The sequence below is a fragment of the Alcaligenes sp. PF14 genome, assembly GCF_037150615.1.
Classification (GTDB): Bacteria; Pseudomonadota; Gammaproteobacteria; order Burkholderiales; family Burkholderiaceae_B; genus Alcaligenes; species Alcaligenes phenolicus.
The window spans coordinates 172,634-403,319 of the sequence record NZ_JBAGRS010000003.1 but is presented as its reverse complement, the minus strand read 5'-3'; the positions used below and the strand labels follow the sequence as shown (position 1 = coordinate 403,319).

Below are 230,686 nucleotides of genomic sequence, written 5' to 3'. Positions count from 1 at the left end.
GACGTCGGCCACCGCTAGGCAAGCCTACATCCTGAGGCAAAAGGCGTTCACGACAGGTGCGCAAAAAAGCGGACAAATCGGGCCGCGTTCGTTCCAGCGTTCTCACTAATCAAACCCCCATTACTTTCAGTAATAGCATAAACAGTTAAATTGTAATCGCTTAAAAAGAATTCAAGAATACAGATGTTTTCACCTCAGACAAGCATCATGAACTCGAATTCCTTCTGCTCTACCCCTTGCTCACACGCAGCAAACAACCCGCCCTGGCTCGGCCTTGCCGTCCTGCTTCTGGCCGGATTCGTCACAATTTTTGATTTATTCGTCGTCAATATCGCCATCCCCAGTATTCAAGACCAGCTGGGGGCCAGCTTTACCGAGATTGGCTTCATTGTGGCGGCTTATGAACTAGCCTTTGGCGTACTGCTGATTACAGGCGGCCGCTTGGGCGATCTATTCGGCAGGCGCCGACTTTTCATTATCGGCATGACCAGCTTCACCGTAGCCTCGGCTCTGTGTGGTGTTGCCCCCAATGCTCCACTGCTTATTGTGGCCCGAGTAGCACAAGGACTGGCAGCAGCCCTGCTCTTTCCCCAAGTTTATGCCTCCATCCGAGTCAATTTTGACGGAGACAACAGCCGCCGAGCGTTTGGGCTTTTAGGTATGACGCTGGGGCTGGCCGCCATCGCTGGGCAAATACTGGGGGGCTGGATGGTTCACGCCGATTTATTCCAGTTGGGCTGGCGCAGCATCTTTTTAATCAATATTCCAATCGGATTGCTGGCAGTTGCCGCCGCCCGCTACATCCCTGAAACCCGTGCTGACCAAAGCAGCAGCCTGGATGGTGCTGGCGTCATGTTGATCAGCCTGGCACTGAGCCTTTTGCTCATCCCTCTCATCCAAAGCGCCGAGCATGGGTGGCCCCCATCCAGCCTGGCCAGCCTTGCCGCCGCTGCTGCCTTCCTAGGGGTCTTCTATCTGCACCAAGAAAAACGGCGCTGCACAGGTCACGCTCCTTTAGTGGACATGCAGCTTCTAACCCAGCCGCGCTTTGCTTTAGGGACTCTATTGGTGTTGTTGGTGTACTCCACCGCCAGCTCTTTCTTTCTCTGCTTTGCCCTGTTGCTGCAAAGTGGCTTGGGCTTAAGCCCTCTGTATGCGGGCAGCATCTTTGCCCCTGCTAGTGTGGGTTTTGTGGCCGCATCCCTGGGTGCTCCCCGCCTCGTCGCCCGCTACGGCACCCGAGCCATTACCGTTGGTTCTTTCCTCTACGCCCTCTCTTTTGCCTGGCTGATTGCTCAAATTGCGTCAAGCGGTACAGAGTTGACTCCCACATACCTGATTCCCGCCCTGACTCTTCTGGGAGCCAGCCAAGGTCTAATCATGACGCCCTTGCTGAATCTGGTTCTAGGCTTCGTCGATGAAACGCAAGCAGGCATGGCCTCAGGTGTAATCTCCAGCACCCAACAAGTCGGCGCAGCCCTGGGGATTGCCGTGGTCGGCCTGCTCTTTAATAACGGGCGCACTTCAGACAGCGCCACCTCAACCATTGCAGAACAATATATCTCTGCCTTTGCAATGGGCATGCTCTATAACATGGCTGCTGCTCTGCTGATCAGTTTGCTATTACTGGCGTTAAGCAGAACCAGCCAACACTAGAAATAAGCCTTAACTGGTGGAAGTCTGCTCATTGGCTTCATTTAAGCGAGCTGAATACAGCCAAATACCATCAGCCTTTACGCAACTTCCGCCACAAGGTACTACGACTAATTCCCAACTGCTGTGCCGCCAAGGCGCGGTTGCCACCACACTCTTCCAGTACTTTGGCCAGATGCTCTTGTTCACTGCGCTCCTGCTGATCACGCAAGGCTGGCAAGGCGGGCTCGCTCACCACGGCCCGCAACTCAGGCGCAATATCTTCCAGCACCACAGCCTGATCCCCTTGCACTGTGCCTAACACCATCAAACGTTCAATCAAGTTTTCCAGTTCGCGAATATTGCCCGGCCATGTGTAGTGGCGGCCTAGTTCAAGCAACTCCGCCATCCACTGCGGGTTGAGCATGCTTGCACCACCCAGACGTTGGGCAACCTTGGCCAGTAAATGCTCCACCAACTCCGGCAAGTCCTGTGTGCGCAGACGCAAAGGCGGCAAACGCAGCACCAGAATGTTCAGTCGATAAAACAGATCCTGGCGGAACACGCCTTCTTTAACCTGCGCGGCCAGATCGCGGTGAGTAGCCGCAATCACGCGCACATCCACCGGCGTTGGCTCAATAGCCCCGATACGCAGCACTTCTTTTTCTTGCAGCACACGCAGCAAACGGGTTTGTAGCGGCAAGGGCATTTCGCCGATCTCGTCCAGAAACAGGGTGCCGGTGTGGGCCGCTTCCACCAGCCCCACCTTGCCACCTCGACTGGAGCCGGTAAATGCCCCCTCCACATACCCGAACAGCTCGCTTTCCAACAGGCTGTCCGGGAAAGCCGCGCAGTTCACGGCCACAAAGGGTTGCGCGCGTCTGGCGCTGGCGCTGTGAATGCCTTGAGCCAGCAATTCCTTGCCTGTGCCGCTTTCACCAATAATCAAGGTTGTGGCTGTACTTTGAGCGCAAGCCTGGGCTTGAGCACGCAGCTTGCGCATGGGCGAGCTTTGCCCCACCAGATCAGATAGCTCGTAACGGGCATGACGCGATGCGGCTTGCTGACTGCGGGATCGCAAACTACGGTCCAGTCGTTGAATCGCTGCCGGGTCCTGGCAAAGCAGCACTGCCCCGCTCAAGCGCCCCTGCTCCAGAATCGGCATGCGGGTCACGATCGCGGTACGGCCACCTACTTGCTGCACCGTATCCAACTGCACTTCCAGACTGCGCAGCGTGCCAGCCAGATCCAGCTCGGGATACAAGGAACCCAAACGACGGCCAATCATGGCTTGAGCCGGTTGGCCCAACCAGGCTTCCATCGCCGGGTTGACGGTTTCAATCCGCTCGTCCCTGTCCACTGACACCACGCCGTCACGCAACTGCGCCAGAATCGTATTCAAGCGATCCCGGCGAGCAGCCTCAGCGCGAGCCACACGAGCCAGTTCGATAGCGGATTCCAGGGCCTGTCGCACCGCTCCTTGTGAATACAGCAGCACGCCTTCCATCTGATTCTCGCGCGCCAGATCCACCACAAGACCGGGTGCCAGCACCCACTCCACGCCCAGCTCTTTCAAATCCTGGACACAGCTACGTGCATCAGCCTCGCTGCGATAGCTGCGTAACTCCACAGGTAGATCAAAACGCTGCACGAACTCCATCAGCTCCAGCGGCATTTCGCCATAGGTCACCACCGCTTTGCGCTCTGCCTGTGCCGAGGCCAGACTGCCCATAATGTCGAAGCCACCGGGATGGACCAACACCACTGGCAAGTCCAAGTGTTCGCGCAAATAACTGCCGTTGGAACCGGCAGACACCAGCACGTCAATTTCGCCTGTTTGTCGCAAAACCTGCACGGCCTCCACGGCCTCTCCATAGGCCTTGTCCACAATCAGTATTTCGGCCTGAGCGCGAAACTGCGGCACCAGCTCTTCCAATAGAGAACGCAGTCCATGCAGGCCAAAAGCTACCAGACGCAGACGCGCAGGCGGGGAGGAAGGATAAGGCATATGGTTTCACCCGGGCTTCAATAATGCGACACTGTTTCAAATTACGTTTCAATATTGAAACAAAAAACAGAAAAAGACAATATTCCTGGAAGGGAGCGACGACATCGCTCCACGCGAGAAATCCCCGCCCCCTCTGAGTTCAGGCTTTTCATCGCCCCCATATATGAACTTGGCACAGCATTTGCTTTAGTAGAAGCAACCCATCGCAGCACTACGCTGACGACATTTTTATATCTTGTGATCTGGAGCCCCAAATGAGCCAAAACCAACTGACATCGGCAGGCGCCCGTTTCCGCCAGGCCCTGCGTGAAGAACAGCCTTTGCAAATCATCGGCGCCATCAACGCCAACCACGCTTTGCTGGCCCAACGCGCCGGCTACCGCGCCATCTACTTGTCGGGTGGCGGTGTCGCGGCTAGCTCTTTGGGCTTGCCTGATCTGGGCATCAACACGCTGGACGACGTGCTGACCGACATTCGTCGCATTACCGATGTGTGCGATCTGCCTTTGATGGTGGACATTGATACCGGCTTTGGGGCTTCGGCCTTCAACATTGCTCGCACTATCAAAAGCCTGATCAAGTTCGGCGCTGCCGCTTGCCACATTGAAGACCAGGTTGGCGCCAAGCGTTGCGGTCACCGCCCCGGCAAAGAAATCGTCAGCACCGGTGAGATGGCCGACCGCGTGAAAGCCGCTGTTGACGCACGTACCGATCCAGAATTCTTCATCATGGCTCGTACAGACGCGATTGCCGTCGAAGGCGTGGACGCCGCTCTGGAACGTGCTCAGGCTTGCGTGGAAGCAGGTGCAGACGGCATTTTTGCTGAAGCCTGCTACGACCTGGACACCTACCGCCGCTTTACCGAAACGCTGGATGTGCCCGTGCTGGCCAACATTACCGAATTCGGTCAAACCCCATTGTTCACAGTGGAAGAACTGGCTTCGGCCAATGTCGCCATGGTGCTCTACCCCCTGTCCGCCTTCCGCGCCATGAACAAGGCCGCCGAAACTGTCTACCAGGCGATCCGTCGTGACGGACATCAAAAAAATGTCATCGATTTGATGCAGACTCGTGAAGAACTGTACGATCGTATCGGCTACCATGCTTACGAGCAAAGCCTCGACAAGCTGTTCCAGAAAAACAAGAAGTCCTGAGCCACCACAGGCTCCCGCCCGGCCCCTTGACTGGGCCGTCGCGCGGGTAAAACCCCATTCAGCAGCCAGCCTCGTGCTGGCTGCCCAGCAACCAGGAGACCTTTATGAGCAGTACTGAGAACACCCCTAGCACTGGCTTCAAGCCCAAGAAATCTGTTGCCCTGTCTGGCGTTGTTGCAGGCAATACCGCCTTGTGCACGGTCGGTCGCAGTGGCAATGATCTGCACTACCGCGGCTACGATATCTTGGACCTGGCCCAGGCTTGCGAATTTGAAGAAGTGGCTCATTTGCTGATCCACGGCAAACTGCCCAACCGCGACGAGCTGCGCGCGTACAAGCAAAAGCTCAAGCGTCTGCGTGGCCTGCCTCTAGCCCTGCAAACCGCTCTGGAAACCCTGCCTGCCCACAGCCACCCCATGGACGTGATGCGTACTGCCGTGTCGGTTCTGGGCTGCGTGCTGCCTGAAAAAGACGACCACAACCTGCCCGACGCACGCGACATCGCCGACCGTCTGATAGCTTGCCTGGGTTCGGCTCTGCTGTACTGGTACCACTACAGCCACAACGGCGAAATGATTGATGTGCAGACCGACGACGACAGCATCGGCGCGCACTTCCTGCACCTGCTCCACGGCGAGAAGCCATCGGCCGAGTGGGAAAAAGCCATGCATGTCTCGCTGAACCTGTACGCCGAGCACGAGTTCAACGCCTCCACCTTTACCAGCCGCGTTATCGCCGGTACAGGTTCGGATTTCTACTCCGCGATTGCCGGTGCGATCGGTGCCCTGCGCGGTCCCAAGCACGGTGGCGCAAACGAAGTGGCTTTTGAAATCCAGAAGCGCTACGAGAACCCCGATCAGGCTGAAGAAGACATCCGCAAGCGCGTGGAGAACAAGGAAGTCATTATTGGCTTCGGTCACCCCGTCTACACCATCTCCGACCCACGCAACGAAGTGATCAAATCGGTGGCCAAAGAGCTGGCCGTGGCCGATGGCAACACTCGCATGTTCGACATTGCCGAGCGTCTGGAAAGCGTGATGTGGGAAGTGAAGAAAATGTTCCCCAATCTGGACTGGTTCTCGGCCGTGTCCTATCACACCATGGGTGTGCCTACTGCCATGTTCACGCCTTTGTTCGTGATCGCGCGTACGGCTGGCTGGGCGGCTCACATCATTGAGCAGCGCGTGGACAACAAGATTATTCGTCCTACCGCCAACTACATTGGCCCTGAAAACCAGAGCTTTGTGCCTCTGGACCAGCGCCCATAAGTCACAGATCCTGGGCTATTATTTGCCTGTGATCTAACCCACGGCCCCGCTGCATTGCGCACGCGGGGCCGTCTTGCTGGTGACTTCCATGCTCTCTGAATTTGTACGCTACGCCCTGCCGCTGGCCGGCACCTTGATGATTGCCTGTGCCTTGACCAGTCTGGTCTCCGGTGCGTATTTACTGCTTTTCAATTTGCGCCGCAGCAACCAGGTGTTGCGTCATCCCTATCTGGATCAGTACCCCTGGGAAAAACTCAGTTTTTCGCTGAAGGCAGGCGTACTGCTGGATTATTTTTTACGTCTGAATTTCCCCAAACGCCAAAGCTCGCTGTTTGGCAATGCCAATCGTCTGCTCAAGCACGTACAGCCCGACGACGTTCCCATGGGCGTCAAATGGCCCCTGATGGGACTGTGGGGCGGCTGCTTTCTGGGCATGATCGCCATGCTGGCTGTTTGGATTCTGATCGCCCTGCACTCCAACCCCACTTGAAGGAGCCTGCCATGACTACCGAGATCCACCACGACCCGCAAGCGCGTCTGTTTTACTGCGACATTGAAAACCGCCGCAGCGTGATCGAATACGAACTGGACGATGCTGTCATGAGCATCACCCACACCCGTGTGCCGCCCGAGCTGGAAGGCCGCGGCATTGCGGGGCAACTGACCCGCTTCGCATTGGAAACAGCAAAAAACCAACAGTGGAAAGTACGCCCTGTTTGCAGCTATGCCGTGGTCTATTTCCGCCGTCACCCTGAATACGCCGACTTGCTGGCCTGAGCCCGATAACAGTCAGCTTCTCGTAAGTCTTATATAAGATATAAGACCATTGCTTCGCTGCGCGCTTCAAATTACAATTGGGGCAACACGCGATTTATTGCATTTTCATATCAACCATTTACCGATAGGCACCCGCACTATGCTGGACTCTTACCGCGAACATGTTGCCGAGCGCGCTGCTCTGGGCATTCCCCCGCTGCCTTTGTCGGCTCAGCAGACCGCCGAGCTGATCGAGCTCATCAAGAACCCACCTGCCGGTGAGGAAGCATTTCTGGTCGACCTGCTGACGCACCGCGTCCCCGCCGGTGTGGACGATGCTGCCAAAGTGAAAGCCTCCTACCTGGCCGCCATCGCGCTGGGCACAGAAACCTGTGCTTTGATCAGCCGCGAGCGTGCCACTGAGCTGCTGGGAACCATGCTGGGTGGCTACAACATCAGCCCGCTGATCGATCTGCTGGATTCGCCTGAACTGGGTCAGATCGCCGCCAACGGCCTGAAAAACACCCTGTTGATGTTTGACTCTTTCCACGACGTTCAGGAAAAAGCCGAAAAAGGCAATGCCTTTGCAAAAGAAGTGCTGCAAAGCTGGGCCGACGGCGAGTGGTTCACCAGCCGTCCTGAAGTTCCAGAAAGCCTGACCGTGACCGTTTTCAAAGTCACCGGCGAGACCAACACGGACGATCTGTCCCCCGCCCCTGACGCCTGGAGCCGCCCGGACATTCCGCTGCACGCTCTGGCCATGCTGAAGAACCCGCGCCCAGGTATCGAACCTGAAGAGCCCGGCAAGAAAGGTCCTGTCAGCTTTATCGAATCCCTGAAAGAAAAGGGCCACCTGGTTGCCTACGTGGGCGACGTGGTCGGTACCGGTTCTTCGCGTAAATCGGCCACCAACTCCGTGTTGTGGTTCACCGGCGAAGACATTCCTTTCGTTCCCAACAAGCGCTTTGGTGGCGTGTGTCTGGGCAGCAAGATTGCTCCTATCTTCTACAACACCATGGAAGATGCCGGCGCTTTGCCTATCGAACTGGACGTTTCCAAAATGGAAATGGGCGACGTGGTGGAACTGCGTCCCTACGAAGGCAAGGCCTTCAAGAATGGCGAACTGATCTCCGAATTCCAGGTCAAGTCCGACGTCCTGTTTGACGAAGTGCGCGCCGGTGGCCGTATTCCCCTGATCATTGGCCGTGGCCTGACCACCCGTGCTCGCGAAGCACTGGGTCTGCCCCCAACCACCCTGTTCCGCCTGCCACAAAGCCCTGCCGACTCCGGTAAAGGCTTCTCCCTGGCCCAGAAGATGGTTGGCCGTGCTTGCGGTCTGCCTGAAGGCCAGGGCGTGCGTCCCGGTACCTACTGCGAACCACGCATGACCACCGTTGGCAGCCAGGACACGACTGGCCCAATGACTCGCGACGAACTGAAAGACCTGGCTTGCCTGGGTTTCTCGTCCGATCTGGTAATGCAGTCCTTCTGCCACACCGCTGCTTACCCCAAACCTGTTGACGTTAAGACTCACCACGAACTGCCTGCTTTCATCAGCACACGCGGTGGTGTTTCCCTGCGTCCAGGCGACGGTATCATCCACTCCTGGCTGAACCGCATGTTGTTGCCCGATACCGTGGGCACTGGCGGCGACTCGCACACCCGTTTCCCTATCGGCATCAGCTTCCCCGCTGGTTCCGGTCTGGTGGCCTTTGCCGCTGCTACCGGCGTGATGCCTCTGGACATGCCAGAATCCGTGCTGGTGCGCTTCAAGGGCGAAATGCAGCCCGGCGTCACCCTGCGTGACCTGGTTAACGCCATTCCTCTGTACGCCATCAAGCAAGGCTTGCTGACCGTGGAAAAAGCCGGCAAGAAGAACATCTTCTCCGGTCGCATTCTGGAAATCGAAGGTCTGCCCAACCTGAAGATCGAACAGGCTTTCGAGCTGTCCGACGCTTCGGCCGAGCGCTCCGCTGCTGCATGTACCGTGCGCCTGAGCAAAGAGCCCATCATCGAATACCTGAACAGCAACATCACGCTGCTCAAGTGGATGATTGCCAATGGCTACGAAGACGAGCGCACTATCTCCCGTCGTATCAAGGGCATGGAAGCCTGGCTGGCCAACCCGGAACTGCTGGAGCCCGATGCAGACGCTGAATACGCCGCTGTGATCGACATCGATCTGGCTGAAATCCACGAACCTATCGTGGCTTGCCCGAACGACCCAGACGACGTGAAGACGCTGTCCGACGTGTCCGGCACCGTGATCGACGAAGTGTTTATCGGTAGCTGCATGACCAACATCGGTCACTTCCGTGCCGCTTCAAAGCTGCTGGAAGGCAAGCGCGACATTCCAACCCGTCTGTGGGTCGCTCCTCCGACCAAGATGGACCAGCAACAGCTGAGCGAAGAAGGCCACTACGGCGTTCTGGGCGTAGCTGGTGCTCGTATGGAAATGCCCGGTTGCTCGCTGTGCATGGGTAACCAGGCACAGGTTCGCGAAGGCGCCACCGTCATGTCCACCAGCACCCGTAACTTCCCCAACCGTCTGGGCAAGAACACCAACGTGTTCCTGGGTTCGGCTGAACTGGCTGCCATCTGCTCGCGTCTGGGCCGCATCCCGACCCGCGAAGAGTACCTGGCCGACATGGGCGTTCTGCAAGCCAATAGCGAAGACATCTATCGCTACATGAACTTCGACCAGATCGAAGAGTTCAAGGAAATTGCTGACTCCGTAGGTCTGTAAGCCCTAGCGCTTGCAAAAAACGCCTTCGCCGCTTCATGCGGCGAAGGCGTTTTTCTTTGCCTGTTTGAAATGACTTCCCTCTCAAGAGGCCTGTAAAAAGCCTGTTCAGCACAGCCCACCCGTCGCTAAAGGTGCACTCACTCACGCTTATCTGCCCACGGGTATACCCCTATCATCATTGTGGTTACTCCTTATGTACGGCCAGTGTTCGAATCGCATATAAAGCTGAAAGCAAACTGAAAGAAAACTGAAATAACGCTGAAAAATCAGATTGCTGCAGTTTGCTCTCGAACGCTCACAGCCACTTCGGAGACACACCCCATGAGAAACAGGATCAAAAAAAGCACCGCGCCTCAAGCACAAACTGGCGCATCCCGGCGCAAGTTCCTGAGCGGTGCTGCAGCCGGCACCGCGGCTGCAGCAACGATGGGCTTTCCTGCCATCGCTCGCGCGCAGGGTCCCATCAACTTCCGCTTCCAAAGCACTTGGCCCACCGTCGACATCTTCCACGAATTCGCTCTTGATTTCGCCAAGAAGATCAACGACATGACCGGTGGAGATCTGAAAATCGAAGTTTTGCCCGCAGGGGCTGTTGTACCGGCCTTTGGCCTGCTGGATGCCGTCTCCAAGGGAACGCTGGACGGGGGCCACGGCGTGCTGGGTTACAACTACGGCAAGCAGAACGCCCTGGCCTTGTTTTCGTCAGGACCGGCCTTCGGCATGGACGCCAATATGGTCCTGGCATGGCACAAGTATGGCGGTGGCAAGGAGCTACTGGCCAAGCTGTACGATGCCATCGGTGGCAATGTCGTCTCCTTCCTGACCGGCCCGATGCCCACGCAACCGTTCGGCTGGTTCAAAAAGCCCATCACCAAGACAGAAGACCTCAAGGGTCTGAAGTTCCGCACCAATGGCCTGGCTATCGACCTGTTCACTGAAATGGGCGCGGCCGTCAATGCTTTGCCGGGCGGTGAAATTGTTCCGGCACTGGACCGCGGCCTGCTCGATGGTGCGGAGTTCAACAACGCCGCCTCGGACCGCGCTCTGGGCTTTCCGGACGTGTCCAAGGTCTGCATGTTGCAAAGCTTTCACCAGGCTTCAGAAACCTTCGAGATCATGTTCAACAAGGACAAGTACAACGCCTTGCCGACACAGCTGAAGGCCATCGTCGACAACGCCGTGGAGGCCGCATCGGCCGACATGTCCTGGAAAGCAGTTGACCGTTACTCGCAGGACTACCAACGCCTGCAAAAGGAAGACGGCGTCAAATTCTACAAAACGCCCGACACCATTCTGCAGCAACAACTGGTCGTCTGGGACCAGATCGTCGCCAAGAAGGCCGAGACCAACCCCCTTTTCAAGGAAATCGACGCATCGCAACGAGCGTTCGCGGCACGCGCCATGGCGTGGGACATGGACACCAACAATAACCGCCGTATGGCCTACAACCACTACTTCGGTCGCAAGGCTCCCCAAGCCAAGAGCTGACCCCTAACGGCAATTGCACTGCGTCATCCCGTCCAGCCGGATGTGGATGACGTCTCCTTCCCCACTCCAGGCCGGCCGCGCCCCAAGCCGCAGCCGACACGCATCAGACCCTTTCCGCGCTAGCAAGGTGAACCTACCATGCAGAAAATTCTGGTCTTTATCGACCGGTTCAATACGTGGATAGGCCAGTTGTTCGGCTGGCTAGTCCTGGCATTGACCCTGTTCGTTTCCTTCGAGGTCTTCTCTCGATACGTACTCTCCAACCCACACGCCTGGGCCTTTGACATGATGAACATGCTGTACGGTGGCCTGTTCATGATGGCCGGTGCCTACACGCTCTCCAAGAACGGCCATGTGCGCGGGGATGTGCTGTACGGCTTTTTTCCACCCCGCCTGCAGGCAGCCCTGGATCTGATCCTGTACATCCTGTTCTTCATCCCTGGTGTGGTCGCCATGTTCTGGGCCGGTTACTACTTCGCAGCCGAGTCCTGGGCCATCACGGAGCACTCCAATATCACGGCAAACGGACCGCCCATCTACCCGTTCAAGGCCATCATCCCGCTGGCCGGTTTCTGCCTTCTGCTGCAAAGCTTCGTGGAAATGGTGTACTGCGTACGCTGCCTGCGAGACGGAAAATGGCCTTCGCGCGACAAGGACGTTGAGGAAGTCGATGTCGACAAGCTCATGGATATGGTGGACGTCAAAAGCGATGACATTGAGAAACTGGATGCCTTTGTCACAGGCGACGGCAAGAAAGGGAGTCCAACATGAGAAAAGAAATCTGGTTCGGGCTCACCATATTGATCGGGATTGTCCTGAGCATTGCCATCTTCATGCCAGCGCCAGCAGACATGAGCAACGGCCATTTGGGCTTGCTCATGCTGGCGCTGATTGTCGTCACTATCATGCTGGGCTTTCCCACTGCCTTCACCCTGATGGGGATGGGGGTGATCTTTACCTGGCTGGCCTATCGCGACATGGGCACGCAGCAAGCAATCCAGCAGACCCTGGACCTGATGGTTCTGCGCACCTACGCCGTCATGACCAACGACGTACTAATTGCGGTGCCTCTGTTCATCTTCATGGGTTACCTGGTTGAACGCGCCAACCTGATCCAGAGCCTGTTCCAGGGCATGCACCTGGCCATGGCACGAATTCCAGGTTCGCTGGCAGTAGCCACCATTGCCACCTGCGCCATCTTTGCCACGGCCACGGGCATTGTGGGGGCAGTGGTGACTCTGATGGGGCTACTGGCCATGCCCGCCATGCTGCGAGCGGGCTACAGCGTACAGCTAACGGCTGGCTCCATTACCGCTGGGGGCTGCCTGGGCATTTTGCTGCCCCCCTCCGTACTCCTGATCCTGTACGGCGCCGTCGCGGGTGTCTCGGTCGTGAAACTGTATGCCGGGGCCTTTTTCCCCGGCCTGATGCTGGCTGTCCTGTACGTGGTGTACGTCATCATTCTGGCCAGGCTCAAGCCCAGTGTCGCGCCTCCGCTTTCCGCGGAAGACCGGATCGTGCCTCTGCCAGCCTTCGCACAAACCATCAAGGAGACCATTACAGACCGTGCTGTACCCGGCCTGATCAACGCCATGAAGGGGCCTCGCAACGTCGACGTGCCCATGAAGCTGCTGGTCAAGAATCTGGCCGTGGCCTTGCTGCCCGCTGTGATCTTCATCGCTGTCATGGGCTTTAGCTATCAGTCGGTCACTGCACCTAAAGTAGCCGAGCACTACGAGCTGCAGGAAATGGGCGGCGGTTTCAATAACTTCGACAGTGACTACAGTGGCGGTGGGCTGGCAGAACCTCCGGGTGCTGGCGGTTTATCCGAACCTGACGGCAGCGAGCCACTCGTGGCGCTGGGTGCCAGCGAACCGGGCGCAGAAGCTCCCGCAGCTGCAGCAGAGGCAGCCGAAGAAACAACTACGACAGAGCGCCAAGCCGCGCCAATGACATTCTGGATCTTTCTGATCGTGGGCAGTCTGGCCTTGTTGTGCTACTACGCCATGCTGAACTTCGCACGGCTGGAAATCTTCAAGATGCTGCTCAGCTCCTTCTTTCCGCTGACCATGCTGATCCTTGCCGTGCTGGGCAGTATTATCGCTGGCCTGTGCACTCCCACCGAGGCGGCGGCCTTGGGTGCCTTGGGCGGCATCCTGCTGGCCTTCGCCTATCGCCGCTTGAATTTCTCCATGGTGCGCGAATCGGTGTACCTCAGCGCCAAGACCAGTGCCATGGTCTGCTGGCTGTTCGTCGGTTCCAGTATTTTCTCGGCCGCCTTCGCCCTGCTGGGTGGTCAGGAACTGATCAATGGCTGGGTGCTGTCCATGGATCTGACACCCATCCAGTTCATGATCCTGGCGCAGATTGTTATTTTCCTGCTGGGTTGGCCGCTGGAATGGACAGAGATCATCATCATCTTCATGCCCATCTTCCTGCCACTGCTGGCGCACTATCAGATCGACCCCCTGTTCTTCGGCCTGCTCGTCGCCCTGAACCTGCAAACCGCATTCCTGTCACCACCGGTTGCCATGTCGGCTTTCTACCTGAAGGGCGTCTCGCCACCCCATGTCACCCTGAACCAGATTTTCCTGGGCATGATGCCCTTCATGGGTATCCAGATCCTGGCGATCATCATCCTGTATCTGTTCCCCGGCATCGGCCTGTGGCTACCTAGCGTGTTGTACTGATCGCAACCTGCCAACATCGGACCGGGCCCGACACCTCCCCCGCTATCACAGGGGAGGCGCCGGGTGCATGGAGGCGGCCCCTCGCGTACATGCCTGATAAGTCACAAATTATCGCCAGCCTCTATTTTGCAAGCACCAGAACTCTACCAGCCATCCCCTAGGGGCTACCCTCATTCACACACCCCGGTCGTGGCAAAGGGTAAACTAGCTTGTCCCTCTCTCGGTTTTGTATGTCCATGTCGCAACTCAATTCCAAACTGCTCGCCCAACAACCCAAAGAAATCCAGCGTCTGATCAATTACACCGACGCACTGGTACGTTCCGGCTCGCAGATCGAAGATCGCTATTGGCAAGGGCTGACCGCTCAATTGCTGGACAAGCTCTATAGCGGGCGCCGCAATACAGCGGTTGAACAGACACTGGAACTGCTGGGCAGCCAGCAACAAAACCAGCATTACGAAATCCTGATGGAACTGGCCGAGTCCCACGCCGAATGCCAGCAAATCGAGCATGACGGCGTGCTGTACGACGCCCTGCTGTTTTCAGCCCCGCTGACCGCCTGGACACGCTATCAACTTCCTCAGGGAATCCTGAAACCCCAGCAACACAAGGAACTGGAAGAGGCCTTGCGCGCCACAGTTCTGGCCGAAGGCACGATGTGCGCTCTGCTGCCCAATCTGGTCAATTACGACGAGATGCCGCAGACCTACCAGCAGGCTTACGCCTGGACGCGCAGCCTGACCGCGCAAGCCCTGGGCCGCAGCCAGGAGCCTGCTCCACTGAACAAACCCGAAGAAGCCAGCAGCCTGTTGGCCGACGCCCGCTTTCTGGTTGGTGTGGTTATGGCTCCGGTCGGTCAGCCCCTGTTTCGCTGGCAGCAATCCAGCGACAATCTGCAAGCCGACCATCTGCGCTGGGTAGAGCAATGGGTGGAGCGTTACTCCGCCATCGTCACACCGTTATTTACCGGCTGCCAGCTGCAGTTCCTGGCTCCCAACGCTTATTACGTCAATAACCGCGAGTCGGACCGCGAGATTCGCCCACTGGCCCTGAAGGCCGGTATCACCTGGCTGCAAACAGCCGTGAAGCTCTCGCCCGACCATTTGCGTGCGGTCATCGTTGCTTGCGGTGAAGAACAAGTGGAAGAATATCGCGTGGGCTTTAGCACCATTTCCTCGCCCACCGTGATTTATGGCTGTATCTGGCCTGTATTGAGCCAGGAAGAGGCCGAGTCCTCTTTCCACAGCGACGACCATATCGACATTCCGGACGTGATTGCCGCCCTGCTCAGCACCCTGGGTCTGGTCCAGATTCAGCGCCTGCCCGGCCTGCACTCCACCGAGACCTGCGACGATTGCAACGCGCCCTTCTTCCCGGACATCAACGGCGAGATGCAGCACCCGGAACTGCCGGACGAAATCGATCTGGACCCCGTACAGCTGCACTAAATTGAACACCGCTACTGCTGCCCAACCTGTATCCATAGACCTGTTTTGCCGTGTTATCGACAATCTGGGGGATATAGGCGTGTGCTGGCGGCTGGCCCGTCAGTTAGCTGCCAAACCCGAGGTCGCCCAGCTACGCCTGTGGGTAGATGATCTGCACAGCTTCAGCCGTATCCAGTCCGAAATTCAAAGCGAACGGCAAAGCCAGCAACTGCAGGGCGTAGATATTGAGCATTGGCACGACGCGCGCCAAGAATACCCCGCAGCACATCCCTTCGTGATCGAGGCCTTTGCCTGCGAACCGCCCGAAGCCATGACACGGCAACTGACGGCAGATAGCCATGTGTGGATCAATCTGGATTACCTGAGCGCCGAACCCTGGGTACAGGGCTGCCACGGCCTGCCCTCCCCACAAGCCGGTGGTGCGAACAAATATTTTTTCTTTCCCGGCTTTGTCCCGCAAACAGGGGGGCTGCTGCGTGAAAGCGATCTGCTGGCCCGTCGCGATGCCTTTCAACAGGACGATGTCGCCTACCAGGCCATGCTGAGTCGTCTGGGCGTGGCGCAGGAGCACATTCAAGCCCTGCTCCAGGGCGAGATGCAGCAAATGTTCCTGTTCTGCTATCCCGATGCGCCCGTCCTGGCTCTGCCCGAAGTGCTATCCACGCTAAAGCAGAAAACCCTGCTGCTGGTGCCCGAGTCTGTTGCCCAAGGTATCCCGGATCTGGAGCAAGGCCACTTGCAAGTTCAGCGCATCCCCGCCGTGAATCAGGCCGATTTTGATGCCCTGCTCTGGCGTAGCGCACTGAATATTGTACGTGGCGAGGACTCCCTGGTACGCGCCATCTGGGCCGCTCAGCCCATGCTGTGGCAGCCTTACGTACAGGAAGAACAGGCCCATCTGGACAAGCTGCAAGCCTGGCTGGATACCGGCAATTTGCCCGAGCCAGTTCAAGCCCTGCATCTGGCCTGGAGCAGTGCCGATCAGGCCGGTGCCGCCACTGCCTTGAGCCGCTGCCTGGAACCCCAGGTGTTGCGTCTATGGCAACAAGAAGCCCGTGCTTATAGTGAAAAACTGGCTGAACAAGCCGATTTGGCCAGCAGTTTGCTGAGTTTTTACACCCAAGTCGCCCGAAAACGCTAAAATAACGGATTACCTCTTAAAAGCTCCCTGACACTGCGTTTGGCGGAGCCTGTCCCATTCGGAGTTTTTTTAATGAAAACCGCACAAGAACTGCGCGTTGGTAACGTCGCTATGGTTAATGGCGACCCTCTGGTCGTTCAGAAAACGGAATACAACAAATCCGGTCGCAACTCCGCCGTTGTCAAATTGAAGTTCAAGAACCTGCTGACCGGCTCGAACAGCGAAGCCGTGCACAAAGCTGACGAAAAATTTGAAGTGGTTCAGCTGGAAAAGCGCGAATGCACTTACTCCTACTTTGCTGACCCCATGTACGTCTTCATGGACGAAGAGTACAACCAGTACGAAATCGAAGCTGAAAGCATGGGCGACGCCCTGAACTACCTGGAAGAAAACATGTCCGTTGAGGCCGTTTTCTACGAAGGCCGTGCTATTTCGGTTGAACTGCCCACCATCATCGTGCGCGAAATCACCTACACCGAACCTGCCGTGAAAGGCGATACCTCCGGTAAAGTGCTGAAGCCTGCCAAGATCAACACGGGCACCGAAATCAGCGTGCCTTTGTTCTGCAATATCGGTGACAAGATCGAAATCGACACCCGCACTGGCGAATACCGCAGCCGCGTGATGTAAGAAAGACGTCGTGCCGCCCAGTGCGGTACGCGCAAAAAAGGGGCTGTTTTTACAGCCCCTTTTTCCTGCCTGCCATTTTACTAAAAATACTGTGCAACCGAGAAAGAGGCAGTATTAACTTAACACCAAAATACATATCTGCCCCTTGCTCTTAGCACAGCATTACCTCACCCCAAACGCCTCCTCAAAAATCCCCATAATCGTCTTCTTGTCCGTCTGAATCGGATTAGTCGCACCGCACACATCCTTAAGCGCGTTATCTGCCAGCACCGAAAAATCCTCCCGCTTCACACCCAGCTCTTCCAGCGACTTCGGAATCCCCACAATATCCGCCAGCTTTTTAATCGCTGCGATAACATCCAGGCCTTTCAGATCTGGATTGTTATCTGATAGCAGCTTGCCGATTTCATTCAGGCGTTCCCCCGCCACCTGCATATTGAAAGCCTGCACATGCGGCAGCAGCAGGGCATTGCAGACACCGTGGGGCAGATCGTAGAAACCGCCTAGCTGGTGCGCCATGGCGTGAACATAGCCCAGCGACGCGTTATTGAATGCCATCCCTGCCAGGAACTGCGCATAGGCCATTTGTTCACGGGCTTTCTTGTTATGCGGCTCACGCACAGCAACGGGCAGGTATTTAGCGATCAGCTCGACCACTTTCACCGCACAGGCGTCGGTGATGGGGGTGGCGATTGTGGAAACGTAGGCTTCAACTGCGTGGGTCAGTGCATCCATGCCAGTAGCAGCAGTTAGCGATGCGGGCATGCCTTCCATCAGGTCGGAGTCGTTCACTGACAGGAACGGGGTGATGTGGCGGTCGATGATTGCCATTTTTACGTGGCGGGTTTCATCAGTAATGATGGTGAAGCGCGTCATTTCCGACGCGGTGCCTGCTGTGGTGTTGATAGCCAGCAGTGGCAGTTGCGGTTTGGCGGATTTATCTACGCCTTCATAGTCTGCAATCTTGCCGCCGTTACTGGCGACCAGCGCAACGCCTTTGGCACAGTCATGCGACGAACCACCACCAAGGGACACGATCAGGTCTGCGCCGTGCGCTTTCAAGGCATCCAGGCCAGCATTCACATTACCAACGGTAGGATTAGGCTGCACCTGATCAAAAATCGCGGTATTGATGCCTTGTGCAATCAGCTTGTCAGCCACCAGTTTCGCCATACCCAGCTTGGCCAAATCGGCATCAGTAATGATCAGAGCTTTTTTGAAGCCCATTTTCCCGACAATGGGCATGGCCTGATCCAGTGCGCCGGGGCCAAGAATATTGTGCGAGGGGATAAAGAATTCCGAGACTGTCATGGTGCGTATTCCTTATTAATGATCGAAGAAATTCCTTGCGGCCCTGTGGGATAAACACATAGCAAGCGCGCAAGGAGGGCATCCCCCCATATTGCATGGGGGGAGGTCTGACAACACTACGAATAGATCAAAGGATCAGAAGAAGCCCAGGGCGTTCGGGCTGTAGCTGACCAGCAAGCACTTGGTTTGCTGGTAGTTATTGAGGGCCATCTTATGGGTTTCGCGGCCGATACCGGATTGCTTGTAGCCACCGAAAGCGGCGTGAGCAGGATACAGGTGATAGCAGTTGGTCCAAACTCGGCCAGCTTCAACGCCACGGCCTACGCGGTAGGCACGCGAGCCGTCGCGGCTCCAGACTCCAGCACCCAGGCCAAACTCGGTGTCGTTGGCGATGGCAATGGCTTCTTCTTCGTCCTTGAAGGTGGTCACAGCGGCCACCGGTCCGAAGATTTCTTCCTGGAAGGTACGCATGCTGTTTTTACCCAGCAGCATGGTTGGGCTGATGTAGTAGCCATTATCCAGGCCTTCACCCAGACGATTGCGTTCGCCGCCAGTCAAGGCTTGTGCGCCCTCTTCCCGACCGATATTGATGTAGCCCAGGATGCGCTCCATCTGTTTCTCGGACACCTGCGCGCCCACCATTGTCCCGGCATTGAGCGGGTTGCCGGTCTGAATACGTTTGACTCGCTCCACGGCACGCTCGATAAAGCGCTCGTAGATGGATTCCTGAATCAGGATACGCGATGGGCATGTGCAAATCTCGCCCTGGTTCAGGGCAAACATGCTCAAACCTTCCAGGGCTTTGTCCAGGAAGGCATCATCAGCCTGCATCACGTCTTCAAAGAAGATGTTGGGGCTCTTGCCGCCCAGCTCTACCGTAGCGGGGATCAGGCGGTCAGCTGCGGCGTGCAGGATTTCTCGGCCGACGGGGGTGGAGCCAGTGAAGGCGATTTTGGCGATGCGCTTGGAGTTGGCCAAGGCATGGCCTGCTTCTTTACCGTAGCCAGTGACGACGTTCAGTACGCCAGCGGGCAGCAGATCGCCGATGATTTCCATCAGCAGCAAAATGGAAGCGGGGGTTTGCTCGGCGGGTTTCAGGACGATAGGGCAACCGGCGGCCAGGGCAGGAGCCAGTTTCCAGGCGGCCATCAGTAGCGGGAAGTTCCAGGGGATGATCTGGCCGACCACGCCGATAGGCTCGTGGAAGTGGTAGGCAACCGTGGTGCTGTCCACATCCGAAATACTGCCTTCTTGTGCGCGCAGGCAACCGGCAAAGTAGCGGAAATGGTCGACGGCCAAAGGCAAGTCAGCCGCGCGGGTTTCACGGATGGGTTTGCCATTGTCGATCGTTTCGGCAACCGCCAGACGTTCCAGGTTTTGTTCGATACGGTCAGCAATGCGCAACAGCACAGCGGAGCGCTCGGCAGGCGGGGTATTGGCCCACTGGTGGCGCACCTTGTGCGCGGCGTCCAGAGCCAGGTCAATGTCCGCTGCACCCGAGCGGGCTACCTGGCAAAACACCTGCCCGGTGACGGGCGAGACGTTATCAAAGTATTCGCCTTCGACCGGCGGCACCCAACGTCCACCAATGTAGTTGTCGTAACGGGATTTGAACGGGAATTCCAGATCCAGGCCCATGGATTTGAGATCGGACAGATTCATGATGTCTCCTTATTGATTTAGTTCGGTGCCACAAGACGTGCACCGCAGGGAAAGGTTAGGGGTGCCTTTGTCCTGTTTTAACTAAAGCAAATAACGTGCCAAACTACCTAGCGATTGTCCCGACTCGATCCTGAGCTCGCCCGCCTCCATAATGGAACGACCTCCAGTCGCAGGCTGCGACAGCTACTGTCGCAAAACGCGAGCACTGTCGCAGAATGCGACACCCCTCCCGGAGCACACTCATGACTTCTCTACACTCGTTTTGCCCGCAGACCAACGAAACCATGTGGCGTCAGTCCTGGGAACGCTGTCAGACGATGGAGTCGGAGTTAAGCGCGGAACCCAGAGACATGAGCCAAGGTGCGCTGCGACAGTTGCTGGAACAACAGCATCACCTGTTGCATCACTCCTCGGCGGCGGTACAGGATCTGGCGGCGCTGGTGCACCCGCATCGCAGTCTGGTTTTATTGTGCGACGCACAAGGCACGGTGTTGCAACAGGCGGGGGACCCGCACTTTCTGCAGCGGGCCGAACAGGTTGCCTTGCGTGCGGGTGTGAGTTGGGCGGAGAACCATCGCGGCACCAATGCTATTGGCACAGCTCTGGTCTGCGCACAGCCCATCAAGATTCACGGCAGCCAGCACTATTTGCCTGACAACCGGATTCTTAGCTGCCACGCCGCCCCCATTTACGACCCTTACGGCCAGATTATTGGAGTGCTGGATATCTCCGGGCCTTCAGAACTGGAACATCACTACGCGCTGGATTTGGCACAGCTGTACGCCCGCCAGATCAGCCGCCAGATGCTGGAGTCACTGTGCACGCCATCGCGCCGTCTGCTGCATCTGCATACAGACCCCAGCCTGCTCAATAGTGCTTTTAGTGGTCGACTGGTTCTGGAGGACGACACCATTGTGGCTGCCGATGAGTTGGCCGCCCGCATGTTGCGCCAGGACTGGCAGGAGCTACCCGGCCAGGACTTAAGTTCAGTACTGGAACAGGCAAAAAGCACGAGTCGACCCGTAACGCTGCACCTGAGCACGGCCGCTAAAACCCCGGCTCCGGCCCGCGCGGTACAGGCTCGGACCGAGACAGCAGAAGCAACACAACTACTGTCCCCTCAACAGGAAAAGGCGCTGGAACCGGCGTTGCGAGCCATGCAAATGGGCCTGTCCATCTTGCTCAGCGGCCCCAGCGGCTCGGGCAAAGAGCGTATGGCGCGTGAGCTGCATCGCCGTCACAAGTCGCAGTCCGGTCCTTTTGTGGCGATTAACTGCGCCGCCCTGCCCGAAACCCTGATCGAAGCCGAGTTGTTCGGGTATGAGGCCGGTGCGTTTACGGGTGCGCGCCGTCAGGGCTATGCAGGCAAATTGCGTCAGGCCCATGGCGGAGTGCTGTTTCTGGATGAAATTGGCGATATGCCAGTGGGTTTGCAAAGCCGTCTGCTACGGGTTCTGCAAGAGCGCGAGGTGCAGGCACTAGGTTCGGAACGCACACACAGGCTGGACTTCCAGCTGATCAGCGCCAGCCATCAACCGCTGGAAAAGCTGGTGCGTGATGGCCGCTTCCGTGCCGACCTGTACTTCCGGCTGCAAGACTATATCTGCACAGTCCCCAGCCTTAGAGAGCGCAACGATCTGGGCGACTATATTTCCAAAGAACTGGCTATTCTGGCACAAGGCCAGGCTGCTCCACAGCTACATCCCGAAGCACTGCAAATACTGCAAGACTACGACTGGCCGGGCAATTACCGCCAGTTGCGATCAGTGCTGCTGCAAATCATTGTGCAAGATTCTCCGGGACGGCTCTGGTTGGCCCAGGACCTGCCTGCCTTGCCGTGCTTGAATGCAGAACACCCGGTGCTGGTCCAAGAGCCTGCCATCCCGGAGGTCCGGAGCATGACGGAAACCAGCTCCCTTGACTCCCCCAAGCCACAAACCCTGAAGGAACAGGAATACGCTGCCGTGCAGCAGGCTTTGAAACAGCATCAGGGAAATATTTCACAAGCGGCGCGCGCCTTGGGACTGCATCGCAGTACCTTGCACCGCAGGCTGAAAGAGATGTCCCAGTTATTTACTGCAGGCGGTCATCATCCAGAAAGTCCGGAATCGGCATGGCAATAATGCCGTCGTCGGCCAGTTCCTGATACTCCTGCACCGTGGCCTGACCACGGATTGCGCGCGGCTCAATGTCGCCCTCGTGCATGCGCCGTGCTTCCTGGGCAAACTGGGTGCCCACATCGTCTGACTTGCGTATCACCGAACGCAGCTCTTGTAAAAGCTGACCTTGAATCGCCCGCATTTGCGCTTCGGTAGGCATGGTTGAAGGCAAGGGAGGCGGAACTGGAGCACTGGCAGGGGCGCCAAGGCTTTCCTGCGCACCTACATTGATACGTGGAGCCGAAAGTTTGCGTTTGACCTCGTGGCTGTCGCAGACGGGGCAACACAAAAGCCCGCGACTGATCTGCTCATCGTAACTTTCGCGTGAGCTAAACCAACCCTCGAACACATGGCCGTGTTCGCATTCAAGATCAAAAACCTTCAGACTCATAATGTGTTTATCAATGGGCGGACAGACCGCCGTATTGTGACATAGAAGTGCCGGACTAAATATGGCAAGTCCGGCATGTGGCGCGGCTTAACGGGGAACAGCGGCCAGCAGACGCTGCGTCAAATTTTCCTGCGGATGGAACAGAACGTGCTGTGCGCTGCCCTGCTCCACGATGCGTCCCTTGGCCATGATAGCAATTCGATCGGCCAGGTACTCCACAACCCCGAAATTATGGGTAATGAACAAATAAGCCAGCCCCAGTTCCATTTGTAACTCACGCATCAAGTCCAGAATCTGCGCTTGTACGGACACGTCCAAGGCCGAGGTGGGTTCATCGCAAATCAGAACGGCGGGCTCTACCGCCAAGGCACGGGCAATAGCGATGCGCTGACGTTGCCCGCCGGAAAACTCATGTGCGTAACGATCCAGGGCATTCTTGGGTAGACCGACTTGGTCCACTAAAGTTTCAATTCGTTTACGACGCGCCTTGGTGTCCAGCTCGGGACGCAGCGCGGTCAGGCCTTCCAGGAGAATATCCCCCACCATCATGCGCGGATCCAGCGACCCATAGGGATCCTGAAAAATGATCTGCAAACGTGAGCGCAGTTGCCGCAAGGCCTTGCCTTTCACTTGCAAGACGTTCTGCCCCTGCATCTGCACCTGCCCGCTGATCTGAGCCTGATGATCCAGCAAGCGCATCAAAGTACGTGCGACCGTGCTTTTACCGCAGCCCGACTCGCCGACCAAAGCCAGGGTTTCGCCCTTGTACAGTTGCAGGCTCAAGTCTTTGACCACGGGAATGACAGGCAGGCGTCGCCACCAGGAGCCAGCCTGCTTATAGGAAACAGACAAGCCCTGAATATCCAGCACCAGCTCTTTGCCGCTATTGCGCGGGGGGACTGCTTCAATAGGCGCAGGGGCACGGGACAAGGGACGCCCACGTTTCTCAAAAGTGGGAATGGCATTGAGCAATTCACGAGCATAAGGATGGCTAGGGCGTAAAAAGAACTGGCTTGCCAGCCCGGCTTCCACTATTTGTCCGTGCCGCATCAAGGCCACATAATCGGCATACTGTTTGACCAGCAGCAAATCGTGCGTAATCAGCAAGATAGCCAGGCCCATCTCTTTCTGTATATCGGCCAACAACTGCAGAATCTGCGCCTGAACCGTTACATCCAGCGCGGTGGTTGGCTCGTCAGCCACCAGCAAATCAGGTTCCGCCGCCAAGGCAATGGCAATCATGATGCGTTGCTTCTGGCCGCCGGAGAACTGGAATGGAAAGTCATCGTAACGCTGTGCGGCACCGGGGATGCCGACTCGCTCCAGCCATTTGATGGCCCTTGCCCTTTCCTGCCCCGCAGGAGCCACACCATGACGACGAATCACCTCGCTGATCTGCCGGCCAATGGACATGACCGGATTCAGACTGGTAGACGGCTCCTGAAAAATCACGCTGATGCGTTTACCGCGCACATCCTGCATTTGCTGTTCAGGCAGAGGCGGCAGTTCCAACCCGTCCAAGGCAATTTGACCGGACTGCATCCAGGCGGCTTCGGGCAAGAGGCGCAGGATCGCCATGGCCGTCATGCTTTTGCCGCAGCCGGACTCCCCCACCAAGGCAAAGGTTTCACCGCGCTGCACGGCCAAAGACAGATTACGCACCACACTTTGCACACCGGCATCGGACTGCACACGCAGTTCCAGACCCTCGATACTCAGCACGGCAGGCGTTGCAGCGGGCTTCACGGCGGAGACATTTTCAAGCTCGCTCATACCTTGGCTCCTCCTGGACGACGTACTCGCAAAGCCTTGAAGCGACGAGTACGAGGGTCAAACGCCGTTTGCACCGCATCGGCAAAAATGTTCGCAGACAGAACCAAACCCAGCATCATCACAAAAGCCCCGGCCAGGCCCCACCAGATGATCGGGTCGCGGGACAGCTCGCTACGGGCGGCGTCAATCATGCGCCCAAAGGATGGCATGCTCGGGTCCACACCAATACCCAGATAAGACAGCACAGCTTCGTACAGCACCAGGCCGGAGAACTCCAGAATCAGGGTGATCAGCACAATGTGCATGACGTTAGGCAGCAGGTGACGGAACATGATGCGCAGATGACCGACACCAAAGGCTTGGGCTGCCTGAACGTAGTCCAGCTCGCGCAGCTTCAACACCTCGGCCCGCAGCAGGCGACACAGGCCCGCCCAGCCCGTTAAACCCAGAATCAGGCACAGCATGAACAAACGCAGGTCTGCGCGAGCGGCCACGGTGTCGAAGCTGTCGGGATGGGTATCGATATAGACCTGCATCATCAACACGCAAGCGGCGATCAGCAGCACGCCAGGGATGGAAGTCAGCGTGGTGTAAATGTATTGAATGACATCATCCACCCAGCCCCGGAAGTATCCAGCGGCCAAGCCCAGAATGATGGCAGGTGGCAGCATGGCGAAGGTGGTCAAGGTGCCAATCACCAAAGCCGTGCGCACGCTTTTCAAGGCTTGCCAGATGATGTCGTTACCCGTGCGATCCGTGCCCAGCACGTAGTAATTCGCGCTCAGGCTCAGCACCAGGCATAGCAGTATCACCAGCACACAGGCGCTGAACCAGACCAGTCGCCAATTCACCAAGCCCTGCCCTTGCCACCAATAACGCCAAGCCGCGCCCCAACCCGGCTCCATGGATTGCTTGCGCCCCCAAAGCGTCAGCAGAACAGCCAGTAGCACACTGCCCAGCACCCCCCAGGCCAAACCTTTGGCGCCTAGCTGCAAAATATCGTATCTATGCGCGGCAGGCGTATCCATACCCACCCCGGCATTGACCAGACGCGGAAAGTCCCGCACGGGCTTGCCATCTATCAGCATGCTTTCTTTGGTCAGTTGAAAGCGGGCCAAGGGAGCAGAATAGGTTTTTTCCACCTCGGCCAGCCCGGCTTTCTTCAGAATATCGTCCAGCGCAGAGCGGGCGACGGGGGCATAGCTGGCTGTGCTGGCTTCCTGCCCAGGGGCAGCCGGCAATAAAGGCCGGTAGTGAATGGAGTCCAGTAAACCGATCAGCAGGAAAAAGACCAGAAAAACAGCAGCGCACATGGCCGAGGGCGTACGTGCCACACTGGCCCAGGCCGAGCGCAAGGCAGGCCGCTTGACGACGCGCCAGGTGTAGAGCGCCATGGCCAGAAACAGTGCCAGCACAAAGGTATCGGTCCAGAGAAAGACGAACTGTGGCATGGCGGGCTCAACTAAAACGAATGCGGGGGTCAACCAGGGTGTAGGAGATATCGGCCAGAATCAAACCAGCGATATAAAGCATTGATCCTAAAAACACCATGGCACGCACAATGGAGAAGTCCTGGGCATTGATGGCATCAATGGTGAAGCTGCCCAGACCCGGAATACCAAAAAAAGACTCGGAAATCAGGCTGCCCATGAACAGCAAGGGCAAGGCAGAGACGGTGCCCGTCAGAATGGGCAAGAGCGCATTGGGCAAAACGTGGCGGAACAGGACGGTGGATTCCGCCAGCCCCTTGGAGCGCGCCGTACGCACATAATCACGGCTGGCCTCTTCCAGGAACAGGCTGCGGTAAAAGCGGGATTCTGCGCCGATGCGCGACAAAATCCCCACCAGCACCGGCAAGACCAGAAAGCGCCAGTTATCCATCCCTTCCACCCAGCCCGAAAACGGCACCCAGCGCAGCACCCGTGCAAACAGCCATTGCCCGGCAATGATGTAGAACAGGCCCGAAATGGACATCAACACGACGCACAGCACAACGGCTGAAAAATCCAGTCGGGTTCCCCGAAAGAACACCATCAGCAAGGCAAAACTGATGCACACCCATAAGCCCAAAAAGAAGGTCGGCAAGGCCAGCGCCAAACTGGGCCCCATACGTTGCTTGATCTGATAGGCAATATCCTGCCCCTGGTCGGACAAGCCAAAATCCAGGCGCAACAAAGGAACCGAGCGCTCGTAGAAAATCGTGTCGGTAAAGGTTTTGGAGCCTTCCGCTTGCGCGTTATAAAACAACGGCTTGTTATAACCGCGCTCTGCCTTCCAGTTTTCAATGGCCGTCTGGCTGACGCGCTGCCCACCAATGGACAAACGGGCCATATCGTCAGGCGTGTTCACGGCAAAGAACAGCACAAAGGTCAGCAGATTGACCCCTATCAGAATCAGCACGCCATACAGAATGCGCCGCAGCATATAGGAAAACATCAGTCTTTCTCCTTGCGCAGAGCCACATGGCGACGACGCGCCTGAGCCTGCGAGCGCACCACCCACACCAGAATCAAGGCCAGCAAGCCCAGCGGAATGGCGGGCCACCAGACGGGGCGGTTCCAGCGATCAATGCGCTCCACACGCTGTTCGGGGTCGATACGGTAATACTGGATGCTGTCGCGCACCATCATGGACGGCTTGGCATTGCGCACCCAGCTTTGGTAGGCTCCACCCGCATTGGGCACATAGCCAAACATCCAGGGGGCATCATGCTGGACCAGATGGATCATCTGCTGCACCACCGCCTGCTTGTCCGGGCCGTCGTTCAGAAAGCGCATTTGCTCATACAGGCGATCAAACTCCGCGCTTTGGTAATTGGCGGCGTTTTCACCACCAAAATCCTTCTTGGCCTGGGGGCCATACAGCAAGGTGAAGAAGTTTTCGGCATCCGGGTAGTCGGCTACCCAGCCCCACAGAAATAGCTGTGCCGCGCCCCGCTTCATCTTGTCCTGAAAGCGGTTGTAATCGGTAGCGCGCACCTCCAGCTGCAAGCCTACCTGGGCCAGCTGACGGCGCATCCAGTCCACCGTGGCATCCGAGCCCATACCCATCATGGAGTCGTAATACAGAATCAGGGGCTTGCCGGTACGGCTGTCCCGTCCATCGGGATAGCCCGCCTGTCGCAGCAAATCACGCGCTTCGTCCAGACTGCGGCGTTTCACCACGCCATTGTCCTTGGTGTAGACATAAGGGTTGGCACCCTGGGGCAGCGGCTGATAGCCCGGCACGCCAGGCGGCAAAGGACTATGCGCGGCTTCCCCTTGGTCATTCATGAAAATGGAAACGTACTGCTCCCAGTCGAACACAATGCTGATGGCCAGGCGCAGCTTGCGGTTTTTCTCGAACTGCTCGGGCGTATCGCCCTGACCGACCACCGGATCGTGCCAGTTAAAGCCCATATAAAACAATTGCGCTTCAGGTGCCGTGCGCAATTGCAGGCCGCGCTCCTGATACAGATTGGCTTTGTCGACCGAGTCCTGCGCGGCCACTGTCATGGCGACACCGTACTCGCCCCGCTCCACCTGCGGAATGTCGTAATAGCCCTGCAGGAACTTGCCCATCAAGGGGACGCCCTCTTTTTCCAGAGAGAACACCACTTTGTCCAGAAAAGGCATGGGTTTGCCGCAATCTTCCAGTAAACCAGCAGCCTGGTCGCCGGGCTCGCCCACACAAGGGTATGGCTCCCCCCGGTAATTGGGGTTACGGCTCAGAACGTGACGGCGATTGGTCAGGGATTCCGTCAGCATGAATGGGCCTGTGCCCACGGGCCAGCTATCCAGTGTCAGATTGTGCTGCGCCATGCGCGGCTGGCTATAAAAGCGCTCGGCCTCCCAGGCCATGGGCGCGGTAAAGGTCATGGCCAGCCAGTACTTGAACTGTGGGTACTTGCCATTCACCTCGATGCGCAAGGTGTGTTTATCCAGCGCTCGCACACCCGGCAAGGTGTAGGGCCGCAAATCCAGCCACTGTGGGCGCGGCTCCTGCTTGTCGATACGGGCCAGCTCTTCACTGAACTCCTTGAAGCCCCGGATGTGCTCGGCCATCACACCCAGCACAGGAGAGGCCAAGCGCGGGCTGGCCAAACGCTTGAAGGCGTAAACGTAATCGTGAGCCGTCAGCTCGCGCGAGCCGGTATGGGCGAAGTCGGCAATGCTGAAAGCATCGTTCAGGTCCGGCGCCCGCATGGGGTAATAGCGGTACTCGCCCTGTTCATCCAAGGCAAAGGCCGGATGCGGCTGAAAGCGAATGCCTTGCTTGATGGGAATATCGTAACGGCTGACTGCCACCTGCTCGCCCGGCACATCAGCAGGCAAACGATTACCCTGCTCATCAAGGTATACAGGCTCTACCAGCTCGGCCGCCGCCTTGGGAATCAGGCGGTAGGGACGGTCCAGATAGTGATAGCCGTACAGCGGCTCATAAATCGAATACGTAAACGGTGTCTCGTCACCGGAGTAGGACAAAGCCGGGTCCAGGTGATTGGGGGAGCGGGTCGTGAACGCGCTGTAGAGCGTGTTTTCTGCTGCGCTGCCTTCCTGATAAGGGCTGTTAACGGGTTTGGAGCAAGCTGCCAATCCGACGCACAACAGGGCCAGCCCCATCCGCCGCAAAGGGCTTAGCATTGCCCTTGCTGCCAGCAGTCATAACGCCATTTCCATGGCGGGACAGGACTGGGCTCTGACCAGATGCCTACACCGGCTTCCTTGGCTTCGCGCTCCAGCTGATCAATACGAGGGTCGCGCAGGAAGCGGCCGCGTTTTTCACGATTGGCCATGGCCATTCCAGCCCGTACCAGTTTCTGGTTGGCGGTTTCGCCATCGGCCAAAGGCACATCGCATACAGCGCGACCGTGGCGGTCGCGCTCATAGCAAGACAGGGTCAAATGTTTACCGGAAACCAAATCCGACAGGAAGCGCCGCGAGGCCACCGCAAAGGGCTGGCCGGGCCGACGGCTGTCTTTGGTGGTTTCGGGAGCATCGATACTGGCCAGACGCACGCGCACCTGCCTGTTATTGCTGGGCAAAATCGTCAGCGTATCGCCGTCGGCCACCCGCACCACGCGCCCTGTCAGCTCGAAGTCTTGAGCCTGAACAGGCAAGGCCCAGACAGCCATCACAGCCGTCAAGCCAGCACAAACGGCTGTGCGCCGCGTCAAAGAAGAAAAGCTGGACAGGGAAAACACAGTCATGATGCGGACAACACTCCAGGCGGGTAGCAGAAACTAGGCTAACAAATTATAGATACTGCGCACCGCCTGTCCAGAGCAATGTCCCTAGTAGGCAGGCCTGCGTCAAGACGCCTGCAGGCGGGGCCAGATGCGATGCAAATACCAGGAAGCCTGCTCCACACCTTCCAGCCCGAATACGGTAGCCGGACCTTGTTGCAGACGATGGGTCGCGAACAGATCCGCGACGGCATCGGGAGCCACCTGGCGCATCAGGCAGGCTTGGTACAGCAGGGCCAGTTTCTGCGTCCAGACACGGCCTCCCGCCTGGGAAACCGTGCTCAACAAATCCTGTGCAACCTGGCCCAGTTCCGCATCATCTCCCGTACGGGCACGCAAGTCTGCCTGCAAGGCCTCCAGGACACCTTCCTGACTCAAGGCGCGCTGCACATCCAGGCACATCACATTGCCTGAACCTTCCCAAATAGAATTGACAGGAGCTTCGCGCAGCAAGCGTGGCATGGGGCCATCTTCGATATAACCGTTGCCGCCCCAGGTTTCCATGGCTTCGGCACACAGGGCGATGGCCCGACGACATACCCAGAACTTGGCAGCCGGGGCCAGCACGCGTAGCACCGCCTGCGCCACAGGATCATCAGCCCGTTCCTGCAAGTCCACCAGGAACAGGGCCAGATGGGTGGCCGCTTCGCTTTCCAGGCTCATATCCAGCAATACCGCCTGCATCAAGGGCTGATCGATCAACTGTTTGCCAAAGCAGCGTCGATGCTGACAGTAATGCAGGGACTGCACCAAAGCCTGCCGCATCAGGGCGGCACTGCCCAGCACGCAATCAATACGGGTACGGGCCGCCATTCCGGCCAGCAGAGCAATACCGCGACCGGCTTGGCCCACGCGCCAGGCCAGCGCACCATCAAAATCAATTTCGGCACTGGCGTTAGAGCGGTTGCCCAATTTGTCTTTCAGCCTGCGTATATACCGGCGATTCAAGCCATATTCGGTATAGCGCGGCATCAGGAAACAAGAAAACTGCTCGTGCTCACGCGCCAGTACCAGATGCCCGTCCGCCTGCGGCACGGAGAAAAACCATTTGTGCCCGTAAAGACGGAACGCCTGAGCCTGGGGATGCGCTTCAGTGGCGCAGCCGCGCAGATCAGAGCCGCCCTGCATTTCCGTCATGCCCATGCCCAGCAGCACGCTGCTTTTTTCTGTCATCAACTGATCAGAAGAGTCGTACTGATTGATGTCCAGCTTGGCCGCCCATTCCTGAAACGGATCAGCCTGCAATAAGGGCGCAGCGGCGCGCGTCATGGTCAAGGGACACAAGGTGCCCGCCTCAATCTGACCATGCATGTAAAAGCCCATGGCTCGTTGCAGGTGCTGGCCAGGTTCGGACTGATGGGGCCAGATATGCAGGCCCTGCTCCATGCCCAGGCTCATCAATTGATGCCAGGCGGGATGAAAATCCACCTGATCAACTCGTTGCCCTTGGGCAGACCAGCCTCGCCATTGCGGCGGCTGGCGATTAGCCAAGGCACCTTGCTCGCGCCAATGGGCAGAGCCCAGTTTCTGGCCGTAGTCCGCCAGCGCTTGCCGAGCCTCCTGGGAGGCCAGCTTGCTTTGCCAATGTTGTAAAGCCGGATCTTCGCCAAACAGATCGTCATTCATCAAATCCGGCACCTGATTCTGTAACTGCTGTTCCAGACCCATCTCGCCTCCTTGATTCCGGCCGTCTTGCCCCGTCTCTTAATCTAGAGCCATTTGGCCTTTTTGAATTTCCAGTACAAAAATCCGCACACGCTGCCCATCAGGCCCAAGGCCAGGGGGTAGCCCAGCGTCCATTCCAGCTCGGGCATGAATTTGAAGTTCATGCCGTAAATCCCCGCCACCGCGGTCGGCACGGCCAAAATGGCCGCCCAGGCCGCCAGCTTGCGGGTAGTGTCAGTCTGCTGCATCTGCCCTATCATCAAGCCACCTTCAAAGGCGAAGGCCAGGGCTTGCCGCAGGCTGTTAATAAATTCGGAAGTGCGGGCAATGCGGTCTGCCACTTCACCGAAATATGCCCGACTTTCCGCATCCACATACGCCAGCTCGATGCGCGACAAACGACGGCTTAGCTCCGCCAATGGCGTTACCGCGTTATACACGCGCAGCAAATCGCGCCGTAAACGATAAATACGCCGTACATCGTTTTCCTTGAAGCCCCGAATCAGAAATTGCTGTTCAATGGCCTCTACCGCCTTTTCGGTTTGTTCCAGGCAAGTCTGATACTGGTCCACAATCAGATCCAGCAACTCCGAGGCGACAAAATCACTGCCCCGCTCCAGCAAGGCCGGTGTGCTTTCCAGACGGGCACGCAGCTCTAAATAGCTGCTGTTGGAACCACGCCGCACCGTCAGCAACAAGCCGTGGGCAATCAGAATCTGCGTAGTACCAAAAAGTGGGCGCAGATCTTTCAGGCCCAAGGTTACCGCCACCACAATCAGGCAATTGCTGAACTCCAGCAATTTGGGACGGCGATGAGGGGCTATCAATTCTTCAACGGCATTGTCTGGCAGACCCAGTTGCCCCCCTACTTCGCGCAAGATCGCCTCGCTGGGGTCTTTCAAACCAATCCAGATAAAGCCGTCCTTCAAGGGATCGTGTACAGGCAGGTGATGAATATCCAAAGCCTGTGCTGGCTGGCCAGACTGATAGCGATACGCGGCCACCACAACGTCTTGTGCATCAGGGGCGACCGGAGCTATTTCTTGCATGCTGTCTCCTTGCAGACAAAGCCAATTTTTTTGTTCGATAATAGCACTGGCCTCCCTCCGCGCTGCGACCGCAGCGACTTGCAAGGAACGACATGAAATCACGATCCATTCTGTGCCTGGGCACACTGATTATGGCCTTGGGCGTAGGCCTGGGCGCGTTTGGTGCCCACGCCCTGCGCGCCATGGTTGACGCTTCGGCATTGGCAACCTGGCACACGGCCGTGCTGTATCAATTGCTGCATGGTCTGGGCTTGCTGCTGATTGCCGCGTTGGGCTCGCAATTGAATGCGACCTGGCAGTCGCGCAGCGCAATTCTGATGCTGGCTGGCGTACTGATTTTCAGCGGCAGCCTGTACATTCTGGTGCTTAGCGGCGTGAAATGGCTGGGCGCGATTACCCCTATTGGCGGAGTAGCCATGATTCTGGCCTGGCTCTTTCTGGCCATTGCCGCCCTGCGTGGCAAGGACGCCTGACCCCAGGCCTTTGCCTTCGTATAATGGGGCGCATATTCTGCCTACCAGGAGCGCCCCGTGTCTGATTCCGCCTTTTCCCTACGCGAATTTACCCGCCAACTGCCCAAGGCTGAACTGCACCTTCATATCGAAGGCACGCTGGAACCGGACTTGATCTTCAAGCTGGCCCAGCGCAATCACATTACGCTGCCCTATCCCGATCAGGCCAGCCTGCACGCCGCCTATCAGTTCACCGACTTGCAGTCCTTTCTGGACCTGTACTACGCCGGGGCGGGGGTTCTGATCACCGAGCAGGATTTCTTTGACATGACCTGGGCCTACTTTCTGCGCGCCCAGGCCGATGGCATTGTCCACACGGAAATCATGTTTGACCCGCAGACGCACACGGCACGCGGGATCGCCATGGAAACCGTGTTTGCCGGGATTGCCCGCGCCGCCCGCCAGGCTAGATCCGAGTTGGGGATCAGCAGCTATCTGATCTTGAGCTTCCTGCGCCACCTGAGCGAAGCCGAGGCGTTTGACACCCTGGAAGCCGCCTTGCCCTTGCGCAATCAGTATTCCGACCTGTGGATTGCCATTGGCCTGGACTCCTCGGAAAAGGGCAACCCGCCCGCCAAATTCGAGAAGGTTTATGCCCGTTGCCGAGAGCTGGGTTTCCGACTGGTCGCCCACGCGGGTGAGGAAGGCCCGGCCAGCTATGTACGCGATGCCCTTCAGCTTCTGAAAGTAGAACGCATCGACCATGGCGTGCGCAGCCAGGACGACCCGGCCCTGATGCAGTATTTGGCCGACCACGCCATTTCCTTGACGGTCTGTCCTCTGTCCAACATCAAGCTCAAGGTTTTTGATAGCCTGCACCAGCACAATCTGAAGCATTTGCTGGATCGCGGCCTGAATGTCTGCGTGAACTCGGACGACCCAGCCTATTTTGGCGGCTATCTGCTGGACAACTACCTGCAAACCGCCCAGGCCCTGAATCTGCGGGAGGCCGATTTACGCACTCTGGCAGCCAATAGCTTGCGCTCCTCCTTTTTACCCAAGGAGCAAAAGCAGGCCTGGTTGAACAAGCTGGAGCAGATTCCCGGAAATGACTGAATCCGCGCTGTACCTTCCACGTGCGTTCTTTGCCCGTGATCCGCGTTACGTTGCCCTGGAATTGCTGGGCAAAACCCTGGTTTTGAATGACGAGCGCGGGCAGCGCTGCGCCACCATTGTAGAAACCGAAGCCTATCTGGGTCCCCAGGATCAGGCCGCCCACAGCCGACGCGGTATCACCGAGCGCACGCGACTGATGTTCGGCCCGGCAGGCTACGCCTATGTGTATTTGATCTACGGCCTGCACCACTGCATGAATATCGTCAGCGGTGTTGAAGGCGATGGTACGGCGGTCTTGCTGCGGGCGGCGCAATGGACGCCGCCTGAGGATGGCCCGTCCCTGTCAGGCCCCGGACGATTGTGCAAAGGGCTGGGTATAGACAAAGCTTATAACGGTGCAGATGCCTGCACCCCTGCCATGCATTGGCTGGACGCCCCCGCCCTGCCGCCGGAGCAAATTCTGATCAGCCCACGCATCGGCGTAGAGTACGCGGGCGCCTGGGCCAAGGCCCCCTTGCGCTACTCGATTGCCCAGCATCCCGAGGTGTCCGTCAAGCCGGGCAAAACCACCACAAAACGCAGTGTCAAAGGCCTTAAACGCCCCGCCTAGAACAGGTATTATTAATCCTTCAAGCTGAATGCTTCCCAGCTGCTTTTAAGGATTTCCCATGCGACTCTCCGTACTACTTAGCGTCCTTCCCGCCGTTTTGCTGGCTGCTTGCACGGCCACGGGCAATAGCGCGCAAACAAGCTCGACTTCTTCGTTCAGCGACTCTTCTGGTGGTCTGTGCAATGCGGACGCCTTGAATCCAGCCGGTCAAACCGCCAGCCAAAGCCAAGTTGAACGTCTGGTCAAACAGGCCGGTGCGGCAAAAGCCCGCGTCCTGGCTCCGGACCGCATGTACACCACGGACTACGATCCCACCCGTTTGAACATCCGCGTGGACGAACAAAACAAAATTACCTCTGTTTACTGCGGCTGATCCCTGATGACTCTTGAGCAAAGCCAACACTTGCTGGACACGCTATTTGCCCCTTGGGTGCAAGCCCTGAAATTGCGTGTAGAAAACATGAATGAAGACGGCGTGGTTCTACGCCTGCCTTTTTCAGATCAATTGACGCACGTGGCCGGTGTGGTCTGCGGTCAGGTGTATATGGCGGCAGCCGATACCGCCATGGTGCTGGCTGTCAGTCAAAGCCTGGGGGAGTTTCACCCCATGACTACAGTTTCACTGAACACCAGCTTTGTACGCCCGGTTAGCCAGGGGGATGTGCTGGTACACGCCCAAGTGCTGAAACGTGGCAAAAGCATGGTCTTTGGCGACATCAAGCTGCTGGACGAGCAAGGTCGACTGGCCGCCCACGCCACCACCACCTACGCCCTGCTGCCAGGCTGATGCTCCCCGGGACGGCCACCCGCTTTGCAAGACAGACTCTGACACAAAACAATCCGTCCAGAGGTTTGGCAGAGCGGGCGTGGCACGACTATTATCGTTATAGCAGCTACGCCCCGGCTTAGCCCTGTGGCCGCTGCCCCGTCCGATTCCTTGTTGATCGCTTTTCTGGAGAAGTTCAAATGGCAAAAGTCCTGGTTCTCTATTACTCCGCCTATGGCCACGTAGAAAAAATGGCCCAAGCGGTTGCCGAAGGTGCACAAAGCGCTGGCGCAACGGTGGACATCAAGCGTGTCCCCGAACTGGTCCCGGAAGCGGTGGCCCAGAAAGCGAATTTCAAGCTGGATCAAGCCGCCCCGGTAGCCACTATTGGCGACCTGGAAAACTACGACGCCATCATTGTCGGCACCGGCACCCGTTTCGGGCGCATCAGCTCGCAAATGGCCAGTTTTCTGGATCAGGCCGGTGGCCTGTGGGCGCGCGGCGCACTCAATGGCAAGGTAGGCGGCGCCTTTACCTCTACCGCCACCCAACACGGCGGACAGGAGCTGACGCTACTGTCCATTATTCATAACCTGATGCACTTTGGCATGATTGTGGTGGGCCTGCCTTACAGCTTTGCAGGCCAGACACTGCTGAACGAAGTCACTGGCGGCAGCCCCTACGGCGCATCCACCATTGCCGGTGGCGACGGTTCACGTCAGCCCAGCCAGAACGAGCTGGACGGCGCCCGCTACCAGGGCCGTCATATCGCTGAAATTGCAATCAAGCTGAAAGGCTAAAACGGAGTACACAGATGGGCATGATGATAGATGGACAATGGCATAGCAAAGAGCCTGTCAGCAGCACCCAGTCCCATACATTTCAACGTGCCCAGTCTGCCTTCCGGGACTGGATTACCGCCGACGGCGGCCCCGGCCCGGACGGCCAGGCAGCGCAGCCTGCCCAGGCCAATCGCTATCATCTGTATGTCTCGCTGGCCTGCCCCTGGGCGCATCGCACCTTGATCATGCGCGAATTAAAGGGGCTGCAAAAGCTGATTTCAGTGTCGGTGGTGAACCCCATCATGGGCGATCAGGGCTGGACCTTTGAACCGGCGGAGGGCGTGGTGCCGGACCCGGTCATGGATGCGCAGTTCCTGCATCAGCTCTATGCCAAGGCGGACCCGCAATTTACGGGGCGCATTACCGTGCCCGTACTGTGGGACAAACAGCGCGGCACAATCATCAATAACGAGTCGGCCGAGATCATGCGTATTTTCAATAGCGCCTTTGATACTTTGGGCGCGCGCAGCCTGGATATGGCACCTGCCGAGCTGCTGGGCGAAATCGACCAGATCAATGCCCATGTGTATGACACCGTCAATAACGGGGTCTACAAAGCAGGTTTTGCCCGCTCACAAGCCGCCTACGACACAGCAGTTCATGCCCTGTTTGACAGCCTGGACGGGCTGGAGGCTCGCCTGAGCCAGCAGCGCTACCTGACTGGCACGCAACTGACCGAGGCCGACTGGCGCTTGTTCACTACCCTGATTCGCTTTGATCCGGTCTATGTTGGCCATTTCAAATGCAATCTGCGCCGTCTGATTGATTATCCGAATCTGTGGAACTACATGCTGGAGCTGTACCAAATGCCTGGCGTGGCCAGCACGGTCAGCCTGGATCACATCAAGACCCATTACTACAGCAGTCACCGCCATCTGAACCCGACGGGCATTGTGCCGGCTGGCCCTGTACTGGATCTGAACGGGCCCCACGGACGAGGTCATTTACCCGTCCAGCCAGGGCCCTTGCATATCGGGCTTCAATAACCGGGGCGATCAAAAATATCGGGATTGAGCAAGATGGAGCGGTCTACCTGATTGATATCGGTACGACCGCAAAACGCCATGGACACGTCCAGCTCATTCGCCATCAATTTCAGCAAACGGGTCACACCGGCCTGCCCCGCCGCACCCAAGGCATACAGGAAAGCACGGCCAATCATGGCACCTTGAGCGCCCAAGGCGCGGGCACGCAACACATCCTGACCGCTGCGAATACCACCATCGACCAGCACTTCGATCTTGTCACCTACCGCCTTGCTGATCGCAGGCAGGCAGGAAATTGAGGATGGCGCGCCATCCAGCTGACGGCCACCGTGATTGGACACGATCAAGGCATCAGCCCCGCTATCCACGGCATAACGTGCATCGTCCGCATCCATAATGCCTTTAACAATCAGCTTGCCGCCCCAGGCATTCTTGATCCACTCGATATCTTTCCAGTTCAGGCTCGGGTCGAACTGCTCGGCCGTCCAGGTAGACAAGGAGCGCAGATCCGATACCCCCTTGGCGTGGCCGACGATGTTGCCAAAGCTGCGACGATGCGTGCGCAGCATATTGCGGCACCAGTACGGCTTGGTCGCCAGATTCAGCAAATTAGGAATAGTCAGGCGTGGAGGCGTGGTCAAGCCATTCTTGATGTCCTTGTGACGCTGGCCCAAGACCTGCAAGTCAAGAGTCAACACCAGGGCCGAGCAGTTGGCCGCTTTGGCACGCGCAATCAGGTTTTCAATAAAGCTGCGATCACGCATCACATAAAGCTGAAACCAGAACGGGGCACGGGTAGCCTGGGCCACGTCCTCCAGCGAGCACACACTCATGGTGGACAGGGTGAAAGGAATACCAAAATCCCGTGCGGCCAAAGCCGCCAGCATTTCACCATCGGCGTGCTGCATGCCGGTCAGGCCGGTAGGGGCAATAGCCACGGGCATGGCAACATCCTGGCCCAGAAGCTTGGTCTTCAGACTGCGATGGTCAATGTCCACGGCCACACGCTGTTTGAATTTCAGTTTGTGAAAATCCTGCTCGTTCGCATGATACGTGCCCTGCGTCCAGGAGCCGGAGTCGGCGTAGTCATAAAACATCTTGGGCACGCGGCGTTTGGCCGCCAGGCGGAAATCTTCAGTGCAGGTAATTTTCGACAGATCCATTACAGTGGGCTCCAAAACAATGGCGTAATAATGCGACTTTGTGCCCTGCGGGGCAAGTCATCCGGGGCAGACTGTTCGAAGTTTCTGTCTGGCGCGCCTAAAGGACCACCAAGACGAGCCCCCAAGACCAAAAATAAAGAGATTCACTGTTGTCCCACTGCACGCCTTGCCATCTCTGGCTTTACAGCCTGCCAGCCGACCCCGAAAAACATAAAAAAAGACGATTTCAGTAAAATTTGTTGATATTTTGGTGACAAGTAAAAATAGCCGTGCTATATTTCTACTTCTTTAGCGGCTGTAGCTCAGTTGGATAGAGTACTTGGCTACGAACCAAGGGGTCGTGGGTTCGAATCCTGCCAGCCGCGCCATATTCAGTAAAAAAGCCATTTCTTCGGAAATGGCTTTTTTGCTTTCTACTCGGATATCAGACGGCACCACTACACTGCCGAGCGTCGCTCAAACCTGCACCCACAATAGCAATAAGCAATACGAGCAGGCTTGAACGAAGAAATAGAACGAGCAATAGCGGTTATGGCTTTATATAGTTAGGAACTCTATTGCTACGAGGCCTTATCGCCTTTCAGACAACTCAATACCCGCACCGTCACCAAAGCCATCGTGCACCCATGCTGTCACGGGGACGGCATAGCTCCACCCACCCGCTTTCCACCAGCACTCTGCAAACCACGCTTGGATAGTATTGGCGGCAATACTCAAGCCATCAAACTCGTCATCCAGGAAATAGTCTTCGTGGAAGGCGTCCATCTTGCCCAAACCCAGAGAAAGCTCCATGGCCCTACCGGGGAAAATGGAAGGGTCGTTGCTGTCTACTTTATTATTGTCACCACGGTAGTAAATCCATGCCGACGGAGTTTCCAGGCCGTCTTCACCAAAGAAGATTTGCACCTCGGCATCCGCGACACTATCTGGCACAGGCAAGGCAAACAAGGTACGCAGTTCGGCAATAAAATGCTTTGAGGCGCGCTCCAAACACCGTTTATAACGCTGCTGAAACTGTGCCGGACTCAAGCCGAATGGAACCATGCCTGTAACTCCTGATGCAGCTAAACTGCTGCTAATTAACTGGTGACAGCCGCATCATCACGTTCGATTCTGACGCAACCGCACAAAGAGTAATGGCTCCACTCCCCAAGCAGCAAGTCACTCTTGCATCGGCAAGGTCATCCATACCCTGGCTTAAAAACACTACAAAGTGCCGGGTTAAATCCGCAGCCCCCTGCCCCGCACACCCCTCCAAATCCTTATTTTCCCGTGTTTTCAGAAAAATTTCGCACTTATTTCAAGAAAAATGCTTTTTAGGCTTGTCATGCTGATAAATAGTCTGCTATAGTTTCACTTCTTTAGCGGCTGTAGCTCAGTTGGATAGAGTACTTGGCTACGAACCAAGGGGTCGTGAGTTCGAATCTTGCCAGCCGCGCCATATTCAAGTTGGTTTCTTCACGGAAATCAGCGACCAGAGTTAGAACTCGTGGGGTCAAACCCAATGGATGAGACTCTGAAAAGATCAGCCCTGATGACATCGTCATCAGGGCTTTTTCTTTGCCTGCTGCTTTTACCCTGCATACCGCCGCTTACCTGCAAACAGATCAAAACTCCACGACTGCAGACCGGGCACAATGTCTGTTGCACTTTCCCGCCCCTACGGCCTCAACCGTAAAGGGACAAGCGGTGTAAAGTAGCGACTTCCGCCCAGACAGAGCCTGCCTGCTCTTGTTAGACCACAGTGTCTGCGCGGACCTCCTCTTAATCGACAGGATTGACCATGTTTGAGCGCACAAAACTTCTTTTGCCTTTAGCGGCCCTCCTTCTGGCCAGCGCCAATAGCTACGCCCAGGATAGCGGCCCTGCCATTCAGCTGGCGCAAATGGGCGGAGCCATGCACGCTGCCGCCGAAGTTTGCGGTGACTACAGCCAGACCCAGCTTGATGAGATGAAAAAACAGCAGAAGTCTTCCATTCAAAGCATGGGCCTGAACGACGAGGACTTTGATAAAGCCTTTGAGCAAGGCCTGGACCGTGGCCGTCAGGATCTGCAAAAAGCCACTGCCGAGCAGCGCAAGCAGATATGCGAGCAATTGCGCTCCGGCCCCAAGTTCTAAATTCGCTCTACTCAACAAGAAAGCGCTCTGGCCCGCAAGGAACCAGAGCGCTTTTTACTGCCAGCGCGAAGACGGACTCGTCTTACAGCGCTTTGACCATATCTTCGATGGTCTTTTTGGCATCGCCAAACACCATCATGGTCTTGTCCATATAGAACAGCTCGTTATCCAGACCAGCATAACCAGCAGCCATGGAGCGCTTGTTCACGATCACGGTGCGAGCTTTGTAGGCTTCCAGAATCGGCATGCCCGCAATCGGCGAAGCCGGATCGTTCTTGGCGGCCGGGTTGACCACGTCGTTGGCACCCAGTACCAGCACCACGTCCGTTTGAGCAAACTCGCTATTGATGTCGTCCATTTCAAAGACCTGCTCGTAAGGCATTTCGGCCTCGGCCAGCAAGACGTTCATATGGCCAGGCATACGACCGGCGACCGGGTGGATGGCGTAGCGCACATTCACACCCTGGCTGGTCAGCTTGTCCGACAGCTCTTTCAAGGCGTGTTGAGCACGGGCCACGGCCAAACCATAACCAGGCACAATCACCACGGACTCGGCATTGCTCATCATGAACGCGGCATCTTCAGCACTGCCGGATTTCACCGAACGATTACCCTGATCTGCACCACCCGCAGCCGCTTCCGGATTGGCACCAAAACCGCCCAGAATCACGTTGAAGAAGGCGCGGTTCATGGCCTTGCACATGATGTAAGACAGAATCGCACCGGAGGAACCCACCAGCGAACCGGCAATGATCAGCATGGAGTTGTTCAGGGAAAAACCAATCCCTGCTGCTGCCCAGCCCGAATAGCTGTTCAGCATGGACACCACCACGGGCATGTCTGCGCCGCCAATCGGGATGATCAGCATCACGCCCAGCAGGAAGGACAAGGCCAGCAGCACACCAAAGGCCCACCATGCCTGGGTCATCACAAAGATCACGCCGCAAGCCAGGGCCAGCAGACCCAGCAGCAGGTTCAGCATGTGCTGACCTTTGAAGGTAACGGGTGCGCCCTGGAACAGTCGGAACTTGTACTTGCCCGACAGCTTGCCAAACGCGATCACCGAACCGGAGAAGGTAATGGCACCGACCAGCGCGCCCAAAGCCAGCTCCACACGGTTACCCATGGGCAGAGCCACCTCGGCCGAGCCAATGCCGAAGGCCACCGGCTCCAGCACCACGGCAATCGCAATGGCTACCGCCGCCAGACCAATCATGCTGTGCATGAAGGCCACCAGTTCCGGCATCTTGGTCATCTCGACACGGCGTGCCATGACGGTACCCAGCACGCCACCAATCACCAGACCAATCAGAACCCGCAGCAGACCAGAGAGCTCTTTGCCTTCAGGGGCCAGGCTATAAATCAGCACGGCTGTGGTCGCAATGGCCAAGGCCATCCCCACCATGCCAAACAAGTTGCCACGACGCGAACTGGCTGGATGCGACAAGCCTTTCAGGGCCTGAATGAAACACACCGAGGCCAACAAATAGCACAAGGTAACGGTATTCATGGAAATCATGACTGCCCTTCCTTGGGCGTATTTTTAGCGCCCTTCTTTTTGAACATTTCCAACATGCGGCGGGTTACCAGGAAACCACCAAACACGTTTACCGAGGCCAGCGCGGTGGCAATAATGCCCATCGCCTGCGCCCAAGGGCTTTCGGTCAGGGCCGCTGCCAGCATCCCGCCCACAATAATGATGGCCGAAATCGCGTTGGTCACCGCCATCAAGGGCGTGTGCAAAGCGGGCGTCACTGTCCAGACCACGTGGTAACCCACGTAAATGGCCAGCACAAAGATGATCAGGTTAATGACCAGGGGAGAAATAATATCCATGGCGTCAGGCTCCCTGCTGTGGAAAGAGTCGTTTGCCACCCTGTACAACACGGCTGGCATTCACAATGTCGTCGTCCGCAGGGATATGCAGCTCGTCAGACTGATCCTTGAGCATCAAGCCCAGGAACTGTTGAATATTGCGTGCATACAAGGCAGACGCATCCGCAGCCACACGGGCCGGGAAGTTGGTCTCGCCCACCAGGGTCACGCCATATTTCTCCACAATCTGGTCGGCTTCGGTCAAGGCGCAGTTGCCGCCACGGGCCGCAGCCAGGTCAACAATGACCGAACCTGCCCGCATGGACTGCACCACTTCCTCGGCAATCAGACGCGGGGCGGGCCGCCCCGGAATCAAGGCCGTAGTAATGATGACGTCGGCCTGGGCACAACGTGCCGCCACCACCGCCGCCTGCCGTTGCAACCAGGAGGCAGGCATGGGACGGGCATAACCGCCTACCCCTTGTGCCGCTTCGCGCTCTTCATCGGTCTCGTAGGGCACATCAATAAACTTGCCGCCCAGGGACTCGATCTGCTCACGAGCGGCAGGACGCACATCAGAGGCTTCTACCACCGCCCCCAGACGACGTGCCGTGGCAATCGCCTGCAAACCGGCCACACCCGCGCCCAGCACCACGACACGGGCCGCTTTGACGGTACCCGCCGCGGTCATCATCATGGGAAAGAACCGGGGATATAAGGTGGCCGCTTTCAGCACAGCGGCATAACCCGCGATATTGGCCTGCGAGGACAGAACGTCCATGCTTTGCGCCCGCGTGGTACGCGGGATCAGCTCCAGGGCGAACGCCTGGCAGCCCGAAGAAGCCAGCCTGTCCAGACCCTGACTTTCGTAAGGGTCCAGCATACCGACGACCACATGCTCGGCACGCAAACGCGCCGAATCAACATCAGCCGGGCCCACTACCAGCAGCACGGTGGCTTGATAGGGATCTCCTATCGTTGCCCCTGCTGCCTCGTAATCGGCATCCGAGCTGGCAATCCCCTGTCCGGCACCCGCCTCGATAATCACATCATGGCCCGCCTTGCGGTAAGCCTTGATGGTATCGGGCGTGGCCGCTACCCTCTTTTCCCCGGTCCCCCGGGGGCTTAGTACACCCAGTCGCATCTTCAATCTCCAGTTAATTAACTAACTTCTACGATCTCTGACGACGTGCAGTACCCGGATGGGTGAGTCTGTCACCACGTGGACACGACCCAACAACCTCTCCGGCCCGGTGTGTGTTTGCCCTCAACACCGGAACACCATCTATAAATTCGGATGTGCAAAAAACAGGCCTGGTGAAGACCGGCCTGAACAGGATAGAAACCTACCCTTTAGTGTCCCTCTCCCACTCCTGCCCCTTGCAGGAAACTGTCATTCTTTTTGAACTCACTATAAGGGCCTTTATTTGACACAAGAAACCCCGACCCGCACTAGACCGCTTTAGACGAAAAAGCAAGACACATTACTACCACCTGATTATCGCAATATGATGCCTGTTCGACGGAATTTTTTTTTCTTGCCCACTGGGTAACACTGAGTAGATCAGCCTTTGCTACGGACTTAGACGCCTGATAATTAAAACTACAAGCATTGGCCTGCTGCTAAGATAGCAACTTCCTATAAAACTTGTCACTAACTTGTAATTAATGTTCGTGTTCACGCCCCGGTGATGTTTGCGTCGCTACTGGCCGCTGAACCACTTCTTTTCAAAGCCTAGGCAACCGCCCCCTTGATGCGCGGTTTACCTGCATTACTCAGTCCCAGGCTGATCTATCCCCATGGCAGACATCCACATCGATCACGTAGTGAAACGCTACGGCAGCAATACCATCATCAATGAACTGAGCCTGCAAATCCGGCATGGCGAGTTCTTCACTTTATTAGGGCCCAGCGGCTGCGGCAAAACAACCTTGCTGCGCATGATTGCCGGTTTCATCATTCCTGATGAAGGCCGCCTGTTTCTGGACAAGGAAGACATTACCTACCTGCCCGCGCACAAGCGTGAGACCGGCATGGTGTTCCAGGACTACGCGCTGTTCCCCGATAAAACCGTGTTTGACAATGTGGCTTACGGCTTGCGGGTACGCAAAGTCAGCAGCAGCGAGATCAAGAAAAAAGTCGCCTACATTCTGGAGCGTGTGGAACTGGGTGGCATGGGCGAGCGTTACCCAGCTGAGCTGTCCGGAGGCCAACGCCAGCGTGTAGCCCTGGCCCGCGCCCTGGTGATTGAACCCCGTGTTCTGCTGATGGACGAGCCTTTGTCCAACCTGGATGCCAAGCTGCGTATTCAAATGCGCCAGGTCATCCGCGAATTGCAGCAGGAATCCAATATCACCGCTATTTTCGTGACGCATGATCAGGAAGAAGCCCTGTCCATGTCGGACCGTATTGCCTTGCTGCGCCAGGGCCGTATCGACCAGCTCGATACCCCCGAAGCCATGTACTCCACACCACGCACTGCCTATGCCGCCGACTTTATTGGCGCAGCCAATCTGATCGACACCCTGGGCGTGCATGTGGAGGACGGTCACACCACCGTCAGCATTGCGGGTGGGCACATTCTGGTGAACAACCCGCCCCCTGTCGGCCAAGTGCTGCTGGCAGTGCGCCCCGAAAACATCACCCTGCATACCGAGGCTCAGGCCAGCAGCATTCCGGCTCAAGTCGTGGCTCGCCAGTATCTGGGAACCAAAACGGCCTACAGCCTGAAGCTGAACGACGGCAAGCAAATTATTGCCGACGTTGCCGCTGCCCAGGACCCGCATCTGTCTGCAGGTGCTTCGGTGAACCTGAGCTTTAGCCCTGAATGTCGTCTGGTCGAGGCGTAAGACCCATGGCTATTGCTGCAAGACCCCTGGCCCTTCGTTCTCCCTGGTTCCTGCCCGCCCTGGTCTGTCTGGTGGTGCTGGTGTTCTGGGTTGTCTGGCCACTCGCCTCCCTGTTCTATCAAAGCGTGATCGACCCGGCAACAGGCCTGCCCAGCCTGCACGGCTTTGAAACCTTCTTTAGCGACCCTCGCTATGTTGAGGCCTTCTTCAACACCATCAAGCTGGGGCTGATCTCCACGATAGGAACGCTGCTGCTGGGTGCGCCGCTGGCCTATGTAGTGGCCCGCTACGACTTCCCCGGCAAGGCCATCGTGGCGATTTTGCCTTTGACCACCATTGTGCTGCCGGACATCATCGTCTCGCAGGCCTGGCTGATGCTGCTGGGCAATAACGGTGTGGTGCGTCTGGCCCTGGAAAGCATTGGTATTGACCTGCCCAGTTTCTACGGCTGGTTTGGCATGTCCTATGTGCTGATCCTGAACGATTACACCTATGTGTATATCGGCATGCTGGCTGCGCTCAAGGCCATTGACGGCACGCTGGAAGAAGCCGCCGTGAACCTGGGCGCCAGCAATTTCAAGCGCGCGCTCAGCGTCACCTTCCCGGTGCTGATGCCTGCCCTGCTGGTCAATGCCATGATTGTGTTCACGCTGGCCGTGGACAACTTCTCCATCCCCATGATTCTGGGTGGTCAGGTCGATGTGCTGTCCTCGCTGACCTACACCACCTTTCTGTCCGAGATGAGCGGTAACCCCACCATGCAAGGTGTGCTGGCCGTGGTGTCCGTGATTCTGGTCGGTGCGGTATTGTTCATCCAGAAGCGGGTCCTGGAGCGCAAGACCTTCCAGATGCAGCAAGGCCGCGCCCCGCGCCCGGTTCGCGCTCAAGGCCTGGCCGGTATCCTGCTGACCGTGGGTGCGGTGCTGTTTGTGACCTTCTCGCTGATTCCGGCCTTTATCGTGCTGATTGGTGCCTTCACCAAAGCCAGCGGCCCGGTCATGCAATACGGAACCTTCACGCTGGACAATATGGAGCGTGCCCTGCGCTACGCTCCCGAGCCCATTTTGAACTCGCTGATGCTGGCCAGTGTCGCCACTCTTGCAGGCACCTGCTTTGCCACGATCTGCAGTTACCTGATCGTGAAAAAGCGCCTGTTCGTGGTAACCGCGCTGGACTATATGGTGATGCTGCCTTTGGCCATTTCCGGCACCGTGCTGGGTATTGCCCTGATCCAGACCTACAACAGCGGCATGCTGGTACTGACCGGCACCTGGGTGATCATGGCCGGCGCATACTTTGTGCGTAAAGTACCCTTCTCCATTCGCTCGGCCTCGGCCTCGCTCTACAACATTCCCGACTCTATCGAGGAGGCCTCCATCAATCTGGGTGTCAGCCCCTTCCAGAGTTTCTTCAAAGTGGTTCTGCCCTTGATGAAGCCCGCCATTCTGGGCGCAGCCATCCTGATGTGGGTCACTTCGCTGGCTGAAATTTCCGCCACTATCGTGCTGTATTACGGTGGCATGGAGACCATGCCCATCCAGATGTTCCGTCAGATCGACGCTGGCTTCCTGGCCCGCGCTTCGGCCTATGGGGTGATCTTGATGGTCGTGATTCTGGTGCCGATTTATCTGGCTATCCGTTTTCTCAAGCTGGATCTGTTTTCCAGCCGCTAATCTAAAAAGGCTCACTATGCTGACTACACGTTTTCTGAAAACTGGTCTGGCACTCTCCCTCAGTGTCGGCGCCCTGTCCCTGTCCGGTGCCGCCCTGGCCGCCAATGCCGTGATGTACACGCCCAATAATGTGCAAACCATTGATACGGCGCTGGAAATTGCTCGCAAGACCGCGTCTGACCTGTCCATTCAACAAGTGACCTCGGGCGCTGGTGCCTTGATGAAGCGTATCGAAGCCGAAGCACAGAACCCGCTGGGTGACGTGGTATGGGGCACTGGCTACGGCACCATGGCGGCTTTCCAGCAGAACTTTGAAGCCTACGAATCGCCCGAGAACAAGGCCATTCCTGAAGCCTTCCACGGCAAGGACAGCCTGTGGACCAGCTCCAACGCCCACGTCATGGTCATCATGGCCAACGAGCGCCAACTGAAAGGCCAGGCCGCTCCAAAAACCTGGTCCGATCTGTTCGATCCTCAGTGGAAAGGCAAGGTCATTATTGGTGACCCCGCATCATCGGGCAGTGCCTACGACCAGGTTTATGGCATCTACCAACTGTACGGTGCAGAAGGCCTGCAAAAGCTGGCAGCCAACGTGATCGTGTCCAAGAGCTCGGGCCAGGTCTACAAAAGCGTGGCTAACGGCGAGTACCCCTTGGGCGTGACCATGGAATACGCGGCCTACGCCTACGTGGCCGGTGGTCAGAAAGGCATTGAGCTGATCTACCCTGAAGACGGTACCTTCATCGCTCCTGAAGGCGTAGCCGTAATCAAGAACCCCAAGAACGGCCAGGAAGCGGCTCGCAAACTGGTCGACGTTCTGCTCTCCAAAGAAGTACAGGAAGCCGAGCTGGTGGAGAACTTCCGCCGTCCTACTCGCAGCGACATCAATGTGGCCGAGCTGACCAAGTTGCCTAACCTGGATCAGATCAAAGTGGCCAACATCGATCCTTTGAAGGCTGCTGCTGAGTACGAAACAGTCATCGAAGCCTGGAAACAGGCTTTGGCTGCAGCTGGCAAATAAGCCGGAGAAATTCAGAGCGCAATAGCAATGCGTGGTGGGCCTGCCCCACCCGCCTGCTGGTTCGCACTGAATGGACAAACCCCTTGATGCTGGATTCTCCTCCGGCCCTAAAGGGGTTTTTTATTGCCTGAAATACGTGAGTAAAAACGGCTGCTGGGTGGCATATTGCAAGCACTTTCAGACCGGCTCCGAAACTGCGTTGCGCTTGGCAAGCAACAAGCCTGTAGAAAGACGGAGCTGCCTTATTTATCCACTGGATAAATCTGATCTTCACGCAGGCGTGGGCGATCGGCTTCCACTTCGGTCAAAGGCTCCACACGCTGCATGGTTGCCAGTGAACGCTGGGCCAGACGCTGATACATGCGTGTGCCGAAAAACTTGCCATCAATGGCTTTCTGATCCAGTTCCTTGACCACCGTGGCCGGAGACCCAGCCACCAGACTGCGTGGTGGCACTTGCATACCTTTCTTCACAAAGGCCATGGCGCCGATAATGCTGTCTGCACCGATGTCGGCAGCATCCATCACCACGGCATTCATGCCCACCAGCACGTTACGACCGATCACGCAGCCGTGCAGCACTGCTCCATGTCCGACATGACCGTCCTCATGCACCACTGTGTCTTGGTAAGGCGTGCCGTGAATCACACAGGTATCCTGAATATTGGAACCGGCCTTCATGATGATGCGCCCGAAGTCCCCGCGCAAACTGGCCAAAGGACCGATATACACGCCCTCGCCAATAATGACGTCACCAATCAGTACAGCGGTAGGATGAACATAGGCCGTGGGGTGAACCACTGGCACCAGCCCATCAATAGAATAAATATTTTGCATACCTGCCTCGTACAAAAAGCCTGCACCCACAGCCGGCACAAGGTCCGGCCAAAAATACGATCATAGCTGCTGCAGACCGATATAATGCGCCGTACTCTTTCTTTTTGCATCCTATGAGCATGTTGTATTACTGGCTGGCCTTTTCCCTGGGCATGGTGTTTTACGCCGCCTACTTGTCGCAGTCCTTTTTGCTGTCGCAAGGCATCATCTATATGAAGGAAAAAGATCAATCGCCGCCCCTGCTCTGGTTGTTCACCCGCCTGATCGGCTTTATCCTGCGTGCCATTCCCGGCCTGCTGATGCGCCCTATCCCCCTGATTTTGTGGGTCGTGGGCCTGGGGCTGACAGTGCAATACAGTTTCGCACTTTAAACCAGACGGGCCGCACTTTTCTCGTTCACTGCACGGACATCCGGGTCAGGATTGGGGGCTTCCTGCCCGCACGTCTGCGACTCCCAGTCAAGCCTTCTGCGCCTGTCAGTCAATTCAGCACTGTTCTCCCCTCCTAAACTGACACAAAACAGGATGGCCGGGCTCTGTAAGCAGCACGGCCTGGCGATCAAGATCGCGGATACCGCGACAAGGAGGATGTATGCAGACAAGGAAAATCGTCCGGGCAGCCGCCGTACAGGCCGCCTCTCCCAACTACGACCTGGCAGCAGGTGTTGATAAAACCATTGAACTGGCTCGACAAGCGCGTGATGAAGGCTGCGACCTGATCGTATTTGGTGAAACCTGGTTGCCAGGCTATCCCTTCCACGTCTGGCTAGGTGCACCGGCCTGGTCACTGAAATACAGCGCTCGTTACTATGCCAATTCGCTCTCGCTGGACAGCGCAGAGTTTCAGCGCATTGCCCAGGCTGCGCGAACCTTGGGCATTTTCATCGCATTGGGCTATAGCGAACGCAGCGGTGGCAGCCTGTATCTGGGCCAATGCCTGATCGATGACAAAGGCGAGATGCTATGGTCACGCCGCAAACTCAAACCCACGCATGTAGAGCGCACCGTATTTGGTGAAGGTTATGCCCGTGATCTGATTGTGTCCGACACAGAACTGGGACGCGTCGGCGCTTTATGCTGCTGGGAGCATTTGTCGCCCTTGAGCAAGTACGCGCTGTACTCCCAGCATGAAGCCATTCACATTGCTGCCTGGCCGTCGTTTTCGCTATACAGCGAACAGGCCCACGCCCTCAGTGCCAAGGTGAACATGGCCGCCTCGCAAATCTATTCGGTGGAAGGCCAGTGCTTTACCATCGCCGCCAGCAGTGTGGTTACTCAAGAGACGCTGGACATGCTGGAAGTGGGTGAGCACAACGCCTCCTTGCTGAAAGTGGGCGGTGGCAGCTCCATGATTTTTGCACCGGACGGGCGTACTCTGGCTCCCTACCTGCCTCATGATGCCGAAGGCTTGATCATTGCCGATCTGAATATGGAGGAGATTGCCTTCGCCAAGGCGATCAATGACCCCGTGGGCCACTATTCCAAACCTGAAGCCACCCGTCTGGTACTGGACTTGGGGCACCGCGACCCTATGACTCGAGTGCACTCCAAAAGCGTGACCAAGGCGGAGGCTCCCGAGCCAGGTGTGCAAAGTACGATTACCTCATTCGCTATCAGCCATCCCCAGGACTCGGACGCACTGCTAGTGCAAGAGCCGTCCTGATCCCAAGAGATGACACGGCCCGGACAGCTTGCCCGGGCCGTGACTCCTTCTGCTCCCCAGTCCTGCATCCGCGTCGTCCTGGTCTGAAATTATCGACCCCTGCCACTCTTTCTGGTCTGGCTCAAACCAGAGATCTTGCCTGATACTTAGTCAGTCCAGTTGACCGCGGTCCCTGCTGTCAGCCTTCGGACCCAAGACGGAGAGATCATCAATGGAGCAATGGTCCACCACGGCAGTTCCCGCTACCCGGCGCGCCCCCTATTGGATGGAGGCCGTCAACAAAGCTTATGTGCAGCTGGAGTGCGCCGTCCCCTCCCGTTCCGCTACCCCTTTCTTCGGGGCCATTACGCGACGGGAACTGGCAGAGGTCAGCCTATCTCGCATCTCCTCGACCACCCAGACCGTGCTGCGCACGCCGCTGCAAATTTCCAGAGCGTCCGAGGATATTTTTCTGCTCAGTATTCAAGTGGCAGGAGCGGGACAACTAATTCAGGATGAAAAGACCGCTACACTGAAACCCGGCGATCTGGCCCTGTACGACTCCACACGCCCCTATCAACTCCTGTTTGACCAGGACTTTGAGCAGTATGTCCTGTCTATGCCCGGCTCCATCCTGCGCAAGCGTTTGCGCAATGCCGAAGATATGACAGCCTGCAAAATAACCAGCGCCCAATCCGGCACGGCACGACTGCTCTCCTATATGGTGAGCGAGCTGATGGCCTGCCCGCCAACCGGCGGGCCTATTGTGGATCTATCACTTGCCGACAGCCTGGTCGGTATTCTGGTGGCAGCGCTGGCCGAGAATCTGGGCAGCCCGTCCTTAAAGGACGATACGGGATCCGTGCGGCGCGACCGGATCAAAGCCTATGTATTGGAGAATCTGCGCGACCCCGAGCTGAATATCGGCAAGATTGCCAAACGCCTGGGCCTGACAGCCAGCACTGTGCATCGCGCCTGGGAAGGCGAGACCGATTCACTGACAAACTGGATTTGGTCCATGCGCCTGCAAGGCGCTGAACAGGATTTGCGCCGTCTAGCCCATCACCACAAGACCATCACTGAAATTGCGTATCACTGGGGCTTCAACAGCTCTGCCCATTTCAGCCGGGCATTTCGGCAGCGCTTTGGTGTGCCGCCTAAAGAGGCCCGCGAAAGTATGCGGGCCCAGGTCCAAACACACACGATGCCTATCTGATCCGGCGGTCCGGCGAGCCGGCGATCAGGCAATCGCCTTGCCGTCATTCAGAGCCAGCAGGCCCTTGATCAGACGGTACAGAATCCACACGCTGACAATCACGATGGTCACGAAACCGACCAGAATCGCCATCAACAAGAAAGACAGCGCCACACCAAGCAATCCCCACCAGAACGTACGGATTTGCCAATCAAAGTGCGACTCCAGATAGGTGCCGCGCACTTCATCGCGCTTGATGTAGTTGATGATGATGGCGACCAGGGCGGTGATGCCGCCAAACATGGACAAGATGTACAGCGCGTAATTGATCAGGGTCAGATTACGCAGACTGACCAACTGGTTTGTACCGTCGCCTTGTGGGACCGGGTTTCTTTCCTCATTCATCCGTAACTCCTTGGAAAAATAAACGGTAGCGTTACCTATCCCGTAACGCTACCGAAGAAAACCTGTTCAGGTCAGTGACTGCCTGGAGATTAACGCAGTCCAATAAATGGCATGGCGGAACCGGGAACCAGACTTTCTGGCAACTTACCGTCCCATTTTTCCACAGCATTCAAATTGACCAGATTGGTATTCTGGGCCAATGCCTGGGCCCTGGCAGAAATGGCCTTGGCTTCGGCGTCACCACGCAGGCGAATACCGTCAGCTTCGGCCATGTAGCGTTCGCGCTGAGCGCGGGCTTCTGCTTCAGCCTGAACCACTTTGATTTCAGCCTGAATGGAAGCAGTTTCTTTTTGCTGGCGGGTGGTTTCAATTTGAACCTGGGCCAACATGCGGTTTTCAATCGATTGCTCATAGGCTTTGGAGAACGACACTTCCTCAACCTGCACGCCCATCATTTGCAAAGGAGCGGACTCCAGGGTCACGCGCATGGCTTCGTTGATGTCAGCACCCAGCTTCTCGCGATTCTGAATCGACTGAGCAGCAGTGTACTTACCAAACACGTTCTTGATCACATCCAGAGCCTTACGTTCCAGCAAGCGAGCTTCCAGGGCATCGAGTGAACCGTACTCGGAATACAGCTGAGCCACATCAGTTTCAGGAACGCGGTATGTTACCGAAGCCACCATGGAAGCGGACTGCTGGTCAAAACTGTACGCCTCAAGCTGCATGCGAACCGTGTGATCACGTACCGAAATGGTACGTACCGTGTCAAAGAACGGAACCTTGAAGTCCAGACCAGGTTCGGCCACGCGAACCAGCTTACCGTTACGCAGCACCACGCCACGTTCACCCTGGTCCACCTGCAAGAACGAGCCCATGGAGGCCACGATCAGGATCAGGAAAATAACAACCGCCGCCCCCAGGAAACTCAGTCCCTTGGAGTAATTGGCAGGGCCACCTTCTGGCTTTGTTTTAGCGGCCAGTTTAGTAAATGGATTTTTATCAGTGCTCATCACGGCTTCCTTTATGTGGCTGACGCGTCTGGTCTTTTAATTGACGACGTTCCACCATCAGTTGCCGTATGCCTTTGGCAATCAGGTAGGCCAGCACAGCGGCCCCCAACAAAATCAAGATGATACGCATGACGCTTCAGTCTTCCCACTAGATTTCAATCAGAGCGCAATTATCCCCGATTCCCTCTGTCACGCTCAGAAAAGAAGCGTCAAAATATGACAAATGGACAGTATTGCTGGTAACAAATCTTGAACAGACGCCATTGCGACGCCCGAGAAAATGGAAAAAGCGGATTAGTTGCTTATTCTAGGGAAGCTAGGGCAGCGTCCAGTTCAGCCAGATGAGCCTGTACCGGCGGCACATCGCTACGGGTTGCAACCAGACGCAGGATATGGTTTTTACTGATCTGGAAGGTGCGCATCAACTGCTCCAGTTCAGCCGTAGAGTATTGGCGTGCGTTATCGCGCAAGGCCGCTTCCAGCGCATCCAGCTGCTCGTAAACCGAGTCCAGATCTTCGCGCTCCTGGATATAGAGACGAGTCAGCCAGATATGGCGTCCCACGCTATCCCATTGCTCCAGTCCGGCAAAGCCATACTTTTGCGTCAGGCTGTTCAATTGACGGTAAATGTCCGAACCGCGCTCGACCTGATCCACCTCCAGCATGGGTGGGAAACCGTCTGGCAGCCCGCCATCCCAAACCGGTTCGCTACGCTCTACGGTTTGCAGCACCGGCAAGATCTCACCCAGGCTTTGCACATAACGAGTCACAACCTGGTCATCCAATGCCAGCTCAGTTGACGACGCCAAAAAAGGCAGGCCCATCAAGGCCATGCTACAGATACAGAGGACTCGTTTAATCATCGCTCGCCCTAAAAAACAAGACCACCCGTCTTGAACGACGTAAAACACATTCGTCGATTGTAAGCACGGGAATGACTGCTTTTCTTTGTCTGTGCCAAAAACGACACAGCCTTTTCAATCCTCTACCGCCTTGGGTTGAAAAGTCTTGCACTTTAAAAATTCATGCTGTTTGAAACGCTGCCGCCAAGGACTCTCTACGATTTCACTTTGCCTGAATTGGCAAAAATAAAAAAGTAACAATTATTTTTTTTCTTGTGTTTGGAAAGGCGTGATGCCGTCTTGTTGTCGCTCTTGCTGCCTGAACCAGAGCCAGGTTTGCACAAAGCCAAACTTGAGCGCGGGTCCGAACACGGGCGGCGCTATGCGACAGACAATAAAAAAAGCCCTTGAAAACAAGGGCTTGATTTAATTCCAGCTGGCGGAGACGGAGGGATTCGAACCCTCGATACGGGTATAAGCCGTATGCTCCCTTAGCAGGGGAGTACCTTCAACCTCTCGGCCACGTCTCCAGCTCTAGGAAAGAAGTAACTATAGCATTTTTAAAAAACCAATGCAAATAGCTAAGGGGATTATTTTTCCTGATCCAGCTCGAACGTCTTGTGCAGAGCACGCACCGCCAATTCCATGTACTTGTCGGCAATAATCACCGAGGTCTTGATCTCGCTGGTGCTGATCATCTGGATGTTGATGCCCTCTTCGGACAAGGCGCGGAACATGGAGCTGGCAATACCAGCGTGGTTACGCATGCCAATACCGACGATGGACACTTTGCACACGGCTTCGTCAAATACGATTTCACCAGCACCCACAGCCGGGCCGACCTGGTTCATCAGCAGTTCCTTGGTACGCAGCGCGTCGTTGCGGCTGACGGTAAAGGAAAAGTCTGTGGTGCCCTGAACCGACAGGTTCTGCAAAATCATGTCGACTTCGATGTTAGCCGCTGCGATGGGGCCCAGAATGGAATAGGCCACGCCGGGGGTGTCGGGAACGGCACGCAGGGTGAACTTGGCTTCATCACGGCTGAAGGCGATGCCAGAGACAACGGCAGCTTCCATTTTTTGGTCTTCCTCGAAAGTAATCAGCGTACCCGAAGACATTTCTTCTTCGAGCGAAATCATGGGGTCGGTCATGGAGGACAAGACGCGCACAGGCACCTTGTACTTGCCAGCAAATTCCACAGACCGGATTTGAAGAACTTTGGAGCCCAAAGAGGCCATTTCCAGCATTTCTTCAAAGGACAGCACTTTCATGCGACGTGCTTCGGGCACGACGCGTGGGTCGGTGGTGTAGACACCATCCACATCGGTAAAGATCAGGCATTCGCTGGCCTTCATGGCAGCGGCAACAGCCACCGCGGAAGTATCCGAGCCACCACGACCCAGGGTCGTGATATTGCCTTCATCATCCACACCCTGGAAGCCGGTCACAACGACCACACGGCCTGCGTCCAGATCCTGGCGAATGCGGGTGTCATCAATAGAACTAATGCGGGCACGGGTGTAGGCATTGTCGGTCTTGACGGGAACTTGCCAACCGGCATAGCTGCGGGCGGGAACGCCCTGGGCAGCCAAGGCCATGGCCAACAAAGCGCTACTGGCTTGTTCGCCCGTAGCGGCCAGCATATCCAGCTCGCGCGGATCAGGCTGAATGCTCAGTTCTTTGGCCAGGCCTAGCAAACGGTTGGTTTCACCGGACATGGCCGAAGGAACCACCACAACTTGGTGCCCGGCGGCATGCCATTTGGCAACCCGACGCGCCACATTCTGGATGCGCTCGATCGAGCCCATCGACGTGCCGCCATATTTATGTACGATCAGGGACATCTTTTACTCTGCATCAAAGGGCTAAGGTCTGGGATAGACACAAAACCCAACTATTCTAACGACTTTCTGTGCCCCAAGCGCAGGCTCTACCACATACACACGCAAAAAAACACATACTTTGTCGACTCAACACCATAGCCCACGCTCCTGCCACAGGCCACCCCAAACTACTTACTTGCTTGATCGGCCACCAGGCCTGCTTGCTGGTCGCCTGGACCGGCAGATTCGATCTGCACCCGGCCTCGCACACAGCGCACCAGGTTCTGTCCATGCTTCCACATCAAATTTCTGTCGTGCCCCCGGGCATGCAGCCCGCGCAGTTGCTTGAGCAGTTCTGCCAGACGCGCTTGCGTAGGCAAGCCAGCTCCCTGCTCCTGCAACCAATAACGGAGCACCAGGCTTTGCCGCGCTGGCTCCAGGCTACGCCACGCCACCAAACTGAAACTGCGTCCTGTTTCATCAGGTTCCAGTGTCTGCCAGTCCTGGCTGGCCACACTATCCAATACTTCCTGCGTTTCGCGGCTTAGCTGGGCTTGACGCTGCAAACGGCTTTGCCAGCCCGGCCAGCGCGCGTCGAGTACAGGCGTGAGCAAATCGCGCACTGCGCCACGGGTGTAATCAGGATTGATATTGGTGGGATCTTGTACCGCATGCCAGCCCGTGGCTGCGGCAAACGCATCACTGGCTTGAAGAATAAGTGCCCTGGGCTGCTCCAGCCAGGGTCGCCAGTACTGCAATTGATCGCGCTGCATACGGGGTGCCATCGCCCCCAGACCGGTTGTACCCGTGCCTCGCAGCAAACGCATCAGAACCGTTTCGGCCTGATCATCTTGATGATGAGCCAGCAGCACATGCTGCAAGCCAACAAAGTGCGCCAGTTCAGCCAGGCCTTGATAGCGGGCATCTCGCGCGGCGGATTCCATGCCATCTGCGCTTAGACGGCGGGACTGTACCTGGACCCGCAAGCTGTGACAGGGTCGCTGCAAACGCGCAGCCAAGTCATGCACATGCGCTTGCCACTGATCGGCAATGGCTTGCAGGCCGTGATGAATATGGAAAAAATGAAGTGTGACTTTGCGGCGGCTGGCCCAAAGATGGGTATGTACCGCCAGCATTGCCGAGTCCGCACCACCACTTAAGGCGACAGCGACGCTATCGCCGCTTTTAAAACTTAGGTGATGGTTAAGCGCCTCCAGCAGCGGGGGTGAGGGGCTAAAGCCCCCCAGCTGACTGGAAGGCAATGGATCAGGCACGAACTTCCTGATAACGGCCGTAGGCCAGGAGACGTTCCATACGCTGCGCCAGCAGTTGTTCGGTGCTCAGGCCCGAGACCTGACGCAAGGCATCAGCCAGGGCACGGCCCAATTGGCGCGCCATCATGGTGGGATCGCGATGTGCGCCACCAATGGGCTCGTTGATCACGCGATCGACCAGGCCCAGTTCTTTCAGACGGGGAGCGGTAATGGCCAGGGCCTCAGCCGCCACGGGCGCCTTGTCCGCACTACGCCACAGAATCGAGGCACAACCTTCGGGCGAGATCACGGCGTAGGTGGAATATTGCAGCATGGAGACCACGTCACCCACGGCAATCGCCAACGCACCACCCGAACCGCCTTCACCAATAATGGTGGAGATGATAGGTACACGCAGTTTGGCCATGGCAAACAGGTTGTGACCGATTGCCTCGGACTGGCCACGCTCTTCAGCGCCAATACCAGGGTAGGCGCCGGGAGTATCAATGAAGGTAAAGACAGGGATACCAAATTTTTCCGCCAACCTCATCAAGCGCAGGGCTTTACGGTAGCCTTCGGGGCGCGGCATGCCAAAGTTGCGACGGGCGCGCTCTTTGGTATCACGACCTTTCTGGTGACCAATCACCATGCAAGGCGTACCGTTGAAACGGGCCAGACCACCCACAATGGCCAGGTCGTCCGCATACATGCGATCGCCATGCAGCTCGTGGAAGTCCGAGAAGATCTGGTTTACATAGTCCAGGGTGTATGGACGTTGTGGATGGCGAGCAACCAGGGCCGTTTGCCAAGGCGTGAGCTTGGCGTAAATGTTCTTGGCCAGCGTCTGGCTTTTTTGCTGCAGACGGCTGAGTTCCTCTGAAATATCCACAGCGGAATCAGATTGCACATAGCGGAGCTCTTCGATTTTGCCTTCGAGCTCGGCCAAAGGCTGCTCAAATTCCAGGAATGTATTTCGCATGTCGGTTCTTAAGGTTTAGGCCTAATTTAATATCGTACCGCAACTGTGTTCAGACTGCGCCACAGATGCCAGGTAGCCACCGTGCACCACGGTGCCCACGCTTGAGCAACTTCACGCGCCTCGAACCGGGAGACCGGCTCGCCGCTGAAATAGTGCAGAGAGATTGCCTTGAGCAGGCCCGCATCATCCAAGGGGAGAACATCGGGTCTGTGCAAGTTGAAAATCAGAAACATATCAGCCGTCCAGCGACCTACACCACGAATGGCGCACAGGTCCGCAATAACGGCTTCATCAGACAGGGACTGCCATGCCTGGGGGTCGATTTTACGAGCATCAAAGTGAGTCGCCAAATCAACAATATATTCGGCCTTGCGTTTGGGCAAGCCCAAACCATGCAGGGCCTCGTAACCCAGTTCCAAAATAAGTTCAGGCGAGAGTGGCTGGCCGCAACCGTCCAGCAGCTTGCGCCACAGCTGGTCCGCCGTACGCGAGGCCAGTTGCTGGCCCACAATGGAACGCACCAAAGTGGTGAAAGCCGGAGCCTGATGTTGTAGCCAGTAGTCGCCATGCTGGGGGATGAGCTTGCGCAAGATACGATCGCGCTTCATCAGCTGGGCGCAGGCGTCGTCCCAGTAATCAGGTTTGCCCACCAAACGAACTTGAGGGCCGGATTGAACGCCGCTTAGGCCCTGCGCCATTGTGTTGCTCCACCTGGCCGATCTTCCAGCTCTACGCCCTGCTCTTTAAGCTGCTCACGGATGGCGTCGGCGCGCGCAAAGTCGCGATTCTGTTTAGCCTGGCCGCGTTCCGCCAGAAGCTCGTCAATCTGGGCGTCGCTCAAGGAGTCGGCACCGGCCACGCTGGCTGCCTGACCAAAGCGTGTGCTGGCACGCCAGTAGACGGCCGGGTCCACTTGCAACAGACCAATCACGCCACCCAGAGCGCGCATCAAACCGGCGGCCTGCGCATCCTTGTCGCGGTTGGCCTGGCCAGCCAGTTCAAACAGAACGGCAACAGCGCCAGCCGTATTGAAATCGTCGTTCATGGCTTCGGCAAACGCCAGAGCGGGGCCTTGAGTCCAGTCAATCTGGACATCGGCGGCAGGAACGTGTTGAAGGGTCTGGTACAGACGGTCCAAAGCCTGCTGAGCATCGCGCAGATTATCTGGCGCGTAGTTTTGCAAGCTGCGGTAATGATTGCGCACAATAAAGAAGCGCAGCATTTCAGCTTCACGCGGATTGGCGATGTAGCTGCTTTCTTCGTCGGCTAGACCTTCGGGGGCCACGGTATCGCGAATGCGACGGAAGTTGCCCAGGGACTTGGACATTTTCTCCGAGTCCACCATCAGGGGACCGCAGTGCATCCAGACATTGGCCAACTGGCCGCCAAAGGCGCCTTCCGTTTGGGCAATTTCGTTTTCGTGGTGAGGGAACTTCAAGTCTGGGCCACCGCCGTGAATATCCAGGGGCAGGCCCAGCAGCGCCTTGCTCATGGCCGAACATTCGATGTGCCAGCCCGGACGGCCCAGGCCGTACGAGGATTCCCATTTGGATTCGGCGGGTTCGTCTTCTTTAGCCGACTTCCACAGCACAAAATCCAGAGGGTCACGCTTGGCCGAGTTCAGGGCAACACGCTCACCGGCACGCAGATCATCCAAAGAGCGACCCGACAATTTGCCGTAGCCGGGGAACTGACGCACGGCGTAGTTCACATCACCGTCTTCGGACTGATAGGCCAGGCCGTTTTCTTCCAGCTTGGCAATAATGCCCAGCATATCGGGCACGTGCTGCGTGGCGCGTGGTTCCGAGTCAGGGCTTTGCACACCCAGGGCCTTTTCGTCGGCATGCATGGCGGCAATATAGAAGTCCGTTACCTGAGACATCAGTTGCTTGCGCTCGACGGCACGGCGGATGATCTTGTCATCAATATCGGTAATATTGCGCACATAGGAGACGCGATAGCCGCTTGCTCGCAACCAGCGCTGCACGATGTCAAAGCTGACCAGCATACGAGCGTGCCCCAGGTGACAGAAGTCGTACACCGTCATGCCACAGACGTACATACGCACGTGGCCCGGTTCAACCGGAGAAAACACCTCTTTAGAGCGTGACAACGAGTTATAAATGCGCAACATGGCCTGTAATCGTCATAAAATCGGAACCTTGTGCCAGAACAATTGCCCTTGGATCAGGTTCCGTATTTCCCGCCCGGCAAGAGGCAAGGTTAGAATGATGGTCAATAAGTATAGCAAGCAGACCTCGTTAAAGGCAGCAATCTACCAACCTTCCTGGTCTTCAAGCCAGATTTTATAGGCGCCCCCTCTGTGTTCAGTACACCTAGACGGACTCGGTTTCTCGCTCCTTGCACCTTGGCCCTTTTTCTGGCCCTGGGTCAAAACGTGAGCGCCCAATCCCTGCCCGATTTGCCCCCGCCCAGTGCGCGGGTGAACGATCCCTTGCTGGATATCGCTCCCGAACCTGAACGTGGCTGGAAGGGTCTGGCCCGTGCTCTGGACGTGCTGGCCCCCAGCGTCGATACCTCTTTGCCGCTTAGCGCCGCTGAAGTCAGCCAGCGCATCAGCACCTTGATTGCCCAGGGCCGTCATGCCGACGCCTTGCAGGCGATCGAAAAACAGCTGGAGCAACGCAAGGACCGGGGCGAGCCCGGTGCCAATGTGCAGTTGCTGTTTTTGAAGGCACGCGCCCTGTCGGCCAGTGGTGACCACAATGGCGCCATCAGCCTTTACCAGAACATGACCACCTATTACCCGGAGTTGCCCGAGCCCTGGAATAATCTGGCGGCCGAGTACATCGCGCAGGACAAGCTGGACCTGGCCCTGGAAGCCCTGAAAATGGCTTTGACCGCCGATCCGTCCTACGCACTGGCCCGCGCCAATATGGGTGAAGTCCAACTGATGCTGGCCAATGACACCTACCGTCAGGCCGCCGCCAGTGGTGTGCCCAAAGCAGCCCAGCGTGCGCAACAAACTGGCCAAATTCTGCAACAATAAGATTTTTCCTTGACTGGGTTGTCCCTATCTTATGTTTGCAAGCACATTTCAATGGTGTGATCAGGCTCGCAGCTTGCGCACCCTGCTTATTGCTGCCTGTATGGCTATGCCTATGATGAGCAGTCCGGCTATGGCAGCAGATTCTTCCACTTCTTCTGAAGGCACTTCTATGAGCACCTCTCCACGCGTCCAACTGCAGACGAACCAGGGCACCATCCTGATCGAACTGAACGCAGAAAAAGCCCCCAACACCGTAGCCAACTTTGTGGACTACGTGTCCAGCGGTTTTTACGACGGCACCGTGTTTCACCGTGTGATCAACAACTTCATGATCCAGGGCGGCGGCTTTGAGGCCGACATGAAGCAAAAAGCCACCAACGCTCCTGTCAAGAACGAAGCCGACAACGGTTTGAAGAACGACAAGTACACCCTGGCCATGGCTCGCACCTCCGACCCACACTCGGCTACGGCTCAGTTCTTCATCAACGTGGCTGACAACGACTTCCTGAACTTCACCGCTCCTACCGCCAATGGCTGGGGCTACGCCGTATTTGGCCGCGTGATCGAAGGCATGGACGTGGTCGACAAGATCAAGACCGTGCGCACCGGCAACAAGGGCTTCCACCAAGACGTGCCCGTTGAGGACGTCGTTCTGGAAAAAGCCACGCTTGTCGAATAAGCTCACGCTTGCGGGCAACATCTGGATTGCTGCGGACCTGCATCTGGGTCCGGACAATCCAGACACCGTTCAGGATTTCCTGCAGTTTCTGCACTCCGCCCAGCATCAAGCTCATGCCTTGATCCTGGGCGGTGATATTTTCAATGCCTGGATTGGTGACGATCAAATCGCCCACCCTGCTCCCTGGCTTGCTCAAGTCAGTGAGGCGCTGCGCACATTCGCGCAGCAGCATCCGCTGTATCTGATGCGCGGCAATCGCGATTTCCTGCTGGGCCAAACCTACGCCCGCCATGTTCACGCCACGCTATTGCCCGATCAAGTCGTTCTGGACACTTCTGCCGGCCTGATTCTGATGTCGCACGGCGACGAGTACTGCCTGGACGATCTGGCCTATCAACGCTTTCGCCATTGGGTACGCAAACCCTGGCTCCAGAAACTCTATCTGGCCTGCCCTTTAAGCTTGCGTCAGCGTATTGCCGATTCAGCCCGCGCCGGTAGCCAGCGCGGCAAGCAATACAAGTCCAAAGACATCATGGATGTGCAGCCTGCAGCTATTGTGGCAGCCTGCGAGGCGCATCCTGTGCAGGCCATGGTTCATGGCCATACACATCGCCCTGCAGTACATGACATTCCCGGCTTTGAGCCGGTACGCCGCTGGGTACTCCCGGATTGGGAATCTGACTCCTCGGAAGGAGGACGACGGGGCGGCTATATCAGCATTGAAGGTGTACAGCTCTGTCTGCATCAGTGGGGGCAAGAGGATCAGTGTCAGACACTGGGACCTCAGTAAGAGTGACTTCACCTACAGCCAGCTAGGTTTAAGCTCCACGCCTTTTTATTCCTTCTTGCGATAAAACCTGTTTTTCTTCACACGGTGCTGGTGGCACGAATCAAGGTGGCTGCATAAGCATTTTTGAGGGGGCAATTGGGCTCGACTTGGCGGGTCTCCGGCCCGTGCTGCGCACGGGTTCCCTGGTCTCTTGCAGTATCCAGGCGCCCTGTGAACTCGCGGGGTGGCTCGTCCCCCGGACGAACCACAAGCGTCCCGCTCAAACAGCACAGGGCTTGCATCCTGGATACTGCAAGAGCCTGCGGCCAGAGCCCTGACTCGCCCGTCGAGCCCAACTGCCCCCTCAAAAACGCAAAAAAGACCGTGATTTTTGCCAACAAGATACTTTCGCTCGCGGCAACCAAAGCGGACCACCGAAGGCTGGTCTCGTGCCCGACCACCGACTCTTGGCGCCATGAGCAGCAAGGCTGCTTGTCCCTTCCTCACTGTGAGCCTCTCGGTTCGTCTGCCCCGGTATCCGGGCTGACTACTTGCCGGTGCTGCGCACCGGTACCCTGGTCGGTGTTCGGATACGGGCGCGCCCTTAACTCGCGGGGTGTCTTGTCCACCGGACAAGACACAAGCGCCCCGCTCAAACAGAAGGGCGCTTGCACCCCGTATCCGAACACCGCCTGCGGCAAGCAGTCTGAACCGCCCGGATACCGGGGCAGACGAACCGAGAGGCGTCTTGCTGAGACCAAGCTCCCTTCAATAAGCAGCAGCGTATCGAAGCCAAGCCAGACCAAATGACGGGCGACAAACCTGCTATTTGCCAACAAACCCTTGCACACAATAATCACCAAAAAAGTGCCTATCAAATTGGTACATCGCTAGATACGCGGACAGACAGACGGATAGACAGCTAGACAGCTAGACAGATAAATAGATAGATAGATAGATAGGTAGGTAGGTAGGTAGGTAGGTAGGTAGGTAGAGTATGTGCGTGAAAAGACGACATTTACCGAGCCTCCCTGAAAAGAAAAATCCCCGCTGGCAGATCAAGCAAGCGGGGATTTCAAAACATCTTAGGCGGCAAAGATCTAAGTCATCAGCCACACAAACAATACTCCGCCCAACGCAATCCGATACCAGGCAAAAGGACGATAGGTGCGACTGGACACAAAGCGCAGCACGGCCTTCACCAGGAACAAGGCGCTAAAGAAGGCAGCAACAAAGCCCACAATAATCGCGGTGCTTTGATCTGCACTCAAGGACGCACCGTTGCGATACAGGTCATAAACCGTAGCAGCCAGCATGGTTGGCATGGCCAGGAAGAAAGAAAACTCCGTGGCGGTCTTGCGCTGAATACCAGCCAACATGCCACCGATAATGGTGGCACCCGAACGTGAAGTACCTGGCACCATGGCAATGCACTGGGCAAAACCAACCACCAAAGCCTGCTTCCAGGTGATCTCTTCCAAGGCAAAGGCGGTGGCCTTTTGCGAGGTGGCGGTTTCACCCTGATCCAGCTCCGACGTGTTCTTCGCGTACTGCGGTTTGCGCTCGACCCACAGCATCAACAAACCACCCAATACCAGCGTGAACACAAACACAATCTGGTGATGGAACAGCGCTTTAACGTACTGAATCGTCAAGGCACCAATAACGGCAGCGGGCAAAAAGGCAATCAGCAGATTGCGAGTGAACATCAGCTCGGTGCGATCTCCGCGCAAGACCCCGGTGATCAGCTGAATCAAACGGGCGCGAAAAATCCAGATCACGGCCAGAATCGAACCAAACTGAATGACAACCTCGAAGACCTTGGCATCGCCCGAGGAAAAATCAATCCAGGAGCCCAGGATCAGCAAGTGCGCCGTACTGGAAACCGGAATGAATTCCGTGATGCCCTCAACAATCCCCAGAAACAGGGCTTTAAACAAATAGAGAGTTTGCTCAGTCATGTTGTCCGAATCAAAGCCAATAAAAATTAAGACGCCAGAAATGGATCGATTTGTTCATCATCGTATGGCACACGTTCCAGGCTGACCTGTGAAATGCGACGCCCTTCCAGCTCTTCCACCTTGAAGCGATACACCGCATCGCTTTGCTCAAGCACACACATATCGCCCACCTTGGGCAATTGTCCGAAACGCGTCAGCAGATAACCGGCCAGGGTGGCATATTCTTCCTCTTCATCCACCAGACCATCCACACCCAGCATCTGTTCCAGATGATGCAAGTCGGTGGAGCCGTCCAGGAGCCAGTGGTCCTGGGACTCCTGGACAATATCGGGGGTTTCGTCCTCGCTGGGGAAGTCGCCTGCAATCGCCTCGAAAATATCCAAAGGCGTCACCAAACCTTCAATAGTGCCGAACTCGTCCGTCACCATGACCAACTGTCCGCGGCTTTGCTTGATGGTTTCCATCAGGTCCAAAATCCCGATGGACTCATACACAAAAACCGGCTGACGCAATTGGTCCAGACGGATATGACCATGAATCAGCAGGTCTGCCAGTAACTCTTTGCTTCGACCAATGCCAATAACCTCATCGAGCGAACCGCGACACACTGGCACCATGCTATGGGGTTCATGTGTCATCTTTTCGCGCAGGACCTCAGGATCGTCCTGCACATTCACCCAGGTAATCGCATTGCGCGGCGTCATCACCGAATGCACGGTACGCTCGGACAAAGTCAGCACACCACTGACCATATTGCGTTCTTCCTGACCGAACACCATTTGCGCCGCTGCACCGGGCAGATCCGGCCCGATGACCGTTTCACCGGAAGCGGGACGCTTGCCCAACATGCGCAGCACAGCCTCGGCCGTACGCTCACGCATGGGACGACCTGCCTGCAGCATACGCAACTTGCGACGCGCCAGCTGATTGAACATTTCGATCAGGATGGAGAAGGAAATGGCCGCATACAGGTAACCCTTGGGTACATGTACGCCAAAGCCTTCCACCAGCAAGGAGAAGCCGATCATCAACAAAAAGCCCAGGCACAGGATCACCACCGTGGGGCGACTATTGATATAAGCCGTCAAGGGTTTGGAAGCAACCAGCATGATGCCAATGGCAATGACCACCGCCGCCATCATGATGGGCAGGTGCTCGACCATACCCACCGCAGTAATGACCGCGTCGATGGAGAACACGGCATCCAGCACCACGATCTGCGCCACGATGACCCAGAAGCTGGCATACATGCGCGAGCCGGAAGCATGAGCGCTGCGGTTCTCAATACGTTCGTGCAGCTCCAGTGTGCCCTTGAACAGCAGGAAAAAACCACCCACGATCATGATCAGATCACGGCCAGAAAAATCCAGACTGAATATGGAGATCAAGGGGTCGGTCAGCTGCACCAGATGGGACATGACCGTGAGCAAGCCAAGGCGCATCAGCAAGGCCAGTGACAGGCCCAGCACACGAGCCCGGTCGCGCTGCGCCGGAGGCAGCTTGTCGACCAAAATTGCAATGAACACCAGGTTATCGATGCCCAGCACAATTTCCAGAACTACCAGTGTGAGTAACCCAACCCAGGCGGTCGGGTCCATCAACCACTCCATCTCAGCTCCTTGGCGCTGTGATTAAAAGAACACCCCGGCAATGCCGGGGTCTAGGTTCTTAATCTTGCAGGTGCGACAGCATCTGAATAAAGATCTTCGGACTGGCGGCAATCACATTGCCAGTCTCTTTCCAGGTTTGTTCGCCTTCAAAGTCGCCCACCAGACCGCCGGCTTCGGTCACCAGCAAAGTGCCGGCAGCCAGATCCCAAGGTTGCAGGTTGACGGCGCAGAAGCCATCCAGACGACCTGCAGCCACATAAGCCAGATCCAAAACCGTTGCACCCACGCGACGCACGGCAGCACATTCGGCCAGCATATCGGCAAATGGGGAGGTGGGTTTCACGCCTGCACCCGAATCCGGCACGTGTGCACCGATCAAGGCATCGTGGTAACGAGTCTGGCCCGACACACGAATACGACGGTCGTTCAGGAAGGCACCACCGCCACGGCTGGCCGTGAACATTTCATTGCGGTTGGTGTCGTAAATGACGGCATGGGCAGCCTGGCCACGGTGCATCAAGGCAATCGAAATTGCGTAGCACGGAAAGCCGTGGATAAAGTTGGTGGTGCCATCCAGAGGATCAATGACCCACTGGTATTCGGGAGTACCTTCGCCTGCGGGTTCCAGCGGTGGGCGCTCGCCCGTTTCCTCGCCGATAAAACCGTGGTCGGGGTAAGCTTCGCTCAATACTTCAATGATGGCTTCCTCTGCTGCGCGATCCACTTCCGTGACATAATCTTTAGGGCCTTTACGCGCAACCGACAGGTGCTGGAGGTCCAGACTGGCGCGAGAGATAATGGTGCCGGCACGGCGAGCCGCCTTGATGGCGGTATTGAGCATCGGGTGCATGGAAATTCCGTTTTTTTAACAATAATTGAGCCTGCCTGGCGTGCCCTGTTGCAGGGCAAAATCGCGTGAGCAGACACAGGAAGCGTAGCTTCAAAGTAGCTATTTTAAATGACTCAGACGCAAGCATCGGCATTTGATGATAATTTTCACCGGGTTCGCTTCATTATGGTGCAACCCAGCCACCCTGGAAACGTCGGCGCAGCAGCGCGAGCGATCAAAACCATGGGCTTTGGCGACTTATGCCTGGTCGACCCGCTAGACCCGGACGTTGCACAAAACCCTCAGGCAATCTCGCTGGCCAGCGGTGCCGTAGACGTTTTGGAGCAAGCAACTATTGTTCCCACTCTGGCGCATGCACTGGAACCGGTCACTCTGGCTTTTGCCCTGACGGCCCGCCCCCGCTATTTAGGACCGCCAGCCGCCGATATACGTCAGACTGCCGAACTGAGCCGTGAGCATCTGCGCCAGCACGCCGGAACCGTCGCCATTGTGCTGGGGACCGAACGCGTGGGCCTGACCAACGATCACATCAGCCAGTGCCAATACGTCTGCCATATTCCGGCCAATCCTGAATACAGTTCCCTGAATGTCGCCCAGGCTTTGCAACTGGCTGCCTGGGAATTGCGCTACGCGCTGCTGGCTGAAAGCGGTGCCAGCCTGCTGCCCCATACGGATGGCAAGGCAGACCCTGGCAAGGAGCTGGCTCCCCAAGCCAAAGTGCAAGCCTTGCTACAGCACTGGGAACAGGCCATTGAAAGCGTCAAGTTCCTGGACCCCAAACACCCCAAGAAGCTGGTGCCCCGCATGCAGCACCTGTTCGGGCGCGCCCAGCTTAGTTTGGACGAAGTGGATATGTTGCGCGGCCTGTGTACCGCCATGATCAAGACCGCCAAAACAGCGGGCCACCCCATCCCCGAACAACGTAAAGACGATTCGGCAGGCCCGGAACATCGCTAAAACCTGCGTTCAAACGCGCAACCCCTCTTGCCCGCTGCACCCAGCGGGCATTGTCTTTTATGAGCGATCACACAGTGGACACTTTCTTGGCTGGCGTATATTCTTACTGAGTTACTTTTTCGGTAAGCAATAGCTGTTTTCAAGCATGAACACTCCCGAGACCGTAGAACCGCAGGATCAGGCCGGGCCGCGCACCTTGCAACGCGGCCTGCTGGTGCTCAAGACTTTGCAGAATCATCAAGGCAAAGGGCTGAGCGTCACCGACCTGTCGCGCGCCACGCAATTACAGCGCCCCACCATCTACCGGCTGCTGGCCGCCCTGATCGATCACGGTCTGGTCCAGAACAGCAGCCATAGCCGTCGCTACAGCGCCACGCGCCAGGATCAGGGCCTGTTTGGACTGGACCCGCGTGTCACCATCATGCAGCCCATCATGCAAGAGCTGGCTCAACAGACTGGCGACGCGGTCTTTCTGGTGGGCCGCGATGGCGACGACTCTGTTAGCCTGTGGCGCGAAATTGGCCCCTACCCGGTACAGATTCTGGCCACTTATGTAGGCAAGCGTCAGCCTTTGGGCGTGGGTTCGGGTGGCATGGCCTATCTGGCCACACTTGGGGACGAAGCGATCGAGCAGATTATCGAACGCAATGCCAATCAGCTGGATCAGTACGGTGGCATGACTCAGCGCGAGATGCGCCAGTTGGTCACCAACACCCGTATCCGGGGCTACTCGGTTGTAGGCAACTACGCCGTACGCGGTGCTTTGGGTGTGGGCTGCGCGCTATGCGACCATAAAGGCCGCCCCATTCTGGCCATGAGTGTCACGGCCATTACCGAGCGCATGCCTGCGCCACGGCAAAAAGAAATTGCCGGTTTGCTGCGCGACGCGCTGGATTCGGTCGCCGACAAGTTTTAAATCTGGGCGGATTTCTCCCCCTGAATGGTGTCGGATCGTTAACACCCTCATCCGCACACAGCCTGCCCTGTGTGCTTTTTTACGTCTCGAAGTTCATTCCCTCTGTCTGCTTTTCCAATCAACGCAGATGGCTCCTCCAGGCTCAGCCTGTCAAAAAAAAGAGAAACTACGCTGGCTATAAGCCCAGTCCCTTCCCACGCCGCACTCCCCCAGGTTGGCGTATGAAAAAAAAGCAGTTCCGTTTCAAACAGCGCCCTATCCGCAACTCAAACTGATCCTCTAATCAGTTCGTTTTAGCTAAATATCCCCATCTCCCGTAAAACAAGCGGCTTTATACCCAAAGCCGCGTGTCGCAGCATTCGCACGCCCTTTTCCCCTAGGGTTAACGCGCCATCGTTTCGCCGCGCGTAAATAAAACAACATTTGCTTTATTGATCCACGCACTAGCCTGTCGCTATCTTGTGGGCACAACGATAAGCCCCCTAAGGGGCACACCATAAAAAAGGAAGGCGAGATACAGGCAACAGTCATTACCGAGGAGTACGCGCTAGCGGGACTGTGTATCCAGCATCCACATCCATCAGCCGACCCACTAGCCAGGTCGGGGAGACAAAAACAAGGATAAGTTCATCATGAACACCACTGCTACCCTCTCGGCCAAACCCAGGCCAAACTTGCTGACCCGCTTTACCAATATCTGCGTGCGTTACGTAGAAAAGTGGATGCCGGACCCGTATCTGTTCGCCGTCATCCTGAGCTTGCTGGTTGTAGGACTGATTGCCCTGTTTGTCGATGGCGCCACCCCCGGAGGAATGGTGGATGCCTGGTATCGCGGGGTATGGGGCCCCAAAAGTATTTTCACCTTTGCCCTGCAAATGGTGCTGATTCTGGTGACGGGCTACACCCTGGCTGAAGCACCGCCCTTGAAACGCGCCATCATCTGGTTGGCCTCCCGTGCCCGCACACAAGTTGAAGGCGCCCTGTTGTGCTTTGCCGTGGGCGCGATCTTCTGCCTGCTGAACTGGGGCCTGGGTCTGGTGGCCGGTGCCCTGGTTGCACGCCAGGTTGCCCGCCGTCTGCCCAATGTGCACTTTGGTTATCTGATTGCCTCGGGCTATATGGGTTACCTGCTCTGGACTCAAGGTCTGTCCAGCTCGATTGCCCTGGCCAATACTGATCCCAACAGCCCCATCAACGTCATCCATCAACTGACCAGCATGACGGTGCCGTTCAGCCTGACCATTTTCCAGCCCTATAGCTGGATTCCAGTTGTGGCCCTGATCATCCTGCTGTTTCTGACGATCTGGCGCATGGAGCCTGACTACGCCTTGCCGCCTGACCCCGCCGTCTTTGCTGACATTGAAAAAGACCTGCCCAAAACCAAGCCCAGCACCCCGGCTGAAAAGCTGGAAAACCTGTGGATTCTGAATGTGCTGTTCTTTGCCGCGGGTATGTACTACTTCGTGCGCAGCGGTTTTGCGCTGAACATCTCATCCATGATCATGCTGTTTACCGTCACCGGTGCCCTGCTGCACTGGACGCCTATCCGCTTTATCAAATCCTTTGTCGAGTCCGCCAAAACGGCAGGCCCGCTGATTCTGCAGTACCCGCTGTATGGCGGCATCATGGGCCTACTTGCCTATATCCCCATGGAGGGCGGTCGCGCCCTGGAAGAAATCCTGTCCTCCGCGCTGGTGACCGGGGCCAATGAATACACCCTGCCCTTCCTGACCTTTATCGCCTCCATCATCATCTCGCTGTTTGTTCCTTCCGGTGGCGGACACTGGGGTGTGCAAGGCCCCATCGCTGTGCAATCGGCCCTGGCCATTGGTCAGGACGGCCCTGCCTACCTGGGCCTGATGTCCATGGCCGTGGCCTTTGGCGAGGCGGTGGCCAATATGATCCAGCCCTTCTGGCTTTTGCCTGTGCTGGCCATTGCGCGCCTGAATGTACGACAAGTGATGGGCTTTACCGTGGTGGCCTTTCTGATTGGCACCGTCATTTTGACGATTGCTATTCTTATCGCACCTTTCACGATCTAAGGACGCGCCATGTCTGTGAATGATTTCGCTACCCGAAACAGGACATCCAGCCAGGAGGCAGCAGAGGCAGCAATTGCCCGCTACGAGCAAACCGAGGATCTGATTCAGGCCTTTGCCCATCTGGACAAGGAGCAGGTACGGCATGTCGCCCAAGAGCAGGAGAACAACACCGGCCCCTTGAAGGGGCTGGTCATCGGCATCAAGGATTTGATCAATACGGCGGACGCTCCAGCCACCTATGGTTCGCCCATTTATCGCGACAACCGCCCCACCCAGGACTCTGCCATTGTGCAGGCCCTGCGTGCGGCCGGTGCCGTGCCTTTTGGCAAAACCGTCACCACAGAATTTGCGCTGTTTAGTCCACCCAAGACACGCAACCCCTGGAATCTGGAGCACACGCCGGGCGGTTCGTCGTCCGGCTCGGCCGCTGCCGTGGCTGCCAATGTGGTGCCGGTAGCTTTGGGCACCCAGACAGCGGGGTCCGTGGTGCGCCCCGCCACGTTCTGCGGAATTTATGGCTTCAAACCCAGCTTCGGCGCCTTGCCCAGCAGCGGCCTGAAAACCATCAGCCCGTCTCTGGACACCTTGGGAATTTTGGGCCAGCGTCTGGAGGATGTTCGCCTTGTGTTCAACGCACTACGCAGCACGCCGGAAGTATCGCAAGTCCTGCAGCAAGCCCCTTTGCGCCTGAGCTTTTTGCACACACCCTGGTGGGAGGACAATGCCGAGGATTTGCGTGATCGGCTGGAAGCGACCGTGACTCACCTGAAAATGGATGACGGCCAGTTCGAAGTTCAGCTTAGCGACAGGGACAGTCTGTTTGGTGAACTGACCCATGCGCAGCAAGCCGTCATGGGGGCTGAAGTGCTGATCCATTTAAGCCATGAACGCCAGCAACATCTGGAACTGCTCTCGCCTGCTTTGCAGACTTATCTGGATAAATGCGCACAGACTCAACCTGCCGAACTGATTCAGGCTCAAGGCCTGATCAATCAGGTCAAGCGCCAACCCGAGCTGATCTTCGGCGACGCAGACCTGATCCTGAGCGCAGCCGCCTTGGGCGAGGCTCCCACACGCGACACGACGGGCGATCCCGTGCTGTGCCGCGCCTGGACGGCACTGGGCATTCCATGCATCAACTTGCCCATCGGCTTTGGTAGCCACGGGCTTCCTTTAGGACTGCAAGTGGCTGCCCGCCCTGGGCAAGATGACCTGCTACTGGAAGCGGCCACCCGCATTGCCCATCGCCTGGGCACATTAACTATCGCGCTGCCTGAACTCCGAACCTGAAGGGTCGGGCAGCTTACTCAACGGATCACATCGACAGAGGTAGGACAGGGAAACCCAATGACGGACAGCAACTGGAATCTTAAGAATCAAGCCCGCCAGCAAAGACTGCAACGTGCCAGCCGTGCACTGGGAGACTCTTTGCAAGGCAAGATATGCAGCACGGATAAAGCCAGCAGCTTGCTGGAAGCCGTATTACAAGTAGGAGATCGAGTATGTCTGGAAGGCAATAACCAGAAGCAGGCCGACTTTCTGGCCGACGCACTGGTGGGCGTCGACCCAGCGCAGATTCATGACCTGCACATGGTGCAATCCGTGCTGGCCTTGCCCCAGCATCTGGATGTGTTTGAAAAAGGCATTGCGAACCGCCTGGACTTCAGCTTTTCCGGCCCGCAAGGTGCGCGCCTGGCCAGGCTGGCCTCGGCAGGACGACTGAACATCGGTGCCATTCATACCTATCTGGAGTTGTTTGCCCGTTACTTTGTAGATTTGACCCCGAATGTCGCGCTCATCGCGGCCCAGGCCGCCGATGAGCACGGCAATCTGTACACCGGCCCCAATACCGAAGATACCCCGGCTATTGTGGAAGCCACTGCCTTTTCCGGCGGCATTGTCATCGCCCAGGTCAACGAGCTGGTCGACAGCAAGACCACCCGCCTGCCGCGTGTGGACATTCCCGCCGACTGGGTGAACTTTGTCGTGCCCGCTCCCCGCCCGCACTTTATCGAACCGCTGTTTACCCGCGACCCAGCCCAGATCAGCGAAATCCAGGTCTTGATGGCCATGATGGCGATCAAGGGCATCTACGCGGAATACGGTGTGCAACGCCTGAACCACGGCATCGGTTTTGATACCGCCGCCATTGAATTGTTGCTGCCCACTTACGGCGAATCACTGGGCCTGAAAGGCAAGATTTGCCAGCACTGGGCCTTGAATCCGCATCCTGCCCTGATCCCGGCCATCGAAGCCGGTTGGGTGCAATCGGTGCACTCCTTCGGCTCCGAGCTGGGCATGGAAAACTATCTGCGCGCCCGCTCCGATGTGTTCTTCACCGGCCCGGATGGCAGCATGCGCAGCAACCGCGCGTTCTGTCAGGCGGCTGGCCACTACGCCTGTGACCTGTTCATCGGCTCCACCTTGCAGATCGACCTGCATGGCAATAGCTCCACCGCCACGCTGGGCCGTATTGCCGGTTTTGGTGGCGCACCCAATATGGGCGCGGATGCACGTGGTCGTCGCCACGCCAGCCCCGCCTGGTTGAAAGCCGGGCAAGAGGCACGCCAAGGACGCCAAGGTGCAGCCGGTACGCCACGTGGTCAGAAGCTGGTGGTGCAGATTGTGGAAACCTTCCGCGAACACATGACGCCCGCCTTTGTGGACACCCTGGATGCCTGGACCCTGCAGGAGCAGACCGGCATGGATCTGCCGCCCATCATGGTGTACGGCGACGATGTCACTCACATCCTGACAGAAGAAGGCATCGCCAATCTCTTGCTGTGCCGTACCGACGAAGAGCGCGAACAAGCCATACGGGGCGTTGCCGGCTACACGCAAGTGGGCCTGGGCCGAGATGCCCGCATGGTGGAGAACCTGCGTGATCGCGGCATCATCCGTCGCCCTCAGGATCTGGGCATAGACCCACGCCAGGCCACCCGCAATTTATTGGCCGCACGCAGCATGCGGGATCTGGTTCAAGCCTCCGGCGGGCTGTATCAACCTCCGGCACGCTTCCGTAACTGGTAATGGCCCGCCACGCTATTTGCATTAGGAGATCACGATGACAAACATTCCTCACGGCCTGGAAACTCTGGCCTATAGCTTCAAAGGACAAGAGCCTATTGGCACCTTCCAGCCTGTGCTGGTGGGCGTGGTAGGTTCGGGCAATCTGGAAGTGCTGGCCGAGCCCAAGGAGAGCGCCGAATGCACCATCCATATTCATACCTCGGCACGTGGTTTCTCCACGATCTGGGATGCGGTGGTGCGGGACTTTCACCAGCGCCATCCGCTGGCCGGTATTCACTTTGACATTAACGATATGGGGGCCACCCCTGCCGTGGTCAGTCTGCGTCTGGACCAGGCCGCCAGCGAAGCCCTGGCACGCAGCCAAGCACAAGGAACACAGTCATGAGCAGTTATCTGGAGTGTTCTGCCCGCCAGCGCGTCCAGGCTCTGTTTGACGCCAACAGCTTTCACGAATGGCTGCCCCCTGCACAACGCTTGAGCAGCCCCCATCTGGCCCAGTTGGGAGTGCCTTCTTCCTTTGATGATGGCGTGGCTATCGGCCGTGCCTTGCTGGAGGGGCAGACCGTGTATGTGGCGGCGCAGGAAGGCGAATTCATGGGCGGTGGCGTGGGCGAAGTCCACGGCGCCAAGCTGGTGGGCCTGCTGCGTCGAGCCATGACTGACCGTCCTGCAGGCGTAGTCCTGCTGCTGGAGTCCGGGGGTGTGCGTCTGCACGAAGCTAACGCCGGTTTGATAGCCGTCTCGGAAGTGATGCGCGCCCTGCTGGACACGCGTAATGCCGGAGTGCCTGTGATTGCTTTGGTAGGCGGGCAAAACGGTTGCTTTGGGGGTATGGGCATTGTGGCCCGCTGCACCAACCACCTGATCATGAGCGACGTCGGCCGTCTGGCCATGTCCGGCCCGGAAGTGATTGAAGCCTCCCACGGAGTCGAAGAATACGACTCCAAGGACCGCGCTTTGGTCTGGCAAACCAGTGGCGGAAAACACCGCTGGCTGACCGCCGATTGCGACGACCTTGTACCGGACACCGTGGCCGCTTTCCGCGCCGCTGCCGTACAAGGCTTGAAGAATCCAGCCCGTGGCCCCGTCACCCTGGAAGAGCTGGAACAGGAACATCAGCTGCTGGCACACCGCGCAGCCCTGCTGCCTGTGGAGCAATGGGACCAAACTGAAAATCAGGCCCAAGCCTTGTGGCAAGCACTGGGGCTGGAACAAAGTGATCAAGTCGGGCAGATGGATGCTGCAGCCGTCAAAGCATTACGCAGCCAGGAGGCGCTGTCATGAAATGGGAAACACTGGTGCAATCGCTGTTCGATACGCAGCACAGCATTAGCGAACAGGATTTGTTCTTGCAAGGCAATGCCGAGTTTGATGGTGAAACCTTGGCCGTGATCGGCACGACGGAACACGCCCCCATCGGCGTGTCCCTGGCCTTGACCCAGGCACAGGCCGTGCTGGACACCATCAAGAACCATCCTGGCCGTAGCCTGCTGCTTTTGGTCGACACCCAAGGCCAGCAACTGCGCCGCCGCGATGAGCTGCTGGGCATCAACCGCGCCATGGCTCACTTGGGCATGTGCCTGGATCTGGCCCGACGCAAAGGCCACAAGGTCATTGGGCTGGTGTACGACCAGGCCCTGTCCGGTGGTTTCATCACCTCCGGCCTGATTGCCAATGCCTGCTATGCCGTGCCCGAAGCCGAAATTCGCGTCATGCGCATTCCTGCCATGGCCCGCGTGACCAAGCTGCCCGAAGCCATGCTGGAAGAGCTGGCGCAGTCCAATCCGGTCTTTGCGCCCGGCGTAGGCAACTACGTGGCCATGGGAGGCATTCAGTCTGTCTGGGACAGCAGCTCGCCAGAGCAACTGCGTGCTTCCTTGCGGGCAGCACTGGCTCAATCCAATGATCAGGATCGCCGCGCCAGCGATGGTGCCGAACGTGGTGGCCGCCGCCTGGCTGCCCAGATCATTGAACAGGTCTTGCAGGCATCCTGATGAACGCCCAGCTGCCCGCTCGCCGTCACCACCTGATCACGCTGGACAACACAGCCTGGGATCAGGTGCTGACTGATCTGGAGCTGACCAGCCACGTCTGCCAGAGCCTGCATCAATGGCAGGCTCGAGGCTGGCCGCTGGTCGTCAGCCGTCAGCCAGGCGAACTGCATAGCGGACAGTTGCAAGTGGGCATTCCTTTACCGACCGATTGGGGGCGGCAACGTCTGTCCCTGATCGTTTCCCAAAACCAGAGCCTGTCTTGGGGCAGTTTTCCCCCCGCCCATGAAGCCCAAACCTTATTGCCAGCCTCCTTGGCGCAAGACTGGCTGAGCTTATGTCAGCGTATGCAAGCACATGGCTGCACGGCTCAGGTCTATGGCAGTTATGGCTGGGAGCTGATCACAGGACAGGGCTATGTGCGTGAAGGTTCAGACCTGGATTTGCTGCTACCCGTGCAGAGCGCCACGCAAGCAGATCGTCTGGTGGAGCTATTAAGTGCAATCAGCGAATTGTCCGGTTTGCCCCGCCTGGATGGCGAGCTGCTGTTCCCCGATGACGCCGCCATTGCCTGGCGTGAATGGCAGCAATGGCGCAGCGGTGCCAACAGCAAAGTGATGATCAAACGCACTCATGGTGTACGTATTCAGGCGCACTCGGACTGGCCCGAGCACGCTCCTGCTCCGGAGTCCTCTCATGCTGCTTGATGCCATTGAAACCAGAACATTGGCGCCTCGCCCCACTGCCCCCGACTTCATGGATCCATCCCGTTCCTGGAGTTGTGCGGCCATAGGCCGTGCGGCGGTTCTGGCGCTGTATGACGAGCTGATTCTGGCTCCCAAACCGGGGCTGGTATCCTTGCTCGACAGCGGCAGCCATGACGATATGGATGCCAGCACTTTTTATCGCAGTCTGTTTGCCCTGCGCCATTATTTTTCTGACATGGCGGCTCTGGGCCAACAGCGTGTTCCATTCAGCCAGCTGCAAACTCGCGGGATTGCAGCGGAGGCTCGCATGCAGGCGGCAACCGGGGGCATCAATACCCACCGTGGCGCCATCTTCATGCTGGGCCTGCTGTGCGCAGCCGCAGGCGCTTGCCTACCTTTTCGCACCCTGACTCCCGCCACGATTCGGGACCAACTTCAAACATTATGGGGGGCGGCTTTACAGGCCCGCAGCCTGCAAGCTTCGTCCGCACTGCCGGGCGGACGGGCGGTACGCCGCTATGGCTTGCAAGGCGCGAACCAGGAAGCAGCCCAGGGCTTTCCCACCTTGTTTGAAACGGCCTGGCCCGCCTGGCAAGTCGCTGTCAAAACTTTGTCTCCGCACAGCACACCAGTGGCAGAACAGCAGTTGCAAACCGTGGGTCTGCATACCTTCTTTTCTGTTATGGCGGTCCTTGACGATAGTAATCTGGCCCATCGTGGCGGACTGGAGGGGCTACACTACGCGCGCCGCTGCGCCATGCACTACCTGCAAGCAGGCAGTGCATTCAGCCCCGATGCGGTGCAACGCGCGCAAGCCTTGCATCAAGCCTTCATGAAACGTCGCCTGTCCCCCGGCGGCGCAGCCGACACCTTGTCGGCCTGCTGCTGGCTGGATCGCTTGCAAGCCTATGCACCCGGCAGTGCCAGCCAGCGTCGCCCTACTGGAGCCTGACTATGAAAATCGCCCTGCTGTTTTCCGGGCAAGGCATGCAATACGCAGACATGCTGCCCTGGATGAACCCGGCAAACCCCTCGCTGCTGCAAATGCAGGAACAGTTGCACGTTCCCGATTGGCGCGCTGCCATGCGCGATACCCGTTGGGCCAGCACCAATGCCCATGCCCAAGTTCTGCTGACAGCTTGCGCCTTGGCCGCTTGGCAGGAATTGCAGGAGCACGTCCCTGCTCTGCAAACCTCCAGGCGATCTTTGGTGGCCGTGGCGGGCTACAGCATTGGTGAACTGGCAGCCGCTTGTGTAGCGGGTGTGTTATATGCCAGCAATACCATCCAGCTCGCCGGACTAAGAGCCGCCTTGATGGATAAAGCCGGGGCCGGACAGGACAGCAGCATGCTGGCGATAAGTGGGGTTTCAATCCGGACGATTGAGCAATGGTGCCAAGCGCACGGCGCTGCCCTGGCGATACGCAATGGTCCTGATAGTGCTGTCTGTGCGGGACCACGTGACAAGCTTGCTGCCCTGGAAAAATTCGCTCAAGAACAAGGGGCACGTTGCACACCCCTGGCCGTGAATATTGCCTCCCATACCCATTGGATGAGCAGCGCGGCCCAGGCCTTTCAAGAGCAACTGAATCAAAGCGAACTGACTGCCCCAACCTTGCCTTGGCCCACCAATGCCGGTCTATGGGTGCATAACGCCACTACCGCTGCCCAGGCCTTATCAGCGCAGTTGATGCAAACCGTGCAATGGGATTCGTGCATGGAGCAGATTGAAGAGCGACAGCCCAATGTGGTGCTGGAGATTGGTCCGGGCCGCAGTCTGGCGACCATGTGGAATCAACGCTATCCGGAGATTCCTGCGCGCGGTGTGGATGAGTTCCAAACCCTGGATGGCTTGCAACGCTGGCTGTCTCGCTGGGCTGGATAAACGCAAGACAGCGGCTTGCACAGACCCGCATCAGCCCGACGTCGGCCCTTCTTTTTCCAACTGAGTACGCACGATCCGGCAGGCCCGTAACAAGCTCAACACATTCGGGCTGCGCTCGCGCGACTTCATGCACACCAGGCCGATACGCTGTGAATGTCGATACTTCGGCTCCAGGCTCAGCCACTGAATCTTGTCAGAAAAAACCGCTTTGGCTCGCGCAGGTAAAAGGGAGCATCCCACACCACCACTGACCAGGCTCATCAAGGAAAAGATGTCTCCGGTGCGCATCACAATATCGGCATCAAACCCGGCTTTGGCCAACATGCGCTGCATGTCCCGCCCCGTTGCAAAATCATCGGTCAGCGACACAAAACGTTCCTTGGAACAACGCTCCAGATCCACCACGGACGAGTCCGATCCTTGCCAATCCATGGGAGCAGCAAACATCAGTTCATCATCAAAAATGGGCAGCACTTCCAGATCATCCGGTTGCTCCTGTGGCAACTCGATCAGGGCTGCGTCAATATGACCACCCCGCAACTTTTGCAGCAGCTTCTCGTTGGAGTCCAGCACCAGATCAATCTGCAATAAAGGCTTGTGAACCTTCAGCTCTACCAAAAGGCGCGGCACCAAACGTATCGTCAGCGAATACATGGAGCCTATGCGCAACTGATCCGACGAATACCCCCCGGCTTCGCGGGCAGCATCAATGCCATGCTGCAAGGTACGTATGGTTTCCTTGGCCGCTTCGGCCAGCTCGCGCGCCGACTCCTGTGGCACCAGATTGCGGCCTTCCTGCAAGAACAGCGGGCAGCGCAACCCTTCCTCCAGGCTTTTCAAGGCCCGATGCACGCTCACCGCACTGGTGCCCAATTGTTCAGCGGCACGGGCAATCGTGCCAGCTTCCAGAAAAGCCAGCAGAACTTCCAAGCGTCGTACCGTGATTTTTTCGTCGATCAGAAACATCGTGAGGGCAGGTGGAAAAACAGCGCCAGAGCAAAGAGTACAGTATGGGAGAAGCCCGCAGTAAGACCAATGCAGGCTAACCCGAAAAAAATGCCCCAAGCCGCTAAAAGCAAGGCTTGGGGCATTCCCATGTCAGGTCAGAACAGCACGGGCTTGAACCCGGCAAAATCGTATTCAGGATCTGGAAATCAGGCCCTGAACCCAAGGCTTAAGCAGCCTTTTTCTCGCCACCCGTTTGCACGATTTCACGTACTGGAACGGGCGTCTGCAAACCAGCCTGATTCAGCACTTGGACCGCACGGCGGAACAGATCAAAACGGGCATCCCAGAAGTCAGCAGCATTGATCCACGCACGCAGATTGACGGTGATTACGCTGTCCTTGTACTCCATGACCATGACCAAAGGAGCCGGGTCTTTCAGCACCTGAGGATGTTCATTGAGCAGGTCTTGCAGCAGCTTGATGGCCAGGTCCAGATCATCGCCATAACGTACGCCCACCCCGAAGTCCAAACGACGAGTGGTGTTACGGCTGTAGTTGATGATAGGGTTGCCCCAGATCAGGCTGTTGGGCAGCGTGAATTGAATGCCATCCACTTGCTCAAAGCGGGTCAGGAACAAACCCACTTCCTGCACAGTGCCGTCACCTTTACCAACAACCGACACAAACTCGCCCGCACGCAAGGGACGCAGCATCAGCAACATGATGCCGGCGGCGATATTTTGCAGTGTGTTCTGCAAGGCCAAGCCCACCGCCAAACCGGCGGCACCCAGTACCGCGATAATGCTGGCGGTCTGCACACCAAAACGGGCCAACACGGCAATCAGCACAAAGATGCGGATTGTCCAGACCGTTACGGACTGGGCCATAGGCACAATCGTCGGATCCACTCGCGGCGAGCGGGCTGCCATGCGCTTGATGGCACGACCGGCGGCGGCAGACAGCCACCAGCCAATAATCAGAATCAACAAAGCAATCACGACGTTGAGCGCAATCGCGACAACGGCTGGAAACTCTGTCATCCAGGCTTGCAATTTTTCCACGTTTCAATCTCCTCAATTAAAAGGCAAAGCACCGAAGGGACTGGCCGCCAAGGGTAAACATTGCTAGTGCGCATCATAGCCTTGGGACGGGTCTGAACCCAAGTTGAGCAAGCCCACCATCTTATCCCCGAAAACTGTGGATAGCTCATAGGAAAAACTGGGCAAATCAGAAAAACCTTCCGTAGTATCAGCCACTTGAAAACCACGAACAGAAAACATCCAAATCCGGAAACAGACGCCAGCTTATCCCCATAAAATGTGGACAAGTCACAGGATAAACCGTGAATCACTGCACTTATCCCCGTGCAATCAAGCACTTAGAAATGGCGAGCAGAGAATCGACAATTCTTTACCATTTTTTTCCTCGGGCAAGCCTTTGCTTGTTGAAAACCGGCTTATCCACAAAAGATGTGCATAAAAATAGGGAAAACCCCTGTATTAGCAAAAAATAGGCTTATAAAACAATCACCTAAGTAGCCAGGTCAGGGATTCACCATTTTGCACCTGTTCAAGCCGGTACGCGCCACAGGGAAGCCAGCCAATGCTGCTCCTGCGGCGGCCTGTCTGTGGGGCGATAAAAGTGATCGATATACTCAAAGCCCGCTTGCTCCAGACGCTCTGACCACTGCTCCCAACTGTAGTAGCAACCATAGCGCTGACCATTCCAGCCTTCTTGCCCCTGACCACGCGGATTGGAGGAGAACAGCACGCCGCCCGGTCGCAGACTGTGTCGCAAAGCAGTCAAAACCGCAGGCAGCTCCGCGCTGGGTATATGGAATAGAACCGCATTGGCAAACACGCCATCAAAAGCCGCAGCGGGCAAACTCAAATCCAGAAAGTCCTGATGCAGCACCGGCAAGCCAGTTTGCTGACGAGCCATCTCCACGAAAGCCGCACAGCCATCCAGGCCCACCGGGCGGTGACCCATGGCCTGAAACGCGACCAGATCCCGCCCCGGTCCACAGCCCAGATCCAGAATATCCACAGGCCCCGGCAAGCCGATGGCTGCCAACAAAGCATCGCGATTCTGGCTGACATCATGGTCCCACGTGCCGTCCCGATAAGCCTGCGCATGGTCCTGGTAATGATTGACGGTGCGACGACTGGTTTCTTTCATCTGAACATCCTTGCCTATGCTATGGGTTTACTTGACGCTGCCTAACGATGGATCGACTATATCCTGAGTCCAATTTGAATCTGATGCCATGAAGCCAAGCTATCCGCTCTCTGTCCTAGACCTGTCCCCTATTGTTCAGGGTTCTACCCCGGCCCAGTCCTTTCGCTGTTCGGCGGACATTGCCCGTCATGCCGAGCAGTGGGGCTATCACCGTTACTGGCTGGCCGAACACCACGGCATGCCCGGTATTGCCAGTGCTGCCACTTCAGTTCTGATCGGGCACATTGCCGGTCAAACCAGCCGCATTCGTGTGGGCGCGGGCGGCATCATGTTGCCCAACCATTCCCCTTTGGTGATTGCTGAGCAGTTTGGAACGCTGGCCTCCCTGTACCCCGGCCGTATTGACTTGGGCCTGGGTCGTGCCCCTGGCTCCGACCCCGAAACCGCCCGCGCCTTGCGCCGCAATCTGAACAGCGACCCCGACCAGTTTCCGCGCGACGTGCTGGAGCTGATGGACTATATGTCCGACGAGCCGCGCAACCGCATCATGGCCGTGCCCGGTCGCGGACTGAATGTGCCGGTCTGGATTCTGGGCTCCAGCCTGTTTGGTGCTCAACTGGCCGCCGCCTTGGGCTTGCCCTACGCCTTTGCTTCGCATTTTGCACCTGCTCAATTGATGGATGCTATTGAGGTTTACCGCCGTCAGTTCCAGCCTTCCGTGCATCTGGAAAAACCTTACGTCATGCTGGGCTACAACGTCTTTGCCGCCGACACGGAAGACGAAGCCAAACTACTGGCCTCCTCCTGGCAACAGTCTTTTGTGAACCTGCGCAGTGGTCGTCCCGGCCAGTTGCCACCGCCCGTACGCGACTACTACGAGCAATGCAGCCCACCCGCCCAGCATCTGCTGGACTCCCTGCTCAGCTGTACGGCCATTGGCAATCCGGAACAAGTGCTTGAGCAGATGAAAGGCTTCATTCAACTGACCGGCGCCAACGAACTGATGCTGAACGCCAATATCTTTGACCACAACAAGCGCTTGCGCTCCTACGAGATTGCCGCCGAGCTGCGCGGCAGTCTGGTATGAACCCACGCCACCTTCAAGAGACTGCACTGCGCTACTTCCAGGAAGTAGCGCGTTGTGGCTCTATCTCGCAAGCGGCCAGCAATCTGCATGTGGCCACATCAGCCATCAGCCGCCAGATCAGCGGACTGGAAGAGAACCTGGGCATGGCCTTGTTCGAGCGCCATGCCCGTGGCATGAATCTGACCGCTGCGGGAGAGCTGCTGCTGGCCCATGCTCGTCGCAGCGCCATGGATGCCGAGCGCACCTTGCACGATATTGCCGCCTTGCAAGGGCTACAAACCGGCCTGATACGCATCGCCTCCTCTGAGGGTTTGGCCGCCCAGCTACTGCCGCAGTGCATCGCACAATTTCGTGAAAAGCATCAGGGCATACGCTTTCAGCTGGACGTACTGCCACCACACCGTATCACCATGCTGCTGCTAAGCGGCCAGATTGATATAGGCATCAAATTCACCCAGACGGCTGAAAAAGACATCAAGACCTTGTTCCGCCGCGATGCGCCTGTCATGGCTCTGGCGGTTCCCGGCCACCCGGTCACCCGTACCGAACGCATCAGCCTGAAAAGCCTTCTGGCACACCCTTTGGCCTTGCCCGGACCCGACACCACGGTGCGGCAAATGATGGATGTGGCCTGCAGCGCACAGAACCTGAGTCTGGACCCGGTATTCAGCAGCAATCACATGCAGTCTCTGCATCAATTTGCCTTGTCCGGCGCAGGCGTGACGGTGTCGGCCTTGCTCTCGGCTCGTCACCTGATTGAGCAAGGTTTGCTGCAAGCCAGTTTCATCCATGAACGCGGCTTGCTGAATCGTCAAATTGAAGTGCAGGCCCTGGCTGGCCGCCGCTTGCCCTCTATTGTTCGCCGCTTTCTGGACGAGTTGCTGCCGCAGCTTGAAGTCGACCCGCAAGCCTTGCCAAAATAGCAACGCTGTCCTGCTTATTTGTTGCTGGTTCGGCATCATCGCCTTTCCTATCATCTCTTGATTGAGGAGATAGCCATGACAAGACCCAGCAACGCCGCAAGCAACGCGCAGCCCCCATCGACCCGTCGCCCCTGGCGGCGTCTTGCCCAAACCTTATTAGGTGCTGTTCTGGCCGTCAGCAGCGTGGCGGCCCATGCCAGCGATTGGCCTGATCGTCCCATTCGCCTGATCGTACCCTTCCCCACTGGCGGTGCCACCGACGTCATCAGCCGCCTGATTGCCGAAAGCGCGGCCAAAGCGATGAACGCCAACATCATTGTGGACAACCGCACGGGCGCGGGCGGCACGATTGGTTCAGGCGAAGTCGCTCGCAGCAAGCCCGATGGCTACACCCTCCTGTTCACCACCAGCAGCACCCACGCGATTGCTCCGCACCTGTACAAGTCCCTGCCCTACGATGCAGAAAAAGACTTCACCCCTATCGCCCATTTGGGCGATGCCGCCAGCGTCCTGCTGGTGAACCCGTCCGTACCCGCACAAACGCTGCCAGAGCTGATTGACTACGCTCGCGCCCATCCTGATGAGTTGAACTACGCCAGCAGTGGCAATGGCACCATCGTGCACCTGGGCACCGAAGCCTTTTTGAATCAGGCCAATATCGTCATGTCCCACGTTCCATACCGAGGAACTGGTCAGGCCATTAACGATATGCTGGGCGGCTCCATTCATGTTTTACTGGACGCCATCCCCACCGGGATGCCCTATGTGAACAGCGGCCAGTTGCGCGCCCTGGCAGTAACCGGCCAGCAGCGCTCGCCGCTGGCACCCGATTTGCCCACCTTTCAGGAGTCCGGCCTGCCGGGCTATGAGTCGGTGACCTGGTTTGGCCTGTACGCCCCTGCAGGCTTGCCCGACGAAATTCGTGACAAGGCTTATGAGGCTTTTTCACATGCCGTTCAGGACCCCAAAGTACGCTCGCGCCTGCAAACATTGGGCGTGGACCAACCCCGCAGCACCAGCCGAGAAGAATTTATCTCTCTGGTCCGCAAGGACAGCGCACGCTGGCAAGGCCTGATCCAACTGACTGGAATACAGATTCAATGAACAAGACTGACACCTGTATGGACTGGAACAACCCCTACCCGTCCGCCCGCTCTGCGGTACTTGGCCAGAACATGGTCAGCACCTCCCACCCCTTGGCCGCGCAAGCGGGCCTGCGCATGTTGCAGGCCGGTGGCAATGCCGTCGATGCCGCCCTGGCGGCCGCCATCACACTGACTGTGGTCGAACCCACGGGTTGCGGGATAGGCAGTGATGCCTTTGCCATCGTCTGGGACGGCAAAGAGCTGCATGGCTTGAACGCCTCCGGGCGCTCGCCCCGTGGCTGGTCGCCGGATCGTTTCAAAGGTCACGATGCCATCCCCGACAAGGGTTGGGAAAGTGTCTCCGTTCCCGGTGCGGTCTCTGCCTGGGCCGAGCTATCCAGCAAGCTGGGCCGTCTGAGTCTGGAGCAAGTAGCCGCCCCCGCGATTCATTACGCCCGAGAAGGCTTCCCGGTCTCGCCCGTAATCGCGCGCTTGTGGGAGCTAGGCCGTCAGCGTCTGGGCGATCAACCCGGTTTTGCCGAAGCCTTTTTACGTGATGGCAAAGCCCCTGTCGCTGGCCAGTGGTATCAGAACCAGGACCAGGCCAATACGCTGGAACGCATTGCGGCCACCCAGGGTCAGGACTTTTATACCGGCGAGCTGGCCAAACGCATTGCCGACTTCTCCCGCCAGCATGGCGGCGCCATGGACGAGCAGGATCTGGCCGAGCACCGCGCGAACTGGTGCGGCACCATCAGCCATCCTTTTGCCCAGTCCGTGATTCACGAAATCCCGCCCAATGGACAAGGTCTGGCGGCCTTGATGGCCTTGGGCATCATGGAACAAGCTGGTGTGGGCCAACAGCCGCTGGACCATATCGACACGGTGCATTTGAGCATTGAAGCCATGAAGCTGGCTTTTGCCGATCTGTACGAGCACCACGCAGATCTGGAGCACATGATTCATCATCCCGAGCATTTGCTGGACCCGGCCTATCTGCGCGAGCGCGCCGCCCTGATTCAGATGGACAAGGCAGGCGACCCCAAGCACGGCCTGCCTGGCCCCTCCGGCACGGTCTATGTCACCGCCGCCGACTCCAGCGGCATGATGGTGTCCCTGATCCAGTCCAACTACATGGGTTTTGGTTCCGGCGTGGTCGTTCCCGGCACCGGCATCAGCATGCAGAATCGTGGTCATGGCTTTACCCTGCGCCCCGGCCATGTGAATGAAGTGGCCGGTGGCAAGCGCCCCTCGCACACCATTATTCCGGCCTTTGCCATGAATGCCGATGGCACCCCTCAAATGTCTTTTGGTGTGATGGGTGGGCCATTCCAGTCGCAAGGCCATATGCAAATGGCGCTGCGTGTTCTGCTGTACGGTCAGAACCCGCAGGCCGCTGCCGATGCCCCACGCTGGCGCGTGACGGGTGGCCGTGGGGTGGCAGTAGAACCCACTTTCGATCCGGCGCTGGTTCAGGCCTTGCGCGAGCGCGGTCATGAAGTCGTCGTTGAACCCGGCAGCGGTGTGTTCGCCTTTGGCGGTGCACAACTGATTCTGCGTCAGGGCAATCATTACGTGGGCGGCTCCGACCCGCGTAAAGATGGACAGGTGGTGGCTTACTAGTTAGTAACACCCTCCACCCCCTAGGGCTGACTATACGTCAGCCCTATCTAATTAAAGGTTATCAAGTGAACAGATAACAGCTAAAAATCTAATATTTCCCACGCCTTCTCGAATGCAAAAAAAATAATTTTAATTACAATAAGAATTAAAAACCAGTTCCTGAAATCAAATAGGAGGCAATCCATGTCAGCAAAAGAAGATTTACTTAAATCTCTCTCCGATAATGATAAATCTGGTGGTGTCGATAAAATTCATAAAGCTCTAGTCGACTCAGGGCTAAAATTTAAAGGCCCTAGAAACAGCAATACATTGCTCTACTACTATCGCCATGGGAATAGTGAAATTGGTGTTGCAGCAATGCGAGATTCTCCAACAACACTTTTATCACTCCCTAAAAATTTCTGGGAAAATAACAAAAAATTAGAAGTTGCAATTAAAAAAGCCCATACTTTCCATATAAGCCCAACTGGCCCTATATCCTCGAGCCAATACTCAAGCGCACAATTTCAAATAACAGCTACTAGCATCAACACGCTAATCTCGATTATCAATGAGATAATCATCCCTGAAGCTCTTGCTGCAGGAGCAAAACTTCAGAATACAGCGGCTAGTCTCATCCGAGGCTCGACACTCTCAAACAACCTTCGTCCGAAGTAAAAAACCTATTTATCAGTCTATTTGACGCTCCTACAACACAAAGACTGTGTTTTTATCAGGTTTTCTTCAGCCAGACAGAATGACTGCTGTACCATCAAAAATTGCCGCTTCATACCCCGGAAGCGGTTTTCTATTTGTCTAAACGGCCCTGTCATCCAGAGGGCCGTACGCTGGAGCCCATTCGGTGCTGTCATTCTTTGAACGTCGATTAGATCCCTATCCCGAACAACACGTCGCCCCTCCTCCCAAAGGATTTTTCCCCTTCATCTGGGCCTGTACGAAAAATTCACGTGGCTGGATTGGCCTGATGACCGTAACCTCGATTGGCCTGTCGGCCTACGAGGCCATGCTGTTTGCCCTGCTCAGCTATATCGTGGACTGGCTGCCCTCGATTGAACCTGCCCAGTTCTGGAGCCAGCAGGGTGGCACGCTGTTGACCATTGCCGCTGTTCTGCTGGGCAGCGTCGTGCTGATCAGCCTGCATACGCTGGTCATGCACCAGGTGCTGGCCATCAACTTCCCCATGCGCCTGCGTTGGCTGTTTCACAAGCTGATGCTGAATCAGAGCATGTCCTTTTACGCGGACGAGTTTGCCGGTCGCATCACCACCAAGATCATGCAAACCGCTCTGGCGGTGCGTGAAACTCTGTTCATGGCCGTGGAAGTGGTCGTGGGCATGAGCGCCTACCTGATCGGTATTCTGATTCTGGCAGGCAGCTTTGACCGCCTGCTGATCCTGCCCTTCCTGCTCTGGCTGGTGGGCTACGCTTTGGCCTGCGTATACTTTGTGCCCCGTCTGGGCAAAGTCGGGGCTGAACAGGCTGACGCCCGTGCGCTGATGACGGGCCGTATTACCGACGCCTACACCAATATCAACACGGTCAAGCTGTTTGCCCACACACGCCGTGAAGCAGACCATGCCAAGAACGCGATGCGCCGCTTCCAGGAAACTGGCCATGCCCAGATGCGTCTGATCAGCATGTTTGAAGTGACCAACCATGTGCTGGCTACTGTCTTGCTGATCAGTTCGGCAGGCCTGGCCTTGTACTTGTGGTCGATTGATCAATCCACAGCCGGTGTAGTGGCGGCCGTCATTGCCATGGCACTGCGCCTGTCCGGCCATTCCCATTGGCTGATGTGGGAGCTGACCAATCTATTCGAGAACGTAGGCACGATTCAGGACGGCATCAATACCTTGACGCAAAAACCCACGGTGGTAGATGCTCCCGATGCCAAGCCCCTGCAAATCGAGCAAGGTCGCATCGAATTCCAGGACGTGAGCTTTGCCTACCGCGATAAAAGCCGTCAGGTGATCGACAAGCTCAATCTGGTGATCAAACCGGGCGAGCGCGTTGGTCTGATTGGCCGTTCTGGCGCGGGCAAATCCACGCTGGTCAACTTGCTGCTGCGTTTCCATGATGTGGATAGCGGCACCATTCGCATTGATGGCCAGGACATTGCCCACGTCACGCAAGACAGTTTGCGTGCCGCCATTGGCATGGTGACGCAGGATACCTCCTTGCTGCACCGTTCCATGCGCGACAACATTCTGTATGGCCGCCCGGATGCCAACGACGAGCTGCTGCATATGGCGGTAGAGCGTGCCGCTGCTGCCGACTTCATCCCGCAACTGCATGACCGCCAGGGCCGTGAGGGCCTGGAGGCGCATGTGGGCGAGCGCGGTGTGAAACTATCTGGCGGCCAGCGTCAGCGTGTGGCAATTGCCCGCGTCATGCTGAAAGACGCCCCCATCCTGTTACTGGATGAAGCCACCAGCGCGCTGGACTCCGAAGTGGAAGCCGCCATCCAGGAAAGCCTCAACACCCTGATGCACGGCAAGACGGTAATAGCCATTGCCCACCGCCTGTCCACCATTGCGGCACTGGACCGCTTGATTGTGCTGGATCAGGGCCGCATCATCGAGCAAGGCAGCCACCAGGAATTGCTGGAAAAAGGTGGTTTGTATGCTCGTTTGTGGGCACGTCAAAGTGGTGGCTTCCTGGGAGAGACTGGCAAACAAGATAGTTAAAACGTGTCACTTGCTTGCAAAAAAAAACTGACGTTACATCTTTGTCCCATTAGAATTTCGAAAGATCAAACTTCGCCGTGCTTGCGGCGAAGTTTTTTTTCAACTTATTCAGCCCATACATAGAACAAGATTATGTTTTTAGTCTTCCCCGATTCCGCCGCCATTGCGGCACACCTGAGCGCCCGTCTTCAGGAAATTATTCGTCAGGATCCACAAGCGACTCTGGGTCTGGCAACCGGGGGGACCATGGAACCCGTCTACGCCCGTTTCGTACAGGACGTACGTGCCAATGGGCTGGATGTCTCCAAGATCAACAGCTTCAATCTGGATGAGTATGTGGGTCTGGCGGCAGAGCACGAGCAAAGTTACGCCTACTACATGCGCCAGCACCTGTTCGGCCAACTGCCTTTTGAGGCTGCCCGTTTGCATCTGCCCAATGGCCTGACCAAAGAGCTGGAGCAGCACTGCCAGGACTACTCCGCCGCGATTGCGGCCAGTGGGGGTGTCGCCTTGCAATTGCTGGGCGTAGGCACCAACGGCCACATCGGCTTTAACGAACCGGGCACCCCTTTTGACAGCCGCACCCATGTGGTGGCCCTGTCCGAGCGCACCCGTATCGACAACAGCCGCTTTTTTGATTCCATGGACGAAGTGCCTGCATCGGCCATCACCATGGGGATTGCCGATATTCTGAGCGCCCGTGAAATTGCCCTGGTGGTCACCGGCGAGCACAAGGCTCGCACCATGCTCAATTACCAGGAAGGCGGTGTCACGCCCGAGCTGCCTTTCACAGCCTTGAAGCAACACGCCAACACCCACATCCTGCTGGATGAGGCGGCTGCCAGCCTGCTAGACCCCAGCCTCTGCCACCGTCCCCTGATCAGCCAGGCTGCCTGAGCCAGCTTGCCAGCCCCCGCCCAGTGCTCGAAAGAGCGCCGCGCGGGATTGCAGACGTGCCTGCATCAAACTGACGCGCACATCCTGAGCGGCGTACAAGGTACGCTGCGCATCCAGTAAAGACAGCAAGGTTTCCGAGCCAGAGCGATAACGTGCTTCGGCCAGTTGAAACGCCAGCCTGGCTTGCTCCCACTCCAGCTCCATAGTCTGCGCCTGGGCATCAAGGCTATGCAGTTGTGCCAGCACGCCTTCCACATCCATATAAGCTTGCACAATGGTCTGCCGATACTGCGCCAGCCATTCCTGCAAACGGGCGTCGCTCAAATCCTTGCCCGCCTCCAGACGACCGGCATTGAAGATAGGCGCCACCAGCCCGCTGATCAGGCTGTAGACCGGATGGCGCAAGCTTTCTTCCCAATGATTGCCCGATGCCCCTGCCCGCGCCCCCAAGGTCAGGCTGGGATACAGGGCAGCGCGCGCCACATGCACATCGGCATGAGCCGCTGACAACTGGGCCTCGATGCGCGCAATATCAGGGCGCTGCGACAAGATCTGTGAAGGCAGACCTGCTTCCAGCTCCGGCACCTGCAAGCTGGCAATATCCTCCTGGGGCTCGGGCATGATTTCAGTACGGCCCAACAAGGTCGCCAGCTCCACCCGCGTGCGAATGGCCTGTTCTTCAATCACAAACAATTTGCGCTGTTGCGAAGCCAGCAATTGGCGTTGCTGTGCCAGCTCCAAAGGCGAAGCTGCCCCCGCCTGCAAGCGTGCTTCCAGCAGGCTCAACAAGCGTTGCGCAACGGCCAGGTTTTGACGGGCAATGGCCACGCGCTGTTTGTCGCCCAAGGCTTGCAGGCTTAAATGCACCACCTGCGCCTGCACGCTGACACGCAGCACATCCAGCTCGTAATTTGCCGCCTGGGCCAGGAACACGGCACTGTTGGCCTGGGCACGATTGCGTCCCCACACATCCAGCTCGTAGCTCATGAACACACCGGCCACATATTGCGAGCGAGTGTCTCCATGCGAGGAAGAAAACGGCGCATCTCTTTGCGCAGACAGATTGCCCTGCAATTCCGGCAGCAAACTGGCTCCGGCCATGCGTGCCTGAGCCTGCGCCTGCAAGATCCGGGCCTGTGCCTGACGCAGCACCGCCACGTCCTTCAAGGCTTCCTGTATCAGGCTGTTCAAGGCGGGGCTGTTATAAGCACGCCACCACTCCGGCTCTACCTGGGCCAGTACAGGACTGGGTGTCGCCTTGGCTTGCTGTTGATACGCCTGGGGCAGCGTCGGCGGGGTCTTGTCCAGATCAGAGGACAAGGAGCCGCACGCTTGCAGCACAAGCGTGCTCATGGCCCCTGCTATCCATCGGTAATGAGCCATGCTTACTCCCCTGCCAAAGCCTGAACGGGGTCCAGCGCGGCCGCCGTTCGTGCTGGCATATAGCCAAAAACCATGCCCGTCACCACGGCGCAGCCAAAGGCGCCCAAGGCCGCCCGCAAGGAAAACACCACATCCACCCCACCAAAAATCAGGCCGATACCCACCACAGCACCAGCCAGCACGCCCAGGCAACCGCCTGTAATCGTCAACAAAACCGCCTCAGTCAGAAACTGGCGCATGATGTCACTTTGCCGTGCACCGGTTGCCATGCGTATGCCAATTTCCCGCGTGCGTTCACGCACCGTCATCAACATTACGTTCATGACCCCGATGCCGCCTACCACCAAAGACACGGCGGCAATCAGGCCTAGCATCATGCTCATGGCCTGACGCGTGGAAGCCTCTGCCTGCAAGCGAGCCGCCGCATTCCCGATTGAAAAGTCTTCTCGCCCGCCATGACGCTGTGTCAGCAACTGACGCATGTCTTGTTCCGCTTCCAGAACGGTGGAACTGTCCTGCGCATCAATCACCACATAGTCGGGCTGCGTCTGGGCCTGATACACACGGGCACGCGCCGCGTGATAAGGCACAAACACCATATCGTCGTAAGCCTGCGCGCCCGAATCGGCACCGCGCTCCTGCATCACCCCGACCACCTCAAAAGGTGAATTGCCGATCAGGAGCTGCTGCCCCAACGGCACGTCCATATCGGGGAAGAATTGCTTGGCGGCACGATGTCCCAGCACAACCAGGGGAGCCAGATCCCGGTCCTCGGCATCGGTGTAGTAGCGACCTTGTGCCAACTGCCAGCGATGAATATCCGGCATGGTTTCATTGGCGGCAAACACATACACCTGGCGGTCCACGCTGCCACGCCGCACGGTAATCGGATCTCCAATCACCGGCATGACACGCCGTATCAATGGCAGCTCGCCAATCGCCTCCAGATCCTCTTCTGTCAGTTGTCCTTTGGCGACCCCATTGGGCGGTGATGAACTGCTCAAGTAAATGATCGTGGTCCCCATCGTGCCCATCTGATCCATGACACGTTGGCGGGCACCTTCACCCACCGCCAGCATCACGATGACCGAGGCCACCCCGATAATCACGCCTAACAAGGTCAAGGCCGTGCGATGACGGTTAATGAACATGCTGCGCAAGGCGCTGCGGGTAGCATCCTTGATCTCCGAAACCCAGGGCGAGCGGCGGTGCTCGGGCGGTGGTAAAGACTGCTCAAGCTTGGGCTCGGTGGCCGTTTCTGGGCGGCTATCCGAGAGGATGCAGCCGTCACGAATTTCAATAATCCGGTCTGCCATCGCCGCGACCTCATGATCGTGCGTAATCAGGATAATGGTGTGACCAGAGTTCGAGAGCTTGCGCAGCAAGGCCATCACTTCTGCACCACTACGCGAGTCCAGCGCACCCGTGGGTTCGTCGGCCAGAATGACACGGCCACCGTTCATCAAGGCACGAGCAATAGACACCCGCTGCTGCTGGCCGCCGGACAACTGATTGGGCCGGTTATCCAGCTTGTCCGCCAGACCTAGGCTACTGAGTAATTCTGCGGCACGTGCCGCACGCGCGCCCTCATCCATTCCCGCGTAAATGGCAGGCATCTGGACATTTTCACTGGCGCTTTCAGTCGGAATCAGGTGATAGCCCTGAAAGACAAAACCAAAGGTCTCACGGCGCAACTGGGCCAGCTCATCAGGACTGAGCTGTGCGACATCCCGACCTTGAAAAAGATAGGTGCCGCTGCTGGGTTTATCCAGACAACCCAGCAGATTCATCAGTGTCGATTTACCGGACCCCGAGGCCCCCACAATCGCCACAAACTCGCCCGGCTCAATACTCAAGCTGACATCGAACAGAACCTGCACAGGAGGCTTAGTGCTGGGCGGGCCGCCATAGATACGGTTAATGTCCCGCAGCTCAATCAAAGGAGGTGCAGCCCCTACCATTGCAGCCACCGCCAGCCACGCTCAGGAGTGAGCACCGCCAGAACAACGTGCTCTCCTTTAACCAGCCCTTTCACGACTTGCACCTGGTGACGATTGCGCACTCCCAGGTCGACCGGCTTTTCCTGCACCTTGCCCCGCTCCAGCACCGGCACCGTAAAAGCATCAGGACCACTATCGGGGTCTGGGCGTAAAGCCACCAGGGGTATCAGTAAGGCCTGGTCGGCACGATCAATCTCAAACAGCACCTGCGCCGTCATCTGCGGCATCAATTCGCCGTCTTCATTGGCCACATCAAACAGCACCGTATACATGATGGCCTGTGTGGCAGTCGGTGCCGCCGCCGTGCTTTCATCCTGAGTGCTGCCCTCTGGCGCAGGCATGATTTGGCGAACCTTGGCCTGCCATTGACGCGCCCGCGTTTCGCCCTGCTCTCCCAGAGTCGTGAAGGTGACGGTCATACCGGGCTTGATACGACGAATATCGGCCTCGGACACGCTGGTCCACACCGTCATGGTGCTCAGGTCTGCAATGCGCAGAATATTGGGAGTTTGATACGTGGCATTCAGCGTCTGACCTTCACGCGCCTGCACGCCAATGACCGTGCCACTCATGGGCGCGTAAATGCGCGTATAGCCCAAGCGTGCCTCATCGGCTTTCAGCGTGGCCTGAGTCTGCTCCATCTGCGCTTGTACATGCGCTACCCGAGCCTGCGCAGTCGCCAGATTGGCTTGGGCAATCTGAATATCTTCCTGACGGCTGGCCTGCTGGCGCTCCAGTTGACGCTGGCGAGCCAATTGCTGACGCGCCAATAAAAGCTGAGCCTGCTGCTCGGCCAACTGGGCCCGGAACGCGGCCAAGGAAGCGCGGCCTGCATCGACGGTGGCTTGCTGCACACTGGGATCGATTTCCACCAGCAACTGGCCCTGCTCAAGCTGATCGCCCGGCGCAACCGGCAAAGCCGTAATCTGCCCGGACACCTGCGCACCCACGTCCACATAGCGACTGGGCTTCAAAGTTCCCACCGCAGCAACGGTAGCGCGTATATCACTTTGCTCCACGGCCACCGTTTCAAACTGCTCTGAAGAACGCCCGGCCTGTGCGGCAAGCGCCCCCAGCACCAGCACCGCCACCAGGGCCAACGCCCAGCGGCGCTTTACTGCTTTGGACTTCATAACTAATCCCAAAAAACCGTAGATCTGCACCCGCCGTATCATGCGCGGCAGGTGATCAAAAAAACAAAAGTGGTCAAGAAGGCAGGTACTTGCTTAGACCAAAACCGGCTCCACGCTACTTAGCAGACAAGGAGGTTCCCACCTAAACGGTGCAGTCAAGCGGACAGGGCAAGAGGTCCTTTTTCAGGCCTTCCTTATAAAGACGTTTGAGAGCCCACTTTCCGGACATTTATTTTGTAAAAGTTATAGCGATGGGCTTGAGATAAGGGCGTCAAACATTTGCTGGACGCCCTATGTGGTGGAGAACAGGCAGGACTGTGCCCCCTGCCCGGTCCTTTCCTTAAAACTCCGCCGAGACACTCAGCATGAACGTGCGTGGCTGCGACAAGACCAGATAGCCATTATTGGGATAGCCACCGACCGAAGCCCAATACGCCGTATCGGCCACATTCTCGACACTGGCCCTGAACGTCATGGGCACACCGGAAATCTTGCGCTGATAGCTAGCCCCAAGATCCCAACGCACCCAACCTGGCACACGGATCGCATTGGCCGAATCCGCGTAACGGGCACCGGTTGCCAGCAACTGCGTATCCAGCGACAAGCCTGTCACCTGCGGCACATCCCAGGTTAGGCCCAGACTGCCTTGCCAACGCGGCACGCCAATCACGCGCTGACCTTCGCTCAGCGGGTCACCCGTGTTTTTCTGCTTGGTGTCCAAGGCGGTCACCCCACCCAGAATGCGCAGGGAGTCCGTCAACTGGCCGTAGAAGCTCAGCTCCAACCCGTTATGGCGATCCTTGCCCGCTTCCACAAAACGCAGATCGTCGTTCACCACACCACGCGGTTTGGTCGTGGTGAAGAAGGTCAGCCCACCGCCCATGGAACCGTTGTCGTACTTGATCCCCAGCTCTTTTTGCTTGGCCACAAAAGCCGACAAGCGCTGCCCGGCGTTTTGAACCGGCTGATTGTTAAAGCGAGTCGGTGCCAGATCGCCTTGCGCCAGGCTTTCCGTGTAGTTGCCGTACAAAGCCCATTCATCAGTCAGCTTGAACACCACACCCGCAGCAGGGCTGGTGTGCTGCTGACGATCTTTACGCTGCAAGGCCTGGGTGCCATAGTCATAGCTGCGCGTTTCCATGATTTGATGGCGCAGCCCCAACATGACTTCCAGCCTGTCGTCCCAGAGATACATCAGATCGCCCAGGGTATAACTGGTCAGTTTGGTGCGTCCCACCAAAGCGGGTGAACCCAAATCTCCCCCGGTATAAGCGAAGGGTGACAAGGCGTGATTCACAGGATCATAAAGATTACTTTCCTGCACGTTACCCATAGCCCAGGCATTTTTCTCTTTGTGGTCATACAAAGAAGCAGCAGCGACCAGCTCATGCAACACAGGCCCGGTCTCAAAACTGGCTCGCAAACCCAACTCGCCTGTTTTCACGTCATCACGTCGGGAATTGTTGAAACGCGAGAAGGTGGTTTTTCCAGAAACGGCATCCGTTACCGTCTGAGTCGCAAGCTGATTTTTTTCCTTGCCATCTTTCATACCGAAAGCAGCCCACAGGGTCATGGAATCATTCAGATCATATTCCCCGCGTACCGTCCCAAAAATGGTTTTCTCATTAGAGTAGGTCCAGGGCTGGGCGAAATTGCGCGTGTGCGAAGGCAAGCCCGGCAAAGCGGACAAGCCCGCCTTTAAAGCCACATTAGGCCGGACTTCACGCAGCTTATGTTCTTGATAGCCCAAGTCCGCCGACAAACGTACACGCTCACCACGCCAATCCACCCCTACTGTGTACAGGTCCAGACTGGTGTGCTCATTGTCGACCGCCGTATCACCACTGCGTTTGATGGCATTGATGCGAATGCCTGCCGCATCATCGGCAAAACGACGCGCAATATCCGCCTTGATCTGGCTTTGCCCGCCACTACCATAACCTGCACCGACCTTGGTCAGCGGGCTCTCGCCAGCCCGTTTGGGCAGCACATTGATCGTGCCCCCAATACCACCGCCGGAAGGCGCGGCACCGTACAGAAAGCCACCTGCGCCATGCAGCACTTCAATACGCTCGGCCAGTTCGGCAGCCGTCGCTTGCCGGGGCAGCAAACCAAACAAACCGTTGTAGGCAATATCATCGGACGCCGTCAAAAAGCCCCGAATGAAAAAACTTTCCTGAAAATTGCCAAAACCACGGGCCACGCGCACGGAAGGATCATGGCGCACCACATCGGCTACGGTCGACGCCTGCAATTGCTCGATATAGCGGCTGGTGTAGCTATTGACGCTGAAAGGCGAGTCCATGTTTTCAAGAGAACCCAATATCCCCACTCGCCCGCCGCTGGCGACCTGACCGCCCGCATACTCCGGCAACAAGCCCTGACGCGACGCATCCGCACTGGCATTAACGGTAATGGTGGACAACTCCTGCGGCTGGGCAACATCCCTCTGGTCTTGCGCCTGAGCCTGACAATGAAGAGCAAACAGAGACAGGGCAAGAGAGCGTCCCAGGCAAGGCTTGAATAAGCTGGTCATCACGATTACCTATCAAGCCTTGATGTTCTTCAGGTCAATACGCACCACACTTTCGCGCTTGCTGGCTTTGTACTGCGGAGTGGAAGGAGCTTTAACGGTGACGTACAACTGGCTGTCCGGGCCCAGCTCCAGGCTGTTGGGGTTATCAGGCAAGTTGTATTGCGCCTTGATCGCATAGCTGCCGCCATCCAGCACAGACACTTTGCCTTGCTCGCGGTGAGTCAAATACAGCTCGTCGCGATCAGCGTTATACAAGACATCCATGGCATCCCCCACCGGCAGTTCCTGCAGCAATTTGCCGTTGCGGGCATCCAGCACATACACGGTTTTCTGGTCTTTGGTCTCGGTCACGTACAGACGATTGCGCCTGGAATCCAGCGCAAAATTCAAGAGCAAGGCGGGTTTGGCGCCAGCCGGTTTCCAGCGCTGTTCGATCTTGTTGGTTTGGGTATTGATCACCATCACTTCGCCGTCGCCATTGGCGGCATACAGACGATGCGATCCCGAATCTATCAGCAGACCGGTCACCCATTTTCCTGCGTTTTCAATGGTGTCGATCAGTTCCAGATTACGATCATCCAGCACCCAGATCACGGCCGGCGCACCTACGGCCCCCACATACACACGGCCTTGCTGGGAGTCGTGACGAATCGTGCGCGGCCCCATTTTGGTGTCATCAAAACTGGTATTGCTAAAGCGGACTCGCTCCAGGCTCCCGTCCTCTTTCAGCTCAACTTTGGAGACGGCAGCAGCCAGACTATTGGTGACGTACAGGGTGTCGCCCGACGCGTTCGTCGCCAGGCCGAAGTTACTTTCATCGGTATAAATCGTCCCCTTTACATCCAGGGTGATGGGGTCCAGTTTATAGATCACACCACCCCGAACCGAAGGCGCACGCTCTGCCGAGGCCACATACAAGGACTTATCAAACGGGCTGTAAACCGTTTGATAAACCCCGTAAGCCAGATCCTTGCGTAAAGCCCCTTCTGCCGTAATTGACGTCTTTTGCGCCAGCTCCGGCGTCAAGGGCAACGAGACCGACTCGGACGGCTGGGCATGGGCAAAAGATCCGGCACTTAGCAAAGCGGCAGACAAGACAGACAAAGCAAGGCGACGTGTGAACATTTCAATATCCCGTGTTAGAAATAGAAGTGATTATCATTTGTATTATTGCATTAAGCACTTCCATGCTCAAAATCGGGATATCCCTGCACCTTAAGGAGAAACACGCGGGACTAAATCAGCCGCTTCCCTATCCCCCACTTGACTGCCCTCGCTACAATATCGACTCAGCCGCCTTCTGGGCGGCCTTGTTGTTGAATTCCCTGACCTGTACTGCGCTATGACTTCTGCTGCCGATCTGTCCGCCCACACGCCCATGATGCGTCAATACCTTCAGCTCAAAGCGGAGGCTGGCTCGCATCTGCTGTTCTATCGGATGGGGGACTTCTATGAGATGTTCTACGCCGATGCCGAACGCGGCGCACGCCTGTTGAACCTGACGCTGACCAAGCGCGGTTCCTCCAACGGCGAGCCTATCCCCATGGCTGGTGTGCCTTTTCACGCCATGGAAGGTTATCTGGCGCGTTTGGTGGCCTTGGGCGAATCCGTCGCCATCTGTGAGCAGGTCGGTGACCCGGCTGCCAGCAAAGGTCCGGTCGAGCGCAAGATCATGCGTGTAGTTACTCCCGGTACGCTAACTGATGACGCCTTGCTGCCTCCCAAGGCAGACCGCCTGATCGCCGCCTGCACACTGATCAAGGTGCAACGTCAGGAAATGGTGGGGCTGGCCTGGATGAACCTGGCCAGTGGCGAGTTTCTGGTCAGCCAGTGCGAACCGGACATGCTGGATACGGAACTGAATCGTATCGGCCCTGTAGAACTGGTCTATCCCGAATCGCTGCGCCCTGCCCCGGAACTGCCGCAAGCCAGTTGCCACACCCTGCCGGATTGGCACTTTGCACAGGACGGTTCACGCGAAACCTTGCTGGACCATTTTGACCTGGATTCCTTGGCCAGCTTTGGTCTGGACGATCTGCCTGCGGCGACGGCGGCAGCCGGAGCCTTGCTGCGTTATGTCGGCAGCACACAATCTCAGTCCCTGGTCCACATCACCGCTATCCGCGTTCAACACAGCTCGGACTTTCTGGTGCTGGATGCCGTCACGCGCAAGAATCTGGAAATTACCGAAACCATTAGCGGTGAAACCAGCCCAACCCTGTTCTCCACGCTGGATCATTGCCAGACCCCCATGGGCAGCCGTTTGCTGCGCCGCTGGCTGCATCACCCCTTGCGCTTGAACCACGCCGTTCAGCAGCGTCAGGATGTGGTGTCCCTGTTCTTCCAAACCCAGCAAAGCGCCAGCTTGAATGCAGGCGATCCTTTGGGTGTGCTGCGCCATGCCCTGCGCCGCTTCCCGGACCTGGAGCGTATTGCCACTCGTATCTCGCTACGCAGCGTGCGTCCTCGGGAGCTGGCCAGCTTGCGCGATGCGCTGGTAACACTGCCTGAACTACGTCGAGAGCTGGAACAGAACTTTGCTCAGTCTGAACACTTGCATGGGCATTTGTTAAGTCTGGCTCTGGACCCGGAGCTGGCTTCCTTGCTGCAGTCTGCCATCGCCTCCGAGCCCGCCTTGCTGATACGCGATGGTGGTGTCATTGCCGATGGCTACGATGCGGATCTGGACGAGCTACGCAGCCTGGCCAGCGATAGCGGCGATGTGCTGGTGAAGATCGAAGCCCGCGAACGCGAGCGCACCGGCATTGCTACCTTGCGCGTTGAATACAACCGTGTGCATGGTTTCTTTATTGAAGTCAGTCGCGGTCAGGCCGACAAGGTCCCCGACGACTACCGCCGCCGCCAGACACTGAAAAATGCCGAGCGCTTCATCACGCCTGAATTGAAAGAGTGGGAGGACAAGGTCCTGTCCGCCAAGGACCGCAGTCTGAGCCGCGAGAAATTCCTGTTCGATGAATTGCTGGACAAGCTGCAAAGCTATGCAGGCCCCTTGGCCTTGTGCTCCAGCGCCCTGGCCGAACTGGATACCCTGTCCTCCCTGGCCTTGCACGCACTGGACAATAATTGGGTCGCCCCCGAGCTGACCGAGCAGGCTGGCATCTGGATTGAAGCAGGCCGTCACCCTGTGGTGGAGCACAGCATCGAGCGCTTCACGCCCAACCATTGTGAAATGCACGCGCAACGTCGCATGTTGCTGATTACCGGCCCGAATATGGGCGGTAAATCCACCTATATGCGTCAGGTTGCCCTGATTGCCTTGCTGGCCCGCATCGGTAGCTTTGTACCGGCAAGCACAGCCCGTATTGGACAGATCGACCGCATCTTTACCCGTATCGGTGCGGCGGATGATCTGGCTGGTGGCCGCTCTACCTTCATGATGGAAATGACCGAAGCAGCAGCCATTCTGGCCGGTGCCACCCCCTACAGTCTGGTGCTGATGGATGAAATTGGTCGCGGCACCTCCACCTATGATGGTCTGGCCCTGGCCTGGTCCATCGCGCATCGCTTGCTCAGCCACAATCAGGCACTGACCCTGTTTGCCACGCACTATTTCGAGATCACGCGCCTGCCCAACGAGCTACCTGCCGCTGCCAATGTGCACTTGGCCGCCGCAGAATCGGCCTCCGGCATTGTGTTCCTGCACGAAGTTCAGGAAGGCCCCGCCAGCCGCAGCTACGGGATTCAAGTTGCACAACGTGCCGGCATTCCCCCTGCGGTCATCCGCCAGGCCAGTCGCGAGCTAAGCCGTCTGGAAGCACAAAACGATCCAAGCGCACAACTGGACTTGTTCAATGCAGGCAGCGCTCCGGAAGCCACGGTCGCCGAGCCTGATCCGACTACAGAAAAAGCACTGGACCTGCTGGATCAGTTCAAGCAACTGGATGTGGATGACCTGAGCGCACGCGACGCCCTGGATTTGCTGTACCGCTGGAAAAAAGAGATGAAGGCGGCGGGTTAAACAGTCCAGAAGGGAGCCCAAGAGGCTCCTTTTTTTATGTGGTTTTCCGAGGACCGTTGGCGAGCAGATCGACAATCAATCATTCTTAGACTCCTACCGTGAGTCAATCACTCTATATCGCAAGTATTTCTCTGGATTCTTTGCACTGGATACGCCTGATACGCAGGCTAGCCATACACCGGGACAGGCCGGATCAGTTAAGCTACGGGCTAATTTAATTCTTGTTCGGGCAGTCCATGACTATCGACCAGCCATTGACCCTTTTGGGCGGCATCAGCGCGCATGAGTTCATGCAAACCTACTGGCAACGCAAACCTTTATTGATACGCGGCGCCATCCCTAATTTCAAGCACTCGCTGAGCATAGACAATATCCGCGAGCTGGTAACGCGTGAAGAAGTAGAGTCGCGCCTGATCATCCATGATGGCGAAGACTGGGAAATGGAAACCGGGCCTTTTGAAGAGCTGCCGCCCGCCTCGCAGCCCAACTGGACCGCCCTGGCACAAAGCGTGGATCTGCACGACGACAACACCGCCGCCCTGATGCGTCAGTTCCGCTTCATTGGCGATGCCCGTCTGGACGACGCCATGATCAGCATTGCTTCTGACGGCGGTGGCGTAGGCCCACACTTCGACAGCTACGATGTGTTCCTGCTGCAAGCCCACGGCAAGCGTCACTGGCGTATCAGCCAGCAAAAAGACCTGAGCCTGGTGCCCGACCTGCCCTTGAAGATTCTGCGCAATTTCCAGGTAGAAGAAGGGTTCACGCTGGAACCCGGCGACATGCTGTATCTGCCCCCGCACGTGGCACATGACGGGATTGCAATTGGCGACTGCATGACGATTTCCATCGGCTTTCGCTCGCCTACCCAGGCAACGCTGGCCCGTGGTTTGATGGATGCCGCCTCGGATCAGTTGGCCGCCGCCAGTGGCGAAGGCTTTGGCTTGTATGCCGACCCACCGATGCCCATGCCCGAGAGCCTGCAGCAGCGCTACACCGACCCGGATGCCCAGGCCAGCACCACACCTGCCGCCTTGCCGGAGAAGCTTGTTCAGAAGTCGCTGGATGCCTTGAACGCCATTCGTTTTGACGAAGCATTGGCCTCACGGTTCCTGGGCGTCTGGCTGACCGAATTGCCCAGTAATAGCTGGTTCGACATTGCCGAAGACCCGGTTGATCTGCATGACCCCGAGCTGCCTGCAGGCCGCTTGGCTTTAGATCGCTGCTCGCGCATGATGTATCGCGGCGATGAGCTGTATATCAACGGTGAGGTCGCCCCCTGCCCCGCCAGCCCGGCCCTGAAACAATTGGCTGACCAACGTGAACTCTTGATCCCCAGCGACAGTTTCGAAGCCCTGGATGAAGATGAACGCGAAATGCTGAATGCCTGGCTGGATGACGGCTGGCTGCAGTTCAAGGAAAACTGAGCACTGAGCCACTAACTCTGGCGAGTTCAGAAAAAAAGCGGGGCAGCTTGCAGGCTGCTTCGCTTTTTTATTGCTAACACCTCAGGAATCGAAAAACCGATACATTTGCTGGTTGCAGTTGCGATTGCAGTTGCAGTTGCAGTTGCAGTTGCAGTTGCCACAGTATTTTATTCACGCCATCCAGCAAGAAAAAGCACTATCATGAACAACGCGATTCACAAGACGAGCAATTCGTCATAAAGCCACCATTAGTGGCTTTGCAGCCGAGCTTCAATCCTGCTCGGGCCACATTCAAAATCACGTAGCCACCCCGCTCAATCTAGTCAGGCACCTACCCAACTCAAAAGTGGTCTGCCCTACACCCAGAAAGCGTCCTATCTGGCCAGTCCATTTAATCGCTATAAATAGTGCTCGTTTGTCATCTCTCCTTTTGGAAAGCGCAGAGCACTATGTCTACCTCCCGATCGACCTCATCCTCTCTAGTCAGCGACCTGATCCCGCCTATCGTGGCCGGTCTGATCTCGGTCATCGTCAACTACGGCGGCACCTTTATTCTGGTTTTCCAGGCCGCCAAAGTAGCCGGCCTCAGCCCTGAGCTGACCGCCTCCTGGGTCTGGTCAATTTCCATTGGTGTGGGTGTTACCGGTTTGCTCTTGAGCTGGGTTTCGCGCGAGCCCATCATCACCGCCTGGTCCACGCCCGCCGCTGCATTTCTGGTTACGGCTCTGGCCACCACGCCATATGAAGAAGCCGTCGGCGCCTACCTGATCTCGGCCGCGGCCTTTGTGGTCCTGGGCCTGTCCTCCTACTTCGAGCGCCTGATCCGTCTGATCCCCAACGGCATCGCTGCCGGTCTGCTGGCTGGCATTCTGCTGCAATTTGGCATTGGCGCATTTGGCAGCATGACACTGGACCCGAAACTGGCAGGTCTGCTGATTCTGGCCTACCTGATCATCAAACGCTTTTCCGCACGCTACGCGGTGGTCGGCATTCTGATCCTGGGCCTGAGCTTCCTGCTGCTGGAGCATCGCGTAGACCTGAGTGGCCTGAAACTGGAACTGGCCGCGCCGGTATTCACCATGCCAGTATTCACCCTGAATGCCTTGCTAAGCGTCGCCCTGCCCTTATTCCTGATCACGCTGACCGGCCAATACATGCCCGGCATGCTGGTCCTGCGTAACGACGGTTTTCGTACCAGTGCCAACCCGATAGTGTGGGTGACAGGGCTGGGTTCGCTGATCATGGCTCCTTTTGGCTCCCATGCCATGAACGTAGCCGCCATTACCGCCGCTATCTGCACCGGGCCAGAGGCGCACCAGGATCCTTCCAAACGCTGGGTTGCCGGGATTGCCGCCGGTGTGTTCTACATTCTGGTTGGCGTTTTTGGAGTAACCCTGGCCGCTGTATTCATGGCCTTCCCTGCAAGCTTTATTACCACGCTGGCGGGCTTGGCTTTGCTGGGCACCATCGGCGGCAGCCTGGCGGGAGCCATGGCAGACGTCAAATCACGTGAAGCAGCCTTGATTACCTTTTTGGCATCAGCCGCCAATATCACCCTGTTCGGGATTGGCGGGGCTTTCTGGGGCCTTGTGATCGGTCTGCTGGCGTACTTTATTTTGAATGGGAAGTTGCCGCAGCGGCAGAAAAAGGATGTGCCAACAGAAGGTTTACCTATTGGCACCAATGCTCGTTAAGTCTAGAAATCTAAAAAAAGCTGTGCGGTCTTACACAGCTTTTTTCTTACCAAGAAAAACAAAAAGCTGCTATTCGGCAGTGATCAAGCTGTCTTCCTTATCAACACGAAAAACGTAATCACTGCTTATTCAACTCAATCTAACCCAGGGCCAAAGTGCGCTTTTCTATGACAGTTCGGGCATAGAGCGATCGCGTTCTCAACGGTATCATCCCCTCCATGCGCCAACTGAATCCTATGATGCACCTCTAAGTAAGGCGTGCCGTCTGATTTTCGCTTGAATGGGGCTGGCTCTTTACACCCCTCACAGGTCCCCGATGCTCGCTCTAAAACCTCTGCTACCACATCAGGATTACGCCTGAACTCTGCAGATAAGACCCATATTCTCGAAGGTTTTTTACTTGCACTTCTGAGTCGTGCTTTGCGTTGCTCAGGTGTGGAGCGACGCGCAACCTCCACCTGCTTAGCTAACTCCTGTTTTGCATACGTGGAGTCTTCTACGACCTCTACCCTCTCGTCGTCTTTAGCCAGATCAAACCACTTAGACCCATCAGCTTCTCCAACCAAACCCACGTATTTAAAAACACCTTGATAACTGAATAAATCTTTTTCCCCACGCCTTACAAAGGTAAGAATCGGGATATTGGGATTACTAATGATCGATGCATTAGCTTTGAACTTCTCACTAAATTTTCCGCTAATACTTTTTAAATAGTATTTAAGTCTCGAAGGCTCCTGTATCCATTGATTGGCGTATTGCCCTCCAGATAAGGTCGCTTTGATGACCACTGCAGACGGCACTCCATCCGAGGTCAAAACGAACATCCCTCCAGCACGCGTATCGTAGTTACGCGCAAAAATCAGTATCTGATGAGAGCTATATTGCGTGCCAACAATAAAATCCGAAGGCCGCACTCGATCGTGAGCCCAAAACGAAAAACGTTTTTCAAACTCAGGAACAATATCCTCAAAAGTCTTTAGGCCTTGTCCATGCAAGGCTTGATAGACGGGATCATTAGAGCCAATTCGAAACCGATTTAAATAGCTCAGCAGGTCTCCGACTCTCTCAAATCGCTCCACCCAGATATCTACGCTACGCACTTTATTCTTTATTTTTTCATCCAGTAAGGGATGCTCTCGTGCGGGAATAAGAACATTATTTCGAATATAAAGGCGAGCTTCCTCAATAGGCGTCATTACATCTCCGTGCTGACAGCAAAAAACCATATTTTTATTAGGGATTACAACATTAGAGCATCTAGCACCTCACATCCTCTTCTCCCATTTTCAGACTGCGAACGCATCCGGTACTAAACACTCCCAAAAAATTCCAGGTACATAGCTTTAATCTCAGCCCACACTTTATTGTAAAAAATAGACACAATCCATAATTCAACACACCCCTTCTTATCCCATCCTCCCTCTACCTCCTGCAAAAAACCCTGTAAGAATTAATAGACACAATCTATTGACTGCCTTTTCCACGCTCAAGTGCTAGCCTGCGCTGGCTTTGATCTTCAGGAAACGGTGTCATGTTTGGCGATTTTGATCTTGCGTCACCCTATGCAGCTTATGCCCGTCTTCGTCAGGGGCCGCCTTTGGTTTGGGATGCGGATTTCTGCGGTGGGGCGTGGTTAGTTCATAGGCACAGCGATGTACAAGCCGCCCTGCGCAATCCCGATTTAAGTGTGCGGCGTGTTGGCGGGTGGGTGGCCCAGGCTGGCGCTGACCCCTCCCCTCGTCTGCAAGCCTTCAAGGGCTTGATGGCCAGGACGCTGGTCTTTCTGGACCGCCCCCGTCACACACGCGTCAGACGAGTAGTGAACGCGGCTTTTAGTGCGAAGGCTTTGGAAACCCTGCACAGCACGATTGAAAAGCGCGTTACGCATATCCACCTGGAGTTAAAAGACAAGCTGCGACACGGTTCAGTGGATCTGGTTGATGAGGTCTGTCGCCCGCTCCCCGCCTTGGTCATGATGGACGTGCTCGGCTTGGAGCAACTGCCTTTGTCTGTTTTTCAGGCCTGGTCAGAGCAACTGGCAGGTTTTATCGGACAAGCCACGCCGGATCTGCCTTTGCTGAGAAGCACCCAGGACGCCTTGCTGGATATGGCTGACTTTCTAGGCAACAGTGCCAATCTGCAAGAAGGCGGGTTGGCCTGGCGGCTTTTGCATGATGAGCAGCTTTCCCTTCAAGGCAGGCGCGAGCGCTTGGCACAGTCCTGTATGTTGCTCTTTGCAGGCTATGAAACCTCCCGGCATCTGCTTAGCTCCCTGTTTCAAACACTGCTGGCCGACTCCACAACGCTGCAGGACTTGCTATCGAATCCGCAGAAAATTCCTGCCGCGATCAAAGAGGTGCTGCGTCACGACAGCCCGATTCAGTACACAGCCAGACGTTTGATGCGCGACCAGCACTGGCATGGTCAGCATTTGCGCAAGGGGCAGTTGCTGCTTTTGCTCTTGGGCGCTGCCAACCGCGATCCGGCGGTGTTTGCCAATCCCGACGATCTGGACTTCAGCCGCAACAATCAGGCCGAGCTATCCATGGGACACGGAATTCATCATTGCCTGGGAGCCGGTTTGGTGCAGCTGGAAGCCAAGCTCGTACTTGAGCAATTCCTGCCTTTGCTCCCTCGCCTGCAAGGGACGCAAGGTGAGCGTATTCGACTCCCCGCCTATCGGGGCTGGAACCGCTTGCCGGTTCAATACCGGGCGGCACAGTCATGAGTGCCTTTCTCGCTCATCTGGATCAACAACTGGAGACTTTGAAGACCAGGAAACTGTGGCGCCAAAGAGCAATCAGCCGCCCCTTGCCAAACGCCCATATCGAACGCAATGGCCAGGTCTTGCTGAATTTCGCCGGCAATGACTATCTGGGCCTTAGTCAGCATCCACAACTCAAACGGCTAGAAGCACAAGACGTCGCCGGAGCGACGGCATCCCCGCTGATTTGTGGGCATCATGCGCTAGCTGAAGCACTGGAGCAGGAGCTGGCAGAATGGAGTGGCTTCGAGGCCAGCCGTCTTTTTGTCAGCGGTTATCAAGCCAGCCTGGGCGTGATTCCCGCGCTGATCGGAACGGGCGACACGATCTTTTGTGACAGGCTGAACCACGCCAGCCTGATTGATGCCAGCCGCCTATCCGGCGCTCGTTTACGTGTCTATCCCCATAGGGATATGGCACGGCTGGATGATTTGCTCGGCAGGCCAACACCAGGCTTCAAACTGGTGATCTCGGACAGCCTGTTCAGCATGGACGGGACAATAGCCCCGGTCGATGAGCTGATCGCCTTATGCGAACGCCACGATGCCTTGCTGTATCTGGACGATGCACATGGTCTGGGAATTTTGGGTGAGAACGGACGCGGAGCGCCTGAGCATTTCCAGCTCACGACCACGCAGCGGCGGCGTCTGATTTACCTGGGAACGTTTGGCAAGGCGGCCGGTCAGGGTGGTGCATTTATTGCCTGCTCCCACAAGCTGGCCGACTGGTTCACGCAATCCGCCCGCAGCTATGTGTACAGCACCGGCTTGGCCCCGGCGCATTGTGCGTCCTTGCTGGCCTGTCTGCAGCTGATCAAACAAGCCCAGCCCCAGCGGACCCTGTTGAAAGAGCATATCCAGACGCTGCAAACCTTGAGCCAGTATCTGCCCTGGCGTCTAGCTCCCTCCGATACGCCCGTGCAAAGCCTGTTGATTGGCGAGGTAGAACCTGCTTTGCAACTGGCCGAAACCCTCCTGCAAAAAGGTATTTGGGCACCGGCCATACGCCCACCTACCGTTCCTCGCCATCAAGCCCGATTACGCATATCCCTGTCTGCCGCCCACCGGCAACAGGACATTGAAAAACTGGTCCAGGCACTACATGAAGCCGCCCACTCTTTACGGTGATTTGCCATGAACTCAAACTCCTTTCCCCCTTTGGCCCAACGCAGCCTGCAAGCGGTCTGGCACCCTTGCACTCAAATGCAGCATCACGATCAAGGCGTGCCGCTACTGGCAATCAAACGCGCCCAAGGCGCCTGGCTTCATGATGCCGACGGCAACGCCTATCTGGACGCCATCAGTTCCTGGTGGGTGAATCTGTTTGGCCATAGCCACCCGCATCTGGTGCAAGCCATTAGCGATCAGGTTCAGCAACTGGATCACATCATGCTCTGCGGCCTGACCCATGAGCCGGTTGTGCAGCTTTCCGAACGATTGGCCGCCTTGAGCAGCCATCGTTTAGGCCATGCTTTTTATGCCAGCGACGGTGCTTCCGCGGTAGAGATTGCCCTGAAGCTGAGCGTGCACTACTGGCGCAACCAAGGCCAGGAACACAAGCACCGCTTTGTAGGCATCGCGCAGGGATACCACGGCGAAACACTGGGTGCTCTGGCCGTGACCGATGTGCCCTTGTTTCGGGAAAACTACGGCACACAGCTGGGCCAGCAATACACCGCAGCCAGCCCCGATCTGCGTCAAGCCACTAGCCCGGACGAACACACGCAGGTCACCGAAAACGCACTGCACTCGCTGGAGCAGATTCTGGATGGTCATCAGGACATTGCCGCCGTCATTCTGGAGCCGCTAGTGCAATGTGCGGCTGGCATGCACATGCACTCCCCCGACTATCTACGCGGCGTGCGCGAGCTGTGTGACCGCTATCAGGTGCATTTGATTCTGGACGAGATTGCCGTGGGTTGCGGCCGTACCGGCACGTTCTTTGCCTGTGAGCAGGCCGGTATCTGGCCTGATCTGCTGTGTCTGTCCAAAGGAATTACTGGCGGCACGCTGCCCTTGTCCGTAGTGCTATCCAGCCCCTCGATTTATCAAGGGTTTTATGACCAGGACTTGCGCCGAGGCTTTCTGCATTCCCATTCTTATACCGGCAATCCCCTGGCCTGCCGAGCCGCGCTGGCCACGCTGGACTTGTTCCAGCAATACCCCGTCTACGAGCTGCAAAAAACGCTGGGACAAGCACTTGATGAAGGTTTGCATAGACTGAACCGGCACTATCCCAAGATGCAGCATCTGCGCCGCTGCGGGGTAATTTGGGCCTTTGATCTGGACACGGGCCCAGCTCGCTACGATCACCAGGGCTTTGCCCGGCGCTTTTACCGCTCTGCTTTGCAACAGGGACTGATGCTGCGCCCTATCGGCAATACGGTGTACCTGATGCCCGGCTATCTCTGGGGCACAAAAGAGGTGGAGCATTGCCTGCATGGGCTGGGTCGTCTGCTGAAGGAATACGCATGAGGGCCTGCTTTGTGACGGGCACCGATACGGAAATTGGCAAAACGCTGGTCAGCTCGGCTTTACTTCATTTACTAAGCCAAAGCGGCGCACGCACGCTCGGCATCAAACCCATTGCTTCGGGGGCCGTAGAGGTAGAAGGACGTTTACAGAACGAAGATGTGGATGCACTGGCGCGGCATTCCAGCCTGAAGCTCGCTCCCGAAACCCTGACACCGTACTTGTTTAAGCCCGCTGCGGCACCCCATATTCTGGCTGAACAAGCAGGAATCGAAATAGACCCGGCTCTGATCAAAACAACGGTTCAAACGGTGGCGGAGCAGGCCGACTATGCAATCGTTGAAGGAGCAGGAGGCTTCATGCTGCCCGTGGGGCAAGGGCGGACAGGCGTAGATTTAGCACAAGCCTTGCAACTACCTGTGGTGCTGGTTATCGGTCTACGTTTGGGTGCCTTGAATCACGCTTTGCTGACGGCTCAAGCCATACGCGCCAGCGGCTTGAACTTGCTGGGCTGGGTCGCCAACCACGTAGCGCCGGAGATGAGTTATGCCCAGGAGAACCTGCAAACGCTGCATGACTATCTGCCGAGCCCTTGCCTGGGTGCCATTCCCAGATTGGAAGCCACAACACTGGATGAGCGTATCCAGCAAGCAGCGCAATATCTACGCTCGCCATGGGGAGATAAGAACTAGGCGCTTTGCACCAGGCTTATAGAAAGTAGCTACCTACGCTACCCAAAAATGCCACTCCCAACAGCAGACACACTGCGCCACCCAAGGCAAAGCGCAAGGCCGGGTTAGTGGACCAGGCGTCCAAACAGCTATTTAGCAAACGTTGACGCCATGTCCCCGACCCTGCCGCGCCTGCGGCTTGCCGGGAGTTTGCACGCAAACGACTCAGATGCTCCTCGCTGATTCCATCCATGGCTTCCCACTCCAGCTTCCAGCGCAAGAAGGCGGCCTGATGCTCGGGATCAATGGACAACCAGGCCCGGAACGCAGACTGGCTGCGGGCATCGTTCTGATGTTTGGGGTCGTGCTGTTTGAGCAGCCAGCTCAAGGCCTGCTCATCAATGTGCAGCATGTGTTCGTCCTTAGACATACGAACCAGCCGGACGCGGCACTGCCCCGTCCGCCCGATTGAGCGGCGCCGGATTATGGCGGCACGCCAACATGGCCATGCGGATATAGTGCTCAACCACTTGAGGGCTGGTGCCCATGCGTGTCGCAATTTCTTTGTAGTTCAGGCCCTCGAAGCGATGCAGCACAAACGCTTCACGACGACGGCGAGGCAAGGCCTCGATCATGGCCAGCATACGAGCACCCGGTTCTGAAGGAGCGTGAGCAGAGGCTTGTGTGCCACGCAGCATACGCAGGCAAAAACTTAAACCGTTACGGCAAAACGATTTCAGCATGGGCCACTCCCTAAAACACATTAAATGATAATGGTTCCTATTATCTTTACAGTTTTAGAGAAAGTCCAGCCCTGCTCAAGAAAGATTAACTCTGCTCACAAAATAAAAGATGGCCCCCCCCCCTCAAGTCTTTGCCAAAGAAAGGCTTTGCGCCATTGGAGCACCGCAATACAGGCGCTACAAACAGAGCGCAGCGTAGCCTGGAAAAGAGACTGTATCCTTTCAGGAAATGCTCTCAACGACCTCTTCTTCTGTAGAGGAAAAGCCAGTGCTAATCGCGCTGACCTCGCCAGATTCCTGGCCCCTGTTGGCTCCTCTTCGACAAGAGAAAGAGAGCCAAAGTAACTCAGAACGGAGCTAGTGCATAAAAAAAGCCCTGGCATGAAACCAGGGCTTTTTCCAGACGGCCCGCAGGCCGACTCAAAACAATCAGTTGCCGGGGCGCAGATTGGTAGACAGCACATTGATGATGCGCTTGGCTGTCGGCGTGGTCTGCTCCTGACCTTGCTGATCCAGCACCGTTACGCGAGTGCCAGCACCTTGGGCGCTCAACTTGATGCGGAAGGGTGTGGCTTCGGCGGTGTTGCGGCTGCCGAAGATGCGGCCAATGATGTTTTGCTGCTCGATCTTCTCGCCGGTATCCGAATCCAGATAGCGGATGAAGAACTCGCCAGCGGAACGGTCACGATCCTCAACCGAGAAACCGGCGGAGTCGATGGCTACGCCAACACGACGCCATGCACGATCAAAGGACTCGTTCAGCATCAACTCAGCCTGATCGCCCTTGTCCGACGCCTGGACCTGAACGCTGGAAGGATCCTTGGAAGCGTTGGCTACTTGTTCACGTGCTGTTTCAATATCCGAGCCCAGGAAGACCATCATGCGAGCCAGCATGGCCGCATTCAGACCTGGATCTTCTTTGGCGAACACCCATTTAAAGGCGGAACCGTCTGCCGTTGGTGTTTCTTCCATGTGCTGGTGGGACACATAGATTTCGGTCTTGTTGCCGACGCGCTCAAAGCGGGTACGAAAGCGGTCACGTTCGCCGCTATCAAAGACCTGGTCAATGATGGAACCCAAGGCACTGCGTATCCAGCTTTCTGGAATCTTGGCACGGTTTTCAGCCCAGTCGGTCTGAATCAAGCCGGCACGGGGATCCTGGGACTGAATGGTAAAACCATGCTCACCCCAGAAATCGACGATGCGGGGAAACAGGTCTTCCACGGGGCGGTCTACGACCAGCCAGCGCAGATCGCCATCGCGCATCACCTTGATGGCATCAGACTGGGGCAGGATCGTATCGGCACCGCCCTTGGCCTGCTGCGCGGTTTGACCTTGCGAGTAGACCGAGTAAGACGTGGCACCTTCTGGCGCACGGTAATGTGCGTCACGGTTGGCCTGGGTCAGATCCGGCGGAATGCTCAAGGGATCGCCTGCTACCGTACTCTTGTAATTCACCGACTCGCCCTGGCCCATAATCTGGTCCATCGTCGAGCAGCCCGACAGCACCAACAGGCTCAAAGACAGCCCGATCAGGCTTTTATTAACTGGCTTTGCAATCATGGAAGAAGATCCGCAAGTTTCAAAGATTGACGCAGCAACTCGTGATGCTGTGCATTTAACGGCGTCAATGGTAAACGATATCCCAGCTGAGTAAGGCCCATTTCTGCAACTGCCCATTTCACGGGGATGGGGTTAGCCTCAACAAACAGGTTCTTGTTCAGACCTGCCAGATAGGCATTCAAACGGCGTACCGTCGGTACGTCCATATCCAAAGCGGCCTGGCACAACTGGCTCATCAGGCGTGGGGCCACGTTGGCCGTCACGGAGATATTGCCTTTGGCGCCCAGCAAGATATACGAAGCAGCGGTAGGATCATCGCCGCTGACCACTATGAAATCTTCGGGGGCATCACGCAGCAGCAAGCCGCCACGAGCCAGATCGCCCGTTGCGTCCTTGATACCGATGATGTTGGGGATTTGAGCCAGACGCAGCACGGTGTCGTTCTGCAGATCGGCCACGGTACGGCCCGGCACGTTGTACAGGAACTGCGGCAGATCCACCGCTTCTGCAATGGCACGGAAGTGCTGGTACATGCCTTCCTGAGTAGGACGGTTGTAGTAAGGCACCACTGACAAACCGGCGTCTGCACCCACTTCCTGGGCGTGACGCGACAGTTCGATGGCCTCGCGAGTGGAGTTGCCACCCACACCGGCAATCACGGGCACACGGCCAGCCGCGTGTTCAACGGCTACCTTGATCAGTTCAGCGTGCTCATCAACCGACACCGTGGGCGATTCGCCCGAGGTTCCAACGACCACCAGCACACGCGTTCCTTCCTGAATGTGCCAGTCGATCAGCTTTCGGTAAGCGGCAAAATCCAGACCCCCATTGGGATCCATGGGTGTAACAAGGGCAACCATGCTGCCCTGAAAATTGGAAATAGCAGAGTCCGAACTTGCCATGATGAGATGAATCTCCGGGTTTAAGGCCCTATAGCCGAAAAAAAATATGACTCACAAGTTTAACGGATAAGCCGTTAAATCATAAGAACCATTTCAATATGCCTTCGCCCAGCGCAATCAAGGGACTCATCAGGGTCCACAGTACGCCGGTAAACATCAGCAGGATCAAAATGACCATGCCATAAGGCTCGATACGAGAATAATGATAGGCCAAACGATTAGGCAATAGACTAAATACAATGCGCCCGCCATCCAAAGGCGGCAAAGGCAGCAGATTCAGTGCCATCAGAACCAGGTTGACCTGCACACCGGCCACCGCCATGCCCATCCAGAAGCGGCTGTCACCCTGCCCGATCTTGACCATCAAATGGGCATACAGAACCCACAAGATAGCCATCAGCATATTGGAGGCCGGTCCGGCCAGAGCAACCCAGAGCATGTCGCGCTTGGGATTGCGCAGGCGGCCCCAATCCACAGGGACGGGTTTGGCCCAGCCAAACAGAATGCCGCCCATGCCCATCATGGCGCTGGACAGCAACAGCACCGCCGGCACCACAATCGTGCCGATAGGGTCGATATGACGCAGTGGGTTCAGGCTGATACGACCGGCCAGCATGGCCGTCGGGTCGCCAAACATGCGGGCGACGTAGCCGTGGGCAGCTTCATGCAGCGTAATACCGAAAATGACTGGCAAAGCATAGACCGTCAAGGTCTGTATAAAAGAGTCCATGGTGATCCTTGGTCCAGGCCGGGGACTTATCCCCTACTTTCTCAAGACGATAAGTCGCCTGTCATCAGCCTGTCTGATTGGGACAGCGAGTGCTGCCCCAAGGTTCAGAATTGAAACACGGATAGGCACCTGGACGCGAGTTTTGTGCAAGCCCGCAGATCAGGACAGGCCCAAAGTGGCAGGATCACCCGAGCCACGACGCAACACCTCCGGCGTAGGACCGGTCAGATCGATCACGGTAGTGGCCTGCAAGGGGCAAGGTCCACCATCGACAACCGCCGCCAACTGATGGGCATAACGGTCCAGAATTTCCTGGGCGTCGTTCAAGGGTTCGTCTTCGCCTTCAGGAATCAGCGTGGTGGAAATCAAGGGGCTGCCGACTTCTTCCATCAGGGCCAGGGCCACTTTCTGGTCGGGCACCCGAATACCAATGGTTTTGCGCGAAGGGTGCGACACGCGGCGCGGCACTTCCTTGGTAGCTTCCAAAATGAACGTCCACGGGCCAGGGGTGGCCATCTTCAACAAGCGATACTGCGGGTTATCCACTTTGGCAAAGTGGCTGATCTCGGCCAGATCACGACACAGCAAGGTCAGATGATGACGATCATCCAAGCCACGCAAACGACGCAGGTTGTCAGCGGCGGACTTGTCATCCAGGCGAGCGACAACGGCATAACTGGAATCGGTAGGAATGGCGAGCAGCCCTCCTTTAGCCAATAGTTCGGCTGCTTGAGCCAATGCGCGGGGTTGAGGATTTTCGGGATGAACGACGAATAATTGAGACATTTCGCGCTTCCTTGCTATTACGAGGGGAAATCATTAAACCTGAGTCACGCTCCAACCGGCAAGACCGAAGCAAGACTCAGGGTCGAAGTATTCTTGCACGAGTGTTGCACTATTTGAAAAAAGCATGCTAGAATACATTTTTTACTTCACAGCCCACCTTGATGTAGGCCAGAAGCAAAAAAGCAGTAAACAGTGGTGACCGTAGCTCAGTTGGTAGAGTCCCGGATTGTGATTCCGGTTGTCGTGGGTTCGAGCCCCATCGGTCACCCCAGAAATTTACCGCTTCCAAAGTTTTGTAGATCTCCTTAAATGGTGGCAAGACCAGGAACTGGAAAAAACATACTTGAAAGCCCGCCACGCAGCGGGCTTTTTTGCGTTTGTTCATCGTAACAAGTTTGCCGCCTTCGCACACCCCACGCAAGTTCAGGCTGGACAATAAACTGTGTTTGATTGTGAACCCCAGGCCAGTCCTGGCTTTCGCCTGCGACCCAGCCCTTCGAGTTGGCAGGCCCGCACAGCAAAAGCCCCTCCCCATCAAACACCCGACATTTCAGCCCGCCTCCTCTGTAATGGAAACTGGCACAAAACCACGCTTTCTTATACTCTAATCTGTCCCATTTTCTGGAAGTTTGCTGATGACACTCGGTTTCCCCTGCTGGGATCAGGCACCCGTCAATTGGGACTGGCTTGCACAGGATGAAGATGGCCAATGGTTCTGGTATGGCGTCCAGCCCTCGCCTGGCATAGGCGGTGGCGTATGGCGCTCTCCCTCCCGCCTGCAGCAGTTTGCCGCCCGCGGCGAACCGAACCCGTCCTGGATGCACAGCCTCTACCAACGCCCGGACCTGCCTGACAAGAAACGTAGCACCTGAACCCATGCAAGAGCATCTGATACACCTGCGCTCCCTGCTGCACGATTACTGGCCGCATCTAGCCTTGGCGCTCAGCGTGATACTGGGCGCTTCAGCGGCCATTCATGCCGCCATGACAAAAAATGATGTCCGCGCCGCCATCAGCTGGGTGGGCGTCATCATCATGTCGCCCCTATTGGGACCGTTTCTGTATTTGATCGCGGGGATCAACCGCGTACGCAGACAAAGCCTTCTGGAGCAAAGTGCAGACGTGTTCTATGAACAGGTCACCTATCTGCACCCTCCCGTCTCGGACATTGGTGCCCTGGTCGGCGCCCCATTTCGCTCTTTGCAAATTCTGGGGGACCGCGTCAGCCGCAGCCAACTACGCAATGGCAATAATGTGCGCGTTCTGGTCGGCGGCGATCAGGCTTATCCCGCCATGCTGGAAGCCATTGATCAGGCCCACAGCACCATTGCCTTGCAAAGCTACATCTTCGATAGCGACCGTCTGGGACGCGAATTTGTCAGCGCCCTGTCGCGCGCCCATCAACGTGGAGTGCAGATTCGCGTACTGGTCGACGCTATTGGCGCTAAATATTCGCGTACGCCCATTGTGCGATTGCTGCGCCGCGAAGGCATACGCTGCGCCCTGTTCATGACCAACCCCCTGGGCTTTCTGCGCATGCCCTACGCCAATCTGCGCAGTCACCGCAAATTGCTGATTGTGGATGGCACGGTAGGTTTTACCGGCGGCATGAATCTGCGTGAGTCCTTTATGGCGCAGTACAGCGACGGCAAGCCCTCTCAAGACACCCATTTCCGCCTGGAAGGCCCGGCAGTCATGCAATTGCTGGCTTCTTTCCGCCACGACTGGCAGTTCACGACTCGCGAAGATCTATCGCCCGCTTACTGGCATGCCAGTTCCTCGCCCGCCCCCAGACCTCACGTTCCGGCTCGCTGCATTGCTTCGGGCCCGGATCGTTTCATGGCCAGTACCCACCATATGCTGCAAGGGGCGTTTGCCATTGCCCAGCGCCATATCCGTATTCAGTCTCCCTACTTTCTACCCGATCAGATCCTGTTGGGTGCCTTGAACACCGCCGCCCGACGCGGCATTCAAGTGGATATCGTCATCCCCGGGCAAAACAATCTGCGCCTGGTCAATTACGCCATGACAGCCCAACTGGATCAGGTGCTGCGCGCAGGCTGCCGGGTCTGGCGCGCCAGCGGCCCCTTCAACCACTCCAAGCTCATGACGATTGACGGAGTCTGGTCTTATATTGGTTCGTCCAATCTGGACCCGCGCAGCTTGCGGTTGAACTTCGAGCTGGACGTAGAAATCTACAGCCGCGACACGGCCCGCCAAATCCAGAACCTGATTGATCTGGAAATTGAGGACGCCCAAGCCGTCAGCCTGGAGTCCTTAAGTTCAATCGGCTTTGGCAAGCGCTTGCGCAACCGCCTGATCTGGCTGGCCAGCCCCTATCTGTAATATGTGCACACCTGAAACTGCTGCAAGCTTCAAGAAAGCCCCTGGCTTGCACAATCTTTCAATCCGCTTGCGCACCCACCCTTTATAATCAAGCGCTTAAACGGTCTACACAGACAGGCGTGCCGTTCCAAAACAGACTTGAGCGCCATTAAAAAAACAATGTCCGAGCTTCCTTATTCCGACCTGGCCCAATGGGCCGCCCACCATCTGGAAAACCGCCCTCCCCGAGCCAAGTCCCTGGTCATGACCTTGTTTGGCGACGTGATTCGCCCACATGGCGGCAAACTTTGGCTAGGCAGTTTGATTCAGTTGCTGGCCCCCTTCGGGATCAGCGACCGACTGGTGCGCACCAGCGTGTACAGGCTGGCCGAGGAGGGCTGGCTGAGCGCGCAGCGCGAAGGGCGACGTAGCCAGTACACCTTGCGTCCCGAAGCCAGCCAGCGCTTCGAACACGCGTATCAACGCATCTACACCCCAACCTATCTGGCCTGGGACGGGCAATGGACGCTGATCTTCAGCATGCCCAGCTTGATGATGAACTCCAAGCAACGGGCAGACCTGCGCAAGGAACTGCTGTGGGAGGGCTTTTGCGCCTTGTCACCCACGGCTTTCCTGCACCCCAACCCGGATCACACGATTCTGGATTACATCCTGCAGGCGACACAGGCGCAGTCGCAGGTGTATGTGGGCAAGCTGGAACCTTCCCAACTGCCGCAAACCCGCCCTCTGTCCCAACTGATTCAGGACAGTTGGGATCTGGCTCAGGTGGCCAGCGGCTACGGTCAGTTCATCCAGCGCTTTGCGCCCGCTCTGGCCATGCTGGATGCAGGCCACGACTATAACGACGAGCTGGCCTTTGTGATTCGCACCCTGCTGATTCACGAATTCCGCCGTATTCAGCTGCATGACCCGCAACTGCCCATTGAGCTACTGCCAGCAGGCTGGGCAGGGAAACAGGCTTATGAGCTGTGCCGGGATGTGTATCGTCAGGTCTGCGGCAAGGCCGAGCGCTATATTCTGTCCACCTTGCGGGCCGAGGATGAACAGGCACCAGAGGCCGCCGCCTACTTCTATGAGCGTTTTGACGGCCTGCCCGTCCCGTCCGAGACTTAGGCCTGAAGCTGAATCCCTGAATAGAGAGACTGACTGCTGTGTGCTTGATATCCGCAACACACGACCAGCAGTACTGACAGCAATAGCGGCATGGGCAAATAAAAAACCCGGTGTGATCTGAATCACACCGGTTTTTTTTGCACCCTTAACAATCAGGCTCAGGCACGGGCAAACAAGCCCGGCCTGTCAGAGCAGATTAGTGCGCAGACGCTGCCTCTGCACCCACACCTGTCTCGGAGCGTACAGACTGAGCCTCGAAACCAGCACGGTCGATCTCGGCACGTGGGCTACGGTCAGTGATCGAGAAGAACCAGATCGCCACGAAAGCCAAAGGCATGGAGAACAAGGCTGCCGACGCGTAAGGGAATGGCGAAGAACCGGCTGGATTGCCCAGCGTAGCTTCCCACACCGAAGGCGAGAGCAAAGTCAGCAGCAAAGCAACGATCAAGCCCAGGAAACCACCAATCGTGGCACCACGTGTCGTGCAGCCTTTCCACAGAATGGACAGGAACAGGACCGGGAAGTTAGCCGAGGCAGCAATCGCGAAGGCCAGAGACACCATGAAGGCGATGTTCTGCTTCTCGAAAATAATACCCAGCAACACGGCAACCACACCCAGGATCAAGGTGGTAGTGCGCGATACACGCATGACTTCCTCGTTCGTGGCTTCGCCCTTCTTGATCAGCGTGGAGTACAGGTCGTGCGACACGGCGGATGTACCGGAGAGCGTCAAACCAGCTACCACAGCCAGAATCGTGGCAAACGCCACTGCCGACATGAAGCCCAGGAACACGTCGCCACCAACAGCATCAGCCAAGTGCACAGCGGCCATATTGGAACCGCCAATCAGATCGCCGCCAACGTCCAGGAAGCGGGGATTGGTGGACACCAGCACGATAGCGCCGAAACCGATAATGAAGGTCAGGATGTAGAAGTAACCGATCCAGGTGGTTGCCCAGAACACGGATTTACGTGCTTCTTTTGCATCAGGCACGGTAAAGAAACGCATCAGGATGTGTGGCAGACCAGCAGTACCAAACATCAGAGCCATACCGAAGGAAATCGCGCTGATAGGGTCCTTGATGAAGTTGCCGGGGCCCATGATGGCTTGACCAATTGTGGAGGCCTGGACAGCATCTTTACCGGCTGCAATAGCGGCATCTGTCTTGACCTGCACTGCCGCAGCGAACAGTTTTTCTGGCGAAAAACCATACTGTGCCAGCACCATGATGGCCATGAAGGAAGCACCGAACAGCAGCAGACCAGCCTTGATGATCTGCACCCAGGTGGTGGCTGTCATGCCGCCAAACAGCACGTAGACCATCATCAACACGCCCACCAGCACCACAGCCACCCAGTACTCCAGACCAAACAGCAGCTTGATCAACTGACCGGCGCCTACCATCTGTGCGATCAGATAGAACAGAACCACAACCAGCGTGCCCGAGGCGGCGAAGGCGCGGATAGGACCTTGGCGGAAGCGGTAAGCGGCTACGTCAGCAAAGGTGAATTTGCCCAGGTTACGCAGCTTTTCTGCCAGCAGGAATGTAATGATGGGCCAGCCGACCAGAAAGCCAATGGAGTAGATCAGGCCATCGTAGCCGTTGATCATCACCGCCGCCGAAATACCCAAAAAGGAAGCCGCAGACATATAGTCACCGGCAATGGCCAGGCCGTTTTGAAAGCCCGTAATACCGCCACCTGCCGTGTAAAAGTCAGAGACCGACTTGGTGCGGGCAGCCGCCCATTTGGTAATCCACAAGGTCGCCACCACAAAGACCGCAAACATGCCGATGGCGGTCCAGTTGGTCGGCTGCTTTTGCAGCTCGCCCAGGTCGCCGCCAGCCGCCAGCAAGGCGGGGCTGGCCAGCATCAGGCCCAGAGCCAGGCCGGAACGAAGATAGGAATGCTTCATTTACGCACCTCCTCAAGGACTTCCTTGGCCATCTGGTCAAACTTGGTATTGGCGCGCCAGACATAAATGCCTGTAATGACAACAGCTAACACAATGACTCCAAAACCAATAGGAATACCCAGGGTCATGACGCCATCACCCAAGCGCTCTGCAAACAATTCCTTGTCGAAAGCAATAATGCCGATGTAACTGTAGTAAGCCACCAGCATGACGATGGTGAGTATCCAACCAAGCCGCAACCGGGTCTTGACCAGATTCTGATAGCGAGGATTGGCCGTAATCCGACCTACAAGGGGGTCTTGCATAGTTTGTCTCCGCATTGTTCTGAACGCCTTATTTTGCTGGCGTATCTTATTGAACCGGCCCAGCCCGAAAAGGCTGAAAACGGCGCTATGAAGACGCCTGCCGACGTCTATGCGGTGAACATTAGAGCCCGACACTTACACCATACTTACTAAATGCATCGGCTCAGGGTAATGCCTAGGAGCAGAAAAGCACGCAAGAAAAAGGGGAGTAAGGTTGGCGCGGGTGGAGGGGTTCGAACCCCCGGCCCCAGGCTTAGAAGGCCTGTGCTCTATCCAACTGAGCTACACCCGCCAGGTGATGGTGGCATCGTCAAAACTGTCAGGCGATGCAAGGTCCGAGATAACGGTCCGTAAGGAATAAGGACCGAATTCAAGGCCCATTTTTTGTAAAAAAACAGACCTGAAAAGGACAATCGAATATTCTAGCCTGAAAATCTGTTTTAGATAAGCAGCACTCTGGTCAGAGTGTCAATACTGTAAGAAAAATAATTATAGGTAGTATTTTTAGTCGCAAATGGTACAGTCGTGTACGGATTAACCCGTTTTCCTGGACTTTTCTCCATGCCGACCAAAAAGAAACTAAGCAAGCACTCTTTAATACTATCGGCCCCCTTTCTTATCTTGAGCGCAATCCTGAATACCGCACAGGCAGGTATCAGCTATCAATTGCGCCAAGTACAGGCCAGTTCTGGTGAAACCGTCGATATTGACGCTATCGTCTACAACGACACAGGCAGCTTGATGAGCTGGACCGCCCCGCAAAACCTGGTTTTGCAGTGGCGCGACAATAACGGCAACGTCATCCGCAGCCTGGCCGAGCTAGTCAGCCCGCGGCCCCGAGCATCCATCCCCATCAACAACTTCACCGCCTACAGTTGGCGAGCTGTGGTCCCCAATGGTTTGACCGGCTTGCAAGCCGTCAATATTGAAGGCGAGCGTGTGATGTTGGCGCTGGACACCAATCCGGAAGGTCAAAGCCCGATTACCTCGCAACCGGCAAACGCCGCCGTGGTGAACGCAGGTGCTGGCCATGACCCACGTGTCATTGACCCTGCCCTGCCCTATGCCCAGGCCGTCGCGGCCGGCGCACAACGCGAAGGGCCAGCCATCAATAACGGACAAGGCCTGAAACCCGCGAACTCCAGTTTCGAGAACTTCAGCAACGCGATTTCGGCTCACGACCCGACCTACTTTATTGTCGGCAATAAAGGCGGCACCAATGCCCGCTTCCAGCTGAGCTTCAAGTACCGCCTGCATTCGCCGGATGATCCTAGCAATCCGAAGTTCTACGATCACTTCTACATTGGCTATACGCAAACAGCCCTGTGGGATCTGCATGCCGAATCCAAGCCTTTTGTAGACACCACCTACCGCCCCAGCTTCTTCTGGCGTAAGGACTCCATCTGGGAATCCGAGCAGAAACGTCTGTTCATGGGTCTGGCCACCGGCTACGAACACGCTTCTAACGGCAAGGCCGGTGATGACTCGCGCTCCATGAACGAGGTCTTCATCCAGCCCGAATTCAATTACCGCTTTGATCACGGTGCCACACTGACGTTTGCCCCACGCATAAAACACTATGTATTTATGGGCGAAAACGACGATTGGGCACATTACCGAGGTCGCGTCGACTGGAAGCTACGCTACGCCCAGGACAACGGGCTGGTACTGTCCGGCATGTACAACAAGGGCGCTGGCAGCCGCAATACACATGAACTGTCTATTGCCTGGCCGCTGAACCGCACACCGTTGAACATGAACGGCTACCTCTACGCCCAGTACTTCTCGGGTTACGCGGAAACCATGTTGAGTTACCGCGAGCGCAGCTCCTCACAGTTCCGTATCGGTCTGGCCCTGGTGCCCTAAGCCTTATAGCAGTCCCCCGCCGCGTCGGCTACCCATGCCGGCGCGGGCCATATCATGATCACAGGCCTGGATCAGGAAACGCTGGAACAAGGCCACCAATCCTTCCGGCTCACGTCCTTTGGGCCACAACAAACCCACCTCCACAGACTCCACCGTATCGTTGATGCCGATCGCGTGGATACGCTTGCCTTCCAGAGACCAGGGCCGGTAAACCATATCTGACAAGATCGTCACCCCAAAGCCATAAGCCACCAAACCGCGCACCGCCTCCAGGGAGCGGGTCCGCATAGCGACACGCTCCGGAAAGCCGGGGCTGCCCCAATGTCGCATGGCCGCCGTATCGGCATCGTCCACCGTCAGAAAGATGTAGGGATAGTTGTTGACCTGCTCCAGGGACACACTGGACTCATTGGCCAGGGCATGTTGATCCGACACCCATAAGCGCCGGCGGGAACTGCTCAGGCGATGGTGCCCGAACATGGCCAAATCGGTGATATTCGACAAAATAGCAACACCCAGATCGATACGCTCGCCCTCCAGTGCGGCCTCCATTTCGGGGCGCTCCATATCCACCAGCTCGATGTCGATATTCGGATAGCTGTGCTTGAAACGACTGATCAGATCAGGCAAGAAGTAGCCTAGAACCGTATAGCCCGCGGCTACCCGAATCTGCCCTTCGATATTTTGTCGCCGCAAATCTGCATGGTTCAGCGCATCGCTGACGGCATCAATCACGTGATGGGCGTGGTGAAAGAACGCCTGTCCCTGTGGCGTTAACTCCACACCATGGGGCAAACGCTCAAACAAGGCCACATTCAGCTGGCGCTCCAGACTTTGCACCGCATTACTGATAGCCGACTGGGAGACATTCTCCGCCTGGGCCGCCGCCGAGAACTGCCCGCTGACCGCCGCAGCGATGAAATATCGAAACTGCCTCAGAGTCACTTCGTGCTTCATAGCCATCCGTTTTTCAGATATCAGGTACACGTAAATTTGATTTTACGATAACAAAAAGCTGCCCTAGACTAAAGAACAAACGACAACAACTTGCACGAAAACCATCCTTCTTGCAGGAGACAAACTCATGAATGCCCCACTCAACAAACCTTACAAGGCCATGTTGGAATCCGTGTCCCTGGATGACAAATACACTGTCACCAAGGGCCGCGCCTATATGAGCGGCACCCAAGCCCTGGTGCGCTTGCCCATGCTGCAGAAAGAACGGGACCGGCGCGCCGGTCTGAATACAGCAGGCTTCATCTCTGGCTACCGGGGCTCCCCATTAGGGAGCGTAGACCAGGCTCTGTGGCAAGCCAGCAAACATCTGAAAGAACACGACATCGTGTTCAAACCCGGTCTGAACGAAGATCTGGCCGCTACCGCCGTCTGGGGTAGCCAGCAAACCAATCTGTACCCCAGTGCACGTTTCGACGGCACCTTTGCCATGTGGTACGGCAAGGGCCCTGGCGTGGACCGTTCCATGGACGTGTTCAAGCATGCCAACTCGGCTGGTAGCGCCCGACACGGCGGTGTGCTGGTACTGGCAGGCGATGACCACGGTGCCAAATCCTCCACTGTTGCCCACCAGTCCGATCACGTTTTCGCCGCCGCCGGTATTCCCGTGCTCTACCCGGCCAACGTGCAGGAATACCTGGACTTTGGCCAGCACGGCTGGGCCATGAGCCGTTTCTCCGGCCTGTGGGTAGCCTTGAAATGCGTCACCGAAGTAGTGGAGTCAAACGCCTCAGTTGATCTGGACCCGGACAGCCTGAACATTGTCCTGCCCGAGATCGAGGACATGCCCGCCGATGGTCTGAACATCCGCTGGCCAGACCCGCCACTGGCACAAGAAGCCCGCATGATGAACCACAAGTGGTACGCCGCTCTGGCTTATGTGCGCGCCAACAAATTGAACCGCGTCGAGATTGATTCGCCCGAAGCCCGCTTTGGCATCATGACGGCGGGTAAAGCCTATCTGGATACCCGTCAGGCACTGGCCGATCTGGGCCTGTCCGACGAGCTATGCGCCGAGCTAGGTATCCGACTATTTAAAGTGGGCTGTATTTGGCCCCTGGACGGGCAAGACGCCCGCCAGTTCGCAACCGGCCTGTCCGAAATTCTGGTGGTGGAAGAAAAACGCCAGATTCTGGAATATGCACTTAAAGAAGAGCTGTACAACTGGCGCGATGACGTACGTCCCAAGGTCTACGGCAAGTTTGACGAGACCGAACACGGTGGCGGCGAATGGTCCAGCTTGCGCTCGCCCTGGCTACTCCCTCCTCAAGGTGAACTGTCTCCTGCGATTATTGCGCGCGCCATTGCCCGCCGTCTGTGCACCATGGACATTTCCGAGGAGCTGCAAGCCCGCATCCAGGCCCGTCTGGCCATTCTGGATGCCAAGGACCGCGAAGCCCGTATGCCGCGCGTCAGCGTAGAGCGCAAGCCCTGGTTCTGTTCGGGCTGTCCGCACAATACCTCCACTCGCGTGCCCGAAGGCTCGCGCGCCATGGCCGGGATTGGCTGCCACTACATGACGGTCTGGATGGATCGCAGCACCTCCACTTTCAGTCATATGGGCGGCGAAGGCGTCGCCTGGATTGGCCAACAACCCTTTACCGATGAAAAACACGTCTTCGCCAACCTGGGCGATGGCACGTATTTCCATTCGGGAATTTTGGCAATCCGAGCCTCGATCGCAGCCAACTCCAATATCACCTACAAGATTCTGTATAACGATGCCGTTGCCATGACAGGCGGCCAGCCCGTAGACGGGATCTTGAAAGTCACCGACGTCATTGCCCAAGTCCATGCCGAGGGCGCTCGCAAGATTGTGGTGGTCACCGACGAGCCCGAGAAATTCAAGGGCGTGACCCTGGCTGGCAACCCGCCTGTGTATCACCGTGATGAGCTGGACCGCGTACAGCGCGAGCTGCGCGAAGTGCCCGGCACCACCATCCTGGTGTATGACCAGACCTGCGCCACGGAAAAACGCCGTCGCCGCAAGAAAGGGACTTATCCCGACCCCGCCCTGCGCGCCTTTATCAATGACACGGTCTGTGAAGGCTGCGGGGACTGCTCGGTCAAATCCAACTGCTTGTCCGTTGAGCCTCTAGACACCCCCATGGGTTCCAAACGCCGCATCAACCAGTCCTCCTGTAATAAGGACTTCTCCTGCGTTAACGGTTTCTGCCCCAGCTTTGTCACGCTGAAAGGGGCGCAAGTACGCAAGCCGGAAGCTCAGGGCCGTTCGCTGGAGTCCTTCAATCTGGCCGATCTGCCTTTACCCAAACTGCCGGATCTGGACAAGACCTACGGTATTTTGATCGCCGGTATTGGCGGCACAGGTGTCGTGACGGTAGGCGGCCTGCTGGGTATGGCTGCTCATATCGAGCAAAAAGGGGTCAGCGTTCTGGATATGGCCGGTCTGGCCCAGAAAGGTGGTGCGGTGCTGAGCCACGTGCAAATTGCACGCCAGCCCGATCTGCTTCACGCCACCCGCGTGCCTACCGGCGAGGCCTCCTTGCTGATTGGCAGTGATGCCCTGGTCAGCGCCTCCACGGATGTATTGAGCCGTGTCAGCCGCGATCGCACCCACACCATTATCAACACCGCAGCCAGCCCGACTTCGGACCTGATCGGCAATGCGCACTGGAGATTCCCGCTGCAAACGGCCTGCACGGATATTGAAAATGCCGTAGGCAAGGAAATCCGCTATCTGGACGCCAATGCCCTGGCCGTACACGTTATGGGTGATGCGCTCTATGCCAACCCCATCTTGCTGGGCTATGCCTTCCAGCGCGGCTGGATTCCGCTGCATATGGACAGCTTGCTGCGCGCTATCGAACTGAACGGCGTCGCTGTCAAAGCCAACCGTGAAGCCTTCCAGTGGGGGCGTCTGGCGGCTGAAAAAGGTATCGAAGCCTTGATGGAAGGTGCAACACCCAAAGCCCGCGAAGTCACTTTCCCTGAAAGCGTGCAGTCCCTGATCAAGCGTATGGAAGAACACCTGACTGCCTATCAGAATCCGGCCTGGGCCAAGCGCTACCGCGACGCCATCAACAAGGTCATGGAACGCGAATCGCGCCTGAATCAGGACAAGGCTCTACCCCTGACTCGCATCGCCGCCACGCAACTGGCCAAGCTGATGAGCTACAAGGACGAGTACGAAGTGGCCCGCCTGTACACCGACCCGGCCTTCCTGGACAAGCTGCGTGCCCAGTTTGCGGGTGAGCCTGGCAAGGACTACCAGATTGAATACCATCTGGCCCCGCCCTTGCTCGGTCGCAAGAACAGCCAGGGTCAGCCAGTCAAGAGCAAGTTTGGCCCTTCGACCCGAAGCTTGTTCAAGATTCTGGCCCGTCTGCGTGGTTTGCGCGGTGGTGCGCTGGATATCTTTGGCTACACCCAGGAACGCCGTCAGGAACGTCAGAACATTGAAGACTATCTGGCCGACCTGAATGAAGTCAGTGCCCACCTGGATGCGGACAATATGGAAGTGGCCCAGCGCTGGTTGAACTACCCGGATCTGATCCGTGGCTACGGCCATGTCAAAGATGCGGGCCACGTCAAAGCCTACGCCCAGCGTGAACAACAACGCAGCCAGTTCCGTTCTCGTACCGAGCCCAGCCAACGCGTTGCCTGAACCTATCGCCAGCCCTGGGAACACAGGGCTGGCTCCCCTTAACTCCTCCTTAGCGGCAGGCTGTCTTTCAAAGCGGCCTGCTTTTTTTCGTCTTTAAACCTTGAACCGGCATGCGGCCACACTTCCCCGACAAGCCCAAGCGTTCAGCAAGATAGTTTGCTCATTAAACTGACATACAATCGTGCAATTCGATGCCAGTGCCACCGTCCGTGGCAATTAGGTCGACCAGGACCACATTTTATGCGCCATCTTGTTTACGTTTTTGTTCCTTCAGCCCTGATTTTGCTGACCGCTTTCAGGCTGGCTTTTGCCTTGTGGCAATGGCCGCGTGTACGTCAGGCCGGAGGTCTGCTGCCCATCCTGATTGGCGGCTTGCGTATCGACGCCCTGATGATCGCCGCGCTCAGCGCCCCCGTGGTCTTGCTGGCCCCCTGGCTAGGACACTATCACGTCATGACGACGATAGCCGCCATCTGGTTTACCTTCGCCTGGTTCCTGCTGACCTTGCTGGAAGTTTCCACGCCCCAATTCATCATTGAATACGACACCCGCCCCAATCGGCTGTATGTGGATTATCTGAAGCACCCTCAAGAAGTAGTGGGCATGCTCTGGAAAGGCTACAAGCTGATGATAGGCCTCGCCCTGATTGGTCTGGGGCTGATTGTGTACTCGGGCTGGTCTGTTTTTGGTCATGTGTCTGCCGACCCCGTGATGAGCTGGTGGCTGCGTCCTATCTGGATGCTGATTGCTGCGGCCCTGTGCGTCCTGGCAATTCGGGGCACCTTGGCCCACCGCCCCATCAATCCTTCTTCGGTCGCCTGGAGCAGCGACAGCATGCTCAACACGCTGCCCTTGAACTCGCTGTATAACGTGGCCTACGCCATCTACAGCATGAAAAACGAGCGCTCGGCCGAGGATATTTACGGTGGCCTGGACGTCGCAGAAATGAACCAGATCGTGCGCGATGCGGCTGCCTTGCCGGCTGGCCCTGACACACTACCCACCCTGCATCGTCAGACGCCCGTGCAAAAACGTGAGCGCAAACCCAATCTGGTCCTGATCGTGGAGGAGAGCCTGGGGGCGCAATATGTCAGCAATCTGGGCGGGGCCAATCTAACCCCCGAACTGGACAAACTGGCCCAAACGGGCTGGAACTTTCGCCGCGCCTACGCTACCGGCACGCGTTCGGTACGGGGTCTGGAAGCGGTTTCTGCCGGTTTCCCCCCAACCGTGGCAGACGCTGTACTGCGCCTGCCCGGCTCGCAAACCCGCTTTTTCACCCTGGCCCAATTGCTCAAGGAACAAGGCTACCGCTCACGCTTTATCTATGGCGGCGAAGCCCACTTTGACAATATGAAGAGCTTTTTCCTGGGCAATGGCTTTGATGAGCTGCATGAGCAATCCAGCTTTGAGTCCCCCGAGTTCGTCGGCACCTGGGGCGCCAGCGACGAGGACATGTTCAACAAGCTGCACCAGTTGCTAAGCCAGGACAAGGAGCAACCCACCCTGACGCTGGCGTTCTCCGTCAGCAACCACTCGCCTTGGGAATACCCGGCTGGCCGTATTCAGGTGGAAGGCGATCCCGCCACGGTAGAGAACACGGTACGTTACGCCGACTGGGCCATTGGGGACTTCTTCAAGAAAGCGCGTGAATCCGACTATTGGGACAACACAGTATTCTTGATCGTGGCCGACCATGACTCGCGCGTGGGCGGTGCCAATCTGGTGCCTGTGCGTCACTTCCATATTCCTGCCCTGATTCTGGGCGCAGGCGTTCCCAGCCGTCAGGACGAACGCATCATGAGCCAGATTGACCTGGCTCCCACCCTGCTATCTCTGATGGGCATTGAAAGCGAGCACCCCATGATCGGGCGCGACCTGACCCAGCAGGACAGCGACCGGGCCATGATGCAGTACTTCGAGAACTATGGCTATTTGAAAGGCGACATCCTGACCGTGCTGATGCCACACCTGCCGCCTTGTCAGTATCGCTATACCGCGCCGGACAAGTACGAGCCGCTGGAACAGATAGACGAAGGGCTGGCCAAGGAAGCCCTTGCCCACGTGCTCTGGCCTAGCTGGGCGTATCACGAACAGGCTTACACCCTGCCCCACCTGCAAAAACGCTAAAACCGAGGGTTCAGGGCTTGACGAAGTCCTGAATTTGTTCTACTATACTTGTCTTTAGTCGGGGCGTAGCGCAGCCTGGTAGCGCATCTGGTTTGGGACCAGAGGGTCGCGAGTTCGAATCCCGCCGCCCCGACCATTAAAGAATTAAAGGCTTAGTTCATTGCACAGTGAACTAAGCCTTTTTTTTTGCCTGCTCCCAGGGCATCGCCTTATTTGCGTTATGCTCTGACGACCTACCCTGATCAGGAATCGGAAATGAGCAATTCAAAAATTCTAGGTCTGAGCAGCCTGGCCTTACTGCTGTGCCTCCTGACCGTCCCTACCCTGTTTCTGCTCCTGCCAGTCTTTCTATTCCCCCTGATCGCCTGCCTGATCAGCCTCTATGTTTACAAGCGTGGCCTGCGCGGACAAACTCGCAGTCCGGCTATTCGGCTTTTTGCCTTGCTGCCCTTCCCCGTAGCGGTGTTCACCTTTATTTTCTGCATGCAATGGATTTCGCAGGGCTATCGGGCCTGAGCCTTCAGCCCTGCCTGTTCCCGACCCGTTCACACTACACGGATGTGTCCTTCAAAAAGCTGAGTTTGCCATTAGGCTCAATATAAGCCGCCGCTACCTCTTCCAGCGACTGGATTCCGGCCAAACGCATTTCACTCAGAATTTCATCGCGAGTCACAAACTCCCGACGCATATTGCGCCACTGCAATTGCCCGTCCCTGACCACACACACTTTGCGCGGAGTGGCCAGTGCATTGAGCGCCGGGAATCGGTACATCAGCCAATCGACTATGTACCCCCAGGCCACAATGGTTGCGGCCACCAGCAGACCATCCGTCAAGGAATTGCTGCCGCCTGACATCGCATTACCACTGGCATCGGCAATCAGCAAAAGAATCAACAGGTCCGCAACGCCCAGCGATCCCAGTTCACGTCGTCCTGCCAGCCGCAGCAGGACGAACAGAACAAAGTACACCACTGTGCCTCGCAGCACGGACTCCAACACAGGTATTTCCAGTGCGAAGACCGTGCTCCAATCAGGTGTCAGCATGACGACAAGCAGCCTTTGATCAGTTCAGATCAAAGTACTGGTGGTCTTTGGGACGCTGACCTGCCACGTCCTTGGCCGTAATCTTGTCACTGAACTCATTGCCCAAGTGGGAACGCACATAGTTGACTACTTCGGCTATTTGCTCGTCATTTAGAACGCCACCAAAACCGGGCATGCCCTTATTGCCCTGGTTCACCATGAACACCACATAAGCAGGCGCCCCCAGTTTCGGATTCTTGGACAGGGACGGATACATGCCCGCCCCTTGAGCGCCCTTGCCATCGATCATGTGGCAAGACGCACAGACCTGCTCATAAATTTCCTGGCCGGTTTTCTGGGTAAAGACCACCGTATCACCCCCTACCACCGCCGTATCCGCATGGCTGATGGTCAACAGTCCCGAGGCCAGAAAAACCGCTAGAGATCGCATCATCATGACTAGGCTCCTTTGGAATCGGCTTGTTGATTACCCACAATATGGCTATGCAAGCGGGAAATCGCGTTCAGGGACGACAGGATCGCACCTTCCTGCCAGGCGTTGACGTAAGAAGCGTGCTCACCCGCTAAAACCAGTCGACCATCAATCTGGCACAGGTTCTCGTAGTGCGCGGCCCGTGTCTGGTCCGTCCACATGCCATAGCAGCCCAATGTCCAGGGAACGCGGTGCCAGGCGACCGCCACCCCACTCTCGAACTCATCCTTATATTGAGGGTGGATTTGCGCACCATATTCCAGGGCCTTCTTGACCCGGTCCTCAGGACTGAGCGACGACCATTCCACGGCGCTGGGACCGAACATATACCCCCCCAGCAATACGCCTTTGCCACCGGCCATCATGCCGCCACTGGGGTAAGAGATTTGTGTGATGGGCAGGTCGGTATAACTGATGCCGCCATAGATCGCGTCATCATCTTCCCAGAAGCGCCGTTTGAACTGCAGCCCGATCTTGACCGAGGGAGCGTAGGGCACAGCGTCAATGGCAGCGTGCATTTCCTTGCTGGCATCCAGATCTATCTGGCTCAGAATCGACAAGGGAATGGTGCATACGCACCAGTCTGCTGTTTCAGTGTGCTCGCTACCCTTGCTTTGATCCTTGTAGCTAACCGTCACCTTGCCATCACTCTGCTTGATTGCAGTGACCTTGGCATTAAAGGTAAACAGGCCCTCCAGCTCCTTGCCAAAAGCAGCGCCGATCTGGTCCATCCCGCCAACCGGCTGAAACATGGTCTGCTGGAACTCGTACAGATCATGAATGCCCATATTGTGCCAAACACTGGAGCGCACAATATCGGCCAGTTTCAAAGGCTCGGAAAACTCAGGTTGAGCATTCAGACCGCCTCCCGGATCACGCTCAAAACCGCGCACCTCGGAACTGGCATGGCCTTTCACATAAGCCATGTTCTTGTCCAAGGCCCCCCAACTGCGCAAGGCTTCCAGCAGCTTTTCCTGATCTTCCTTGGACAAGGGTGCATCCAGCGACTGAGTATTAATGGCTTTGGACAAGAGCTCGGAGACCTGCCCCTGAAAATCCGCGTGGATATGGCGAAACCGCTGAGGCTTGCCACCAAAATGCTCTTTGCTATGCAAATAGGCGTTGTAGTTGTACTGGATAAACGGTTCCAGCCTGACTTTCAGCCGCTTGCAATAATCCAGCAAGGCCCGGTGATGGAAAGGAATCCGCCACGGGCCGGGGTTGATGTATTGATCCTTGTCGAACTTGACATCCTGCTTGGCACCCCCCAGCTCGGTATAGCTGTCCCCGCCGTGCAAGGACCAGTTGCGCCCCCCCACTTTTTCCCGAAACTCCAGGATTTTGACTTTGTACCCTGCATTGCGCAGCTCCAAAGCGGCCACCATGCCAGCCAGACCCGCCCCCAGGATCACCACAGAGGTCCCTGGCTTGGGCTTGCCTTCCAGACGAATCGGGCCATCGTAACTGCCCTCCGCCGCATGGCCCAGACGCATCATGGCCTGATACATGGCCGCGCCACCTGCGGCATACCCGACCATCGTCAGGAAATGTCGCCGTGTCAGTATTCCACCCTGTGAAACTTGGCTCATCGTCCTTTCTCCTTTTGGAAAAATGATGAGCAGCATTCGCCCCCAACTTCTTTGCCTGCCCCCGGTGCATGAATGCTACTCGTGTGGAAAAAAACAAAGAACACAATGCCTTATGATCAGCTTGTCACTTAACTATAAGCACCTAAAATGTTTAAGCCCAACATAAGAAACACATCTTTACAGGGCTGAAAATTAGCTGACTCCCGATAAATGCGTGCAAACCCCTTTTTGATGTGGGCCTATGCTTGCCAAGTTCACCACGACGGGATATAATTTTTTTCTTAGTCGGGGCGTAGCGCAGCCTGGTAGCGCATCTGGTTTGGGACCAGAGGGTCGCGAGTTCGAATCCCGCCGCCCCGACCAAAAAATTCAAAGGCCTTGCAGAGCAATCTGCAAGGCCTTTTAGTTTTGCCGGTTCGGTTCACTGCGTCATTTAACTTTGGCTGGCGCTCACACCCACCGAGTCGGGCAAACCAAAAATAGAATCAAATGCCCAGTTGTAGATAAAGGCGAAGATGGGAAAGAAAGCCAGCAACACCGCTTCCATCAAAAAAGCTTTCCACAAGCTGACATTTAGCCACCACGCAATCAGCGGGATTAGCAAAGACACCAGCACAATCTGAAAACCGGCCACGTGCAGCACCCGGTGCCAGAACGTACGCGCCTGAATCTGACGACGACGCTCCCAGGCTTCAAACAGCATGTTGTAGAACAGGTTTACCGATACCGCGCAGGTGCTGATCATGAAAGACAGCATCCCGCTTTCCATGGCCCCTGCCCCACTCAAGTGCCCCAATACGGTTGCCGCTACCATCATGCCCAGCAACTCGAACATCCCTATGTAGACAACTCTTCTTTTCCATCCCTGCACGATAAATATCCTTGATCAAAAGCTCAGAAAGCATGATTATCCGCAGTACAGCTTCTAGAAAAAGTCAGATTCCATCAGTTTTACTTATGGTTTAGCCATGCTTACCAGTGATCATCTTGAGCTCTTGCTTGCCGTGGTTGAACACGGCTCCTTCTCCGCCGCCGCGCGGGCGTTGCGCCGCACACAATCGGCCGTCAGCATGGCCGTGGCCAATCTGGAGGCCGAGCTGGATCTGTCGCTTTTTGACCGCAGCCGACGTGAACCCGTACCCACGGCCGAACTACTGGCCATGCTGCCCGACGCCAAGCTGATCGCCAGCCGCTTGCAGAGTTTGCGGCTGCATTTGCAGGAGTTATCGGGGGGATTGGAAAGCCATTTACGGCTGGGTATCGTGTGCGACGTCGATCCCGAACCGGCGTTGATTGCCTTGCAGGCTCTGGAGCAACGCTATCCCGGTCTGGACATAGAACTGCGAACCGCGCCCCAAGACGCACTGGTCGAAGCGTTGCAAAAGCGCGAGCTGGATCTGTGCATTGCCTATGGCGGGCGGGAACTGGAAAGCGTGGGGATTGTGCAATCGCTGTGGACCGAAACCATTAGCGCTGTCGCTGCACCCGGCCATCCCTTGCTACAGGAAAGCCCCAGGCCCCTGGAAGATTTGAAAGCCTACCGGCAGATTGTGATTACCAGCCCCGACAAGGATATACGCAAGGACCGTTCCATGCTCAGCCTGCGTCAATGGAAAACGGACAGTCTGCCCATGACACTGGAACTGGTGGAACGGGGATTGGGCTGGGCGAATCTGCCCCTGTCTTGCCTGCGGCCCTCACTGGAGTCTGGCCGTTTGCACCGTATCCAGTTCTCTACCGGCAGCAATGGTCTGGACTTGCCCATTTATCTTCTGCAATCCAAGGGACAGGATGTGGGCAAGGCGCGGGCCCTGTTCAGACAGGCCCTGCAAGACGAATTGAATACGCGCCTTGCGCCTATTCCGGTACGGTGACATTCGCCTGGCCGCTATCAGCCAGGAACTGCGCCACCATCCCTTCCTTTTTCTGCCGAGCAATAAAAGCCTCAACCCAGGCATGGGCCAGCGTACGCTCCGACGGCACCGCCATGGCCTGACGAATTACAGTGAAACTGTCGGGCAGCACACGCAAGCCGCTGCGGGAGCGGGCATAGCGCTCCAAAGGCTGTCGTACGCCCGCAGCGGCATCCAGCTCTTCTTCCACAAACAGATCAATCGCATCGGCAGAGGTCGTTGCTCGTACCAGATCGGCATGTTTTAAATGACGGCTCAGGAACAAATCGTAGGCCGCCCCTTTGCCAACGGCAATGCACACGCCTTGCTGATCCAGCTGATCCACGTTCTGAAAGGCGGACTTGTCACGCACCAGATAGGTGCCTTCGATATGCACATAGGCTTCACTGAAGCGAATCTTCTCCGCACGCTTGGGATCAATCGCCAAAAAAGCCAGATCCCACTCGTCCCTGTAGACCGCCTCTACGACAGCCTGGGCCGCATCGTAGCCATGAAATTGCACGCTCAGGCCCAGCTCTTGCGCCACGCTGCGCGCCAGGTCCGCCGAGACCCCTTTGGGCGACTGCTCATCGGCACCGCGTTGGGCCAGGACGGGATTGCCATAATTCATGGCAACACGCAAAACCCCGCTGGGGGCCAGTTCTGCTGCGACAGCCTGCTTTTGTGTCATGTAAATGCTCCGTCATACTTTTAAGAACCCGGTCTTCTACAATAACGCACCTTCCTGTCCCACTACATAATGGAGCGCCTGTATGTCTCGTGATGATCTTGGAAAACTCTTGCTGCGTGTCACGGTCGGTGTGTTGATCCTGCTGCACGGCATCGCCAAGATACGTTATGGCATCGGAGGAATCGAAAGAATGCTGATCGCCAATAATATGCCCGGCTTTCTGGCCTGGGGCGTGTACATAGGCGAAGTGATTGCTCCCGTCCTGATGATTCTGGGTTTTTACGCCCGTGCCGGCGGTTTGATTGTAGCCATGAACATGGTCATTGCCTTGCTGCTGGCCCATAGCAACCAGATCGGCAGTTTCAATGCCCAAGGTATTTGGGCATTGGAGTTGCAAGGCATGTTCCTGATTGGTGCGCTCACAGTCGGCTTGATTGGCGCCGGACGCTACAGCCTGGGTGGCGATGGCGGCCCCTGGAACTAAGGCTGGCCCGATTCATGTGCTGAAAAACGCCCGCTTCGCCGGGCGTTTTTCATGGATGATCAAGCTTAACCCCCACCTGCCCCCCTTGTTCGCCCTAGCCACTCAGTCCGCTGGCCTCAGGTAGCTCTACACTCGACAATACTGCACTTGCACGGGAGTTAAAGTTGGCGTTGGCGTTGGCGTTGGCGTTGGCACCCAGCTTCCGGCCTTAACTTGCCAAGGTCAAATCCAGTCGCAAACCACCTTTTTCCGACGCACTGGCTTGCACCTTCCCCTGATAGCTGCGCGCGAGCTCACGCACAATATCCAGTCCCAATCCAAAGCCTGGATGTCGCTCATCCGCACGCTGACCACGACCAAACACACGCTCCAACTGCTCCGGCTCCAGGCCAGGACCATCATCTTCCACCACCAGATGCAGCACATTGTCCTGCTGCCACACCTGACACCACACATTCTGCGTCGCCCATTTGCAGGCGTTATCCAACAGGTTTCCAGCCATCTCCTGCAAGTCCTGCTCTTCGCCTTTAAAGATCAACTCCTGATCGGGTAAATCCAGATGAATCTGTTTGTCGCTATGCAAACGCCCCATCACCCGACACAAGGATTGCAGACAACTAGACACATCCGTACGCACACCTATGGCGCGTACCGCCATGGCCCGTGCACGAGACAAGTGGTGGTCAACCTGACGCTGGGCCAAGGCCACCTGCTCGCTAACCAAAGCCGCCAAATGCGGATCTTCGGATTGCGCAGCATTGCCCATAATCGTTAGCGGGGTTTTGACCGCATGGGCTAGATTTCCTGCCTGCGCCCGTGCGCGATCCACCATACCCGCATTAGCACTGAGTACAGCATTGAAATCATCCACCAAGGGTTGAATTTCACTGGGGAAATTGCCACTGACTTGTGGCTCCCGCCCCTCCTGCACATCCAGCAAACGACGTCGCAAAAGATGCAGAGGGTACAAGGCCAGCACCACTTGCAAGATTGCCGCCAGGATCAAACCCACGGCCAAACCACCCAGCGACAGGAACAGAATCCGCTCAAAACGGGCTAATGGTTCGGCCAGAAGCTCCCGGTTGCCGGCCACCATGATCTGCAAGCTTTGTCCCTTGTCATTCACCTCGTCCAGCTCCTGACGCAACACAACCAGGCGCTGCTTTTCCGGCCCCGTCAGTGACAAGACGCCATTGGGCGAATCGGGAGCATTCACATCCAGAGCCTCGTCCCACAAGGACGTCGAGCGCAAAACCACCGTCCACTGCTCACTGCCCGCTTCCTGGCGTGCAATCTGCCAGTACATACCCGAATAAGGCTGCTCAAATAAAGGATCGCTCAGGCGCGATTGCAAAGTCACCCCATCCGCATTGTCCAGATTCACGTCCGCCATAATCTGGTCCAGATGAGTTTGCAAACGCTGCTCGAACTGACGGTAAACGTGGTCTTGAAACAAGCGGTTCAGGCCCAAACCGGCCAGAACAATACTGATCAGAATCCAGGCCAAAGTCCCCAGCAGCAGGCGGCCACGCAGAGAGCCCAGAATGGTATGACCCCGCAAGGCGATCATGCTTCAGGGTCCACCAGACGGTAGCCCATACCTCGCACCGTTTCGATATAACCGGCGGGCAATTTCTTGCGCAGACGGCCGATAAAAACCTCGATGGTATTGGAGTCGCGCTCGAAGTCCTGAGAGTAAATATGCTCGGTCAATTGAGTACGCGACAGCACTTGGCCAGGGTGATGCATCATGAACGCCAGCAAACGGTATTCATGGCTGGTCAGCGACAAGACCATGCCCGCACAACTGATCGAGGACGAGCGCGCGTCCAGCTCCAATTTGCCCAGCTGCAAACGTGGGTTCGCCTGACCGGCCGCACGGCGCAGCAAAGCGCGCATACGAGCCAGCAGCTCTTCCATGTGAAAGGGTTTGGCCACGTAATCGTCTGCACCCGCATCCATACCTTCGACCTTATCGTGCCAATCATTGCGTGCGGTCAGAATCAGCACCGGCATATTGATGTCCAAAGCACGCCAACGACGCAAGACCGATACCCCGTCCATGCCCGGCAAACCCAGATCCAGAACTACCGCATCAAAGGCCTCTACCTCGCCCTGATAATGGCCTTGCTCACCATCATGAGCCACCTGAACGGCATAGCCGGCCCGTTCCAGCGCCTGCTGCAATTGCGCTGCCAGGGTAGGTTCGTCTTCAACAACCAGTATCCGCATCTTAATGTCCTCGGGAATGCGAGCGTTTCACGCCGCGCACAAGCAGCACTTTGGCGGTCAAGGCATCCACTTTCAGACGCAACAAGCGGTTGTCATCAACCAGCATGCGCAAGTCATACACCCAAAGCTCAAAGCGCTCGTCATATTCAAACTGCACACGCAGCACTCGTCCGGGATAGGTCTCGCGCACCCGCTTCAAGACTTCCCGCAACGGCAAGGCTTCCCCACGGCGCACGGCTTCGCGGGCCTGATCGTGGCCCCGATAGGCCGGGCCCGGAGGCCAGTACGGGCTGGGGCCGAAACGCTCGTTAGGAGGGGGAGGCGGGGGTGGAGGCGGGGGAGGGGGCAAACGACGAAAACAGTCGTCGTCCCCGAGGTAATCATGTCCTGACCAATCCGAACGCTGATTCCTGTCCCACGACGAATCCCCCTTCTGCTTTTTGCTGCCGCAGTCAGGGTAATCGTGAGAATGGGCCAATGCCAATGGCATCACCGCCGTCAAAACGGCGGCCAAACTCATCAGCAAGGCGGATTGTTTAATGGACGTCATAAGAATCGGTACGTGCAGAAAAATAGAGGGATCAAACGATCACTCCCCCTTATATAGCAAGCTGCGGATGAACATAACATGAACAGCAGCTTCAGTTTAGATTCAGAGCCACCTATCCATAATGGGCACCAGGCTGACAGGACAAACAAACCTTCCCACCTCAAAAGGAAGCTACCCAGGAATCTGACAGCACCACTTTTTGATTACATGAAGGAGCTATACATGAAACGCACTTCCCTCTTTTCTGCCCTGGTATTGAGCGCAAGTCTGTTGGGTGGCACCGCTGCCATTGCACAGGAAGCCACAAGCGCAGCCCAAACACAGAGCACGCAGCAACAAGCCCGTCAGGCCCGCGACCACAAACCGCTGACCGCTGATCAAGTCACCGATATCGGTCCCGCCTACCAGCGCCTGAAAGATGCCGGCTACACCAAAGTGGGCAGCCTGCATCAGCGAGGCGACAACATCATGGCCATGGTGGTCGATAAGGACGGCAAGGTTGTACGTGTCCGTTCCGAAGGTGCCAATGGCGAGTTCACGGTTGTAGAGCGCAAGAACGACGGTCAGCATCGTCGCGGCCACCGCTCCGGTCACGATCAACAACGTGACAGCGCCACGAAAGAGGCCACCAAGTCCTGATCATCACATCACTTTCCCCTAAGCAGTTGATGTTCGCAAGCAGTAGAAGTGACAACACGCAGTTGTTTTAGCAGTAGAAGTCGGTAGCAGGACGAAAAACGGCGCCCCCCCCAGCGCCGTTTTTCTTTTCTACTGATTAGCCCGGATAGGGTCATCCCGCTCAAGGCGTTAGGATGGGAGTCTGTTTCACCTTTGGGAAAAGTGTCTCTCATGCTGTCTGCTGATTCGGTTTACTCACAAAGCTACTCGGAATTTCACTGGTCCATCCCCGAGCACTACAACATCGCTCACGACACCTGCGACAAATGGGCTGACGGGTCCGGGCGTCTGGCCCTGATCCAGCAATTGCCCGATGGTCAGATCAAACGCTACACCTTCGATCAGCTCAAAGCCTGGTCCGATTCTTTAGCGGCTGCCTGGCAAGCCCAGGGTATTCAGGCTGGCGACCGTATCGCCATCTTTCTGGCTCAAGGACTGGAAACGGCGCTGGCGCATTTGGCGACCTACAAGATTGGCGCCATTGCCATGCCCTTGTTCACCCTGTTTGGCACGGACGCGCTGCGCTACAGGCTGAATGATTCCGGCGCCAGCACCTTGATTACCGATCAACAAGGCCTGGAGACGGTGTTGCCCTTGCGCGAGCACCTGCCACAGCTCAAACATCTTTACCAAAGTGACAGCCAGCAGGATCAGGGCGATGCACTTTCCTTATGGCAAGCCATTGCCGCCCACCCCGAACCGGCACCGCGCACATTGAATACCCGCGCAGACGACCCTGCCGTGCTGATCTATACCTCCGGCACCACAGGTTCGGCCAAAGGTGCTCTACATGCCCACCGCGTGCTGCTGGGGCATCTGCCGGGCGTAGAGATGTCGCACAACTTCCTGCCCACAGGCGAAGGCCTGATGTGGACACCCGCCGACTGGGCCTGGATTGGCGGCCTGCTGGATGTGCTGCTACCGGCCTGGCATCACGGCATACCCGTGCTGGCCTACCGCTTCCCCAAATTCGATGCCGAGGCTACCTGGAAACTGATGTCCGAGCACGGTGTCACGCATACTTTCCTGCCCCCTACTGCCCTGAAAATGCTGCGTCGCAGCCAATGGTCACGCGAGCAATGGCCTTTGAAGCTGCAATCCATTGCCAGTGGCGGGGAGTCACTAGGCGTACAGTTGCTGGATTGGGCGAAGCAGGAACTGGGCATCACCATCAACGAGTTCTACGGACAAACCGAGTGCAATATGATCGTGTCCTCTTGCTCGGCCTGGTTTCCAGGACAGGCGGGCAAGATCGGCAAGGCCGTGCCTGGTCACAAGGTCGCGATTGTGGATGATCAGGGGCAAATTCAGAAACCCGGCATCGAAGGCCATATTGCCGTGCAGTCCCCCGATCCGGTTATGTTCCTGGGTTACTGGCAACGGCCTGAAGCCACTCGCGAGAAATTTGTGGGTGACTGGCTGCTGACCGGCGACAAAGGCATGCAGGACGAGGATGGCTATATCCAGTTCGTAGGCCGCGATGATGATGTCATCACCAGCTCCGGCTACCGCATTGGGCCCGGCCCGATTGAGGATGGCCTGATGGGGCATCCCGCTGTCGCCATGGCGGCAGTGATCGGTGTCCCCGACTCCGAACGCACCGAAGTCGTGAAAGCTTTTGTGGTGCTGAAGGAGGATATCGAACCGTCCCAGGAACTGGTCAAGGAGATTCAGGAGCACATCAAACGCCGGGTGGCTGCACATGAGTACCCACGGCTGATTGAGTTTGTCGATGCCCTGCCCATGACAACCACCGGCAAAGTCATACGTCATGCTTTACGCAAATTGAGCCAGTAAAGGCACTAGCTGCAGGCGGCACCCGCACAACACAAGGCCGTCGCTACTCCCTTTACTGGAGCCAACACCGCATCGCCGCCCCAATGGACAAAAAAACACCCCAACCCTTGGACGTAAATCCAGCGATTGGGGTGGTTGCCACACAGGAACAACTGTCCCGATGTGGGGGTATGGCTTTATTCAAACTCCAGGCAAAGCGCCGCAAGGCCGCTCTGCCCGCATCCGTCTGATTAACCGAAACGACCCGTGATGTAGTCTTCGGTTTCCTTGCGAGCGGGCTTCACGAAGATCTGGTCAGTTTCACCAAATTCCATCAACTCGCCCAGATACATATAGGCAGTGTAATCCGAGCAACGAGCAGCTTGCTGCATGTTGTGGGTCACAATAACCACGGTGTAATCCGCTTTCAGTTCAGCAATCAGCTCTTCAATCTTGGCCGTGGAAATCGGGTCCAGTGCCGAGCAAGGCTCGTCCAGCAGCAGAACTTCGGGTTTGATCGCCACACCACGGGCAATACACAGACGCTGTTGCTGACCACCGGACAGGCCGTTACCGCTTTGGTGCAGCTTGTCTTTCACTTCGTTCCACAGCGCAGCTTTGGACAAGGCCCATTCCACACGCTCGTCCATTTCGCCTTTGCTCAGGCGCTCGAACAAACGCACGCCAAAGGCCACGTTGTCGTAAATGCTCATGGGAAATGGTGTCGGCTTCTGGAACACCATGCCCACTTTGGCGCGGATCAGGGAAATATCCTGCTTGGACGTCAGCAGGTTTTCATTGTCCAGCAGGATTTCACCTTCAGCGCGCTGGCCGGGGTACAGCTCGTACATGCGGTTCAGCGTGCGCAGCAAGGTGGATTTACCGCAACCGGATGGTCCGATAAAGGCCGTGACCTTCTTTTCCTTGATAGACATGTTCACATTGCGCAAGGCATGGAATTTGCCATAGAAGAAATTCAGGTTGCGGATTTCAATCTTGGTCGATTCGTCGGAGGTAATAATTTGACTCATAGCGTTGGCCGACTAGGGCGCTCCGTGAAAACGTTATTTTTGGCGGAAAAGGCTGCGAGCCAGGATATTGATACCCAAGACCAGCAAGGTAATCAGCACCGCACCTGCCCAGGCCAGACGGTTCCAGTCCTCAAAGGGGCTGGCAGCATATTGGAAAATCACCACCGGCAAGTTGGCCAGCGGTGCGTTCATGTTCAGGGACATGAACTGGTTGTTCAAGGCGGTGAACAACAAGGGAGCCGTTTCACCCGCAATACGAGCCACAGCCAGCAGAACGCCCGTCACGATACCGGGCAAGGCAGCACGGTAGGAGATGGACATCACAATCTTCCACTTGGGGCAGCCCAGAGCCGCCGCGGCTTCGCGCAGACCGTTGGGAACCAGCATCAACATATTGTCTGTGGAACGTACCACCACGGGGATCACCAGAATGGCCAAAGCCAAGGAACCGGCCCAACCCGAATAGTGCCCCACCTGTGCCACGTATACGGCATAGATGAACAGACCAATAATGATGGACGGTGCCGACAACAGCACGTCGTTCAAAAAGCGGGTGGCCGGAGCCAGCCAGCCGCGCTGACCGTATTCGGCCAGATAGGTGCCAGCCAGAATGCCGATAGGTGTGCCGATCAGAGTACCGACGCCAGCCATCATGACACTGCCAACAATGGCGTTCAGCAAACCACCCTCACCACCAGGAGGCGGGGTGCTTTCAAACAACAGGGACCAGGCCATGGCACTGCTGCCCTTTTCAATCAGGGTCCAGATGATCCAGAACAGCCAGAACAGGCCGAAGATCAAGGCAGTAAAAGACACACCCAGCATCAGGCGGTTAAACACCTGCCTGCGTTTGTAAATCGGGTTGCTCAGACTAATTGCGGATTTTTTATCAAACATGGTAGGTGATCCTTAGCGCGACGTGCCTTCGTTCTTGGCCAGACGCAACAAGAGCAACTTGGAGATCGCCAATACAACCGTGGTGATCAGGAACAGGATCAGACCCAGCTCCAGCAAGGCGGATTTCTGCATGCCACCGGCTTCGTTAAACTCGTTGGCCAGTGCAGACGCAATCGAGTTCGAGGGCGAAAACAGCGAGCTTGGCAAGTTAAAGGAGTTACCAATCACAAAGGTGACAGCCATGGTTTCACCCAGCGCACGTCCCAGACCCAACATGATCCCGCCAATCACCCCGTTCTTGGTGAAAGGCAGCACCACACGCCACATCACTTCCCAGGTCGTGCTGCCCAGACCGTAAGCGGACTCCTTGAGCATGGGAGGCACCAGCTCGAACACGTCGCGCATCACGGCGGTAATAAAGGGGATCACCATAATGGACAGAATCAGACCGGCGGTGAACACACCAATCCCGAAGGGAGGGCCCGCAAAGATCTGACCCAGCACTGGCACCCCGTCAAAAAAGGAGATCAGGCCAGGCTGTACATAGCGCTGGAACAGGGGCACAAAAACAAACAGGCCCCACATACCGTAAATAATGGAGGGAATCGCAGCCAGCATTTCAATGGCCGTACCCAGAGGGCGACGCAACCAGGCTGGCGAGAGCTCTGTCAGGAACATCGCAATGCCAAACGAGACCGGCACGGCAATACAGAGTGCGATGAAAGAAGTCAGCAAGGTACCGGCAATGGGCACCAATGCGCCATATTCGTTATTGACCGGATCCCAGTTATTCGTCCAGAGAAAAGAGAAACCGTATTCGGCAATGGATTCCCGGCTTCCATAGATCAGGGAAATAGAGATGGCAGCCAGCAATATGAACACGAGAAACGCAAACGAGCGTGTCATGTTCTTGAAAATGCCGTCCATAAAGGCGTTCTGATTTGATTTCATGTAGACAGATGAAGGGACAGGCCGGAATAGGACGAACGCACTGCAACCGATTCACAGATTCTGTAACAGCCAGGGCTGCTCCAGCCCAACAAACCGGATAACGCTACGCGCTGTGCGTTCAAGACAAAACCGTAATTTTTACATAATAAAGACGGCACCACCTAGAGGTGGGCCGTCTCGCAGGATCAATTTACAACTGACCTGTATTTGAACACGAATCTTACTTCCAGACCGCAGCGCCGTCTTTGGACTTGATCTCCGATGCCCAGGCCGCCTTGATCTGGTCGGTTACGTCCTTAGGCAACGCAACGTAATCCAGCTCTTCAGCAGATTTGGCACCGTTCTCGAAGGCCCAGTTAAAGAAGTTCAGCACTTCTTTACCGTTCTCGGGCTTGTCCTGCACCTTGTGCATCAGGATGAAGGTAGCCGAAGTGATAGGCCAGGACTTTGCGCCAGGCTCTTCGGTCAGAATCACACCCATGCCAGGCGTACCGGCCCAGTCTGCGTTGGCAGCGGCGGCAGCAAAGCTTTCCTGACCAGGCTGGACGAATTGGCCGTCCTTGTTCTGCAACTGGGTCCAGGACAATTTGTTTTGCTTGGCGTAAGCGTATTCAACGTAGCCGATCGAGTTCTGCAGCTGGCGTACGTAAGCAGCCACGCCTTCGTTACCCTTGCCACCTTGACCGGTAGGCCACTTCACAGCCTTGCCTTCACCAACCTGGGACTTCCAGTCCGGGGACACTTTGGACAGGTAGTTGGTCCAACCGAAAGTGGTGCCCGAACCGTCGGAGCGGTGAACCACCACGATGTCCTTGTTAGGCAAGGTCAAATCGGGGTTCAGCTCCTTGATGGCTGCATCGTCCCACTTGGTGATCTTGGCCAGGTAGATATCGCCCAGTACTTTACCGGACAGTTTCAGCTTGCCAGGCTCAATGCCTTCGACGTTGATCACAGGCACCACACCACCGATCACGGCGGGGAACTGCAACAGGTTTTCTTTTTCCAGTGTTTCGACCTTCATTGGGTCGTCCGAAGCACCGAAATCCACGGTCTTGGCAATAATCTGCTGCTGACCACCACCCGAACCAATCGACTGGTAGTTGACGCGGTTATTCGTTTGTTTGGCGTATTCAGCCGCCCATTTGGCATAGATTGGGTAAGGGAACGACGCACCAGCACCGGTTACGTCTGCAGCTGTGGCAGTAGCCGCAAAAGCGCTGAACGCCAGAGCAATACTTACCTTGTTGAATACACGTTTTAACATCGAGAAATCCTCTTGATGATAGTCAGATCACAGGCCCACCCTGTATGTGTCGTCATAGTAAACAGACTATATGACACGTTCATGACAGTCTGTATTTCACACACCGCCCAAGCGCTGCATCATGCTCAGATGCAGATTGAACGGGGCACCGCGACTGCGGATGCGGTTATAAGTGCCATCCGGATTGGCCTTCCAGGACAACTGGTTGTCACGCAAGGCATACGTGAAGGCTTCGGCAATAACCCGCTTTTTCAGGCTGCGGTCCAGCACCGGCACACCCAGCTCCACACGACGGAAGAAGTTGCGGTCCATCCAGTCGGCCGAGGAAATAAAGACCTCTTCCTGGCCGCCATTGTAGAAATAGAAAACACGCGAGTGCTCCAGAAAGCGTCCGATGATTGAACGCACCTGGATGTTCTCCGACAAACCCTTGACCCCCGGACGCAAGGCGCAAGCACCACGCACGATCAGGTCTACCCTGACTCCGGCCTGGCTGGCATCGTAAAGCGCCTGAATGATCTTGGGCTCCAGCAGGGAGTTCATCTTGGCCATGATGCGGGCTTTCTTGCCTGCCAGTGCGCGCTCGGTTTCCGCCTGGATGCGATCCATCATGCTGTCATGCAAGGTGAACGGCGACTGCAGCAAGCGCTTCAGGGGCCGCCAGGCACCCAGCCCGGTCAGCATGGAAAACACCTTGTCCATGTCCTCGCAAATTTCCTGATTAGCGGTAATCAGGCCAAAGTCCGTGTACAGGCGAGCAGTGCGCGGGTGATAGTTACCCGTACCCAAATGGCCATAACGCCGGATCGCCCCCCCTTCACGACGCAGCACCAGGGCCATCTTGGCGTGGGTCTTGTGCCCCACCACCCCGTAACTGACGTGTGCTCCCACCTCTTCCAGCTTGGCGGCCCAATTGATATTGGTCTGCTCATCAAAACGAGCCATCAGCTCCACCACCACCGTTACCTCTTTGCCAGCACGCGCCGCCGACAGGAGGATATTCATCAACTCCGAATCTTCACCAGTACGGTAAATCGTCTGCTTGATACCGACGACGGCCGGGTCCGCCGCTGCGGCACGCAAGAAGCTCAAGACGGGCTGGAAGGACTGATACGGATGGTGCAGCAGTTGGTCTTTGCGGGAAATCGCCTCAAAAAACTGTGCGGGGGATTCAAATGAAGAATCAAACGGCGCCGGAATAGGCGCACGGTAATCCGGGAACAGAAGATCCGGACGGTCTGGCACATTACACAGCTGCATCAGGCGCGTCAGATTGACCGGGCCGCTGACGCGATAAGTATCTGGCACATCCAGCGAAAACTCGCTTTGCAAAAAGCGCTCCAGGCGCTCGGGCATGGAACGGTCAATTTCCAGACGTACGGCAGCACCAAAGTTACGTTGCGACAGCTCACCCTGCAAGGCGGCGCGCAAGTTGGTAACTTCTTCCTCGTCCACAAACAGATCGCTGTTACGGGTAACGCGCCACTGATAGCAGCCCTTTACGTCCATGCCGGGAAAAAGCTCGCCCACAAAAACGCTGATCAGGGAAGTCAGCAGCATATAGCCTTGGGGAATGCCGGCGATATCATCTGGCACACGAATCACACGTGGCAAGGCACGGGGTGCCTGCACAATGGCAATCGTGCCGGTGCGGGCAAAGGCGTCTTCACCGCTCAGCTCAACAATGTAGTTCAGGCTTTTGTTGTAGACGCGCGGAAAGGGATGCGCCGGGTCCAGACCAATAGGCGTGAGCAAAGGCATAACGTCACGCAAAAAGGTTTGATATGCCCATTCACGCTGAGCAGGTGTCCATAGCGCGGTCAGCAGCAACCCTATGCCTTCATCCATCAAGGTCGGCAAGACCTCGTCCATCAGCAAGTCGTTTTGTTTCTCGACCAATTGGTGAGCCGCAGCCTGCACCTTGTCAAACGCTTGTTGAGGCAAAAACCCGTCATCCCCCACTTGATGAGGATTTTGCAAGATCTGTTCTTTCAGACTGGAAATACGAATTTCAAAGAATTCATCCAGGTTAGAGCTCACGATACAGATGTAGCGCAAGCGCTCCAGCAAAGGCGTGGTCGAATTTTCGGCCATGGCCAGTACTCGCTCATTGAACTTGAGCAAGGACAACTCACGGTTTAGCAAGGTTGAATCTGGAGAAGGCAGCATGGTGAGGTCGTTAAAAAGCCAAAGAAAATGGGATCGTGAGACTTTTACTACATGAATGTTACAGCTCTATGACCCGTAGCAATTCAAGTCTAAAACAGCTCTGCCTGGCAGGAGCGCAAATATCACATCGCCTTTCCCAAGATGCTTTCATCTAACTTTTCTTAATTTTCCGGTTTATGTAACAAAACCCATGATTAATGTCCTTATAATCGCACAGTAATCATCCCGAGCGATGCCTCATGGAACAACTTCTTGCCGCTGTGGACCTGGGCTCCAACAGCTTTCGTTTATCCATTGGACGAGTGGTTCAGCACAACGGTCATGCCCAGATCTACACCATTGACCGCCTGAATGAATCCGTCCGACTCGCCGCTGGCATGGGTCCCGACAAATACATCAGTCCCGATGCCATTGAACGCGCCGTAGTCATTCTGAAACGCTTCAACGAACGCCTGGCCGGTTTTCACCCTAATCGCGTTCGCGCTGTGGCCACCAATACCTTTCGGGTGGCACGCAATTTAAGCGAGGTTCTGCCGGCTGCCGAGGCGGCCTTTGGCTTTCCTATCGAGGTCATCTCCGGCCACGAGGAAGCCCGCCTGATTTTCTCCGGAATCAGCAACGAGCTGCCCCCCTCCCCCAATCGCCGTCTGATGATCGACATCGGCGGCGGTTCAACCGAAGTCATTATTGGCAAGGGCCTCAAACCTCTGCTCCTGTCTTCGCTCTACATGGGCTGTGTCAGCTATACCGACAAATTCTTCTCCGATGGCGTGATCACCGAAGAGCGCATGAGCAATGCGATCCTGACGGCTCGTCGCGAACTGGAAGGAATTACGCGCCAATACCGCAAAACGGGCTGGCAGGAAGCGTATGGCTCCTCCGGAACCGCCAAGGGCCTGATCGCCATCCTGCAAGAGAACGGCATGTCCAAAAAGGGGATTACCCTGGAAGGCATGGAATTGCTGCGCAAACGCCTGGTACACGATGGCAAGGTGGACACACGCAATCTGAGCGGCATCAAGCCACACCGTGCGCCCGTGCTGGCGGCAGGTCTGGCCATTATGATGGCCGCCTTCCAGGAGCTGAAGATTCGCCAGATGCTGCCTGGTGAAGGCGCACTGCGTGTGGGTGTGCTCTACGACATGCTGGGGCGCGAATCGGAACACGATCAGCGTGACCAGACCGTTCAGCAAATGATGAAGCGCTATCAGGTCGACACACGCCAGGCCCATCGTGTGCACGAGGCGGCGATGAAGTTCTTCGCACAACTGAAGCTGCCCGACACCCCTGAAGTGCAGGAACTGCAGCGTCAATTGGGCTGGGCTGCCGATCTTCATGAAGTGGGCCTGAGCATTGCACACGCGGATTACCACAAGCACACGGCCTACGTGCTGGAACATGCCGATATGCCCGGCTTTTCCAACGACGACCAAGCCTTGTTGAGCTTCCTGAGCCTGGGTCACCAGGGCAAGCTGGGTAAACTCAAGCGCTTTGAGTCCAATAACGCCTGGTGGCTGACATTGCTGAGCCTGCGTCTGGCCGTCATGCTGATGCGCCGTCGCGAGGACAGGGAAACCCTTCCGCTGAGCCTGCAAGCGCGTGGCAAGACCGTCATGATTCATCTGGATCACGAATGGATGGCCAGCCATCCCCTGTCCCAGGCCTCCTTGCTGGCTGAAGTACAGGCTTGGCAAAGCGATATCAATGATCTGAGCCTGGAGCTGGTCTGACAAGGCCTGCTGGACCTGTAGCGGCTAGGTGGGCCAAGCCAAGCAGATAATCAGAACCTAAAAAACCCCCGAAAGTTGGATTGCCATCCAACTTTCGGGGGTTCTTTTTATTCGCAGGCCCTATTCAGGCCCGACTTGTTCAAGCCTGAGCAGTACGGAATCAGACCAGGCCAAAGTGACGTTTATAGCGCTCGTCCATGGCTTCCAGATCCAGCAGGACAGGAAAGTCTGCCGTATTGAAGTCCGGATCCCAGGCAGGCTCCCCACAAATCGTGGCCCCCAGCTTCAGGTAGCCTTTGATCAGCGGTGGAATGCGCGCTGGCAAATCGCTGTTCAGTCGTTCAACCGGATAGCGATTCAAGGGCTGCACATGCGGAATGTGCTTGTTGTCCTGCATGGATTTTTGGGCCACACGCCAGACTTCGGCGGCGGTGACGCCATCATCACGCAAACTGACACTGGCACAACCCAGAAGGTAACGGTAACCACCTACACGCGTCAGGGCAGCAATGCCACCCCACAGCATCATGATGGCCGAGCCATTACGGTAGTCGGGATGGATGCAGGAGCGCCCAACCTCAACCAGGCTGGGGCGCAGCGCATCCAGGGCGCTGATATCGAATTCGGACTCTGAGTAATAGCCGCCCGCTTTATTGGCATTTTCAGGGGTCAGCAAGCGATAGGTTCCTACAACCCGGTTTTCTTCGGGTTCGGTAACCATGAAATGCTCGCACCAGGGGTCGAAGCGGTCTATATCCAGACCATTGTGCTGGTCTGGAAAGACGGCGTTCATTTCCTGGGTGAAAACCTGAAAACGCAAGCGCTGAAGGCATTCAAGCTCAGCCTGGGTACGAGCCAGGCGCAAGGCCAGGCCTCCAACGGTATGACCTGCCCAAGTATTCGCCCAATCCACTTCAGTACGTTCGCGCTCAAGATTTAGCATCGTGATGACTCCAAACACTTTCGTGCATCATGCACAAACAATGTTTCAGGTATTTGATAGCCACATTACTATTTCATTAAATCCACTGCAAGCAAGGTATCGATGCCTGCTTGAGCCAGATCGGCTTGTTCTGCTTCCACCATCAAGCGCAGCTTGGGTTCTGTACCTGATGCACGAATAAGCACTCGCCCACGGTCACCCAACATTTGCTCCACTTTACGGGTTGCCTGTTGCAAACCCGCATGGTTTTTCCAGTCCTGGCCCGCTTGCAATGGCACGTTAACCATAATTTGCGGGTACATCTTCAGGCCTTCCATCAGTTCTGGCAGGCTCTTGCCGCTATGGCACAGGGCGGTCAGCACTTGCAGGGCGGCAATAATACCATCGCCTGTGGTGTGCCAGTCCAGGCACAGTAGGTGACCGGAGCTTTCGCCACCGAACACCCAGCCGTTTTGCTGCATCAATTCCAGCACGTAGCGGTCGCCCACTTTGGCTCGAGCAAACTCCACGCCCAATTCCTGCATTTTCTTCTCGAAACCCAGGTTGGTCATCAGCGTGCCAACCACGCCTTTTACAGGCTGGGTCTGCAGATGATCAGCAACAATTAGATACAATAGTTCGTCGCCATTGTAGATGCGTCCCTGGGAATCGACCATTTGCAGACGGTCTGCGTCACCATCCAACGCAATACCCAAATCTGCGCCGTGCTTGCGTACTTCTTCGGCCAGCTTCTCGGGATAAGTCGCGCCCACTTCCTGATTGATGTTGAACCCATCAGGTTGAACACCCACGGCAACCACTTCGGCACCCAATTCGCGGAACACGTGCGGAGCGATGTTGTAAGCCGCGCCATGAGCGGCATCCACAACAATCTTGAGCCCGTTCAGGTTCAAGTCGTTCGGGAAGGCACTCTTGCAAAATTCAATATAACGGCCAGCCGAGTCAGCCAGACGACGGGCGCGGCCCAGGGACTCGGACTTCACCCAGTGCATGGGCTGGTCAATGGCTTGCTCGATTTTCAGCTCGATCTCGTCAGGCAGCTTGGTGCCCTGTGCGGAAAAGAACTTGATACCGTTGTCGTAATACGGGTTGTGCGAGGCAGAGATCACGATACCGGCCGTCAGGCGCAGCGTACGCGTCAAATAGGCCACAGCGGGCGTAGGCACAGGGCCAGCCAGCAATACATCGATCCCGGCGGCCGACAAACCGGCTTCCAGCGCCGATTCCAGCATGTAGCCAGAAATTCGGGTGTCCTTGCCAATCACCACGGTGGGGCGGCCTGTACCTTCATACTGGGCAGCCAGAACCTGCCCGGCAGCGTAACCCAGGCGCAAAGCGAACTCGGGGTTAATCGTTGGGCCACCTACTTCACCGCGGACACCATCGGTGCCGAAATACTTACGATCGCTCATTCAGAGACTCCACATTCAACCGCGTTCCACACATCCAGCGCTTCGCGCGTGGCGGCTACATCATGGACACGGACAATTTTTGCGCCCCGTGCCACGCAGGCAAGGGCTGCCGATAGACTACCAATCAAACGCTCACTGGCGGGTTTCCCCGTGACATGGCCAATCATGGATTTGCGCGACAAGCCGATCAACCAGGGGTAACCAGGCACTGCCGCCTGCTGCAAATCCCGTAGCAACTGATAATTATGTGCCGCTGTTTTACCGAAGCCAAAGCCGGGATCCAGCATGATACGCTCGGATTGAATGCCTGCGCTCACTATGGCGTCACATCGTTGTTGCAAAAAATGACGCACATCAACGACCACATCATCGTAGTGAACCTGCTCTTGCATGGTCCTGGGCTCACCTTGCATGTGCATGATGCACAGTCCGCAATTGGAGTCCTTGACGGCCTCGATGGCACCGGGCATGCGCAAGGCATAGATGTCATTGATCATGTCTGCACCGGCCGCCAGGCTGGCGCGCATGACCTCAGGCTTGAACGTATCCACCGACAAGGCCACACCGCTGTCGCGCAAGCCCTCGATCAGGGGAATGACACGCTCAAGCTCTTGTTCCAGGGAAACGGGTTCGGCACCGGGACGAGTCGACTCGCCACCAATATCCAGAATGTCTGCGCCTTCGGCGATTAATTGACGGGCGTGGTCCAGCGCCCGAGGCAAATCATTGTGTGCATTGCCGTCATAAAAGGAGTCTGGGGTGACATTCACAATCCCCATAACCAAAGGGCGCTCCAGCCCAAACTGGAAGCGCCCACAAGACCACTCAGGGTAATTCATGAAATAGGCATGGCCTATGTTGTAAGTTAAGCAACCGGCGTTGTCGCCGCGGCACCCTTGTCATCAGCTGGGCGAGGACCAGCGGCTGGTGGCGTGGAGCCATCGGAGGGGGTGTTGTCATTGCTGTTGGGCACGTGTGGAGCCCGTGGTGGCAAACCTTTCATGATGTCGTCGATCTGGTCGGCATCAATGGTTTCCCACTCCAGCAAGGCCTTGGCCATGGCATGCATCTTGTCCATATTGTCTTCGATCAGCTTGCGGGCAACCGCGTACTGTTCGTCGATAATCTTGCGGATTTCGAAGTCCACTTTCTGCATGGTGGCTTCGGACACATGGGTGGTTTTGGTGACGCTGCGACCCAGGAACACTTCGCCTTCGTTCTCGGCGTACACAACAGGCCCCAGGGAGTCTGTCATGCCGTAGCGAGTCACGATGTCACGCGCAATTTGCGTGGCACGTTCAAAGTCGTTCGATGCGCCCGTGGTCATTTGATTCATGAACACTTCTTCAGCGATACGGCCACCGAACAGCACGGCGATCATGTTCAACAGGCGCTCTTTGTCCATGCTGTAGCGATCGCCTTCCGGCAATTGCATGGTGACACCCAACGCACGACCACGAGGAATGATGGTGACTTTGTGAACCGGGTCCGTCTTGGGCAGCATGCAAGCTACCAAGGCGTGACCGGCTTCGTGGTAAGCGGTGTTGCGACGCTCTTCCTCAGGCATGATCATGGTGCGACGTTCTGCACCCATGATGATCTTGTCCTTGGCGCGTTCGAAGTCCTGCATATCCACGGTGCGACCATTACGGCGCGCAGCAAACAAAGCGGCTTCGTTGACCAGGTTAGCCAGATCAGCACCGGAGAAACCGGGAGTACCACGAGCCAGCACCACAGCGTCCACGTTGGGAGCCAAAGGCACTTTGCGCATGTGCACTTTCAGAATCTGCTCACGACCACGGATGTCAGGCAGGCCAACAACCACTTGACGGTCAAAACGGCCAGGACGCAGCAAAGCGGGGTCCAGTACGTCAGGACGGTTGGTTGCAGCAATGACCAGTACGCCTTGGCCGGTTTCAAAACCGTCCATCTCGACCAGCAACTGGTTCAGTGTCTGTTCACGTTCGTCGTTACCACCGCCAAGGCCTGCGCCACGCTGGCGGCCCACGGCGTCGATTTCGTCGATAAAGATGATGCAAGGCGATTGCTTCTTGGCGGTCTCGAACATGTCGCGAACGCGGGAAGCACCCACACCCACAAACATTTCGACGAAGTCGGAACCGGAAATGCTGAAGAAAGGCACTTTGGCTTCGCCAGCAATGGCACGAGCCAACAGGGTCTTACCTGTACCCGGCGAGCCAACCATCAGGATACCGCGTGGAATGCGGCCACCCAGACGCTGGAAGCGGCTTGGGTCGCGCAGAAAGTCCACCAGTTCCTGTACGTCTTCCTTGGCTTCGTCGCAACCGGCCACGTCCGCAAAGGTAACAGGGTTGGAGTTCTCGTCCAGCAAACGTGCACGGGATTTACCGAAGCTGAATGCCCCGCCCTTGCCGCCACCTTGCATCTGACGCATGAAGAACACCCACACGCCAATCAGGAGCAACATGGGGAACCAGGAGATGAACAGGCTGGTCAGGAAGGAAGGCTCTTCACGGGCTTTACCCGATACCTGCACACCGGATTTCACCAGTTCAGGCACCATCCACAGGTCACCGGGGGACGTCAGCGAGTAGCTGCGGCCAGAATCCGGCGTGACATGCAGGGTATCGCCCTGAATATCCACCTTGCTGATGCGGCCGGAGCGGGCATCATTCATGAATTGTGTGTAAGTGACGCCATCAGTGGCTGGTGGCCGGCCGTCAAACTGCTTGAAAACAGTAAACAGCACCAGCGCAATAACCATCCAGATCGCGACTTTGGAAAACGAATTGTTCAAAGCCAATCTCCTGCGATTGCGATAACTTGCTCCATATGCTTACACATACCTGAACAAGCGCCATACATAGTTCATTCTACCCGATTCAAAGCCCGGCAAGTCATAAATTACCTGCGCTTCAAGCCACGGGCAACGAGAAAGGTTTCGGAGGATTTATCACGCGAAGCCTTGGGTTTACGCTCGACGACTCTGACAAAATTCTGCTTGAAAGACTCCACGATCTGGGAAAACCCGCTGCCGTGGAAGGCTTTGACGATCAGTACCCCTTCATCGGTCAGATGCTGCAGGGCAAATTCCTGTGCCAGCTCGCATAAATGCTGGATGCGGGCGGAATCGGCCGATGCCACACCAGACAAGTTGGGGGCCATATCCGAAATCACAAGGTCTACCGCCGCACCTTTTAAGGAATCTTGCAATTGCTCCAGTACAGAGTCCTCGCGAAAGTCGCCTTGCATGAACTCTACCCCGGCAATTGGTTCCATTTCCAATATATCCAGTGCGATAATGCGACCATTGAGCACACCGCCAGGGCCGACCATGCGTTCCCGTATCAATTGCGACCAGCTGCCCGGCGTAGACCCCAGGTCCACCACCACCTTGCCCTGAACCTGAATCTTCTCCAGATCCAATATTTCACTGAGCTTGAAGGCCGCACGCGCGCGATACCCTTTTTGTTGCGCCAATTTGACGTAGGGGTCATTTATATGCTGCTGAACCCACTCTTTAGAGAATTTTTTCTTGGCCATTCCCGTACAATCTCTTTATGCCAAAACTCAACCTTACACCTCATGAGCGCAGCGAACTTCGTGCTGCTGCTCACGCTCTGCGCCCAGTTGTCCTGATTGGAGACAATGGCCTGACCGACGCCGTGATCAAGGAAATCACCGTCCACCTGCAGGCTCACCAGCTCATCAAGATCCGTGTGGCCGGTGATGACCGTCAGGCTCGTCTGACCATGTTAGAACAAATCTGCGATGCGCTCGATGCTGCCCCTATTCATCATCTGGGCAAAATCCTGACCATCTACAGACCCAATATCGAACGCCCCCCTGTTTTGGGAGCGCCTGTTGAAAAACCTACCCGTGCGGTGCGCAAGCCTTCGGAGCCTTACACGCCCAAAAAGCTGGCCGCTTCCGGTGTTCAGCGTACGCGCAAGACGGAACGTGCTCGCCGTGCTGAAATGCAAGCTGAACGCAGCAGCACCCAGGAGAAGAAAGCCTCGGCCGCACCACGCAGTGTTCAAAAGTTCTCGGCAGTCAAACCTGCTGCCGCGCCCCGTAGCAATACCAACCGTCCTGGCAGTGCCATGTCCTTGCGGGCAGGTGCTCGTCGCGGACTGGGCGGTTCGGGCAAACGCTAAACTGCCGTAAATTATAAGGCCCCCGCACAATGTGCAGGGGCCTTTCTTTTGCGTGCTCGAATCAACAGCAGGGCAAGCCTGCTGTCAGAAGCAAGGTCAAACGTAACTGATCGACAGGATTTCGTATTCACGAATACCGGCGGGCGCCTTGACCTCGACCACATCACCTTCGCTCTTGCCGATCAGGGCACGAGCCACAGGGCTGGAGATGGAGATCTTGTTGGCACGGATATCGGCCTCGACGTCACCCACAATCTGGTAAGTCACGGTGTTGCCGGACTCCAGGTCCTCGATTTCAACCGTAGCACCAAATACGATGCGGCCATCCGCCTGCAGCGCGGCCGGTTCGATAATCTGGGCATTGGACAAAGTGCCTTCCAATTCGGCAATCCGACCCTCGATAAAGCCTTGGCGCTCGCGCGCGGCATCATACTCGGCGTTCTCGGACAAATCGCCTTGTGCTCGCGCTTCGGCGATGGCGTTAATTACATCCGGGCGTTCCACCGTCTTGAGGCGGTGTAATTCGACTTGCAAACGTTGTGCGCCCTGCGCAGTCAATGGGATCGCAGACATAGTATTCCTGCTCAACAAGTAAAAGACGCTCCGTAGCAGGAGCGCCTGGAAGATAGGGGGATAACGATGATGGGGCAAACAATCAAACAGGTTGAATCGGCCGACTTGAAAGTCCTGCTGACCCTACAGCGTACATTCAAACACACTGCTCAAGCCAAACCTGCCGGCTGCCCCAATATGGCTTTTCCGACACAGAGAAATTCTGCGGCAGAAAAAAACCCCGCGAAGAACCGGGGTGTGAGATCTATTGTCGGCAAACTGCCTGAAAATAGCAAGCCCCTGAAACCCCTGTGTAAAAAAACAGAAGCTCAAGGGCCACGGGTTTAGAGCAGGCTATGTCAAGACTGGCGACAGGCTGAGGGCCAAACTAGTCAGAGCCAGGCCAGTCTTGATTCGCCTTGGGCCGACTACACCATATTCTGGCGACGGCCTCGCAACAAAGCGTGCAGCAAAATAGCACCAAAGGTGGCGCAGCCAATGCCGTCCAGACGAATCACGCCAAACTGCAAGGAGAAGTTACCAGCCCCCAGAATCAGGGTGACGGCTGCCACCAGCAAATTGCGGTTATCGCTGAAATCCACCTGGTTCACCACCCAGATACGGGCGCCCGCAATAGCGATCAAACCAAACACCACGATAGACATGCCACCGAGTACAGGACCAGGAATCGACTGAATCACGGCACCAAACTTGGGCGAAAAGCCCAGGAAAATCGCGATCACGGCAGCAAAGGCAAACACCAGCGTCGAGTAGATACGGGTAGCGGCCATCACGCCGATATTCTCAGCGTAAGTCGTCACACCAGTGCCGCCTACGGAGCCGGACAGCATGGTCGCCACGCCATCACCCACGAAAGCACGCCCCAGATAACCGTCCAGATCCTGGCCGGTCATGGCGCTAACCGCCTTGATGTGACCCAGATTCTCGGCCACCAGAATAATGGCCACCGGCACAATCACGGTCATGGCATGAGCCTGGAACACAGGCGCAGAAAAGCTGGGCAGACCCAGCCAGGCGGCTTCAGCAACCGGCGCAAAGTTGATTGGGGTGCCGTAGCCCATCACATTGGTGAAAACCCAGTACAACACGCAAGCCAGGGCCAAACCCACCAGAATCAGCAAACGCTGAGCCACCCCACGGGTATAGACCGCAATACCACCCACGCACAATACGGTCATCAAGGCCATCATGGAATCGAAGGTGCCGCTACCCATCGCGCCCTTGGCCGCAATAGGAGCCAGGTTCAGGCCAATCACCGCCACAATCGAGCCGGTAACAACCGGAGGCATCCAATGGTTGATCAAACGCGCTGCCCCACCCTGGGTACGGGCATTGAACACCCAGACCAGAACACCGATCAGCGTATAGACCAGACCACAGATAATAATGGCCCCCAAGGCCACGCCAATATTGGGATTCTGGCCACTGCCGGCATAGCCGGTAACCGCAATCACACCGCCAATAAATGCAAAACTGGAACCCAGGTAGCTGGGAACCCGGCCACCGACAAACACAAAGAAAATCAGCGTACCAATACCGGACATCAAGATGGCCAGATTGGGATCAAAGCCCATCAACAAGGGAGCCAGAATGGTGGAGCCGAACATGGCCACCACGTGCTGCGCACCCATGGCAATGTTTTGCGGCGTGGCCAGACATTCGTCGGGCTGCACAACCGCACCGGGTTCGCTGCCGGACACTCGGCGCCAACGCGGGAAGTAAGACTGAGACATAAAGGGTTCCAGAAAAGGAATAAAGAAATACAGCGCAATTGGTCAGACGGTCGCGCAGTGCTCCCTGAGGCACTGGCTGATTCGTTGAGGCATGATTTTAAACGTGAAAGACTCAACAAGGCACCTGAAAATAAGGCAGTACGCGGTAAACCCCAACATGGATCCAGCTAGTCCAGGTTTCAAACTGCCTTTTGGCGTCGATGCTCGCGCTATATGCGGTATATACCCCCTCTATCTACCTGTGCTTGACTGGCCCATTACAATAGACAATCAGCCTGCCTTTGGCAGTCCGATTCCCTAGCACAGTGATTACGCCAGCATGAGTACGTCTATTTGTCTGATCCGCCATGGTGAAACCGCCTGGAACGCCGTACGCCGTTTACAGGGCTGGCAGGATATAGAGCTGAACGAGACCGGCCGCGAACAGGCCCGTGCCCTGCAAAGTTACCTGAGCTCCCCGGCGTTTCACATGCCTGTGGATGCCGTCATCAGCAGCGATCTGCAACGCGCCTCGGAAACAGCGGCAATTGCCTGTCAGCATTGGGATATTGAAATCCAGCAAATCCAGGGACTGCGCGAGCGTGGCTTTGGCAAGCTGGAAGGCCAGGCCTGGGATGCGGCAGGTCGCCATGGGCCGGATCAGCCCGACGACACCGTCGATATCGATTACGCCGTAGAGGGCGGCGAATCACTGCGTCAGTTTCAAACACGGGTTCTGAGCTGCTTTGAGGCGCTGGCGCAGGACAATACGGGCAAGAACTTGCTGGTCTTTGCCCATGGCGGTGTCATTGATATGGTTTGGCGCAAGCTGAACCAGCAGGCGCTGAATGCCAAGCGCACTCATGCCATTTTGAATACCAGTTTGAATTTCTTCAGTATCGATGAAGACTTGAACTGGACCTGTACGCAGTGGGGGCAGTTGCCACATCTGAATACGGCACTGGACGAGCAAGTCTAAGCCATACATAGCCATGATCAGGCTGCTATCCGCAGATCGGATTAGCTGTAGCGTTCGATAAACCAGCCTGAGACTTGTGCGGAGTCCTGTCCGCCTGACTCACCTCATCAGTTCCTGACAGTGTCTCCAGCGCCACACCCGCAACCTTCATCCTTACGATAGCGACGGCCCTATACCAGGAAGAGCCACAGGCACTATTGCGGTTGCGGTTGTGGTTGCGGCCATAAGCATAGCCCCCTCAAACCACGATGAGGCCAACAAGGGCCTCAAAAATCAGCTACAGGGGCAATGATCAGCTTTTTTTGTTCAGTCGTGGCTTGCGAGGTGCCCGACGAGCCAGACGGTCATACAGCCAATTAGGCAAAAGACGCATCAGGCGCGAGACAACTCCCATCTGCCACGGAATGACTCGATAGGACACGCCCTGCTCGATGGTCTTGCGAGCTTTGCGGGCAAAGTCCTCAGCAGGCATCAGAAACGGCATGGAGTAAGGATTCTGCGCCGTCATGGCCGTGCGAATATAACCGGGCGTAATGGTGACAACAGAAACACCGTATAGCGACAGCTCCAGCCGCAAGCTTTCGCAGTAGGCAATGACAGCCGCCTTGGAGCTGCTATAAGCCCCCGCACCGGGCAAACCACGAATACCCGCCACGCTGGCAATACCCACCAAGGTTCCCTTCCCCGCCGCTTTCATGGTGCCGATAAAAGGCTCGAAGGTCGCCACCATGGCCAGAAGGTTTGTATCCACAATGGCTTTGAAGACGGCAAAATCCTCGGTTTCTTCCGTCAAGGTGCCAGCGCTGATCCCCGCACTGGCAATGACCACATCAATTTTTTGCCCTGTGAACTGCAAAAAGTCCTGGGCCGCTTGATGCAAGGCGTCTCTGTCACGTACATCCGCCACATAGATACGGTGCACACCGGGCAAGCTCTCAGCCAGCGCCTGGAGTTCTTCCTGACGCCGGCCCAGCAAACCCAGGCAAGCACCTTGAGCGGCGTACTCCTGGGCCAGCGCTTTGCCCAGACCGCTGCTGGCACCCGTGATAAAGACGGTTTGCATCTTTGCCTGCTTTTTACAGGAAGATCAGGGCAGCAATGCCCAGCACCAGCAACCACTTAAGGATGTAGTACAGGGTTTCGTTCTTTTTCTTGATCGCCTTGCCGAAACGACGCACTGCATAAACCGTACCGAAAATACGGTTGATACCACCGGTGCGGTCGCCTTCCTGGTTAGGAGCGGCAGCGGCGCGCAGCAAGAAACCACCCACTGCGTGATTGATCGCCTGTGCCCAACGGTAACGCATGGGGCGCTCTACGTCCGCAAACAAGATAATGCGGTTCTGATCCGTTTTGTTCTCGGCGTAGTGAATAAAGGTTTCATCAAACACCACGGCCTCGCCATCACGCCAGTGATAACGCTGGCCGTCCACTTCGATATAGCAATCCGGACTATTAGGCGTCATCAGCCCCATGTGAAAGCGCAGCGAACCCGCATAAGGGTCGCGGTGACGCGGTAAACGGGCACCGGGTGGCAAAGAGGTGAACATGGCCGCCTTGATCGAAGGAATGTCCTTGAGCAGATTGGTCGTCACCGGGCACAGTTCGCGTGCTGACGGATGATCCGCGTCATACCACTTCAGGTAAAAACGCGTCCAGCCGGTTTTAAAGAAGGAGTTGAAACCCGCATCGTTGTACTTGTCCGAGGCCTTGATATGGCCTTCGCCAAATAGCTGCTCGGCCTCGGCACGGATTTCATCGCAGTGCTCCAGCAGCTTGTTCAGCTCGGGAAAGTGTTTCAAATCCAGATACGGCTCGTTCGGTACTGCCGAAAAGCCGTACATAAAGACGTTCAAAGGAGCCGTGAAGGTGGAATGATCCAGCAACTGGCGAGAAAACCGGTGCCTGACTCTACCCCTGAAGTGCACAACAATCGTGCACACGATGAACAAGGCAAGAATGAACCATTTCACGACATGATCTCCAAAGAAGAAAACTTCTGCACTGTGCAGGCAGTGGCCTGCGTGCTGCCCCAATACGACGGCTTGGTCTTGTCTGATGCAAGAACAAAAAAAGGCGCACCACTAAGGTGCGCCTTTCCAGCCGGGTAAGACTTAGTGTTTCGCGAGCAGAGCGTGCAGCTCTTGAAGCGCGTAAACTTTCAAGCCCTCACCTTGGCTCAGATACTGCAAGCCTTGAACCGCCGCCACAGCACCGGCAATGGTGGTGTAGTAGGCCAGGTTGGCAGCCAGCGCATGTGTACGGATTGTACGCGAATCAACGATGGCGTTGCGACGCTCTTCAACCGTATTGATGACCAAGGAAACTTCACCATTCTTGATCATGTCCACAATGTGCGGACGGCCTTCGGTAACCTTGTTCACCACTTGAACAGCCAGACCAGCCTGTTCGATGGCGCTGGCGGTACCGCGAGTAGCCACAACCTTGAAGCCCAGCGAAATCAGGCCACGAGCCACTTCAACCGCTTGTGGTTTATCCTGAGCACGCACGCTGATGAAGGCCTGGCCGCCCTTGGGCAGGTTCACACTGGCAGCCATCTGCGACTTCACGAAGGCTTCGGCAAACGAGGTGCCCACACCCATGACTTCGCCGGTGGACTTCATTTCAGGTCCCAGAATGGTATCCACACCAGGGAACTTCACGAAGGGGAACACGGCTTCTTTCACGCTGTAGTAAGACGGCGTGACTTCTTCAGTAATGCCTTGCTGGGACAGAGTCTGACCAGCCATGGCGCGAGCGGCGATCTTGGCCAGCTGCAAACCGGTAGCCTTGGACACGAACGGCACGGTACGCGAAGCACGTGGGTTCACTTCCAGCACGTACACATCGCCATCCTGAATGGCGAACTGCACGTTCATCAAGCCCTTCACGTTTAAGGCCTTGGCCATAAGTGCGGTCTGGCGCTTGATTTCAGCCACGGTTTCGTCGCTGAGCGAGTAAGGAGGCAAGCTGCAAGCGGAGTCACCGGAGTGAACACCAGCTTGTTCAATGTGTTGCATCACACCGCCCACAAACACGCGCTCGCCATCGGCCAGGCAGTCCACGTCCACTTCGGTGGCGTTATTCAGGAAGTGATCCAGCAGCACGGGCGAGTCATTGCTGACCTTGACCGCTTCGCGCATATAGCGCTCCAGGTCTTGCTGCTCGTGCACAATTTCCATGGCGCGGCCACCCAGCACATAGCTTGGGCGCACCACCAGGGGGTATCCAATTTCAGCAGCCAGAGCAATGGCTTCGCCTTCGGTACGAGCTGTACGGTTTGGCGGCTGACGCAGACCCAGCTTGGTCAGCAGCTTCTGGAAGCGCTCACGGTCTTCAGCCACGTCAATGGATTCAGGGCTGGTACCGATGATAGGTACACCGTTGGCTTCCAGAGCACGTGCCAATTTCAGCGGAGTCTGGCCACCGTACTGAACGATGGTGCCCACGGGTTTTTCGATATGAACGATTTCCAGCACGTCTTCCAGAGTCAGAGGCTCGAAGTACAGACGGTCGGAGGTGTCGTAGTCGGTAGAAACGGTTTCGGGGTTGCAGTTGACCATGATGGTTTCGTAACCATCTTCGCGCAATGCCAAAGCAGCGTGCACGCAGCAGTAGTCAAACTCGATACCCTGACCAATACGGTTAGGACCACCACCCAGAACAATGATCTTCTTCTTGTCCGTAGGATGGGATTCGCACTCTTCCTCGTAGGTCGAGTACATATAGGCCGTATCGGTGGAGAATTCGGCCGCGCAGGTGTCCACACGCTTGTAGACAGGACGCACGTTCAACTGGTGACGCAGTTTGCGCACTTCCGATTCCACGGTGTCCAGCAGGAAGGCCAGACGGCGGTCGGAGAAACCACGACGTTTCAGACCGAACAAGGTGTCGCGGTCCAGATCGGCCAGCGTCTTTTGCTCCAGAGCCAGTTCAATGTCCACGATCTCTTTGATCTGGGCCAGGAACCAGGGGTCGATCTTGGTCAGGTTGTGAACTTCGTCCAGGGTCAGGCCTTGAGCGAAAGCATCGCCCACGTACCAGATACGCTCTGGGCCGGGTTCGCCCAGCTCGACCTGCAGTTTTTCGCGGTCGGTGGTTTTCTGGTTCAGACCATCCACACCCACTTCCAGGCCACGCAGGGCTTTCTGGAAGGATTCCTGGAAAGTGCGGCCAATAGCCATCACTTCACCTACGGACTTCATCTGGGTGGTCAGGCGCGAATCGGCCTGAGGGAATTTTTCGAAAGCGAAACGTGGCACCTTGGTAACCACGTAGTCGATGGTGGGCTCGAACGAAGCGGGAGTCGCACCGCCGGTAATTTCGTTCAGCAGCTCGTCCAGGGTGTAACCCACGGCCAGGCGCGCAGCGATCTTGGCAATAGGGAAGCCCGTGGCTTTGGAAGCCAGAGCCGAGGAACGGGACACGCGCGGGTTCATTTCGATAACGATCATGCGGCCGTTATCGGGGTTCACCGCGAACTGTACGTTCGAACCACCGGTATCCACACCGATTTCGCGCAATACGGCGATCGATGCATTACGCATGATCTGGTATTCGCGGTCGGTCAGGGTTTGGGCAGGAGCCACGGTGATGGAGTCACCGGTGTGCACACCCATGGGGTCCAGGTTTTCAATGGAGCACACAATAATGCAGTTGTCGGCGCGGTCACGCACGACTTCCATTTCAAACTCTTTCCAGCCCAGCAGGGATTCTTCAATCAGCAGTTCGTTGGTTGGCGATGCTTCCAGACCACGACGGCAGATGGTTTCGAATTCTTCAGGGTTGTAGGCAATACCGCCGCCCGTACCGCCCAGCGTGAAGCTGGGGCGAATCACGACGGGGAAACCGGCGGTGCCGATTTCTTCAGCGATACGCTTTTGAACCGCCCAGGCTTCGTCCATGCTGTGAGCCACGCCGGACTTGGCGGACTCCAGACCGATGGAGGTCATGGCGTCCTTGAATTTCAGGCGGTCTTCGGCTTTTTCGATAGCAGCGGCGTTGGCACCGATCAGCTCGACACCGAATTTTTCCAGCACGCCATGCTTGGCCAGATCCAGGGCGCAGTTCAGCGCGGTTTGGCCGCCCATGGTGGGCAAGAGCGCATCGGGACGCTCTTTTTCAATGATTTTCTCGACAGCTTGCCAGGTGATGGGCTCGATGTAGGTGACGTCGGCCGTATCCGGGTCCGTCATGATGGTGGCCGGGTTGCTGTTGACCAGCACAGTCCGGTAACCCTCGGCCTTCAGGGCCTTACATGCCTGGGCTCCCGAGTAGTCGAATTCACAAGCCTGACCAATGATGATCGGGCCTGCGCCAATGATAAGAATGCTTTTTAAGTCTGAACGCTTTGGCATAGTGCGATTTATTTATTGGCCTGGTGGGCAGCCATCAGGCTGATGAATTTGTCGAACAGCGAGGCAATATCGCGCGGGCCGGGAGTGGCTTCGGGGTGACCCTGGAAGCAAAACGCGGGGCGATCTGTCAACTCGAAGCCTTGCAGGCTCTGGTCGAACAAAGAAATGTGCGTGACCTTGGCATTGGCTGGCAAGGTTGTGGCATCCACCGCAAAGCCGTGATTCTGGCTGGTGATGAACACGCGGCCGCTGGCCAGTTCCTGCACAGGGTGGTTGGCACCGTGGTGGCCATTTTTCATCTTCAAGGTCTGAGCACCTACGGCCAGACCCAGGATCTGATGACCCAGGCAAATACCAAACACAGGCAACTTGCGCTCCAGCAAGCCCTTGCAAGCTTCGATTGCGTAATCGCAAGGCTCCGGATCACCAGGGCCATTGGACAGGAACACGCCATCAGGTTCGTAAGCCAGCACATCGGCCAATGGAGTTTGCGCAGGCACGACGGTGACCTTACAGCCACGGTCCGCCATCAGGCGCAGGATGTTGGCCTTGACGCCAAAGTCGTAAGCCACCACGTGGAAGCGGTCGCCTTCGGGCTTGGAGAAACCTTGGCCCAGTTCCCACGAACCTTCGGTCCAGTTGTAGGACTTGTCGGTGGTAACCACCTTGGCCAGGTCCTGACCTTTCAGGCCAGGGAAAGAGCGGGCCAGTTCCAGTGCACGTTCGGCATCATCACCCACCAGGATGCAGGCACCCATGGAGCCTTTCTCGCGCAAAATGCGAGTCAGCTTGCGGGTGTCGATACCGGAGATGGCCACAACGCCCTGAGCTTTCAGGTAGTCGGGCAAAGACTGGGTGGAGCGGAAGTTGGACAGGCGGGCGGGACAATCGCGAATGACAAGCCCGGCAGCGTGGGCTTTGGTGGATTCGGAGTCCTCTGGATTGACACCGGTATTACCGATGTGCGGATAGGTAAGCGTAACAATTTGACCGCTGTAGCTTGGGTCTGTCAGGATTTCCTGATAGCCCGTCATGGCTGTATTGAAAACGATCTCAGCAACACAGTGCCCCTCGGCACCGATTGATACCCCTTTGAATAGGGTTCCATCCGCCAGGGCTAGGACGGCACTAGTGATAGTGCGGGACTCCTCAGGAAATAAAGACGGCAGCACGTTAAAAACCCCGGATTCTGAAATTAATATTAAACCTTCTAATTATATGCTCAAACGGGGTTTTTCCGGTAGTTTATCGGTAATAACACCGAAACCAGGCACGAAAACCTGGAAAATCGACTACAGTAATTGATTGGTTTGATGGCTTTGCGATGGACTAGTAACAGACATGACTACTCAGCTTGACTCCCTGCGCCAGTGCACAACCGTAGTGGCCGACACAGGCGATTTTGAAGCGATGCGTGCGTATCGCCCTACCGATGCAACAACCAATCCTTCCCTGATCTTGAAGGCTGTCCAGCAGGCGGCCTATCGCCCCTTGCTGGACCGTGTCATCGCCGACCACCCTCACGCCAGCCTGGCTGAAACCAGCGATCTGTTGCTGGTTGCCTTTGGCCAACAAATTCTGGACATTGTTCCCGGCCGCGTCTCCACCGAAGTGGATGCCCGCCTGTCCTTTGATACCCTGGCCAGTGTCGAGCGCGCCCGCCATATCATTCAGCATTACGAAAAGGCCGGTGTGCCGCGCGAACGGGTACTGATCAAGCTGGCCAGCACCTGGGAAGGCATTCAGGCCGCCCGTACGCTGCAAGCCGAAGGCATCAACTGCAACTTGACCCTTTTGTTCTGCCTGCCGCAAGCCATCGCCTGCGCCCAGGCCAAAGTCACCCTGATCTCGCCCTTTGTGGGTCGCATCTACGACTGGTTCAAGAAAACCGCTGGCCAGGACTGGGACGAAAGCGCCAACCAGGGCGAGAACGATCCCGGCGTGCGCTCGGTCCGCAGCATTTACGAATACTACAAAACCTATGACATCCCCACGGAGATCATGGGTGCCAGCTTCCGCAATGTCGGCCAGATCAAGGCGCTGGCCGGTTGCGATCTGCTGACCATCAGCCCGGATCTGCTGGGCCAGCTGGATGCAGCCCAGGGTGAAGTCCCTGCCATGCTGGATGTGGCGCGCGCCAAGGCGGTTGCCCCCGAATGGCGTGCCAGCAATGAAATCACTTTCCGCACGGATTTGAACCAGGACGCGATGGCTACTGAAAAGCTGGCCGAAGGCATCCGTCAGTTCACCGCGGATGGCATCAAGCTGGACTCCTTGATTCAGCAAGCGCGTCAGCAGGCTTGATCACTGGCACTGCGATATAAAAAGGCTTTGCATCCTGCAAAGCCCTGAAAGAAGCCCGCTGCTTGATCAACAACTTGAGCAGCAAAAAGAATCAGCCCGGCATTGCGCCGGGCTGATTTGCTTTGAGCCCTATCTGGACTGCAGCCAGATCTTGCTCAGGTCAATACGCACCACACTTTTCTAATCCAGCACACTTTCTTTCAACGTTCGCAAAGCAAGCTGATTTGTGGACAATTCTTCTTGTAGTCTTCCCAAAAGCCTGGCGGATAGGCATCCAAAGCCTGCTGAGTCAATAACGGCATCTGCCAGCGAAAGGACCGAAAACCCGCCTTTGCCAGGGCTGCTTCGTAATGCTCTTTACTCCAGCGGTGATAGGTAAAACGAATCGGCGGCCCCACATTAAAGTGTGCAGTATGCCGAAAGCCCTCTTGGTACGGCTCCTCCGTCAGCACTTTCAAACCGTACTTGGCCACATCCTCCTTTCCCAACTGAAAGTCCGGGTTCACGGTATAGGCCACCAAGCGACCATCCGGTTTCAGATTATCTGCCACGGCCTGGAACATCTGCTCCAACTCCCGCACTGACCGGGAGTAATTGAACAGAAAGGCCGCAATTGCCCGGTCGAACTGCCCGATTACCCCCATCTGCAGCACGTCTCCCACCCGGAACTCAATATCCTCCTTCTGCTGCCTGGAAATGTCTTTAGCCTGATTAACCATGCTCTCCGAAATATCCACCCCCACGACCTTGGCTGCCCCCTGCTCGTAGGCCCGGCGCCCGAAAAAACCATAACCACAGGCCAGATCCAGCACAGACTTGCCCTTCACGTCTCCCAGCAACTGCTCCACAGTAGCGACCTCTGCCAGCCGAGCGGGCGAGGTCCGGTTGAACTCTTCGTAAATCGTGCCGATTGCGTTGTAGTCATGCTGTTTTTCCATGTACGTCTCCATCTGCTTGGTTTGACAACAAACACGTCAAGGTACTAAGACTGCTGGCACACACCGATCACGCGGTGCGGCCTTGATCTATAACACTTTGGGGCCTGGGCGATAGGAGTGAAAACCACATATCGATCCTGTCATGTTTGTTCTTTTATGTATTTAAGCGCCTAACTGTCTCCTCCCTGTCCCCACTCTCGAAAACAAGCAGGCATAAAAAAACCGACTCCTGAAACGGGAGCCGGTTCTCTCGACATTTGGGCCAGACAGCGGTCAGAGCTTTTCTGTGCCGCCACCTTGCGGCCGCCAGGCCAGCAAGCGATCCTCAAAGACACTGACCAGCCCATCCAGGATCAGCGCAAACACCGTCAGGACAACAATACCGGCGAACACTGTATTCACGTCCAATGTGCCCTCTGCCTGCAAGATCAGATAACCGACCCCACTGGCTGAACCCAGGTATTCACCCACCACAGCACCCACAAAGGCCAGACCGACCGAGGTGTGCAGGCTGGAGAACACCCAGCTGGTTGCCGAAGGAATATAGACGTGGCGCAGCAACTGGCGACGGCTGGCACCCAGCATGCGGGCGTTGTCCAGCAAGGTGGAGCTGACTTCACGCACACCCTGGTACACGTTGAAAAACACGATGAAGAACACCAGTGTCACGGCCAGAGCCACTTTGGACCAGATGCCAAGACCAAACCACATGCCGAAAATAGGCGCCAGAATCACGCGTGGCATGGAGTTGGCCGCCGTCAGATACGGGTCCAGCAAGGCCGCCGCACGGGGCGAGAGCCCCAGCCACAGACCGCAAGCCAGACCGGCAATCGTACCGATGGCAAAGGCCAGCAGGGTTTCGCTCAAGGTCACGCCCAGGTGCAGGTAAATATCACCATTGGTGACGAACCAGGCCCAGATCACCTTGACCACTTCCAGTGGCTGGCCAAAGAAGAAGGCTACTTTGGGGTCCAGCGTAAAAAAGTGCCAGGCAGCCAGAATGACGATGAGCAGCGAAATTTGCCAGCCGCGCAGGGCCAGCTTGGATTGAGTAATAGATTTAGACATATCAGGCACGCTTTTGCTGGGCATAACCCTTCAGAACTTCATCACGCAAGACGGCCCAGATTGCCGCGTGCAATTCGACAAAGCGGGGGTCGTTGCGTACTTCGGCCACGTCACGAGGGCGTGGAAGATCGACATGAAATTCGCCGATGGGATGAGTGCCCGGCCCGGCCGACAGGACCACCACCCGGTCGCTCATGGCAATGGCTTCATCCAGGTCGTGAGTGATGAACAGCACGGCTTTACGCTGCGCCATCCAGATCTCCAGCACCTCGTTTTCCATCAATTGACGGGTCTGAATGTCCAGCGCCGAGAACGGCTCATCCATCAGAATGATGTCGGGATCACGAATCAGGGTCTGGGCCAGCATGACACGTTTGCGCATACCGCCAGACATCTGATGCGGGTAACGATCCCCGAAACCACCCAGGCCGACTCGCTTGAGCCACTCCTGGGCACGGGCGCGGGCCTCGTCCTGCGGGACACCGGCAAACTCCAGACCGGCCATCACGTTGGATTCGGCACTGCGCCAGGGCATCAACGCTTCGCCCTGGAACATGTAGCCAGCGCGCTCGTTCACCCCTTCCAGGGGTTTACCGAACACACGCACTTCGCCCGACGAAGGGCTCAGCAAACCCGCCCCTACGTTCAGGAGCGTGGATTTGCCGCAGCCCGTTGGGCCTACAACCGACACAAATTCGCCTGGAGCAATGCTCAGGCTGGCGTCACGGACCGCTGTGTACGTACCTTTGCCATCGCGGGATGCAAAAACACAGCTGATGTTATCTAAAGAAAGTGCTGCCTCAGACATTGGGATACTTCTTGTTGGCTTTTTCAGCAAACTCGTTGGTGAAGATCTTGCTGGTATCAATCTTGGATGCGTCCAGATTCGGCACAAAAGCGGCCAGCGCATTCAAGGCGGTAGCGGGGCCATCAGCATCGACCAGACCATCTGGCGAGAGTGCTTCTTTATTGGCGTCCAGACATTGCTTGTACAGCTCTACATCACCCAGCAGGTAGGTGGCAGGCACGGTTTTGGCAATGGTTTCAGCGTCGTTGGCCTGAATCCATTTATCGGCGCGTACGATGGCGTTGGCCAGGGCCTGAGCGGTGTTCGGATTCTTGATGATGAAGTCTTCAGAAGCGTACAAGCAGGCCGAAGGCATATTGCCGCCAAAAATGGTCTTGGTGTCGGCAACGGTACGGGTGTCAGCAATGACACGTACTTCGTTCTCCTTGAGCAAGGTGCCGATAACCGGGTCCAGGTTAGCCATGGCATCGATCTGACCCGTACGCATGGCAGTAACCGCACCCGCGCCAGCGCCTACACCGATAAAGGCCACGTCCGAGGGTTTCAGACCATTCTGCTCCAGATAGAAGTTGACCATCATATTGGTCGAGGAACCCGGTGCGGTCACACCGATTTTCTTGCCCTTCAAATCCGCAGGCGACTTATAGTCAGCCATCGTCTTGTTGGACACGGCCAAAACGATGGCCGGTGCGCGTCCTTGCTGCACAAAGGCACGGTACATCTGCCCTTTGGCCTGCAAGTTGATGGTGTGCTCAAAAGCGCCCGAGACGACATCGGCACTGCCACCGACAACCGCTTGCAGGGCCTTGGAGCCACCGGCAAAGTCGGCCACTTTGACCTTGAGGCCTTCATCATCAAAATAGCCGTTAATCTCGGCAATGGACAAAGGCAGGTAATAGATCAGCGCTTTGCCACCGACGGCAATCGTGATGCTTTTTTTCTCGATTTCCTGTGCACGGGCCAATGTTGGCAGCGACAGTGCCAATCCCGATGCTCCAACCAGCTTGAGTGCATGACGACGAGTCAGTTTCATGGCAATCCCCTTCTTGTTGTTGGTCATTAATTATTTAGGTCTGATACTTATACTAAAAAACAAAGGGGGGTGTCCCCCCTTGTCCGCCAAGCGGTCAAACCCATTTACGTGGCGCGACGCTCCATCAAGGCCCAGGCAATGGTGCTGGGGTCTACGTACTCCAGCTCGCTCCCGGCTGGCACACCGCGTGCCAGTCGAGTCACTTTCAAACCTTGGCTAGTGAGCATTTCCGCCAGATGATGGGCGGTAGTTTCGCCCTCTGCGGTGAAATTGGTCGCTAGAATCACTTCCTGCACTTGGCCATCACCGGCTCGCTCTAGCAAGCGGTCAAATTGCAAGGCATCCGGGCCTATGCCTTCCAGCGGCGTCAAACGCCCCATCAGCACATAGTAAAGGCCTCGATAGCCATGCGTAGCCTCGATCATGTTTTGATCGGCAGGCGTCTCCACCACACACAACAACGCCGGATCACGGCGGGGATTGGCACAGGTTTCACAGATAGGTTGAACAGTGAAACCATTGCAGCGCTGACAGTGCTGCAGTGCCGTCGCGGCATGTTCAAGAGCGCGGCTCAATTGGTCGGCGCCTACCAGGTCGTGTTGCAACAAGTGGTAGGCCATGCGGCGAGCGCTACGCTCGCCCACACCGGGTAGCCGACGCAGAGCCTGGATCAGAGCCCGAAGCGGTTCGGGCTCAGCGATCTGCGGTTCGTTCATTAGAACGGGAACTTCATACCGGGTGGCAGTGGCAGGCCAGCGGTAACACCCGCCATTTTTTCCTGCGACGTTGCCTCGGCTTTGCGCTGTGCATCGTTAAAGGCAGCAGCAATCAAATCTTCCAGCATCTCTTTTTCGTCTTCCAGCAGGCTGGGGTCGATAGAGACACGGCGCACATCGTGGCGGCAGTTCATGATGACCTTGACCAGACCACCACCGGAAACGCCCTCGACCTCGATATCGGCCAAGGCTTCCTGGGCCTTTTTCATGTTTTCCTGCATTTGCTGCGCCTGGCGCATCAAGCCGGCAATCTGACCTTTCATCATGGTTTGGTTTTCCTGATTGATATAAATTGACAAGGGGCCATTCAGGCGGCCCGAACCAAAGGAGTGGCCTTGATCGACCCGGCTTTGACGCTGCCGTCAAAGTCCTGGATCAGGCTCAAGACAAAGGGATCCTGGGCAACCTGCTCTTCGGCCTGTCGCTGACGCTCGGCCAGCTTGGCCTGCTCCACGGCATGCGCGGTGGCATCGCCCGTATCCCCGTATTCGATCACCAACTGAATGGACTGGGCAAAGTATTCCGACAAAACGGTGCGCAAGCGCGCTTTGCCCTGGCTGCCTTCAGTGGCCTTGATTTTGGCACGCAGGTGGATTTCCTGGCCTTTCACGCCCAGCCATTCGCTCTGGCGGGCCAATTCAGCGGCCCAGCCACTTAAGGGCAGGCTGGTTGCCACTTCAGGCCAGGTTTCCGGTTTCATGCCGCCCAGACGGACGGTACGCGGGCTGTCCGAACCGCTTTGCGGTACAGGCAGGCCCAGTTCAGTGTCGGGCATGAAGCGATCAGACAGGGACACAGACGGTACATCGCCGTCTTCTTCGGCACGAGCCGCGTCCATATCCAGAGGTTGGTAATTCTCGAACTCTTCGTCCATGCCCTCGGACAGCCAGGCGGGCTCTTCCGGGCCGTCCTGGGTGGAGACGGCTGGCGGCGCTTCTTCTGCCACCGGGTCTACTCGGGCAGCGGCCTGGGCCTGAGACGACATCAGGGGCTGAGCACTGCTCTTGCCCTGGGCTTTGGAGGATTCCGCTACAGGGTCGGCAGAGGAATCAGCCTGGGATGCGGAGGTGGGCTCTGCGGCTGGCTGGGCTGACGGGGCGGATGGAGTCGATGCCGCTTGGACGGCTTCAACAGCGCTGCTGCCAGCAACTGCAGTCGCAGCTTCTTGAGGCTGACTGGTCGCGGAACGGGCGTCAAAGTTTGCATCCGCTGGGGCAGACTCTGAAGAGTCATAGCTGGCCCCTGCACCGGCAGGCTCGGGAGCATCTTCCCAGGCCGGGACAAAATCGTCGTCAGCAGGGATGGATTCTGCGACTGGCGCTGCTTGGGCTGCATGTGCACGGGCAACATCAGCGACCGGGGCGGCTGCAGGGACAGAAGCCTGTGCCTGCTGAGACGCGGCCTGTGGGCTAACCGCAGGCTGAGTGGTTTGCGCGGCTTGTACTGCTTGTGCGGTTTGCGTGCTCGGCTCTGTTTGCGCACCCTGCGCAGCTTGCTGTAGAGGCGCGGCAGAGGCGGCGGCATCAACAGAGGCAGCGGGGGCTGCCGCAGGAGCGGGAGCAGCCTGAGCCGCGCCAGCACCAGCACCAGCAGTATCAGACCCCGAAGGCTCTGCTGGCGGTGGCACATACGCCGAGACGGGCTCGGGCAGCAAGGCCAGCATGCGCAAGCACGCCATCACAAAACCGGCGTACTCATCCGGAGCCAAAGACAGCTCCTGACGGCTATGCACCGCTACCGAATAAAACAACTGCACATGATCGGGCGAGAGCATGGGCGCTAGTTGCCGCACCGCCTCTGCCAGAGGATCATCATCAGAAATCGTGCCGGGAATGCGCTGCTCGATGGCGATACGGGACAACAAGGTTGCCAGATCAGCCAGAGCGCCCGAATAAGACAGGCCGCGCAAGGCCAGATCATCGGCCACACCCATAATGGCCTGTGCATCGTAAGCGACCAGCGCTTGCAGCAATTGCGCCAGGTGGCGTTGATCAATGGTGCCCAGCATGGCTTGCACAGCCTGGGCGCTAAGATCGCCCGCGCTATAGGCAATAGCCTGGTCGCTCAGCGACAAGGCATCGCGCATGGAGCCATCAGCTGCCTGTGCCAGCAAACGCAAGGCAGGCAGCTCGAACTGCATTTCTTCCTGAGTCAGAATGTCTTGCAGATGGCCCACAATCGCGGGCACTGTCATCTGCTTCAAATTGAATTGCAGACAGCGCGACAAGACCGTGACCGGAATCTTTTGCGGATCGGTCGTGGCCAGAATGAATTTGACGTGCGCTGGCGGCTCTTCCAGCGTCTTGAGCATGGCGTTGAAGGCGTGCCCGGTCAGCATGTGAACTTCGTCAATCATGTAGACCTTGTAACGGCCCGAGCTGGGTGCGTAGACCGCCTGCTCCAGCAGCTGGGTCATCTCTTCCACACCACGGTTGGAAGCGGCGTCCAGCTCTACATAATCAATAAAGCGGCCAGCATCAATCTCGGTACAAGCGCGGCAAACGCCACAGGGCTTGGAAGTGATGCCAGTTTCGCAGTTCAGCGACTTGGCCAGAATACGCGACAAGGTGGTCTTGCCCACGCCGCGTGTGCCCGTAAACAGCCAGGCATGGTGCAGGCGCTGGGTATCCAGGGCGTGCGTCAGAGCGCGCACCACGTGGTCCTGACCAACCAAGGTGTCAAAGGAACGGGGGCGCCACTTGCGGGCCAGAACGAGATAGGTCATGCGAATTCCGGACGGCGTGAACCATCAATACAAATAAGCGAAAGGAAAAGTGTACCGGATTCGGTGCTGAAGGGAAGCAGATAGACCGGGCGCGCATAACCCGATAAGCAAATGAAGTGGCGAGCCTGACTCCGGCACTGATTCTGCACGGCTGTGGCTGCTTCGTTCCCGACCTGACCAGATTCACCGCCGAACCATGCGGAGGGGCCCGCCGACCAATAGTGTAGCATCAATACGGCAGCCAAAGATCGGCTCTCGGGAAATAAAGCGCAGCCTGCGCGGGCCGGCCATCCAGAGCCTGCACCTGCACACAATACCGCTGCAATTGCGGCGCATAACGCTCCAGCATCCGGGCCTTGAAATCGTCCAGACTTTCATGCTCGGCAGGTCGTCCGGTCTTGTAATCCACCACCAGCCAGTGATCTTCCTGGGAAATGGCCAGGTCAATAATCGACACCCGGCCACTGACGTCCAGCAAGGACCATTCCCGGTAAGCTCGGCTGACGCCCAGCAGCCAGCGGCCCCGTTCCGTCTGTACGGTCGCAGTAATCGCTTCAAACAGGGATTGGGCGGCTTCATCCAGATAGGTCGCTGGCACACCAGCACGCAACAGTTGACGACGCATCACGGCGCGGCCTTGCTGCAAGCGTTCTACCGGCCATTGCTCCAGCCCTTCACGGCCCAGCTTTTCCAGCCAGTCGTGGGCAACCGTACCAATGGCTTTTTCATGAGTCGTGTCCAGGGACCACTGCCAGCTTTGATACTGCGGGCTGTCGGCCTGCAACTGCTCGGGCGGCGCGGCCGGCAAGCTCACCACACGCTGCAACAATGCTGCGGAACCTTGCCCTGCTTCCTCTTGCTGTCCGCCCTGCTCGGCTTGCCAAACAGGAGCCTGTGGCTGCTCCAGGACCGGCCAGACACGGCTCAGCAAGGAGCGGCCATCCGGCTCGCGCAGGCCCTTATCCTGGGTGATGCTCAATTCCGCAAACAGATGCAGCTCCTGACGGGCACGCGTCAGGGCCACATATAACAAGCGGTGGCTTTCCTGCTCGGCCCGGATACGCTCCCGCGCCGCCAGAAACTGCGACACCGGATCGCGCTGCTCGCTGCCCTTGTGACTGATCGGCCCCAGAATCAAGCGCTCGGCGCTGTGCTCCAGACGAATCAACGGCTCGGAGTCGGCTGCTGACTGCTTGTGCAAACCAAACAAAATGACAGTTTCAAACTCCAACCCCTTGGACTTGTGAATCGTCATCACCTCCACGGCCTTGCCCGTACCTTGCGGGGTGGCATACAGCGACTCCACACGGGCCTGTAATTGTTGCTGGTCGGGGGGTCCATAGGGACACAGCTCCTCCAGCAGCCGCAAAACTTGTTCGGCATCGGCCTGATCGGCCAGGCTTGGATAAACCTGCGGCCCACCCAGGCGCGTCCAGCACTCCTGCACCCAGGCTGCAAACGGCATCAAACCGCTGCGATTTCTCCGGTCCAACAAGATCTGGCAGGCAAACAAGAGACGGGCCCGCTCGTCCGAATCCCAATCCTGAAACTCCTGATTCTGCGTCAGCTCGGCCAAGGTCTGGGTGGGATGCAAGGCGCACAAGCGATGCAGGCTCTCCAAACGCAAGCCGATCAATGGCGAGCGCAACACGGACAGCCAGGCCAGTCGATCTGCCGGGTGCGCCAAGGCACGGACCAATTGCACCAAATCCGCCACCACAGGGCGCTGTTGCAAGGGTTCCAGCTCTACGGCTCGGCACGGTATGCCCTGCTCACCCAGCTTGCGCACCAAACCATGCAAGTGCGAGCGTGCTCGCACCAGAATTGCCACCGGATGTTCGCTGTCCTGATAACGTTCCAGAGCTTGGGCCGCACACTGAACCGCCTCCTGCACTGCACGCTCTTGAGCCGCTTGCTGCGACGGCACAGCATCCTCTCCCCGAGCCACTCGGAAATGCCAGGACGGGTGAAAATGCACCGCCCAATCGGGGATATCGGGCTTGAAGGCGGTCGAGTGTTCGTAGGTGACCATGCCCAGATCCGGGTCAGGTCGAGCCGGAAACAATTGCGCCCCCACTTTGTTCACCCATTCCACCAAGCGCGGATGTGAACGGAAGTTATTACTGAGATTCAGCGGCTCCAGCTCTACTTCGCCCAAGCATCGAGCTTGCCAGACTTGCAGAAACAAACCCACTTCCGCCTTGCGGAAACGGTAAATGGACTGCATGGGGTCGCCCACCAAAAACAGACTGCGTCCATCGCCAGGCTCCCAGCCGCTGGTCAGGCGTTCCAGCAACTGCACCTGGGATTGGCTGGTGTCCTGGAACTCGTCTACCAGCAAATGGCGTATGGACCTGTCCATGCGCAAGAGCAGCTCGCCCGGCTCGTCGGCATCACCCAAGGCTTGCAAGGCACGTTGGGCAATCTCGGTGAAATCGACCTCAGCTTTCTCGGCAAAGCGCAGTTTCAATTGCGCCGCAGCCAGCCACAAGACCTGAATCAGATTGGACAGGACTTCTTGCTGCTGGGGGGAGTATTGCTCGGGCAAAAGGCGTGCACTGGCCAGGCGGGCAATCCAGGGCTCAGCCCCCAGACAATTGCTCAACCACTCGGTCAGCATTTCTTTTTGTGCCGTTTTAGGGGGAAAGCCATTACGCACCGTCAGGCTTTTGCGCAGATCGCCTTTATCCGTCAGCAACAAGGCTGCCAGACCACGCCAGCGCGGCAAATCGTCCATGACCGGGGCCAGGTTATCGCCTTGCCAATCCGCCAAGGCCAGCACATCGCCGCTTTCCAGATTCGAGGCCGCAAAACAGGCCAGGGGGGCCAAGGTTCGCGCCCAACCGGGTGGCAGTGAATCGCTTAGCTGCTGCAGCTGCTGCTCCACCACCTCACGCAAACTGTCTTGTAAAAAGGCTACATCACCGCCCTGCCCCACCGCTGGCAACCACTGATCACGGCTGGCCAACATACCTGCCAACAGAGCTTGCGCCTGCAGCAGGTTCACATCCATGTGTTCCAGAAAACGCGCCACGCTGGGCACGCTTTCCGCCATCTCCAGCGTGGCCCAAGCCGCCGCTTCGTAATGCTCCTGGGCCTTATCGGTAATGGCCGGAACCCCGCCCAGCCCCGTAATCCAGGGCATGGCGCGTACCAGGTGGGCACACAAGGAGTCGATGGTCCGGATGCTTAAACGGGCCGGGTAAGCCAGCAAATCCCACTGCTGCTCCTGATTGCGCTGCATGGCGGCACGCGCCAGTTCCCAGCTGCGTACCCGGTAGGGCTCGGCAGGCCGTTCCTGATTGGCAGCGGCCAACTTCTCCAGTACACGCGCATGCATTTCAGCCGCAGCTTTACGGGTGAAGGTAATGGCCACTATTTCTTCTGGCCGCTGCACGCGAGCCAGCAAGGCCAGAATCCGATCGGTCAGCAGCTCTGTCTTGCCGGAACCGGCTGGGGCCTGGACCAGAAAGGAGGACTCGGGGTCCAGTGCCCGTGCACGGGCGGGGCTATCGCTAGGGACTGTCACCATTACACCTCTCCTCCATTGTCTTGGAGGTCTTCCTGGAACAAACGTAAAAAGGGCAAAACATCGCAATACAGCAAATCGTTGCGGTTCCAGATCTGGTTGGCGGCCTGCCCTTGCAGGAACTCATCTGCCAAGCCTTCCACCGCCTGTTTCCACTGCGCGATTTGGGCGGTCCACTGCTGGGCGCTCTCCAATTCGGTCAGACCCTCAATATCCATGCCGGGCGCGGCCAAACCGCTTAAACCGACCTGTCGGGCATGCAAGCGTACAAAGGCCAAACCACTGACGCTACGGCCTTGATCCTGCAAGGCAGCAGCATAAAACGGCAATTGCAGATTCACGGGTCTGGGCCGCAGCCAGTCTTTATCGGGCCGCAGCTCGCCTATGCCGGTTTTGTAGTCCAGCAGCAATTGCTCGCCATCAGCCAGATCATCCAAGCGATCCAGACGCAGGTTCAGACGTAACAAGCCTCGATTCCAGCTCAATTCATGCTCCGTCGCCCCCAGGGCGAACGGTGGGCGCTGGGCTTCCTGATGAGCGTACTCATTCAAGACGGCCAGACCCCGCTCCATTTCCAGGCTGCGCAGCACTGGACCGTAATCGGCCAGCTCTTCTTGCGCCGCTTGATCGATGCACGTTTGCACCACATCCAGCAGTGAGCCCTCACCAATCAGCTCATGCAGGCTGTCCTGATCCTTCACACGCAGCCAGAACAATTCGACGGCGCGGTGCAGGAACATCCCGCGTGTATTCATATCGCCCACACGGGCGTAGTCGGGCAAGGCCTGACCATGTAGCCGAAACTTCACAAAAGCCCACAAGGGATTGCGAGCCTGGGTATCCAGCACACTGATCCCGCCACGTATGCGCTCTTCCAGCTTCAGACTGGGGCCTTGCTCGTCCAGCAAGGCTTCCTGTGCAACGGCCTGCTCTGCCTGCACCGCCCAAGGCATTTCCAGCACGGGCCAGTGGGCAATCAAGGGGCTGGGCCTCAGCTCCTGTTCGCCCTGATGCAAAGGCGCACTTAGCAAAACCTGATTCCCACAGCGTAGCAAGGCACTCAGCATCCAGCGCGCCCATTCCAGCTCCCGCTCTGGCGTACTGCGAGGTGCCGAGACTCGACGCAACACCTGGGCAGGAATCAAAGGATTGGGTTTGACCGCAGCAGGCAAAATATCATCGGTCAGGCCCAGCACCCATACGGCATCCCAGCGCCCGCCTTCCGCTTCCAGAAAACCCAGCACGTCCAGCCGGGAACGTGGGTCTCGTTGTGGCTGGAACAAATTTTCACGGGCCATGCGGGCCAAAGCGCTTTGTGCCTTCAAGGCACTGATGCGACCCAAGACCGGCGCTTGCTGCGCCAATTGCAGCAGCAAGGCTTCCAAAGCCTCCAGAGTTTGAAACTGGGCACTATCCAGACGGTTAGTGCCCGGAAAGCCCAACGCCTCCAGGCATTGGCGCATGACCGACGCCCAGGTATCCACTCCTTGAGCGCCTGCCGATACGGACTCGAAGCGTTCCACCGCCTTGCCCCAGGCCAGAGCCAGTTCGGGTGTGTGGAAGCTGAGCATGTCGGCAAATTCTTTACGGCTAACTTGTGTAATGCGGTTGTCGCGCCAGGCCTTGTCAATGCGGGCACGGCCACCTGCTTCAGACTGTTCTGCCTGACACGCTCCCAAACGCAAGGCTTCGCCCAGCATGGCGGGCTCGGCCTGCCCCTTGGTCGCCAGCGTAAACAAGGCCTTCAACCAGGCCATGGCCGCTTCAACCACTGGCCACTCAGCCAAGGATCGGGCTGCCGCCACGTTATAGGGCAAAGCACCTTGATCCGTGTGCATGGCCTGTCGCAAAAGACGATGCACCAACGGCAATTGCGTTTCCAGCTGCGCGGCCACAATGGCTACTGTGCGATCCGGGTACTCGTCCAATTGACGACGCGCCCACTGCACCGCCAGGCGCCATTCCGTATCCGCATCCTGCGCCTGCACCCGATACACCTCTGTCGCCGGAGCCTCTTCGTGCTGCAGCTGGAGAATCTCTACCCCCATGTCCTGCAAACCACTCAACAAACTTTGCAGGCGCGGCGAATATTCATGAAAACCATGCAGCACCATATAGCGATGACGCATGTGCAAGGCGCCTGCCTGCACCGCTTTGAGCACACGCTCCGCAGCCAGGTTTGCATCATCCAGATCTGCCTGCTCCAGGCTTTGCCGGTAGTGAGAGCGCCATTGCATGAAGCGTTCAAAATCCACGCTGGCCTCGCCGGGTTTCAGCTCGATATTCCATTCATCCAGCAAGGTATCGGCTTCACAAGCCAGACGCGCCGCCTGACCGACATCCAGAAAATAGCCCTCTTCCTCGCACTGCTCAATACTGTGTTCCCAGCGCTGCAAGGCGGCAAAGCGATCCATCTGGTGCGCGGCTGGTTGCCACTGTTCGGAAAAGCAGAGCTGATCACTGGCCTGCGCCAGCCACGCGCCCAAAGGCACAATTTCCGGTACGGCAACTGTCCCGCCAGCACCCGCCAGACGGGCCGACAAATGTCCCAGCAGGCGGCGCGCATAGCGCTTGTTCACGGTCAAGACAACCGTCTCGGCACTATTGAGCTCCTGCAATTGAGCCATGGAAACAGCAGGGGTGTCGTACATAGAAAAAACCAGTTAAGGTTGCAAGAAAACAGAACGGCCAGCAGCGCTGATCCGGCCATTGTACCGGCGCTCTATCCCTAGTTTGTTCCCGCCCTTACACTTATCACCATGTCTAGTTCAAACACCCCCAATACCGAATTAACCGGCAGCCTGTCGCTGCGCACTGGCGACCATACCTGGGGTAGCGCCCGCCGTATGGCCTTGCTGGCCGCCATTGCCGAGCAGGGCTCGATCTCTGCCGCTGCCCGTCATATTGGCATCAGCTACAAGGCGGCCTGGGACGCCATCGACATCATGAACAATATGGCGGGCGCACCTCTGGTGCTGCGCAGTACGGGCGGTCATCGTGGTGGCGGTGCCACCCTGACGCCCAAAGCCGTCGAACTGCTGGAGCTGTATCAAACCTACGACCGGCTGCATCAACGCTTCATGAGCCGTATTGGTCGTTTAATGCCTTCCGTGGCAACTCAAATGGAGTTACTCCAAACCATGATCATGCAAACTTCGGCTCGCAACCAACTGCCCGGTATCGTTACCACGATTAAAACGGGAGCCGTCAACGACGAAATTCATGTGGATATTGGCCAGGGCCAAATCGTGGTCGCGTCCATCACACGAGAAAGCACGGAAAACCTGGGCCTGCGTGAGGGGCAGAAAGTTCTGGCCTTTCTGAAAGCGTCCTCGATCATGATTGGCACGGGCGACACCCGTAACTCCCTGTCCGCACGCAATCAACTGCCCGGCACGATTACCGATGTCATTACCGGTGCCGTCAATGCAGAAGTACGTCTGGAACTGCCACAGGGCCTGACAGTCACCGCCAGCATCACCCTGGACAGCACACAGCGCTTGCACCTGGAAGCAGGCCAGTCCGCCTATGCACTGTTCAAGGCATCCAGCGTGATGATCGCTACGCTGTAAGAGCTTCCAGATCCGCGCTGGTACAGCATTCGATAATGCGTCCATCGCGAATACGATAGACCTCTTGGGCCAGGGCCCTGGCATCCTCAGGATCGTGCGTGATCAGGATAGTGGGAATATCGATCTGGCTTTGCAACTGAGCCAGTTCAGCCCGCAAACGCGCACGCAAGTCCTGATCCAGGGCCGCCAAAGGCTCATCCAGCAAAAGCAGCTGAGGTTCAATAGCCAAGGCTCGCGCCAAGGCACAACGCTGCTTTTGCCCGCCCGACAGTTGGGCGGGATAGCTGCTTAATACCGACTCCAGCTGAAACGCTTCTACCCAACGCTGGGCAGCCGCAGGCATGTCTCGCACGGAGCGGTTGAACAAGCCCGTGTTCAGACCAAAGCAAATATTCTGTGCTGCGGTCAGATGCGGGAACAGGCCGTAGTCCTGAAACAGGTACGCCACCCGACGCTCGCGTGGTTTCAGGTTGATGCCTTTTTCAGAATCAAAATAGACCTGATTGCCAATTTGAATGCGGCCATGGTCGGGCCGCAACAAGCCCGCCACGCTTTGCACCGTCAGGGACTTGCCCGAACCCGAAGGCCCGTACAGGGCAATATGACGGGCTTCGGTTTGAATCTGAATGTTCAAGTCGAAATGACGGGCCTCGCTGACCACGGTGCGTTGAATCTGTACAGTCAGGCTCATTGCATCCCTCTTTTACGGCGTACGTGACGGGGTGACAAGGCACTGGTACTCCACAGGACCAGCACACAAGTAATCGAAATAATAGCGACCAGCACCAATGCCTGCTGATCCTCCCCTGCCTGGACTGCCTCGTAAATGGCGATGGACATGGTTTGGGTGCGCCCCGGTATGCTGCCCGCGATCATCAACGTAGCGCCGAACTCGCCCAAAGCGCGGGCAAAGGCCAGCAAAACGCCTGCCATGATGCCACGCGCTGCCAAAGGCAGGCTGACACGAAAGAAGATGGCCAGGGGCTTCAGACCCAGCACGCTGGCCGCATTTTCCAGGCGGGGGTCCACATCCTCAAAAGCCGCACGCGCGGCCTTCAAAATCATGGGAAAAGCTACGACAGTCGCGGCAATCACCGCGCCCTGCCAGGTAAAGACCAGCTCAATCCCCATACTGGATAGCCATTGCCCAAAGGCACTGCGCCGACCCAGCAAGACCAGCAGGTAATAGCCGATGACGGTAGGCGGCAAAACCATGGGCAAGGTCAAGATGGAATCAAGCAGATCACACCAGCGCGACTGCCAGCGCGACAAGGCATAGGCCACTCCTATACCCAGCACACAGGCAAACAAGGTCGCCCAACCGGCGACCTTGAGCGATAAGCACAGAGGAATCCAAAGTGAAGTCATCCGACGATCAAAATCCTGTCAAGGCTTGGCAAAACCGTATTTTGCCAGCACTTGCTGTCCGGATTCAGACATGACGAAATCCTGGAAAGCCTGAGCCTTGTCATTACGGCCTTCGCGCTGCACCAAGGCAATCGGGTAAGTGACAGGTTCCGTGGTCTTGAGCACTTCCAGCACTTCCACCTTGTCTTTCATGATGGCCGCGTCGGTCGCGAACACGAAACCGGCTTCCACTTCACCACGAGCGACATAATCCAGCACCTGACGCACGTTCTGGCCCAGAATTTCACGCTGTTTCACCGCATCCCACTGACCGGCCTTCTCCAGAGCGGCCTGAGTATAACGACCCACAGGGACGACAGTCGGATTACCCAAAGCAACGCGTTTAACTTCCGCCTTGCCTAGATCGCCAGCGTTCGTAACCCTGGCAGGGTTGTCGCTAGGCACAATCAGCACAACCTGATTCTGCACAAAATTCTTGCGGGTGGCAGGATCCACAGCCTTGGCCTCTTCGGCCTTGTTCATGGCTTTCTGATCTGCCGAAGCAAACACATCCACAGGAGCGCCATTGACGATCTGCTGCAACAGCACGTCCGATGCTGCAAAACTGGTCAGCACTTTGGTGCCCGGATGCTCTGCCTCAAACTGGCCAGCCAGTTCCTTGAAGGCGTTGGTCAGACTGGCGGCGGCGGCCACAACCAATTCATCGGCTTGCGCGGCGCCTTGCAAGAACAGGGATAAGGCAGCGACCGATACGACACGTTTGAACATTGTTTTCTCCTCCAAGGGCAGGTGTAACGAATTAGTATAATCAGGAAATATATATAGGTATATAGCGTAAATCTACCCGTCTGCTGAATGAAGCTCATCATCCCGGAGTGATAGCATGATGGCTTTCCAGCTTCATTCCGGCTGCCAAAAGCACGCTTTACGACTCTTCCATCCTCATGACGCAAGCCAGTCTGATTTCCGATTTCATCACCATGCTCTGGTTGCAGGACGGCCTGTCTGCCAACACCCAACAAGCGTATCGGCAGGATCTGGAACGCCTGGAGGAATGGGCTCAACAAGAGCGCGAAGGCAAAGCGCTGGAGCAGTTGGAAGCCAAGGATTTGCGGGAATGGATGGCCAGCCAGGCAGATCAGAGCAAGGCCAGCACAGCCAATCGCAGGCTGGCCACCTTACGTCGCTTTTACAACTGGACAGTGCAAGAAGGCATGCGGCAGGACGATCCCTGCCTGGAATTGAGCAGCGCCCGACAGGCCCCACGCGTCCCGCACACCTTGTCCGAAGAACAGGTAGAACGCCTGCTGGCTGCCCCGGACATACATAATCCCTTGGGGCTGCGCGATCGCTGCATGCTGGAAACCTTGTATGCCAGCGGTTTGCGCGTCACGGAACTGACTGAACTGCCCTTGCAGAACCTGAGCCTGAGCGATGGCGTGCTGCGCATCGACCAGGGCAAGGGGGGCAAGGACAGGCTGGTGCCCTTGGGGCAGGAGGCCCTGCACTGGATCGAACGCTATATGCAGGAATCCCGCCCTGCCTTGCTGGGCCAGCGCCGCAGCGATTTTGTCTTTATTACCGGGCGCGGCACCTGCATGAGCCGCCAATCCTTTTGGTTGATCGTCAAGAAATATGCGGTTCAGGCCGGTATTCTGGCCCCCTTGTCGCCGCACGTTTTACGTCATGCTTTCGCGACCCATTTGCTCAACCACGGCGCCGACCTGCGCGTGGTGCAAATGCTCTTGGGACACGCCGACATTTCCACGACCCAGATTTATACTCATGTGGCACGTGAGCGCTTGAAAGCCTTGCACGCAGCCCATCATCCACGCGCCTGAGCGCACTACCAAGATATGGCTAAAGAAAAACACGTTAGCGAAACACCGGCCACACAGTGGCTACGTAAAAATGGCATTTCCTTTACCGAGCATAGCTACAACTATGTCGATCATGGCGGAGCCATGGAAGCGGCAGCCCAGCTGGGTCTGGATCTGCACCGGGTGGCCAAGACCCTGATAATGGAAGATGAAAGCGCCAAGCCCCTGATCATCGTGATGCACGGCGACCGTGAAGTCTCCACCAAGAATCTGGCCCGTCAAACCGGCGCGAAAAAGATCGCCCCCTGTAAACCGGATGTGGCTCAACGCCATTCGGGCTATATGGTTGGCGGCACCTCGCCCTTTGCCACCCGCAAGGCCATGCCGGTGTGGCTGGAAGAAGAACTGCTGGAATTCGACACCATTTACATCAATGGTGGCCGACGAGGCTATTTGCTGGGCATCAATCCCCAGGTTCTGATCGACAAGCTGGGGGCACGCCCCGTACAGGCTGGCCTGGAAAAAGGCTGATCTTACTTAGCGGCAGGTATAAAAAGACGGCGCAGTCAGCCCGTCTTTTTTTATGTCTCGCGCTTGCTTGAACCCTCAAACGCCATAATAAACAGCCTGGTTCTGCTCCCTGCACTTCCTGCCACGCGCAGCCACCACCACCACCACCACCACCACCACCACCACCACCACCACCACCACCACCACCACCACCTCCTCCTCCTCCTCCTCCCGCAACTGGAACTGGAACTGGATAGCAGCGGATTACAACACTGTCCGCTCCATCGCTCTTCACAAAAGCAGGAGATTGCACCTGTGTGACATTTCGCCAGATAATTCAAACCTGAATAATAAGAGGGGACCCCATGTTTCAATCCTTGCGCCAGCCCGCCATCATGACGGTGACTTTGGCGGCTGCTGGCATCCTGATGGTTACCATGGGGATACGCCAATCCTTTGGCCTGTTCGTCGGCCCCGTTGATAAGGCAACCGGCATGGGCATCATGTCCATCAGCTTTGCCATGGCCGTGGGCCAGCTTGCCTGGGGGGCCATCCAGCCTATTGCCGGTGCCTGCTCCGACCGTTGGGGCCCGGACCGGGTTCTGATCGCGGGCCTTCTGATTCTGGCACTGGGCTGTGCCGTAACACCATTTATTGGTACCGGGCTAGGGCTGACCCTGACGCTGGGCCTGCTGGCCAGTATTGGCTCGGGCGCGGCCAGTTTCTCCACCTTGATTGGCGCTGCCGCCCAACGTATTCCGGATCACGCCCGCGGTCAGGCCTCGGGCCTGATCAATGCCGGCGGCTCCTTCGGGCAGTTCGTCTTTGCCCCCGTGGTGCAAAAGCTGATCGGCTGGGTCGGCTGGATGTCGACCTTTTGGGTTCTGGCCCTGACCGCCCTGCTGACCCTGCCTCTGATTCGCAAGCTAAGTCCGGGCAGCAAGCCCGAAAAAGCCGCAGCCACCCCAGCCCCTGTTGTCAGCGGTCCCGGTCTGGCCGAGACACTGAAAAGCGCCATGAAGGATCGCAGTTACTTGCTGCTGAGTCTGGGCTTTTTCACCTGCGGTTTTCACATTGCTTTTCTGGTCACCCACTTACCGGGGGAAATTGACTTGTGCGGGCTGCCACCTTCGGTAGCAAGCTGGTCGCTGGCCTTGATCGGCCTGGCCAATATCTTTGGCAGTATTGCCGCCGGTTCCTGCATTGCCCGCTGGCGCAGCAAATACGTGCTGGCCCTGATGTATGCCTCGCGCGCCGTGCTGATCCTGTGGTACTTGATGATGCCTAAAACCGATCTGGTGTTTTACATCTTTGCCATCGGCCTGGGGCTGACCTGGCTGGCTACCGTGCCCCCTACCGCCAATATCGTCGCCAAGCTGTTTGGCACGCGCTATCTGGCAACCCTGTTTGGTCTGGCCTTGTTCTCGCACCAGATCGGCGGCTTTCTGGGCGCATGGCTGGGGGGTATCGCCTTGACCCGCTTTGGTGACTACAGCTGGATGTGGTGGGCTGATATTGCCTTGGCCGTACTGGCGGCCATCGTCAACCTGCCGATTCGCGAAGCCAGGATCAAGATGCAAACAGCTTAGACAACTCGCAATCGAAACTTCGCCAAGCAACAGCACAAACGGTTGCCCAAAGAAGAACTCCGTTTACCCCTCATCAAAAAGACCCGCCATGGCTGGCGGGTCTTTTATTTGGCGTAAGCATAAGTCCTCGTTATAACGGGGCAAAGTCTCGCCCCCCTTTCGGCGCCGCGCAAGGCTGCTGCCGTATCGGTGGTAAAGAACGGGTTGCCCGAATAGTGAGCTTAGAACATGGTATTGCTATTGGCCGCCTGCTCCGGCACGGCCTGAATCACATCCCAGTGCTCCACAATCTTGCCGTCTTGCACCCGAAAAATATCCATCACAGCCTGCCCGCGATCGGCCTTGCCATTGGTCGAATGCACATGCAGATAAACCAGATCGCCGTCTGCGGCACTACGCACAATCCGTGCGCGAGACTGCGGGTTCTCTTTGAAATAGCCATCAAAATACCCCACGAAAGGCGCTTTTCCGTCCGGCACCTCCGGGTTGTGCTGGATATAGTCCTCAGCTACGACCGACGCCGCTTCCTGCACCTGATGCTTGTTAAAGAAGCTGTCGTAAAAATCGACCACCAGCTTGCGATTGCTCTCTTCCTGAGCCACATCACGAGTCGGCGAATTGGCAGCCAACGCTGCATTTGTGCTCAACAAGAAAGAGCCCACTAATAAAACTGGAGATACCCATCGGATTAAACCTTTCATCAGTCCCACTCCCTGTTCAATAACCTACGGTGAAGCGCTGGCGTGAATGGGCAGGACGTTCAATCTCGTCCACCAAAGCGATGGCGTAATCCTCATAAGAAATCTTGCTGCCTTGGTCGGAGACCAAAAGGCTGTCTTTGCCGATACGGAATTTGCCTGTGCGCTGGCCGGGGCCAAACTCTGCCGAGGGCGACAGGAAAGTCCAATCCAGCTCTTTTTCCTGACGCAACTGATCCAGAAAGGCAATGCCACCCAAGGCCTCGGTCCGGTAAGCGTCCGGGAAAGCAGGCTGATCAATCAATCGCAGACCGGGGGCCACTTCAAGGCTGGCGGCACCGCCTACCACTAGATAACGCGGCACACCGGCCGCACGAACCGCCGTAATCAGCTTGGAAGGATCTGACGACGCAAAGCGAACCGCGCTAATTGCAATATCGTGCCCTTTCAATAGCGCAATCAAACCATCCAGATCATTCACATCGCCCTGAACTGCGGTGACATTGGGCAGGCTGGCAATTTTTTCAGTATGGCGAGCAATCGCTGTCACCGTATGACCGCGATCCGAGAGTTCTTTCAAAAGGCGCGAACCGACTTCGCCAGAAGCACCTATCAATGCAATACGAGACATAACAGCTCCTTGTGTGCTCAAATAAAGACTTGGTCTAAAAAGTAGACCATTAAGCGTGATGCTAGACAGTTTTTTGACAGTCCACAAGAAGTCACGCAGGCCATACCAGGTCACACGGAAGTGACTATTGAACACAGGAAAGCAAGCCGCCATGTCCTCATCAAGCGCAGCCACACTGGCTTCCAGCCCCATACAGGAAGAATTTGAGCAACCCTGTCCCATCCGGGATGTACTGGATCGGATTGGCGACCAATGGAGCCTGCTGATCCTGGAATCGCTGGCACCGGGCACCCTGCGCTTTAATGAGCTGGGCCGGGAAATCGGCGATATTTCCCGTCAAATGCTCTCACGCACACTCAAGCGGCTGGAAACTGATGGATTTGTACAACGAACCTTGTACGCCGAAGTACCGCCACGCGTGGAATACACACTGACCGAATTGGGGCAATCTTTTCTGGTGCCCATGCGGGAACTGGTGAAATGGGCAGATGTGCACCATGCCCGTATCTGTCAGGCCCGTCGGGAAGCTCAGGTGGGGTGATAGAGCCAATCCAGCAGAAACAAAAAAAGCCGCATTACGCGGCTTTTTTTATTGAACGCTGGGGTTCAGGCTGCGCTGGCAGGCAAACCAAACACCCGGTCAAAGGTCCAGCTGAAGATAAAGGAATAAATCAGGAAGAACACCAGAATGGCCACTTCCATACGCAAGGCTTCCAGCAAGCCGACCTGATACCACCACATATACAAAGGCACGATAGCAATTACCAGGCCAGCCTCAAAGCTGATGGCATGCACACTGCGGCGCAACAGACTGCGGCCTTTGACAGCTTGGCGGGATTCCCAATGCTCGAACGCCGTGTTGAACACGTAGTTCCAGACAATCGCAATCACCGAGATCGCCACAGCAATGGGCGCAGACTCTGAAGCCTCCCCACCGGCAAAGTACGCCAGCAAGAAAGAAGAAAAAACAATGGCAAAAAACTCGAACAAACCCACGTAAAAAACGCGGCGTTTCCAACCCTGGAGTGTCATGACTACCCTGCTGCGGTGCATCAGCCTGGCACTGAAAGAGATTCAGCCGGACGAGACGATGCGTTCAAAAATGGAGTGGCAAATCCGATGCACAGGCCCTCAGCCCGCATCGAAGCTGCGATAAAGCGCACAATCCTACCACAGGCAAGCAGACGGTTTGCAGGGCAGCTCCAATAACCCTTTTCAAACCCGATCGGGCAATATTGTTACCCAAGCCTTACGCCATTCACAGCCCGTATCACTCCTCATCAAATCGCATAATCTGTACGCCCCGCAGCATTTATGGTGTCAGTTCCAACCCTCAACCTCTGGACTGGAGCGAACAATGACATTACATAAAGCCAACACCGAACAGCTGCATGAACTCTTGTATCAAGCCCTGGAAACTGAATTGGGTGGGGAGCAAGTCTATAAAGCAGCCATTTCCTGTGCCAATAACGCGGACCTGAAAAAAGAATGGGAAGGCTACCTGGAAGAAACACTGACACACCAACAGGTGCTGAAAAGTATCTTTGAGGAGCTGGCACTGGACCCCGCCAAACAAACACCCGGCCGACAAGTACTGAAACAGATCGCCTCTGCACTGGTCAAGGCCATGGAGTTGGCCAAACAGGCAGGGGATCCGAAAGCGGCAGAGCTGGTCGCATCCGAATGTGTCATTCTGGCCGAAACCAAAGACCATCTGAATTGGCAGTTGATTGGCCTGGTTGGCGAGCAGAGCAAAGACAAGAAACTGGCGACTTTACTCAAACAGGCTCATGACGCCGTCGCTCCCGATGAGGGCCATCACCTCTACCATACCCAGGGATGGTCTCGCGAGCTGTGGATTCAATCCTTGGGATTTCCTGCCGTGCTGCCTCCGCCAGAAGAGCAAAAGCAAGTCGAAACGCCGATCGGGGCCTCGCGGGCCGAGCAGCAACGCAACAAGATGCTGTAAAAAAAGGGCCGCAAGGCCCTTTTATCTTTATGTATCGCCGTCCAGACGTCGGCGCGCTTTCAACGCGATGGAGGAATAATAGGCCTCCAATTTCTTGAGCTGTTTTTCATCCAGTTCCTCAACATCAATCAAGCGCTCATTGGCATCGGTCAGTGAAATAATCAGCTCATCAAGTTTTATATGCAGTGCCTTGCTATCTTTATTCTGATTTTGCTGAATTAAAAACACCATCAAGAAAGTAATAATCGTGGTTCCGGTATTGATAATTAACTGCCAGGTCTCCGAATAATTAAAATAAGGCCCGGACAAGGCCCAGACCAGCACGGCTAAAACAGCAACAGAGAACATGATGGGCGAGCCCGCAAAGCGGGTCACGGTCTTGGCAAAGCAGTCAAACAAACTGTCTACAGAATCTGGCTTGCAAGGTTTGACCACGGGTGGCTCCTCCTGCCTGCACGCAGAGGAGGAAAACGGGTCTTTTTCCAAGGAACGCTTGTCGTTTTTCATGGCAAATTCCTTATAAATAAAAGCAGTTTAGTCGGGAGCCCGCCTCATATATTTCAAATAAAAACGAAACTGGGCAAAATTCAAACAGAGCTCGATCAAGGACACACCTGATTTTCCTGCCACCGACTTGAGTCACACCGACGACAAGCCAGCCAAACGATTTGACCCAGCCTTATCCCCTTGTCTGATGCAAGGATAGCCAAGAACTCCTCTGTTTTTTTTACGGGTATTTGCGAACGAAATATCCTTTTACAGCTGACACTACCCAAGCCCCAACAAGATTTGTAAGATGCGGGCTGACTATCTTGCTTTCAGTTTGATAGTTTTTGTAGAAAGTACATTGCTGTCTTTTTTTAAAACACGCTATTTCCCATAGCCTTTATTTAAAAAGGAGCAAGAAGTGGGCAAGATTGACCATAAAACCATGTGTATTTTGTGCCAGACTCTGCCGCTTTCCAAAGCGCATACACCTAAGCATGCTTATATGGAACGCGTCACTAAAACAGAGGACTATGGAGACCAGGGAGCACAGAGCCTGTTTCGCTGCTCCGTTTGCCAAACTCACTGGCTTTATCAACAAGACAAATGGAAAAGTTGTCTGGGATTCAAGCTCTGGACCGGGAATGTAGATGACTATCTGTCCTCAACAAGAAATCCCGGCAAAGCATGGGGACAGCAACAGAACCCCAGAAGCTCATCTCCGGGCTTTGACAATCGACCGTTCCATTAGCGCCTCCCGCATTCCATAGCACGCATGACTCTTGAATTGTCATCACGAGCGATTAGTCAGGTGCTCAAGCCAGCCTTGTTGCTCAAGACAGGGCTGGCTCAAGAAAAGAAAACGAGCAGGCACGAACAGCACTGCGCAAAAAGCACAGGATGCTAATCATCAAGTGGGATATCAAAGCTCGGCCTATCAGAACGAGCCTTCAGGACCATGAAGCCGGGCAGGCGTCATGCATAAGAATGGCGGGCCCAGCAGGAATCGAACCTGCAATCTTCCCTTAGGAGGGGAAAGTTATATCCATTTAACTATGGGCCCGGTGGCTTGTCTGCGCAGTGGGCCTAGGCGGGCCAGACGCCACATGCACCGCAGGAATCCAGGCTTTACAACACGCAAGAGTAGATTCGACGCCCTCTCTTGTTCGTAAACAACCAGCTATTTTCCTGCCTGCTGCTACCGAAAGTGCTACAGCAAAAGAACGGTCCAAAGACCCTGTCCTGCCGCCGTGCGCTTCTAAAAAAGCAGTCGCAAAGTGTACCAGCTAGACCGCGGGGACGAAAGGATTGAAACAGCTCAACAAGGCTGCCCCGCAGTGCTTCAAACAAGCATGAAAAAATCCGCATCATGAATGATTTCACCGCTGAAAATCCGCGTCAAAACCAGGTCTGGAACGTCCTTCCCCTGTCCTTCCACCATCCAAAAAGAACACCGAAACCCAATCAGCAAGCCACCTCCGGCGCTTTCTAGGACAAACCCCAATCTAAATATGTTGTTAATATATTTAGAAAATATTAAGATCCATCCCATGCTTTGACGCTGGCCGCCAGCCTGCGACGGAGCTGGACTATAAAAAAACCACCGGAGACAAACATGAAATCCAAACTTGTTGCATCCACCCTGGCCGGCCTGTTTCTGCTGGGCAGCATGGCCTCAGCGCAAGCGGCCGAAATCAGTTGGCGCGTACCAACTTCCGTACCCGAAGGCTCCCCGTTTTATCAGAATTTTCTGGAGCGTTTTGCAAAGAACGTGAAGCTCATGACGGGGGATCGTGTCGAGATTCAGCCCTTTGGAGCAGGTGTTATTGTTCCCGCCCTTAAAGTTTTTGAAGCGGTAGAGACCGGCGTGGTAGAGGCGGGGCACTCCACCTCCAGCTACCTGGTCAACCAGGACCCGGCCAATGCCATTTTTGCTGGCTACCCCGGTGGTATGGGACCTGATGCTTACCGCGTCTGGCTGTATGAAGGCGGCGGCAAGGAAAAACTGCAGGAGCTGCGTTCCAAAAACGGTCTCAAAACCATGATTGTCGGTTTGGGTTCGACGGAAGTGCTGGCCCACTCCAACACCCCCATCCGAACTGCAGAGGACTTGAAAGGCCTGAAATATCGCACTTCCGGTGCCTGGGCGGACGTAATGAAAGACTATTTCGGTGCCGTTCCCACCGTGGTGCCACCCGGGGACACGTACACCCTGTTGCAGCGCAAAGGGGTCGATGCGGTGGAATGGGCTACCCCCTCCTCCAATACCCCCGAAGGTTTTCATCAAGCCGCCAAATACATTGTGGTCCCTGGCGTGCATCAGCCCACCTTTATGTGGGAAGTCGTCCTGAAGCAGGAAACCTGGGATAAAGTGCCGGCCGATTTGCAGCAACTGATTGAGGCCGCTGCCGAACTGACCACCCACCAATCCCTGGACTACTTCTACAACGCCGACATCAAAGCCATGGAGAAGTACCGCCAGGGTCGCAATGAAGTCATCACTCTGGACCCGGCCTTCATCAAGCAATTGGCGGATGCCGGCAATGACTGGGTACACAAGAAAGCCGAAGCGCAAGCGCAATCGGGCAACGACTACATGAAGAATTTGCTGACTGATTACGACGGATTCCTGAACCGTTGGCGCAGTGAAAGCAATTACCTGATCCGAGACTAAGTCCCACTTTCTGAAGGAGAGCTGCCATGCTGCAGCCTATTTCAAAACTGATCGACTTTATCGCTCTTGCAAGCGCTCGGCTGGCGGAAATGGCGGCGGCAATCCTGGTCACCGCCATGGTATGGGAAGTCTTTGCCCGTTATGTTCTGCATGCCCCCACCGTCTGGGCCTTTGATGTGGCGTACATGATGAATGGGGCTATTTTTCTGCTGGGCATGGCCTGGGTGATGCGTCAGAACGAACACATCAGCATTGATGTGGTTCGCAAGCACTTGCCCAAGTCCCTGGCCCGTATGTCTGACGTGCTCCTGTACCTGCTGGTGCTGTTTCCGCTGTTTGCCATCTTGAGCAAAGTCGGGATACAGAAAGCCTGGATGGCCTGGAAGCTGAACGAGGTCGAAATGGTCAGCCCCTGGGCCCCGGTGATGTGGCCCTTCTACGCCTGCATTGCCATTGGCCTGATCGCCTTTACCTTGCAACTGCTGGCCCATGGCTTGCGCTGTGCGGTCAAAGAACAGAACACTGCTGACGTCGAGGTGAGCCCATGAATTTATGGATCGCCGGACTCATGTTCCCTGCTCTGTTCCTGCTGATTTTTCAGGGCATGCCCGTGGCTTTTGCGCTGATCCTGCCCGCTTTTCTGGCCGGTTGGTACGCCTTTGGCCCCATGGTCTTTGACCAGATGTATGGTGCTTTGTATGGAGCGGCCACCAACCATATCCTGTCAGCGATTCCCATGTTTGTGCTGATGGGAGCCCTGCTGGAGCGCTCGGGCATTGCGGCACGCCTGTTTCGCACCATGCAGTTATGGCTGGGCGGCCTGCCAGGCGGGCTGGCCATTGCCACCATCGCCATGGCGGCGACCTTTGCCGCTGCAGCAGGCGTGGTTGGCGCGGTAGAAATCATGGTGGGGCTGATGGCCATCCCGGCCATGAAGCGCTTTCGCTACAACAACTCACTGATCGCGGGCACGATCTGCGCCGGGGGCTCCCTGGGCACCATGATTCCTCCCTCGGTGGTCGCGGTCGTCTATGCCTCCCTGGCACAGGTTCCGGTTGGCGAGCTGTTTGCTGCCATGCTCTTTCCGGGCCTGTTGATGACCACGCTCTTTGTGGCCTACATCCTGATCGCCACCACGCTCAAGCCGGAGCTGGGCCCACGGGCAGATGACGCGGATATGCGCCGACCTTTGGGGGAAAAAATCAGTATCACAATGCGTGGTCTGGTTCCCATGATGCTGCTGATCATCGCTGTTCTGGGTTCCTTGATGAAAGGCATCGCATCACCCACCGAGGCCGCCGCCTTGGGCGCTGCTGCCGCCGCTGTTCTGTGCATCTTCTACCGTCAGTTCAACTGGGAAGTTTTCAGTGGAGCCTTGCGAATCACGGTACGCATTACGGCAATGATCATGCTGATCGTAGCGGGAGGCACCATGTTTACCGGCGCCTTCGCGGCCAATGGAGGTGCCAAGCTGGTACAGATGCTGACCAGCGACTTGGGACTGGGCAGTACAGGTACGATCATTCTGTTCCTGGGCATCGTCTTTCTGCTGGGCTTTGTACTGGACTGGACAGCGAACGTGCTGATTTGCGTTCCGCTTTTCCTGCCCTTTATTGTAGCAAGCGGGCTGGACCCCTTATGGTTTGGCGTGATGGTGATCGTTGTCATTCAGACCAGCTATCTGACACCGCCCCTAGCCTCTTCCATTTTCTACCTGCTGTCCATTGCCCCGAAAGACATGACATACGGACAAGTTTGTCGAGGTGTAGTGCCGTTTATTCTTGCTCAATTGCTGACCCTGCTGATCGTCGCTCTGTTTCCGGCGATTGCAACCTGGCTGCCCCAGCAAGTATCCGGCTTTTAACGCAATTTTTATATTGGAGTCTCCGTGAGTAGCGCCCCCACCCCCTCTTCTCGTGCCGCTGAAATCGCCTATCAAGCGATTGAGCAGTTAATTGCCACTCTCAAACTGGAGCCTGGTCAGGCCATTGTAGAAAGTGATTTGGTGGAAATGACAGGTTTGGGACGCACCCCCTTGCGTGAAGCCCTGATGCGCATGGTGGCCTTGGGATTGATCGAGCAACAGCCCCGCCGCGGTCTGCGTGTCAGTGAAATCCGTGTGGCTGAACATCTGACTCTGATTGAAACGCGCCGGGTTCTGGAACGCCTGATTGTGCAGGGAGCCGCCCGCTGGGCGACCCCAGCCCAGCGCAGCGCATTGCTCGGTCACGCCCAGGCCATGGTGGATGCTGCTGACGCCAAGGATATCGACGCCTACATGCTGGCCGACCAGCATCTGGACGAAGTCATCCACCAGGCCTGTCGCAACACCTTTGCTGTGCAAGCGGTCACTCCCATGATCGTTCAGTGCCGACGGTTCTGGTACGCCTATCAATATGAAGGGGACCTGGAGGCCGGAGCCCAAGCTCATTTAACCCTGGCCGAAGGCATCCAGGATGGAAACCCCGAACAGGCCTTGCAGGGCTCCGAGACGCTGATGGCCTACCTCAGCGCCTTCACCCGCAAAGTCATTGAATAAACCGATAAATCAACTATTAATAAGCTGGAGACATCATGAATCTGAACGGAATCCTCGTTCCCATCGTTACCCCGTTTGACGCCAACAACCAGTTAAACGAAGCTGCGCTGGAGCGTCTGGTTGAGTGCTTTATTGAAGCCGGAGTAGGCGGTATCGTGGCTTGTGGAACCACGGGCGAATACTACGCGCTCAGTGCACAGGAGCGTCGCCGCGTGCTGGAGATTGTTGCCAGAGCTGGCCGTGGCCGTACAACACTGATTGCCGGCGTGAACTCCATGTCGCCTGCCGAAGCCATCAGCCGAATCCGTGAAGCGGAAGAGCTAGGGTATGAGGCACTGATGCTCTCTCCCACCCCTTACAGCCTGCCCGGCCAGAATGAAGTGGTGGCGTATTTCAAGGAGGTCGCCGCGGCCACTGAACTGCCCATCGTCATGTACAACTTCCCGGCACGCATTGGCATCCAGATCGAGCTTGAATCCGTTTACGAACTGGCCAAGGTCAAGAACATTGTGGGCATCAAGGAGAGCAGCGGCAACTTCAGCCGGGTGGTTGCCATGGTCAATGCCAATCTGCCCGATTTTCAAGTTGTTTGTGGTTGCGATGACCAGGCAGCCGATTTCCTGTTCTGGGGAGTTCGTAGCTGGATCAGTGGCGGGGCCAATGTGTTTCCTGCCGAGCAGGTCCAAATGCTGAAAGCCGCCGAGCAAGGAGACTGGGACACGGTACGTCGCATGATGGCCGCCATGTTGCCCGCCATTGCCGCCATGGAGTCCGGCAACTACAACCAGAAAGCCAAACTGGGCTGCGTGCGTCACGGCATTGATGTCGGTTCGGTACGCTTGCCTCTGCTGCCAGTCGACGCGCAGGAACGAGATGACTTTCTGGCCCAGATCAACGCTTATCAAGTAGAACAGGAGGCTTGAATGCCCACGCAACAAGAGACTGTCTTTGAGTTGGCCCGCGCCGGAAAGCTGCACGCTTCCCATTTGATTCCTGGCTATCAAACCACGGCTTCGGCCCTGCTCGATAACGTCAGCCCTATCGACCTGGCCGTAATTGGCAAAATCGCTGCCGGCCAAGCCTCGGATGTAGAAGCGGCGGTCGCTGCCGCACGCGCAAGCTTTGAGTCCGGCGAATGGTCTGAGTTGTCTCCGGCAGAACGCAAAAAAATCATGCTCAAATGGGTGGCCTTGCTGGAGCAACACGCCGAGGAACTGGCCGCACTTGATTGTGTGGACGCAGGCAAGCCCATTACTGAATGCCTGAACACCGACATGCCTGCCACCATCGATACCTTCAGCTGGTATGCAGAGACGGCCGATAAATGCTTTGGTCGAATTTCCCCAACCGGCTCCGACGCGCTGGGCTTGATCACCAAGGAACCCATTGGGGTCGTGGCGGCCGTCCTGCCCTGGAATTTCCCGGCTCAAATGTACGCCTGGAAAGTTGCGCCTGCGCTGGTGTGCGGCAATTCGGTCATTGTGAAACCGTCCGAGCTAACCAGTCTCAGTGCCTACCGCATGACCCAGCTGGCGCATCAGGCCGGTATCCCCGAAGGAGCACTGATCCTTGTTACCGGCACCGGCGAGGCCGTGGGAGAGCCCTTGGGACGACACCAGGACGTGGATATCGTATCTTTCACCGGGTCCACCGAAGTTGGACGGCTATTTCTGAAATACTCCGCAGAAAGCAACTTGAAGGAAGTTGTTCTGGAGTGTGGTGGCAAAAGCCCTCAGGTCGTTTTTGAAGACGCCTTGCTGGACGAAGCAGTTCCGTCCATCCTGGCGGCCGCATTCTGGAACATGAGCGAAAACTGCAGCTGCGGCTCCCGCCTGATCGTACACAGCAGCCTGAAAGATACGCTACTGCAAAAACTCAAACAGGGGCTAAGCTCCTGGAAAGTAGGTCTGCCTACGGACCCGGATGTGTCTATCGGGCCGATGGTAGAACAAGCACACTTTGAAAAAGTGGCCAGCTTTCTGCAGAACCCCGGCAAAAACGCCAAGTTGGTTCATGGGGGGCGCATTCACAGTGACCTGGGCAGTGGTTGGTATATCGAGCCCACCATCTTCGATCACATCACCCCGGAAGACCGCCTGTTCCAGGAGGAAGTGTTCGGCCCCGTTCTGGCCATCACGACCTTCGAGACAGAAGAGCAAGCCATCGCCTTGGCAAACGATACCCAATATGGCCTGGCCGCCTCCCTCTACACGCTTGATGTACGGCGGGCGCAGCGTGTCTCGCGCAAAATCAAGGCAGGCACCGTTTCGATAAATGGCTTTTCCGAAGGCGACATCACCGCCCCCTTTGGCGGCTTCAAACTGTCCGGTTTTGGCGGCAAGGACAAGGGAATGGAGGCCCTGGATCAGTACCAGCAAACCAAGGCCATCTGGTATGTGAACCAGTAAGCCACTGCTTGCATAGCCCCGGCATCAATAAACCGGGCGCTGCACACCGCCCCCCTTCCAGACTCCTGGGCATACAAGCGGGGGGTGGTTCTTACCACTGAGCTGCTCCGGTTTTTTGAGCAGGTATGACATCCTGCTTCCAGCTCTTGCCCGGCCCGCTCAGCATAGTGCGCTCACGGTGTAACACTAGCAATCAGCCCGCAGCAGACAGAACGACATTAGTAGAAAAAAGCCCCCCGCTCCAAAGGTACCGTCTTATCAGTACACACCCGTTTCAGCTCCTGCGCGAACAGCTTGTCTACCGGACGCTGCTGGCCGGCCACCCGAGTAAAAAGCGCGATAGGCGACAAGCCCCACTCAAAGGAGTACGGCACAATCGCCACGCCGGACACGCGTACCAATTCTTCAGCAATTTCGGTCGGGACCACAGACACAGCACGGGAGTGATTCACGATCAGTTCACCGATCAGCTTGGGTGAAGAGGTTTCCACACTAGGCACCGGCTCCAACAAGCCTGCCCGTAAAAACAGGTTCGCCACCTGCCGCCGCATCGGGGTATTGCGCGGTCCCAGAATCCAGTCCAGATCCTGCAATTGCGCCCAATCCAACTTGCGTCGGCCCAATCGCCCCGCCAGTTCCCGGCTGGCAATCAGGCGTGGTTGCTGCGCGTACAAGGCTTCATGGCGCAGCCCTTTCATATTCAAGTCCGGAGAACTGCGTGCCACCACTGCATCCAAAGCGTGATCACGCAGTTGTTCCAGCAGCGTTTCCGTTAGCCCCTCGGTGATGCTGACGGACACCACCTGCCCTTGAGGGCGAGTTGCCCGCAAGGCCGTGGAAACCAGCTTGCCGGACACCAGGGGAATCACCCCCAGCCGCAAATGTGCTTGCCGCCCCATGCTGTGCGCCTGCAAGTCCAGACTCAACAACTCCATGTCCTGCACCATGGCCCGAGCACGTGAAATCACGATCTGCCCTTGCGCTGTTGCCTCCATACCACGCGATGAACGCAGGAATAGCGGTGTGCCAAAGACTTGCTCCACCTCGGCCAAAGCTTGAGTGACCGCAGGCTGAGTCATCGCCATTAAATCCGCCACTTTGGTCAGCGAGCCCAAGCGGTCGATCTCGATCAGCAGAGCCAGGTGACGCAACCTGAGTCGTTGTACCAGGCGATGGGCGATATCGTGTGTTTCCAAGCCTTTACCCCTATCTATAAGCATTTGCTAATAGGGTAATAATAAGCCCTAATACTGCGGACTGTTTAATTATCTACACTTGTTGAAAGCCGGCGCTGGCGCACTATTCGCCACGCCTTCCCTGGATTTCACCAAACACCTGTTTGGCGCCTGAGCAAGAGGACACGATGAGTTCACCTGTAGATCGACAAGCCGCCCTGGATTACCACGAGTTCCCCATTCCCGGCAAAGTCACCATTGCCGCGACCAAACCCCTGGTCAGCCAACGTGACCTGGGCCTGGCCTATTCCCCTGGTGTTGCTGCCGCCTGCGAAGAGATCGTGGTCGACCCGAAAAACGCCTTCCGCTACACCGGCCGGGGCAATCTGGTGGGCGTGATCTCCAACGGTACCGCTGTGCTGGGTCTGGGCAATATTGGTGCCCTGGCCTCCAAACCCGTGATGGAAGGCAAGGCCGTTCTGTTCAAGAAATTTGCTGGCCTGGACGTGTTTGACATCGAGATCAACGAAACCGACCCCGACAAGCTGGTGGATATCATCGCCGGTCTGGAGCCTACTTTTGGTGGCATCAACCTGGAAGACATCAAGGCACCCGAGTGTTTTGAAGTTGAGCGCAAGCTGCGCGAACGCATGAACATCCCCGTCTTTCACGACGACCAGCACGGTACCGCCATTTGCGTGACGGCGGCTTTCCTGAACGGCCTGAAAGTGGTCGGCAAAGATATCAAGAAGATCAAGGTTGTGACCTCCGGTGCCGGTGCGGCCGCACTGGCTTGCCTGGACTTGATGGTGGACATGGGCCTGCCCGAAGAAAATGTCTGGGTCACCGACATTGACGGCGTGGTCTACAAAGGCCGCCCTGGTCACCAGGTTCCTGAACTGGCCCGTTTCGCCAAAGAAACCGAAGCACGCAAGCTGGCTGATGTCATCGAAAATGCTGACGTGTTCGTGGGCCTGTCCGCCGGTGGCGTACTGAAAGCTGAAATGCTGCAGAAAATGGCAGACCGTCCCTTCGTGATGGCGCTGGCCAACCCCACCCCTGAAATTTTGCCTGAAGTGGCCAAAGCTGCTCGCGATGACGTCATCATGGCAACCGGCCGTTCGGACTTCCCGAATCAGGTCAACAACGTGCTGTGCTTCCCCTACATCTTCCGCGGTGCGCTGGATGTGGGCGCCACCACGATTACCCGTGGCATGGAAAAAGCTGCTGCCCGCGCGATTGCGGCTCTGGCTGAAGAAGAGCAAGACGAAGCCGTGGCCGCTGCCTACGGTGGTTACGGCCTGAGCTTTGGCCCCGACTACCTGATCCCCAAACCATTCGACCCACGTCTGATCGTGCGCATCGCCCCCGCCGTGGCTCAAGCCGCCATGGAAGAAGGCGTGGCAACCCGCCCTATCGCTGACCTGGAAGGCTACATCGCCAAGCTGCAACAGTTCGTCTACCATTCCGGCGCATTCATGAAGCCCGTGTTTGCCGTAGCCAAGCAATTGGTGCGCGAAGGCGGCAAGGCTCGCATCGTCTTTACCGAAGGTGAAGAAGAACGCGTGCTGCGTGCCGTGCAAGTGATTGTGGACGAGAAGCTGGCCCACCCGATTCTGGTTGGCCGCCCTGCCGTGCTGCTGTCCCGCATCAAGAAATTTGGTCTGCGCCTGCGTTTGGGCGTGGATGTGGAAGTGACCAACCCCGAGTCTGACGACCGTTTCCACCAGTACTGGACCACGTACTGGGAAAAAATGTGCCGTCGCGGTATCAGCAAGGAAATGGCTCGCGTGGAAATGCGTCGCCGCCTGACCCTGATTGGCTCGACCATGGTGCACCTGGGTGATGCCGACGGCATGATCTGCGGCACGATCGGTTCCTACCACAACCACCTGCGCTACATCGACGAGATGATCGGTCGCAAACCCGACTCCAGCGTCTACGCTGCCATGAACATTCTGCTCCTGGGCGAGCGTACGGTTGCCTTGACCGACACACACGTCAACGACGATCCGAACGCACAGGAAATTGCGGAATACACGATTGAAGCCGCCCGCATGTTGAGTACGCTGAGCCTGGAACCCAAGGTGGCCCTGCTGTCGCGCTCCAACTTTGGTACCGACTCGGCCACTTCCGGACCCAAAATGCGTGAAGCCCTGCGTTTGATTCAGGAGCAAGCCCCTGACCTGGAAGTAGACGGTGAAATGCATGCCGACTGCGCTCTGGACGAAAGCTTGCGCAATCGTACCTTGCCCAACTCCTCGCTGAAAGGCTCGGCCAACCTGCTGGTCTGCCCGAACGTGGACGCTGGCAATATCAGCTACAACCTGCTGAAGACTGCTGCTGGCAGCAACGTGGCCATCGGTCCTTTCCTGATGGGCGCCAATGCTCCTGTACACATCCTGACTTACAGCTCCACCGTACGCCGCATCATTAATATGACGGCCTTGACCGTGCTGCAAGCCAATCGTGGCTAGGCCTTAGGGCAGAAATGAAAAACCGGCCTGTGCAGGCCGGTTTTTTATGGCTGACATTTAAAGTCCAAGGCTTATTCCAGCTTGATATTGCCTTTCTTGACCACGTCGTGGGCCCAGTCGTACTGCTCCTTGATTTCCTTGGCGAACTCTTCAGGCGAGTTACCCGACGGTGTTGCTCCCTGCTTTTCCAAAGCCGAAATAATTTCGGGCTTCTTCAAGGCTTCCGCAGCAGCGGCATGCAGCTTGGCAACGATTTCAGGCGGCGTACCCTTGGGAGCCAGCAGACCATACCAGGCCGGGCTGTTCAGCTGCGGGTAGCCTTCTTCGGCCAAGGTCGGCACATCTTTCAGAGCAGGCAGGCGCTCGGGCCAGGCAATAGCCAATGCGCGCAAGTTGCCAGCCTGGATCTGGGCCATGGACGACGGCAGGTTATCAAACATGGCATTGATCTGGCCACCGACCGCATCCGTTACAGCCGGGCCGGCACCACGGTAAGGCACGTGCACGATATCAGTGCCGGTTTCCAGCTTGAAGGCTTCGCCAAACAAGTGCAGCACCGAGCAAGTGCCCGAGCTGCCGTAGGAATACTTACCTGGATTGTCTTTCAGTTGCTGCACGAACTCCTTGAAGTTCTGTGCCGGGAATTTGGGGTTCACCTCGATCACGTTGGGCAGGTTGGCAAAGTTGCTGACCGGCACAAAGTCTTTCAAGGGGTCGTAAGGCAAATCATTGGGGCGGCAAGCGGGATTTACTGCCAGAGTCGAAATGGTGGCAATTGACAAGGTATAGCCGTCAGGTTTGGCGCGAGCCGCTTCTGCCGCTCCAATAGCGCCACCGGCACCACCCTTGTTTTCTACCACCATGGACTGGCCCAGCACTTCGCTCATGCCCTTGGTCACAATGCGCGCCACAATATCGGTGGAGCCGCCTGGCGCAAAAGGAACAATGACGCGAATCGCTTGATTCGGATAATCCGCTTGAGCATGAGCGACATTAGCCGTGCCGATCATGGACAAACTTGCACAAAGGGATAGCAGCGCAAATTTCTTGGGAAACTTCTCTATCATGGGAACATCTCCTCTTTAGTCTTTTTGTAGATCCATCCCCTGGGTAAGGGGAACTAACCAATAATAGCGCAGCTAATCCCCATCAATTGTTAATTCTGAAAGCAGATACCTACAGGGGATATACCTATATCTGCTTCTATTTACCCTCATCATGGCCACAATATTCCCGCTGATTCTGCCCGATTTCCTGTTAATTGCACTGGGGGCTTTACTGCTGCATCGCTTTCATTTCAGCCGGGATTTTTTCCAGGGTGCGGAAAAGCTGGTCTATTACGTCCTGTTTCCAGCCCTGCTGTTTGATTCCATTACTCGTATTCCGCTCAATCTGGGCGATACCTGGCCTTTATTGGTCGCTGCGGCTGTTTTAATTGCCGTAGGCACGGTTCTGGCCTGGCTGGCCCTGCCCATTCTGAAACCCGAACATTTGCAGCACGCGGCCCTGACTCAATGCGCCTTTCGCTTCAATACCTATTTGGGGATGTCTCTGGCCAGTGCGATTGCCGGGCCATCGGGTGTCGCCGTTATGGCTTTGCTGGTGGGCTTTTCTGTTCCCATGGCCAATATGGTGGCAGTGACCGTGCTGGCGCGGGGGCAGCAAGGCCGTATCGCCATCGAGCTGCTTAAAAATCCCCTGATTCTGTCTACTGTTGCTGCACTGGCCTGGAATCTGGCTGGTTTGTCCGTACCAGGCCCGGTTCAATTGGCCTTTAGCCGCTTGGGGGCTTGTGCCCTGGGGATTGGTTTGTTGTGTGTAGGCGCCACCTTGTCCCTGCAAGGCTCGCGGCGTGCCGGGGCCTTGATCGGCTGGATTACGGCCATCAAGCTGCTGGCTTTGCCCTTGGCGGCCCTGGCAATTGCCTGGGTGTTGGATATGAGCACATTGGAGCGCCAGATGTTACTGGTATTTGCTGCCCTGCCTACGGCCTCTTCTGCCCACGTACTGGCTGCCCGCATGGGAGCCGATAGCCGTCTGGTCGCGCTGACCATGTCGATCGGCACTATACTAGCGGGCTTGACCATTCCATTGTGGTTATCCCTCGCTACCTGATCCAAGCCTATGAATCCGCAAGCTTTAACCCTGTCCTTGCCTGACGAGGACGCTACCACCGCCTTGGCCGAGCGCCTTGCCCCGCTGCTAAGCGGTCAGGTTCCCGGTGTGCCTGTGGGTGGCCGAATTCATCTTCATGGTGACCTGGGCGCCGGTAAAACCCACTTTGTTCGGGCCCTGTTACGGGCTTGTGGCGTTACCGGTCGTATCAAAAGTCCTAGCTACGCTTTGCTTGAAAGTTATAAAGTTTCTAGCTTATACTTCTATCATCTTGATTTTTATAGATTTAGCGATCCACGAGAATGGGTCGACGCAGGTTTTCGCGATATTTTGCAAGACAATGCTGTTGTGCTGATCGAATGGCCCGAAAAAGCAGGGGATTTATTGCCCGAGCCCGATCTGGATTTACACCTGGATTATTGCGGTGACGGTCGTTTGGCCACCCTGGATGCACGCAGCGCCAAAGGAACGCTATGGATTACGACACTCGCCCCCAGCCTGCAGAAGTAGCCCCAGCCGGCAAGGCCCGTCGCCGATTCGTCGCCACGGCCACCACCCTGTTCCTGCTTCCCGTCATACCGCGGCTGGCGAACGCCAGCACCATCGTGGCCGTCCGTACCTGGCCGGCAGACGAATACACCCGCGTCACCCTGGAAATGGATAGCGAGCTCAAGGCCGAGCACTTCACACTGGAAAACCCCCATCGCATGGTGGTGGATATCCAGGGCCTGACCATGAACCGCACCATCGAGGAGCTGGTTTCCAAGGTCCGCCCCAATGACCCCTACATTCGCTCCGTGCGCGTGGGCCAGAACCGCCCCGACGTCGTGCGTCTGGTGCTGGATCTGAAACAGGCCGTCGCTCCACAGATCTTTACCCTCAAGCCCGTTGGCGAATACAAGTACCGTCTGGTGCTGGACTTGTACCCGCGCGTGGCGCAAGACCCGCTGCTGGCCTTGCAAATTCAGGACGATAACGACCCCCTGGCTTCCGTCCTGGAAAGCCTGGCTCAAAACTCGCCTGACGCCCCTGTGCCTACGGTACAAGGGCAAACCTTGCCGCCCGTCGCTCGTACGCCGCCTCCTGTCACGACTCCACCGCGCTCCCCTTCGCCTGCAGCCACGCCGGGTACTCCCAATCGTCCCTTGCTGATTGCGCTGGACCCCGGCCACGGTGGAGAGGACCCCGGTGCCATCGGCCCCGGTGGTACCCGTGAAAAAGATGTGGTGCTGAATATCGCCCGCCGCTTGAAGCGTCTGATTGATGCTCAGCCCAATATGCGTACTTATTTGACGCGTGACTCGGACTTCTTCGTACCGCTGCAAGTGCGTGTACAGAAAGCGCGTCGGGTGAAAGCGGACCTGTTCATCAGTATTCACGCTGACGCCTGGATCAAGCCTAGTGCGCGTGGCTCGTCTATCTACGCCCTGTCTCAAAACGGTGCCACCAGCTCGGCTGCTCGGTGGCTGGCCAAGAAAGAGAACGATGCTGACTTGATCGGTGGTCTGAACCTGGGTTCCCACAACCGTCAGGTCGCACAGATTCTGCTGGACCTGTCCACAGCCGCACAGATTAACGATTCGGTGAAAGTGGGTTCGCGCCTGCTGGGCGAGATCGGCAAGATCAACCGCCTGCACAAGCGCAATGTTGAACGCGCTGGTTTTGCTGTGCTGAAAGCACCCGATATTCCATCGATTCTGATCGAAACGGCATTTATCAGTAATCCGGAAGAAGAGCGTCTGCTGCGTAGTTCTTCACATCAGGACAAGATTGCCCAAGCCATTCTGACCGGCATCCGGGGATATTTTGCCGAGTTTCCGGCACTGGCCAGCCGCAGCTAACTATCTGCTTGGTTCGATGAAAAAAGCGCAGCAAAAAATGCTGCGCTTTTTTTGTTTCTATAGAGTCTGAAGCTGTCCAGAAAAGAGAGCATCTTTGGGCAAGGACCTGTTTGAACCTGAATCGGTGTGGCCTTTTCTTGAGGGGGAGCCGCTAGTCGGAGGGCGAGTCAGGGTTCTGGCCGCAGGCTCTTGAGCTATCCAGGATACAAGCCCCGTGCTGTTTGAGCGCGACGCTTATAGCTCGTCCGGGGGACGAGCTATCGCGCGAGTTCACGGGGCGCCTGGATAGCTCAAGAGACAAGGGTACCCGTGCGCAGCACGGGCCAGGGCCCCGCCTGCAGGCTAGCTGCTCCCCCTCAAGAAAACTGAGGCATTCTTTGCTAAAGGCTGAAACAGAGGCAGCTTTTTCAAAAATACGGAGAGTGCCAGTAGTTACCTTGAACACTTGAACACTTGAACACTTGAACACTTGAACACTTGAACACTTGAACACTTGAACCCAGATTTTGCGACAGCTTTTACCCCCTCGCCCACAACAGCGATATCTGACAGGTTCCCGAAATAAAAAAGGACGCCTACTGGCGTCCTTTCCTTAACCTTTAACAAGCAAACAATCCAATCTCAAATCCTACAAAGTCGCATTACCCTTGCTCTTGCGCTTGAAAATCTTCCACAAGGCCCCAGCCACGACAGGCACCGCGGCAGCCGCAATACCAATCAGCACGATGGTATTCAAATGCGCCTTGATGAAAGGCACATTACCAAAGAAGTAGCCCAGGGTAATCAAGCTGCAAATCCACAGCACCGCGCCGGTAATGTTGTACATCTGAAAGCGCATGGCATTCATATGGCCCACACCCGCTACAAAAGGCGCAAAAGTACGGAACAATGGCAGGAAGCGGGAAATGACGATGGTCTTGCCACCATGCTTTTCATAAAAAGCATGGGTTTTGACCAGAGCACGACGATCCAGGAATCGGGATTCCTGGGTAAAGACTTTCGGGCCTATATACCGCCCCACGTGATAGTTCACGGTATTACCCAGCACGGCTGCCACGATCAGCAGGCCACCCAGCATGACCGGGTCCAACATGCCCGAAGCGCCAAAGGCTCCGGCAATAAACAGCAGGGAATCGCCCGGCAGGAAGGGCAAAACCACAAGCCCGGTCTCGCCAAATATAATCAAGAACAGAACAAGATAAATCCAGGCTCCATACTGCTCGACCCACACACCCAGGTACTGGTCAATATGAAGGATCATGCTGAGTAAATCGGGCATAGTTCCACACCAAAATAACAATCCAGCCAGTCCGATACTGGCCAGACCGACACCATAGAGCAAGCGGTTAAAATAAGCCGCTACCGTTTGAAACCCGTTGAACGTGTAATGTTCAACCCTGAATACACACAAGGCCAGCCGCCCTATGTCATCAAGACGCCGTATTATCCCACTCCCGGACTTGCTTGTAAGCCAAATTGCAGCCGGTGAAGTTATCGAGCGCCCGGCCTCTGTCCTGAAGGAATTGCTGGAAAACGCGATTGACGCCGGAGCCAGTGCCATCGAGATTCGCCTGGACGGCGGCGGCATACGCCGCATCTCTGTCAGCGACGATGGCCACGGCATCACCCAGGAAGAATTGCCCCTGGCGCTGCTGCAACATGCCACCAGCAAGATTCGCTCGCTGGAAGAGCTGGAGTCCGTGGCCTCCATGGGCTTTCGGGGGGAAGCCCTGCCCTCAATTGCCTCGGTAGCCCGTCTGACGATCAACTCGCGCACTCAGGACGACCCGCACGCCTGGGAGTACTCGCTGGGCCAAGCTGAACCCCAGCCCGCCTCCGGGCAGATTGGCACGCATGTGGATGTACGCCAGCTGTTTGACGAGATCCCCGCCCGTCGCAAGTTTTTGCGCACGGAAGGCACGGAGTACGGCCACTGCGTGACCGCGCTGGAGCGCATCGCCCTGGCACAGCCGCAAATCGCTTTCCGCCTGTTTCACAATGACAAGCCCCAACGCCACTGGCGCAGCGGCACACTGGAGCAACGCCTGCTGGATATCTTGGGCAAAGAGTTTATTGAGCAAAGCCTGCCTGTCGCCCAGGAACAGGGCCTGATCAGCTTGCGCGGTCTGGTGATTCACCCCGCCCATGCTCGCCCCAGTGCAGACAAACAGTTCCTGTTCGTGAATGGCCGTTTTGTGCGTGATCGTACTGTGTCACATGCTATACGCAGTGCTTATGCCGATGTACTGCATGGAGATCGCCAGCCTGCCTATGCCTTGTTTCTGGACATTGCCCCATCCACGCTGGATGTGAACGTACACCCCGCCAAGCACGAGGTTCGCTTCCGTGACAGCGGTGCCGTCTACCGCTTTGTGCTGCAGTCTGTTGGACAAACCCTGGCGCAAGGTAGCATGGCCGGGGAAACGCCAGTTGCCGCCATGCCTTTGCCTGAAGGCGCTACTCAGCCTCCTGTAACGGGCACACCCAGCAGCTCCTACACCAGCAGCGAACCCGCCATGCCGTATAGCCATCCGGCCCGCCAAGGCTGGCAATCCAGTTTCAGCCTGCGCGAGCCATCTGGTGGCGGCAATGTCGACTGGAAAAGCATGTATCGCCCGATTGAACCTGCTCCCAGCAACACGCCAGTCACCAGCTATCAAAGCGAGGCAGATAGCACAACGGACGAGTTTCCCTTGGGCATGGCCCTGGGGCAGTTACACGGCATCTATATTCTGTCCGAGACACGCCAGGGCATGATTCTGGTGGACATGCACGCCGCACATGAACGCGTGGTTTACGAACAATTGAAACAGGCTCTGGATGGCCGCGAACTGCCTCGTCAGGACCTGCTGGTGCCGGTCGTATTCAGTTGCTCGGAAAGTGATATCGCCTTGCTGGATGAGCATCAGGAAACCCTGGCCGATCTAGGCCTGAGCATGAACCCGGCAGGCCCCACCACCATGGCCGTGCGTGCCGTCCCCGCCCTCCTGGCCCAAGGCGATATCGAATCGCTGGCCCGTGCCGTACTGCGCGATCTGGCCCAGGTAGGCTCGTCACGCCACCTGGATGAGCAACGCAACGAACTGCTCTCCACCATGGCCTGCCACGGCGCCGTACGCGCCAATCGTCGCCTGAGCATCCCCGAGATGAACGCCCTGCTTCGCAAGATGGAACAAACTGACCGGGCCGACCTGTGTAATCACGGCCGCCCCACCTGGTTCCAATGGAAGCTCAGCGAGCTGGACAAACTTTTTATGCGTGGACAATGAACGATTTACCCATTCTGTGCCTGGCTGGCCCGACGGCCAGCGGCAAAAGCGCAAGCACGCATATCCTGGCTCAACACTGGCCGATTGAAGTGATTGTGATGGACTCGGCCACGATTTACCGTGACATGGACATTGGCACCGCCAAACCCAGCGCCGAAGAACAAGCCGCTATCCCCCACCACTTGCTGGATATACGCGACCCGGTAGAGAGTTACTCAGCCGCAGAGTTCGCCACCGACGCAACCCGTCTTATTCAAGAAATCCGGACGCGCGGGCATTACCCTGTGCTGTGTGGCGGCACCATGCTGTATTACAAAGCCTTGCGCGAAGGCTTGAACGATTTACCGCAGGCAGACCCTGCCATTCGCCAGCAACTGGATGAGCGTGCCCAGGAGATTGGCTGGCCCGGCATGCACGAGGAACTGACCCGCATCGACCCGGTGACGGCTGCCCGACTGGCTCCCCGCGACAGCCAGCGCATTCAACGTGCGCTGGAGATTTTCCATATCAGCGGCAAGACCATGAGCGACTGGCTCAAGGACAAAGCCCAGCCGCAAGAAGAGAGCCACCAGTACGTCACCATGAGCCTGGAGCCAGAAGATAGATCCTGGCTGCATAAGCGCATTGCGGCTCGCTATCACGACATGATCGCGCAAGGGCTGCTGCAGGAAGTGGAGAAGCTGTACCAGCGCCCTGATTTACATCCCGGTCTGCCCTCCATTCGCTGTGTGGGCTATCGGCAACTGTGGTCGTATCTGGACGGCGAAGTCAGCCTGGACGTGGCGATCGAACAGGCGATTGCCGCGACTCGCCAACTAGCCAAACGTCAATTGACCTGGCTACGCTCCGAACCCGAGCGTCTGCAATTCAACTGCCAGAGCCCGCAAGCCGCCGAGCAGATTGTGCAAGCGGCACGCCAGATCTGGCCAGCTTGATACACCAGGCTCGCTCGTAGGAACGGCCCCTTGACGGCCGGATGGTATCCGACTGCCAAGGGGCCCCGTTCAAAGAAACCGTTTTTTTACCCGAGACGCCTCTTACACCGAAGCGCTGCTCAGCTTGGGCAAGACTTTGGTACGCATGGCCACGTATTGGAACGCCCCCCCCAACAAAGCGCCGATCAGCCAGCCGTAACCTGCCATATTCGCCAGCGCAGGCACCCAGACGGTCGCTACCGAGAACACCGCCGCCAGGAAGAAAGCGGCCATTGCACGCTTGTTCCAGCCGTTCTGGAAGTAGTAGGTACCGCTTTCTGCCAGGCTGAACAGATCCGACACCACGACACGCTGTTTGCGGATCAAGTAGAAGTCCACAATCATGATGCCGTACAAGGGAGCCAGCAAGGCGCCCAAGGTGTCCACAAAACCCGTAATGCCGATAGCGCTGATCAAGGGCAGCCACAAGGCACCGATAAAGAAAGCAATTACGGCTGTCAGAATGCCGCCCATCTTGGCAGAGATCAGCTCGGGCTTGAGGTTGGCCAAATCAAAGGCCGGTGGAATAAAGTTCGCCACCAGGTTGATACCCACGGTTGCGGCAAAGAAGGTCAAAGCCGCGATCACGGTCAAAGCCAAACTATCGACGCGATCCACAATATCGGTAGGGTTGGTCAAGGTTTCGCCAAACAACACAGCTGTACCGGCGGTAATGAACAAGGCCAGGAAGGAGAATACGGCCAGGCTGACAGGCAAGCCCATGAAGTTACCGATACGCATGCTGCGCTCGTCTTTCACAAAGCGCGAGAAGTCGCCGTAGTTGATCACAACGGCAGCAAAGTACGCCACCATAGTGCCCACCACCGCACCAAAGGCCATCAAGGGTCCGCCTTCGTAAGAGCCTTTACCGGCAAAGATCTCACCCACTTTATCGAGCAAACCACCGCCAGCCTTGTACCAGATCACGGCCAGCAAGGCGAACATCACCAGATACACCAACGGGCCCGCCCAGTTCAGGAAGCGCGTAATCCACTTCATGCCCATCAGGAAAATACCCAGCTGCAGGATGCAAACCACCACGTAAGACACCCAGCCCACCCAATCCAGCCCCAGGAACAAGGCTCCGCCGGGATGATCCAGCAAGGCATTGAACAACAGCGCCAAGGCCGTGGAGGCAAAGTAGGTCTGCACGCCATACCAGAAAATGGCCACAATCCCGCGCACCAGAGCAGGAAACTTGGCGCCCTTCACCCCCATGCTGATACGGGCAATCACAGGATAGGGAACGCCATACAGCACGCTGGGTTTACCGCTCAGGTTCACCAGTCCCATCACAATAAAACCGGCCAGCAAGATGCCAGCAAATACGGCCCAACCATTCAGACCATAAGAAATGAACAAGGTGGCGGCCAAGGTGTAGCCAAACAGACTTTGAATATCGTTAGACCAGACGTTGAAAATCTCGAACCAGCCCCACAAGCGTTTTTGTCGTGGCAAAGGCGCCAAGTCTTCGTTGTGCAAAGCAGGATGCGGGTCTTTCAAGGATAAATCGCTGTGCTCCATTTTCTTCCCCCTAAGAAATTGCTTCTAACATTTCAGCTGAAATTTCTATGTGCTTGCCGCTACTGTAGGAGCCTTGCTGATCGGGGAACATTATGGAATGTACGAGTAATACCTAAATTCGGATTAGCTCGAAAAACGACATAATCAAATCCATATAATATTTATTTGAAAATCAAATACATCAGATTCGATGCGGTAATACAGGGCAATTCAAAGCAGGATGCAGGAATAAAAAAAGCCAGCTTGATGAGCTGGCTTTTTTACTGACGGAAAGATCAGAGGTTTTTAGACCACTTCGGTCTGTGCCTGACCTTCCTGACGCTCCAGGATTTCGCCCAATTGGTAGACGGTTTCGCCTTGCTCGGACAAAGTGGCGCTGATGGCGTCTGCCTTGTCTGCAGGAACAATGATGATCATGCCGATACCGCAGTTGAACACACGGTACATTTCTTCGTCGGCCACGTTACCGTTGCTTTGCAACCACTGGAACAAGGCAGGCATGGTCCAGGAATCGCGCTTCAGACAGGCAGTCAGGTGCTTTTGCAGAATGCGTGGCACGTTTTCCAGCAAGCCGCCGCCGGTGATGTGAGCCAGGCCCTTGATGTCCGCACCGTGAGCAGCCAAAGCAGCCAGCACGGATTTCACGTAGATGCGGGTGGGTTCCATGACCACGTCAGCCAAAGGACGGCCATCAAGCTCGTCGGTAGGCTTGGCGTTGGCGTGCTTGAGAATCTTGCGAATCAGGGAGTAACCGTTGGAGTGGGCACCGCTGGAAGCCAGACCCAGAACCACGTCACCAGGAACAATGGACTTGCCATCGATAATGCGCGATTTTTCTACCGCTCCCACTGCAAAACCGGCCAGGTCGTACTCGCCTTCGGGGTACATGCCGGGCATCTCTGCCGTTTCACCACCGATCAGGGCACAAGCGGACAGTTCACAACCCTTGGCAATGCCGCCAACTACTTGAGCAGCCGTGTCGACCGACAGCTTGCCGCAGGCAAAGTAATCCAGAAAGTACAAGGGTTCTGCGCCCTGGACTAGAATGTCGTTGACACTCATGGCCACCAGGTCTATACCCACAGTGTCGTGGCGCTGCCAATCAAATGCCAGGCGTAGTTTGGTACCAACACCGTCGGTGCCGGACACCAGAACGGGCTCTTTAAGGTGGGTAGGCACTTCAAACAAAGCGCCAAAGCCTCCGATTCCAGCCATGACGCCTGCACGCATGGTTTTGGCAGCCAGTGGTTTAATACGATCGACCAGGGCATCGCCCGCGTCGATATCCACGCCTGCATCGCGGTAGGTCAAGGAAACAGAAGTAGTGTTTTTCATGGGAAAAGCCGTGGGATATGTGAAAATTGCGAGTTGGACGAAATTGTACGACACATGACCGAGCAACTGATTCTGGATATATCTCCAGCACCGCCTGCCTCTTTGGACAACTTTGTTGCCGGAGCGAATCAGGCTGCGTTGCAGGCTCTGCGTCAATGCAGTCCAGGACGCGCGGTTTACCTGTGGGGACCGCCCGGCGCAGGTCGAACACATCTGCTGCGAGCGATGGCCAGTCAAGACGACAGCCGCTATTTTAGTTCAGATACACCCTCCCAGCCCATCTTTGACATCGCCACGGATGACAAAGCTCCTCCAAGCCTGCTGGCCATCGACGATATCGAACGTTTTGACGAGCACGGACAGGCTGCCGTATTTGCACTGTACAATCGCTGGCGCGAGTCGGCCACCCGGCCTGACGCCTTCACGCTGCTGGTCTCCGGCGACCGGGCTCCCAAAACCATGTCCGTGCGCGAGGACTTGCGCACTCGCCTGGGCTGGGACCTGGTATTCAGGCTGGAATACCTGTCGGACGCCCATCGGGCCGAAGCCATGCAACAGCGAGCCGCTGCCCGCGGTCTGCAGCTGCAAGCGGAAGTGCTCAGCTGGATACTGACTCACTACGATCGCGATATGAACCGCTTGAGCGCACTGATCGATGCGCTGGACAATTATTCACTGGTAAAGAAACGCCCCATCACTTTACCCCTGCTCAAAGAACTTCTGGCCAACAGCCAGACCCAATCTTCTAGTTGAGTCATGACTGCTTCTTCTTTTATTGCCCTGTTTGATCTGGACCACACTCTGCTTCCTTTAGATAGCGATTACCAGTGGGCTGACTTCCTGGCCCGTACCGGCCGCGTCGGTGACCCCGCTGAAGCCATTCGTCTGAATGAAGACCTGATGGAACGCTATAACCAGGGATTGCTGACGGCCGAGGAATCGGCCGAATTCATGTTGGGCCTGCTCACCAATGCCAGCCAGGAAGAGTTGCTGGCCTGGCAGGACGAATTCATGCAGGCCGTGATCCTGCCCTCGATCAGCCCCGCTGCACGCGAACTGTTGGCCCAGCATCAGGACCAGGGCCATCTGGTGGCAATCGTGACCGCTACCAACGAATTTGTGACACGCCCCATTGCTGCGGCATTGGGCGTAGACCACCTGATCGCGACCACCCCCGAAATGAAAGACGGCCGCTACACCGGCAAGATCAGCGGCGTGCCCAGCTTTCAGGCTGGCAAGATCACCCGTGTAGAACAGTGGCTGCAAACCATGGGCAAAACTTTGTCCGACTTCGAGCGCAGCTGGTTTTACAGCGATTCGCCCAACGATCTGCCCCTGATGGAAGTGGTGACCGACCCCGTGGCAACCAACCCCAGCGACAAGCTGCGTGCCGTGGCCACCGAACGCAATTGGGTCGTCATCGATTTGTTCGCTGACATGATGGACAGCAAATCGTAAAATCAGACGCATGCTCAAGCGAACAATAAAAACATTTGTCGACCGGCTGCTCAAACCAGCCAAAAGCGCGCGTCCCAAAGGGCCGCGCCGCTACACACGAGAAGAACATGGCATAGACCGGCGTCTGGTCTCGCGTCATGCCATCAAAGTGTGCGAGGTCCTGAACCACGAAGGCTATCAAGCCTATGTCGTGGGCGGCGCAGTGCGCGATTTGCTGGTGGGCCTGGAGCCCAAGGACTTTGACGTGGCGACCAACGCCACGCCCGAGCAAATCCGCCCCCTGTTCCGTCGTGCCCGCATCATTGGCCGCCGCTTCCGCCTGGTACACGTGGTGTTTGGCCAGGAAATCATCGAAACCTCGACCTTCCGGGCCGACGATAGCGGCAAGCAAACGGACGAACATGGCCGCATCCTGCGCGATAACGAGTACGGCACCATCGAAGACGATGCCGCACGCCGCGATTTCACACTGAACGCGCTGTACTACGATCCCCTGACTGAAACCGTCATCGACTACCACAACGGGGTAGCCGATCTGAAAGAGCGTCAGGTACGCATTATTGGTGATGCGGAAACCCGCTATCGCGAAGACCCGGTGCGCATGCTGCGTGCCGTGCGCTTTGCCTCCAAGCTGGATGCCACCATTGAACCGGCAACGGATGCGCCCATTCGTTCCTTGTCGCGTCTGATCGAGAACGTACCCGAGTCCCGTCTGGCTGACGAAACACTCAAGCTGCTGAACTGCGGCCACGCCATGGACTGCATCCAGCGCCTGCAGGCGCTGGGTCTGCACAGCAAGCTCTTGCCTATGGTCGAGCCGGTTCAACGCCTGCCCGGTGGCTCTGAATTCCTGGATATGGCCCTGGCCCGCACCGACACCCGCGTTCGTGCTGGCAAATCGGTCAGCCCCAGCTTTATCTATGCCTGCCTGCTCTGGAAGCTGGTCAAGCAAGAGTGGGAACGACGCAGTGCCCAGGACATGCATCCCCAGCAGGCCTTGCTGGAAGCCGCCGACCTGATCCTGGAAAAACAAAGCCGCATCATGCCGATTCAAAAGCGCTTCCAGTCGGATATGCGCGAAATCTGGTTCATGCAGCCCCGTTTTGAGCGCATCGCCAATCGCGCCATCTGGCGCATGACGGAACAACCTCGTTTCCGTGCCGCTGTGGATTTTTTACAACTACGCGCCGAAGCCAAAGAGGTGGATAGCGTGCAGGCGCAGTGGTGGATGGATCTGGCCGATGCTGGTGACGAAGAACGCAGCAATATGATTGCCGTGCGCAAACCTGCTGGCACCGCCGCTACCGGCTCGCGCAGCGGTCAGCGCCGTACCCGCCGCCGTCGCTCCAACGCCAAGCGCAGCAACGCAACGGGTGGAAGCGAATCGTGATTCCAGGCAGCACCACCGTTTTCGTCGCCATGGGCGCGAATCTGGGCGAAGCACGACAAACCCTGGAAACAGCAGCGGCTGAACTGGCCGCTACTGCTGGCATCCAGGATCTGACGCTGGCCCATTTCTACAGCACGGCTCCCGTCGATTCCAGTGGCCCGGATTACGTCAATACAGTCGTTCGCTTCACCTGCACCCTGGCTCCCGAGACCTTGCTGGACCGTCTGCAACACATCGAGCAAGAGCACGGCCGCACGCGCCTGTACCGTAATGCCCCCCGTACCCTGGATCTGGACTTGCTGCTTTACGGGCAAGAGCAGATCAACACGGAGCGGCTAATCGTACCCCACCCCCGCATGCATGAACGTGCTTTTGTGCTGGTACCGCTAGCTGATCTGGCTCCTGAACTTGAACTGGCCCAAGGCCACATCAGGGAGTTACTGATCAACGTGCAAGATCAGGAAATCAAGCGGCTGAGCTGATACCCGCTGCCAGGCCCCCGTCCATAGCGGGGCCTGTCGCCAGCCGCCATCCCATTTGCAAGACCTGAGCAATACTGCTGACAATTTCCTCGCGGCGGGCCGCAGAGTCCACACGCAGCGCATACGAGGGGTGCCAGGCTGCAATTATCCACGTCTGCCCCACAAGAAACGGCTTGGCCAAATACTGAGCAAGCGGCACTTGGGTTCCCAGCAAAGCAGATAAGGCCGTCGCTCCCAAGGTGACGATGACAGCAGGTTCAAGACGCGCCAGCTCTTCTTGTAACCAGTGCCCACATGCCTGCACTTCGGCTTGAGAGGGGCTGACATGCAAACGCTGCTTGCCTCGCCCTTTCCATTTGAAATGCTTGACGGCATTGCTCAGATACAGCGCATTGCGTTCAATACCGGCACGCTGCAGAGCCTGATCCAGAACCTGCCCCGCGGGACCGACAAAGACACGCCCTGCCAAATCCTCGTAATCACCGGGTTGCTCGCCCAGCAACATCATACGCGCTGTTGCCGGGCCTTCTCCCGGCACTGCTTGCGTAGCGTGCTCCCAAAGGCCGCAGCGACGACAGGCTTCCAGTACGGAAGGCTCACTGCGGTGAGGTTGTGCGCTGTGGGCCTCCACCGCGACTGACTTGCCCGGCATCCGGGCTACCGCACTAAACTGCCCCACTCGCCGGGCGCCATTACGGGCCTCGCTAATCATGGCGGGAATCAAGCTGGCTTCGGGCAGGCCTTTCCAGAATCGCACTGGCATGCTCTGCTGCAGAGCGGTTTCATTCAGCCGAGCGGGATTGAAAATGCTTTGGTAATAGCGCAGCCACAAGGCCTCCACCTGATCATCGGCCGGGCCAGCCCGTAACGCCTCTATATTGTCGGGGGCATCCTGCAGCTGCAGATTCTGACCATCCCACAGTGCAAGCCCTTGCGGCGTCGCGATACACCACGACGTGCCCCCCATGCGTTTGGAGAAATAGTCTGCAATCCACTCCAGCACATCATGCTCGGGTTCAAACCAGGCCCAGTACTCGGGCTGCATGCCCTTGCCACAATGGCGGAACCGTACATAAGCCATCATGTCGTGTTTTTCCTTGCGTACCGCTTTGGCCATCTCGTACAGACGGGCACCATCTTCGTCTGCTACAAACTCCACACTGCGGTCACCTTGATGCCAGCGCCACAGGACACGGTAAAGTAAAGCCCAACGCGCCGGCGCACGACACAAGGCCGCATCCTGCAGCAAGGCAGCCAGCCCTTTGGAAATACGCACAGACACACTGGAAACGGGCTGCTGCGCCTGGGGCTCTTGCAAGGAAACAGGCGGGGAAAGCGGCGTATGGAGTGCTTCATACTCCAGCCCGATTTGCTGCCCTTGCCGCCCCGAAGCCGGGCTTGCTTCTGCCCAACAAAGCTCCTCCGGCGACCAGCCCTCGGCCAAAGCGCGTAATGCCTGCTCGCGCCAGGCCAGATAACCGCCGTTCACCATCAGAGTCATCATGACTGTTGGCTCCTGCTGCCAGAAAGAAGCAAGGTCGTCACACAAGGGGGATTCATAGCAAGCTCAGTTGCTGCGGATTGCTCGAGAGCATGCGTCGCAGCTTGTCTGACGCAGCCTCAGCAAGGCCGGGACGGTAATCCTGGACCACTACAAACGGCTGCAATGTTTTGATGGAACAACGCAAACGGATCAAGTCCTGATATCGGATCGCCCGCATCTGACGAAGCTCGACCAGGCGCTTGGCATTGCGTATGCCTATACCCGGAACACGCGCAATCAGACGCTCGGGCGCCCTATTCAGATCTACCGGAAAAACCGCTCGATTGGACAAGGCCCAAGACAGCTTGGGATCAATATCCAAGGGTAAATCGCCCTTATCCTGAAACAGCTCCTCGGCCCGGAAACCGTAGCTACGCAGCAGGAAATCGGCCTGATAAAGACGATGCTCCCGCAAGAGCGGCGGCGGCTGGGCTGGCAGCGCCGACGAACTGTCCGGGATGGGGCTGAATGCCGAGTAATACACCCGCTTGAGCTTGTAGGCTCCGTACAAGGTCTGCGCCGTTTGCAAGATATTGCGGTCATCCGCTGCATCCGCACCGACAATCATTTGTGTACTTTGCCCGGCAGGCACTTTAGGCCGCTTCTCCTCCTGAGCCTGTTCCTGGGACAGACGAATGACGCCCATGGCGCGCTTGATCGTATGCCCACTTTTCTCGGGCGCAAGACGGCTCAGGCCAGCGTCTGTAGGAAGCTCGATGTTGACGCTGAGGCGGTCTGCATAAAGACCAGCCAACGTAATCAGTTGGGGATCTGCATCAGGAATGGTTTTAAGGTGGATATAGCCGCGAAAATGGTGATCTTCGCGCAAGGAGCGCGCCACCTCGACCAGGCTCTCCATGGTGTAGTCCGAACTTCGTATGATGCCCGAGCTCAGAAACAGACCATCTATATAGTTACGCCGATAAAAATCCAGCGTCAGATCAACCACTTCGGCAGGCCGAAAACGCGCGCGTGGCACGTTGCTGGAGCGCCGGTTCACGCAATACAGGCAGTCATACTGACAAAAATTGGTCAGCAGTATTTTGAGCAGCGATACGCAGCGCCCGTCAGGGGTAAAGCTATGACAGATGCCGGCCCCCGTACTGGCCCCAAGACCCGTACGCCCACGGGAATCCCGTTTGGGCGCGGCACTGCTGGCGCAAGAGGCATCGTACTTTGCCGCGTCGGCCAGAATTTCGAGTTTGCGCGATAGCTCCATGACCGAAACACTGTATATAAAAACAGCATTATACAGTTTTCGCTCAAGGCGTCACTTATCCAGAAAACGTTCAAAGAGGGCAAGCGGCCTGGCCAGTCCGGCAAAGGACAAGCCAGGCAAACCAGCTCAAGCTAAAGGATCACGCGTCCAAAAGCTTGATCAAGGCCTCTTGATGATTGGATCGAGCCTCCAGCAATTGCCGCCCTTCTTCGGTCAACATGGCTATCAGGGGAGCGGGGAAAGGGGAAGGAGTCTGCGTCGTTTGCGGGATGGCTTGGACTAATCCCAGCGACTGTAATTGTTCAAAAACTGCTTGTTTCTTGTGCCAGGGGGTTTGGCGTAAGCGCACGAGCTCAAGAGTGTTCCAGATTGTGGGGTTGAGCTGCGGAATAGTGATGGAGCGCTGAAGTTGCGTCATACAAGGCCCTTAATTAAGACCACCCATACCGACGTTGTGTGCCCATAAGGGAGGTCAGCCAGAAAGCATCCCTATACCGTACAACATAACGATGTACAGAATATTTCAAGGAGTTCTGACAGACATCGTCGCAGCGCTCCTCCAAGACTCCAATAAGCAATAACCCGCGCTTGCGCCCTGGCAAACCCGGAAAAATCAGTCCGGGCCCGTTTTTTCTGCTCATTTTTTTTGATGCAAAATTGTTCCGAAAAGCAGCAAAAACACAACAAACGATCCGGCTCCAGCCAACCCCAGATTCGCGCTTAAACCGTAGGCATCCACAGTCTGCCCGCCCAGCCAGGAGCCAAGCGCTATGCCGATATTGAACACAGCCACGTACAACGACGTAGCCACCTCAACAGCATTGGCAGCGGCCTTCATCATCCAGCTCATCAGCCCTACCGACACCCCGCCATACGCCAGGCCCCAAAGTAGCAAAATCGCACCTCCACTCAGCGGTGATCTACCCACTGTCAAGAAAAGCAAAGCAGTGATGCTTAGACCCAACGCTATCGCCATCAAGCTGGCTTCAGTGCGTTTGGCTGCCGACATCCCGATCAGGAAATTGCCCACAATCCCGGCCACTCCATAAGCAAACAACAAGGCTCCTATCCATTGAGCACCTATGCCGGAAACAGACAGCAAAAGAGGACGCACAAAGGTAAATGCGCTGAAATGCCCCGCGACCAGAATCAGGGTCAAGAGCAAACCAAACCATAACTGCCGATTGCCAAACTGCTCGGCGAACTGACGCCATGTAGTCGAGCGCGACACGGACAGGGGCGGAATCACGGCCAGATGGAAGATCAACGCCAAAGCGCTCAGCAGCGCCATGCCGCCAAACGCCCAGCGCCATCCAGCCAGTTCACCCATCAATGCGCCCAATGGCACGCCCAACACAGAAGCGGCGGCAACCCCACCGAAGATGATCGAGGTTGCCAAACCTACAGACCGAGCCGGAACCAGACGGGATGCCAAGCCACCTGCAATGGCCCAGATGCCTCCCATACAAAAACCAACCAGAATGCGGGCGGCCAGCATCCAGGCGATGCTGGGAGCCAGGGCGGACGCTATATTGGCCATCACCAGCAAGGCCAGCAAACCGCACAGAATGCGGCGTCTGTCCACGCCACCAGAGGCCAGCACCACCAGAGGCGCAAACAGGGCCGCCAACAAGGCAGGCAAGGAGATCAGCAAAGCAGCCGTCCCCGTGGAAGTCTGCAAACTGTCTGCAATGGGAGTCAGTAAACCTACGGGCAGCATTTCCGTCGTGACCACAGAAAAAGTGGCTAGGCCAACGGCGATAACGGCCAGCCAGGACTGCCGCTTGCTGGGCTGCCCGGTCATGGATAGAGAAGAGGTATTCATCGCTACATGCTCAAAGAAAGAAGTCTAGACAGCGCAGGAGCGGGCTACTACGGGTGCGCGCAAACTTTGATAGCTGCACAAGGCAAGCAAGACGATCAGGGCAGCGGCATAGAGCGCAACCATAAAGCCGGAACTGGCTCCGCCCTGATCCACCATCCGCCCCGAAGCGGCAGCCCCCATAGCCACACCAATATTCAGACCAGCCAGCAGCCAGGTCATGCCCTCGGTTAATTGCTGCTCCGGCACCACACGCTCGACCAGCGACATGGCCACAATCATGGTGGGGGCGAAAAACAGACCAGCCAGCAAAACCGCCCCTGCCAGCTGTGCCACGCTGGCCACCAGTAATAAAAGCAAGGTCGTGGCGGCGGTAGCCAAACCGCCCAACAGCAGCAGGCGATGCAAAGGGATGTTCAGCTTCAAACCACCAAACACCAGACCTGCTGCGCAAGAACCCAGGGCGTAAGCCGACAGCACCAGGCTGGCCGCCCCCGGCTGCCCCATTTGCTGGGCAAAGGCCACGCTGACAATATCCACGGTGCCCACAATCACACCCATGGCGACCATCAGCAATGCCAGCAAACGCACACTATTCAGACGCAGGACCGAAGGGCGGCTGCCCTGCTCCTGTGCTTGGATCGGCGGCTCAGTCCCCTTTTGCAACAACAGAGCCGACACACCGGCAATCAGCAATAGCGCAGCAGCCAGCACACCGGCTTGCGGAAACACCAGGACCGCCAAACCCACCGACAAAGGCGGCCCGGCAATAAAGGTGACTTCATCCAGCACGGTTTCCAGCGAATACGCTGTTTGCAAGCGATCCTGCCCACGATAAATCGCCGTCCAGCGAGCACGCACCATGGCCGACATGCTAGGCATGAAACCGGCCAGCACCGCGCCTGCAAACAAGGTCCAGTCAGGCGCCTGCCACCATGTCGCCCCCAACAAGAGCAACAAGCCCAGAACACTAATGGCTGTTGCTAGCGGCAGAACACGGCTTTGCCCACGCCGGTCCACCCAACGGGACACTTGTGGCGATAGCAGCGCATAGCTCAATACAAAGGAGGCGGAAACCGCCCCCGCCAAGGCATAGCTGCCCCGCAGTTGCGACAGCATGGTGATGATTCCTATCCCTATCATGGGCAGCGGAATCCGGGCCAGCAGCCCGGCCAGGGCGAATCCCCGTGTGCCAGGCGCGGCAAAAAGTTCTCGATAAGGCTGAGCCATTACATTCTCCGTGAGCGCCCGCTTGCCACGACACGGTGATGCGTCGACAATACATACAAGGCGTATGTTTAAAATGATATATACATACGCTACGCATGTAAATATACATTCAGCTCGTATGTAAGGAGAAACTATGGCACGCCGTACCCGCGCCGAGATGGAAGAAACCCGCGCCACCCTGCTCGCCACCGCTCGCACGTTCTTTACGGAACGTGGCTATGCCGACACATCCATGGACGAGTTGACGGCGCAAGCGGGCCTGACACGTGGTGCGCTCTACCATCATTTCGGTGACAAAAGGGGTTTGCTGGCGGCGGTGGTCGACCAGATCGATGCGGAAATGGACGAGCGCCTGCAGGCTATTTCAAACAATGCCGAGGACGCCTGGGACGGGTTTGTACGCCGCTGCCATGCCTATCTGGAAATGGCGCTGGAACCGGAAATGCAGCGCATTGTCTTGTGTGATGCCAAGGCCGTACTGGGGGGCGCATCACCCGAATCGCATCAGTACTGCGTGGGTTCCATGGAAGGCTTGATTCAGGCACTGATGGATCAAGGTCGAATTGAACAGGCAGATCCCCACGCCCTGGCTTCCCTGATTTACGGCAGTCTGGCTGAAGCCGCCTTCTGGATTGCGCAGGGAGAGGATGGGGATGCCCGCTTGGTGAAAGGGCTGGCTGCACTGGATTTATTACTGCGCGGCTTGCTGATCAAGTCCTGAACGGGCGATGCTGAAAAAGCCAGTACCCAGGCAAAGAGCGGGTCTGGGATCATCTGCTTCTAACGGCAGGCAGATCAACAGATCGAATTCTTTTTTACGCGACCTCTTGAGCCACCAGAAATATACGGCCCTGGCATCTATAGCGGTAATGAACCTCTCCTAAAACCAGAACATTCAGGCAGCCAAGCAAAGCTCATACAAACGACAGACATAAAAAAAACCCGCATTGAATGTTGTGCTGACGCTGTTATTACAAGCAGACCAGAAACACTCAGGCGGGTTTTGTATCTATAGCGCCGGGAAGCCCAAGCTTCCCGTTTCACGTCTTACACAGCGACCAACGAGATCTCTGCGATACGCTTGCGCCACTCGGCAGGACCGGTGTTATGCACGGATACGCCTTGCGAGTCCACAGCCACGGTCACGGGCATGTCCTGAACTTCGAACTCGTAAATGGCTTCCATACCCAGGTCCTCGAAAGCCACCACTTTCGCATTGCGAATAGCCTTGGAAACCAGGTACGCGGAACCACCCACGGCCATCAGGTAAGCCGATTTGTGAGCACGAATCGCTTCAATCGCGGTTGGGCCACGCTCGGCCTTGCCGATCATGGAGATGAGGCCAGTTTTGGCCAGCATCATCTCGGTGAACTTGTCCATGCGAGTGGCGGTGGTCGGGCCTGCTGGACCAACGGCTTCGTCACGCACAGGATCAACCGGGCCCACGTAGTAAATCACGCGGTTGGTGAAGTCCACAGGCAAGGATTCGCCCTTTTCCAGCATGTCCTGAATACGCTTGTGGGCGGCGTCACGGCCAGTCAACATCTTGCCCGACAGCAGCAAGGTCTGACCTGGCGTCCAGGAAGCCACTTCTTCAGGAGTCAGCTCGTCCAGGTTCACTTGGCGGGACTTGTTGTAGTCCGGTGCCCAGTGAATGTCAGGCCAGGCCGACAGCGGCGGAGGTGCCAGCTCGGCGGGGCCGTTGCCGTCCAGCGAGAAATGTACGTGACGGGTTGCCGCACAGTTGGGGATCATGGCCACAGGCTTGGACGCCGCGTGGGTCGGGAAGGTGTTGATCTTCACGTCCAGCACAGTCGTCAAACCGCCCAGGCCTTGAGCGCCAATACCCAGAGCATTGACCTTCTCGTACAGCTCGATACGCAGCTCTTCCAGCTTGCTTTGCGGGCCGCGTTGCAGCAGCTCGTACATATCGATGTCTTCCATCAGGGCTTCCTTGGCCATCAGCATGGCTTTTTCAGCCGTACCGCCCACGCCAATACCCAGCATGCCCGGAGGACACCAGCCAGCGCCCATCGTAGGAACCGTCTTGAGCACCCAGTCCACCAGAGAGTCGCTGGGGTTGAGCATCACGAACTTGCTCTTGTTTTCCGAACCACCGCCCTTGGCGGCCACTTGAATGTGAACCTGATCCCCAGCGACCAGTTCCACATTCACAATACAGGGTGTGTTATCGCGCGTGTTTTTACGGGTGAACAAGGGGTCGTTCAGGATGGAGGCACGCAGTGGATTATCCGGATTCAGATAACCGCGACGCACCCCCTCGTCACAGAGCTCCTGCAAGGAGCGCTTGGTATCAAAGCGCACACCCATGCCCACTTTCAGGAATACGTTCACCACCCCGGTGTCCTGACAGATGGGGCGATGGCCCTCGGCACACATGCGCGAGTTGGTCAGGATCTGGGCGATGGCATCTTTGGCCGCCGGGTTCTGTTCGCGCTCATAAGCGCGGGCCAGATGCTCCAGATAGTCGGTGGGATGGTAGTAACTGATGAACTGCACCGCATCAGCGATGGACTGAATCAGATCGTCTTCTTTGATCGTGGTCATGGTGGCGTCTATATAAAAAACGGGATGAACAAGGGGAAACTATTTGCCCTGCCAGACAGGTTCGCGCTTCTCGGCAAAAGCCGTCGCGCCTTCCTTGGCATCTGCAGAGGTAAAAATGCCGGCGATACGGGGGCGCTGCAGATCGAACAGATCCGACTGACGCCAGTCGCGCGACTGGGAAATAATGCTCTTGGCGGTTTGCACGGCCAAAGGACCGTTGGCGGCGATCTGCTCGGCCAGTGCCAGCGCCTGCTCGGTAGTTTTGCCGGGTTCGGCCAGACGGCTGACCAGACCCAGCTCGGCCATGCGGGCAGCGGGGTACATACCCCCGGTCAGCACCATTTCCATGGCCATGTGGTAAGGAATACGGCTAGGCAAGCGCACCATGCCGCCCGATCCGGGGACAATGCCGCGTTTCACTTCAGGCAGGCCGAAGTTGGCGCTGTCGGCCGCAACAATCAGGTCGCAGGACAAGGCAATTTCAAAACCACCGGCCAGGCAGTAGCCTTCCACGGCGGCAATCAATGGCTTGGCAGGCGGGCGCTCGCAAATACCAGCGAAACCGCGGTCGCCTACATAGGGGCGCTGGCCAGTCTTGGCAAAGGCTTTCAAATCCATACCGGCGCAGAAGGTATTGTTGGCCCCTGTCAGCACGCCTACGGCAATGCTGGGGTCGGCATCGAACTCATCCAGAGCCTGGGCCAGCGCCTGCGCGGTTTCCAGGTTGATGGCATTGCGTGCCTCGGGACGGTTCAAAGTAATCAACAACACCTTGCCGATACGTTCAAGCGTGACAAGTTCACTCATGGACCTAGCCTCCTTTAGACTGCCGCCCGAGATTCTGTTTCAAGATCAGGTCAGCAAATAAGCAGTATTTGGACAAACGCATATGATACGTCTAAAAACAACCTGACCGCCCGGTACACAGCGGCCTTGCCCATGGCCCGGACGGCCAAAATAGCCCATTGCGGGCGCTTTTCTGCTGCAAGGGCGCAGTTCACGCTAAAATAGAAAAATTTTGCAGATTCTCGCTTTACTGGCCATTGCTCATGCTCACCTTTCAGCAAATCATACTTACGCTCCAGCAATACTGGGACAAGCACGGATGCGCTCTGCTTCAGCCCTACGATATGGAAGTCGGTGCCGGAACCTCTCATACGGCAACCTTTTTGCGGGCCATCGGCCCTGAACCGTGGCGCGCTGCCTATGTGCAGCCTTCGCGCCGCCCCAAAGACGGGCGTTACGGGGACAACCCCAACCGCCTGCAACACTACTACCAGTTTCAGGTCGTGCTCAAGCCCGCACCTGAAAACATTCTGGACTTGTATATCGGCTCGCTGGAAGCCTTGGGCATCAACCCCAAAGCGCACGACATCCGTTTTGTTGAAGACGACTGGGAAAACCCGACACTGGGCGCCTGGGGTCTGGGCTGGGAAGTCTGGCTCAATGGTATGGAAGTCACCCAGTTCACCTACTTCCAGCAAGTAGGCGGTCTGGACTGCACGCCAACCACGGGCGAGATCACCTACGGTCTGGAGCGTCTGGCCATGTACTTGCAAGGCGTGGAAAGCGTCTACGATCTGGTCTGGACCGAAGGTCACAACGGCCAGCGCATTTACTACCGCGACGTGTTCCACCAGAACGAAGTGGAGCAATCCACCTACAACTTCGAGCACGCCAGCACCGATGTGCTGTTTGCACACTTCAACGACTACGAAGCCGAAGCCAAGCGCATCATTGACGTGCCGCTGGCCCTGCCCGCTTACGAGCAAACGCTGAAAGCTGCCCACACCTTCAATATGCTGGATGCCCGCGGCGCCATCAGTGTGACCGAGCGCGCTGCCTATATTGGCCGTATCCGCAATCTGTCCCGCGCTGTCGCACAGGCTTACTACGACTCCCGCGAACGCCTAGGTTTCCCCATGCTGAGCAACAAATCCTCGGAGGCCAAGTAATGAATGCCTCCACGACACAGCCTTTGCTGATTGAACTGTTCACCGAAGAACTGCCCCCCAAAGCGCTGCAACAGCTGGGGCAAGCCTTTAGCGAAGGTCTGCAAAAAGTATTGGGCGAGCAAGCCCTGCTGGCCCCGAACTGTGAAGTGCGCGCCTATGCTACGCCTCGCCGTCTGGCTGCCTGGTTCAGCGCTGCGTACCAGCAAGCCGAAGACCAGCCTTATACCGAAAAGCTGATGCCCGCCCATATTGGCCTGGATGCCAATGGTGAGATCGCCCCGGCACTAGCCAAGCGCCTGGCTGCCAAAGGCCTGGAGCATCTGAAGGCCAGCGACCTGCTGCGCGAATCCGATGGCAAGCAGGATTACCTGTACGCCAGCGGCATTGCCACTGGCGCCGCCCTGAAAGACGGGCTGCAAGAAGCTCTGGAATGGTCCATTACGCACCTGCCCATCCCTAAAGTGATGCGCTATCAGTTGGCCGATGGTGTCAGCAGCGTGCGCTTTGTACGCCCTGCTCACGGCCTGGTCGCCCTGTGGGGGTCGGACATCGTTCCCGTCAGCGCCCTGGGCCTGCAAGCCGGTCGCCAGACACACGGTCACCGCTTCATGTGCGATGTCCCCTTCGACATCCGTGATGCCGACAGCTGGGCCGTACAAGTCCAGGAGCAAGGCTGGGTGGTTCCTTCCTTCGAAATTCGTCGCGAACAGATTCGCACCGACCTGGAAGCTGAGGCCAAACGCCTGAACTCCACCTTGGGCAACGATCCCGAAGTGGAAGCCCTGCTGAGCGAAGTCACCGCGCTGGTCGAATACCCCACCGTGTACGTGGGCCAGTTCGACGAGCAATTCCTGCAAGTGCCTTCCGAATGTCTGATTCTGACCATGCGTCTGAATCAAAAGTATTTCCCGCTGTTTGACCCTGCCACACAAAAGCTGACCAATCGCTTCCTGATCGTCAGCAATATGAAGGTGGATGATCCCAGCAACATCATCGAAGGTAACGAGCGTGTGGTGCGCCCCCGTCTGGCGGACGCTCAGTTCTTCTTTGAAACCGATCGCAAGCAAACTCTGGCCGAGCGTGTTCCTACGCTGGCCGGCAGCGTGTACCACAACAAGCTGGGTTCGCAGCTGGACCGCATCGAGCGCCTGCAGTCCGTGGCTGGCTACATTGCCAAGCAACTGGGCGCGAATGAAGAGCACGCCCGTCGTGCCGCTTTGCTGGCCAAGGCGGACTTGAACTCCAATATGGTGGGCGAGTTCCCCGAGCTGCAAGGCGTGATGGGCGCTTACTACGCCCAAGGCGATGGCGAGCCCGAGGACATCGTGCTGGCTATTCGCGAGCAATACCGTCACCGTCTGGACCAGGCTGTCACAGATGCCAGCCTGACCCAAGCCATTCTGTTCCTGGCCGAGCGCGCCGAAGTTCTGATCGGTATCTGGGGCATTGGGCTGGCTCCAACTGGCGAACGCGACCCCTACGCCCTGCGCCGTGCGGCTCTGGGCCTGATCAGCGCCTACGAACAACTGCAAGCCGGTTCCCAATTGAAGGCCAATAGCCTGAATCTGGATACGCTGCTGAACACCACCGCTTCCTTCTTCAAGGACGGGGTTCTGGCCGATGACACGGTCGATGCGGTTCAGACCTTCATCTACGAGCGCTACCGCAATCAGCTCTGCAACGATTACGAGCGCAGCGTGGTCGATGCCGTGCTGGCCCTGCGCCCACCGCTGGAACAGGTTCACGCCCGCATTCAGGCTTGCGCCTCTTTTGCCCAACGCCCTGAAGCCGAGAGCCTGGCTGCCGCCAACAAGCGCGTCAGCAATCTGCTCAAGAAAGCCGAAGGCGAACTGGCAACTCTGGACGACCAACTGCTGGTCGAGCCCGCCGAGCGTGAGCTGGCTGCCAAGATTCAGGAATTGCAGCCCGTTGCCCAGGCCCAGTTTGAAGCCGGTGAATTTGACGCTTCCCTGGCCACGCTGGCCCAGGCCCGTGGTGCCGTGGACAACTTCTTCCAGGACGTCATGGTCATGGCCGAAGACCCTGCCATCCGTGCCAATCGCCTGGCCTTGCTGGCCAAGCTGCATGCACTGATGAACCAGGTTGCGGATCTTTCCAGGCTGGCTAACTAGTGAAACTTGCCATCATTGATCGGGACGGTGTCATCAACCATGACAGCGATGCCTTTATCAAAAGCCCACAAGAGTGGGAGGCTATCCCAGGCAGTCTGGAGGCCTTGGCTCGCCTGACCGAAAACGGCTGGAAGGTGGTCATTGCCACCAACCAGTCCGGTCTGGCGCGTGGTTTGTTTTCCATGACCACGCTCAATGCCATCCATGCCAAGATGCGCCGTGAATTGGCCTTGCTGGGTGGCTTTATCGATGCCATCTTTATTTGCCCGCACGGCCCGGATGATGGCTGCACCTGTCGCAAACCGGCCCCCGGCATGTTTCGCGACATTGCACATCGCTATGAAGTGAACCTGCAAACCGTACCCTCGGTGGGCGATTCCTTGCGCGATCTGCAAGCGGCCAGCCAAGCCGGTTGTGCCCCCTGGTTGGTCCAGACCGGCAAAGGCATGCGTACCCTAGAGAAAGGCGGCTTGCCCGAAGGCACGCGCGTCGAGGCCGATCTGGCCGCTGTTGTCGACAAATGGCTCCACGGAAACTGATATGGGCATTATCCGCGCATCACTCTATCAACTCTTTTTGTTGATTACCGTTATCCCCTACGCCTTTGCCTGCCTGATTATTGCGCCACTGCCCCTGGATATACGCTATCGCTTTACCACTGGCTGGCCACGTCTGGCTGTCTGGGGTGCGCGCACGATCCTGGGCATACGCTGGCAGACCAAGGGCTGGGAAAACCTGCCCGATGGCAAGGCCATCATCCTGTCCAAGCACCAGTCGGCCTGGGAAACGCTGTTCTTTCCTTCTTACATGCCGCGTCAGGTGTGCTTTGTGTACAAGCGTGAACTGCACAAAGTCCCTTTCTTTGGTTGGGGGCTGGCTTTGCTGCGCATGATTCCTATTGATCGTGCCAAGGGCCGGGATGCCTTTGAACAGGTCATCAAGATCGGGCAGCAGCGCATTGACGAAGGCCGCTGGCCCTTGTTGTTTCCCGAAGGCACCCGTACCGCCCCAGGCTCTACCGGCCGCTACAAGATGGGTGGCGCCTTGCTGGCCAGCCGTACTGGCACGCCCATTATTCCCGTAGCGCATAATGCGGGCGAATGCTGGCGTCGCAATGCCTTTATCAAGACGCCGGGCTTGGTTACTATCTCCTTTGGTCCTCCCATTGATCCTGCCGGGCTGACCCCTGAAGAAGTAAACCAACGCGTACAGACATGGATTGAAACCGAAATGCGCGTCTTGAATCCGGAACGCTATGACGGTCCCCCCACAACTGGCTCTGTTTCCTGACACAGCCTTTCCCCACCCGGCGAAGCGGCAAGAAAAGCCGCCCGCCGGTTCTGCTCTGCCCCCCAAAAGTGCCCTGACTGTCCGGCCCGAAAGCTTGCCGGAAGGTGTGCAATGGCAGCAGGTGGAGCTGGATGGCCACACCATTGGCTATCAGCTCAAACGCTCCCGCCGCCGGACTCTGGGGTTGACCATTAACGACAGTGGCCTGACCGTTGCCCTGCCCTCCTGGGTCAAGATCAGTCAGGCCGAGCAGGTGCTGCACAGCAAAAGCGCCTGGATACTGCGCAAGCTGCGCGAATACCAGCAGCGTCGTGAACAACTGGCCTTGCAAAGCCTGCAATGGGTCGATGGCGACACCCTGCCCTTTATGGGTCAGCCCATCCGCCTTAGCCTGAACCCGCAGATTCAGCAGGTACATTTCGACGGACGAGCCGGTCAGGTTCAACGAGGTCAACGCCTGTCCCTACCCCTACCCGTCGATGCCGAACCACAGCGTGTTCAGGAACTGACCCAGGCCTGGCTGCAAAAACAGGCCAAGCAGTGGTTTGAGCAGCGGCTGCAACATTATTTGAACCTGTCGGGCTTGAGTGCCAGCAAATTGCGACTGGCGGCCCCCGCCAAACGCTGGGGCTCCTGCAACAGTGACGGCATCATCATGCTGAACTGGCGCCTGATACACTTTCACCCATCCATCATTGATTACGTCGTCGCTCACGAGGTCGCGCATCTGCAAGAGATGAATCACGGCCCACGTTTCTGGGCCTTGGTCGAAACGCTCTACCCTGATTTTGTCAATGCGCGCAATCAGTTACGACAATATGATCCAGGCACCCTGCCCCTGCTTTAAGGCAGGTTGAACTCTAGGAGCTCTACCTTATGCGTATCCTGCACACCATGCTGCGTGTCGGCAATCTGGACCGTTCTCTGGCCTTTTACACCGAAGTGCTGGGCATGAAATTGCTGCGCCAGTCCGACTACCCGGACGGCCGCTTCACCCTGGCTTTTGTTGGCTATCAGGACGAGTCCGAAGCCGCCGTATTGGAGCTGACCCACAACTGGGACACCCCCTCCTACGATCTGGGCGACGGCTATGGCCACATTGCACTGGAAGTGCCTGATGCCTACAAAGCCTGTGAGGACATCAAGGCTCGTGGCGGCAAAGTCGTACGCGAAGCAGGCCCGATGAAGCACGGCACCACCGTGATCGCCTTTGTAGAAGATCCGGATGGCTACAAGATTGAACTGATCCAGGCCAAAGGGCGCGTGGATTAAAGCAAACAGAACCGGCCTTAATTGGCCGGTTTTTTTTGGCCCCTTATTTTCCAACCCAGCAAAAATAGGCCCGAATCGTGTTTTGCGACTATTTGTGCCGCCACCCTTACATACCGTAGCCGTTAAAACCCGCCTGTATTCTGCGACAATCTAGCTTGGCTTTTCCCTGCCCTGTTTACTGCCAACACTATGCTCAATACTCTTTGGCTGTTTTTCTTCCTGATTGCCGCCGTCAGCGGGTTTTACCAGTGGCTGGTCGGGGGAAATAGCGAAATTTTTGCACAAATGGTGCGCAGCCTGTTCGATATGGCCGCCCTGTCCGTGCAACTGATGCTGCTACTTTTTGGCACGCTCACCCTGTGGTTGGGTTTCTTGAAAATTGCCGAGAAGGCCGGGCTGATCGATATCCTGGCTCGCTGGCTGGGCCCACTATTTAGCCGCTTGATGCCGGGTGTGCCTTCCGGTCACCCTGCTCTGGGGCTGATCACGCTGAACTTCGCGGCCAATGGCCTGGGCCTGGACAACGCCGCCACGCCCATCGGCTTGCGGGCCATGAAATCGCTGCAAACGCTGAACCCGCATCCGGACACGGCCACCAACGCCCAGATCCTGTTTCTGGTGCTGAATGCCTCGTCCCTGACGCTGATCCCCATCAGCATCTTCATGTACCGAGCTCAGCAAGGTGCGCCCGATCCTACGATGGTGTTCCTGCCTATTTTGCTGGCCACCACCGCCTCTTCCCTGGCGGGCTTGCTCAGCGTTGCCCTGGTTCAGCGCCTGCGTTTATTTGATCCCGTTCTGATGCTGTGGTTTGGCGTTTTTGCGCTGATCCTGGGCTCTTTCATGGCCTTGCTGGCAACACTCAGTGCGGCAGCCATCCAGTCGCTGTCCTCTCTGATGGGCAACCTGACCTTGCTGTCCATCATCTGGCTTTTCCTGCTGATGGGCTGGCGACGCAAGATTCCTCTGTATGAGGCCTTTGTAGAAGGTGCTAAAGAAGGCTTTGGCGTCGCCAGGGATCTGTTGCCCTATCTGGTGGCCATGCTGTGCGCTGTGGGCGTGCTACGCAGCTCTGGCG

Annotated in this window: 201 protein-coding genes, 8 tRNA genes and 1 other RNA gene (2 of these 210 cut by a window edge); 105 read left to right on the top strand and 105 right to left on the bottom strand. The window is 56.8% G+C overall.

The annotated features are described in order from the left end of the window. Window positions 1–76, bottom strand: partial view of a helix-turn-helix transcriptional regulator gene (locus WFM49_RS08875; protein WP_250756853.1) — the beginning only. It extends 704 nt beyond the left edge of the window; 76 of the gene's 780 nt are visible here — the first part of the coding sequence; it begins with the start codon at window positions 74–76; its stop codon lies beyond the left edge, outside the window. A gap of 131 nt (window positions 77–207) precedes the next feature. Between WFM49_RS08875 and WFM49_RS08870 the strand changes: the two genes are divergently transcribed. Beyond that, window positions 208–1,656 carry an MFS transporter gene (locus tag WFM49_RS08870; protein ID WP_336972878.1) on the top strand — a complete coding sequence of 483 codons (1,449 nt, stop codon included), beginning with the start codon at window positions 208–210 and terminating at the stop codon, window positions 1,654–1,656. 70 nt (window positions 1,657–1,726) lie between these two features. Here the strand turns inward: WFM49_RS08870 and prpR are convergent, their stop codons facing one another. Then, entirely contained in the window at window positions 1,727–3,640 is a 1,914-nt protein-coding gene (gene prpR, locus WFM49_RS08865) for a propionate catabolism operon regulatory protein PrpR (protein WP_336972876.1), read from the bottom strand. Window positions 3,641–3,894: 254 nt separating this feature from the next. On the opposite strand from prpR, the gene prpB reads away from it, so the two are divergent. The 11 genes from prpB (at window position 3,895) to efp (ending at window position 16,961) form a co-directional block, all read left to right on the top strand. Beyond that, window positions 3,895–4,794, top strand: a complete 900-nt coding sequence (prpB, locus tag WFM49_RS08860) for a methylisocitrate lyase (protein ID WP_336972875.1) — start codon at window positions 3,895–3,897, stop codon at window positions 4,792–4,794. 104 nt (window positions 4,795–4,898) lie between these two features. Beyond that, window positions 4,899–6,062: a bifunctional 2-methylcitrate synthase/citrate synthase gene (prpC, locus tag WFM49_RS08855; protein ID WP_336972874.1), complete on the top strand. Its 1,164-nt coding sequence runs from the start codon at window positions 4,899–4,901 to the stop codon at window positions 6,060–6,062. An 88-nt stretch (window positions 6,063–6,150) separates the two neighbouring features. Next, window positions 6,151–6,552, top strand: coding sequence for a hypothetical protein (locus WFM49_RS08850; RefSeq protein ID WP_009457714.1), 402 nt, complete (start codon window positions 6,151–6,153; stop codon window positions 6,550–6,552). A gap of 11 nt (window positions 6,553–6,563) precedes the next feature. Further along, window positions 6,564–6,839 (top strand): GNAT family N-acetyltransferase, encoded by a 276-nt coding sequence (locus tag WFM49_RS08845; RefSeq protein WP_009457716.1) that lies wholly within the window; start codon window positions 6,564–6,566, stop codon window positions 6,837–6,839. Window positions 6,840–6,978: 139 nt separating this feature from the next. Further along, window positions 6,979–9,564 (top strand): bifunctional aconitate hydratase 2/2-methylisocitrate dehydratase, encoded by a 2,586-nt coding sequence (gene acnB, locus WFM49_RS08840; protein WP_022983544.1) that lies wholly within the window; start codon window positions 6,979–6,981, stop codon window positions 9,562–9,564. A 321-nt stretch (window positions 9,565–9,885) separates the two neighbouring features. Next, window positions 9,886–11,052, top strand: a complete 1,167-nt coding sequence (locus WFM49_RS08835) for a TRAP transporter substrate-binding protein (RefSeq protein ID WP_009457721.1) — start codon at window positions 9,886–9,888, stop codon at window positions 11,050–11,052. 138 nt (window positions 11,053–11,190) lie between these two features. After that, the gene (locus WFM49_RS08830) at window positions 11,191–11,823 is read left to right on the top strand and encodes a TRAP transporter small permease subunit (protein WP_009457722.1); all 633 of its coding nucleotides are present in this window, start codon (window positions 11,191–11,193) and stop codon (window positions 11,821–11,823) included. Next, the gene (locus tag WFM49_RS08825) at window positions 11,820–13,742 is read left to right on the top strand and encodes a TRAP transporter large permease (RefSeq protein WP_336972873.1); all 1,923 of its coding nucleotides are present in this window, start codon (window positions 11,820–11,822) and stop codon (window positions 13,740–13,742) included. The genes WFM49_RS08830 and WFM49_RS08825 overlap by 4 nt, the downstream gene beginning before the upstream one ends. A 236-nt stretch (window positions 13,743–13,978) precedes the next feature. Further along, window positions 13,979–15,190: a DUF2863 family protein gene (locus WFM49_RS08820; RefSeq protein WP_254499595.1), complete on the top strand. Its 1,212-nt coding sequence runs from the start codon at window positions 13,979–13,981 to the stop codon at window positions 15,188–15,190. 1 nt (window position 15,191) lies between these two features. Beyond that, window positions 15,192–16,331 (top strand): elongation factor P maturation arginine rhamnosyltransferase EarP, encoded by a 1,140-nt coding sequence (gene earP, locus WFM49_RS08815; RefSeq protein ID WP_336972872.1) that lies wholly within the window; start codon window positions 15,192–15,194, stop codon window positions 16,329–16,331. A 72-nt stretch (window positions 16,332–16,403) separates the two neighbouring features. Beyond that, the gene (efp, locus tag WFM49_RS08810) at window positions 16,404–16,961 is read left to right on the top strand and encodes an elongation factor P (protein ID WP_336972871.1); all 558 of its coding nucleotides are present in this window, start codon (window positions 16,404–16,406) and stop codon (window positions 16,959–16,961) included. Window positions 16,962–17,123: 162 nt separating this feature from the next. Here efp and WFM49_RS08805 read toward each other — a convergent pair whose 3' ends face one another. Together WFM49_RS08805 and exaC are read right to left on the bottom strand one after the other, a co-directional pair. After that, complete coding sequence (locus WFM49_RS08805; RefSeq protein ID WP_251196090.1) at window positions 17,124–18,272, bottom strand: iron-containing alcohol dehydrogenase; 1,149 nt, start codon at window positions 18,270–18,272, stop codon at window positions 17,124–17,126. Between the two features lie 135 nt (window positions 18,273–18,407). Further along, window positions 18,408–19,934 (bottom strand): acetaldehyde dehydrogenase ExaC, encoded by a 1,527-nt coding sequence (gene exaC / locus WFM49_RS08800; protein ID WP_009457732.1) that lies wholly within the window; start codon window positions 19,932–19,934, stop codon window positions 18,408–18,410. Window positions 19,935–20,176: 242 nt separating this feature from the next. Between exaC and WFM49_RS08795 the strand changes: the two genes are divergently transcribed. After that, window positions 20,177–22,057, top strand: coding sequence for a sigma-54-dependent Fis family transcriptional regulator (locus tag WFM49_RS08795; RefSeq protein WP_336972868.1), 1,881 nt, complete (start codon window positions 20,177–20,179; stop codon window positions 22,055–22,057). Here WFM49_RS08795 and WFM49_RS08790 read toward each other — a convergent pair. The 8 genes from WFM49_RS08790 to WFM49_RS08755 all read right to left on the bottom strand — a co-directional run bounded on the left by WFM49_RS08790 (window position 22,008) and on the right by WFM49_RS08755 (window position 32,195). Next, window positions 22,008–22,484, bottom strand: coding sequence for a DUF1178 family protein (locus WFM49_RS08790; protein WP_022983538.1), 477 nt, complete (start codon window positions 22,482–22,484; stop codon window positions 22,008–22,010). The genes WFM49_RS08795 and WFM49_RS08790 overlap by 50 nt on opposite strands. Before the next feature lie 87 nt (window positions 22,485–22,571). Then, window positions 22,572–24,257: an ABC transporter ATP-binding protein gene (locus WFM49_RS08785; RefSeq protein ID WP_336972866.1), complete on the bottom strand. Its 1,686-nt coding sequence runs from the start codon at window positions 24,255–24,257 to the stop codon at window positions 22,572–22,574. Next, window positions 24,254–25,708 (bottom strand): ABC transporter permease, encoded by a 1,455-nt coding sequence (locus tag WFM49_RS08780; protein WP_336972865.1) that lies wholly within the window; start codon window positions 25,706–25,708, stop codon window positions 24,254–24,256. The genes WFM49_RS08785 and WFM49_RS08780 overlap by 4 nt, the downstream gene beginning before the upstream one ends. A gap of 7 nt (window positions 25,709–25,715) precedes the next feature. Further along, window positions 25,716–26,693, bottom strand: coding sequence for an ABC transporter permease (locus tag WFM49_RS08775; RefSeq protein WP_009457740.1), 978 nt, complete (start codon window positions 26,691–26,693; stop codon window positions 25,716–25,718). Next, entirely contained in the window at window positions 26,693–28,879 is a 2,187-nt protein-coding gene (locus tag WFM49_RS08770) for an ABC transporter substrate-binding protein (protein ID WP_060185705.1), read from the bottom strand. The genes WFM49_RS08775 and WFM49_RS08770 overlap by 1 nt, the downstream gene beginning before the upstream one ends. Then, entirely contained in the window at window positions 28,873–29,445 is a 573-nt protein-coding gene (locus WFM49_RS08765) for a thermonuclease family protein (protein WP_336972863.1), read from the bottom strand. The genes WFM49_RS08770 and WFM49_RS08765 overlap by 7 nt, the downstream gene beginning before the upstream one ends. Before the next feature lie 102 nt (window positions 29,446–29,547). After that, a complete protein-coding gene (locus tag WFM49_RS08760) occupies window positions 29,548–31,149 on the bottom strand; it encodes an acyl-CoA dehydrogenase family protein (protein ID WP_336972861.1) in 1,602 nt (533 codons plus the stop codon). A 41-nt stretch (window positions 31,150–31,190) separates the two neighbouring features. Further along, window positions 31,191–32,195 (bottom strand): magnesium and cobalt transport protein CorA, encoded by a 1,005-nt coding sequence (locus WFM49_RS08755; protein WP_009457748.1) that lies wholly within the window; start codon window positions 32,193–32,195, stop codon window positions 31,191–31,193. A 92-nt stretch (window positions 32,196–32,287) separates the two neighbouring features. Between WFM49_RS08755 and WFM49_RS08750 the strand changes: the two genes are divergently transcribed. From WFM49_RS08750 to WFM49_RS08720, 7 genes are all read left to right on the top strand, one after another. Next, window positions 32,288–32,668 carry a DUF423 domain-containing protein gene (locus WFM49_RS08750; RefSeq protein WP_009457750.1) on the top strand — a complete coding sequence of 127 codons (381 nt, stop codon included), beginning with the start codon at window positions 32,288–32,290 and terminating at the stop codon, window positions 32,666–32,668. A 57-nt stretch (window positions 32,669–32,725) separates the two neighbouring features. Further along, window positions 32,726–33,763: an adenosine deaminase gene (locus WFM49_RS08745; protein ID WP_060185702.1), complete on the top strand. Its 1,038-nt coding sequence runs from the start codon at window positions 32,726–32,728 to the stop codon at window positions 33,761–33,763. Beyond that, window positions 33,756–34,373: a DNA-3-methyladenine glycosylase gene (locus WFM49_RS08740; RefSeq protein WP_336972858.1), complete on the top strand. Its 618-nt coding sequence runs from the start codon at window positions 33,756–33,758 to the stop codon at window positions 34,371–34,373. Before WFM49_RS08745 ends, WFM49_RS08740 begins: the two co-directional genes overlap by 8 nt. Before the next feature lie 58 nt (window positions 34,374–34,431). After that, window positions 34,432–34,746, top strand: coding sequence for an I78 family peptidase inhibitor (locus tag WFM49_RS08735; RefSeq protein ID WP_022983535.1), 315 nt, complete (start codon window positions 34,432–34,434; stop codon window positions 34,744–34,746). A gap of 6 nt (window positions 34,747–34,752) precedes the next feature. Further along, window positions 34,753–35,160 carry a PaaI family thioesterase gene (locus WFM49_RS08730; protein ID WP_336972856.1) on the top strand — a complete coding sequence of 136 codons (408 nt, stop codon included), beginning with the start codon at window positions 34,753–34,755 and terminating at the stop codon, window positions 35,158–35,160. 179 nt (window positions 35,161–35,339) lie between these two features. Beyond that, a complete protein-coding gene (wrbA, locus tag WFM49_RS08725; RefSeq protein WP_009457766.1) occupies window positions 35,340–35,939 on the top strand; it encodes an NAD(P)H:quinone oxidoreductase in 600 nt (199 codons plus the stop codon). Window positions 35,940–35,953: 14 nt separating this feature from the next. After that, window positions 35,954–36,967 (top strand): glutathione S-transferase family protein, encoded by a 1,014-nt coding sequence (locus WFM49_RS08720; protein WP_336972854.1) that lies wholly within the window; start codon window positions 35,954–35,956, stop codon window positions 36,965–36,967. Here the strand turns inward: WFM49_RS08720 and WFM49_RS08715 are convergent. Further along, complete coding sequence (locus WFM49_RS08715) at window positions 36,961–38,130, bottom strand: alpha-hydroxy acid oxidase (protein WP_336972853.1); 1,170 nt, start codon at window positions 38,128–38,130, stop codon at window positions 36,961–36,963. The two genes, WFM49_RS08720 and WFM49_RS08715, sit on opposite strands and share 7 nt — an antisense overlap. A gap of 291 nt (window positions 38,131–38,421) precedes the next feature. Between WFM49_RS08715 and WFM49_RS08710 the strand changes: the two genes are divergently transcribed. After that, window positions 38,422–38,498: transfer RNA gene (locus WFM49_RS08710), tRNA-Arg, on the top strand. Between the two features lie 202 nt (window positions 38,499–38,700). Here the strand turns inward: WFM49_RS08710 and WFM49_RS08705 are convergent. Beyond that, window positions 38,701–39,174, bottom strand: coding sequence for a hypothetical protein (locus WFM49_RS08705; RefSeq protein WP_009457769.1), 474 nt, complete (start codon window positions 39,172–39,174; stop codon window positions 38,701–38,703). Window positions 39,175–39,494: 320 nt separating this feature from the next. On the opposite strand from WFM49_RS08705, the gene WFM49_RS08700 reads away from it, so the two are divergent. Together WFM49_RS08700 and WFM49_RS08695 are read left to right on the top strand one after the other, a co-directional pair. Next, a tRNA-Arg gene (locus tag WFM49_RS08700) sits at window positions 39,495–39,571 on the top strand. 342 nt (window positions 39,572–39,913) lie between these two features. Then, on the top strand, window positions 39,914–40,249 hold the full coding sequence (locus tag WFM49_RS08695) for a hypothetical protein (RefSeq protein WP_060185696.1): 336 nt from the start codon (window positions 39,914–39,916) through the stop codon (window positions 40,247–40,249). Between the two features lie 82 nt (window positions 40,250–40,331). Here WFM49_RS08695 and WFM49_RS08690 read toward each other — a convergent pair whose 3' ends face one another. Genes WFM49_RS08690 through WFM49_RS08680 form a run of 3 tightly spaced genes read right to left on the bottom strand, consistent with a single transcriptional unit; the run spans window position 40,332 to window position 43,208 of the window. Further along, a complete protein-coding gene (locus tag WFM49_RS08690) occupies window positions 40,332–41,768 on the bottom strand; it encodes an NAD(P)(+) transhydrogenase (Re/Si-specific) subunit beta (protein WP_009457774.1) in 1,437 nt (478 codons plus the stop codon). Next, window positions 41,765–42,085 carry an NAD(P) transhydrogenase subunit alpha gene (locus tag WFM49_RS08685; protein ID WP_009457776.1) on the bottom strand — a complete coding sequence of 107 codons (321 nt, stop codon included), beginning with the start codon at window positions 42,083–42,085 and terminating at the stop codon, window positions 41,765–41,767. Before WFM49_RS08685 ends, WFM49_RS08690 begins: the two co-directional genes overlap by 4 nt. Before the next feature lie 4 nt (window positions 42,086–42,089). Further along, entirely contained in the window at window positions 42,090–43,208 is a 1,119-nt protein-coding gene (locus WFM49_RS08680) for an NAD(P) transhydrogenase subunit alpha (RefSeq protein WP_026484257.1), read from the bottom strand. A gap of 656 nt (window positions 43,209–43,864) precedes the next feature. Here WFM49_RS08680 and WFM49_RS08675 point away from each other — a divergent pair. Genes WFM49_RS08675 through WFM49_RS08665 form a run of 3 tightly spaced genes read left to right on the top strand, consistent with a single transcriptional unit; the run spans window position 43,865 to window position 47,608 of the window. Next, window positions 43,865–44,914, top strand: a complete 1,050-nt coding sequence (locus WFM49_RS08675; protein WP_022983533.1) for an ABC transporter ATP-binding protein — start codon at window positions 43,865–43,867, stop codon at window positions 44,912–44,914. A 5-nt stretch (window positions 44,915–44,919) separates the two neighbouring features. Next, window positions 44,920–46,587 (top strand): ABC transporter permease, encoded by a 1,668-nt coding sequence (locus tag WFM49_RS08670; RefSeq protein WP_022983532.1) that lies wholly within the window; start codon window positions 44,920–44,922, stop codon window positions 46,585–46,587. Between the two features lie 16 nt (window positions 46,588–46,603). After that, window positions 46,604–47,608 (top strand): extracellular solute-binding protein, encoded by a 1,005-nt coding sequence (locus tag WFM49_RS08665; protein WP_250756836.1) that lies wholly within the window; start codon window positions 46,604–46,606, stop codon window positions 47,606–47,608. A gap of 242 nt (window positions 47,609–47,850) precedes the next feature. Here WFM49_RS08665 and WFM49_RS08660 read toward each other — a convergent pair whose 3' ends face one another. Further along, the gene (locus WFM49_RS08660; RefSeq protein WP_035271432.1) at window positions 47,851–48,444 is read right to left on the bottom strand and encodes a phenylacetic acid degradation protein PaaY; all 594 of its coding nucleotides are present in this window, start codon (window positions 48,442–48,444) and stop codon (window positions 47,851–47,853) included. A gap of 113 nt (window positions 48,445–48,557) precedes the next feature. On the opposite strand from WFM49_RS08660, the gene WFM49_RS08655 reads away from it, so the two are divergent. From WFM49_RS08655 to WFM49_RS08645, 3 genes are all read left to right on the top strand, one after another. Continuing rightward, a complete protein-coding gene (locus WFM49_RS08655) occupies window positions 48,558–48,815 on the top strand; it encodes a hypothetical protein (protein WP_022983531.1) in 258 nt (85 codons plus the stop codon). 220 nt (window positions 48,816–49,035) lie between these two features. Beyond that, window positions 49,036–50,106, top strand: coding sequence for a nitrilase (locus WFM49_RS08650; RefSeq protein ID WP_009457793.1), 1,071 nt, complete (start codon window positions 49,036–49,038; stop codon window positions 50,104–50,106). A 211-nt stretch (window positions 50,107–50,317) separates the two neighbouring features. Continuing rightward, window positions 50,318–51,301: a helix-turn-helix domain-containing protein gene (locus WFM49_RS08645; protein WP_336972846.1), complete on the top strand. Its 984-nt coding sequence runs from the start codon at window positions 50,318–50,320 to the stop codon at window positions 51,299–51,301. A 24-nt stretch (window positions 51,302–51,325) separates the two neighbouring features. On the opposite strand, the gene WFM49_RS08640 is transcribed toward WFM49_RS08645, so the two are convergent. The 10 genes from WFM49_RS08640 to cysS form a co-directional block, all read right to left on the bottom strand. Next, complete coding sequence (locus tag WFM49_RS08640; RefSeq protein ID WP_009457799.1) at window positions 51,326–51,685, bottom strand: DUF4870 family protein; 360 nt, start codon at window positions 51,683–51,685, stop codon at window positions 51,326–51,328. An 89-nt stretch (window positions 51,686–51,774) separates the two neighbouring features. Beyond that, on the bottom strand, window positions 51,775–52,698 hold the full coding sequence (locus WFM49_RS08635; RefSeq protein WP_009457801.1) for a prohibitin family protein: 924 nt from the start codon (window positions 52,696–52,698) through the stop codon (window positions 51,775–51,777). Continuing rightward, window positions 52,688–52,828 (bottom strand): hypothetical protein, encoded by a 141-nt coding sequence (locus WFM49_RS08630; RefSeq protein WP_022983530.1) that lies wholly within the window; start codon window positions 52,826–52,828, stop codon window positions 52,688–52,690. The genes WFM49_RS08635 and WFM49_RS08630 overlap by 11 nt, the downstream gene beginning before the upstream one ends. 172 nt (window positions 52,829–53,000) lie before the next feature. Then, window positions 53,001–53,561, bottom strand: coding sequence for a hypothetical protein (locus WFM49_RS08625; protein WP_230940584.1), 561 nt, complete (start codon window positions 53,559–53,561; stop codon window positions 53,001–53,003). Between the two features lie 416 nt (window positions 53,562–53,977). Continuing rightward, window positions 53,978–54,070: transfer RNA gene (locus tag WFM49_RS08620), tRNA-Ser, on the bottom strand. Between the two features lie 60 nt (window positions 54,071–54,130). Continuing rightward, window positions 54,131–55,384, bottom strand: a complete 1,254-nt coding sequence (locus WFM49_RS08615; protein WP_022983529.1) for an aspartate kinase — start codon at window positions 55,382–55,384, stop codon at window positions 54,131–54,133. Window positions 55,385–55,551: 167 nt separating this feature from the next. Continuing rightward, window positions 55,552–56,499 carry a tRNA lysidine(34) synthetase TilS gene (tilS, locus tag WFM49_RS08610; protein WP_041202996.1) on the bottom strand — a complete coding sequence of 316 codons (948 nt, stop codon included), beginning with the start codon at window positions 56,497–56,499 and terminating at the stop codon, window positions 55,552–55,554. Window positions 56,500–56,629: 130 nt separating this feature from the next. Then, complete coding sequence (locus WFM49_RS08605) at window positions 56,630–57,595, bottom strand: acetyl-CoA carboxylase carboxyltransferase subunit alpha (RefSeq protein WP_022983527.1); 966 nt, start codon at window positions 57,593–57,595, stop codon at window positions 56,630–56,632. 26 nt (window positions 57,596–57,621) lie between these two features. Continuing rightward, window positions 57,622–58,293 (bottom strand): DNA-3-methyladenine glycosylase family protein, encoded by a 672-nt coding sequence (locus WFM49_RS08600; protein WP_009457811.1) that lies wholly within the window; start codon window positions 58,291–58,293, stop codon window positions 57,622–57,624. Beyond that, complete coding sequence (gene cysS, locus WFM49_RS08595; RefSeq protein ID WP_009457813.1) at window positions 58,278–59,729, bottom strand: cysteine--tRNA ligase; 1,452 nt, start codon at window positions 59,727–59,729, stop codon at window positions 58,278–58,280. Before cysS ends, WFM49_RS08600 begins: the two co-directional genes overlap by 16 nt. A 264-nt stretch (window positions 59,730–59,993) precedes the next feature. On the opposite strand from cysS, the gene WFM49_RS08590 reads away from it, so the two are divergent. The 3 genes from WFM49_RS08590 to WFM49_RS08580 all read left to right on the top strand — a co-directional run bounded on the left by WFM49_RS08590 (window position 59,994) and on the right by WFM49_RS08580 (window position 62,074). Further along, window positions 59,994–60,605: a tetratricopeptide repeat protein gene (locus WFM49_RS08590; protein WP_226348582.1), complete on the top strand. Its 612-nt coding sequence runs from the start codon at window positions 59,994–59,996 to the stop codon at window positions 60,603–60,605. Between the two features lie 169 nt (window positions 60,606–60,774). Continuing rightward, complete coding sequence (locus tag WFM49_RS08585) at window positions 60,775–61,284, top strand: peptidylprolyl isomerase (protein ID WP_045931048.1); 510 nt, start codon at window positions 60,775–60,777, stop codon at window positions 61,282–61,284. Further along, on the top strand, window positions 61,274–62,074 hold the full coding sequence (locus WFM49_RS08580) for a UDP-2,3-diacylglucosamine diphosphatase (protein ID WP_009457818.1): 801 nt from the start codon (window positions 61,274–61,276) through the stop codon (window positions 62,072–62,074). The genes WFM49_RS08585 and WFM49_RS08580 overlap by 11 nt, the downstream gene beginning before the upstream one ends. 1,079 nt (window positions 62,075–63,153) lie before the next feature. Here the strand turns inward: WFM49_RS08580 and WFM49_RS08575 are convergent. From WFM49_RS08575 to WFM49_RS08565, 3 genes are read right to left on the bottom strand one after another with little or no spacing between them, the layout of a single operon-like run. Continuing rightward, on the bottom strand, window positions 63,154–64,014 hold the full coding sequence (locus WFM49_RS08575; RefSeq protein WP_336972836.1) for an undecaprenyl-diphosphate phosphatase: 861 nt from the start codon (window positions 64,012–64,014) through the stop codon (window positions 63,154–63,156). A gap of 26 nt (window positions 64,015–64,040) precedes the next feature. Beyond that, on the bottom strand, window positions 64,041–65,624 hold the full coding sequence (locus WFM49_RS08570) for a TerC family protein (protein WP_009457822.1): 1,584 nt from the start codon (window positions 65,622–65,624) through the stop codon (window positions 64,041–64,043). Between the two features lie 58 nt (window positions 65,625–65,682). Beyond that, window positions 65,683–66,474: an inositol monophosphatase family protein gene (locus WFM49_RS08565; protein WP_009457824.1), complete on the bottom strand. Its 792-nt coding sequence runs from the start codon at window positions 66,472–66,474 to the stop codon at window positions 65,683–65,685. Window positions 66,475–66,582: 108 nt separating this feature from the next. On the opposite strand from WFM49_RS08565, the gene WFM49_RS08560 reads away from it, so the two are divergent. The 11 genes from WFM49_RS08560 to WFM49_RS08510 all read left to right on the top strand — a co-directional run bounded on the left by WFM49_RS08560 (window position 66,583) and on the right by WFM49_RS08510 (window position 78,001). Next, a complete protein-coding gene (locus WFM49_RS08560; RefSeq protein ID WP_250756830.1) occupies window positions 66,583–67,431 on the top strand; it encodes an RNA methyltransferase in 849 nt (282 codons plus the stop codon). A gap of 145 nt (window positions 67,432–67,576) precedes the next feature. Further along, complete coding sequence (locus WFM49_RS08555; protein ID WP_022983524.1) at window positions 67,577–68,347, top strand: IclR family transcriptional regulator; 771 nt, start codon at window positions 67,577–67,579, stop codon at window positions 68,345–68,347. 632 nt (window positions 68,348–68,979) lie between these two features. Then, window positions 68,980–70,389 (top strand): short-chain fatty acid transporter, encoded by a 1,410-nt coding sequence (locus tag WFM49_RS08550; protein ID WP_035270901.1) that lies wholly within the window; start codon window positions 68,980–68,982, stop codon window positions 70,387–70,389. Window positions 70,390–70,398: 9 nt separating this feature from the next. Next, a complete protein-coding gene (locus tag WFM49_RS08545) occupies window positions 70,399–71,679 on the top strand; it encodes an amidase (RefSeq protein ID WP_336972833.1) in 1,281 nt (426 codons plus the stop codon). A 57-nt stretch (window positions 71,680–71,736) separates the two neighbouring features. Continuing rightward, entirely contained in the window at window positions 71,737–73,419 is a 1,683-nt protein-coding gene (gene mdcA / locus WFM49_RS08540; RefSeq protein ID WP_009457830.1) for a malonate decarboxylase subunit alpha, read from the top strand. A 34-nt stretch (window positions 73,420–73,453) separates the two neighbouring features. After that, complete coding sequence (gene mdcC / locus WFM49_RS08535) at window positions 73,454–73,804, top strand: malonate decarboxylase acyl carrier protein (protein WP_250756828.1); 351 nt, start codon at window positions 73,454–73,456, stop codon at window positions 73,802–73,804. Next, on the top strand, window positions 73,801–74,703 hold the full coding sequence (locus tag WFM49_RS08530; protein ID WP_035270906.1) for a biotin-independent malonate decarboxylase subunit beta: 903 nt from the start codon (window positions 73,801–73,803) through the stop codon (window positions 74,701–74,703). The genes mdcC and WFM49_RS08530 overlap by 4 nt, the downstream gene beginning before the upstream one ends. Further along, window positions 74,700–75,413, top strand: coding sequence for a biotin-independent malonate decarboxylase subunit gamma (gene mdcE, locus WFM49_RS08525; RefSeq protein WP_250756827.1), 714 nt, complete (start codon window positions 74,700–74,702; stop codon window positions 75,411–75,413). Before WFM49_RS08530 ends, mdcE begins: the two co-directional genes overlap by 4 nt. Then, a complete protein-coding gene (gene mdcG, locus WFM49_RS08520; RefSeq protein ID WP_336972829.1) occupies window positions 75,413–76,117 on the top strand; it encodes a malonate decarboxylase holo-[acyl-carrier-protein] synthase in 705 nt (234 codons plus the stop codon). Before mdcE ends, mdcG begins: the two co-directional genes overlap by 1 nt. Then, entirely contained in the window at window positions 76,107–77,069 is a 963-nt protein-coding gene (locus WFM49_RS08515; RefSeq protein WP_266108062.1) for a triphosphoribosyl-dephospho-CoA synthase, read from the top strand. Before mdcG ends, WFM49_RS08515 begins: the two co-directional genes overlap by 11 nt. 2 nt (window positions 77,070–77,071) lie before the next feature. Beyond that, entirely contained in the window at window positions 77,072–78,001 is a 930-nt protein-coding gene (locus WFM49_RS08510; protein WP_336972826.1) for an acyltransferase domain-containing protein, read from the top strand. Between the two features lie 30 nt (window positions 78,002–78,031). Here the strand turns inward: WFM49_RS08510 and WFM49_RS08505 are convergent, their stop codons facing one another. The 3 genes from WFM49_RS08505 to WFM49_RS08495 all read right to left on the bottom strand — a co-directional run bounded on the left by WFM49_RS08505 (window position 78,032) and on the right by WFM49_RS08495 (window position 81,126). Beyond that, the gene (locus WFM49_RS08505; protein ID WP_026484233.1) at window positions 78,032–78,967 is read right to left on the bottom strand and encodes a LysR substrate-binding domain-containing protein; all 936 of its coding nucleotides are present in this window, start codon (window positions 78,965–78,967) and stop codon (window positions 78,032–78,034) included. Window positions 78,968–79,175: 208 nt separating this feature from the next. Next, window positions 79,176–79,988: a mechanosensitive ion channel family protein gene (locus tag WFM49_RS08500; RefSeq protein WP_254500286.1), complete on the bottom strand. Its 813-nt coding sequence runs from the start codon at window positions 79,986–79,988 to the stop codon at window positions 79,176–79,178. 529 nt (window positions 79,989–80,517) lie between these two features. Beyond that, window positions 80,518–81,126: a class I SAM-dependent DNA methyltransferase gene (locus WFM49_RS08495; protein ID WP_324577909.1), complete on the bottom strand. Its 609-nt coding sequence runs from the start codon at window positions 81,124–81,126 to the stop codon at window positions 80,518–80,520. An 88-nt stretch (window positions 81,127–81,214) separates the two neighbouring features. On the opposite strand from WFM49_RS08495, the gene WFM49_RS08490 reads away from it, so the two are divergent. The 7 genes from WFM49_RS08490 (at window position 81,215) to WFM49_RS08460 (ending at window position 89,427) form a co-directional block, all read left to right on the top strand. Then, window positions 81,215–82,213 (top strand): LLM class flavin-dependent oxidoreductase, encoded by a 999-nt coding sequence (locus WFM49_RS08490; protein ID WP_026484230.1) that lies wholly within the window; start codon window positions 81,215–81,217, stop codon window positions 82,211–82,213. Then, window positions 82,210–83,136 carry a LysR substrate-binding domain-containing protein gene (locus WFM49_RS08485; RefSeq protein WP_026484229.1) on the top strand — a complete coding sequence of 309 codons (927 nt, stop codon included), beginning with the start codon at window positions 82,210–82,212 and terminating at the stop codon, window positions 83,134–83,136. Before WFM49_RS08490 ends, WFM49_RS08485 begins: the two co-directional genes overlap by 4 nt. 75 nt (window positions 83,137–83,211) lie before the next feature. Next, window positions 83,212–84,240, top strand: coding sequence for a Bug family tripartite tricarboxylate transporter substrate binding protein (locus WFM49_RS08480; RefSeq protein ID WP_336972821.1), 1,029 nt, complete (start codon window positions 83,212–83,214; stop codon window positions 84,238–84,240). Beyond that, window positions 84,237–85,844 (top strand): gamma-glutamyltransferase family protein, encoded by a 1,608-nt coding sequence (locus WFM49_RS08475; RefSeq protein WP_026484227.1) that lies wholly within the window; start codon window positions 84,237–84,239, stop codon window positions 85,842–85,844. The genes WFM49_RS08480 and WFM49_RS08475 overlap by 4 nt, the downstream gene beginning before the upstream one ends. A gap of 183 nt (window positions 85,845–86,027) precedes the next feature. Beyond that, a complete protein-coding gene (locus tag WFM49_RS08470) occupies window positions 86,028–86,501 on the top strand; it encodes a hypothetical protein (RefSeq protein ID WP_250756821.1) in 474 nt (157 codons plus the stop codon). 184 nt (window positions 86,502–86,685) lie between these two features. Next, on the top strand, window positions 86,686–88,530 hold the full coding sequence (locus tag WFM49_RS08465; protein ID WP_009457855.1) for an ABC transporter ATP-binding protein: 1,845 nt from the start codon (window positions 86,686–86,688) through the stop codon (window positions 88,528–88,530). Window positions 88,531–88,662: 132 nt separating this feature from the next. Beyond that, window positions 88,663–89,427 (top strand): glucosamine-6-phosphate deaminase, encoded by a 765-nt coding sequence (locus WFM49_RS08460; RefSeq protein ID WP_250756820.1) that lies wholly within the window; start codon window positions 88,663–88,665, stop codon window positions 89,425–89,427. Here the strand turns inward: WFM49_RS08460 and WFM49_RS08455 are convergent. The 5 genes from WFM49_RS08455 to WFM49_RS08435 form a co-directional block, all read right to left on the bottom strand. Then, on the bottom strand, window positions 89,380–90,780 hold the full coding sequence (locus WFM49_RS08455; RefSeq protein WP_336972815.1) for an efflux transporter outer membrane subunit: 1,401 nt from the start codon (window positions 90,778–90,780) through the stop codon (window positions 89,380–89,382). The genes WFM49_RS08460 and WFM49_RS08455 overlap by 48 nt on opposite strands. 32 nt (window positions 90,781–90,812) lie before the next feature. Then, window positions 90,813–92,771 (bottom strand): ABC transporter permease, encoded by a 1,959-nt coding sequence (locus tag WFM49_RS08450; RefSeq protein WP_336972812.1) that lies wholly within the window; start codon window positions 92,769–92,771, stop codon window positions 90,813–90,815. Further along, entirely contained in the window at window positions 92,765–93,943 is a 1,179-nt protein-coding gene (locus WFM49_RS08445) for an efflux RND transporter periplasmic adaptor subunit (RefSeq protein ID WP_336972811.1), read from the bottom strand. The genes WFM49_RS08450 and WFM49_RS08445 overlap by 7 nt, the downstream gene beginning before the upstream one ends. 340 nt (window positions 93,944–94,283) lie before the next feature. Then, on the bottom strand, window positions 94,284–96,479 hold the full coding sequence (locus WFM49_RS08440) for a TonB-dependent receptor (protein ID WP_336972809.1): 2,196 nt from the start codon (window positions 96,477–96,479) through the stop codon (window positions 94,284–94,286). 12 nt (window positions 96,480–96,491) lie between these two features. Then, window positions 96,492–97,604 (bottom strand): YncE family protein, encoded by a 1,113-nt coding sequence (locus WFM49_RS08435; RefSeq protein ID WP_336972807.1) that lies wholly within the window; start codon window positions 97,602–97,604, stop codon window positions 96,492–96,494. Window positions 97,605–97,821: 217 nt separating this feature from the next. On the opposite strand from WFM49_RS08435, the gene mutS reads away from it, so the two are divergent. The 3 genes from mutS (at window position 97,822) to WFM49_RS08420 (ending at window position 103,579) form a co-directional block, all read left to right on the top strand. After that, a complete protein-coding gene (mutS, locus tag WFM49_RS08430; protein ID WP_336972805.1) occupies window positions 97,822–100,458 on the top strand; it encodes a DNA mismatch repair protein MutS in 2,637 nt (878 codons plus the stop codon). A gap of 236 nt (window positions 100,459–100,694) precedes the next feature. Continuing rightward, entirely contained in the window at window positions 100,695–101,885 is a 1,191-nt protein-coding gene (locus WFM49_RS08425) for a JmjC domain-containing protein (RefSeq protein WP_336972804.1), read from the top strand. A gap of 449 nt (window positions 101,886–102,334) precedes the next feature. After that, a complete protein-coding gene (locus tag WFM49_RS08420; protein ID WP_035270927.1) occupies window positions 102,335–103,579 on the top strand; it encodes a benzoate/H(+) symporter BenE family transporter in 1,245 nt (414 codons plus the stop codon). A 134-nt stretch (window positions 103,580–103,713) separates the two neighbouring features. On the opposite strand, the gene WFM49_RS08415 is transcribed toward WFM49_RS08420, so the two are convergent. Next, a complete protein-coding gene (locus WFM49_RS08415) occupies window positions 103,714–104,775 on the bottom strand; it encodes an HNH endonuclease (RefSeq protein ID WP_336972802.1) in 1,062 nt (353 codons plus the stop codon). Window positions 104,776–105,110: 335 nt separating this feature from the next. Between WFM49_RS08415 and WFM49_RS08410 the strand changes: the two genes are divergently transcribed. Genes WFM49_RS08410 through bioD form a run of 4 tightly spaced genes read left to right on the top strand, consistent with a single transcriptional unit; the run spans window position 105,111 to window position 109,506 of the window. Further along, the gene (locus tag WFM49_RS08410) at window positions 105,111–106,307 is read left to right on the top strand and encodes a cytochrome P450 (protein ID WP_336972800.1); all 1,197 of its coding nucleotides are present in this window, start codon (window positions 105,111–105,113) and stop codon (window positions 106,305–106,307) included. Then, window positions 106,304–107,470, top strand: a complete 1,167-nt coding sequence (locus tag WFM49_RS08405; protein WP_336972798.1) for an aminotransferase class I/II-fold pyridoxal phosphate-dependent enzyme — start codon at window positions 106,304–106,306, stop codon at window positions 107,468–107,470. Before WFM49_RS08410 ends, WFM49_RS08405 begins: the two co-directional genes overlap by 4 nt. 6 nt (window positions 107,471–107,476) lie before the next feature. Next, window positions 107,477–108,817 (top strand): adenosylmethionine--8-amino-7-oxononanoate transaminase, encoded by a 1,341-nt coding sequence (bioA, locus tag WFM49_RS08400; RefSeq protein ID WP_226348569.1) that lies wholly within the window; start codon window positions 107,477–107,479, stop codon window positions 108,815–108,817. Beyond that, window positions 108,814–109,506 carry a dethiobiotin synthase gene (gene bioD, locus WFM49_RS08395; RefSeq protein ID WP_336972796.1) on the top strand — a complete coding sequence of 231 codons (693 nt, stop codon included), beginning with the start codon at window positions 108,814–108,816 and terminating at the stop codon, window positions 109,504–109,506. The genes bioA and bioD overlap by 4 nt, the downstream gene beginning before the upstream one ends. A 16-nt stretch (window positions 109,507–109,522) precedes the next feature. Here the strand turns inward: bioD and WFM49_RS08390 are convergent, their stop codons facing one another. From WFM49_RS08390 to WFM49_RS08365, 6 genes are all read right to left on the bottom strand, one after another. Then, window positions 109,523–109,897, bottom strand: a complete 375-nt coding sequence (locus tag WFM49_RS08390) for a FecR/PupR family sigma factor regulator (RefSeq protein WP_254499655.1) — start codon at window positions 109,895–109,897, stop codon at window positions 109,523–109,525. A 10-nt stretch (window positions 109,898–109,907) separates the two neighbouring features. After that, entirely contained in the window at window positions 109,908–110,228 is a 321-nt protein-coding gene (locus WFM49_RS08385; RefSeq protein ID WP_083054060.1) for a sigma factor-like helix-turn-helix DNA-binding protein, read from the bottom strand. A gap of 429 nt (window positions 110,229–110,657) precedes the next feature. Then, window positions 110,658–111,791 carry an outer membrane protein assembly factor BamC gene (bamC, locus tag WFM49_RS08380; protein ID WP_009457893.1) on the bottom strand — a complete coding sequence of 378 codons (1,134 nt, stop codon included), beginning with the start codon at window positions 111,789–111,791 and terminating at the stop codon, window positions 110,658–110,660. Further along, window positions 111,788–112,693: a 4-hydroxy-tetrahydrodipicolinate synthase gene (gene dapA, locus WFM49_RS08375; RefSeq protein WP_009457899.1), complete on the bottom strand. Its 906-nt coding sequence runs from the start codon at window positions 112,691–112,693 to the stop codon at window positions 111,788–111,790. Before dapA (WFM49_RS08375) ends, bamC begins: the two co-directional genes overlap by 4 nt. Before the next feature lie 79 nt (window positions 112,694–112,772). Next, a complete protein-coding gene (locus WFM49_RS08370) occupies window positions 112,773–113,423 on the bottom strand; it encodes a site-2 protease family protein (protein WP_022983510.1) in 651 nt (216 codons plus the stop codon). A gap of 159 nt (window positions 113,424–113,582) precedes the next feature. Beyond that, entirely contained in the window at window positions 113,583–114,209 is a 627-nt protein-coding gene (locus WFM49_RS08365) for an L-threonylcarbamoyladenylate synthase (RefSeq protein ID WP_009457902.1), read from the bottom strand. 195 nt (window positions 114,210–114,404) lie between these two features. Between WFM49_RS08365 and WFM49_RS08360 the strand changes: the two genes are divergently transcribed. The 4 genes from WFM49_RS08360 to paaX all read left to right on the top strand — a co-directional run bounded on the left by WFM49_RS08360 (window position 114,405) and on the right by paaX (window position 117,668). Beyond that, window positions 114,405–114,480, top strand: a tRNA-His gene (locus WFM49_RS08360). Between the two features lie 364 nt (window positions 114,481–114,844). Next, entirely contained in the window at window positions 114,845–115,081 is a 237-nt protein-coding gene (locus WFM49_RS08355; protein WP_254499656.1) for a hypothetical protein, read from the top strand. A gap of 4 nt (window positions 115,082–115,085) precedes the next feature. Beyond that, entirely contained in the window at window positions 115,086–116,555 is a 1,470-nt protein-coding gene (locus tag WFM49_RS08350) for a phospholipase D-like domain-containing protein (protein ID WP_250756807.1), read from the top strand. A 159-nt stretch (window positions 116,556–116,714) separates the two neighbouring features. Continuing rightward, the gene (paaX, locus tag WFM49_RS08345) at window positions 116,715–117,668 is read left to right on the top strand and encodes a phenylacetic acid degradation operon negative regulatory protein PaaX (RefSeq protein ID WP_250756806.1); all 954 of its coding nucleotides are present in this window, start codon (window positions 116,715–116,717) and stop codon (window positions 117,666–117,668) included. 196 nt (window positions 117,669–117,864) lie between these two features. Here the strand turns inward: paaX and WFM49_RS08340 are convergent, their stop codons facing one another. From WFM49_RS08340 to WFM49_RS08330, 3 genes are all read right to left on the bottom strand, one after another. Then, window positions 117,865–119,583, bottom strand: coding sequence for a cation acetate symporter (locus tag WFM49_RS08340; protein ID WP_250756805.1), 1,719 nt, complete (start codon window positions 119,581–119,583; stop codon window positions 117,865–117,867). Then, window positions 119,580–119,888 carry a DUF485 domain-containing protein gene (locus WFM49_RS08335; protein WP_026485267.1) on the bottom strand — a complete coding sequence of 103 codons (309 nt, stop codon included), beginning with the start codon at window positions 119,886–119,888 and terminating at the stop codon, window positions 119,580–119,582. Before WFM49_RS08335 ends, WFM49_RS08340 begins: the two co-directional genes overlap by 4 nt. Window positions 119,889–120,103: 215 nt before the next feature. Beyond that, window positions 120,104–120,180: transfer RNA gene (locus WFM49_RS08330), tRNA-Arg, on the bottom strand. 269 nt (window positions 120,181–120,449) lie between these two features. Here WFM49_RS08330 and WFM49_RS08325 point away from each other — a divergent pair. Beyond that, window positions 120,450–121,754 carry a phospholipase A gene (locus WFM49_RS08325; protein ID WP_336972786.1) on the top strand — a complete coding sequence of 435 codons (1,305 nt, stop codon included), beginning with the start codon at window positions 120,450–120,452 and terminating at the stop codon, window positions 121,752–121,754. A gap of 3 nt (window positions 121,755–121,757) precedes the next feature. On the opposite strand, the gene WFM49_RS08320 is transcribed toward WFM49_RS08325, so the two are convergent. Continuing rightward, a complete protein-coding gene (locus WFM49_RS08320; protein ID WP_336972928.1) occupies window positions 121,758–122,711 on the bottom strand; it encodes a LysR family transcriptional regulator in 954 nt (317 codons plus the stop codon). A gap of 127 nt (window positions 122,712–122,838) precedes the next feature. On the opposite strand from WFM49_RS08320, the gene WFM49_RS08315 reads away from it, so the two are divergent. The 4 genes from WFM49_RS08315 to WFM49_RS08300 all read left to right on the top strand — a co-directional run bounded on the left by WFM49_RS08315 (window position 122,839) and on the right by WFM49_RS08300 (window position 129,042). Continuing rightward, window positions 122,839–126,396, top strand: coding sequence for an indolepyruvate ferredoxin oxidoreductase family protein (locus WFM49_RS08315; RefSeq protein ID WP_336972783.1), 3,558 nt, complete (start codon window positions 122,839–122,841; stop codon window positions 126,394–126,396). Window positions 126,397–126,636: 240 nt separating this feature from the next. Beyond that, window positions 126,637–128,526 (top strand): LTA synthase family protein, encoded by a 1,890-nt coding sequence (locus WFM49_RS08310; protein WP_336972781.1) that lies wholly within the window; start codon window positions 126,637–126,639, stop codon window positions 128,524–128,526. A 59-nt stretch (window positions 128,527–128,585) separates the two neighbouring features. After that, window positions 128,586–128,662 (top strand) — tRNA-Pro (locus WFM49_RS08305). A gap of 119 nt (window positions 128,663–128,781) precedes the next feature. Further along, window positions 128,782–129,042, top strand: coding sequence for a hypothetical protein (locus WFM49_RS08300; RefSeq protein ID WP_088450937.1), 261 nt, complete (start codon window positions 128,782–128,784; stop codon window positions 129,040–129,042). A 34-nt stretch (window positions 129,043–129,076) separates the two neighbouring features. On the opposite strand, the gene WFM49_RS08295 is transcribed toward WFM49_RS08300, so the two are convergent. The 3 genes from WFM49_RS08295 to WFM49_RS08285 are packed head-to-tail and all read right to left on the bottom strand — an operon-like array spanning window position 129,077 to window position 131,632. Then, window positions 129,077–129,571 (bottom strand): DUF421 domain-containing protein, encoded by a 495-nt coding sequence (locus WFM49_RS08295; protein ID WP_009457931.1) that lies wholly within the window; start codon window positions 129,569–129,571, stop codon window positions 129,077–129,079. 19 nt (window positions 129,572–129,590) lie between these two features. Continuing rightward, window positions 129,591–130,007: a c-type cytochrome gene (locus WFM49_RS08290; RefSeq protein ID WP_026485261.1), complete on the bottom strand. Its 417-nt coding sequence runs from the start codon at window positions 130,005–130,007 to the stop codon at window positions 129,591–129,593. A 2-nt stretch (window positions 130,008–130,009) separates the two neighbouring features. After that, a complete protein-coding gene (locus WFM49_RS08285; RefSeq protein WP_009457935.1) occupies window positions 130,010–131,632 on the bottom strand; it encodes a flavin monoamine oxidase family protein in 1,623 nt (540 codons plus the stop codon). A 286-nt stretch (window positions 131,633–131,918) separates the two neighbouring features. Between WFM49_RS08285 and WFM49_RS08280 the strand changes: the two genes are divergently transcribed. After that, window positions 131,919–131,995, top strand: a tRNA-Pro gene (locus WFM49_RS08280). A 70-nt stretch (window positions 131,996–132,065) separates the two neighbouring features. On the opposite strand, the gene WFM49_RS08275 is transcribed toward WFM49_RS08280, so the two are convergent. Then, window positions 132,066–132,503 carry a PACE efflux transporter gene (locus tag WFM49_RS08275; RefSeq protein WP_009457937.1) on the bottom strand — a complete coding sequence of 146 codons (438 nt, stop codon included), beginning with the start codon at window positions 132,501–132,503 and terminating at the stop codon, window positions 132,066–132,068. A gap of 97 nt (window positions 132,504–132,600) precedes the next feature. Here WFM49_RS08275 and WFM49_RS08270 point away from each other — a divergent pair, with 97 nt between their 5' ends. Then, entirely contained in the window at window positions 132,601–133,506 is a 906-nt protein-coding gene (locus WFM49_RS08270; protein ID WP_009457940.1) for a LysR family transcriptional regulator, read from the top strand. On the opposite strand, the gene WFM49_RS08265 is transcribed toward WFM49_RS08270, so the two are convergent. Next, window positions 133,490–134,215, bottom strand: a complete 726-nt coding sequence (locus WFM49_RS08265) for a transporter substrate-binding domain-containing protein (RefSeq protein WP_336972776.1) — start codon at window positions 134,213–134,215, stop codon at window positions 133,490–133,492. The two genes, WFM49_RS08270 and WFM49_RS08265, sit on opposite strands and share 17 nt — an antisense overlap. Window positions 134,216–134,297: 82 nt before the next feature. On the opposite strand from WFM49_RS08265, the gene WFM49_RS08260 reads away from it, so the two are divergent. After that, the gene (locus tag WFM49_RS08260; protein ID WP_009457944.1) at window positions 134,298–134,699 is read left to right on the top strand and encodes a DoxX family protein; all 402 of its coding nucleotides are present in this window, start codon (window positions 134,298–134,300) and stop codon (window positions 134,697–134,699) included. Between the two features lie 208 nt (window positions 134,700–134,907). Here the strand turns inward: WFM49_RS08260 and WFM49_RS08255 are convergent, their stop codons facing one another. From WFM49_RS08255 to WFM49_RS08245, 3 genes are read right to left on the bottom strand one after another with little or no spacing between them, the layout of a single operon-like run. Further along, a complete protein-coding gene (locus tag WFM49_RS08255) occupies window positions 134,908–136,269 on the bottom strand; it encodes a sensor histidine kinase (RefSeq protein WP_254499662.1) in 1,362 nt (453 codons plus the stop codon). Continuing rightward, window positions 136,266–136,931 carry a response regulator transcription factor gene (locus WFM49_RS08250; protein ID WP_336972771.1) on the bottom strand — a complete coding sequence of 222 codons (666 nt, stop codon included), beginning with the start codon at window positions 136,929–136,931 and terminating at the stop codon, window positions 136,266–136,268. Before WFM49_RS08250 ends, WFM49_RS08255 begins: the two co-directional genes overlap by 4 nt. Before the next feature lies 1 nt (window position 136,932). Continuing rightward, window positions 136,933–137,481, bottom strand: a complete 549-nt coding sequence (locus WFM49_RS08245; protein WP_250756800.1) for a PepSY domain-containing protein — start codon at window positions 137,479–137,481, stop codon at window positions 136,933–136,935. Window positions 137,482–137,703: 222 nt separating this feature from the next. On the opposite strand from WFM49_RS08245, the gene WFM49_RS08240 reads away from it, so the two are divergent. Both WFM49_RS08240 and WFM49_RS08235 read left to right on the top strand, forming a co-directional pair. After that, on the top strand, window positions 137,704–138,120 hold the full coding sequence (locus WFM49_RS08240) for a hypothetical protein (RefSeq protein ID WP_009463842.1): 417 nt from the start codon (window positions 137,704–137,706) through the stop codon (window positions 138,118–138,120). Between the two features lie 210 nt (window positions 138,121–138,330). Continuing rightward, window positions 138,331–139,956, top strand: coding sequence for an acyl-CoA synthetase (locus WFM49_RS08235; RefSeq protein ID WP_336972769.1), 1,626 nt, complete (start codon window positions 138,331–138,333; stop codon window positions 139,954–139,956). 230 nt (window positions 139,957–140,186) lie between these two features. Here WFM49_RS08235 and pstB read toward each other — a convergent pair whose 3' ends face one another. The 5 genes from pstB to ppk1 all read right to left on the bottom strand — a co-directional run bounded on the left by pstB (window position 140,187) and on the right by ppk1 (window position 146,247). Beyond that, the gene (gene pstB / locus WFM49_RS08230) at window positions 140,187–140,966 is read right to left on the bottom strand and encodes a phosphate ABC transporter ATP-binding protein PstB (protein ID WP_009463840.1); all 780 of its coding nucleotides are present in this window, start codon (window positions 140,964–140,966) and stop codon (window positions 140,187–140,189) included. Between the two features lie 33 nt (window positions 140,967–140,999). Beyond that, window positions 141,000–141,863, bottom strand: a complete 864-nt coding sequence (pstA, locus tag WFM49_RS08225; RefSeq protein WP_022983498.1) for a phosphate ABC transporter permease PstA — start codon at window positions 141,861–141,863, stop codon at window positions 141,000–141,002. A 12-nt stretch (window positions 141,864–141,875) separates the two neighbouring features. Continuing rightward, a complete protein-coding gene (gene pstC, locus WFM49_RS08220) occupies window positions 141,876–142,814 on the bottom strand; it encodes a phosphate ABC transporter permease subunit PstC (RefSeq protein WP_026485253.1) in 939 nt (312 codons plus the stop codon). Window positions 142,815–143,034: 220 nt separating this feature from the next. Then, window positions 143,035–144,078: a phosphate ABC transporter substrate-binding protein PstS gene (gene pstS / locus WFM49_RS08215; RefSeq protein ID WP_026485252.1), complete on the bottom strand. Its 1,044-nt coding sequence runs from the start codon at window positions 144,076–144,078 to the stop codon at window positions 143,035–143,037. Window positions 144,079–144,174: 96 nt separating this feature from the next. Beyond that, a complete protein-coding gene (gene ppk1 / locus WFM49_RS08210; RefSeq protein ID WP_254499663.1) occupies window positions 144,175–146,247 on the bottom strand; it encodes a polyphosphate kinase 1 in 2,073 nt (690 codons plus the stop codon). Between the two features lie 239 nt (window positions 146,248–146,486). On the opposite strand from ppk1, the gene WFM49_RS08205 reads away from it, so the two are divergent. Then, window positions 146,487–147,977 carry a Ppx/GppA phosphatase family protein gene (locus tag WFM49_RS08205; protein ID WP_009463099.1) on the top strand — a complete coding sequence of 497 codons (1,491 nt, stop codon included), beginning with the start codon at window positions 146,487–146,489 and terminating at the stop codon, window positions 147,975–147,977. 160 nt (window positions 147,978–148,137) lie between these two features. Here WFM49_RS08205 and WFM49_RS08200 read toward each other — a convergent pair whose 3' ends face one another. The 5 genes from WFM49_RS08200 to WFM49_RS08180 form a co-directional block, all read right to left on the bottom strand. Then, window positions 148,138–148,920 carry a GNAT family N-acetyltransferase gene (locus tag WFM49_RS08200; RefSeq protein WP_009463097.1) on the bottom strand — a complete coding sequence of 261 codons (783 nt, stop codon included), beginning with the start codon at window positions 148,918–148,920 and terminating at the stop codon, window positions 148,138–148,140. A 68-nt stretch (window positions 148,921–148,988) separates the two neighbouring features. Beyond that, a complete protein-coding gene (gene glmM, locus WFM49_RS08195) occupies window positions 148,989–150,332 on the bottom strand; it encodes a phosphoglucosamine mutase (protein WP_250756798.1) in 1,344 nt (447 codons plus the stop codon). Beyond that, on the bottom strand, window positions 150,329–151,171 hold the full coding sequence (gene folP, locus WFM49_RS08190; protein WP_031232995.1) for a dihydropteroate synthase: 843 nt from the start codon (window positions 151,169–151,171) through the stop codon (window positions 150,329–150,331). Before folP ends, glmM begins: the two co-directional genes overlap by 4 nt. A 26-nt stretch (window positions 151,172–151,197) precedes the next feature. Next, window positions 151,198–153,111 carry an ATP-dependent zinc metalloprotease FtsH gene (gene ftsH / locus WFM49_RS08185; protein ID WP_009463092.1) on the bottom strand — a complete coding sequence of 638 codons (1,914 nt, stop codon included), beginning with the start codon at window positions 153,109–153,111 and terminating at the stop codon, window positions 151,198–151,200. 107 nt (window positions 153,112–153,218) lie between these two features. Next, window positions 153,219–153,857, bottom strand: a complete 639-nt coding sequence (locus WFM49_RS08180) for an RlmE family RNA methyltransferase (protein WP_009463090.1) — start codon at window positions 153,855–153,857, stop codon at window positions 153,219–153,221. A 17-nt stretch (window positions 153,858–153,874) separates the two neighbouring features. Between WFM49_RS08180 and WFM49_RS08175 the strand changes: the two genes are divergently transcribed. Then, window positions 153,875–154,471, top strand: coding sequence for a YhbY family RNA-binding protein (locus WFM49_RS08175; protein WP_026485246.1), 597 nt, complete (start codon window positions 153,875–153,877; stop codon window positions 154,469–154,471). Between the two features lie 96 nt (window positions 154,472–154,567). Here WFM49_RS08175 and greA read toward each other — a convergent pair whose 3' ends face one another. Both greA and WFM49_RS08165 read right to left on the bottom strand, forming a co-directional pair. Continuing rightward, entirely contained in the window at window positions 154,568–155,044 is a 477-nt protein-coding gene (greA, locus tag WFM49_RS08170) for a transcription elongation factor GreA (protein ID WP_022983494.1), read from the bottom strand. 407 nt (window positions 155,045–155,451) lie between these two features. After that, complete coding sequence (locus WFM49_RS08165; RefSeq protein WP_336972757.1) at window positions 155,452–156,777, bottom strand: solute carrier family 23 protein; 1,326 nt, start codon at window positions 156,775–156,777, stop codon at window positions 155,452–155,454. Between the two features lie 319 nt (window positions 156,778–157,096). On the opposite strand from WFM49_RS08165, the gene WFM49_RS08160 reads away from it, so the two are divergent. Continuing rightward, complete coding sequence (locus tag WFM49_RS08160) at window positions 157,097–157,735, top strand: histidine phosphatase family protein (RefSeq protein ID WP_254499666.1); 639 nt, start codon at window positions 157,097–157,099, stop codon at window positions 157,733–157,735. A gap of 292 nt (window positions 157,736–158,027) precedes the next feature. Here the strand turns inward: WFM49_RS08160 and WFM49_RS08155 are convergent, their stop codons facing one another. From WFM49_RS08155 to carA, 4 genes are all read right to left on the bottom strand, one after another. Then, entirely contained in the window at window positions 158,028–158,798 is a 771-nt protein-coding gene (locus tag WFM49_RS08155; protein ID WP_321216754.1) for an SDR family oxidoreductase, read from the bottom strand. A 13-nt stretch (window positions 158,799–158,811) separates the two neighbouring features. Then, complete coding sequence (gene lpxO, locus WFM49_RS08150) at window positions 158,812–159,708, bottom strand: lipid A hydroxylase LpxO (RefSeq protein ID WP_026485242.1); 897 nt, start codon at window positions 159,706–159,708, stop codon at window positions 158,812–158,814. A 141-nt stretch (window positions 159,709–159,849) separates the two neighbouring features. After that, on the bottom strand, window positions 159,850–163,092 hold the full coding sequence (gene carB / locus WFM49_RS08145) for a carbamoyl-phosphate synthase large subunit (RefSeq protein WP_022983490.1): 3,243 nt from the start codon (window positions 163,090–163,092) through the stop codon (window positions 159,850–159,852). An 8-nt stretch (window positions 163,093–163,100) separates the two neighbouring features. Then, entirely contained in the window at window positions 163,101–164,264 is a 1,164-nt protein-coding gene (carA, locus tag WFM49_RS08140; RefSeq protein ID WP_035270978.1) for a glutamine-hydrolyzing carbamoyl-phosphate synthase small subunit, read from the bottom strand. A 169-nt stretch (window positions 164,265–164,433) separates the two neighbouring features. Here carA and tal point away from each other — a divergent pair, with 169 nt between their 5' ends. After that, on the top strand, window positions 164,434–165,396 hold the full coding sequence (gene tal, locus WFM49_RS08135; RefSeq protein WP_009463071.1) for a transaldolase: 963 nt from the start codon (window positions 164,434–164,436) through the stop codon (window positions 165,394–165,396). A 200-nt stretch (window positions 165,397–165,596) separates the two neighbouring features. Here the strand turns inward: tal and WFM49_RS08130 are convergent, their stop codons facing one another. The 10 genes from WFM49_RS08130 to WFM49_RS08085 all read right to left on the bottom strand — a co-directional run bounded on the left by WFM49_RS08130 (window position 165,597) and on the right by WFM49_RS08085 (window position 178,924). Continuing rightward, on the bottom strand, window positions 165,597–166,334 hold the full coding sequence (locus WFM49_RS08130) for a class I SAM-dependent methyltransferase (RefSeq protein ID WP_336972749.1): 738 nt from the start codon (window positions 166,332–166,334) through the stop codon (window positions 165,597–165,599). Window positions 166,335–166,607: 273 nt separating this feature from the next. Further along, on the bottom strand, window positions 166,608–167,402 hold the full coding sequence (locus WFM49_RS08125; RefSeq protein ID WP_009463067.1) for an ABC transporter permease: 795 nt from the start codon (window positions 167,400–167,402) through the stop codon (window positions 166,608–166,610). A gap of 1 nt (window position 167,403) precedes the next feature. After that, window positions 167,404–168,210: an ABC transporter ATP-binding protein gene (locus WFM49_RS08120; protein WP_009463065.1), complete on the bottom strand. Its 807-nt coding sequence runs from the start codon at window positions 168,208–168,210 to the stop codon at window positions 167,404–167,406. Further along, complete coding sequence (locus tag WFM49_RS08115) at window positions 168,203–169,243, bottom strand: ABC transporter substrate-binding protein (RefSeq protein WP_254499670.1); 1,041 nt, start codon at window positions 169,241–169,243, stop codon at window positions 168,203–168,205. Before WFM49_RS08115 ends, WFM49_RS08120 begins: the two co-directional genes overlap by 8 nt. A gap of 104 nt (window positions 169,244–169,347) precedes the next feature. Further along, the gene (recR, locus tag WFM49_RS08110) at window positions 169,348–169,959 is read right to left on the bottom strand and encodes a recombination mediator RecR (protein WP_250756790.1); all 612 of its coding nucleotides are present in this window, start codon (window positions 169,957–169,959) and stop codon (window positions 169,348–169,350) included. Further along, window positions 169,959–170,285 carry a YbaB/EbfC family nucleoid-associated protein gene (locus WFM49_RS08105; protein WP_009463063.1) on the bottom strand — a complete coding sequence of 109 codons (327 nt, stop codon included), beginning with the start codon at window positions 170,283–170,285 and terminating at the stop codon, window positions 169,959–169,961. The genes recR and WFM49_RS08105 overlap by 1 nt, the downstream gene beginning before the upstream one ends. A gap of 41 nt (window positions 170,286–170,326) precedes the next feature. Next, window positions 170,327–172,744: a DNA polymerase III subunit gamma/tau gene (gene dnaX / locus WFM49_RS08100; protein ID WP_336972743.1), complete on the bottom strand. Its 2,418-nt coding sequence runs from the start codon at window positions 172,742–172,744 to the stop codon at window positions 170,327–170,329. A 115-nt stretch (window positions 172,745–172,859) separates the two neighbouring features. Next, window positions 172,860–172,957: signal recognition particle sRNA small type (gene ffs / locus WFM49_RS08095), an RNA gene on the bottom strand. Window positions 172,958–172,973: 16 nt separating this feature from the next. After that, a complete protein-coding gene (locus WFM49_RS08090) occupies window positions 172,974–176,276 on the bottom strand; it encodes a UvrD-helicase domain-containing protein (RefSeq protein ID WP_336972741.1) in 3,303 nt (1,100 codons plus the stop codon). Continuing rightward, on the bottom strand, window positions 176,276–178,924 hold the full coding sequence (locus WFM49_RS08085; RefSeq protein ID WP_336972740.1) for a hypothetical protein: 2,649 nt from the start codon (window positions 178,922–178,924) through the stop codon (window positions 176,276–176,278). The genes WFM49_RS08090 and WFM49_RS08085 overlap by 1 nt, the downstream gene beginning before the upstream one ends. A gap of 108 nt (window positions 178,925–179,032) precedes the next feature. On the opposite strand from WFM49_RS08085, the gene WFM49_RS08080 reads away from it, so the two are divergent. Beyond that, window positions 179,033–179,845 carry a TOBE domain-containing protein gene (locus WFM49_RS08080; protein ID WP_336972738.1) on the top strand — a complete coding sequence of 271 codons (813 nt, stop codon included), beginning with the start codon at window positions 179,033–179,035 and terminating at the stop codon, window positions 179,843–179,845. Here the strand turns inward: WFM49_RS08080 and WFM49_RS08075 are convergent. The 3 genes from WFM49_RS08075 to modA are packed head-to-tail and all read right to left on the bottom strand — an operon-like array spanning window position 179,835 to window position 181,981. Continuing rightward, on the bottom strand, window positions 179,835–180,536 hold the full coding sequence (locus WFM49_RS08075) for a sulfate/molybdate ABC transporter ATP-binding protein (protein ID WP_250756786.1): 702 nt from the start codon (window positions 180,534–180,536) through the stop codon (window positions 179,835–179,837). The genes WFM49_RS08080 and WFM49_RS08075 overlap by 11 nt on opposite strands. Further along, entirely contained in the window at window positions 180,533–181,213 is a 681-nt protein-coding gene (gene modB / locus WFM49_RS08070) for a molybdate ABC transporter permease subunit (protein ID WP_009461324.1), read from the bottom strand. Before modB ends, WFM49_RS08075 begins: the two co-directional genes overlap by 4 nt. An 18-nt stretch (window positions 181,214–181,231) precedes the next feature. Then, entirely contained in the window at window positions 181,232–181,981 is a 750-nt protein-coding gene (modA, locus tag WFM49_RS08065; protein WP_009461323.1) for a molybdate ABC transporter substrate-binding protein, read from the bottom strand. Window positions 181,982–182,157: 176 nt separating this feature from the next. Between modA and xerD the strand changes: the two genes are divergently transcribed. The 3 genes from xerD (at window position 182,158) to WFM49_RS08050 (ending at window position 185,132) form a co-directional block, all read left to right on the top strand. Beyond that, window positions 182,158–183,054, top strand: coding sequence for a site-specific tyrosine recombinase XerD (xerD, locus tag WFM49_RS08060; protein WP_026485227.1), 897 nt, complete (start codon window positions 182,158–182,160; stop codon window positions 183,052–183,054). Between the two features lie 15 nt (window positions 183,055–183,069). After that, on the top strand, window positions 183,070–183,564 hold the full coding sequence (gene ybaK / locus WFM49_RS08055; protein ID WP_035270993.1) for a Cys-tRNA(Pro) deacylase: 495 nt from the start codon (window positions 183,070–183,072) through the stop codon (window positions 183,562–183,564). 344 nt (window positions 183,565–183,908) lie between these two features. Continuing rightward, complete coding sequence (locus tag WFM49_RS08050; RefSeq protein WP_022983484.1) at window positions 183,909–185,132, top strand: MFS transporter; 1,224 nt, start codon at window positions 183,909–183,911, stop codon at window positions 185,130–185,132. Between the two features lie 221 nt (window positions 185,133–185,353). Here the strand turns inward: WFM49_RS08050 and WFM49_RS08045 are convergent, their stop codons facing one another. Next, window positions 185,354–185,833 carry a nuclear transport factor 2 family protein gene (locus WFM49_RS08045; RefSeq protein WP_031232991.1) on the bottom strand — a complete coding sequence of 160 codons (480 nt, stop codon included), beginning with the start codon at window positions 185,831–185,833 and terminating at the stop codon, window positions 185,354–185,356. A gap of 16 nt (window positions 185,834–185,849) precedes the next feature. Then, window positions 185,850–186,461, bottom strand: coding sequence for an NAD(P)-dependent oxidoreductase (locus WFM49_RS08040; RefSeq protein WP_336972734.1), 612 nt, complete (start codon window positions 186,459–186,461; stop codon window positions 185,850–185,852). Window positions 186,462–186,612: 151 nt separating this feature from the next. Between WFM49_RS08040 and WFM49_RS08035 the strand changes: the two genes are divergently transcribed. Continuing rightward, window positions 186,613–187,002: a winged helix-turn-helix transcriptional regulator gene (locus WFM49_RS08035; RefSeq protein ID WP_251196041.1), complete on the top strand. Its 390-nt coding sequence runs from the start codon at window positions 186,613–186,615 to the stop codon at window positions 187,000–187,002. A gap of 65 nt (window positions 187,003–187,067) precedes the next feature. Here WFM49_RS08035 and WFM49_RS08030 read toward each other — a convergent pair whose 3' ends face one another. Next, window positions 187,068–187,493, bottom strand: a complete 426-nt coding sequence (locus WFM49_RS08030; RefSeq protein ID WP_009461311.1) for a PACE efflux transporter — start codon at window positions 187,491–187,493, stop codon at window positions 187,068–187,070. A 325-nt stretch (window positions 187,494–187,818) separates the two neighbouring features. Between WFM49_RS08030 and WFM49_RS08025 the strand changes: the two genes are divergently transcribed. Beyond that, a complete protein-coding gene (locus WFM49_RS08025; RefSeq protein WP_137431376.1) occupies window positions 187,819–188,430 on the top strand; it encodes a hypothetical protein in 612 nt (203 codons plus the stop codon). Window positions 188,431–188,457: 27 nt separating this feature from the next. Here the strand turns inward: WFM49_RS08025 and WFM49_RS08020 are convergent, their stop codons facing one another. Further along, window positions 188,458–188,937, bottom strand: coding sequence for a low affinity iron permease family protein (locus WFM49_RS08020; protein ID WP_026485221.1), 480 nt, complete (start codon window positions 188,935–188,937; stop codon window positions 188,458–188,460). Between the two features lie 967 nt (window positions 188,938–189,904). After that, window positions 189,905–189,979 (bottom strand) — tRNA-Arg (locus WFM49_RS08015). A 552-nt stretch (window positions 189,980–190,531) separates the two neighbouring features. On the opposite strand from WFM49_RS08015, the gene dctP reads away from it, so the two are divergent. From dctP to WFM49_RS07985, 6 genes are read left to right on the top strand one after another with little or no spacing between them, the layout of a single operon-like run. Then, entirely contained in the window at window positions 190,532–191,590 is a 1,059-nt protein-coding gene (gene dctP / locus WFM49_RS08010; RefSeq protein ID WP_022983481.1) for a TRAP transporter substrate-binding protein DctP, read from the top strand. Between the two features lie 26 nt (window positions 191,591–191,616). Next, a complete protein-coding gene (locus tag WFM49_RS08005; RefSeq protein ID WP_009461299.1) occupies window positions 191,617–192,138 on the top strand; it encodes a TRAP transporter small permease subunit in 522 nt (173 codons plus the stop codon). Next, window positions 192,135–193,454 (top strand): TRAP transporter large permease, encoded by a 1,320-nt coding sequence (locus tag WFM49_RS08000; RefSeq protein ID WP_336972726.1) that lies wholly within the window; start codon window positions 192,135–192,137, stop codon window positions 193,452–193,454. Before WFM49_RS08005 ends, WFM49_RS08000 begins: the two co-directional genes overlap by 4 nt. A gap of 24 nt (window positions 193,455–193,478) precedes the next feature. Continuing rightward, the gene (locus WFM49_RS07995) at window positions 193,479–194,129 is read left to right on the top strand and encodes a GntR family transcriptional regulator (RefSeq protein WP_035271006.1); all 651 of its coding nucleotides are present in this window, start codon (window positions 193,479–193,481) and stop codon (window positions 194,127–194,129) included. A gap of 35 nt (window positions 194,130–194,164) precedes the next feature. Further along, window positions 194,165–195,052 carry a 4-hydroxy-tetrahydrodipicolinate synthase gene (gene dapA / locus WFM49_RS07990; protein WP_336972724.1) on the top strand — a complete coding sequence of 296 codons (888 nt, stop codon included), beginning with the start codon at window positions 194,165–194,167 and terminating at the stop codon, window positions 195,050–195,052. Then, the gene (locus WFM49_RS07985; protein WP_336972722.1) at window positions 195,053–196,537 is read left to right on the top strand and encodes an aldehyde dehydrogenase; all 1,485 of its coding nucleotides are present in this window, start codon (window positions 195,053–195,055) and stop codon (window positions 196,535–196,537) included. Window positions 196,538–196,755: 218 nt separating this feature from the next. Here the strand turns inward: WFM49_RS07985 and WFM49_RS07980 are convergent, their stop codons facing one another. Beyond that, window positions 196,756–197,757 carry a LysR substrate-binding domain-containing protein gene (locus tag WFM49_RS07980; protein ID WP_336972720.1) on the bottom strand — a complete coding sequence of 334 codons (1,002 nt, stop codon included), beginning with the start codon at window positions 197,755–197,757 and terminating at the stop codon, window positions 196,756–196,758. Window positions 197,758–197,900: 143 nt separating this feature from the next. Here WFM49_RS07980 and WFM49_RS07975 point away from each other — a divergent pair, with 143 nt between their 5' ends. Continuing rightward, complete coding sequence (locus WFM49_RS07975; RefSeq protein ID WP_336972718.1) at window positions 197,901–200,189, top strand: NADP-dependent malic enzyme; 2,289 nt, start codon at window positions 197,901–197,903, stop codon at window positions 200,187–200,189. 71 nt (window positions 200,190–200,260) lie between these two features. Here the strand turns inward: WFM49_RS07975 and WFM49_RS07970 are convergent, their stop codons facing one another. Then, a complete protein-coding gene (locus tag WFM49_RS07970; RefSeq protein ID WP_022983479.1) occupies window positions 200,261–201,199 on the bottom strand; it encodes a tripartite tricarboxylate transporter substrate binding protein BugE in 939 nt (312 codons plus the stop codon). 208 nt (window positions 201,200–201,407) lie between these two features. Here WFM49_RS07970 and WFM49_RS07965 point away from each other — a divergent pair, with 208 nt between their 5' ends. From WFM49_RS07965 to WFM49_RS07955, 3 genes are read left to right on the top strand one after another with little or no spacing between them, the layout of a single operon-like run. Beyond that, complete coding sequence (locus tag WFM49_RS07965) at window positions 201,408–202,304, top strand: AEC family transporter (RefSeq protein WP_009461286.1); 897 nt, start codon at window positions 201,408–201,410, stop codon at window positions 202,302–202,304. Window positions 202,305–202,313: 9 nt separating this feature from the next. Beyond that, window positions 202,314–202,814, top strand: a complete 501-nt coding sequence (locus WFM49_RS07960) for a bifunctional alanine racemase/tRNA (adenosine(37)-N6)-threonylcarbamoyltransferase complex ATPase subunit type 1 TsaE (RefSeq protein WP_009461285.1) — start codon at window positions 202,314–202,316, stop codon at window positions 202,812–202,814. Further along, the gene (locus WFM49_RS07955; RefSeq protein ID WP_009461284.1) at window positions 202,778–204,145 is read left to right on the top strand and encodes an N-acetylmuramoyl-L-alanine amidase; all 1,368 of its coding nucleotides are present in this window, start codon (window positions 202,778–202,780) and stop codon (window positions 204,143–204,145) included. Before WFM49_RS07960 ends, WFM49_RS07955 begins: the two co-directional genes overlap by 37 nt. A 628-nt stretch (window positions 204,146–204,773) precedes the next feature. On the opposite strand, the gene WFM49_RS07950 is transcribed toward WFM49_RS07955, so the two are convergent. Continuing rightward, entirely contained in the window at window positions 204,774–205,424 is a 651-nt protein-coding gene (locus WFM49_RS07950; protein WP_009461283.1) for a VTT domain-containing protein, read from the bottom strand. Window positions 205,425–205,569: 145 nt separating this feature from the next. On the opposite strand from WFM49_RS07950, the gene mutL reads away from it, so the two are divergent. Beyond that, on the top strand, window positions 205,570–207,414 hold the full coding sequence (mutL, locus tag WFM49_RS07945) for a DNA mismatch repair endonuclease MutL (RefSeq protein WP_336972714.1): 1,845 nt from the start codon (window positions 205,570–205,572) through the stop codon (window positions 207,412–207,414). Further along, on the top strand, window positions 207,411–208,349 hold the full coding sequence (gene miaA / locus WFM49_RS07940) for a tRNA (adenosine(37)-N6)-dimethylallyltransferase MiaA (protein WP_115634191.1): 939 nt from the start codon (window positions 207,411–207,413) through the stop codon (window positions 208,347–208,349). The genes mutL and miaA overlap by 4 nt, the downstream gene beginning before the upstream one ends. Window positions 208,350–208,451: 102 nt before the next feature. On the opposite strand, the gene WFM49_RS07935 is transcribed toward miaA, so the two are convergent. Next, window positions 208,452–209,912 (bottom strand): NCS1 family nucleobase:cation symporter-1, encoded by a 1,461-nt coding sequence (locus WFM49_RS07935; RefSeq protein WP_022983477.1) that lies wholly within the window; start codon window positions 209,910–209,912, stop codon window positions 208,452–208,454. Window positions 209,913–210,197: 285 nt separating this feature from the next. Next, complete coding sequence (gene purM, locus WFM49_RS07930) at window positions 210,198–211,247, bottom strand: phosphoribosylformylglycinamidine cyclo-ligase (RefSeq protein ID WP_336972711.1); 1,050 nt, start codon at window positions 211,245–211,247, stop codon at window positions 210,198–210,200. Between the two features lie 54 nt (window positions 211,248–211,301). Between purM and hda the strand changes: the two genes are divergently transcribed. From hda to folK, 4 genes are read left to right on the top strand one after another with little or no spacing between them, the layout of a single operon-like run. Beyond that, window positions 211,302–212,000, top strand: coding sequence for a DnaA regulatory inactivator Hda (gene hda / locus WFM49_RS07925; RefSeq protein WP_022983475.1), 699 nt, complete (start codon window positions 211,302–211,304; stop codon window positions 211,998–212,000). 3 nt (window positions 212,001–212,003) lie between these two features. Beyond that, entirely contained in the window at window positions 212,004–212,705 is a 702-nt protein-coding gene (locus WFM49_RS07920; RefSeq protein ID WP_336972709.1) for an HAD family hydrolase, read from the top strand. Between the two features lie 10 nt (window positions 212,706–212,715). Continuing rightward, window positions 212,716–214,095, top strand: a complete 1,380-nt coding sequence (gene pcnB, locus WFM49_RS07915) for a polynucleotide adenylyltransferase PcnB (RefSeq protein ID WP_254499685.1) — start codon at window positions 212,716–212,718, stop codon at window positions 214,093–214,095. Between the two features lie 29 nt (window positions 214,096–214,124). Beyond that, a complete protein-coding gene (gene folK, locus WFM49_RS07910) occupies window positions 214,125–214,577 on the top strand; it encodes a 2-amino-4-hydroxy-6-hydroxymethyldihydropteridine diphosphokinase (RefSeq protein WP_336972925.1) in 453 nt (150 codons plus the stop codon). Here folK and WFM49_RS07905 read toward each other — a convergent pair. From WFM49_RS07905 to WFM49_RS07885, 5 genes are all read right to left on the bottom strand, one after another. Next, window positions 214,561–216,081 carry a UdgX family uracil-DNA binding protein gene (locus tag WFM49_RS07905; RefSeq protein WP_336972706.1) on the bottom strand — a complete coding sequence of 507 codons (1,521 nt, stop codon included), beginning with the start codon at window positions 216,079–216,081 and terminating at the stop codon, window positions 214,561–214,563. The two genes, folK and WFM49_RS07905, sit on opposite strands and share 17 nt — an antisense overlap. A 52-nt stretch (window positions 216,082–216,133) precedes the next feature. Beyond that, window positions 216,134–217,339, bottom strand: coding sequence for a putative DNA modification/repair radical SAM protein (locus WFM49_RS07900; RefSeq protein WP_009461276.1), 1,206 nt, complete (start codon window positions 217,337–217,339; stop codon window positions 216,134–216,136). Between the two features lie 139 nt (window positions 217,340–217,478). Beyond that, window positions 217,479–217,757 (bottom strand): hypothetical protein, encoded by a 279-nt coding sequence (locus WFM49_RS07895; protein ID WP_022983473.1) that lies wholly within the window; start codon window positions 217,755–217,757, stop codon window positions 217,479–217,481. Window positions 217,758–217,976: 219 nt separating this feature from the next. After that, entirely contained in the window at window positions 217,977–219,164 is a 1,188-nt protein-coding gene (locus WFM49_RS07890; RefSeq protein ID WP_336972703.1) for an MFS transporter, read from the bottom strand. A 24-nt stretch (window positions 219,165–219,188) separates the two neighbouring features. Continuing rightward, on the bottom strand, window positions 219,189–220,391 hold the full coding sequence (locus WFM49_RS07885; protein WP_336972701.1) for an MFS transporter: 1,203 nt from the start codon (window positions 220,389–220,391) through the stop codon (window positions 219,189–219,191). Between the two features lie 133 nt (window positions 220,392–220,524). Between WFM49_RS07885 and WFM49_RS07880 the strand changes: the two genes are divergently transcribed. After that, on the top strand, window positions 220,525–221,112 hold the full coding sequence (locus WFM49_RS07880; RefSeq protein ID WP_336972699.1) for a TetR/AcrR family transcriptional regulator: 588 nt from the start codon (window positions 220,525–220,527) through the stop codon (window positions 221,110–221,112). Window positions 221,113–221,438: 326 nt separating this feature from the next. Here WFM49_RS07880 and WFM49_RS07875 read toward each other — a convergent pair whose 3' ends face one another. Genes WFM49_RS07875 through WFM49_RS07865 form a run of 3 tightly spaced genes read right to left on the bottom strand, consistent with a single transcriptional unit; the run spans window position 221,439 to window position 224,062 of the window. Next, window positions 221,439–222,959 carry a fumarate hydratase gene (locus WFM49_RS07875; RefSeq protein ID WP_022983469.1) on the bottom strand — a complete coding sequence of 507 codons (1,521 nt, stop codon included), beginning with the start codon at window positions 222,957–222,959 and terminating at the stop codon, window positions 221,439–221,441. A gap of 39 nt (window positions 222,960–222,998) precedes the next feature. Continuing rightward, window positions 222,999–223,766, bottom strand: coding sequence for a crotonase/enoyl-CoA hydratase family protein (locus tag WFM49_RS07870; RefSeq protein ID WP_060185623.1), 768 nt, complete (start codon window positions 223,764–223,766; stop codon window positions 222,999–223,001). Between the two features lie 50 nt (window positions 223,767–223,816). After that, on the bottom strand, window positions 223,817–224,062 hold the full coding sequence (locus WFM49_RS07865) for a hypothetical protein (RefSeq protein ID WP_162089543.1): 246 nt from the start codon (window positions 224,060–224,062) through the stop codon (window positions 223,817–223,819). Here WFM49_RS07865 and glyQ point away from each other — a divergent pair. The 7 genes from glyQ to WFM49_RS07830 all read left to right on the top strand — a co-directional run. After that, window positions 224,009–224,914, top strand: a complete 906-nt coding sequence (glyQ, locus tag WFM49_RS07860; protein ID WP_026485201.1) for a glycine--tRNA ligase subunit alpha — start codon at window positions 224,009–224,011, stop codon at window positions 224,912–224,914. The two genes, WFM49_RS07865 and glyQ, sit on opposite strands and share 54 nt — an antisense overlap. Beyond that, the gene (gene glyS / locus WFM49_RS07855; protein WP_336972696.1) at window positions 224,914–227,046 is read left to right on the top strand and encodes a glycine--tRNA ligase subunit beta; all 2,133 of its coding nucleotides are present in this window, start codon (window positions 224,914–224,916) and stop codon (window positions 227,044–227,046) included. Before glyQ ends, glyS begins: the two co-directional genes overlap by 1 nt. Continuing rightward, on the top strand, window positions 227,046–227,585 hold the full coding sequence (gene gmhB, locus WFM49_RS07850) for a D-glycero-beta-D-manno-heptose 1,7-bisphosphate 7-phosphatase (protein ID WP_009454972.1): 540 nt from the start codon (window positions 227,046–227,048) through the stop codon (window positions 227,583–227,585). Before glyS ends, gmhB begins: the two co-directional genes overlap by 1 nt. A gap of 1 nt (window position 227,586) precedes the next feature. Beyond that, window positions 227,587–228,336 carry a lysophospholipid acyltransferase family protein gene (locus WFM49_RS07845; protein ID WP_009454973.1) on the top strand — a complete coding sequence of 250 codons (750 nt, stop codon included), beginning with the start codon at window positions 227,587–227,589 and terminating at the stop codon, window positions 228,334–228,336. Beyond that, window positions 228,302–229,183 carry a M48 family metallopeptidase gene (locus WFM49_RS07840; protein WP_336972692.1) on the top strand — a complete coding sequence of 294 codons (882 nt, stop codon included), beginning with the start codon at window positions 228,302–228,304 and terminating at the stop codon, window positions 229,181–229,183. Before WFM49_RS07845 ends, WFM49_RS07840 begins: the two co-directional genes overlap by 35 nt. 29 nt (window positions 229,184–229,212) lie before the next feature. Beyond that, the gene (gene gloA / locus WFM49_RS07835; protein ID WP_035271035.1) at window positions 229,213–229,608 is read left to right on the top strand and encodes a lactoylglutathione lyase; all 396 of its coding nucleotides are present in this window, start codon (window positions 229,213–229,215) and stop codon (window positions 229,606–229,608) included. A 189-nt stretch (window positions 229,609–229,797) separates the two neighbouring features. Beyond that, window positions 229,798–230,686: the 5' portion of a nucleoside recognition domain-containing protein gene (locus tag WFM49_RS07830; protein WP_336972690.1), read on the top strand. Its footprint extends 341 nt past the window's final position; 889 of the gene's 1,230 nt are visible here — the first part of the coding sequence; the start codon lies at window positions 229,798–229,800; its stop codon lies beyond the right edge, outside the window.

Excerpts from the sequence above, each read along its gene's own strand:
- WFM49_RS08655 (WP_022983531.1), top strand. The coding sequence starts at position 48,558 with ATGAGCATGTTGTATTACTGGCTGGCCTTTTCCCTGGGCATGGTGTTT.
- WFM49_RS08850 (WP_009457714.1), top strand. The coding sequence starts at position 6,151 with ATGCTCTCTGAATTTGTACGCTACGCCCTGCCGCTGGCCGGCACCTTG.
- WFM49_RS08080 (WP_336972738.1), top strand. The coding sequence starts at position 179,033 with ATGTCTAGTTCAAACACCCCCAATACCGAATTAACCGGCAGCCTGTCG.
- pstS (WP_026485252.1), bottom strand. The coding sequence starts at position 144,078 with ATGTTAAAACGTGTATTCAACAAGGTAAGTATTGCTCTGGCGTTCAGC.
- mdcE (WP_250756827.1), top strand. The coding sequence starts at position 74,700 with ATGAAATGGGAAACACTGGTGCAATCGCTGTTCGATACGCAGCACAGC.
- WFM49_RS08600 (WP_009457811.1), bottom strand. The coding sequence starts at position 58,293 with ATGGCGCAGGGCCTAAGCGGCGTTCAATCCGGCCCTCAAGTTCGTTTG.
- tal (WP_009463071.1), top strand. The coding sequence starts at position 164,434 with ATGACTACTCAGCTTGACTCCCTGCGCCAGTGCACAACCGTAGTGGCC.
- WFM49_RS07875 (WP_022983469.1), bottom strand. The coding sequence starts at position 222,959 with ATGACCACGATCAAAGAAGACGATCTGATTCAGTCCATCGCTGATGCG.
- WFM49_RS08235 (WP_336972769.1), top strand. The coding sequence starts at position 138,331 with ATGCTGTCTGCTGATTCGGTTTACTCACAAAGCTACTCGGAATTTCAC.
- WFM49_RS08675 (WP_022983533.1), top strand. The coding sequence starts at position 43,865 with ATGGCAGACATCCACATCGATCACGTAGTGAAACGCTACGGCAGCAAT.
- WFM49_RS08830 (WP_009457722.1), top strand. The coding sequence starts at position 11,191 with ATGCAGAAAATTCTGGTCTTTATCGACCGGTTCAATACGTGGATAGGC.
- WFM49_RS08870 (WP_336972878.1), top strand. The coding sequence starts at position 208 with ATGAACTCGAATTCCTTCTGCTCTACCCCTTGCTCACACGCAGCAAAC.
- pstC (WP_026485253.1), bottom strand. The coding sequence starts at position 142,814 with ATGAAATCAAATCAGAACGCCTTTATGGACGGCATTTTCAAGAACATG.
- WFM49_RS08120 (WP_009463065.1), bottom strand. The coding sequence starts at position 168,210 with ATGTCTGAGGCAGCACTTTCTTTAGATAACATCAGCTGTGTTTTTGCA.
- WFM49_RS08390 (WP_254499655.1), bottom strand. The coding sequence starts at position 109,897 with ATGCTGCACATTGATGAGCAGGCCTTGAGCTGGCTGCTCAAACAGCAC.
- prpR (WP_336972876.1), bottom strand. The coding sequence starts at position 3,640 with ATGCCTTATCCTTCCTCCCCGCCTGCGCGTCTGCGTCTGGTAGCTTTT.
- WFM49_RS08205 (WP_009463099.1), top strand. The coding sequence starts at position 146,487 with ATGGAACAACTTCTTGCCGCTGTGGACCTGGGCTCCAACAGCTTTCGT.
- WFM49_RS08500 (WP_254500286.1), bottom strand. The coding sequence starts at position 79,988 with ATGACAGAGTTTCCAGCCGTTGTCGCGATTGCGCTCAACGTCGTGATT.
- efp (WP_336972871.1), top strand. The coding sequence starts at position 16,404 with ATGAAAACCGCACAAGAACTGCGCGTTGGTAACGTCGCTATGGTTAAT.
- folK (WP_336972925.1), top strand. The coding sequence starts at position 214,125 with ATGGGCGCGAATCTGGGCGAAGCACGACAAACCCTGGAAACAGCAGCG.
- WFM49_RS08090 (WP_336972741.1), bottom strand. The coding sequence starts at position 176,276 with ATGGTGACAGTCCCTAGCGATAGCCCCGCCCGTGCACGGGCACTGGAC.
- WFM49_RS08645 (WP_336972846.1), top strand. The coding sequence starts at position 50,318 with ATGGAGCAATGGTCCACCACGGCAGTTCCCGCTACCCGGCGCGCCCCC.
- WFM49_RS08785 (WP_336972866.1), bottom strand. The coding sequence starts at position 24,257 with ATGAGCGAGCTTGAAAATGTCTCCGCCGTGAAGCCCGCTGCAACGCCT.
- WFM49_RS07965 (WP_009461286.1), top strand. The coding sequence starts at position 201,408 with ATGGCCACAATATTCCCGCTGATTCTGCCCGATTTCCTGTTAATTGCA.
- WFM49_RS08825 (WP_336972873.1), top strand. The coding sequence starts at position 11,820 with ATGAGAAAAGAAATCTGGTTCGGGCTCACCATATTGATCGGGATTGTC.
- WFM49_RS07885 (WP_336972701.1), bottom strand. The coding sequence starts at position 220,391 with ATGGCTCAGCCTTATCGAGAACTTTTTGCCGCGCCTGGCACACGGGGA.
- hda (WP_022983475.1), top strand. The coding sequence starts at position 211,302 with ATGACCGAGCAACTGATTCTGGATATATCTCCAGCACCGCCTGCCTCT.
- purM (WP_336972711.1), bottom strand. The coding sequence starts at position 211,247 with ATGAAAAACACTACTTCTGTTTCCTTGACCTACCGCGATGCAGGCGTG.
- WFM49_RS08765 (WP_336972863.1), bottom strand. The coding sequence starts at position 29,445 with ATGACTGTGTTTTCCCTGTCCAGCTTTTCTTCTTTGACGCGGCGCACA.
- WFM49_RS08040 (WP_336972734.1), bottom strand. The coding sequence starts at position 186,461 with ATGTCTCGTATTGCATTGATAGGTGCTTCTGGCGAAGTCGGTTCGCGC.
- prpB (WP_336972875.1), top strand. The coding sequence starts at position 3,895 with ATGAGCCAAAACCAACTGACATCGGCAGGCGCCCGTTTCCGCCAGGCC.
- prpC (WP_336972874.1), top strand. The coding sequence starts at position 4,899 with ATGAGCAGTACTGAGAACACCCCTAGCACTGGCTTCAAGCCCAAGAAA.
- WFM49_RS08115 (WP_254499670.1), bottom strand. The coding sequence starts at position 169,243 with ATGAAACTGACTCGTCGTCATGCACTCAAGCTGGTTGGAGCATCGGGA.
- WFM49_RS08575 (WP_336972836.1), bottom strand. The coding sequence starts at position 64,014 with ATGACTGAGCAAACTCTCTATTTGTTTAAAGCCCTGTTTCTGGGGATT.
- dapA (WP_336972724.1), top strand. The coding sequence starts at position 194,165 with ATGAATCTGAACGGAATCCTCGTTCCCATCGTTACCCCGTTTGACGCC.
- xerD (WP_026485227.1), top strand. The coding sequence starts at position 182,158 with ATGACGCAAGCCAGTCTGATTTCCGATTTCATCACCATGCTCTGGTTG.
- WFM49_RS08415 (WP_336972802.1), bottom strand. The coding sequence starts at position 104,775 with ATGACGCCTATTGAGGAAGCTCGCCTTTATATTCGAAATAATGTTCTT.
- WFM49_RS08685 (WP_009457776.1), bottom strand. The coding sequence starts at position 42,085 with ATGGATATTATTTCTCCCCTGGTCATTAACCTGATCATCTTTGTGCTG.
- ppk1 (WP_254499663.1), bottom strand. The coding sequence starts at position 146,247 with ATGCTGCCTTCTCCAGATTCAACCTTGCTAAACCGTGAGTTGTCCTTG.
- WFM49_RS08605 (WP_022983527.1), bottom strand. The coding sequence starts at position 57,595 with ATGCGAAATACATTCCTGGAATTTGAGCAGCCTTTGGCCGAGCTCGAA.
- cysS (WP_009457813.1), bottom strand. The coding sequence starts at position 59,729 with ATGTTGCGCATTTATAACTCGTTGTCACGCTCTAAAGAGGTGTTTTCT.
- WFM49_RS08370 (WP_022983510.1), bottom strand. The coding sequence starts at position 113,423 with ATGGACTCTTTTATACAGACCTTGACGGTCTATGCTTTGCCAGTCATT.
- mdcA (WP_009457830.1), top strand. The coding sequence starts at position 71,737 with ATGACGGACAGCAACTGGAATCTTAAGAATCAAGCCCGCCAGCAAAGA.
- WFM49_RS08075 (WP_250756786.1), bottom strand. The coding sequence starts at position 180,536 with ATGAGCCTGACTGTACAGATTCAACGCACCGTGGTCAGCGAGGCCCGT.
- dapA (WP_009457899.1), bottom strand. The coding sequence starts at position 112,693 with ATGGCAAGTTCGGACTCTGCTATTTCCAATTTTCAGGGCAGCATGGTT.
- WFM49_RS08615 (WP_022983529.1), bottom strand. The coding sequence starts at position 55,384 with ATGTCCCTGATCGTACATAAATATGGCGGCACGTCGATGGGCTCGATC.
- WFM49_RS08490 (WP_026484230.1), top strand. The coding sequence starts at position 81,215 with ATGAAGCCAAGCTATCCGCTCTCTGTCCTAGACCTGTCCCCTATTGTT.
- WFM49_RS08515 (WP_266108062.1), top strand. The coding sequence starts at position 76,107 with ATGCTGCTTGATGCCATTGAAACCAGAACATTGGCGCCTCGCCCCACT.
- WFM49_RS08295 (WP_009457931.1), bottom strand. The coding sequence starts at position 129,571 with ATGCTGACACCTGATTGGAGCACGGTCTTCGCACTGGAAATACCTGTG.
- WFM49_RS08405 (WP_336972798.1), top strand. The coding sequence starts at position 106,304 with ATGAGTGCCTTTCTCGCTCATCTGGATCAACAACTGGAGACTTTGAAG.
- WFM49_RS08740 (WP_336972858.1), top strand. The coding sequence starts at position 33,756 with ATGACTGAATCCGCGCTGTACCTTCCACGTGCGTTCTTTGCCCGTGAT.
- WFM49_RS08175 (WP_026485246.1), top strand. The coding sequence starts at position 153,875 with ATGCCAAAACTCAACCTTACACCTCATGAGCGCAGCGAACTTCGTGCT.
- WFM49_RS08200 (WP_009463097.1), bottom strand. The coding sequence starts at position 148,920 with ATGCTAAATCTTGAGCGCGAACGTACTGAAGTGGATTGGGCGAATACT.
- WFM49_RS08290 (WP_026485261.1), bottom strand. The coding sequence starts at position 130,007 with ATGATGATGCGATCTCTAGCGGTTTTTCTGGCCTCGGGACTGTTGACC.
- WFM49_RS08385 (WP_083054060.1), bottom strand. The coding sequence starts at position 110,228 with ATGCTGAAATCGTTTTGCCGTAACGGTTTAAGTTTTTGCCTGCGTATG.
- modA (WP_009461323.1), bottom strand. The coding sequence starts at position 181,981 with ATGTTCAAACGTGTCGTATCGGTCGCTGCCTTATCCCTGTTCTTGCAA.
- WFM49_RS08660 (WP_035271432.1), bottom strand. The coding sequence starts at position 48,444 with ATGCAAAATATTTATTCTATTGATGGGCTGGTGCCAGTGGTTCACCCC.
- WFM49_RS08425 (WP_336972804.1), top strand. The coding sequence starts at position 100,695 with ATGACTATCGACCAGCCATTGACCCTTTTGGGCGGCATCAGCGCGCAT.
- WFM49_RS08835 (WP_009457721.1), top strand. The coding sequence starts at position 9,886 with ATGAGAAACAGGATCAAAAAAAGCACCGCGCCTCAAGCACAAACTGGC.
- WFM49_RS07880 (WP_336972699.1), top strand. The coding sequence starts at position 220,525 with ATGGCACGCCGTACCCGCGCCGAGATGGAAGAAACCCGCGCCACCCTG.
- WFM49_RS08790 (WP_022983538.1), bottom strand. The coding sequence starts at position 22,484 with ATGAGTCTGAAGGTTTTTGATCTTGAATGCGAACACGGCCATGTGTTC.
- WFM49_RS08260 (WP_009457944.1), top strand. The coding sequence starts at position 134,298 with ATGTCTCGTGATGATCTTGGAAAACTCTTGCTGCGTGTCACGGTCGGT.
- WFM49_RS08420 (WP_035270927.1), top strand. The coding sequence starts at position 102,335 with ATGTCTACCTCCCGATCGACCTCATCCTCTCTAGTCAGCGACCTGATC.
- WFM49_RS08495 (WP_324577909.1), bottom strand. The coding sequence starts at position 81,126 with ATGAAAGAAACCAGTCGTCGCACCGTCAATCATTACCAGGACCATGCG.
- WFM49_RS08250 (WP_336972771.1), bottom strand. The coding sequence starts at position 136,931 with ATGCGGATACTGGTTGTTGAAGACGAACCTACCCTGGCAGCGCAATTG.
- WFM49_RS08555 (WP_022983524.1), top strand. The coding sequence starts at position 67,577 with ATGAACACTCCCGAGACCGTAGAACCGCAGGATCAGGCCGGGCCGCGC.
- WFM49_RS08025 (WP_137431376.1), top strand. The coding sequence starts at position 187,819 with ATGACATTACATAAAGCCAACACCGAACAGCTGCATGAACTCTTGTAT.
- WFM49_RS08270 (WP_009457940.1), top strand. The coding sequence starts at position 132,601 with ATGCTTACCAGTGATCATCTTGAGCTCTTGCTTGCCGTGGTTGAACAC.
- WFM49_RS07905 (WP_336972706.1), bottom strand. The coding sequence starts at position 216,081 with ATGATGACTCTGATGGTGAACGGCGGTTATCTGGCCTGGCGCGAGCAG.
- WFM49_RS08125 (WP_009463067.1), bottom strand. The coding sequence starts at position 167,402 with ATGTCTAAATCTATTACTCAATCCAAGCTGGCCCTGCGCGGCTGGCAA.
- tilS (WP_041202996.1), bottom strand. The coding sequence starts at position 56,499 with ATGCTGGCGGTACATACCCATCTTTGGGCCAGCCGCCGCAAAGTCACA.
- WFM49_RS07900 (WP_009461276.1), bottom strand. The coding sequence starts at position 217,339 with ATGGAGCTATCGCGCAAACTCGAAATTCTGGCCGACGCGGCAAAGTAC.
- gloA (WP_035271035.1), top strand. The coding sequence starts at position 229,213 with ATGCGTATCCTGCACACCATGCTGCGTGTCGGCAATCTGGACCGTTCT.
- WFM49_RS08530 (WP_035270906.1), top strand. The coding sequence starts at position 73,801 with ATGAGCAGTTATCTGGAGTGTTCTGCCCGCCAGCGCGTCCAGGCTCTG.
- WFM49_RS08105 (WP_009463063.1), bottom strand. The coding sequence starts at position 170,285 with ATGATGAAAGGTCAGATTGCCGGCTTGATGCGCCAGGCGCAGCAAATG.
- bioA (WP_226348569.1), top strand. The coding sequence starts at position 107,477 with ATGAACTCAAACTCCTTTCCCCCTTTGGCCCAACGCAGCCTGCAAGCG.
- WFM49_RS07970 (WP_022983479.1), bottom strand. The coding sequence starts at position 201,199 with ATGATCGGCACGGCTAATGTCGCTCATGCTCAAGCGGATTATCCGAAT.
- modB (WP_009461324.1), bottom strand. The coding sequence starts at position 181,213 with ATGACTTCACTTTGGATTCCTCTGTGCTTATCGCTCAAGGTCGCCGGT.
- carB (WP_022983490.1), bottom strand. The coding sequence starts at position 163,092 with ATGCCAAAGCGTTCAGACTTAAAAAGCATTCTTATCATTGGCGCAGGC.
- WFM49_RS08505 (WP_026484233.1), bottom strand. The coding sequence starts at position 78,967 with ATGTTTCTGATCGACGAAAAAATCACGGTACGACGCTTGGAAGTTCTG.
- WFM49_RS08460 (WP_250756820.1), top strand. The coding sequence starts at position 88,663 with ATGTTTTTAGTCTTCCCCGATTCCGCCGCCATTGCGGCACACCTGAGC.
- dnaX (WP_336972743.1), bottom strand. The coding sequence starts at position 172,744 with ATGACCTATCTCGTTCTGGCCCGCAAGTGGCGCCCCCGTTCCTTTGAC.
- glyQ (WP_026485201.1), top strand. The coding sequence starts at position 224,009 with ATGCTCACCTTTCAGCAAATCATACTTACGCTCCAGCAATACTGGGAC.
- WFM49_RS08760 (WP_336972861.1), bottom strand. The coding sequence starts at position 31,149 with ATGGGTCTGGAACAGCAGTTACAGAATCAGGTGCCGGATTTGATGAAT.
- mutL (WP_336972714.1), top strand. The coding sequence starts at position 205,570 with ATGTCATCAAGACGCCGTATTATCCCACTCCCGGACTTGCTTGTAAGC.
- WFM49_RS08670 (WP_022983532.1), top strand. The coding sequence starts at position 44,920 with ATGGCTATTGCTGCAAGACCCCTGGCCCTTCGTTCTCCCTGGTTCCTG.
- WFM49_RS08245 (WP_250756800.1), bottom strand. The coding sequence starts at position 137,481 with ATGACGTCCATTAAACAATCCGCCTTGCTGATGAGTTTGGCCGCCGTT.
- WFM49_RS08085 (WP_336972740.1), bottom strand. The coding sequence starts at position 178,924 with ATGTACGACACCCCTGCTGTTTCCATGGCTCAATTGCAGGAGCTCAAT.
- WFM49_RS08155 (WP_321216754.1), bottom strand. The coding sequence starts at position 158,798 with ATGCAAACCGTCTTTATCACGGGTGCCAGCAGCGGTCTGGGCAAAGCG.
- WFM49_RS08845 (WP_009457716.1), top strand. The coding sequence starts at position 6,564 with ATGACTACCGAGATCCACCACGACCCGCAAGCGCGTCTGTTTTACTGC.
- exaC (WP_009457732.1), bottom strand. The coding sequence starts at position 19,934 with ATGAATCTGTCCGATCTCAAATCCATGGGCCTGGATCTGGAATTCCCG.
- WFM49_RS08440 (WP_336972809.1), bottom strand. The coding sequence starts at position 96,479 with ATGACCAGCTTATTCAAGCCTTGCCTGGGACGCTCTCTTGCCCTGTCT.
- WFM49_RS07890 (WP_336972703.1), bottom strand. The coding sequence starts at position 219,164 with ATGAATACCTCTTCTCTATCCATGACCGGGCAGCCCAGCAAGCGGCAG.
- mutS (WP_336972805.1), top strand. The coding sequence starts at position 97,822 with ATGACTTCTGCTGCCGATCTGTCCGCCCACACGCCCATGATGCGTCAA.
- mdcG (WP_336972829.1), top strand. The coding sequence starts at position 75,413 with ATGAACGCCCAGCTGCCCGCTCGCCGTCACCACCTGATCACGCTGGAC.
- WFM49_RS08045 (WP_031232991.1), bottom strand. The coding sequence starts at position 185,833 with ATGAAAGGTTTAATCCGATGGGTATCTCCAGTTTTATTAGTGGGCTCT.
- WFM49_RS08735 (WP_022983535.1), top strand. The coding sequence starts at position 34,432 with ATGCGACTCTCCGTACTACTTAGCGTCCTTCCCGCCGTTTTGCTGGCT.
- WFM49_RS08355 (WP_254499656.1), top strand. The coding sequence starts at position 114,845 with ATGACACTCGGTTTCCCCTGCTGGGATCAGGCACCCGTCAATTGGGAC.
- WFM49_RS08310 (WP_336972781.1), top strand. The coding sequence starts at position 126,637 with ATGCGCCATCTTGTTTACGTTTTTGTTCCTTCAGCCCTGATTTTGCTG.
- WFM49_RS08720 (WP_336972854.1), top strand. The coding sequence starts at position 35,954 with ATGGGCATGATGATAGATGGACAATGGCATAGCAAAGAGCCTGTCAGC.
- WFM49_RS07845 (WP_009454973.1), top strand. The coding sequence starts at position 227,587 with ATGGGCATTATCCGCGCATCACTCTATCAACTCTTTTTGTTGATTACC.
- WFM49_RS08470 (WP_250756821.1), top strand. The coding sequence starts at position 86,028 with ATGTCAGCAAAAGAAGATTTACTTAAATCTCTCTCCGATAATGATAAA.
- WFM49_RS07870 (WP_060185623.1), bottom strand. The coding sequence starts at position 223,766 with ATGAGTGAACTTGTCACGCTTGAACGTATCGGCAAGGTGTTGTTGATT.
- WFM49_RS07895 (WP_022983473.1), bottom strand. The coding sequence starts at position 217,757 with ATGACGCAACTTCAGCGCTCCATCACTATTCCGCAGCTCAACCCCACA.
- WFM49_RS07955 (WP_009461284.1), top strand. The coding sequence starts at position 202,778 with ATGGATTACGACACTCGCCCCCAGCCTGCAGAAGTAGCCCCAGCCGGC.
- WFM49_RS08755 (WP_009457748.1), bottom strand. The coding sequence starts at position 32,195 with ATGCAAGAAATAGCTCCGGTCGCCCCTGATGCACAAGACGTTGTGGTG.
- WFM49_RS07935 (WP_022983477.1), bottom strand. The coding sequence starts at position 209,912 with ATGGAGCACAGCGATTTATCCTTGAAAGACCCGCATCCTGCTTTGCAC.
- mdcC (WP_250756828.1), top strand. The coding sequence starts at position 73,454 with ATGACAAACATTCCTCACGGCCTGGAAACTCTGGCCTATAGCTTCAAA.
- WFM49_RS08730 (WP_336972856.1), top strand. The coding sequence starts at position 34,753 with ATGACTCTTGAGCAAAGCCAACACTTGCTGGACACGCTATTTGCCCCT.
- WFM49_RS08570 (WP_009457822.1), bottom strand. The coding sequence starts at position 65,624 with ATGGAGTGGTTGATGGACCCGACCGCCTGGGTTGGGTTACTCACACTG.
- WFM49_RS08750 (WP_009457750.1), top strand. The coding sequence starts at position 32,288 with ATGAAATCACGATCCATTCTGTGCCTGGGCACACTGATTATGGCCTTG.
- WFM49_RS08020 (WP_026485221.1), bottom strand. The coding sequence starts at position 188,937 with ATGAAAAACGACAAGCGTTCCTTGGAAAAAGACCCGTTTTCCTCCTCT.
- pcnB (WP_254499685.1), top strand. The coding sequence starts at position 212,716 with ATGCTCAAGCGAACAATAAAAACATTTGTCGACCGGCTGCTCAAACCA.
- WFM49_RS08000 (WP_336972726.1), top strand. The coding sequence starts at position 192,135 with ATGAATTTATGGATCGCCGGACTCATGTTCCCTGCTCTGTTCCTGCTG.
- WFM49_RS08780 (WP_336972865.1), bottom strand. The coding sequence starts at position 25,708 with ATGCCACAGTTCGTCTTTCTCTGGACCGATACCTTTGTGCTGGCACTG.
- WFM49_RS08035 (WP_251196041.1), top strand. The coding sequence starts at position 186,613 with ATGTCCTCATCAAGCGCAGCCACACTGGCTTCCAGCCCCATACAGGAA.
- WFM49_RS08255 (WP_254499662.1), bottom strand. The coding sequence starts at position 136,269 with ATGATCGCCTTGCGGGGTCATACCATTCTGGGCTCTCTGCGTGGCCGC.
- WFM49_RS08705 (WP_009457769.1), bottom strand. The coding sequence starts at position 39,174 with ATGGTTCCATTCGGCTTGAGTCCGGCACAGTTTCAGCAGCGTTATAAA.
- WFM49_RS07975 (WP_336972718.1), top strand. The coding sequence starts at position 197,901 with ATGAGTTCACCTGTAGATCGACAAGCCGCCCTGGATTACCACGAGTTC.
- WFM49_RS08475 (WP_026484227.1), top strand. The coding sequence starts at position 84,237 with ATGAACAAGACTGACACCTGTATGGACTGGAACAACCCCTACCCGTCC.
- WFM49_RS08335 (WP_026485267.1), bottom strand. The coding sequence starts at position 119,888 with ATGCAAGACCCCCTTGTAGGTCGGATTACGGCCAATCCTCGCTATCAG.
- WFM49_RS08690 (WP_009457774.1), bottom strand. The coding sequence starts at position 41,768 with ATGATTTCCATGAATACCGTTACCTTGTGCTATTTGTTGGCCTCGGTG.
- WFM49_RS08445 (WP_336972811.1), bottom strand. The coding sequence starts at position 93,943 with ATGAAGTCCAAAGCAGTAAAGCGCCGCTGGGCGTTGGCCCTGGTGGCG.
- WFM49_RS08410 (WP_336972800.1), top strand. The coding sequence starts at position 105,111 with ATGTTTGGCGATTTTGATCTTGCGTCACCCTATGCAGCTTATGCCCGT.
- WFM49_RS08625 (WP_230940584.1), bottom strand. The coding sequence starts at position 53,561 with ATGATTAAACGAGTCCTCTGTATCTGTAGCATGGCCTTGATGGGCCTG.
- bioD (WP_336972796.1), top strand. The coding sequence starts at position 108,814 with ATGAGGGCCTGCTTTGTGACGGGCACCGATACGGAAATTGGCAAAACG.
- WFM49_RS08565 (WP_009457824.1), bottom strand. The coding sequence starts at position 66,474 with ATGCACCCGATGCTCAATACCGCCATCAAGGCGGCTCGCCGTGCCGGC.
- WFM49_RS08680 (WP_026484257.1), bottom strand. The coding sequence starts at position 43,208 with ATGCGACTGGGTGTACTAAGCCCCCGGGGGACCGGGGAAAAGAGGGTA.
- WFM49_RS08030 (WP_009461311.1), bottom strand. The coding sequence starts at position 187,493 with ATGACACTCCAGGGTTGGAAACGCCGCGTTTTTTACGTGGGTTTGTTC.
- WFM49_RS08455 (WP_336972815.1), bottom strand. The coding sequence starts at position 90,780 with ATGAGCACGCTTGTGCTGCAAGCGTGCGGCTCCTTGTCCTCTGATCTG.
- WFM49_RS07980 (WP_336972720.1), bottom strand. The coding sequence starts at position 197,757 with ATGCTTATAGATAGGGGTAAAGGCTTGGAAACACACGATATCGCCCAT.
- WFM49_RS08285 (WP_009457935.1), bottom strand. The coding sequence starts at position 131,632 with ATGAGCCAAGTTTCACAGGGTGGAATACTGACACGGCGACATTTCCTG.
- WFM49_RS07920 (WP_336972709.1), top strand. The coding sequence starts at position 212,004 with ATGACTGCTTCTTCTTTTATTGCCCTGTTTGATCTGGACCACACTCTG.
- WFM49_RS08795 (WP_336972868.1), top strand. The coding sequence starts at position 20,177 with ATGACTTCTCTACACTCGTTTTGCCCGCAGACCAACGAAACCATGTGG.
- WFM49_RS08650 (WP_009457793.1), top strand. The coding sequence starts at position 49,036 with ATGCAGACAAGGAAAATCGTCCGGGCAGCCGCCGTACAGGCCGCCTCT.
- WFM49_RS07840 (WP_336972692.1), top strand. The coding sequence starts at position 228,302 with ATGACGGTCCCCCCACAACTGGCTCTGTTTCCTGACACAGCCTTTCCC.
- WFM49_RS08480 (WP_336972821.1), top strand. The coding sequence starts at position 83,212 with ATGACAAGACCCAGCAACGCCGCAAGCAACGCGCAGCCCCCATCGACC.
- folP (WP_031232995.1), bottom strand. The coding sequence starts at position 151,171 with ATGAATTACCCTGAGTGGTCTTGTGGGCGCTTCCAGTTTGGGCTGGAG.
- WFM49_RS08510 (WP_336972826.1), top strand. The coding sequence starts at position 77,072 with ATGAAAATCGCCCTGCTGTTTTCCGGGCAAGGCATGCAATACGCAGAC.
- WFM49_RS08340 (WP_250756805.1), bottom strand. The coding sequence starts at position 119,583 with ATGAAGCATTCCTATCTTCGTTCCGGCCTGGCTCTGGGCCTGATGCTG.
- WFM49_RS08160 (WP_254499666.1), top strand. The coding sequence starts at position 157,097 with ATGAGTACGTCTATTTGTCTGATCCGCCATGGTGAAACCGCCTGGAAC.
- acnB (WP_022983544.1), top strand. The coding sequence starts at position 6,979 with ATGCTGGACTCTTACCGCGAACATGTTGCCGAGCGCGCTGCTCTGGGC.
- WFM49_RS07950 (WP_009461283.1), bottom strand. The coding sequence starts at position 205,424 with ATGCCCGATTTACTCAGCATGATCCTTCATATTGACCAGTACCTGGGT.
- WFM49_RS08775 (WP_009457740.1), bottom strand. The coding sequence starts at position 26,693 with ATGTTTTCCTATATGCTGCGGCGCATTCTGTATGGCGTGCTGATTCTG.
- WFM49_RS08435 (WP_336972807.1), bottom strand. The coding sequence starts at position 97,604 with ATGTTCACACGTCGCCTTGCTTTGTCTGTCTTGTCTGCCGCTTTGCTA.
- WFM49_RS07960 (WP_009461285.1), top strand. The coding sequence starts at position 202,314 with ATGAATCCGCAAGCTTTAACCCTGTCCTTGCCTGACGAGGACGCTACC.
- WFM49_RS08315 (WP_336972783.1), top strand. The coding sequence starts at position 122,839 with ATGAATGCCCCACTCAACAAACCTTACAAGGCCATGTTGGAATCCGTG.
- WFM49_RS08325 (WP_336972786.1), top strand. The coding sequence starts at position 120,450 with ATGCCGACCAAAAAGAAACTAAGCAAGCACTCTTTAATACTATCGGCC.
- WFM49_RS08585 (WP_045931048.1), top strand. The coding sequence starts at position 60,775 with ATGAGCACCTCTCCACGCGTCCAACTGCAGACGAACCAGGGCACCATC.
- glyS (WP_336972696.1), top strand. The coding sequence starts at position 224,914 with ATGAATGCCTCCACGACACAGCCTTTGCTGATTGAACTGTTCACCGAA.
- WFM49_RS08240 (WP_009463842.1), top strand. The coding sequence starts at position 137,704 with ATGAAACGCACTTCCCTCTTTTCTGCCCTGGTATTGAGCGCAAGTCTG.
- WFM49_RS08265 (WP_336972776.1), bottom strand. The coding sequence starts at position 134,215 with ATGACACAAAAGCAGGCTGTCGCAGCAGAACTGGCCCCCAGCGGGGTT.
- WFM49_RS08485 (WP_026484229.1), top strand. The coding sequence starts at position 82,210 with ATGAACCCACGCCACCTTCAAGAGACTGCACTGCGCTACTTCCAGGAA.
- WFM49_RS08005 (WP_009461299.1), top strand. The coding sequence starts at position 191,617 with ATGCTGCAGCCTATTTCAAAACTGATCGACTTTATCGCTCTTGCAAGC.
- WFM49_RS08350 (WP_250756807.1), top strand. The coding sequence starts at position 115,086 with ATGCAAGAGCATCTGATACACCTGCGCTCCCTGCTGCACGATTACTGG.
- pstB (WP_009463840.1), bottom strand. The coding sequence starts at position 140,966 with ATGAGTCAAATTATTACCTCCGACGAATCGACCAAGATTGAAATCCGC.
- WFM49_RS08820 (WP_254499595.1), top strand. The coding sequence starts at position 13,979 with ATGTCGCAACTCAATTCCAAACTGCTCGCCCAACAACCCAAAGAAATC.
- WFM49_RS08640 (WP_009457799.1), bottom strand. The coding sequence starts at position 51,685 with ATGAATGAGGAAAGAAACCCGGTCCCACAAGGCGACGGTACAAACCAG.
- recR (WP_250756790.1), bottom strand. The coding sequence starts at position 169,959 with ATGAACGAACCGCAGATCGCTGAGCCCGAACCGCTTCGGGCTCTGATC.
- paaX (WP_250756806.1), top strand. The coding sequence starts at position 116,715 with ATGTCCGAGCTTCCTTATTCCGACCTGGCCCAATGGGCCGCCCACCAT.
- WFM49_RS08715 (WP_336972853.1), bottom strand. The coding sequence starts at position 38,130 with ATGGATCTGTCGAAAATTACCTGCACTGAAGATTTCCGCCTGGCGGCC.
- wrbA (WP_009457766.1), top strand. The coding sequence starts at position 35,340 with ATGGCAAAAGTCCTGGTTCTCTATTACTCCGCCTATGGCCACGTAGAA.
- WFM49_RS08665 (WP_250756836.1), top strand. The coding sequence starts at position 46,604 with ATGCTGACTACACGTTTTCTGAAAACTGGTCTGGCACTCTCCCTCAGT.
- glmM (WP_250756798.1), bottom strand. The coding sequence starts at position 150,332 with ATGAGCGATCGTAAGTATTTCGGCACCGATGGTGTCCGCGGTGAAGTA.
- WFM49_RS08180 (WP_009463090.1), bottom strand. The coding sequence starts at position 153,857 with ATGGCCAAGAAAAAATTCTCTAAAGAGTGGGTTCAGCAGCATATAAAT.
- pstA (WP_022983498.1), bottom strand. The coding sequence starts at position 141,863 with ATGTTTGATAAAAAATCCGCAATTAGTCTGAGCAACCCGATTTACAAA.
- WFM49_RS08805 (WP_251196090.1), bottom strand. The coding sequence starts at position 18,272 with ATGACAGTCTCGGAATTCTTTATCCCCTCGCACAATATTCTTGGCCCC.
- WFM49_RS08630 (WP_022983530.1), bottom strand. The coding sequence starts at position 52,828 with ATGCGTATCATCTTGATTTTGTTGGGGGCCGCTGTGCTGGCCTACCTG.
- WFM49_RS08320 (WP_336972928.1), bottom strand. The coding sequence starts at position 122,711 with ATGAAGCACGAAGTGACTCTGAGGCAGTTTCGATATTTCATCGCTGCG.
- ybaK (WP_035270993.1), top strand. The coding sequence starts at position 183,070 with ATGGCTAAAGAAAAACACGTTAGCGAAACACCGGCCACACAGTGGCTA.
- WFM49_RS08560 (WP_250756830.1), top strand. The coding sequence starts at position 66,583 with ATGACTCAGACGCAAGCATCGGCATTTGATGATAATTTTCACCGGGTT.
- WFM49_RS08545 (WP_336972833.1), top strand. The coding sequence starts at position 70,399 with ATGTCTGTGAATGATTTCGCTACCCGAAACAGGACATCCAGCCAGGAG.
- WFM49_RS08695 (WP_060185696.1), top strand. The coding sequence starts at position 39,914 with ATGTTTGAGCGCACAAAACTTCTTTTGCCTTTAGCGGCCCTCCTTCTG.
- WFM49_RS08130 (WP_336972749.1), bottom strand. The coding sequence starts at position 166,334 with ATGGAAAAACAGCATGACTACAACGCAATCGGCACGATTTACGAAGAG.
- WFM49_RS08635 (WP_009457801.1), bottom strand. The coding sequence starts at position 52,698 with ATGAGCACTGATAAAAATCCATTTACTAAACTGGCCGCTAAAACAAAG.
- miaA (WP_115634191.1), top strand. The coding sequence starts at position 207,411 with ATGAACGATTTACCCATTCTGTGCCTGGCTGGCCCGACGGCCAGCGGC.
- WFM49_RS08770 (WP_060185705.1), bottom strand. The coding sequence starts at position 28,879 with ATGCTAAGCCCTTTGCGGCGGATGGGGCTGGCCCTGTTGTGCGTCGGA.
- WFM49_RS08450 (WP_336972812.1), bottom strand. The coding sequence starts at position 92,771 with ATGGTAGGGGCTGCACCTCCTTTGATTGAGCTGCGGGACATTAACCGT.
- WFM49_RS08165 (WP_336972757.1), bottom strand. The coding sequence starts at position 156,777 with ATGTCTCAGTCTTACTTCCCGCGTTGGCGCCGAGTGTCCGGCAGCGAA.
- WFM49_RS08050 (WP_022983484.1), top strand. The coding sequence starts at position 183,909 with ATGTTTCAATCCTTGCGCCAGCCCGCCATCATGACGGTGACTTTGGCG.
- bamC (WP_009457893.1), bottom strand. The coding sequence starts at position 111,791 with ATGATTGCAAAGCCAGTTAATAAAAGCCTGATCGGGCTGTCTTTGAGC.
- WFM49_RS08365 (WP_009457902.1), bottom strand. The coding sequence starts at position 114,209 with ATGTCTCAATTATTCGTCGTTCATCCCGAAAATCCTCAACCCCGCGCA.
- greA (WP_022983494.1), bottom strand. The coding sequence starts at position 155,044 with ATGTCTGCGATCCCATTGACTGCGCAGGGCGCACAACGTTTGCAAGTC.
- WFM49_RS07985 (WP_336972722.1), top strand. The coding sequence starts at position 195,053 with ATGCCCACGCAACAAGAGACTGTCTTTGAGTTGGCCCGCGCCGGAAAG.
- dctP (WP_022983481.1), top strand. The coding sequence starts at position 190,532 with ATGAAATCCAAACTTGTTGCATCCACCCTGGCCGGCCTGTTTCTGCTG.
- WFM49_RS08300 (WP_088450937.1), top strand. The coding sequence starts at position 128,782 with ATGAGCAATTCAAAAATTCTAGGTCTGAGCAGCCTGGCCTTACTGCTG.
- WFM49_RS08550 (WP_035270901.1), top strand. The coding sequence starts at position 68,980 with ATGAACACCACTGCTACCCTCTCGGCCAAACCCAGGCCAAACTTGCTG.